This window comes from Cupriavidus sp. GA3-3, assembly GCF_000389805.1.
Taxonomy (GTDB): domain Bacteria; phylum Pseudomonadota; class Gammaproteobacteria; order Burkholderiales; family Burkholderiaceae; genus Cupriavidus; species Cupriavidus necator_D.
Map to the genome: position 1 here is coordinate 169,264 of NZ_KB944478.1, position 196,115 is coordinate 365,378.

Here is a 196,115-nt window from a genome sequence, read left to right on the forward strand (position 1 = left end):
CCCAGCACGAGTGCGCCGAGCGCGAACGAAAGCGTCTTGAGCGTATTCATGAGGGGTCTCTTACTTGAGGGAATTGTTCTGCGTGCCGGCCTTCTGCTGCGAGTAGTAGGCCGCCACGTTGGCGATGTCCTGCTCGGTCAGCGTCGCGGCGATGCCGCGCATGGTCGGGTGCTTGCGCTCGCCCTTCTGGTACGCCTTGAGCGCGTTCTCGATGTACTTGGCGCTCTGGCCGCCCAGCAGCGGCACTTCATAGATTTCGGGGAATGACGCACGGTAGCCCGGAATGCCGTGGCAGCCGATGCACATTGCAACCTTGTCCTTGGCAGCGTCTCCATTGCCCTTGACTTCCTGTGCCTGCGCAGCCGTTGCAGCCGCGCCCAGCACCACCATCGTGAGGAGCTTTTTCATTGTCTTTGCGGATTGGAAGTTAAACCGTGTGACCTGCCCTGCCGGGCGGAGACGGTTTCAGAATGCTGCTGCGGGGAAAACCAGGGCAGCCGGAGGGATTGCCGAGGTGCAACCCGCCAGACATGTCGCATCCGGTCTGTTGCCGGGATGTGGAACACCATTCTGGAACCACCTCTCGCAATCGCCGCGACCCGGAAGGGCCGCTGGGACTTCTGAACGCGGACTGCCGGATGCTGGGAGAACTGGACGTGGGGGCGCGTCAAACCGCCGCATTGTACCGCAGCCGGCACCTGCCAGTCCAGCAACCGGCCCGGGCCGCCGGCGGCCTGTCAGCGCGCCCCAACACGAACCGCAAAGGTCTTTTATACTGGCTGATCCCGGGAATCTGCACGACCGTTCGCGAATGCTGCCGCCAGCAGCGCGCGGGCGCCCTGCACCGGACCCTGTTTCCATAATGAAAGCGCGCATGACAGCGCGAAGAGACCGCGCCAAGCACGCCAACCCGGCCCTCGATCCGAGGCCGTCACCTCAGGTTGCCTCATGTCAAACATCGCCAACGCTTCCGCCCAAGCTTCCATCGCCCAGCAGGCCCGTTTCGAGGGCACCGACCAGTATGTCGCCACCGACGACCTCAAGCTGGCCGTCAATGCCGCGCGCACGCTGCAGCGCCCGCTGCTGATCAAGGGTGAGCCCGGCACCGGCAAGACCATGCTGGCCGAGGAAGTCGCCGCCGCGCTGGGCATGCCGCTGCTGCAGTGGCATATCAAGTCGACCACCAAGGCGCAGCAGGGCCTGTACGAGTACGACGCGGTGTCGCGCCTGCGCGACTCGCAGCTGGGCGACGACCGCGTCCACGACATCCGCAACTACATCGTCAAGGGCGTGCTGTGGCAGGCCTTTGAAGCCGACGAGCAGGTCGTGCTGCTGATCGACGAGATCGACAAGGCCGACATTGAATTCCCCAACGACCTGCTGCGCGAACTCGACCGCATGGAGTTCTACGTCTACGAGACGCGCGAACTGGTCAAGGCGAAGCACCGCCCGCTGGTGATCATCACCTCGAACAACGAGAAGGAGCTGCCCGACGCCTTCCTGCGCCGCTGCTTCTTCCACTACATCAAGTTCCCCGACGCCGACACCATGCAGCAGATCGTCGACGTGCACTACCCCGGCATCAAGCGCGAGCTGGTGGCGGCCGCGCTGGAATCGTTCTACGAGATGCGCAACCTGCCGGGCCTGAAGAAGAAGCCGTCCACGTCCGAACTGATCGACTGGCTCAAGCTGCTGATGGCCGAGGACATCCCGCCCGAGGCGCTGAAGAGCCCGGACAAGAAGGCCGCGATCCCGCCGCTGCATGGCGCGCTGCTGAAGAACGAGCAGGACGTGCACCTGTTCGAGCGCCTGGTGTTCATGAACCGCGCCAACCGCTGAGGCATTGCCCGCCATGACTGCGTTCGTCAAACCCGTCACCCTGGTGGGCCGGCACGTCACGCTGGAGCCGCTGCGCGCCGAGCATGCCGAGGGCCTGCGCAACGCCTGCGCCGACGGCGAGCTGTGGAAGCTCTGGTACACCAGCGTGCCCGCGCCCGAGCGCATGGAGGCCGAGATCGCGCGGCGCCTGGCGCTGCAGGAACAGGGCTCGATGCTGCCGTTCGCGGTGCGCGATGCCGCCGGCGAGCTGGCGGGCATGACCACCTACATGAATATCGACGCGACCAACCGGCGTGTGGAGATCGGCTCCACCTGGTATGCGCGCCGCGTCCAGCGCACGCCGCTGAACACGGAATGCAAGCTGATGCTGCTGGGCCATGCCTTCGACCATCTCGCCTGCATCGCCGTGGAGTTCCGCACGCACTGGATGAACCAGCAGAGCCGCGCCGCCATCGCGCGCCTGGGCGCCAGGCAGGACGGCGTGCTGCGCAACCACCAGCGCATGCCGGACGGCTCGTTGCGCGACACCGTGGTGTTCTCGATCATCGCCAGCGAATGGCCGGCCGTGCGTCAACACCTGCAATTCCAGCTCGACCGTCCGCGCTGAAGCGGCCGCCGACTGATAGCGAGGCATCATGCTGATCGATTTCTTCTTCTCGCTGCGCCACGCCAAGCTGCCGGTCTCGGTCAAGGAATACCTGACCATGCTGGAAGCGCTCAAGGCGCAGGTCATCTCGCCGTCCATCGACGAGTTCTACTACCTGTCGCGCATGACGCTGGTCAAGGACGAGAAGCACTTCGACAAGTTCGACCAGACCTTCGCCGCCTACTTCAAGGGCGTCGAGAGCCTGGTCGACTGGAAGTCCGACATCCCGCTCGACTGGCTGCAGAAGACGCTGGAGCGCGAACTCTCGCCCGAGGAAAAAGCCAAGATCGAGGCCATGGGCGGCCTCGACAAGCTGATGGAGCGCCTCAAGCAGCTGCTCGAGGAGCAGAAGGAAAAGCACGAGGGCGGCAACAAGTGGATCGGCACCGGCGGCACCTCGCCGTTCGGCCACGGCGGCTACAACCCCGAGGGCATCCGCATCGGCGGCCCGTCCAAGGGCAACCGCACCGCGATCAAGGTGTGGGAGACACGCGCCTACAAGGACTATGACGACCAGGTCGAACTGGGCACGCGCAATATCAAGGTGGCGCTGCGCCGGCTGCGCCGCTTTGCGCGCGAAGGCGCCGACACCGAGCTGGACCTGGACGACACCATCCACTCCACCGCGGCCAACGCCGGCCTGCTCGACATCAAGCTGCGGCCCGAGCGCCACAACAAGGTCAAGGTGCTGATGCTGATGGACGTGGGCGGCTCGATGGACGACCACATCAAGCGCGTGGAAGAGCTGTTCTCGGCCACCAAGACCGAGTTCAAGCACCTGGAGTACTACTACTTCCACAATTGCCTGTACGACTACGTGTGGAAGAACAACCGCCGCCGCCACGCCGAGAAGCTGGCCACGTGGGACCTGCTGCACAAGTACACGCCCGACTACAAGATCATCTTCGTCGGCGACGCCACCATGAGCCCGTACGAGATCCTGCAGCCGGGCGGCTCGGTGGAGTACAACAACACCGAAGCCGGCGCGGTCTGGCTGAACCGGATGACCGAGCAGTTCCCGCACTTCGTCTGGCTCAACCCCGAGCCGGAAGGGCTGTGGCAGTACCGGCAGTCGATCACGGTCATCAACCAGCTGATGAAGGGACGGATGTATCCGGTGACGCTGGCCGGGCTGGAACAGGCGATGAAGGTGTTGTCGAAGTAAGGCAGCGCTGGCTGCTGAAGCGCGTAAGTGGCGGCATCGACATGCCGCCTTTTTTCATGGGTCAGTCCACGGTGATGCCCGCCTGCCGGATGAACCTGCCATAGCGCGCGCGATCCACGTTCTGCCGCTCGGCAAACGCCTGGATGCTCAGCGGCGCCACGGCGCCGCCCAGCTTGTTGACGTTTTCCTGCAGCTGCGCGCCGGCGAGCGTGCGGTTGATCTCGCGGTTCATGCGCTCGACGATGGCCGGCGGCGTGCCGGCGGGCGCATAGACGCCGAAGGTCGAGTCGCCGTCCACGTCCTGCAGGCCGGCCTCGGCCAGCGTCGGCACGTCCGGGTATTGCGCCGCGCGCTTGGCGCTGGCCACCGCCAGCAGCCTGAGCTTGCCGCTGGCCACGTGCTGCAGGCCGGGGCCGGGATCGAACATGAACTGCACCTGCCCTGCCAGCAGGTCGCTCAGGGCCGGGGCCGCGCCCTTGTACGGCACGTGCACGGCGTCCAGCTTGCCGGCGCGTTTGAACATCTCGGCAGCGATATGCGGCGTGCTGCCGTTGCCGGCCGAGCCGTAGCTAAGCCTGCCCGGATGCTCGCGCACATAGGCGATGAACGCTTCCAGCGTCTTCGCCGGCACCGACGGATGCACCAGCAGGTAGACCCGCACCAGCGCCACCGACGCGACCGGGGTCAGATCCTTGATCGGATCGTACGGCATCTTCTTGTAGAGGAAGGGATCGATCGCCACCGCGCCGCCCAAGGTCAGCAGGAAGGTATAGCCATCGGCCGGCGCCTTGGCCACGGCATCGCCGCCGACGATGCCGTTGGCGCCGGGGCGGTTGTCGATCACCACCGGACGCTTCAGCGCCTCGGACAGACCGGGCGAGATGCCGCGCGCCAGCGTATCCGCGGCCCCGCCGGCCGGGAAGTTGACGACCAGCCGGATCGGCTTGTCCGGCCACGGCTGCGCGGCGGCCGGCGCGCTCACGCCAGCCAGCAGGCCCGGCGCGCACAGTGCGGCGCAAAGGGCGCGCGCGATACGGTGGGGGAATCGCATGATGGTTGTCTCCTGCCTTAGGTTTTGCTGCAGCCTGCCGCAGCGCTCTGCGGCGCCACTCAGAACGGATATTGCCGTGGCGTGGTCTGCACCGTGATCCAGCGCAGCTCGGTGAAGGCATCGATCCCGGCCTTGCCGCCGAAGCGGCCATAACCACTCGCCTTCACGCCGCCGAACGGCATCTGCGCCTCGTCGTGCACGGTCGGGCCGTTGACGTGGCAGATGCCCGATTCGATGCGGCCGGCGACCCGCATCGCGCGCGCCACATCGCCGCCGAACACGGCCGCCGACAGCCCATAGGCCGAATCATTGGCGCAGGCAATGGCCGCTTCCACGCCATCCACGCGCACCACGGCCTTGACCGGCCCGAACGATTCCTCGCGATAGATCTCCATGTCCGGCGTCACGTAATCCAGCACCGTGGCCCGCATCAGCGTGTCGGCCGCCTTGCCGCCGCAGACCAGCCGCGCGCCCTTGGCCAGCGCGTCGTCGATCATGGCGTTGCAGCGCTCGACGGTGCTCATGTCGACCACCGAGCCCAGCACCGCCGGGCCGGTGCGCGGATCCGCCAGCGGCAAGGCGCCGGCGCGCGCGGCAAAGCGTGCCACGAAGGCGTCCGCGATGCTGGCATCCACCACGATGCGCTCGGTGGACATGCAGATCTGGCCCGAGTTGGCGAAGGCGCCGAAGATGGCACCGTCCACCGCGGTGTCCAGGTCGGCATCGTCCAGCACCACCAGCGGCGCCTTGCCGCCCAGTTCCAGCACCGCGGGCTTCAGGTGGCGCGCGCAGGCCTGCGCGATCAGCCGCCCCACGCGCGTGGAGCCGGTGAAGTTGATGCGGCGCACTGCCGGGTGGGCGATGATGTTCTCGACCACGGCGGCGGCATCGGCCGGGGCGTTGGTGACAAAGTTGACCACTCCCGCCGGGAAGCCCGCCTCCGCCAGCGCATCGACGATCAGGCCATGCGTGGCCGGACAGATCTCCGAACCCTTCAGGATGACCGTATTGCCGCACGCCAGCGCCGTGGCCACGGTGCGCACGCCCAGGATCACCGGTGCGTTCCACGGCGCGATGCCCAGCACCACGCCCGCGCCCTGCCGCACCGCCATGGCCAGGCTGCCCGGCACGTCGGAGGGAATCACCTCGCCGTTGATCTGCGTGGTCAGCGCAGCGGCCTCCTGCAGCATGCCGACGGCAAGTTGCACATTGAAGCCGGCCCACATCGCCGACGCACCGGTCTCTGCCGCCATCGCGGCGGTGAGCGCCCCGGCCTTGCCTTCAAGTGCCTGCGCCGCGCGCATGAGCAAGGCGCGCCGTTCGCCCGGCCCGGTGTCGCGCCAGGCCGGGAAGGCGCGCGCGGCAGCGTCGGCAGCGGCCAGCGCATCGGCGGCGGTGGCTGCCGGCGCCCGCGTGGCCACGCTGTGGTCAAGCGGGTTGCGGCGCTCAAAGGTGGCACCGTTGGCGGCCTGCGTGCGCTCGCCGTTGATCAGCATGGTGATGCTTTGCATCCTGGAGTCTCCTGGAAGGGCTACTTCGTCTGTCGTCTGTCGTCTGGCGCCGCGGCTCAGGCCACCTCGATCTCCACCACGGTCGGCACACGCATCCGCAGGGCTGTCGCCAGCGCTTCGCGCAATGCGGCAGGATGAACCACTCGCGCCGCCTCGCAACCATGCCCGAGCGCAATCGACACGAAATCCAGATCGGGCAAGGCCGTGCCGACCAGCGGATCATCGCTGCCAAAGCCGAAGGTCGGCGCAAACTCCTGCAGGGCGCCGTAGCGCCGGTTGTTGAGCACAATGAACGTGATCGGCAGGCCCAGTTGCGCGGCGCTCCACAGCGCCTGGATCGAATACATGCTGGAGCCGTCGCCGACCAGGCCGATCACCTTGCGCCCCGGCTTGCCCAGCGCGACGCCCACTGCCGCGGGCAGGCCGTAGCCAAGCCCGCCGCTGCACATCGTATAGAAGGTCTCGCTGCGCAGGATGGGCAGGTGGCGATGCATCACCGGGCGCGCGCTGGGCGCTTCCTCGACCACGATGGAATCAGGGTCGCGCAGCTCCGCCAGCGTCTGCAGGACATAGGCGACGCTCATCGGCATGCCGGGCTCGGCGCGCGGTGCCGGCACGCGCGGGCGCGGGGCTTCGCGCCGCGGCGGCGCCGGGCGCGCCAGCAGGTCGGCCACGCCCTGACGGATGCTGCCGACTGCGGCAGTGCCCACCGGGGCCCATGCGGCGATATTCGGATCGTCGATCAGCTGCACCACCTGCGCCCCGGGCGGCGCATGGGGGCCACCCCCCTCGACGTGATAGGTGAAGGCTGCCGCCCCCAGCGCGAACACAAGGTCGTGGCCCGTGAGCAGCCCGACGATCTTCTCGCGCATCGCCGGCAGGAAGCCGGCAAACAGCGGATGGTCTTCCGGAAAGCCGCAGCGCCCCGACATCGGCGCCACCCACACCGCCGCCTGGTGCCGTTCCGCCAGCCGCACCACATCGTCCCAGGCGCCATCGCGGTCCACGGCCGCGCCCACCACGAACGCCGGCCGGCGGCTGGCATCGAGAGCGTCGCCGATCTGCGCCAGCAGTGCCGGCTGCACGCGGCTTTCAGTGCTGACCGTGCGCGGCAGCACCGGCTCGCACGGCCGGGCCCAGTCATCGGCGGGAATCGAGATCAGCACCGGCCCGCGCGGCGGCTGCATGGCGATGTAGTAGCCGCGCGCAATCGCCAGCGGCACGTCTTCGGCCCGCGCCGGCTCGCAACTCCACTTCACGTAGGGCTTGGGCAGCTCGGTGGCCTGGGCCGAGAACAGGAAGGGTTCGAACGGCAGGATCGAGCGCGCCTGCTGCCCGGCAGTGATCACCATCGGGGTGCGGTTCTTGTGGGCGGTGAAGATGCTGCCCATGGCATGGCCGACACCGGCCGCCGAGTGCAGGTTGACGAAGGCCGCATTGCGGGTGGCCTGGGCATAGCCATCGGCCATGCCCACCACCACGGACTCCTGCAGGCCGAGGATGTAGCGGAAGTCGTCGGGAAAATCGAGGAACAGCGGCAGCTCGGTCGAGCCGGGATTGCCGAAGATGGTGGTCATGCCGAACGCGCGCAGCAGGTCCAGCACAGCGGTGCGCACGGTCGTGGGAGTGGCGGAGGCGGAGGCGGCAGGCGTGGCGGAAATGGCCATGGTCGTGGAGGCTCCAGTGCGGAATCAGTGACAAAGCTTGCGGACCAGGATGGACAATCAGGCCTTGCCCAGAAATTGCCGTTTTGGGGCAAAGTCATTACGATTCGGCATGACCCTCGATCTGCGCCAGCTCCTTGCCTTCCTTGCGGTGTGCGAACACGGCAGCCTGGGCCGCGCCGCCGCACAGCTGAACCTCACCCAGCCGGCACTGAGCCGCACCATCCAGCGGCTGGAAGCCCAGCTGGACGCGCCACTGTTCGAACGCTATGCCACCGGCATGGTGCTGACGGCCTACGGCGAGGCCCTGCTGCCGCACGCCAACCTCTTGCGCCACGAGGCCGAGCACGCCACCGAGGCCGTGCGCGCGCTGCGCGGGCTGGCCGCCGGCACCATCCGCGTGGGCACCGTCGCCAGCGTCGCCAGCGTGGTGCTGCCGGAGGCGATCGAGGCGGTGCTGGCACGCTGGCCTGGGCTGCGCGTGCGCATTGTCGAAGGGGTGGGAGATTTCCTGGCCGATGCGCTGCTGCGCCGCGAGATCGACCTGGCCATCGGCATCGCCCTGCCGGAGAACGAGGAAATCTGCGCCGTGGCGGATGTTGGCTGGAGCGACAGCAGCTTCGTGGTCGCCGCCGCCGGACATCCGCTGACGGGCAGAACGGCGCTGCGGCTGGCGGATACCGCCGCTTGCCGCTGGGTCATGCCGCCGCGCGGCACGGCGCCCTTCGACGAACTGCAGCGGCTGTTTGCGCGCGCCGGGCTGCCGCCGCCGGACATCGTCGCCGAAACCCGCTCGATCATTGCGCTCAAGGCGCTGGTGGCACGCGCGGGCTTCCTCAGCTGGATGGCTGCGCCGATGTACGAGGCCGAGCAAAAGGCCGGCATGATCCTGCCGCTGCCCATTGAAGGCGCCCAGGCGCCGCGCCGGCTGGCGGTGTACCGGCGCCGCCAGGGCATCCTGCCGGCGCCGGCGGCGAAGCTGCTGGAGCAGTTGCGCCGGTTGACATCGGACGTGGGCTGAACGTCAGGTGGGCCGCGCCAGGTCGGCCCCTTCCATCACCCATGCGCGGAACGTGCGCAGCGCCGGCAGGTGCTGCTTCTGCTCCGGATAGCACAGGTAATAGCCCTTCTTGGCCAGCACCTGGGCCGGATGCGCCACCACCAGCGCCCCGGTGGCCAGCTCTTCCTCGATCAGGCAGCGCGGGATCAGCGCGATGCCCAGACCCGAAAGCGCGGCCTGCGTGAGCAGCGAGAACTGGTCGAAGCGCGCGCCGCTCCAGGCCTCGCGGGTTGGCACCCCCAGCGTGGCGAACCAGTCGGGCCAGGCTTCGGGCACGGTGGTGTGGTGCAGCAGCGGATAGCGCAGCAAGGCAGCGGGCGTGGGCGCAACGCCGCCGGGCTCGGACGCCAGCAGGCCCGGACGGCACACCGGCAGCACCTCGCGCCCGGTCATGTAGTCGGCCAGGCTGCCGGGCCAGACGCCGTCGCCGAAGCGGATCGCGGCGTCCAGGTCCGGCTCGGAAAAATCGTAGCCCTGCGCGTGCGGCACGAATTCGAGCTTCACCTCCGGATGGCGCGCGAAAAACTGCGGCAGGCGCGGGATCAGCCACTTGGCGCCCAGCGTCGGCATGCTGGCGATATGCAGCACGCCGCCCCGCCCCTGCCGCGCCATCAGCTCGACGGTGGCGGCCTCCAGCTCGTTCAGGCTGGGGCCGATGCGCTCCAGGTAGCGCTCGCCCGCGGTGGTCAGCATCAGGCGCTGGCGCACGCGCTGGAACAGCTCCACGCCCAGGTAAGCCTCCAGGCTGCGCACCTGCTTGCTGACCGCGCCTTGCGTGACATGCAGTTCACGCGCGGCTACGGTAAAACTGTTATGGCGTGCCGCGGCCTCAAAGGCCTGCAACTCGGTCAGCGACGGACATAAGCGTCGCATAAATCACCTCTAATTCACGACCAAATGGAATGAGCTAAGGATTTTATTTCGTTTGCGGCACGCTTGCTCGGGCGCGCAGAATCGTGAAATCCACTTTATTCCTCCCCTCGCCCTGGATCCCCCCATGCAACGTCGCCATCTTCTCCGCCTCCTGGCAACCGCTTCGGCCGCCGCCGCTGCCGGCATCTCCTTCAGCGCCATGGCCCAGGCCGGCTATCCGACCAAGCCGATCACGCTGGTGGTGCCCTTCCCCGCCGGCGGCACCACGGACATCGTCGCGCGCATCGTCGCCGACAAGCTCGGCCAGCAACTGGGCCAGGCCGTGGTGGTGGACAACCGCGGCGGCGCCGGCGGCAGCATCGGCACCGCTTTCCTGTCCAAGGCGGCGCCGGACGGCTACACGCTGGGCATTGCCACGGCCTCGACCCATGGCATCAATCCGGCGGTCTACCCGCGCCTGTCCTACGATGCAACCAAGGACTTCACAACCATCACCAACCTGGCCTCGGTGCCCAACGTGATGAGCATCAACCCGGCGGTCAAGGCCACCGACATGAAGTCCTTCATCGCGCTGGCGCAGTCGCAGCCCAACAAGCTGGCCTATGGCTCGGCGGGCAACGGCAGCGTCTCGCACATGATGGGGGAACTGTTCAAGATGAGCAGCAAGACCGAACTGCTGCACGTGCCCTACAAGGGCGTGGGCCCGGCGCTGAACGACGCGCTGGCCGGCCAGGTGCAGGTGCTGTTCGACAACCTGCCGTCGTCGCTGCCGTTCATTGAAGGCGGCAAGCTGCGTGCGCTCGCCGTGGCAGCGCCCAAGCGCGTGGCCGCGCTGCCCAACGTGCCGACCTTCGCCGAGCTGGGCCTGGGCGAGGTCAACGACGCCGCCTGGTTCGGCCTGATCGCGCCGGCCAACCTGCCGGCGGATATCCAGACCAGGCTCCACACCGCCGCGGTCAAGGTGCTGGCACTGCCGGAAGTGAAGGCCAAGCTCGAGAAGCTGGGCGCGACCCCGGTAGGCGATACGCCGGCGCACTTTGCCGCCCAGATCAAGAGCGAAGTGGCCAAGAACAAGCGCGTGGCCGCCGCCGCCAGGATCTCGCTCGACTGACTTTACGGCAACACCATGACCGACACCGACCGAACCACCGCGGACAGTCCGTTCTACCTGTACCAGCCCGAGGGCGAGCCCGCGGCGCTGTTCCTGGACTCGCCGCACAGCGCGACGACCTACCCGACGGACTTCCGCCCCGACCCCGCGCTGCCGCTGCCGCTGCTGCGCCAGGCCGAAGACACCTTTGTCGACGAGCTCTACGCCGGCGCCCCGGCGCGCGGCATCGCGCTGCTGTGCGCGGGCTTCCCGCGCAGCTACCTGGACGCCAACCGCGCGCTGGAAGAAATCGACGAAGCCCTGCTCGACGCACCCTGGCCCGGCGCCCGGCAGGAGACCGCCAAGACCCGGCTGGGCAAGGGCCTGGTCTGGCGCGTGCTGGACACCGGCGAGGCCATCTACGACCGCAAGCTGAGCGTGGAAGAAGTGCAGGCGCGCATCAACCGCTGCTACCTGCCCTATTATGCGCAGCTGCAGAAGCTGGCCGACCGCGCCGTGGCCAGCCACGGCAGCGCCTGGCATATCAACTGCCATTCGATGCCGAGCCACGCCGCGCCATTCGCCACCGAGTTCCCGGGGCTGGAGCATCCGGATTTCGTGGTCGGCGACCGCGACGGCACCACCTGCGACAAGCGCTTCACCGACCGGGTCGAGGGCGTGCTCAAGGAGATGGGCTACGACGTCTGGCGCAATCACCCGTACAAGGGCGTGGAGATCGTGCGCGTGGTGGGCCAGCCCCAGGCCGGCTGCCACAGCCTGCAGCTGGAGGTCAACCGCAAGCTCTACATGGACGAGGTGGGCCTGACGCATACCGCGGGCTTTGCCAGGCTGCGCCATGACCTGAACCTGCTGCTCGACGAACTGCTGCGCTTTACGCGCTCGATGCCGTCGCGCGTGGCCTGACCCGGGCCGGGGCTGCGCCACGCAGCCCCGCATAAGCTGCGGGTTCACCGCAGTTGTGCGAAACAGGGGATTCCTGCTAGAGCACAAGTCACTTGTTGCACGACATCATGCGTTAGAAGAATGGGTAACAAGATTTAGGAACTTTGTCAGATAGGTTTCCTCTATCATGGCATTCCTTTGCGAACCCATCTTGCCTGCCGGCCCTACGGCGCCGCGGGCAAACCGAAGAACGCACACACCGCTCACACCGTGATCCGACGAATCTCCGAACTGCTCGGCAGCCAGCTCCGCATGGTGGCTGCCGCAGTGGCCGGTGCGATCGCGCTGGCAGGCTGCGCCAATATGCCGGCCGAAGATGCCAGCGCCGGCCCGGCACCTGCCCCGGCACCCGCCGCCGCGCCCGCCCGACCTGCCGCCGCCGCCCCGGCACCCGCCACTCCCACGCCACCCACCAAGACCGTCACCCTGCCCGACCGCGGCCGCGTCAGCCTGTCCGAGTACCGGACCCGCATGCGCGAACAACTGATGAAGACCGAGAACGCCACCAGCGACGTGGCGGACTGCGCCGCCCACGCCAGCTGGGTGGTGCCGCGCTCGGCCAGCTACGATGCATTGAAGATCCCCACCGGCGCGCTCGCCGCGGGACAGGCCACGACCGAGCCATGGAGCGGACGCTTCTCGCCCGGCAAGCAGGCCGTACCGGTCAGCTCGGTGGTCACCTTCGCCGCCACCGCGCACAAGCGCCGCGGCAGCGACGACTGGCAGCCGGTGAAGGTGCGCTGCGGTTATGACGACGGGATGATGCTGGCGTATGAGCTGCTGGACAGCGGCGGCGCCACCATCAGCGAACCGGCTGCCGCGCCGGCCGTGCCTGCTGCTACGCAAGCTTCGGCAAGCAAGAGCCGCAAGGGGGCCAAGGGCAAGAGCACGGCATCGAAGTCAAGCAAGGCGACGGCGTCCAGGTCGTCGAAGTCAACGAGCGCCAAGTCCACCTCCGGCTCGGCCAAGACGACCAGCAAGGCCAGGAAGAAGCAATAGGTGCAAAGCGGGCGCACCGCGTCCGCGCCAACGCCGTTCCGGCCCACCCGGTTTCGTCCGGTTGGGCCGTTTGCGTTGGCTCAGCCCAGGTAGTCCAGGATCGCCTGCAGCATCGCCGTCCCCAGCAGCGCGCTGCGCGCGCCGTTCCAGCCGACCGCCGGATCCGGCAGGTCGGCATTGTCCTTGAACGGCATCTCCAGCGTCAGCGCCAGGCAGCCGAAGGTATGCCCGATGTACTTGGACGCCAGCTTGAGCGCATCCGCGTTGTACTTGCTGGCCGCGTAGCCGTGCACATCCTGGAAATCCGGCGAGACCCGCTTGAAGGCCTCGATAAAGCGCTGCTGCTCGCGCCGGCGCGCCTCGGTAAAGCCCGGCAGCATCTCGCTGCCGGCGACGAAGTTGTACGGCAGTCCCTCGTCGCCATGGATGTCGAAGAACATGTCGCAGCCGCTGGCCTCGATGGCGCGGCGCACGTGGTAGACCTCGGGGCTGGTATCCGGGCTCGGCGCCATCCACTCGCGGTTCAGGTTGGCGCCGGCGGCGTTGGTGCGCAGGTTGCCGCGCGCCGAGCCGTCCGGGTTCATGTTCGGCACGATATGGAACACCGCGCGCTCCAGCAGCTTGCGCGCAACCGGGTCGCCCGCCCACATGCCGGTGCCGGTCAGGCGCTGCAGCACGCCTTCGACAAACCATTCGGCCATGCTCTCGCCCGGGTGCTGGCGCGCGATCATCCAGATGGTCTTCTTGCCGGGGCCGGGCTGGCCCAGCGTGACGCGGGTCATGTCGCGCCCGTCCACGGTGCTGCCCAGGTGCGACAGCCGCGCCAGCGGCGAGCGCTGGCAGCTGGCGAGCAGCGACAGGTGGCGCTCATCCGGATACGGCTCGAAATACGCAAACCAGATGCTGTCGTGCTCGGGCGTGAATTCCACCGTCATCACCTGGCCGTCAAAGCGCGTCGGCACGCGGAACCAGTTGGCGCGGTCGTACGAAGCCACCGCGCGGTAGTCGCGCCATCCGTCCGGGTAGGTGCAGTCGCCGGCGTTCAGGAAGTGCATCCGGCACGCCTGCCCCGCCGCGCCCTGCAGGCGGAAATGGAACCATTGGCGGAAGTCGGCGTGCGAATCGGCGCGGATGCGCAGGCGGATATCGTCGGCGCGGTCGAGCGCCTCGACCTCGATGGCGCCGGAGTCGAATTGCGAAGAGATGTGCAAGGCGGCAGGCATGGCTGGCAGTCTCGTGGCGATGGGTTTCAGTCTTCCAGGCGGCGGCGGAACACCCAGCGGGTGGTATCCGAGGCCGCGGCGTCGAAGGCGTAGCCGTCTTCGGCAAAGCGCTTGAGCTTTTCCGGCTCGGTCACGCGCTGCGTCACGGCGTAGCGCGCCATGGTGCCGCGCGCGCGCTTGGCGTGGAACGAAATGATCTTGTAGCGGCCGCCCTTCCAGTCCTCGAACACCGGCGTGACGATCCTGGCCTGCAGCACCTTGGGCCGCACCACCTTGAAATATTCTTCCGAGGCCAGGTTGACCAGCACCGGCGCGCCTTCCTGCCTAAGCGCGGCCATGTCGGCGTTGATCATCTGCGTGACATCGTCGCCCCAGAACGCGTACAGGTCCTTGCCGGCAACGTTGTCGAGGCGCGTGCCCATCTCCAGCCGGTAGGGCTGCATCCAGTCCAGCGGGCGCAGCACGCCGTACAGGCCGGACAGGATGCGCAGGTGCTTCTGCGCAAAGCCGAGGTCGTCGGCCGACAGCGTTTTCGCGTCGAGGCCGTCGTAGACGTCGCCATTGAAGGCCAGCACCGCCTGCTTGCTGTTGGCCGCGGTGAACTCCGGCGACCAGTCGCCGTAGCGCGTCACATTGAGCACCGCGAGCTTGTCGGAGATGTCCATCAGCGCGCCCACATCCTGCGGCGCCAGCTTGCGCAGGCGCTCGATCAGCGTGGCGGAACGGTCGATAAAGCGCGGCAGCGTATGGGTCTTGAGGCGCGGGGGAGTCTCGTAGTCCAGCGACTTGGCGGGAGACAAAACGATGAGCATGGCAAAATCGCGGCAGTAGCCAAGGACAAACAAGCCAAGATTGTAGCGAATGCGCCTCGACACCACCGCAACCACCCTCTTCGCCAGCCCCGCCGGCGTCACATCAGCGCCGCGCGTGGTGCTGGACTCCAACATCTGGGTGGACCTGCTGGTCTTCCGCGACCCGCATGTGGAGCCGATCCGCACCGCGCTTGAGGCCGGCACCATCGCCCCGGTGATCCGCGCCGACTGCCGCGAGGAACTGCGGCGGGTGCTGGCCTATCCGCAATTTGCCCGCTTTGACATCGATATCGATGCCGCGCTGGCCACCGTCGACCGCCTCGCCAGCCTGGAAGCCGCGCCGCCGCAGGCCGACTACGACGCCATCCGCCTGCCCCGCTGCAAGGACACCGACGACCAGAAGTTCGTTGAGCTGGCGCACTTTGCCGGCGCCGCCTGCCTGGTATCGAAGGACAAGGCCGTGCTCAAGCTGCGCACCCGCCTGCGCCGCAGCAGCGGCGTGGAAGTGATGACGCCGCCGGCCTTCGGCGCCTGGCTGGCCACGCTTGGCGCCGCCAGCGCCGCCGATCCGCTTTAGAATGTCGGCTCCCGGCGCCGCCTACGTGGTGGCGCCGCACGCCTGATCGCATCCCGTCCCCACCGCATCGACACGTTCGCATCATGTCCGCAGACACCACCCACACCCAGTTGACGCCGCTGACCCCGCCGCCCTCGCGCCTGCCCGCAGTCGGCACCACCATCTTCACCGTGATGTCCGCGCTGGCCACCGAGAAGAACGCCGTCAACCTGGGCCAGGGCTTCCCGGACTTCGACTGCGACCCCAGGATCGTCGATGCCGTGACCGCCGCCATGCGCGCCGGCCATAACCAGTACCCGCCGATGGCGGGCGTGCCGCGCCTGCGCCAGGCCATCGCCGCCAAGATCGCCAGCCTCTATGGCCACCAGTACAGCTGGGACACCGAGATCACCGTCACCGCCGGGGCCACCCAGGGCATCCTGACCGCGATCCTGTGCGCGGTGCATCCGGGCGACGAGGTGATCGTGCTGGAGCCGTGCTACGACAGCTACCTGCCCGCGATCGAGCTGGCCGGCGCCACCGCCGTGCCGGTCACGCTGGAAGCGCCGGAATTCCGCGTGCCCTTCGACAAGCTGGCCGCCGCGATCACGCCGCGCACGCGCATGATCCTGATCAACACGCCGCACAACCCCACCGGCACGATCCTGCGCGCGGCCGACATGGACCAGCTGGCGCAGATCCTGGCCGGCACCGACATCCTGCTGCTCTCGGACGAAGTCTACGAGCACATGGTCTACGACGGCCAGCAGCACGCCTCGGTCTCGCGCCATCCTGAGCTTGCGCGCCGCAGCTTCGTGATCTCCAGCTTCGGCAAGACCTATCACGTGACCGGCTGGAAAGTCGGCTACGTGGCCGCGCCGGCCGCGCTGATGGCCGAGTTCCGCAAGGTGCACCAGTTCAACGTGTTCACCGTGAACACGCCGGTGCAGCATGGCCTGGCCGACTACATGGCCGATCCCGCGCCCTACCTGCAGCTGTCGGCGTTCTACCAGGCCAAGCGCGACTTCTTCCGCGCCGGGCTGGCCAACAGCCGCTTCAAGCTGCTGCCGTCGGACGGCACCTACTTCCAGTGCGTCGACTACTCGGCCATTTCCGACCTGAGCGAGGCCGACTTCGCCATGTGGCTGACGCGCGAGATCGGCGTGGCCGCGATCCCGGTCTCGGCCTTCTACACGCAGCCGCGTGAATCGGGCGTGGTGCGTTTCTGCTTTGCCAAGAAGGAAGAGACGCTGGCGCTGGCGCTGGAGCGGCTGGCCAGGCTGTGATGAAAACAAAAACGCCCGCGATGAATTCGCGGGCGTTTTTCACACATGCGGCAGTTCACGCCGCTTCGCTTACTACTTGCTGCGGCTCGCCATCAGCTCAAGATTGGCCTTGCGGTCGGCATTGACCTTCTGCACCGATTCACGCGCCGACAGCGTCTTCAGGTAGTCCTTGACCGGCAGGTCGGCCAGCAGGTCGGTGCCGTAGATGATCTTGGTGCACGACGACACCAGCGGCAGGTGCGCCGCGGCGGCGCAGTCGGCCAGCGTGAAGGTGTCGCCGGCGATATACGGCGAGAACTTCGCCAGCTTGGCGAAGGCGGGGACATAGCGCGTCAGCAGCTTGTGCTGGCGGTCCTTGACGCCATCGCTGACCTTGCCGCCGAAGAATGCCTCGGGGTACAGCTCGCGCGCGGTCAGCTCCAGGTACAGTTCCATGAAGACGACGATCTCGCGCACCTTGGCGGCCTGGTACGGGTCGAGCGGCAGCAGCGGCGTCTGCGGATAGGCCGCCTCGACGTAGTCGACGATGGCTTCGGACTCGCACAGCGGGCCGGATTCGGTGATGATGTAGGGCACCTTGCCCGCGGGCGTGGCCGCCAGGTCGGTCTGGCCGATCCAGGCCAGCACCTCTTCGAACGGCACGTTCTTTTCCAGCAGCGCCAGCTTCACTTTGTTGTAGTAGTTGCTGGCGGCAAAACCGCAGAGCTTCAGCATGTCGTCTCTCTCCGTTATTGGAATGATCCCCGCATCGCACGGTGCGGATGTCGGGTGATTGTGGACCATCCGGGGTCTGCAGTGTACCGGCTGGCCGATCAGCGCACGCCGCCTGCCCCGCCGGACTGTTGCGGAAGGTGCAAAAAACGTACGATCGTGCTAATTTAACCACAACTTTTGGGGCAACTGATGAGCACTTTCACCATCGATACGCTGGGTATCGTCGGCACCGGCGCCATGGGCCGGGGCATCGCGCAGATCGCCGCGCAGGCGGGCCTGACCGTCAACCTGTACGACGCCAACCCGCAAGCCGTGGCCGCCGCGCGCCAGTACCTGCAGGACACGCTGGCCAAGCTCACCGACAAGGGCAAGATCAGCGCCGCCGACGCAGAGGCCACGCTGGCCCGCGTCAAGCCCTGCGGCACGCTGGAAGACCTGGCCGGCTGCGACATGGTGCTGGAAGCCATCGTCGAGAAGCTGGAGGTCAAGCGCGACCTGATCGCCAAGCTCGAAGCGGTCCTGCGTGAAGACGCCGTCATTGCCTCCAACACGTCGTCGCTGTCGATCACCGCGATCGCCGTGGGTTCAAGGCACCCGGGCCGCATCGCCGGCTACCACTTCTTCAACCCGGTGCCGCTGATGAAGGTGGTCGAGGTCATCGACGGCCTGTCGGGCAACCCCGCGGTGGGCGACGCGCTGATGGCGCTGTCGCGCCGCATGGGCCATACGCCGGTGCGCTGCAAGGACATGCCAGGCTTTATCGTCAACCATGCCGGCCGCGGCATGAATATCGAAGGCCTGAAGGTCGCGCAGGAAGGCGTGGCCGGATTTGCCGACATCGACAACATCATGCGCGAGCAGGCCGGCTTCCGCATGGGCCCGTTCGAGCTGATGGACCTGACCGGGCTGGACGTGTCGCACCCGGTGATGGAATCGATCTACAACCAGTTCTACCAGGAACCGCGCTACCGCCCCTCGCCGATCACCGCGATCCGCGCGGTCGGCGGGCTGATCGGCCGCAAGGCGGGTGCTGGTTTCTATTCGTATGCCGATGGCCAGAAGCAGGTGCCGGCAGCCGCCGCGGTGCCGGGCGCACGTCCGTCGAGCGTGTGGGTCAGCCACGCCAGCGAGCGCGGCCACGCCATGGTGACCAAGCTGCTGGGCGCGCTGGGCGTGACCCCGGAAGGCGGCAACAAGCCGTCGGCCGACGCGCTGATCATCGTCACCCCGCTGGGCCTGGACGCCACCACCAGCGCGCTGCAACAGGGCCTGGACCCGGCCCGCACGGTTGCCATCGACACGCTGCTGCCGTTCGAGGCCACCAAGCGCCGCACGCTGATGACCACGCCGGCCACCAGCGCCGCCGCCCGCGATGCCGCGCACGGCCTGTTCGCCAGCGACGGCGTGCCGGTCACGGTGATCCGTGATTCGGCCGGCTTCGTCGCGCAGCGCGTGCTCTGCTGCATCATCAATATCGCCAGCGATATCGCGCAGCAGCGCATCGCCACGCCGTCGGACATCGACCTCGCCGTCAACCTGGGCCTGGGTTATCCCAAGGGCCCGCTGGCGCTGGGCGATGCGGTCGGCCCGCAACTGGTGCTGGAGACGCTGCGCAACATGGAAGCGCTGACCGGCGACATGCGCTACCGCCCGAGCCCGTGGCTGTGGCGCCGTGCCGGCCTGGGCCTGTCGCTGCTGGCCGAAGAGCAGTAAGCCCGCCACCGCCCCACCGACCGAGCCACGCCCATGCCCGCACAGTTGCTTTCCCACCGCGTCGATTCGACCCTGGTGCTGACCATCTCGAACCCCGAGGCACGCAATGCGCTGCACCCGGACATCTACGCGGCCTCGCAGCAGGCGCTGGATCAGGCCGCCGCCGATGACTCGGTGCGCGCGGTCATCATCACCGGCGCCGACGGCATTTTCTGCGCCGGCGGCAACCTGAACCGGCTGCTCGGCAACCGCAGCCAGCCGCAGGAGGTGCAGGCCGCCAGCATCGCCCTGCTGAACGGCTGGGTCGAGTCGCTGCACGCCTTTCCCAAGCCGATCATCGCGGCAGTGGAAGGCGCGGCCGCGGGCGCGGGCTTTTCGGTGGTGCTGGCGTGCGATTTCGTGGTGGCGGCCAGCAATGCCAAGTTCGTGATGGCCTATGTCTCCGTGGGGCTCACGCCCGACGGCGGCGGCTCGTATGAGATCGCACGCGCGCTGCCGCGCCCGCTGGCCAGCGAGCTGATGATGGAAGGCAAACCGGTGGACGCGGCGCGGCTGGCGCAGTTCGGGCTGGTCAACCGCGTCACCGAGCCGGGCCAGGCCCTGGACGAGGCCCTGCGCCTGGCCGCTGGCCTTGCCCGCCAGTCGCCGCACGCCGTGGGCCGCATCAAGGCCCTGATCAACCACGCAGCCACCGCATCGCGCGCCGAACACCTGCTGGCCGAGCGCGACAGCTTCGTCGCCGCGCTGCACCACCCCGACGGCGGCGAAGGCATCAGCGCCTTCCTGGAAAAGCGCAAGCCGCAGTACCTCTGAAGCCGGGCGCCGGACGCCTGGCTTTACCCGAACGGCCAGCCCGCGACAGACGGGCATGCCGCACAATGCAAGGAGACAACGCATGGAACTGCCGCCGCCCTCGCGTCGCCGCATCTACCTGATGCGGCATGGTGCCGTTTCATATTTCGACGAGGCCGGGCGCCCTGCCCTGCCCGAGATGGTGCCGCTGAACGAGACCGGTCGCATGCAGGCGACCGCCGCCGGCCGCGCCTTTGCCGCCGAACAGATCCGCTTCGACCGCGTCATCGTCAGCGGACTGCCGCGCACGGTGGAGACCGCGGAGCGCGTGCTGGCCGAGCTGCCGGAGATGGACGGCATCGTGCCTGAAGTCTGGCCCGCGCTGCAGGAGATCCGCGGCGGCGACCTGTCCGCGATTGCCGACCAGGACCTGCGCGACGCCTTCGTCGGCGCCTTCGAAGGCGAAGTCCCGGAAGACAAGCGCTTCCTCAACGGCGAGACCATCGGCCAGTTCCTCGACCGCGTGCTGCCCGCGCTGGAGCGCCTGCGCGCCGATCCCGACTGGGACACCGCGCTGATGGTGCTGCACGGCGGCACCAACCGCGCCATCCTGTCGCAGGCCATCACCTGCGGGCGGCGCGTGTTCTTCGGCTCGCTGCTGCAGACCGCGGGCTGCATCAATGTGCTCGACATGGGCGACGGCCCGCTCGACTGGGTGGTGCGCATGACCAACTACTCGCCGCCCACGCCCGTGCACAGCGGCACGCGCCACACCACCATGGAAGTGCTGCTGCACCAGTATTTGCGCGGACGCCAGCCGCAGGGCTGAGCGCGCCGCGGACTTGATCGAATCCCAACCGATACCGAACAGAAAACCAACGGAGACAGCATGACCAGCAACGTATCGCACTTCGAGGGCACGCGCCCGGTGGCGGACCAGCAGCGCTTCGACACCGACGCGCTGGAAGCCTGGATGCGCCAGCACGTGGAGGGCTTTGCCGGCCCGCTGACCGTGGAGCAGTTCAAGGGCGGCCAGTCCAACCCGACCTTCAAGCTGGTCACGCCGGGCCAGACCTACGTGATGCGCGCCAAGCCCGGCCCCAAGAGCAAGCTGCTGCCTTCGGCGCACGCGATCGAGCGCGAATACCGCGTGATGGCCGCGCTGGCCGGCAGCGACGTGCCGGTGGCGCGCATGTACGCGCTGTGCGAGGACGAGTCCGTGATCGGCCGCGCCTTCTACATCATGGAGTTCGTCGCCGGCCGCGTGCTGTGGGACCAGTCGCTGCCGGGCATGAGCACCGCCGAGCGCAGCGCCATCTACGACGAGATGAACCGCGTCATCGCCGCGCTGCACACGGTCGACTACAACGCCATCGGCCTGGGCGACTACGGCAAGCCCGGCAACTACTTCCAGCGCCAGATCGAGCGCTGGACCAAGCAGTACAAGCTGTCCGAGACCGAATCGATCCCGTCGATGGACGCGCTGATGGACTGGCTGCCGCAGCATATCCCGCAGGAAGACGCCGACCTGACCTCGATCGTGCACGGCGACTACCGGCTGGACAACCTGATGTTCCACCCGACCGAGCCGCGCGTGCTGGCGGTGCTGGACTGGGAACTGTCCACGCTGGGCCACCCGATGGCCGACTTCAGCTATCACTGCATGAGCTGGCATATCGCCCCGGGCCAGTTCCGCGGCATTGCCGGCGTTGACTTCGCCGCGCTGGGCATCCCCGACGAAGCCAGCTACCGCCGCCTGTACGAGCAGCGCACCGGCCGCCCGATCACGGGCGACTGGAACTTCTATCTGGCCTTCAGCATGTTCCGCATCGCCGGCATCCTGCAGGGGATCATGAAGCGCGTGGTGGACGGCACCGCGTCGTCGGCGCAGGCGCTGGACGCAGGCAAGCGCGCGCGGCCGATGGCGGAGATGGGGTGGCAGTACGCACAGAAGGCGAAGGGCTGACGCGGCAACTGCTGCAGCAAAAGAAGACGGGCGCCGAGGCGCCCGTTTTTCATCTGCATCGCGCGACGCTCAATCCCCCAGCGCCACCCCTTCCCGCCGCGGGTCCGCACCACCGGCCCACACCACCTTGCCGTCAGGCCCCTGCTTGCGCATGATCGCCTGCGTGCCGCTGGTCATCTCGATCTCGGCCACCTGGTGGCCGCGCTGCTGCAGTGCCTGCACCAGGCCCGGCGAGACCAGCCCCTTCTCCACCTCGGTCGGGCCGTTGCGGCTGCCGAAGTTGCCCATGCCGATGGCGGCCTGCACGTCCATGTTCCAGTCCAGCATGCCGACCAGGGTCTTGGACACATACTCGATGATCTGCGAGCCGCCCGGCGAACCGACCGTGGCGACCAGCTGGCCGCTCTCGCGGTCGAACACCAGCGTCGGCGCCATCGACGAGCGCGGGCGCTTGCCCGGCTGCACGCGGTTGGCCACCGGCTTGCCGTTCTCGCTCGGCACGAAGGAGAAATCGGTCAGCTGGTTGTTCAGCATGAAGCCGCGCACCATCAGATGGGAGCCGAAGTACGACTCGATCGTGGTGGTCATTGAAATCGCCCCGCCGCGGCCATCGACCGCAACGATCTGCGAGGTGGAGACGCGCGGCGGTGAACGGTCGGGCGCGTAGGCCATCGCCGTGCCCGGCGGCACCCCCGGCTGGGCCTTGCCCATGCTCTTGTCGCCGATCAGCTCCGCGCGCGTGGCAAGGTAGGACGGGCTGACCAGGCCGGTCACGTTGACTGGCACGAAGTCGGCATCGGCCACGTACAGGCCACGGTCGGCGTAGGCCAGGCGGTCGGCTTCGGAGATCGCGTGGACCGCGTCGGGATTGGCCTCCATCACCGCCGGCGTATTCACGCCCTGCGGCTTGAGCGCGGCCAGCGCGTACTTGGGATTCTTGGTCTCGAGCGCCTGCAACGTGCCCAGGATCTGCGCGATGGCGATGCCGCCCGACGACGGCGGCGGCATGCCGCAGATCTTCCAGCGCTTGTAGTCGGTACAGACCGGCACGCGCTGCTTGGCCCGGTAGCTGCCCAGGTCAGCCAGCGACAGCGAGCCGGCATTGCTGCCGCCGTTGACCTTGGCGACGATATCGCGCGCGATCGGCCCGTTGTAGAGCACGCCGGCACCGCGCCGGGCGACATCGCGCAGGGTCTGCGCCAGCTTCGGGTTCTTCAGCACCGTGCCGGCCGGCTTGGGCTTGCCCTGTGCATCCAGGAAGTACGCGGCCATCTCCGGCGAATTGGCCAGGAACTTGTCGGCAGCCACCTGCGTGTACAGCCGCTGCGAGATCGGGAAGCCCTTCTCGGCCAGGTCGATGGCGGGCTGGAACAGCTTGGCCCACGGCAGGCGGCCGTGCTTCTGGTGTGCCATTTCCAGCGCGCGCATCACGCCGGGCGTGCCGACGGAGCGTCCCCCGATCTGGGCCTCGCTGAACTCCATGGGCTTGCCGTCGGGGCGCAGGAACAGGTTTTCGGTGGCGCCGGCAGGGGCGGTCTCGCGGCCGTCGAAGGCCTGAACGTTCTTGCCGTCCCAGTACATGATGAAGGCACCGCCGCCGATGCCGGTGGCCTGCGGCTCGACCAGCGTCAGCACGGCCTGCATCGCGATGGCGGCGTCGATGGCCGAGCCGCCCTGGCGCAGGATGGCGCGCCCGGCCTCGCTCGCCAACGGGTTGGCCGCGGCAGCCATGTGGCGCTGCGCGTAGACGGTGGACATGCCCGGGCGATACCCGGAGGCAACTTCCGGGGCCGGCGGCATCGCGGCAGGCGGTGTCGTGGCCGACGGCGCGGCCGGTGCTGCGGGCGCGGCGGTCCCTCCGCCCTGGGTACCACAAGCACCGAGCAGCGCAGTCAGGGCAAGGGCCAGCGCGCCGCGCCACGCCATCGAAGAGAGGTCAGGGTGAGCCATGCGATATCTCCTGGGGAAGGATCAAACGATTGTAGTGGCGATCGGAGCATCCTGGGGCAAGAAAGTCTGACTGCCGCCACATGAGGGAGCCACATGCAGTTGCAAAAAAATTCTCCCGGCTTAACCCCGACCTCTCGCCAGCACCGTTTCATCGACAGGCCGTCATGACCGAGAACCCGCCCCGCGGCCGCTCAGGAGAACAATATGCAACTTCGCGCACCGGCCATCATTTCCAGTTTTGCCGCCGCTCTGGTGTTGTCGGCTTGCGGCGGGCATTCGCCGTCGCTTCCCCCGGAAGTGGCCCAGCCTGTGCCGCCGCCCGCGGCCCCGGCGCCCACGCACGACCACGCCGCCAAGGCTGGCCAGGTGGCACCCGCCATGGAAATGCACGCCATCGCCCCGCGCGCCCCGCTGGCGATGCCCTACCACCTTCCACCGCCGGTACCAGCCGAGCGCGAACGCTACGGCGCCATCGAGGAAAACGGCGTCAGGCTGGTGGCGCAGGCGCCGGTATCCACCTTCAGCATCGATGTCGATACCGGCAGCTACAGCAATATGCGCCGCATGCTCAATGCCGGACGCATGCCGCCGGCCGATGCGGTGCGCGTGGAAGAGTTGCTGAACTACTTCCCCTATGACTATGCCCAGCCCGCCGACGGCCGTCCGTTCGCCGTGCATGCCGCGCTGGCGCCCGCGCCCTGGCACCCGGCCAATGTGCTGCTGCGCATCGGCATCAAGGGCAAGGACATGGCCAGCGCCGCGCTGCCGCCCGCCAACCTGGTATTCCTGGTGGATGTGTCGGGATCGATGAATTCGCCGGGCAAGCTGCTGCTGCTGAAGTCCTCGCTCAAGCTGCTGGTGAACAAGCTGCGGCCGCAGGACCGCATCACGCTGGTCACCTATGCCAGCGGCACGCGCGTGGCGCTGCCACCCACGCCGGGCAGCGACAAGACCGCCATCAGCGCCGCCATCGACCAGCTCGTGGCCGGGGGCAGCACCGCCGGCGCCAGCGGCATCGCGCTGGCCTATCAGGCCGCGCAGCAGAGCTTTATCGCCGGCGGCATCAACCGCGTGCTGCTGGCCACCGACGGCGACTTCAATGTGGGCGTGACCGACTTCCGGCAACTCAAGAGCATGGTGGAAGAGAAACGCAAGTCGGGCGTATCGCTGTCCACGCTCGGTTTCGGCACCGGCAACTACAACGAGCAGCTGATGGAGCAGCTGGCCGATGCCGGCGACGGCGCCTATTCGTATATCGACAACCTGATGGAAGGCAACAAGGTGCTGGTCAGCGAGATCAGCTCGACCCTGGCCACCATCGCGCGCGACGTGAAGATCCAGGTGGAATTCAATCCGGCCACGGTGAAGGAGTATCGCCTGATCGGCTATGAGAACCGCATGCTGGCGCGCGAGGACTTCAACAACGACAAGGTCGATGCCGGCGATATCGGCGCGGGCCACACCGTGACGGCGCTGTATGAGCTGACGCTGGCCGGCCAGGCCGGGCTGGTCGATCCGCTGCGCTACCAGCCGGCCGCACCCGCGCCGGGGCGCGACGGCGAGCTCGCGCACATCAAGCTGCGCTACAAGCTGCCTGCCGCCGGCACCAGCCAGTTGATGGACATCACCGTCGTGCGGCAGGCCATCCGTCCGCTGGCGCAAGGCGATGACGACTTCCGCTTTGCCGCGGCGGTGGCCGGTTTCGGTCAGGTGCTGCGCGGCGGCAAGTTCACCGGCGACTGGCGCTACGCCGATGCCCACGCGCTGGCCCAGGGCGCCCGCGGGACCGACCGCTTTGGCTATCGGGGCGAGTTCCTCAAGCTGGTGGACCTGGCACAGAGCCTGGCCACGGCCAGTCCGGCCGGCGCTACCAGCGGCGGGCCGGCCGAGCGTGCGGCACGCTGACACCAGCCCGGGCCGCGAGCCGGCGCAAGGCGGCGCGGCGGACTGTCGCGCCGCCTTGCGCTCTCCTATACTCCGGCGCATGCAGGCACCCGACCCCGTCCCTTCCGCCGCGCCCGGCGCCGCGTTGTCCGCGCTGCCCGACCATGACCTGATGCTGCTGGTGGCGGGCGGCATCATCGAGCAGCCCGTCACCGAGCTGTTCCGCCGCCATAACGCCGGCCTCTACAACTACGTGGCCTGGCTGTGCCAGGGCAACCGCGGCGAAGCGGAAGACATCGCGCAGAAGACCTGGGTCAAGCTGATGACCCGCTGCGGCGACTACCAGCCGGACGCGGCGTTCCGCACCTTCCTGTTCCAGATTGCGCGCAATACCTGGCTCGACCAGGTGCGCAGCGCCGATGCGCGCCAGCGCGAAGCGCTGGACGACCAGCCAGCGGAGATGCCGGCCGACGACCTGTCGCCGGAAGCGGAGCTGCAGTTGCGCCAGCACGCGCACCACGTGCATCGCGCGCTGCTGCAGCTGCCCGTCGCCCAGCGCGAGGTGGTGGTGCTGCGCTTCTTCAGCGACATGAGCGTCGAAGAGATTGCGCAGATGCTCGGCGAGAAGTTCGAGACGGTGAGGAGCCGGCTGCGCTATGCGTTTGCGCGCCTGCGCGCAAACCTGGCCGGCAGCGTGCCGGGCTCGCAGGAGACGCCGTCGTGAACGCGGCCAACCGCTTTATCGACGGCAAGGACCGGCTTTCGGCGCTGCTGCGGGAGCTGCCCGCTTACGCGCCGTCCGCTGCGCTGGCGGAGTCGGTGCACGCGGCCGCACGTGCGGCACAACAGGAGGAGGATCGCCAGCGGGCCGGCGCGGCGGTCCTGCCCTTCGCCGCGCCGCCAACGCTGGCCATGGCGGTGCAGGAAGAAGCCGCGCGCCTGCAGGCGGCGCAGGCCGCGCGACGCGATGCGCTGCTTGCACGCGTGGCGTCAGGCGAGCCCGCAGCGGAGATCCTGGGTGCCCCGGTCGGTGCCGCTGCCAGCGCGTGGCTGCAGGCACAGGCAGCTGAGGCGGCAACACCACGGGCCACAGGGACCGCAACGCAATCCATGGCAGCGCGCGCCGCGCGCGCGCGGCGGTGGTGGCGCTCGCTCGGGCTAGTGGCCAGCGTCGCGGCAGTGGCCGGGCTGACCACCAGCATCGTGCTGCGGCAGATCGATGATGGCGCACTGCTGCCGGCGTCGGCGCCTGAACAGGTGTCCGCCCCGGCCGCTGCACCCGCCGCAGAGATGGCGGCAGCGCCCGCACCGCAAGCTGCGGCGGAGCCCGGGACGGCCACGCCGGCAAATCCGCCGCCAGCCGCGAAGGCTGCCCCGGCCCCGCAGCGGGAAGAGCGGCCTGCCCCGGCGCACGCCGGGCAGCGCAGCCGCGCGTCGGCAACGGCCGGGGGCACGGCGCCACGCGAGGCCGCCACGCAAGCACCGCCGCAAGCGACCGAAAGCTTGTCCGCCCAGGCGCCGGCCGTGGCCGCCGCACCGGCCGCTCCCGCGTATCCGGCCATGGCAGAAGCAGTCCCGCAGCCGGCAATGCCGGCACCCGCGGCACCGCCGGCGGCCGCGCCGCGGGCAGATTTTGCACGCAAGGCAGGGCCACCGATGGCGGCCGCGCGCGCCCCTGCGGCGCACACCGCATCCAGCATGGTCGTGTCGATCCAGGACGACCCCGCCGCCACGGCTGCGCGCATGCCGGCGGCGGCATCGGTCACGCTGCTGGCGGCCGAACCGGACAGTGAGGCAATCAGGGAATGGGCAGGACGGCTCTGGCAGTCGATGCCGGCGGCGCAACGCCCGCCGGTGCCATTTGCCGTGCAGGCCGACCGCACGCTGGCCCCAGGCCAGGTGCGCATCGAACTGCGGCACGGCGCGCCGCAATGAGCGCGCCGGTGTTCTGGCGAGTGCGGGTCAGCGTGTGGTGAACGACCAGCTCAGGTCCACCGGCTGCGAACCCAGCCGGCCGGTAACCCTCACGCTGTAGCGCTGCTGGCTGGCCAGCGGCGCCACCGGCGTGCAGATCGCCAGGCCGCGTGCGGCGCTGGAGAGGCCCGACGAACGGCTGTCGACCTTGAGGCAGCTCACATTGTTGCCTTGCGCGTCGGTGATGACGAAGTTGTCGGCATCGAACTGCAGCGAGGTGTTGATGGCCTGCAGCGAAACCGGATAGCCCACGGTCTTGCCCTCATAGCCTGGGGCGGGGTTGGGGCTTTCGGTGTTGACCCAGCTGGCCGGCACGTCGGCCTGGCCGTTGTACGGGTAGGCCACCATCTGGCTGTCGCTGCCGCCCTTCGATGCATCGGCCAGGTCGATGGTCTGGTAGTAGCTGGCCGAGGTGCCGCTGCCATCAGGGCCCACGCGCTCGGCAAAGCCGCTGCCGGCCGAGCCGTAGCTGCCCAGCAGCGCGGCGCGGTGGAACGGCGCGTTGACTAGGTCCGACACCAGCGCGTCCTTGGGCGACATCGACAGCTGCGCATTGGCAACCGAAGTCCAGCGGTTGGCACCGGCCACGACTTCCGCGGTGGCATTGGTCGGATAGGCGGCCTGGATGCGCTCGTTGGGCGTGGCGCCGGTATAGCCCGGCTTGCCGCTGGTCTCGTCGTGCGTCAGCGTGGCGTTGGCCAGCATGTAGGCAGTGTGGTTCTGCGCCACGGTATTGAGCGGATCGCGTGCCGCCAGCGGCGGCAGGCCCACCTGCTCGCGCCGATAGTTGGCGTAGCACAGGCCGGCGGTGCGCGGCTCTTCCAGCACGCGGTAATTGCTGACTGCACTGCCGCGCGCCGGCAGCAGCGAGACGCCGCCGCCCGCCGCGGGTGCCGGCGCCGTGCCGCTGACGGTATAGCAGGCACCTGCGGTGGATGGCGTGGTCGAGCCAGAGCCGGACGGCGCGCTGGCCTGCCCGTTCGCTTGCGATGCGTTCGACGAAGTACCGCCGCCGCCATCGCCATCGCCACCACCGCCGCCACATGCGGACAGTGCCAGCGCCGCAGCAGCGCAAAGGGTGGTCAGGGCGAGCGTGGTGCGCCGCGCGCGTCGCGGCGGCATGGGTTGGTGATCAGCAAGCAAGCGTTTCCCGGTCATCGTTCTGAATCGTCGTGGTCATCGGAGGAAGGAACCTGCCCCGGGGGATCCGCAGGCGCGGACAGCCGGCGCGGCAACCATCGCCAGCACCGTGTGGACACGGGCTCGCGGCGGCGGCGCCGGGGGCAGAAAGACCGGACGATGGTATGGGCGCGGACCGGCAGGGTCTAGCCCATGAACAATTCCTTACGTGTGACCCGCGCGCGCCGCACCGGGGCGCCGCGGGGATCGCTTGCGGTGCCCGCCGTGCGGGCGCGAGGGCACTTAGCTGGCGGCGGCCACGTCGGCCATGCCGGTGCCGAGCGCGGCCATCACCGCCATCAGCTGCTCGCGCAGCCAGCGGTTGGCACCGTCGTTTTCGCCGCCCGCATGCCAGTACAGGTGCAGTTCCAGCGACGGCACCTTGAACGGCAGCGACAGCAGGCGGTTGGCATAGGGCTCATTGGCGATGCGCGCATAGCGCAGCGGCAGCGTGGCCAGCAGGTCGGTGCAGCTGACCACGCGGCACGCGGCCGCGTAGTGCTGGCAACGCAGGCGCACGCGCCGCGTCAGGCCCATGCGATGCAGGGCCTGGTCTTCCAGCCCGGCGCCGCGGCGGCGCGACGACACGTGCACATGCTCGGCCGCGAGGTAGCGCTCAAGCGTCAGTTCCTTCTTCACCAGCGGATGGTCGCGCCGCGCCAGCACCACCATCGGATCGGCCATGAACGGCGCGTGGTGGATGGCGGGCGAGACCGGCAGCAGGATGTCCAGCGCGGCGTCCAGCGTGCCGGCCAGCAGCTCGGATTCCATCTCGCGGCGGTCGAAGCGGATCGCGGCAATCTCCACCTGCGGCGCCATTGCCGTGACACGCGCCATCAGCGGCGGCAGCAGCGTGGATTCCAGCGCGTCGCGCATGCCGATAGTGAAACGCCGCACGGTATTGGTGGGATCGAAGTGCGGCGTATCCTGCAGCGTGCGCGCGAACGATTGCAGCGCGCTGCGCACCTCGGCGGCCAGCGAGCGCGCCAGCGGCGTGGGCGCCATGCCCTGCCCGCGCCGCTCGAACAGCGGGTCGTCGAACAGCGTGCGCAGCCGGCCCAGCGCATGGCTGACCGCGGGCTGCGTCAGGTTGAGCTGGCGCGCGGCCGCGGTGATGCTGCCTTCGCTGTAGATGGCGTCGAACACCACGAAGAGATTCAGGTCGATGCGGGAGAGCTGCATGCCGGGGATTCTGTCACGGAATGCAGGGAATTGATACTGGCAAATCCAGAAAATTCATTTTTCTTATTACCAGCTTTCAGATAGAGTGCATTCCATCGGCCCATGCCGCACTGATGCCGAGGCCTGCCGAGGCCAACGAGGCGCCGCCGCCCACCCCGGCATCCACTGATTCCGTAGCGAGGAGACCACATGGATTTCGAATACAGCCCGAAGGTCAAGGAAATGCAGGCCAAGCTGCTGGCCTTCTTCGACCAGCACATCTACCCGAACGAAAAGCGTTTCGCCGCGGAGATCGACGCCAACCGCCGCGCCGGCAACGCCTGGGTGCCGACCAAGGTGATCGAGGAGCTGAAGCCGCTGGCACGCGCGGCCGGCCTGTGGAACCTGTTCCTGCCGCGCTCGCCGCGCGCCCCGCAGGGCCTGTCGAACCTGGAATACGCCACGCTGTGCGAAATCATGGGCCGGGTGCCCTGGTCGGCCGAGGTCTTCAACTGCGCGGCCCCCGACACCGGCAACATGGAGACGCTGGAGCGCTATGCCTCCGAGGAACTGAAGGACAAGTGGCTCGAGCCGCTGCTGGCCGGCGAGATCCGCTCGGCCTTCCTGATGACCGAGCCGGCCGTGGCCTCGTCGGACGCGACCAATATCGAATGCCGCATCGAGCGCGACGGCGACCACTATGTGATCAACGGCACCAAGTGGTGGTCGTCGGGCGCGGGCGACCCCCGCTGCAAGGTCTACATCGTGATGGGCAAGACCAATCCCGACGCCGGCCGCCATGAGCAGCAGTCGATGATCGTGGTGCCGGCCGATACCCCGGGCATCACCATCAAGCGCTTCCTGCCGGTGTTCGGCTACGACGACGCGCCGCACGGCCATATGGAGATCGAGCTGAAGAACGTGCGCGTGCCGGCCTCGAACATCCTGCTGGGCGAAGGCCGCGGCTTCGAGATCGCGCAGGGCCGCCTGGGCCCGGGCCGCATCCACCACTGCATGCGCAGCATCGGCGTGGCCGAGCGCGCGCTGGAACTGATGTGCAAGCGCGCGCTGTCGCGCGTAGCCTTCGGCAAGCCGGTGTCCAGCCAGGGCGTGACGCAGGAACGCATCGCCGAAGCCCGCTGCGAGATCGAGATGGCGCGCCTGCTGACGCTCAAGGCCGCGTACATGATGGACACCGTGGGCAACAAGGTGGCCAAGGCCGAGATCGCCATGATCAAGGTGATCGCCCCCAACGTGGCGCTGAAGGTGATCGACTGGGCCATCCAGGTCCATGGCGCCGCCGGCGTCTCCAGCGACTTCCCGCTGGCCAACTGGTGGGCGCACCAGCGCACGCTGCGCCTGGCCGACGGCCCGGACGAGGTGCACCGCAACGCCATCGCCAAGCTGGAGCTGGCCAAGCACATGAACCTGAACCCGGACGACATCAGGATGCCGGTGGCACGCGGGTTCTGACCGCCTGGCAACGCCGCGGGGCTTCGGCCCTGCCGGCAGTATGGAAAACGCGCAGCCAGTCTGCGCGTTTTTTTCTTCTGTGCTTAAATCGCCCGGTTCGCCACGTCGGTGGTTGATGTGGCCATCCCCAACGATCGCATCCAGGAGATCTTTTGCGATGATCGACGTCTACACCTGGGCCACGCCCAACGGCCACAAAGTCCACATCATGCTGGAAGAATGCGGCCTGGAGTACAAGGTCCATCCGATCAACATCGGCGCCGGCGACCAGTTCGGCGAGGACTTCCTGAAGATCAGCCCCAACAACAAGATCCCGGCCATCGTCGACCCCGACGGCCCGGACGGCAAGCCGATCTCGCTGTTCGAATCGGGCGCCATCCTGCTCTACCTGGCCGGCAAGACCGGCAAGTTCCTGCCCGAGGACGTGCGCGGCAAGTACGAGGCGCTGCAGTGGCTGATGTTCCAGATGGGCGGCGTGGGCCCGATGCTGGGCCAGGCGCACCACTTCCGCATGTACGCGCCCGAGAAGATCGAGTACGCGGTCAACCGCTACACCAACGAGGCCAGGCGCCTGTACGGCGTGATCGACACGCAGTTGTCAAAGCACGCCTGCCTGGCCGGCGAGCAGTACACCATCGCCGACATCGCCACCTTCCCGTGGCTGCGCAGCTGGCAGAACCAGGGCGTGGACCTGGACGACTACCCGAACCTGAAGCGCTGGTTCAACGAGATCGCCGAGCGCCCCGCGGTCAAGCGCGGCGTGGAAGTGCTGGCCAGCGCGCGCAAGGCGCTGCAGGACGACAAGGCGCGCGAGGTCCTGTTCGGCGCCACGCAATACAAGCGGCACTGAGCACGGCACTGCCGCGGCCGGGGCGCTGGCCCCGGCTGACCCGCCTGGCATCAGGTCGGCGCCGGCGCGTGGCACGCAATCGCATACCCGTCCGCGCGCCGTCCGCCGCGCGCCGCAACACCAATCTCGACGTCATCGCCCGGCCCGAAGCAGCACAGCAGGCCGGTGCCCGGCAACAGCACGTCGAGCCGGCATGACTCGTGCGGGTCCGGCGCGTAGAGCGTGCCGGGCTGCAGGAAGGCCATGTCCCCACCGGCCCGCACCAGCGCGCCATGCCAATGCAGGCCGATGGCGCCGCGGTAGCACAGCGCCCAGCGCAGCCCGCGCGCCTGCAGCCGCTGCGCCCAGTCATCGCCCGACTGGTCCAGCTGGATGAACTCCGGCCGCATGCCCTGCTCCGGCTGCGGGCCCTCGGCCCGCACCACCTCTGCCGGCAACACGTGCATGCCCGCCACCCCCTCGGCGCCATTGGCCCCGACCGCGGCAATGCCGCCCAGCGCGCAGTGCCACCCCGCAGGCAGCGCCACCGGCCGCGATGCATCGGCCGGCCCTTGCGGCACGGTGCGCACCAGGATGGTGTCGACCATCGCCTGCACCTGCATCGGTACGCCTGGCGCCGGCGCAAACAGCTCGCCGCCGCCCATCAGCAGGCAGCCGCGCCCGGGCGACCACAGCCGCAGGCCCCCGCGCAGGCAGCCCCACCATTCATGGCGGTCCGCGGCAAATTCAGCCTGGGTCTCGCCGGCGCAGAGAAAGACGTAGTCGCAGGTGCTGCCGAGGCCGGCTGCAGCGGCAAGCAAGCGTGACTGGAACCCGGGAATGAAGTCCGACGGCGCGTGGCGGTCGGCATGGAGGGCGCGCATCCGCGCCTCGAACAGCGTGAAGATCTGCATGGCAATCCCCCTGCAGGGCGACAGGCCGCAAGGCGGCTGTCCGCGCAGTGCGGCGCACGCATGACAGCGTTGCGCGCAGCATTGCGCAGTGGCCCGTTTGGCTCGGCCATGCAGGCCGTCCGGTTGATGCCATCGTGTCGCGCCATTTTGCCTGGCGCACCCCTCAATTTGCGGGTCGGACACCGATAGTGAGGAAGAGGATAAGTTGTCGTGGCCTCAAGGTCAAACCCTTAGCCTCAGACCACTCCGAACCTTTCACGACCCCATGACTTCTCGAAATCTCAGACTATTCGGATTGCATCTTGCCTGGCTACGCAAGCAGCGGGGCTGGTCCCAGGAAACCCTGTCGCTTGAGAGCGGGCTGTCGCGCTCATACCTGAGCGGCATCGAAAGCGGCAAGCGCAACCTGGCGCTCGCCAACATCTGCAGGCTGGCCGAGACGCTCGCCGTGCCAACCCCGGAGATGCTCGACTTCAGCCGCCATGACGCCAGCCAGCTGCAGGTGGAACAATCGCGCGCGCCCTTCGGCAACCGCCAGCGCGCGGCGATCGAGGCCACCGTGCGCCATATGGCGGAGCTGACCGAGCCCGAGCTGAACCTGGTGGCCGCGGTGGCGCGGGCGCTGGCGGGCAAGGGCAGCTTCCGCCCGTCGCTGACTCACGCCACCAACGCCGCATCCGATGCCAAGGGCGACAGCGCAGACTAGACGCCCAGCATGCCCTGCCGTTCGATAAAGCGGATCACCTCGTCCAGGCCCTGCCCGGACTTGACGCTGCCCATCACGAACGGCCGGGCGCCGCGCATCTTGCGCGCATCGCTCTCCATCACTTCCAGCGATGCCCCGACGTATGGCGCCAGGTCCGTCTTGTTGATCACCAGCAAGTCGGACTTGGTAATGCCCGGCCCACCCTTTCTCGGAATCTTCTCACCGCCGGCTACGTCGATGACGTAGATCGTCAAATCAGAAAGTTCTGGGCTGAAGGTGGCAGCGAGGTTGTCGCCGCCGGACTCGATGAAGACCACGTCAGCATCCGGGAAGCGCGCCAGCATGCGGTCCACCGCCTCCAGGTTAATCGAGGCGTCCTCGCGGATCGCGGTGTGCGGACATCCGCCCGTTTCCACGCCCATGATGCGTTCCGCCGGCAACGCGCCGGAGACCGTCAGGAGACGCTGGTCTTCCTTCGTGTAGATGTCGTTGGTGATGGCAACCAGGTCGTAGCGGTCGCGCATCGCCTTGCACAGCATTTCCAGCAGCGTGGTCTTGCCGGAGCCAACCGGGCCGCCGACGCCGACGCGCAGCGGAGGGTTCTTCTTGGTACGGGCCTGGGTCATGGTGCGATATGGGTTCAGGATCGGAACAGCCGGGAGTACTGCGTTTCGTGGCGCGCGGAAAGCAGGCCCAGCATCGGGGAAAAGGTGGAAAGTTGCGGCGGCGTGGTGTCGGCGCGGCGCGTGGCTTCATCGACTGTGTCGAGCACCGCGCAGTGCAGGCGCCGCAGCATGTGCTGCCCCGCCACCTGGCCCAGCGGCACCGCCTTGATCGCCGCGGCGACCTGGTTCTCGGCCCAGTTGAAGCAATAGGCAGCGAGGCCGTCGCGCGCCTCGACCTGCAGCGCCACGCATGCCGCAGTGAACGCAGTCGGCAGGCACACCGGCGACAGCGCCGCCAGCGTCTCGCGCAGCACGGGCGCGCCCCACTCCATCTGCGCAATCAGCCTGGACAGCGACCAGCCCATCTGCTCGGTCTCAAGCCGCAACTCGGAAGTCTCGCGCGTGGCGCGGAACCAGTCGTTCCATGTCCGCACCTGCGCGGCATCGCCCGCTTTCCAGCAGCGATGCAGCAGCAGCCACAGCGGCGCTTCGCATTGCGCCTGCACATGCAGCAGGTTGTCGCGGATCCATCGTTCTGCGCTTGCCGCATCGTGCACGCTGCCACAATCGATCGCAGCTTCCAGGCCTTGCGAATAGCTGAAGCCGCCGATTGGCAGCGATGGCGATGCGAGGTGCAGCAGTGAGATCAACTGGTGGAGTTGCGTCATGGCGCGGACTCCGGTTCAGCGATGGCTTGCTCCCCTCTCCCGCAAGCGGGAGAGGGGAGTATCGGCGAGTTCAGTTCTTCATCGGTTGGCATGGTCCGGCACCCACCTTGCAGGGCAAAATTCAGTGCTTATGTCCACACTTCTCGTCATGCACGTGATCGTGCGAGTGCCCATGATGCTCATGAAACACCGCCTGCGCCGCCGCATAGTCCTCCGCAAACGTCGCATCGTGCCCATGCTTGTGCCCGCCGCCATAAGCCCCGGCCTCCGGCTCGAACGGCAGCTCGGCACGTTCGGCGCGCACGCCCAGCCGTTGCAGCATGTCCGCCAGCACCGCGTCATATTCCAGCCGCAGGTAGTCGCGCCCGATCTCCACCGGCGTATGGCGATTGCCGAGGTGATAGGCCGCGCGCATCAGCGCATGCGGGTCTTCCGCACGCACTTCCAGCACCGCCTCGGCAGCGGCCTGCACTTCCACGAAGCTGCCGTCTTCGGCCACCAACAGGTCGCCGCCGCGCAGCACGGTGCCGCGCGCCAGGAACAGCGCGGCTTCGTCGCCGTTGTCGAGCACCGCGCGCAGGCGGCTCTTGCTGCGTTCGGCGAAGGGCAGGACCAGCTTGGGCGCACGGCGCACCAGCACGGGCGCGATGCCGTGCGGGGCGCTCAGGAGTTTGTCGATCTTCAGCATGGGCGGTGCGGGGCGCGGGCCCCGGCCAGTCAGAACAGGAAATAGCGCTGCGCCATGGGCAGCTCGGTGGCGGGCTCGCAGGTCAGCAACTGGCCGTCAGCAACGACCTGGTAGGTCTCCGGATCGACCGTGACATGCGGTTGCCAGTCATTGTGCACCATGTCGCGCTTGCTTACCGTGCGCGTGCCGCGCACCGCCGACAGCGTCTTGGCCAGTCCGTAGCGCTCGCCGATGCCGGCCGCCAGCGCCGCCTGCGACACAAAGGTCAGCGACGAACGGTGCAGCGCCCCGCCGGCCGAAGCAAACATCGGCCGGTAGTGCACCGGCTGCGGCGTCGGGATCGACGCATTGGGATCGCCCATCGCGGCCGCGGCAATCATGCCGCCCTTCAGGATCAGGCTGGGCTTGACGCCGAAGAACGCCGGACGCCACAACACCAGGTCGGCCCACTTGCCGACTTCAACCGAGCCCACCTCATGAGCGATGCCATGCGTCAGCGCCGGGTTGATGGTGTACTTGGCGACATAGCGCTTGACGCGGAAGTTGTCGTGCCCGCCGCGCGCATCGTTGGGATCGCCCGGCAGCTTGCCGCGCTGCAGCGCCATCTTGTGCGCGGTCTGCCAGGTGCGGATGATGACCTCGCCGACGCGCCCCATCGCCTGCGAGTCGCTGGAGATCATCGAGAACGCGCCCAGGTCATGCAGGATGTCTTCGGCGGCAATGGTCTCGCGGCGGATGCGGCTTTCGGCAAAGGCGATGTCCTCGGCAATCGACGGGTCCAGGTGGTGGCACACCATCAGCATGTCGAGGTGCTCGTCCAGCGTGTTGACCGTGTACGGGCGCGTCGGGTTGGTCGACGACGGCAGCACGTTGGCCTCGCCGCACACCTTGATGATATCGGGCGCATGGCCGCCGCCCGCGCCTTCGGTGTGGTACGTATGGATGGTGCGGCCCTTGAACGCGGCGATGGTCGCTTCAACGAAGCCGGCTTCGTTGAGCGTGTCGGTATGGATCGCCACCTGGGTATCGGTCGCGTCCGCCACCGACAGGCAGGTGTCGATCGCCGCCGGCGTGGTGCCCCAGTCCTCGTGCAGCTTCAGGCCGATGGCGCCCGCTTCCACCTGCTCCAGGAGCGGCCCCTGCTGGCTGGCGTTGCCCTTGCCCAGCAGGCCGATATTCATCGGGTAGGCATCGGCTGCCTGCAGCATGCGCTCCATGTACCACGGCCCCGGCGTCACGGTGGTGGCAAAGGTGCCGGTGGCCGGCCCGGTGCCGCCGCCGATCATGGTGGTGACGCCGCTCATCAGCGCCTCTTCGATCTGCTGCGGGCAAATGAAGTGGATATGGCTGTCGATGCCGCCTGCGGTGACGATCATGCCCTCGCCCGCGATCACCTCGGTGCCTGGCCCGACCACGATGGTGACGCCCGGCTGGATATCCGGATTGCCGGCCTTGCCGATCGCCGCGATGCGCCCGCCCTTCAGGCCGATATCGGCCTTGACGATGCCCCAGTGGTCAACGATCAGCGCATTGGTGATGACGGTGTCGACGCAATCGCTGGCCATGCGCTGGCTCTGCCCCATGCCGTCACGGATCACCTTGCCGCCGCCGAACTTCACTTCCTCGCCATAGATGGTGAAGTCTTTCTCGACTTCGATGATGAGCCCGGTATCGGCCAGCCGCAGGCGGTCGCCGGTGGTCGGGCCGAACATCTCGGCATAGGCCTGCCTGGAGATCTTTGCCATCACAGCGCTCCCATGAGCTTGCCGTTGAAGCCATAGACGATGCGGTCGCCGTCCAGCGCCACCAGTTCCACCGTGCGCGTCTGACCGGGCTCGAAGCGCACCGCGGTGCCGGCGGCAATATTCAGCCGGAAGCCGCGCGCGGTTTCGCGGTCAAAGGCCAGCGCCGCATTGGTCTCGTAGAAATGGAAGTGCGAGCCGACCTGGATCGGCCGGTCGCCGGTATTGGCCACCGTCACGCTGACCGTGGCGCGGCCGGCATTCAGTTCGATCTCGCCGTCGGCGGGCATCAGTTCACCGGGGATCATGGCGATTCTCCTCAGGCCACCAGCAGGCTGGCGCCATACAGCGCCACGCCGGCACCTGCCGCGCGGGCCAGCCAGCCGGCATGGCGGCGCAGCAACGTGCCGGCGCCGATGCCCAGCAGGTGCAGCGCCATGGTGGCGGCCGCAAACCCGCCTACGTATGCGAGTACCGCAGGCAGCGCGCCCGCAGTGGCGGGCAGTTCGGCCCCGTGGGCGTAGCCGTGGAAGATGGCAAAGCCGCCGACCAGCAGCGTACCGGCCCACGCCGGCAGCTTCGCGCGCAGCGCCAGCAGCAACCCGATCACCAGCAACGAGGCCGCGATCATCGGTTCGACTGCGGGCAGCGCCACACCGGACAGGCCGATTGCAGCCCCCACCAGCATCAGCGCCACGAAGGCCAGCGGCAGGCGCAGGGTGTCGGCGGCCGAGCGGGCAATCAATGCGCTCCACACGCCCACCGCCGCCATCGCCAGCAAATGGTCGGCACCGGTGAAGGGGTGCGCCAGGCCGGCCCACAGGCTGGCGCTGACGGTGGCGGCATCGTGGCCGGGATGCGCCAGCGCGGCGCCGGCGGCAACGGTCAGGGAAGTGCCCAGGGCAAGGCGCAGGCAGGCGGTACGGTTCATGTCGGCTCTCGGGTTGGTCTTGTTATCGCGGTCCAGAATCGGAATCGGAATCGGTCATGTTCAGACAATGGGATGGTGGACGGTCACCAGCTTGGTGCCATCCGGAAAGGTGGCCTCCACCTGGATCTCGGGGATCATCTCGGCCACGCCGTCCATCACGTCCTCGCGGCCCAGCACGGTGGTGCCCTCATGCATCAGCTCGGCCACGGTGCGGCCATCGCGCGCGCCTTCCATGATGGCGGCGGTGATCAGCGCCACCGCTTCCGGGTAGTTCAGCTTCAGCCCGCGTGCCTTGCGCCGCTCGGCCAGCAGCGCGGCGGTGAAGATCAGCAGCTTGTCTTTCTCTCGCGGCGTCAGTTCCATCTCTTGTTCCTGGTTTCTTGTGTTCGGTTGTCTCTGTTGGCGGCCTACGTGGCCCACAGCCGCAGCGGCCGCGCTGCGACACCGTGGATCGGCATGCGCAGCGCCTGCCAGCTGTCGACCATGACGTGGCGCACGGCTTCCATCTGCCGGCCCAGCACGCGCAGCAGCAGCATCGACTGGCCGTTGGCGGCCAGGCAAGTCACGCCGGCGCGCAGCTCCGGCGTATAAGGCAGCTGCTCGGCCAGGGCTTCGGCCAGTTCCTGCGTCGCGCCCTCGCCTACCGCCCACAGCGTGCCCAGCACATTGAGTCCATCGAGGCCGGCCACCGCGGTGCGCAGCGGCGACTCGGCTTCAAGATGCGATTGCTCGATCCACAACGCGCGTTCGCCCGTGCCGATGCGGGTATCCAGCCACAGCGCGCCGCGGGTCCACTGCTCGCCGGATGCCTGCCGGCCCAGCACCACCGCATCCCAGCCGATCGCGCTGCCGCCGGGCGCGACGTCGAGCACGGTCGAAATCCGCGCACGGGCGTCGTCGAAGACGATGTTCTCCTGCGGCAGCCAGTCCAGCCGCGCGCCTGCGCCCACCGTCAGGCGCACATGCTGCGCCGCCTCGCGGCCGAGCGACTTGTACCACTTGGTGGCACCCGGCGTGGCCAGCACGGCGTGCGCGCCAGCCTCGACCGTCACGTCGATATCCAGGCTGTCGCCGCCTGCCACGCCAGCCGGCGGATGCAGGATCACCGCGTGGCAGATGCCGCCTTCCGGGTACAGCGGCTTCTGTACCAGCAGCGGCCCCTGGTGGCGCCGCTCGGTCAGCGCGGTGCGTTCGCCGCGCTGCGCAAAGCGCAGCCGCAGGATGGCCTGCCATGCGGCGGGCACGGTGAGCGATGAAGGAAGATCGGGATGGCGCATGGCAAGGACAGCCGGCGGAGGCGCGCGCGCAATGGCGGGAGTTGCAAGCAATCATAGCGCGCTGCCTGGCTTCGCGTAAGCAGCGTATGACCCACAAATCCCGGCGCTGCCGCGCAGCCGCCCTACACGGCGATCAGCTCCCGCACGCCGTCCTGCTCCATGCTGGCGCCGGCACCCCGCGCCACCACTTCGCCGCGGCTCATCACGACATAGTGGTCGGCAATATGCCGCGCGAACTCGTAGTACTGCTCGACCAGCAGCACCGTCATGCCGAACTCGTCGACCAGCAGGCGCAGCGCCCGGCCGATGTCCTGGATGATGGAAGGCTGGATGCCCTCGGTGGGCTCGTCCAGGATCAGCAGGCCCGGCTCGCTCATCAGCGCGCGCCCGATCGCCAGTTGCTGCTGCTGGCCGCCGGACAGGTCGCCGCCGCGGCGCAGGCGCATGGTGCGCAGCACCGGGAACAACTGGTAGATCCGGTCCGGCACGCCGGACGGCCGCGCCCGGCTGGCTGCGCCGATCAGCAGGTTTTCTTCCACCGTCAGCCGCGGGAAGATCTCCCGGCCCTGCGGCACATAGGCCAGCCCGGCGGACACGCGCTCATACGGAGCCTTCTTCTCCAGCGCCTGCCCTTGCCATTGGATGCTGCCGCTGCGCGTGGGCACCACGCCCATCAGGCACTTGAGCAGCGTACTCTTGCCCACGCCGTTGCGGCCCAGCAGCGTGGTCAGCTTGCCGGCGGGCACGTCGAAGCTGACATTGCGCAGGATATGGCTGCCGCCATAGAACTGGTTCAGTGCATTGACCTGCAGCATGCTTATCTTCCCAGGTAGGATTCGATCACGCGCTCATCGCGCTTGACGCTGTCGAGCGTGCCTTCGGCCAGCACGCTGCCCTCGGCCAGCACCGTGACCTGGCCGGCATCGCCCGCGAGCGCGGCGACGAACTCCATGTCGTGCTCGACCACCATCATCGAGCAGCTGCCGCGCAGGCCGTTGAGCAGCGCCGCCAGCTGCATGGTCTCTTCATCGGTCATGCCGGCCACCGGCTCGTCCAGCAACAGCAGCTGCGGCTGCTGCATCAACAGCATGCCGATCTCCAGGCGCTGCTTCTGCCCGTGCGACAGCAGCCCGGCGGGCCGGTAGGCCTCTGCCTCCAGTCCGGTCAGCGCCAGCGTTTCCTCGATGCGGCGATGCCCCTCCGCCGTCAGCCGCGCGCGCAGCGACGACCACCAGCGCTTGTCGGCCTTCATCGCCAGTTCCAGGTTCTCCCACACCGCGTGCTGCTCGAACACCGTGGGCTTCTGGAACTTGCGGCCGATGCCGACCTGCGCGATGCGCGGCTCGGTCATCCGCATCAGGTCGATGGTCTGGCCCAGGAACACGCGCCCGCTGACATTGGCATTGCGCGGCCCGGTCTTGCCGGTGATGACATCCATCATCGTGGTCTTGCCGGCACCGTTGGGACCGATCACGCAGCGCAACTCGCCATGGTCGATCGACAAGGTCAGCTTGTTCAGCGCGCGGAAGCCGTCGAACTGCACCGTCAGGTCTTCCAGGTACAGGATCGGCCCGTGCGAGACATCGATGGTGCCGGGCTCGACGATGCGGCCCAGGCCGGTGGCATCGCCGCTTTCGGCCTGGCCGTGCTGGAGTGCGGCGTTCATGCTTCACCTCCCGTGCGGCCTGCCACGGCAGGCGCGGAAACAGGGTCTGCAGCGGCTGATGGTGCGGCCGCGCGCCGCTCGCGCAGCCGGTTCCACAGCCCGGTCACGCCATCGGGCAGGTACAAGGTCACCAGCACGAACATCGCGCCCAGCAGGAACAGCCAGTATTCGGCAAAGTGGGCTGTGAACAGGGTCTTGGCGCCATTGACCAGGAACGCGCCGATCACCGGTCCGATCAGCGTGCCGCGCCCGCCCACGGCGACCCACACCGCCATCTCGATCGAATTGCCGGGCGACATCTCGCCGGGGTTGATGATGCCCACCTGCGGCACGTACAGCGCCCCCGCGATGCCGCACAGCACCGCCGAAAAGGTCCACACGAAGAGCTTGTAGCCCAGCGGGTTGTAGCCGGAGAACATCACCCGCATCTCGGCATCGCGCACCGCGGTGACCACGCGCCCGAGCTTGGACGTGACGATGTAGCGGCAGGCGATGAAGCCCGCCAGCAGCGCCAGGAAGGTCAGCACGAACAGCGCCGTGCGCGTCTGCGGCGCCGCAATCGCAAAGCCGGCAATGCGCTTGAAGTCCGTGAAGCCGTTGTTGCCGCCGAAACCGGTCTCGTTGCGGAAGAACAGCAGCATCGCCGCATACGTCATCGCCTGCGTGATGATCGACAGGTACACGCCCTTGATGCGCGAGCGGAAGGCGAAGAAGCCGAACAGCCACGCCAGCACGCCTGGCACCAGCACCACCAGCAGCAGCGCATAGCCGAGGTGCTCGGTGCCGTGCCAGAACCACGGCAGCTCCTTCCAGTCGAGGAACACCATGAAGTCCGGCAGTTCGCTCTTGTACACGCCCTCGCGCCCGATCGATCGCATCAGGTACATGCCCATGGCATAGCCGCCCAGCGCGAAGAACAGCCCGTGGCCCAGGCTCAGGATGCCGCAGTAGCCCCACACCAGGTCCAGCGCGATCGCCGCCAGCGCAAAGCACATGATCTTGCCGACCAGCGTCAGCGCATAAGCCGACAGGTGCAGCGGATGCCCCTCCGGCAACACCAGCGCGCACACCGGCACGCCGATGCCGACGATCACCACCAGCGCCGCAAGCACCAGCCAGCCGCGCGGCGAGAACAGTGCCTGCCGCTCCGGCACCGCTAGCCGGAACGCGGTGGCGGAAGAACTCGATTGGACTCGCTGCATCATGCCTCCGCGCTGCGCCCCTTGAGCGCGAAAAGTCCCTGCGGCCGCTTCTGGATAAACAGCACGATCAGCACCAGGACAAAGATCTTGGCCAGCACCGCGCCGTAGAAGGGCTCGATGAACTTGTTGATGATGCCCAGCCCGAAGGCGCCGACGATGGTGCCGGCCAGCTGCCCGACGCCGCCCAGCACCACCACCATGAACGAATCGATGATGTAGGCCTGGCCCAGGTCGGGGCCGACATTGCCGATCTGCGACAGCGCGCAGCCGCCCAGCCCGGCAATGCCGGCGCCAAAGGCAAAGGCGTAGCTGTCGACCTTCCAGGTGCGCACGCCGACGCAGGCCGCCATGGTGCGGTTCTGCGTGGTGGCGCGCACGAACAGCCCCAGCCGCGTGCGGTTCAGCACCGCCCACGCCACCGCCACCACCGCCAGCGCGAACAGGATGATGACGATGCGGTTGTACGGGATCACCAGGCCCGGCATCCATTCGATGCCGCCGCTCATCCACGCCGGGTTGGCCACTTCCACGTTCTGCGCGCCGAACAGCGTGCGCACCGCCTGCATCAGCAGCAGGCTCACGCCGAAGGTGGCCAGCAGCGTTTCCAGCGGGCGGCCGTACAGGTGGCGCAGCACCAGCCGCTCGAGCACGAAGCCCAGCAGCGCGGCGGCCAGGAACGAGGCCGGCAGCGCCGCCGGCAGGTACCAGTCGAACGCACCCGGCGCGTAGGCGCGGAACAGCGACTGCACCACGTAGGTGGCATAGGCGCCGATCATCAGGAATTCACCGTGCGCCATGTTGATGACGCCGATCAGGCCATAAGTGATGGCCAGCCCGAGCGCGGCCAGCAGCAGCACGCTGCCCAGGCTCAGGCCGGCGAACAGGTTGCCGATCAGCTCGGCGCGGCGCTGGTCGCTGCGCAGCGTGTCCAGCGCCTGCTGCGCGGCCAGGCGCACGTCGGCATCGGGCTCGCGGTAGTTGCCGGCGCTGTCGCGCTCCACCAGCGGCGCCAGCTTCTGGCGGCTCTGCGGGTTGCTGTCGCTGCCGAGGATGCGGATGGCTTCAAGCCTCGCGTCATGCGCTGCGGGATCGGCCGGCTCGGCCAGCACCAGGTTGGCCCAGATCACGTCCAGGCTGGTGCGCAGTCCGGCATCGGCCTCGTTCTTGCGGGCGGCCTCGACCGCGGCGCGCGAGGCGCTCTCGGGCTGGTCGCGCAGCGTGGCGATGGCCTGCGCGCGCACCGCGATATCGGGCGACTGCAGCAGCAGGCTGCTGGCGGCGCTGTCGACCAGCGCGCGCAGGCTGTTGTTCAGGGTCAGGGATTCGAGCTCGTCGGCTTTCACCGCGACCGGTTTGCCGGTGACAGCATCGACGGTCTTGTCGCCATCCTGGCGCACCATGCCGATCGACGGCGCATATTGCAGCGCGTCGTCCTGCAAGGCCTTCAGGATCGGGCCGGCCTGTTCCGGCGGGGCCTTGGCCAGCGCGGTCAGCGCCGCGGTCTTGGCATCGAAATCGTCTTCGGCCAGCGGCTTCAGGTCGGCCTGCGTCAGCGCCGCGGCCCACGGCGCAGCCGCCAGCAGCAGCGCCGCCAGCAGGGCGCGCAGCCATGGCAGGATGGAAACGGATAAGGGATTGCGCATAGGTGCTGGCGAATTGCGGAATGAGTGTTTGGGGAGAAGGCAGGTGTCCATGACGAAGCGAGTGCCATCTGGCTGGCAAGCGCCAGCCCTCTCCCCCAGCCCCTCTCCCGCAAGCGGGAGAGGGGAGCCAACCGGCAGCGGGTGGCCCGGCTTACATCACCTTGTCCGGCTTGCCTTCGTTACCCGCGATGAACGGGCTCCACGGCTGCGCGCGCACCGCCTTCGGCGTCTTCCACACCACCGAGAACTGGCCGTCGCCCTTCACTTCGCCGATCATCACCGGCTTGTACAGGTGGTGGTTCTCGCCCATGGTCAGCGTGAAGCCGTCCGGTGCCTTGAAGGTCTGGCCGTACATGGCGGCGCGCACCTTGTTGGTATCGGTGGTGCCGGCCTTCTTCACGGCCTGCGCCCACATATGGATGCCCACGTAGGTGGCTTCCATCGGGTCGTTGGTCACACGCTTGTCGCCGCCGGGCAGGTTGTTGGCCTTGACCCATGCCGCCCACTGCTTGCGAAAGGCGTCGTTCTCGGGGTTCTTGACCGACATGAAGTAGTTCCATGCGGCCAGGTGGCCCACCAGTGGCTTGGTATCGATGCCGCGCAGTTCCTCCTCACCCACCGAGAACGCCACCACCGGCACGTCCTTGGCCTTCAGCCCGGCGTTGCCAAGTTCCTTGTAGAACGGCACGTTGGAGTCGCCGTTGATGGTGGAGATCACCGCGGTCTTGCCGCCCTGCGAGAACTTCTTGATATTGGCGACGATGGTCTGGTAGTCGCTGTGGCCAAACGGGGTGTAGACCTCTTCGATGTCCTTGTCGGCCACGCCCTTGCTCTTCAGGAACGCGCGCAGGATCTTGTTGGTGGTGCGCGGGTAGACGTAGTCCGTGCCCAGCAGGAAGAAGCGCTTGGCGCCGCCGCCTTCCTTGCTCATCAGGTATTCCACCGCCGGAATGGCCTGCTGGTTGGGCGCTGCACCGGTGTAGAAGACGTTCTTCGACATCTCTTCGCCTTCATACTGCACCGGGTAGAACAGCAGCGAGTTCAGCTCTTCGTAGACCGGCAGCACGGATTTGCGCGACACCGAGGTCCAGCAGCCGAAGGTCACCGCGACCTTGTCCTTGGTGATCAGCTGGCGCGCCTTTTCCGCGAACAGCGGCCAGTTCGAGGCGGGATCCACCACCACCGGCTCCAGCTTGCGCCCCAGCACGCCGCCGCTCTTGTTGATCTCGTCGATGGTCATCAGCGCCACGTCCTTCAGCGACGTCTCCGAAATGGCCATGGTGCCGGACAGCGAGTGCAGGATACCGACCTTGATCGGTTCCTTGGACTGCGCCATGGCCAGCGGGCTGGTACCGATCATTGCCGCGGCGGCTATCGCCGACAGCTTCAGCATGTCACGTCGTTGCATTTGCAGCTCCCGTTTATGGTGTTAGTCAGGGACTACGCTCCCCGGGTGATGCTTCTGCAACTAGCGTGCCATGGAGGCAGGCCGCCTGATACCCACCGCACCCCCGGCAGATGGCGTGCTGGCGCGGCGCGCAGGCGCTGCCGCCGCCCGCGATCGCGCATCCGCACCAGAGCAGTGCGGGCGGCGCACGCACCACTCCCGTGCATCTGCGCAATTCCGTGCGGGCGGCATGCGCAAGGCACCAGGCGATGCGCGTCCCCGCACCAAGGCCGGGCACCACGCCCCAAGGCAGGCGACGGGCAAAAAAAACGGGGCCCCTTGCAGGGCCCCGCTCTCGATGCCAGGACGTTGGTCCTTACATCACCATCATGTTGGCATTCAGGTTGTGCATGATCCACAGCGAACCCGCCACCACGATCACCAGGATCAGCGCCGTGAACAGCAGCGCGATCACGTTGCTGCGCTGCTCGGACGACGTGTCCAGGTGCAGGAAGTACTTCAGGTGGACCAGGATCTGGACCGCGGCCATGCCGAGGATGATCCAGAGGATGGTGCCCTTGTCCATGCTGCCGTCCATCACGAGCTTGAACGGGATCACGGTCAGGATCACGGCCAGGATGAAGCCGATTGCGTACGACTTGAAGCTGGCGTGGGTGTCATGACCCGCGTGCGAGTCGTGCGAGTCGTGGGCGCCGTGCGCCGCCGGTGCGTTGTGTTGTGCCATCACAGATGTCCCATCAGGTAGACCACGGTAAACACGCCGATCCAGACCACGTCCAGGAAGTGCCAGAACAGCGACAGGCACATCAGGCGCTTGCTCAGGGTCGGGGTGATGCCCTTCTTCGACAGTTGCCACATCAGCACGATCATCCACAGCATGCCGCTGGCGACGTGCAGGCCGTGGGTGCCGACCAGCGTGAAGAACGACGACAGGAAAGCGCTGCGGCCCGGGCCGGCGCCTTCGGCGATCAGGTGATGGAATTCGTTGATTTCCATCGCCATGAACGCCGCGCCCAGCAGGAACGTGACGCCGAGCCACACCTGCACGCGGCTCAGGCTGCGGTTCTGCAGCGAGATCATCGCCATGCCGTACGTGATCGAGGAGAACAGCAGGATGAAGGTCTCCACCAGCACGTAGTTGAGCTCGAACAGCTCCTTCGCCGACGGGCCGCCTGCCAGTTCGCCGCGCAGCACGGCGAAGGCCGCGAACAGTCCGGCGAAGATGATGCAGTCGCTCATCAGATAGATCCAGAAGCCATACACCGTATTGGCACTGGTATCGTGGTGCGCATGGTCATGGCCATGCGCGTCGGCTTTGGCCGGTGCGCCGGCCTGCGCGGGGATGCGGTCTAGGACTTGAGTCGACATGGTTCTCAGGCTTGCGAAGCAATGCGCTGCAGATGGCGCGTTTCGATCTGCTCGACCTCGGTGGCCGGCACGTAGTAGTCGATATGGTCGTCGTTGCTGCGGTGGATAAACGCCCACACCATGCCCACCAGGCCAACGATGGCCATCCACCAGATATGCCAGGTCAGGGCAAAGCCGAACACCAGGCTGAAGGCGCCGATGATGAAGCCCGCGCCCGTGTTCTTGGGCATGTGGATCTTCTCGTAGCCTTCGGTCGGCAGCGTCTCGCCACGGGCCTTCATGTCGGAGAACGCGTCCAGGTCACGCACCACCGGGGTGTGCGCGAAGTTGTAGAACGGCGGCGGCGACGAGGTGGCCCACTCCAGGGTACGGCCGCCCCACGGGTCGCCGGTCACGTCGGCCAGCTTCTTGCGGTCGCGGATCGACACCACGATCTGCAGCACCTGGAAGAAGATGCCCAGCGCCACGAACACCACGCCCACGACGGCCAGGTACAGCCACGGCGTCCAGGCCGGGTTGTCGGTGTGGTTCAGGCGGCGGGTCATGCCCATCAGGCCCAGCACGTACAGCGGCATGAAGGCGAAGTAGAAGCCGACCAGCCAGCACCAGAAGGCGCACTTGCCCAGGCGCTCGTTCAGCGTGAAGCCGAACGCCTTCGGCCACCAGTAGGTGATGCCGGCCAGGTAGCCGAACAGCACGCCGCCGATGATCACGTTGTGGAAGTGGGCGATCAGGAACAGGCTGTTGTGCAGCACGAAGTCAGCGGCCGGCACGGCCATCAGCACGCCGGTCATGCCGCCGATCACGAAGGTGATCATGAAGCCCAGCGTCCACAGCACCGGCGAGGTCATCTGGACCCGGCCGCGGTACATGGTGAACAGCCAGTTGAAGATCTTCACCCCGGTCGGGATGGAGATGATCATGGTGGTGATGCCGAAGAACGCGTTGACGTTGGCGCCCGAGCCCATCGTGAAGAAGTGGTGCAGCCACACGATGAACGACAGCACCATGATCGCGGCGGTCGCGTACACCATGCCCTTGTAGCCGAACAGCTTCTTGCCCGAGAACGTGGCGATCACTTCAGAGAAGATGCCGAACGCCGGCAGGATCAGGATGTACACCTCGGGGTGGCCCCAGATCCAGATCAGGTTCACGTACATCATGGCGTTGCCGCCACCGTCGTTCGTGAAGAAGTGGGTACCGACGTAGCGGTCCAGGCCCAGCAGCGCCAGGGTCACGGTCAGCACCGGGAAAGCGGCCACGATCAGCACGTTGGTGCACAGCGCGGTCCAGGTGAACACCGGCATGCGCATCAGCGTCATGCCCGGCGCGCGCATGCGCAGGATCGTCACCAGGAAGTTCACGCCGGTCAGCAAGGTGCCCAGGCCCGAGATCTGCAAGCTCCAGAGGTAGTAGTCCACCCCCACACCCGGGCTGAAGTCCAGTCCCGACAGCGGCGGGTAGGCCAGCCAGCCGGTCTTGGCGAATTCACCGACGCCCAGCGAGACATTGACCAGCATGGCGCCCGACACGAACAGCCAGAACGACAGCGTGTTCAGGAACGGGAACGCCACGTCGCGCGCGCCGATCTGCAGCGGCACGACCAGATTCATCAGGCCGGTCATCAGCGGCATGGCCACGAAGAAGATCATGATCACGCCGTGGGCGGTGAAGATCTGGTCGTAATGCTCGGGCGGCAGCACGCCGGTCGCGCCATTGGTGGCGAGCGCCAGCTGGGTGCGCATCATGACCGCGTCGGCGAAGCCGCGCAGCAGCATGATCAGGGCGACCAGGCAGTACATCACGCCGATCTTCTTGTGGTCGACCGAGGTGAACCACTCGTTCCAGAGGTAGCCCCACTTCTTGAAATAGGTGATCGCGCCTAGCAGCGCGGCACCGCCCAGGGCGACGCCGGCCAGAACGACCATGATGATCGGCTCATGAAACGGAATCGCCGACAAACTCAACTTGCCAAACATCATTGCTCCTAGGATTGCGCGCCCAGCGCCTTCACAGGCGTGGTCATCGACAGCTGCTCTTCACCGAGGGTGTTGCGCGACGTGCAGATCGGGCCGCCCTTGAACCCGTCGGCGGCGAGCGCCGTGCCGCTGTGGTCCATGTACTTGTGCAGGATGTTGTGGAAGAGCTTGTCTTCCACCTTGCCGTAGTACGTGACCGGCTCCTTCTCGCTGGGTTGTGCCAGCGTCTTGTAGCCTTCAACCCCCAGTTCGGTGGACGAGGCGCGAACCTTGGCGACCCACTGGTCGAACTCGTAGTTCGACATGGCGACCGCCTTGAACTTCATGCCCGAGAAGCCGCCGCCGCTGTAGTTGGCGGATACGCCGTCGTAAGAGCCGGCTTCGTTGGCGATCAGGTGGAGCTTGGTCTCCATCCCTGCCATGGCGTACACCTGGCTGCCCAGTTGCGGGATGAAGAACGAATTCATGATCGAATCCGAGGTGATCTTGAAGTTCACCGGGGTGTCGACCGGAAAGGCGATCTGGTTGACCGTGGCGATCTTCAGTTCCGGATAGATGAACAGCCACTTCCAGTTCAGCGCCACCACCTCGACGGTGACGGGCTTCTTGCTGGATTCAAGCGGCTTGTACGGGTCCAGGTCGTGCGAGGACTTCCAGGTGATGATGCCCAGCGCAATGATGATCAGGCAGGGGATCAGCCACACCACCACTTCGATCGCCGTGGAGTGCGACCAGTCCGGCTCATAGCGCGCCGAGGTATTGGACGCGCGGTACTTCCAGGCGAACACCAGCGTGAGCACGATCACCGGCAGCACCACCAGCAGCATGAGCCAGGTTGCAATCAGGATGATGTTCTTGATGTCGACGCCGACCTGCCCTTTCGGGTCGAGCAGCGTCATGTTGCAGCCGGCGAGCAGGAGCAGGCCAAGGCAAGGCAGGAACCGCGTCCAACGCGGCAGTATGGGTTTCTTCATGTCACGACTGGTTTGGTTACACCGCGCTTCGGGCAAAAGCGCGGCTAAACCGCCTGATGCTCGCGCAAGAGGCGTGGGGCTGAGGGAAAACCGGAAGGACGTGTCCTTAGCTGGCGTTGCGGTCGGGCGGCGGATCGAACGCCGGGGGACCATGCGGCCTTGCAACGCCATGAACACGGAAGGACAACTGACTGCGTGCGCTGCAGGCCCTGTAGGACCTTGCCGGCGCTGCGGCACCTGGCCGAAACCGCGAACGGTCCCGGCTCAGTACGGCGGCCGGGTAGCGTTGGAATACGAGGTTTTTGCACTTCCCGACGGACTTGCCTTCATGGCAAGCGCGGTTTTCGGCCGGGGAGCGCAACACGTAAAACATCGTGGGCGCGACTGTACCGCAACGCAACATTAGGGGTAAACCCAACGGCACAGAACACACTGTTCAGCAGAACGGACAATCGACGCGCAAATCCGCGAAGCAGCATTTGACCGGCATCAACGTCACAAATCGGTTCCTAAAAATGCAGAAAGCCGCGCATCAGGCGGCCTCCAGGGGTGCGACATGCCTGTGTGGCATATTGTCGCACCGCGTCAAAACTGCGTATCCGTCACCCGTAGCGGCGCGTGATCGACTCGGCGACACAGACCGGACGGTCGCTGCCTTCGCGCTCCACCGTGACTTCCCAGGTCGACTGTGCGCCAACCAGTTCGGGCGACTTCGGCAGCGGATCGAGACGCTCGACCTTCAGCAGCTTGATGCGCGCGCGCAGCTTGCTGCCCACCGGCACGGGTGCCGTGAAGCGCACGCGGTTCAGGCCGTAGTTGACGCCGATCTTCGACGGCATGTGCAGCGCGTTGTGCATGAACTTGGGCAGCAGCGACAGCGTCAGGAAGCCGTGCGCGATCGGGCCGCCATAGGGCGACTCCTTCTTCGCGCGCTCCACGTCGATGTGAATCCACTGGTGGTCGCCGGTGGCATCGGCAAACTGGTTGACCTGCTGCTGGGTCACCTCGATCCAGTCGCTGACCGCGACCTCCTGGCCCTGCAGGCCTTCCAGTTCTTCCAGCGATGCGATGGTACGCATGTTGATAGTCTCCTCGTGACGATAAAGTGTTCTTAAGCGGGGCGGCGGCCGTACATGCCCATGCCCTTGACGGTGCAGACCAGTTCGCCGCGCTGGTTGGTGGCTTCCCACTGGGTGTGGACCACGCCGCGGTCCGGCTTGGACTGCGACGGCCGGCTATCGAGCACATTCAGCACGACGGTGAGCGTGTCGCCGGCGTAGACGGGCTTGAGCCAGCGGATCTCGTCCACGCCAGGCGAGCCCATGCTGGCCGACTTGCCGGTGGTGCTCAGCACCAGCAGCCGCATCATGATCGAGCACGTCATCCAGCCGCTCGAGATCACGCCGCCATAGATGCTCCTGGCAGCGGCTTCCTTGTCGATATGGAACGGCTGCGGATCGTACTGGCGGGCAAAGGCCAGGATCTCTTCCTCGGTGACGAGGTACGAACCCAGTTCGCGGCGGCTGCCGACTTCAAAGTCCTCGAAATACAGCATCGGTTGTCTCTCTGTAGTGATTGGCGCCATGGCACTAAGTTTGCTCAGGCAATGATCGCATGGCCGCCGGGGGCCGGCGTCCGTATTTGCCGAACCCGCCCCTAACGGTCCCCAAAGAAAAAAACCGCGCCTGGACTACAGCGCGGTTTTGATTGGACTGGCAGGATCAGGCAGCTTCCTGGAACCCCGGCTGGGCGGCGAACCTGCCCAGGTGGTGATCCACGTCGCCGAAGGTGGTGTTGATCAGCGTCAGCCGCTTGAACATGTGCGCGGCCGGCAGTTCGTTGGTCACGCCCATGCCGCCGTGGATCTGCACTGCCTCCTGGCCAACCGTGCGCGCTGCCTGCCCCACGCGCGCCTTGGCGGCGGAGACATAGCGGCGGCGCTCTTCCGGCGTTACTTCTTCGAAGCGTGCCGCGGCCAGCAGCGTGATCGAGCGCGACTGCTCGGCGTGGATGAACATCTCCACCATGCGGTGCTGCAGAGCCTGGAAGCGCGCGATCGGCACGCCGAACTGCTGGCGCGTCTTGGCGTATTCCAGCGTGGCGGCATTGAGCGTATCCATCACGCCCACGGCCTCGGCGCACAGCAGCACGGCAGCGTAGTCGGCCACTTGCTCGATCACCGGGAAGGCCTTGCCGGCTTCGCCCAGCAGTTGCGCGGGGGCATCCTGGAAGGTGATGTCGGCCGCGCGCAGGTTGTCGATGGTGCGGTAGTCCTTGATGCTGACGCCGGCGCCCCTGGCATCCACCAGGAACAGCGAGATGCCGTCCTGGTCGGCTTCGGCACCGCTGCTGCGGGCCGACACGATCAGCTTGTCGGCCTGGCCGCCGTGCAGCACCACGGTCTTGCGGCCGTTGAGCTTGCCGTCGCGGGCGGTGACGCGCACGTTGTTCAGTTCATAGCGCGCCTGCGGCTCGTTGAAGGCCACGGCCAGCTTCAGTTCGCCGCCGGCGACCTGTTCCAGCAGTGCATCCTGGCCACCGGCCAGGCCCAGGGCGTAGGCGCCCACCACCGTGGCCAGGTACGGCTCCACGATCAGGCCTCGGCCCAGCTCCTGCTGCACCACCATCATGTCCAGGGCCTTGCCCGCGAAACCGCCCTGCGCTTCCGGCACCGGCAGCGCGGTCAGGCCAAGCTCGACCAGCGAGCCCCAGGCGGCGTCGCCATAGCCGGCGGCGCTTTCGTAGTTCTGCTTGCGGGACTCGAAGCCGTAGTCCTTGTCGATGAAACGGCGGACGGCGTCGGCCAGCTGCTTCTGTTCGTCGCTGAGATTGAAGTTCATGTTGCGTGTCTCCTCACAGCCCCAGAATCATCTGGCTGATGATGTTCTTCTGAATTTCGTTGGACCCGCCATAGATGGAGGTCTTGCGATAGTTGAAGTAGTACGCGGCCAGCGGCGCGGCGTCGTCGTAGCCGGTCACGGCGTGCTCGGTCTCGCACTCCAGGTAGGCGGTGTCGAACGGCTGCGCGTACGGGCCGACGGCCTCGACCATCAGCTCGGTCAGCAGCTGCTGGATCTCGGTGCCCTTGATCTTGAGCATCGAGGCCTCGGGGCCGGGGCCCTTGCCTGCCGCTTCGCTCGAGACCACGCGCAGCACGGTGATTTCCAGCGCCATCAGCTCGATTTCCAGCGCGGCCACCTTGGCGCCGAACACCGGGTCTTCCAGCAGCGGCTTGCCGTTCTTCTGCTGCTGGCGCGCCACGCGCTTGAGGAAGCCCAGCTCGCGCTTGGAGTTGCCCACGCGGGCGATCCCGGTGCGCTCGTGGCCCAGCAGGTACTTGGCGTAGGTCCAGCCCTTGTTCTCTTCGCCGACGCGGTTCTCGACCGGCACCTCGACGTTGTCAAAGAAGACTTCGTTCACCTCATGCTCTTCGTCGAGCATGATGATCGGGCGCACGGTGATGCCCGGGGTCTTCATGTCGATCAGCAGGAACGAGATGCCCTCCTGCTTCTTGGCTTCGGGGTCGGTGCGCACCAGGCAGAAGATCATGTCGGCGTGCTGGCCGAGCGTGGTCCAGGTCTTCTGGCCGTTGACGATGTAGTGCTTGCCGTCCGAAGTCAGCTCGGCACGGGTCTTCAGCGAGGCCAGGTCCGAGCCCGAGCCCGGCTCCGAATAGCCCTGGCACCACCAGTCGGTGCAGTCCAGGATGCGCGGCAGGTAGTACGACTTTTGCTCTTCGCTGCCGTACTTCATGATCACCGGCGCGACCATCGCCACGCCGAACGGCAGCACGCCGGGCGCGCCGACGCGAGCGTTCTCTTCATCCCAGATATGGCGCTGGGTGGCGTTCCAGCCGGTGCCGCCGTACTGGACGGGCCAGTGCGGTGCCGACCAGCCCTTGCCGGCCAGGGTCTTGTGCCAGCGCACCAGGTCGTCGCGGTTCGGACGGCGGTGGTTGAGAATCTTGCTGCGGATGTCCGCCGGCAAGTTGGCTTCGAGCCAGCTACGCACTTCCTCGCGGAAGGCGTTGTCGGACGCCGAGTAGTTGAGATCCATGCCCGTCTCCAGTGGTGCCGGCTTGGCGTGGGGCCGCCGGCGGTTTGTTCTGCCTGCACGTCAAGCGCCGACAGCAAACGGGCACAAGACGCAATTCAGTGAGCCGTCTGCTTCAGCGCATCCGGCACCACGAGCGGGAAAGTCTCGATGCCCTCTTCGGCCAGCGCCTGCACCTCCTCCGCCGAGGCCGAACCGCGAATGCCGCGTTCCGGCGCCTCGTCATAGTGCATGCGCCTTGCCTCTTCGGCAAAGCGATCGCCAACATCCTCGGTCTGTGCCAGCACCTGCTTCACTGCCTTCATATAGAGCGCTTGCAGTGTCACCGGTGCGGCAGCCGGCTGCGCCGGCCTGGCGCTGCCTTCGCGCGCGGTCGCGCCCGACAGGTTCAGGCGCGGCGCGCTGGGCAGCCGCGTCACGGCGTGGTCGCCACAGACCGGGCATTGGACGAGGTCACGCGAGATTTGCGACTGCGCATCTTCTTCCGAGGCAAACCAGCCCTCGAAACCATGGTCATGCGCGCAGCGCAGGTCGAGCACCTTCATGATCTTTCCAGCCCGTCAAAAGCTATATTATCCGCGAATCGAAATTTTGTGAACGGTCGTGCTAAATTTTTTAGAACGACCGTTCGGGAACAACCGCATGGCGCAGAATCCACGCGGCTCACTACTCACTATACGGCGTAATGCGGCAGCGGCTGTTCGCCCGGTTGCCAGGCACCCGAGATCACTTTTTCCAGCCAGAATGCGCCGATGATGGTCTTTACGTCGGTGATGCGGCCGCTGCGGACCCAATCGATCACCTGCCCCACCGGCGTGATGAAGGTCTCGATGAACTCGCCGTCGTCGAGCTGCGCCTCGCCATGCGTCAGGTCGCGCGCCAGGAAGATGTCGATGAACTCGGTGGAATACGAGATAACCGGGTGGATGCGCGTCAGGTAGTCCCAGCGCGCCGCGCTGTAGCCGGTCTCCTCCAGCAGTTCGCGTTCGCCGCAGCGCTGCGCGCCCTCTTCCGGATCAAGCTTGCCGGCGGGGAATTCCAGCATCACTTCGCCGATCGGATAGCGGAACTGGCGCTCCATCAGCACGGTGCCGTCGCTGAACAGCGGGATCATCATCACCGCGCCCGGATGGACCACGTACTCGCGCCCGGTCTGCTTGCCGTCCGGCAGCCTGACGATATCTTGCTTGAGGGTGAGGAACTTGCCGCGATGGACCGTGGCCGAGGCGACGCACACTTCCTTCAGTGCGTCGTCGTTCCCGGCGGGTTCAGCGGTAGGCGGGGTGCCGCGTTGGATCTTGTCGGTCATGGACGCTCCGGATCAGGCAGGGCCCGGCGCCGACAAGACCGGCTTCAGGCCGTGCGGTGTTTGACGAGGTATTGCCAGGTGAAGCCCGGGAAGGCAAACACCAGCATCATGCACGCGGTAATGGCATAAAACTGCCAGCCCTGCGGGAAGGCGTTGCCAAGGCTGGCCTCCACCGCAAAGCCGGCGGCGCCCGCCACCGCGAACCATACGATCAGTTCCAGCAGGCGCAGCCACAGCGGCTTGCGCGCCCGCCGCAGCGGGATCAGCACGAACAGGCGCTGGTTCACAAACGGCAGGTTCGCACTGATCAGTGCCAGCAGGATGACAAACCAGCCGCTTGCGGATGCGCTCATGGCGTGTGGCGGATCAGGAACCCAGGGTCGAGCGGATGGCCTGGTAGCACAGGTTCATCAGCGCGGCCGGGAAAATACCCAGCAGGATCACCGCGGCGCCGTTCACGCTCAGCATCGAGCGCAGGCCAAAGGTTGCTTCCAGCTCTTCTTCAGCAGCGGGCGCATCGAAGTACATCAGCTTGACGATACGCAGGTAATAGAACGCGCCGATCAGCGAGAACAGCACGGCCACCACGGCCAGCCAGGTCATGCCCGACTTGACCACCGCATCCAGCACGGCCAGCTTGGCATAGAAGCCCACGGTCGGCGGAATGCCGGCCAGCGAGAACATCATCACCAGCATCAGGAACGCGAACCACGGGTTGCGGCGCGACATGCCCCTCAGGTCTTCCAGGGTCTCGGCCTCGAAACCCTTGTTCGTGCGCAGCAGGATGATGCCGAAAGTTCCCAGCGTGGTCAGCAGGTAGGTCACCGAGTAGAACATCGCCGAGCTGTACGCATCGGCGGCGCCGTCAGCCTTGTTGGCGACCACGCCCGACAGCAGGCCCAGCAGCACGAAGCCCATGTGCGAGATGGTCGAGTACGCCAGCATCCGCTTCAGGTTGCTCTGCACGATGGCGGTCAGGTTGCCGATGGCCAGCGAGATGATCGACAGCACCACCAGCATCATCTGCCAGTCATTGGCCAGCGGCAGCAGGCCTTCCACCAGCACGCGGATAAACAGCGCAAAAGCAGCAACCTTCGGGCCGCCGGCGATCAGCAGCGTCACCGCGGTCGGCGAACCCTGGTAGATGTCCGGGATCCACATGTGGAACGGCGCGGCACCCAGCTTGAACGACAGGCCGGCGACGATAAAGACCACGCCAAAGGCCAGCATGGTGGTGTTGACGCGGCCCGACTCGACCACGCGGAACACTTCGCCCAGGTTCAGCGAACCGGTGGCGCCATACATCATCGAGATGCCGTACAGCAGGAAGCCCGAAGCCAGCGCGCCCAGCACGAAGTACTTCATCGCCGATTCCGAAGTCACGCGCGATTCGCGGCGCAGTGCCACCAGTGCGTACGACGACAGCGACAGCAGCTCCAGGCCCAGGTACAGGGTCAGGAAGTTGTTGCCGGTGATCATCACGATCTGGCCGCCCAGCGTGAACAGCGCGAGCTGGTAGAACTCGCCGGCAAACATGTCGCGATCCGCCAGATAGCGGCGCGTGTAGACCAGCGTCACGAACAGGCCGGCAGAGCAGAACGCGGACAGCACGTTTGCCATCGGATCGATCACGACCAGGTTGGCGAACGCGTAGTGCGTCTCGCCGGCGGCGGCATTCAGGCCGAACCAGACGGTCAGCGCCAGCGTGGCCAGCAGCGACAGCGGATATGCCACGCTTTGCTTGCCCTTGCCACGTGCAAGGTCGATCCAGTTGACCGCGCCGATGGCGATCGCCAGGAAAATAATCGGCGCCACGGGGCCGAGTGTCGAGGACGTTTGCATGTTGATTTCTCTCCCCGATTACAGCTTGGACTGTGCCGCGTGGGACAGCAGGTTCACCACGGACGCGTGCATCACGTCGGTAAAGGGCTTCGGGTGCAGGCCCATGTACAGCGTCATGATGGCCAGCAGGCCGAGCATGACGAACTCACGCTTGTTCAGGTCGACCAGCTCGCGCACGTGCTGGTGGACGATGTCGCCGAAGATCACGCGCTTGACCATCCACAGCGAGTAGGCGGCGCCGAAGATCAGGGCGGTGGCGGCCAGCAGGCCGATCCAGAAGTCGAACTTGACCGCGCCCAGGATCACCATGAATTCGCCGACGAAGCCCGAGGTGGCCGGCAGGCCGCAGTTGGCCATCGCGAAGAACACTGCCAGCGCGGCGAACTTGGGCATGGTGTTGACCACGCCGCCGTAGTCGGCGATCTGGCGCGAGTGCACGCGGTCGTACAGCACGCCGATGCAAAGGAACATCGCGCCGGAGATAAAGCCGTGCGAGATCATCTGCACGATGCCGCCTTCCACGCCGATGTCGCTGAAGATGAAGAAGCCCAGCGTGACGAAGCCCATGTGGGCGATCGACGAGTACGCCACCAGCTTCTTCATGTCGGCCTGCACCAGGGCCACCAGGCCGATGTAGATCACCGCGATCAGCGAGATGGTGATGATGAACGGGGCCAGGTAGTGGCTGGCGTCAGGCGCGATCGGCAGCGAGAACCGCAGGAAACCGTAGGCGCCCAGCTTCAGCATGATGGCGGCCAGCACCACCGAACCGCCGGTCGGCGCTTCCACGTGGGCGTCCGGCAGCCAGGTGTGTACCGGCCACATCGGCACCTTGACCGCGAAGGCGACGAAGAAGGCGATGAACAGCGCGATCTGCTCGTTCATCGACAGCTTGGCCTGGTGCCATTGCAGGATGTCGAAGGTACCGGTCTTGTTGTACAGGTACAGCAGCGCGATCAGCGTCAGCAGCGAGCCCGCCAGCGTGTACAGGAAGAACTTGAACGCGGCATAGACGCGGTTCGGGCCGCCCCAGACACCGATGATGATGTACATCGGGATCAGCGTGGCTTCGAAGAACACGTAGAACAGCATGCCGTCCAGCGTGCAGAACACGCCGACCATCAGGCCCGACAGGATCAGGAACGAGGCCATGTATTCGGCCACACGCTCGGTGATCACTTCCCAGGCCGAGATCACCACGATCACCGTGATGAAGGCGGTCAGCACCACGAACCACATCGAGATGCCGTCAACACCCAGCAGGTAGTTGATATTGAAGCGTTCGATCCAGCTCGCCTTTTCGACGAACTGCATGGCCGCGCTGGCGCGGTCGAAGCCGAAGACCAGCGGCAGCGTGACGACAAAGCTGGCGATCGAGCCGAACAGCGACATCCACCGGACAAAGCCAGGGCTGCGGTCCGAGCCGAAGGCCAGGATCAGCAGGCCGAAAAAGACAGGCAGCCAGATTGAGAAAGACAGAACCATTTCTATGTTTTCCTTACTTGGTGCCTATCACTTGGTGCCGATCACGCCCGTGACCGTCAGCGTCAGCAGCACCAGCATGCCGACGATCATCGCGAACGCGTAGTGGTAGATATAGCCCGACTGCAGGTAGCGGCTTGCCGAAGCAAACGAAGCCACCAGGCGCGCCGCGCCGTTGACGAACAGGCCGTCGATCACGCTCTGGTCGCCGCCCTTCCACAGGCCGGTACCGAGCAGGCGTGCGCCGCGGGCGAACACGGCCTGGTTGATGGCGTCCATGTAGTACTTGTTGTCCAGCAGCTTGTAGAGACCCGAGAAGCGGTTCGCGATGGCTTCAGGGATATCCGGGCGCTTCATATAGAAGAACCAGGACAGCACCACACCGGCGACGGCCAGCCACAGCACGGGCGTGGTCAGCGAGTGGATCGCCATTGCCACCCAGCCGTGGAACGCTTCCTTGAGCTCGGCCATGGCGTGGTGGTTCTCGCCGACGAAGATCACATCCTTGAACGCGATGCCGTTCTTGAAGAAGTTGCCGAACAGCATCGGCTCGATCGCGATCGCACCGACGATCACCGACGGGATCGCCAGCAGCACCAGCGGCAGCGTCACCACCCACGGCGACTCGTGCGGCTTCTCGCCGGCGGCCAGGCCATGGTGGTGGTCGTGCGAGACCTCTTCGTCCTCATGGTCGCCTTCATGATGCTGGTGGGCATGGTTCTGGCCCCAGCGCTCCTTGCCATGGAAGACCAGGAAGTACATGCGGAACGAGTAGAACGCGGTGACGAACACGCCCGCCAGCACGGCGAAGTAGGCAAAGCCCGAACCGGCGATATGCGACTCGGCCACGGCCTCGATGATCGAGTCCTTGGAGTAGAAGCCCGCGAAGAACGGCGTGCCGATCAGCGCCAGCGAACCCACCAGCGAGGTGATCCAGGTGAGCGGCATGTACTTGCGCAGGCCGCCCATGTTGCGGATGTCCTGGTCGTGGTGCATGCCGATGATGACCGAGCCCGCGCCCAGGAACAGCAGTGCCTTGAAGAACGCGTGCGTCATCAGGTGGAACACGGCCACCGAGTATGCCGAAGCGCCCAGCGCCACGGTCATGTAGCCCAGCTGCGACAGGGTCGAGTAAGCGACCACGCGCTTGATGTCATTCTGGATGATGCCCAGGAAGCCCATGAACAGCGCCGTGATGGCACCGATCACCAGCACGAAGGACAGCGCCGTATCCGACAGCTCGAACAGCGGCGACATGCGTGCCACCATGAAGATGCCGGCGGTCACCATCGTTGCCGCGTGGATCAGCGCCGAGATCGGGGTCGGGCCTTCCATCGAGTCAGGCAGCCAGACGTGCAGCGGGAACTGCGCCGACTTGCCCATCGCGCCGATGAACAGGCAGATGCAGGCCACGGTGATCATGAGCCAGTCGGTGCCCGGGAAGATCACGGTCGCCAGCTGGTCGCGCGCGGCGAATACTTCGGTGTAGTTCATGCTGCCGGCATAGGCCAGCAGCAGGCCGATGCCCAGGATAAAGCCGAAGTCGCCGACGCGGTTGACCAGGAACGCCTTCAGGTTGGCGAAGATCGCCGTCGGGCGGGTGTACCAGAAGCCGATCAGCAGGTACGACACCAGGCCCACCGCTTCCCAGCCGAAGAACAGCTGCAGGAAGTTGTTGCTCATCACCAGCATCAGCATCGAGAAGGTGAACAGCGAGATGTAGGCGAAGAAGCGGTTGTAGCCGGGGTCCCCGTCCATGTAGCCGACGGTGTAGATGTGCACCATCAGCGAGACAAAGGTAACCACCACCATCATCATCGCGGTCAGCGAGTCGACCAGGAAGCCGACCTCCATCTTCAGGCTGCCGATGGCCATCCACTCATAGACGGTGCCGTTGTAGCCGGCGCCGTTCATGACGTCGAGCAGCACCATCACCGACAGCACGCAGGCAATGGCCACGCCCAGAATCGTCGAGGTGTGGGCCACCATCCGGCCGCCGCGCGACTCCGAGGAAAACAGGTCAAAGAACTTGGTACCGAACAGGCCGGCGATCGCGGAGCCGACTAGCGGCGCCAGCGGGATCGCAAGCAGCAGGTTGGGGTTGAGCGTGGTTGCCATAGGACGCTTAGTGGTGTGCGGTCGGTGAGTCTTGGGTATCTGCGTAGTGCGCCACGGATCAGCCCTTGAGGGTGTCCATGTCGTCCACGTTGATCGTATCCAGGTTGCGGAACAGCACAACCAGGATGGCGAGACCGATTGCCGACTCGGCGGCGGCCACCGTGAGGATGAAGAAAACGAAAACCTGACCAGCCAGGTCGCCCAGGTAATGCGAGAAGGCGACGAAGTTGATGTTCACCGCAAGCAGCATCAGTTCGATCGCCATCAGCAGCACGATCACGTTCTTGCGGTTCAGGAAGATGCCGACGATGCTGATCGCAAACAGGATCGCACCGAGCACGAGGAAATGAGCGAGAGAGAGCACAGCGATTTCTCCGGGCTTTAGTTCTTATTGGCGGCAGCCGCGGCTTCCGTCTGCTGGGTCTGGCCTTCGGACTGCATCGGCACCAGGCGCACGCGCTCGTCGCGGCGGGTGCGCAGCTGCGCCGACACGTCCTGGGCCTTGACGTCCTTGCGGCGGCGCAGGGTCAGCGCCACGGCGGCGATGATCGCCACCAGCAGGATGATGCCGGCCACTTCGAAGGCGTAGATATAGTCGGTGTAGATCAGCTTGCCGAGCGCGGCGGTGTTCGAGTAGCCCGGGTCCTGCGAACCGTTGGTGGCCACCGGCGTGGTGGTGCCGATAAAGTTGCGCACCAGCACGATCGCCATCTCGGCGATGATCAGCGCGCCCACCACCGAGGCCATCGGCACGTAGGTCCAGAAGTCCCGCCGCAGGTGCTCGATGTCGATGTCGATCATCATCACCACGAACAGGAACAGCACCATCACCGCGCCGACATAGACCAGCACCAGCAGGATGGCGAGGAATTCCGCCTTGAGCAGCATCCAGATCGCCGCCGCCGTGAAGAACGACAGCACGAGGAACAGTGCGGAATGCACCGGGTTCTTCGCAGTGATGACTTTCAGTGCGGAGAGCACCAGCACCAGCGCAAAGACGTAGAAGATGGTGGTCGTGAGTTCCATGGTCCCTATCGGATCCTCTCTGGGCCGTCCGGCACAAGCCACCCCCTCGGGTGGCCCGCTCCTGCGGCATCCTTGCATTGGCCCCTTGCATTGCAGGGACCGCATTCAATTCGGTGGCGGCGGCTGCCAGGTCTGCTGCTTGCGGCAGCCGCGAACCGGTCGTTACTTCTGTCGCTGCTTCGGCTTAGCGATACTTTGCGTCGGCAGCCTTCGCTGCGGCGATCTGCGGCTCGTAGCGGTCGCCCACTGCCAGCAGCATGTCCTTGGTGAAGTACAGGTCGCCGCGCTTCTCGCCGTGGTACTCCAGGATCTGCGTTTCCACGATGGCGTCGACCGGGCAGGCCTCTTCGCAGAAACCGCAGAAGATGCACTTGGTCAGGTCGATGTCATAGCGGGTCGTGCGGCGCGTGCCGTCGGCGCGCGCGTCGGACTCGATCGTGATGGCCAGCGCCGGGCACACCGCCTCGCACAGCTTGCAGGCGATGCAGCGCTCTTCCCCGTTGGGGTAGCGGCGCAGCGCGTGCAGGCCACGGAAGCGCGGCGAGATCGGCGTTTTCTCTTCCGGGAACTGGACGGTAATCTTGCGCGCGAAGAGATAGCGGCCGGTCAGGGCCATGCCCTTGAAGAGTTCCTTCAGGAGCAGGCTGTTGAAGAAGTCCTTGATGGCGAGCAGCATGATGCTTCCTAGTATTTCCACACGGCGCGCGCCCCGGCGCGCACCGTCGTTTGGCCGTTCAGTGCCAGATGTTCCAGGGCGACTTGATCCAGATCGCCACGATGATCAGCCACGCCACCGTCAGGGGGATGAACACCTTCCAGCCCAGGCGCATGATCTGGTCATAGCGGTAGCGCGGGAACGAGGCACGGATCCAGATGAAGACGGACAGCAGCAGGAATACCTTGATCACCAGCCAGAAGAAGCCCGGGATCGCGTTGGTCAGCACGCTGTCGATCGGGGGCGCCCAGCCGCCCAGGAACATCAGCGCGGTCATCGTCGAGATGATGATCATGTTGATGTACTCGGCCAGGAAGAACAGCGCGAAGCCCATGCCCGAATACTCGATCATGTGGCCGGCCACGATTTCCGACTCGCCTTCCACCACGTCGAACGGGTGGCGGTTGGTTTCGGCCACGCCCGAGATGAAGTAGACGCCGAACATCGGCAGCAGCGGCAGCCAGTTCCACGACAGGATGTTGATGCCCATGTCGGCAAAGTAGCCGGTGTTCTGGCCGTTGACGATGGCCGACAGGTTCAGGCTGCCGGCAACCATCAGCACCGTCACCAGCGCAAAGCCCATGGCGATTTCATACGACACCATCTGGGCCGCGGCACGCATGGCGCCGATGAAGGCGTACTTGGAGTTCGAGGCCCAGCCTGCCAGGATCACGCCGTACACGCCCACCGAGCTGATCGCCATCACGTACAGCAGGCCGGCGTTCACATCCGCCAGCACCACTTCAGCCTGGAACGGAATCACGGCCCAGACCGCCACGGCGGGCATCAGCACCATCAGCGGGGCAATCAGGTACATGCCCCGGCTGACCTGCGTGGGCATCATGACTTCCTTGAGCAGCAGCTTCAGCACGTCGGCAATCGGCTGCAGCAGGCCCAGCGGACCCACGCGGTTCGGGCCGATACGGACGTGCATCCAGCCGATCAGCTTGCGCTCCCACAGGATCAGGTAAGCCACGCACAGCAGCAGCGGCACCACGATGATCACGGCGCGAATCAGGATCCACAGCGGCGTCCAGTAGGCTCCCAGCAGGCCCTGTCCTTGCGAGGTAATCCAGTCAATCATGTCTTGTTCTCGCTCTTGTTCTTACGCCGTGGCCACGGTGCCGGTGGCCGGCGCCAGGTCAATGGCCTTCTCTACGGTGACCGTGCCGTACATCGCGCCCAGGCTCATGGCCGCCGGCGTCGCCGCCGGCACGCGCACGGTGTTGGCCGGGAGCGTGGCTTCGAGCACGGCCGGCAGCACCACGCTGCCCTGCCCTTGCGTTACCCGCACCGGATCGCCGGACTGGATGCCAAGGCTGGCGAACAGGTCGGCCGGCAGCGCGATCTGCATGGCGCGGCGCGCGGCAGCGCTCAGCTGCAGCGACTCGGCGCGGCGCACGATGGGATCGGCGTGGTAGATCGGCACATCGGCAATGCGTTCGATGCCGTTGGCGGCAGCGGCGGCCACGCGGATCGGCGCATCGGTGGCGTTGTCCAGCTGCACGTCGACCGGGGCCGACAGCACTTCGGCACGCACCGATTCGGCGGTTTCGTAGTCGAAGCCAGCCACGTCCAGCAGGTTGCCCAGCACGCGCAGCACCTTCCAGCCCGGACGCGATTCGCCCAGCGCGCGCACCACGCCGTTGAAGCTCTGCGGCTTGCCTTCGCAGTTGACGAAGGTGCCGGCGGTTTCCGTGAACGGCGTCACCGGCAGGATCACGTCGGCGTACTGCATGGCCGCTTCCGAACGGAACGGCGACAGCACCACCACCGTGCCGGCCTGGGCCAGCGCGGCCAGCGCCTTGCGCGGGTCGGCGGCGTCGAACTCGGGTTCGGTGTTCAGCAGGATGTAGGCCTTGCGCGGCGTGTCCAGCATCGCCTGCGCATTGGCACCGCCCTGCCTGGGCAGCGCGCCGGCGACATAGCCGCCGACGGTGTTGGCGGCTTCGGTCAGGAAGCCCAGCGTCGCACCGGTTTCGGTGGCGATCCACTGTGCCAGCGCGTGCAGCGCCGAGAACTGCGGATGGCGCACGGCCTCGTTGCCGAGGAACACCGCACGGCGCTCGCCCGACAGCAGCGCTTCCGCCACCTTGCCAGCGGCTTCGCCACCGTCGAAACCTTCAGTGCCGGCCGGGGCAGCGACGCCCTTGGCGGCAGCCACGGCACGGGCCACGCCGGCGAGCGCCGCGGTCCAGCCGGACGGCGCCACGTCGATGCGGGCGGCCAGCGGCATCAGCAGGTCTTCACCGCCGGCACCCAGCACCGCCACGCGGGCACCCTTCTTGGTGGCCTGGCGCAGGCGCGAGGCCAGCAGCGGATGATCCTTGCGCAGCGACGAGCCGATCACCAGCACGCGTTGCAGCGTGGTCACGTCGGCCACCGGCATGCCAAGCCACGGCGCGCCCTTGAGCGCGGCCGAGAAGTCGGACTGGCGCAGGCGGAAGTCGACGTTGTCGCTGCCCAGGCCGCGCACCAGCTTGCCCAGCAGGAACAGCTCTTCGAGCGTGCTGTGCGGGCTGGCCAGCGCGGCGATCTGGTCGGCGCCATGATCGCGCTTGATGCTGGCGAGGCCGTTGGCCACGTATTCCAGCGCGGTCTGCCAGTCGGTTTCCATCCATTCGCCGCCCTGCTTCAGCAGCGGGCGGGTCAGGCGGTCGGCGCTGTTCAGGCCTTCATACGAGAAGCGGTCCTTGTCGGAGATCCAGCACTCGTTGATGTCTTCGTTTTCCAGCGGCAGCACGCGCATCACGCGCTGGTTCTTGGTCTGCACCACCAGGTTCGCGCCCAGGCCGTCGTGCGGCGACACCGACTTGCGGCGCGCCAGTTCCCAGGTACGGGCCGAGTAGCGGAACGGCTTGCTGGTCAGCGCGCCGACCGGGCACAGGTCGATCATGTTGCCCGACAGTTCCGAGTCGACGGTCTTGCCGACGAAGGTGGTGATTTCCGAATGCTCGCCGCGGCCCAGCATGCCCAGCTCCATCACGCCGGCCACTTCCTGGCCGAAGCGCACGCAGCGGGTGCAGTGGATGCAGCGGGTCATCTCCTCCATGGAGATCAGCGGGCCCACGTTCTTGTGGAACACCACGCGCTTCTCTTCCTTGTAGCGCGACTCCGAGGCACCGTAGCCCACGGCCAGGTCCTGCAGCTGGCATTCGCCGCCCTGATCGCAGATCGGGCAGTCGAGCGGGTGGTTGATCAGCAGGAATTCCATCACGGACTTCTGCGCCTTGACCGCCTTCTCCGAATTGGTGAAGACCTTCATGCCGGGGGTCACCGGCGTGGCGCAGGCAGGCAGCGCCTTCGGGGCCTTTTCGACCTCGACCAGGCACATGCGGCAGTTGGCCGCGATGGACAGTTTGCGGTGGTAGCAGAAGTGCGGGATGTAGGTGCCCAGCTTGCGGGCTGCTTCCATCACCAGGCTGCCTTCAGCAACCTCAACCTTCTTGCCGTCGATCTCTAGTTCAACCATGTTCTGCCACGCTTAGATGTAGGCCGGAACCATGCACTGCTTGTGTTCGACGTGATATTCGAACTCTTTCCAGTAGTGCTTGAGCATGCCGCGGACCGGCATCGCCGCGGCATCGCCGAGCGCGCAGATGGTGCGGCCCATGATGTTTTCCGCGACGTTGTTGAGCAGGTCCAGGTCTTCCTGGCGCCCCTCTCCGTGTTCGATGCGATTGACCATGCGGTAGAGCCAGCCGGTGCCTTCACGGCACGGCGTGCACTGGCCGCACGATTCCTCAAAATAGAAGTACGACAGGCGCAGCAGCGAGCGGACCATGCAGCGCGTCTCGTCCATCACGATCACAGCGCCCGAGCCCAGCATCGAGCCGGCCTTGGCGATCGAGTCGTAGTCCATGTCGGACGCCATCATCAGGTCGCCCGGCACCACCGGCGCGGACGAACCGCCCGGGATCACCGCCTTGATGCGCTTGCCGCCGCGCATGCCGCCGGCGAGCTCCAGCAGCTTGGCGAACGGCGTTCCCAGCGGGATCTCGTAATTGCCGGGACGTTCGACGTCACCCGAGATCGAGAAGATCTTGGTGCCGCCGTTGTTCGGCTTGCCCAGCTTCAGGTAGTTCTCGGGGCCGACGGCCAGCAGGAACGGCACCGCGGCAAACGTTTCCGTGTTGTTGATGGTGGTCGGCTTGCCGTACAGGCCAAAGCTGGCCGGGAAAGGCGGCTTGAAACGCGGCTGGCCCTTCTTGCCTTCCAGCGATTCGAGCAGCGCAGTTTCCTCGCCGCAGATATAGGCGCCGTAGCCGTGGTGCGCGTGCAGCTGGAAATCGAAGCCCGAACCCAGGATGTTGTCGCCCAGGAAGCCGGCAGCGCGCGCCTCTTCGAGTGCTTCCTCGAAGATCTTGTACTCGTTCCAGATCTCGCCGTGGATGTAGTTGTAGCCCACGGTGATGCCCATCGCATACGCGCCGATGGCCATGCCTTCGATCAGCGAGTGCGGGTTGTAGCGGATGATGTCGCGGTCCTTGAACGTGCCGGGCTCGCCTTCATCGGTGTTGCAGACCAGGTATTTCTGCCCCGGGAACGTGCGCGGCATGAAGCTCCACTTCAGGCCGGTCGGGAAGCCCGCACCGCCGCGGCCCCGCAGGCCCGAGGCCTTGACGTCGGCGATCACCTGCTCGGGCGGGATCTTCTCGGTCAGAATGCGCTTCAGTTGCTGGTAGCCGCCACGCTTGACGTAGTCTTCCAGGTGCCAATTCTTGCCGTCCAGGCCGGCCAGGATCAGCGGCTGGATATGGCGGTCGTGCAGACTGGTCATGTTACTTGCCCCCCTTGGCAGCTTCGGCTTTCAGCTCGTCGACGAGCGCGTCGAGCTTGTCGTCGCTCATGAAGCTGCACATGCGGGTGTTGTTGACGATCATCACCGGCGCGTCGCCGCAAGCGCCCATGCACTCGCCCTCTTTCAGGGTGAAGCAGCCGTCAGCGGTGGTCTCGTTGTAGTCGATCCCGAGCTTGCGCTTCAGGTACTCGCCGGCCCGCTCGCCGCCCGACAGGGCGCACGGCAGGTTGGTGCAGACGGCGAGCTTGAATTTGCCCACCGGCTTGGTGTCATACATGTTGTAGAAGGTCGCCACCTCTTCCACCCACACGGGCGGCATCTCGAGATAGCTGGCGACGAACTGCATGACTTCGGGGGAAACCCAGCCCACCTCGCCCTGCGCCACGGCAAGCGCCGCCATCACGGCCGACTGCTTCTGGTCGGCCGGATACTTCGCGATCGCGCGATCGATTTCCTTGAGAGCTTCTGCTGATAGCATGGTCATTGCAGTAAAACGGCGTCAGGCAGCGCCACCGGGCGTTCCCTTCCGCAGGTTTGCAGCCGTCGCTGCCCGTTCCGCCGGCAGGCCTGAGGCCGTACCGGTCCGCCGCGGGTCTTCCGCCCGCTCCCCCTGGGGAGCGCCGCGGAAAGCGCCCGGATCGTCGTCCGGGCCGGCGGTCCGTGATTAGCGGTCGATCTCGCCGAAGACGATGTCTTGCGTGCCGATGATCGTTACCGCGTCAGCAATCATGTGTCCCTTGGCCATTTCGTCGAGCGCGGCCAGGTGAGGGAAACCAGGTGCACGGATCTTCAGGCGGTACGGCTTGTTGGCCCCGTCCGAGATCGCGTAGATGCCAAATTCGCCCTTCGGATGCTCCACCGCTGCATACGCTTCGCCTTCCGGCACGTGCATGCCTTCGGTGAACAGCTTGAAGTGGTGGATCAGTTCTTCCATGTTGGACTTCATGTCCACGCGCGAGGGCGGCGCCACCTTGTGGTTGTCGGTGATCACCGGACCCGGGTTGCGGCGCAGCCATTCCACGCACTGCCTGATGATGCGGTTGGACTGGCGCATCTCTTCCACGCGCACCAGGTAGCGCGCGTAGCAGTCGCCGCCCACGCCCACCGGCACGTCGAAGTCCAGCTTGTCGTACACCTCGTACGGCTGCTTCTTGCGCAGGTCCCACTCGATGCCGGAGCCACGCAGCATCGGGCCGGTAAAGCCCATCTGCAGCGCACGTTCCGGGCTGACCACGCCGATATCCACCAGGCGCTGCTTCCAGATCCGGTTGTCGGTCAGCAGCGTCTCGTATTCGTCGACGTACTTCGGGAACCGGTTGGTGAAGTCCTCGATGAAGTCCAGCAGCGAGCCCGAACGCGCCTCGTTCATGGCCTTGATGGCGCGCTCGTTGTGTACCTTGGAGGCACGATATTGCGGCATCGTGTCAGGCAGGTCGCGGTAGACGCCGCCCGGACGGTAGTAGGCCGCGTGCATGCGCGCGCCCGACACCGCCTCGTACATGTCGAACATGTCCTCGCGCTCGCGGAAGGCGTACAGAAACACCGCCATCGCGCCCACGTCCAGCGCGTGCGAGCCGATCCACATCAGGTGGTTCAGCAGGCGGGTGATCTCGTCGAACATCACGCGGATGTACTGCGCGCGCACCGGCACTTCCAGGCCCAGCAGGCGCTCGATCGCCATCACGTAGGCGTGCTCGTTGACCATCATCGACACATAGTCGAGTCGGTCCATGTACGGCACGCTCTGGATCCAGGTCTTCTGCTCGGCCAGCTTCTCGGTGGCACGGTGCAGCAGGCCGATATGGGGGTCGGCGCGCTGGATGACTTCGCCGTCCAGCTCCAGCACCAGGCGCAGCACGCCGTGCGCAGCCGGGTGTTGCGGGCCGAAGTTCAGGGTGTAGTTCTTGATGTCTGCCATGGCGCGTTATCAGTGCAAGCCGCCGTAGTTGTCCTCGCGGATCACGCGCGGGGTGATTTCGCGCGGCTCGATCGTGACCGGCTGGTAGATGACCCGCTTCTGCTCCGGGTCGTAGCGCATCTCGACGAAGCCCGAGACCGGGAAATCCTTGCGGAACGGATGGCCGACGAAACCGTAGTCGGTCAGGATGCGGCGCAGGTCCGGATGGCCGTCGAACACGATGCCGTAGAAATCGAAGGCTTCACGCTCGAACCAGTTGACGCCGTTCCACACGTCGATCAGCGACGGCAGCACCGGGAAATCATCGTCCGGGGCGAACACGCGCACGCGCAGGCGCCAGTTGTGGGTGATCGACAGCAGCTGCGAAACCGCGGCAAAGCGCAGGCCGTCCCAGGCACCGTCGCCGTACTCGGAATAGTCCACGCCGCACAGGTCGATCAGCTGCTCGAAGCGCAGCGACGGATCGTCGCGCAGGATGCGGGCAACTTCGAGGTAGTCGTCGGCCTTGACGATCAGCGTCAGTTCGCCGGTCGCCTCGATCAGGTTCTGCACGCGCTTGCCGAGAGCTTTCTCGAGCGCGGCCTTCAGGATGTCAAGCTTCGCCATTTCAGCCCTTGCGCGCGATGGTGTTGGTGCGCTTGATCTTGTTCTGCAGCTGGATCACGCCGTAGATCAGCGCCTCGGCCGTCGGCGGGCAGCCCGGCACGTAGATATCCACCGGCACGATGCGGTCGCAGCCACGCACCACCGAGTACGAGTAGTGGTAGTAACCGCCGCCATTGGCGCACGAGCCCATCGAGATCACCCAGCGCGGTTCTGCCATCTGGTCGTAGACCTTGCGCAGCGCGGGGGCCATCTTGTTGCACAGCGTGCCGGCCACGATCATCACGTCCGACTGGCGCGGCGACGGGCGGAAAATCACGCCGAAGCGGTCCATGTCGTAGCGCGCGGCGCCGGCATGCATCATTTCCACGGCACAGCAGGCCAGGCCGAAAGTCATCGGCCACAGCGACCCGGTGCGGGTCCAGTTGATCAGCTTGTCAGCGGTAGTCGTGACAAAGCCTTCGTTGAGAACGCCTTCGATTGCCATTTCACATCACTCCCAATCGAGCGCGCCCTTTTTCCAGATGTAGACGAAGCCCACGATGAATTCCAGCAGAAACACGCCCATGGCGATGAAACCCGGCCAGCCGATATCCCTCAGGGCGACACCCCACGGAAACAGGAAGGCGGTTTCGAGGTCGAACAGGATAAACAGGATGGCGATGAGGTAGTAGCGCACATCGAACTTCATGCGCGCGTCCTCGAACGCTTCGAAGCCGCACTCGTACGGCGACAGCTTCGCGGGATCGGGCTTGTTCGGACCGAGGATCCGACCGATCGACATCAGCGCCACGCCAAGCACGACACCGAAGATGATGAAGATGAGAACGGGGAAGTAGGCTTCGAGATTCAAGGTACGGCCAGCCTTATCTGGAATGTTGTCAACAGCACCAGCTGAAGCGGCGTCCTGTTGCCCACCCCAGGCGCTAAGCCATGAGCCTCATGGCGCGCCGCCTTGCGGACTGCCGGAGCCCCACGCTCGGGTGCATTGCCCGGCCAGGGACTCCGATCAAGTTGTTTGGTGCCGACGGCGAGACTCGAACTCGCACAGCTTTCGCCACTACCCCCTCAAGATAGCGTGTCTACCAATTTCACCACGTCGGCTGGGGGAGAAACAATATTGCCTGGCGCCGGGTTTTCAGGCCCTTCAGGTCCGTTGCAGAGGCTTTCGTCTTTGCTCGGAACCCATCGCTGGGGAATCGTTTCAAGCCTTGCATTCTAACCCAGATTTCTTGCTTTGTTCAACGCACAACTGCAAAAAAACTCAGGAATCCGCCGCAAGGCTTACGGATTATTTCGGTACAGCGGGAGCTGCCGGCGCTGATGCATCAGCGGCCGCTGCCGGGGCTGCAGCGGGAGCCGAAGCACCTGCCACTGCGGGCGCCGAAGCCGGCGCCGCGCCCATCACGCCCAGCGATGCAGCCGGCTTGTAGTTGCCCAGCAGCGTCAGCGCCAGCGTGCAGACGAAGAACAGCGTGGCCAGCACGGCGGTGGTGCGCGACAGGAAGTTTGCCGAGCCGGTGGCACCGAACAGGCTGCCCGAGGCACCCGAACCGAATGCCGCGCCGACATCGGCGCCCTTGCCATGCTGGATCAGCACCAGGCCAATCACGCCCAGCGCCGACAACACCTGCAGCACCACCAACAAAGTCTTGAAGATTGCCATTTGATTTAGATAAGCCTTACTGGCTGGTTACTTGCCTGATCGGTCGATCGGAACGGCCGGCATTCAGGCGTTGCCGATCGCGAGAAAATCTGCCGACTTCAGCGAGGCGCCGCCAATCAGGCCCCCGTCGATATCGGTCATGGAAAACAGTTCGGCCGCATTGTCCGGCTTGACGCTGCCGCCGTACAGGATGGCCATGCGCTCGGCCACGCCCGCGTCGCGCGCGGCAACCTGGCCGCGCAAGAACGCGTGCACCGCCTGCGCCTGCTCGCTGGTGGCGGTCTTGCCGGTGCCGATCGCCCAGACCGGCTCATAGGCCAGCACCACGCGGCTCAGCTGCTCCACCGTCAGCGCGTCCAGCACGGCCTGCAGCTGCCTGCCGACCACCGCTTCGGTTTCGCCCGCCTCGCGCTGGGCCAGTGTTTCACCCACGCAGACTACCGGGACGATGCCGAATTCCAGCGCGCGCAGCGCCTTGGCCGCGACGGTCTGGTCGGTTTCGCCATGATAGGTGCGGCGCTCCGAGTGGCCGACCAGCACATAAGTGCAGCCAAACTCACCCACCATCGATGCCGAGACTTCACCGGTGAAGGCGCCGCGCGCCTCTGCCGACACATCTTGTGCGCCCCAGGCCACTTGCGAGCCATTCAGCAACGCCTGGCATTGTGCAAGATAGGGGAACGGCGCGCAGACCGCCAGCGTCGCCTTGGCCGCGCCAGCCTTGATGTCCTCCAGCAGCGCCGCGTTTGCAGCCAGGCTGCCATGCATCTTCCAATTGCCGATGACGAGCTTTTGTCTCACGAAGTGCCCCTCCCAAATCAAACCCGCTATTATAGCTTGTGGCGGGGGCACGGCGCTACCGCCGCCCGATGGCGGCGGGCGGCAGCATTGGCCACATGCAACGCTCGATGTGCCTTACCAGGTCAGCACGATCTTGCCGATATGCTCGCTCGACTCCATCAGGCGATGCGCATCGGCCGCCTGCGCGGCCGGGAACACCTCGTGGATCACCGGCTTGATCCTGCCGGCGGCCAGCAGCGGCCACACCTGCTCGTGCAGTGCCGCGGCGATCTTGCCCTTGAACGATGCCGGGCGCGGACGCAGCGTGGAGCCGGTCACGGTGATGCGCCGGCGCAGGATATCGCCCAGCGGGATCTCGGCCTTGGCGCCACCCAGCAGCGCAATGATGACGATGCGGCCATCGTCGGCGATGCACTTCAGCTCGCGCGCCAGGTACGGGCCGGCAACCATGTCGAGGATCACATCGACACCGTTGCCGCCGGTCAGCGCCGACACCTCGGCGACGAAGTCCTGCGTCTTGTAGTTGATCGCGCGATCGGCGCCCAGGTCTTCGCAGGCCTTGCATTTCTCATCGGTGCCGGCGGTGACGAACACCTTGTAGCCCAGCGCCTTGGCGATCTGGATCGCGGTCGTACCGATGCCGCTGGAGCCGCCCTGGATCAGCAGGGTCTCATCCTTGCCGCGCGGGCCCTGGCCCAGGCAGCCGCGGTCGAACACATTGCTCCAGACGGTGAAGAAGGTCTCGGGCAGCGCCGCGGCCTCGATATCGCTCAGGCCTTGCGGCGCGGGCAGGACCTGTGCCAGCGGCGCCGTGCACAGCTGTGCGTAGCCGCCGCCCTGCACCAGCGCGCAGACGCGGTCGCCCACCTTCAGGCCGAAGCGGTTGTCGGCATGCGACAGGTCGCCGCCCACCACCACGCCCGCCACTTCCAGGCCGGGCAGGTCCGAAGCACCCGGCGGCACGGGGTAGTTGCCGGTGCGCTGGAATACGTCCGGACGGTTGACGCCGGCGGCAGCCACGCGGATCAGGACCTCGCCCGGTCCCGCAACCGGGTCGGGACGCTCGGTCAGCTGGAGGACTTCGGGGGCACCGTATTCGCGGATCTCGATGGCTTGCATGCTGCTCTGCTCCTTGTACTTGTCTTGGCGCGGGTCGACGATGCGTCGCGCCAGGGTCGGTGTGAGCCTTGGCTCGATAGGGTTGCCGGCAGTGTAAACAAAAAAACGGCTGGACATCGTCCAGCCGTTTTTTTGGCGGCGCCACCTTGCGGCGGCACCTGCGGGCAATCCTGCCCCGCTGGCTTTACTGCTGTTCCGAGCCTTCGGCCGGAGCCGCCGGCGCGGCGGCTTCGCCGGCGTTGATCGGGCTGATGCTGCCGCCCTCTTCGGTCAGCGCGGCCTTCAGCGACAGGCGCAGGCGGCCCTTCTCGTCAGCCTGGATCAGCTTGACGCGGACCTGCTGGCCTTCCTTCAGCCAGTCCTTGATGTCCTTGACACGCTCGTTGACGATTTCCGAGATGTGCAGCAGGCCATCCTTGCCCGGCAGGATGTTGACGATGGCGCCGAAGTCCAGCAGCTTCAGCACGGTACCGGCGTAAATCTTGCCCACTTCGGCTTCCGCGGTGATGCCCTCGATGCGGCGCTTGGCTTCGGCCATGCCGTCGGTCGAGGTCGACGCGATCGTGATCGTGCCGTCTTCCTGGATGTCGATGGTGGTGCCGGTTTCCTTGGTCAGCGCCTGGATGGTCGAGCCGCCCTTGCCGATCACTTCGCGGATCTTGTCCGGATGGATCTTCATGGTGATCATGCGCGGAGCGTGCGCCGACAGTTCGGTGCGGGCGTGGCCCATCGCTTCCTGCATCTTGTGCAGGATGTGCAGGCGGCCTTCACGGGCCTGCGCCAGCGCGACCTGCATGATCTCCTTGGTGATGCCCTGGACCTTGATGTCCATCTGCAGCGCGGTGATGCCGTTGTCGGTACCCGCCACCTTGAAGTCCATGTCGCCCAGGTGATCTTCATCGCCCAGGATGTCGGTCAGCACGGCAAACTTGTTGCCTTCCAGGATCAGGCCCATGGCCACGCCGGCCACGTGTGCCTTGACCGGAACGCCGGCGTCCATCAGCGCCAGGCAGCCGCCGCAGACCGAAGCCATCGACGACGAGCCGTTGGATTCGGTGATTTCCGAAACCAGGCGGATGGTGTAGGCGAATTCATCGTCCTTCGGCAGCACCGGGATCAGTGCGCGCTTGGCCAGGCGGCCGTGGCCGATTTCACGGCGCTTCGGGCTGCCCACGCGGCCGGTTTCACCGGTGGCGAACGGGGGCATGTTGTAGTGGAGCATGAAGCGGTCGCGGTATTCGCCGGCCAGTGCGTCGATGATCTGCTCGTCGCTCTTGGTGCCGAGCGTGGCCACCACCAGCGCCTGCGTTTCACCACGGGTGAACAGCGCCGAGCCGTGCGCGCGCGGCAGCACCGACGAGCGGATCTCGATCGGGCGCACCGTGCGGGTGTCGCGGCCGTCGATACGCGGCTCGCCGGCCAGCACCTGGCCGCGCACGATCTTGGCTTCGAGGTCGAACATGATGTTGCCGACTTCCACCTTGTCGGCTTCCACGCCGGCGGCTGCCAGCGCGGCCGCCACGTTGGCGTTTACTTCCTTCAGCTTCTGGCTGCGGGCCGACTTCTGGCGCAGCTGGTAGGCTTCCTGCAGCAGCGGCAGCGCAACTTCGGTGACCTTGGCGATCAGCGGCTCGTTCTTGGCGGCCGGGGCCCAGTCCCACTCGGGCTTGCCGCCTTCGCGCACCAGCTCATGGATGGCGTTGATCGCGATCTGCATTTGCTCATGGCCATAGACCACGGCGCCCAGCATGACGTCTTCCGACAGCTGGTTGGCTTCCGATTCCACCATCAGCACGGCGCGCTCGGTACCGGCGACCACCAGGTCCAGGTCCGAGGTGGCGAGCTGCGAGCGGGTCGGGTTGAGCAGGTACTGGCCATCCTTGTAGCCCACGCGCGCGGCGCCAACCGGGCCGTTGAACGGGATGCCCGACACGGCCAGCGCGGCCGACGCGCCGATCAGCGCGGGAATGTCAGCGGGCACTTCCGGGTTCAGCGACACCACGTGGATCACCACCTGGACGTCGTTGTAGAAGCCTTCCGGGAACAGCGGGCGCAGCGGACGGTCGATCAGGCGCGAGGTCAGGGTCTCGTTTTCCGACGGACGGCCTTCACGCTTGAAGAAGCCGCCGGGGATCTTGCCGGCCGCGTAGGTCTTCTCGATGTAGTCGACGGTCAGCGGGAAGAAGTCCTGGCCCGGCTTCGGGTTCTTGGCGGCGACCACGGTCGCCAGCACCACGGTGTCTTCCACATCGACCAGCACGGCACCGCCGGCCTGGCGGGCGATTTCGCCGGTTTCCATGCGGACCGTGTGCTGGCCCCACTGGAATTCCTTGACGATCTTGTTGAACATGGACATGTGCATTCCTTGGCTTGCGTGCAGGCCGCGCAATCACGCAATAACACGCGCACGGCCTGCGACGCCTGCGTTCTCAGCCGCAGGCAAACTGCCGGGTCGCCGGTCGCAGTCGCAGGGAAGTGCTATGCCATTCCAGCACGGCACCGGCGTTGCCGATGCCGTGCTGGAATGACACAAAGCCCTGTTTCCTTGGCCGGTCCGGGGTATTGAAAACAAAAAAAGAACAACTTACTCCGTTGCGCAGCTTGCTGCAACGGGCGCCCGGTGAATCAGAATGTCCGCCGGGCGGCGTGAAGCGAAAATCACTCCATCAACTGCCTGCATCTCTGGGCAAGGCCGATTCACCCCGCCAGAAATGCAAAATGCCTGCCCCAGCATTGCTGAAGCAGGCATCGAGGCCTCACGCGAAACCGTGCAAACCCTGGAATCGCGCTGCCATCGGGCGCAACCTTACTTGCGCAGGCCCAGCTTTTCGATCAGGGCGCGGTAACGGTCGGCGTCGTTGGACTTGAGGTAGTCCAGCAGGCGGCGACGGCGGCTCACCATGCGCAGCAGACCGCGGCGGCTGTGGTGATCCTTCATGTTGGCCTTGAAGTGCGGGGTCAGTTCGTTGATGCGGGTGGTCAGCAGGGCCACTTGCACTTCGGGGCTGCCAGTGTCGTTGGCGCCACGTGCGAACTGCTTGATGACTTCGGACTTGTTGATATCGGCAACTGCCATGATGATTTCCTTTCACTTGCGAACGCTACAGCGCGGGATGCGCCGCATGCGTCGTGCCATGTCTTGACTGGCTACCGCCGCCACCGGGCCAACGGCCAGGCAACGACAGCCGCGGATTATAGCCGAAAAGCTACGGCAGGAATACCGGGCGGCCCGTGCGGGCGCGCTGGCGCTCAGGGGCGCTCCATCCGGCACGTGGTGGGCAGCGTGGTCTGCGCGGCCTTGAGCTTGCGCACGGTACGGAAGCCATAACCCGAGCCCTCGTTGTCGAAGCGCACTGCCCCGCCCTGGCGCTCCATCACCGACACGTACAGCGGCTGCAGCACCTGGTGGTCGTCGGCGCGCACGGTGGCCTCGTGGAACTGGTTGACGTAGCGCATGTTCTCGAGCGCGCCCGCCACCTTGACCGCATCGGTGGAACCGGCCTGCTCGATCGCGCGCGCCAGCATTTCCACCATCATCTGCATGCGCAGGTGGACGTAGTCGTCCTTCGGCTCCGGATAGCGCGCGCGGAACTGCTGGTAGAACGCGTCCGACGCCGCCCCGCCCACATTCGGGTGCCACTCGGCCACCGCCAGCACGCGGCCCACGCCAGCATCGCCCATCGCCGCGGGCGCGCCCAGGCCATTGCCATAGAAGGTGTAGAACTTGGCCTGCAGTCCGCCTTCGCGTGCGGCCTTGACCATCAGCGTCAGGTCGTTGCCCCAGTTGCCGGTGATGACCGCGTCCGCCCCGCTCGCCTTGATCTTGGCGATATAGGGCGCAAAGTCCTTGATCTTGCCGATCGGGTGGAACTCGTCGCCCACGATCTGGATATCCGGCCGGCGCGCCGCCAGCATCTCGCGAGCCGAGCGCGACACCTGGTGGCCGAAGCTGTAGTCCTGGTCGATCAGGTACACCTTGCGCACCGACTGGTCCTGGCGGATCACCTCGGTCAGCGCCTGCATGCGCATGTCGGCACTGGCGTCAAAGCGGAAATGCCAGAAGCTGCAGTTCTCGTTGGTCAGGCTGGGATCGACCGCCGAGTAGTTCAGGAACAGCACGCGCGCGTCGGGCTGGCGCGCATTGTGGCGGTTGATGGCCGACACCAGCGCGCCGGCCACGGCCGAGCTGTTGCCCTGCAGGACAAAGGGAATGCGCTTGTCGGTCAGGGCCCGCAACTGGATCAGGCTCTCGTCGACATTGCCCTTGCTGTCAAAGGTGACCAGCTCCATGGGCCGCGCACCCTCGGCGGTCTTCACGCCGCCGCGCGCATTGATGCGCTCGATTGCCAGGCGCAGGTTGCGCGTCACGGCTTCGCCCGCGTTGGCAAACGGGCCGGACAACCCGTCGATCATGCCCAGCCGGATCGGCTCTTGAGCCGACGCGCCCGCCGCTGCCGCCAGCAACAACCCGCCCAGCCATCCACGCCACCGTGCCGCAACCTTCATGTTCTCTCCCGGAAAGCGCAGGATAGTACGGCAGCGACCGGTTGCGGGCAAATGCCACCGGGCCCGATCATTGACTGCCGTTTCCGCGAGGAAAGCGCCAGGTTGCGGGAAGATCCACTGAAAAGCAGCGCCCGGCGCACACAAGCGCGGAGGCCGCACTACACTTGCGGTATTCACCATCCACGCATCGACCGAGGTTCGCCATGAATTCTGTCATCGCCAACGGCGCGCGCCGGCTCATGCTGGCGCTGGGCGCCGCCATGCTGTCTGCCTGCACCACGCTGATGCCGGTACCGGAAGGCACCAGGCTGGTGGGCCAGCCGCAGGCCGCAGTACAGGCTGCGTTCGGGCCGCCCACCGATGTGTTCCAGCTGCGCGACGGTACCTCGCGCTGGATCTACACCAAGCAGCCGCTGGGCCAGTACGCCTATGGTGCCGACTTCGACCGCAACGGCAACCTGACCCGCTTCAGCAATGTGCTGTCCACGCTGGAACTGTACAAGGCGCAGGTCGGCACCTGGACCAAGCAGGATGTGGCCGAGCATTTCGGCATGACGCGCCTGCCGGTCGAGTACTACCCGCTGATGCGGCGCGAGGTCTGGTCCTACCGCTTCCGCCATGAAGACGTGTGGCCGTCGCTGTACCACTTCTATTTCGACGACGCCGGCATCCTGCGCCAGACCCAGATCACGCCCGACCCGATGTACGACCCCGACGAGCGCCGCCGCTGAGCCATGAAAAAAGCCCGCCATCCCCGGGTCGGGAATGGCGGGCCTGGTCCGGACGCTCAGGCCGGGTAAGCCTTCCGCCGTCTACGCAGGGGCCTGGGTCAGATCTGCGGATTGATCTTTTGCACAGCCTTGTCGTGCAGCTTGTTCAGCGCGGCCAGGTAGGCCTTGGCCGAGGCGGCGACGATATCCGGGTCGGTGCCCACGCCGTTGACGATGCGGCCGGCCTTGGACAGGCGCACGGTGACTTCGCCCTGGGCCTCGGTGCCGCCGGTGATGGCATTCACCGAATAGAGCACCATCTCTGCGCCGCTGGACACGCGTGATTCAATCGCATGCAGGGTGGCGTCGACCGGACCGTTGCCCTCGCCCTCACCGCTCTGCTCCTGGCCGTCCATGCTGAACACCACGCGCGCATGCGGGCGCTCACCGGTCTCGGAGCGCTGCGACAGCGAGATAAAGCGGAAGTGCTCGTTGGCATCGTGCTGGGCCTCGTTCGAGACGATGGCGACGATGTCCTCGTCGAAGATCTCGGCCTTCTGGTCGGCCAATTCCTTGAAGCGGGTGAAGGCGGCGTTGACTTCGGTTTCGCTTTCAAGCTCGATGCCAAGCTCCTGCAGGCGCTGCTTGAAGGCATTGCGGCCCGACAGCTTGCCCAGCACGATCTTGTTGGCGCTCCAGCCCACATCCTCCGCACGCATGATCTCGTAGGTGTCGCGCGCCTTGAGCACGCCATCCTGGTGGATGCCCGAGGCATGCGCGAAGGCATTGGCACCCACGACGGCCTTGTTCGGCTGCACCACGAAACCGGTGATCTGCGACACCAGCTTCGAGGCCGGCACGATCTGCGTGGTATCCACGCCGATATCGAGGTCGAAATAGTCGCGGCGGGTCTTCACCGCCATCACCACTTCTTCCAGGCTGGTGTTGCCGGCGCGCTCGCCCAGGCCGTTGATGGTGCATTCGATCTGGCGCGCGCCCGCCATCTTGACGGCGGCCAGCGAGTTGGCCACGGCCATGCCCAGGTCGTTATGGCAGTGCACCGACCAGATCGCCTTGTCCGAGTTGGGAATGCGCTCGCGCACCGAGCGGATCAGCTCGGCGTAGCCTTCCGGCACGGCATAGCCCACGGTATCCGGCAGGTTGATGGTGGTCGCACCCTCGGCGATCACGCCTTCCAGCACGCGGCACAGGAAGTCCATGTCCGAGCGGCTGCCGTCTTCCGGCGAGAACTCGATATCGTCGGTGAACTGGCGCGCAAAGCGCACCGCCAGGCGGGCCTGCTGGTACACCTCGTCCGGCGTCATGCGCAGCTTCTTCTCCATGTGCAGCGCGGAGGTGGCGATGAAGGTGTGGATGCGGAACGAGTTGGCCGGCTTGAGCGCCTCGGCGGCGCGGGCAATGTCCTTGTCGTTGGCACGGGCCAGCGAGCAGATGGTCGAGTCCTTGACCACCTGCGCGATCGAGCGGATGGCCTCGAAGTCGCCGTTGGAGCTCGCCGCGAAACCGGCCTCGATCACATCGACCTTCAGGCGTTCCAGCTGGCGTGCGATGCGGATCTTTTCCTCGCGGGTCATCGAGGCGCCGGGCGACTGCTCGCCGTCACGCAAGGTGGTGTCGAAAATGATGAGTTTGTCAGACATTTTGTGGAGCTCCTGATTGCTTGTCGTGTGCTGTCCCCGGCATGCTGCGTCCGGGGCCTACCGCCTGTTCCGCGCTCCACGGCTGTGGAATGCAAAACGCCCCGGCGTGCATGGAGCAGGCCGGGGCGTTGGAAAAATTCCTTGCGGATTTCGCGCTAAGGGGTAAGTCCGTCCTTAGCGCGCGCGCGTCCCGACCTGATGGCCTAGTAGGCCACCTAGGGTGGTGCGGGCGATTAGAACTTGGCGCGAAATCATGCCAGCGACTATAGCCGAGTTGGCGCGCCCGTGCAATACAGGGTTTAGCCCATATTGCCCGGACCCGCCAGCGGCACGGATCAGCCCTTGGGCGGAATGCGCAGCTTCTGGCCCGGATAGATCTTGTCCGGGTGGCTCAGCATCGGCTTGTTGGCCTCGAAGATCTTGTTGTACTCGGCACCGTTGCCGTAAGCAGCCTGGGAGATCGCCCACAGCGTGTCGCCCTTGACCACGGTATGCCAGCTCGATTCCGCGGATTCGACGTTGACGGACATCTTGTCCTCGACCTTGTCCACGCCCTCGACATTGCCGGCGCACAGGATGATCTTCTCGCGCGTGGCCTGGTCCGGTGCCACGCCGAACACGGTGACCAGCCCCTGCGAGCCGTCCACCTGCACCATCAGCCCGGTGGCATCCAGGCCCATCTTCCTGATGTAGCCCTCGATCGCATCGCCCGCGGCGCGATTGGCGGCATCGACCTTCTCCGCCGACGCATCCGCCGCGGCGGCCTCTTGCGCGGCCTTGGCCTCGCCCGTGCCGAACAGCTTTTCTCCCGCTTCCTTGATGAAGTCGAACATGCCCATGACATCCTCCTGACGGTGAGTGGAAAACACTGCAGAGTGCCACGCCTTGATGGCCGCGGCATGAAAACAATTGTGAATCCGGAAATGCATGAAGGGCGCCTGAGCGCCCTTCTGCCTGAAACGTCTAAGAAGCCTTGCCGCCGTTCTCGCGCTGCTTCTTCTCGATGGCCGGCTTGCCGTGCATCGCCCGCCAGGCCCATAGCACATAGCCCGAGATCGCATAGGCCACGAACAGGCCGAACAGCGCCACCGGCGGATCGGTGGACACCACCACGAACAGCACCAGGACCAGCACCATCATGCCGAACGGCACGCGGTAGCGAACGTCAAGCGCCTTGCCGCTGTAGAACGGCGCGTTGGACACCATCGACAGGCCGGCGTACAGCGTGATGCCGAACGCCACCCACGGCATCCACAGCTCCTTGACCGGCAGCTTGTTGTCGATCACCAGCCAGACGAAGCCCGCGACCAGCGCGGCGGCGGCCGGGCTGGGCAGGCCCTGGAAGAAGCGCTTGTCTACCACGCCGATGTTGGCGTTGAAGCGCGCCAGGCGCAGCGCAGCGCAGGTGCAGTAGACAAAGGCTGCGATCCACCCCCACTTGCCCAGGTCATGCAGGATCCACTCATACATCACCAGCGCCGGCGCAACCCCGAAAGAGGTCATGTCCGACAGCGAGTCATACTGCTCGCCAAACGCACTCTGCGTATTGGTGATGCGCGCCACGCGCCCGTCCATGCCGTCCAGCACCATCGCCGCGAAGATGGCGATGGCCGCCGCATCGAAGCGCATGTTCATGGCCTGGACGATGGCGAAGAAACCCGCGAACAGCGCCGCAGTGGTGAACGCGTTGGGCAGCAGGTAGATGCCGCGCCGGCGCGGACGCTGATAGACGATGTCGTGGTCGTCGGCGGCTTCGTCATCGAAGTTGTCGTCGGCGCCGCGCAGCTGGTTATGGCGGAACGGCCGCAGGTGGGTCACGTTGCCGCTGCTGCTGCGCTTGTTACGTCGATGGAAGGCAACCATCACAGTCCTCCGGTCAGGCTGTCTCTCACTTCACGTCGAGTTCGGCGAGGATGGTCGACGAGGCCGATACCTTCTCGCCGATGGTCACGCGCGGACGCGCATCGAGCGGCAGGTAGACGTCCACGCGCGAGCCGAAGCGGATAAAGCCGTAGCGCTGGCCGCGCGAGAGGTTGTCGCCCACCTTGGTGTAGCACAGGATGCGGCGAGCCACCAGGCCGGCCACCTGCACCAGCGTCACCAGCTGGCCGTCCGCAGCGCGCCGGATCAGCACGGCATTGCGCTCGTTCTCGACCGAGGCCTTGTCCATGTCGGCGTTGACGAACTTGCCGGGGAAATATTCGACCTTCTCGACCGCGCCATCGACCGAGACCCGGTTCGAGTGCACGTTGAAGACGTTCATGAAGACGCTGATCTTCAGCGCCTCGCGGCCGGCGTACGGGTCCTGGGTCTTTTCGACCACGACGATGCGGCCGTCCGCGGGGGCCAGCACCGCGTTGGGCTGCGACGGGATCGGGCGCGGCGGATCGCGGAAGAACTGGAGCACGAATACCGTGATGATCCACAACGGCAACGCCCACCAGAAGCCCGCGCTGGCGTGCACCAGCAGCGAGATGACAAAGGCGCCGGCCAGGAACGGCCAGCCTTCACGGGCGATCAGCGGATGAGGATAGTTCATGCAGTACAGGTGTCGGTGGATACAAGACCATGGCAAGGCGGCGCGGCGGCGGCAATAGCCGCCATCGGGCGGCGCCCCCGTGGTCGCGGAGCAGGATAATGCACGCCTTGCCCAAAGTCTGACAAGCATAACAAAAAGCCGTTCAGGTCCCGCGACTCCCCTCTGATAATAGAAGGGCGTGGCACGGAACGCTGAACGGCTTCGGCCCGCCGCCGTGCGGCGCGGGCCATCAGACAGCGATGCAGCTTAGTTCTTCGACTGGTCGACCATCTTGTTCTTGGCGATCCACGGCATCATCGCGCGCAGCTTGGCACCCACTTCCTCGATCTGGTGCTCGGCCGTCAGGCGGCGGCGCGAGATCAGCGTCGGGGCGCCGGCCTTGTTCTCCAGCAGGAAGCTCTTGGCGTACTCGCCGGTCTGGATGTCGGTCAGGCACTGCTTCATCGCCTTCTTGGTCTCTTCGGTCACCACGCGCGGGCCGGTGACGTACTCACCATATTCCGCGTTGTTGGAGATCGAATAGTTCATGTTGGCGATGCCGCCTTCGTAGATCAGGTCGACGATCAGCTTCAGTTCGTGCAGGCACTCGAAGTAGGCCATTTCCGGCGCGTAGCCGGCTTCCACCAGGGTTTCGAAGCCAGCCTTGATCAGCTCGACGGTACCGCCGCACAGCACGGCCTGCTCGCCGAACAGGTCGGTTTCGGTTTCTTCGCGGAAGTTGGTCTCGATGATGCCGGCACGGCCGCCGCCGTTGGCGGTGGCGTACGACAGCGCGATGTCACGGGCGGCGCCGGACTTGTTCTGGTGCACGGCGATCAGGTGCGGCACGCCGCCACCTTGCGTGTACGTGGCGCGCACGGTGTGGCCCGGGGCCTTCGGCGCGATCATGATCACGTCCAGGTCGGCGCGCGGGATCACGGCACCGTAGTGCACGTTGAAGCCGTGGGCGAAGGCCAGCGCCGCGCCTTCCTTGATGTTGTCGTGCACTTCGTTCTTGTACACGTCGGCGATCTGCTCGTCCGGCAGCAGGATCATGACCACGTCGGCACCCTTGACGGCCTCGGCCACTTCCTTCACTTGCAGGCCGGCGTTGGCAGCCTTGTTCCACGACGCGCCGCTCTTGCGCAGGCCGACCGTCACATTGACGCCCGAATCCTTCAGGTTCAGCGCGTGGGCATGGCCCTGCGAGCCATAGCCGATGATGGTGACGTTCTTGCCCTTGATCAGGGAGAGGTCGGCGTCCTTGTCGTAAAACACTTTCATGATGATTCCTTCAATCTCTGTCTTTTGTATGAGGGGGGCGGCATCCTCGGACGCATCGTGTGCGTCCGGATCGCGCCGCCCCGGGGATGCTGCGTGAAGCCGTATGGGTGAGCCGGGGCCCGGTCAGACCTTCAGGATGCGCTCGCCGCGGCCGATGCCCGAGCCACCGGTACGGACGGTCTCGAGGATGGCGGTGCGGTCGATGGCGTCCAGGAACGCATCGAGCTTGACGCCGTTGCCGGTCAGCTCGATGGTGTAGGTCTTCTCGGTGACATCGATGATGCGGCCGCGGAAGATGTCGGCGGTGCGCTTCATTTCCTCGCGCTCCTTGCCCACCGCGCGCACCTTGACGAGCATCAGCTCGCGTTCGATGTGCGCGCCTTCGGTCAGGTCGACCACCTTGACCACTTCCACCAGGCGGTTCAGGTGCTTGGTGATCTGCTCGATCACGTCATCCGAGCCGGAGGTGACAATGGTCATGCGCGACAGCGAGGCATCCTCGGTGGGTGCCACGGTCAGCGTCTCGATGTTATAGCCGCGGGCCGAGAACAGGCCCACCACGCGCGACAGCGCGCCCGGTTCGTTTTCCAGCAGGACCGAAATGATGTGACGCATTACAGGTCCTCCGCGCCGAGCAGCATTTCGGAAATGCCCTTGCCCGCCTGGACCATCGGCCAGACGTTTTCGGTGGGATCGGTCTGGAAGTCCAGGAACACGGTACGGTCCTTCAGGCGGAACGCCTCGCGCAGCGCCGGCTCGACGTCCGACGTCTTCTCGACGCGCATGCCGACGTGCCCGTAGGCCTCGGCCAGCTTGACGAAATCGGGCAGCGCGTCCATGTAGGAGTGCGAGTAACGGTTGTCGTACTCGATCTCCTGCCACTGGCGCACCATGCCCAGGTAGCCATTATTGAGCGAGCAGATCTTCACCGGGGTGTCGTACTGCAGGCAGGTCGACAGTTCCTGGATGCACATCTGGATCGAGCCTTCACCGGTGATGGTGACGACTTCCTTCTCCGGGAACGCCTTCTTGATGCCCATTGCGTACGGCAGGCCCACGCCCATCGTGCCCAGGCCGCCGGAATTGATCCAGCGGCGCGGCTCGTCGAACTTGTAGAACTGCGCGGCCCACATCTGGTGCTGGCCGACGTCGGAGCAGATAAAGGCGTCGCCCTTGGTCAGTTCCCAGATCTTTTCCACCACGTACTGCGGCTTGATGATCTCGGAGCTGCGGTCGTACTTCAGGCAGTCCACCGAACGCCATTGCTCGATCTGCTCCCACCATTTGGCGAGCGCTTCGCGCTTGGGCCTGATGTCGCTGGCCTTGATCTGGGCGATCAGTTCCTGCAGCACGTCCTTGACGTTGCCGACGATGGGGATGTCGACCTTGACGCGCTTGGAGATCGACGACGGATCGATGTCGATATGGATGATCTTGCGCGCCTGCGAGGTGAAGTGCGCCGGGTTGCCGATCACGCGGTCGTCGAAGCGGGCACCGATGGCGATCAGCACGTCGCAGTTCTGCATGGCCATGTTGGCTTCATACGTGCCGTGCATGCCGAGCATGCCGACGAACTGCTTGCTGGTGCCGGGGAACGCGCCCAGGCCCATCAGCGTGTTGGTCACCGGGTGGCCGGTCAGCGCCGCCAGCTGGCGCAGCTCGTCGCTGGCATTGGCCAGCACCACGCCGCCGCCGGTGTAGATATACGGACGCTCGGCGCCTTGCAGCAGGGCCACGGCCTTGCGGATCTGGCCCGAGTGGCCCTTGTTCACCGGGTTGTACGAGCGCATGTCGATCGACTTGGGGTACTCGTACTTGCAGGCATTGCGCGAGACATCCTTGGGGATGTCCACCACCACCGGGCCCGGACGGCCGGTCGCGGCAATGAAGAACGCCTTCTTGATGGTCGCGGCGAGGTCGCGCACGTCCTTCACCAGGAAGTTGTGCTTGACGATCGGGCGGGTAATGCCGACCGTGTCGCACTCCTGGAAGGCGTCCTGGCCAATGGCGTGGGTCGGCACGTTGCCGGTGATCACCACCATCGGGATCGAGTCGAGGTACGCGGTGGCAATACCGGTGACGGCATTGGTCACGCCGGGACCGGAGGTCACCAGCGCCACGCCCACCTTGCCGGTTGCCCGTGCATAGCCGTCTGCGGCATGAACCGCGGCCTGCTCGTGGCGCACCAGGATGTGCTCGAACTTGGTTTGCTTGTGGAGCTCGTCGTAGATATACAGCACTGCGCCGCCGGGGTAGCCCCAGACGTACTCGACGCCTTCTTCGGCAAGTGCGTGAACGAGAATTTCCGCCCCGATCATTTCGGGTGCGGCAGATGAATTGCTGTCTGCGTGGGAGAATTCCGCGCTGGGCATGTTCATTTCAGTCCTTTGCAATTTTCGGCAAAAAATTGTTTGGATGCTCTCTGCCGGGCTTGTGGCTCGGGTTCAAGCGGTGCGCGTCTGCATGGAAGACCGCCTCATAAGCGGCCGGATGAGACAACCACTGATGTCGTGTGAACCGACGATGATACTGCAATGCACCAGCGCGGTCTACGGTTGTTTTTGCCCTGCGCATGAGGGATTTTCCGGAGTTGCGGCGGATTTTTTGCGCGCCGCAATGTATTTGCAGCAATACAAAGTGGTACAGGGGGTCGTTTTTTTGCTAGCATCGCAGCACCTCGAATGTGCCACGGGCCGTACGCAGCACATTCACCAGAACCGGGCATTTGTCCCGCAGCAACGAGCCGCAACCGCCCGAATGGCCACCGACCAGGAACTGTCCGATTTTCTTGCCAGCGTCGAGCGCCGCGCCTTCAAGCAGGCCGTATTTGCGGTCCGCGACGACGACGCCGCGCTGGACATTGTCCAGGACGCCATGATCAAGCTGGCCGAGAAGTACGGCGACAAAGGCGCCGCCGAGCTGGCGCCGCTGTTCCAGCGCATCCTGCAGAACACCATCCACGACTGGTTCCGCCGCCAGAAGGTGCGCAACACCTGGGTCTCGCTGTTTTCCAGCCTGCGCGACGACCGCGACGGCGACGACAATGACCTGCTTGAGACGCTGGAGGCACAGGCCGGCTCCGAATCGGCCGAAAGCAGCGCCGACAAGGTCGAGCGCGCCCAGGTCATGCACATCATCGAGCAGGAAATCCAGCGCCTGCCGACGCGTCAACGCGAGGCATTCCTGATGCGTTACTGGGAAGATATGGACGTCGCCGAAACCGCCGCCGTAATGGGGTGCTCCGAAGGCAGCGTCAAGACGCACTGTTCCCGTGCCACGCATACACTTGCGCAGGCCCTGCGCGCACGGGGGGTCCGACTATGAGCAGAAACGAAAAAGAAATCCGCGAACGCCGGTTTGCCCAAGAGATTCGGGCGGCACTCGATGCCGGCACCGACGACCTGCCGGCCGACATCACCGAAAGGCTCGCCGCTGCGCGCCGGATGGCGGTCGCCCGCAAGAAGGCCGAGGCGCCCGTGCTGGTCCCGCAACTGGCCATGCCCGGCGCGCACGTCCCGCTGTTTGATGAAGACAGCTCCCCGCTGCACCGCGCCGGCGCCTGGCTGCGCCGCCTTGGCCTGATCTGGACGCTGGTGGCGCTGGCCGCCGGCCTGATCGGCATCTATCACTGGCAGGAGCAGAAGCGCATCGAGGAACTGGCCGATATCGACGCCGCCATGCTGCTCGACGACCTGCCGCCCACGGCCTACGCCGACGAGGGCTTCCACGTATTCCTGAAGCGCGGGCAATAGCATGGCGCGCGCAATATTCCACCCCGACGCCTTGCGCCGCCGGCTGGCCGCGCTGCTGGCCGGTGCCGGCGCAGCCGCCTGCTGGGGCCTGCTGCCGCCCGCGGCGCATGCCCAGGGGGCTTCGGCGGTGACAGCGCCTGCGGCCGCGCAGGCAACCAATGCCCGGCCGGCCTGGGCCGATCTGAGCCCGGTCAACCAGCGCATCCTGGCCCCGCTGCAGCCGCTGTGGGACAGCCTGCCGGAACTGAACCGCCACAAGTGGCTGCGCATCGCCGAGCGCTACCCCAAGTTCTCCCCGGCCGAGCAGGCCCGGCTGCAGGCGCGCATGGCGGAATGGGTCAAGATGACCCCGCAGCAACGCCGGCTGGCGCGCGAGAACTACCAGATCACCCGCTCGCTGCCCGCCGAGAAAAAGGCCGAGGCCTGGGACAAGTACCAGCAGCTGCCTGAAGAGCAGAAAAAGAAGCTGGCCGCCACCGACCACGTGCCGCGCCGCCCCGGCGCTGTCAGCGCGCTGCCCAGCGGCAAGCGCCTGCCCAGCGAAACCAGCCGCCAGTTCCACCGCGAGCCGAAATCGGCCAGCGCCGCAGCGGGTCGCAGTGGCCACGCTGCCGGCAAGCCCGCCAGCGAAGCCCAGGCGCAACCGGCCTCCGCGCCCGCGGCCGTGACCGCCGCCTCGGCGCCGGCCGCCTCGGCGCCGGCCGCCTCGGCACCGGCAGCGCTCGCCGCACCGGCATCCGCAGCCGAGGTCGCCACCGAAGCGGCCGCGGCTTCCGACGCCACCGTGCGCCAGTAATCCCCACGTCATTTGGCATAATGGCCGTCTCACGCCGGCCAGCGCAGCAAGGCCGGCCCCGACTGACCCGCGCCGGCACCGCCATGCCCCCGTGCGCCAGCCCAGCCTTCTTCGCCTTCCATGCCCGCTGCCACCCTCGATCCCAAGCCCGCCGCAGCCGCCCGCCCCGCCGCCCCGCCCTTGCGCCGACGCATCGCCTGCATGCTCTATGAGGGCGTGCTGCTGTTCGGCGTGCTGAGCGCCTCGACCGCTGCCTACCTGCTGGTGCAACCGCTGCTGCAGAAGCTTGGTGTGGACGGGCCGCTCGTGATCCAGGTGTGGAGCTTCCTGGTGATGGGCCTGTATTTCACCTGGTTCTGGCAACGCAACGGCCAGACCCTGGCCATGCAGACCTGGCGCATGCGCGTCGAGAACGCCGCCGGCGTGCCGCCGCGCTGGCCGCAGGCGGCGCTGCGCTACGTGCTGGCATGGCTGTGGCTGCCGCCATCGGCGGCAGTCGGCCATATGCTGGGGCTGGTCAAGGGGCCGTTCGTAGCGGTGCTGTGCGCCGGCCTGCTGGTCTGGGTCCTGCTGGCGTGGCTGGATCCGCGCCGCCAGTTCCTGCATGACCGCCTGGCCGGCACGCGGCTGACCGACCTGCGCCCGCCCAAGCCATGAGCCTGTCGGCCGCCGGCATCCGCCGCCTTGCGGTGACCTTGCAGGCAGCCGCCGCGCTGGGCATCGCCGCCGGGCTGGTGCAACTGGCCGGATGGCCATGGCCCGGCGCGGTCGCCGCCGGTGTGGCGGCCATCCTCGGCAGCTTCGCCAGCGGCATTGCCTTCGCTTTCGCCCTGAGCGGGCGCGGCCTGTGGGTCGGGCGCGGCAATCACCCGCCCGCACCACCGCTTGAACTCGCCGCCACGCGCCGTCCGCTGCGCCTGCCTGAGGCGTTGCGCTGCTTTGCGGCCGAGTGCGTGGCCGTGCTGCGCATGTTCGACTGGCTGCAGCCATTCCGCGCGCACGCGCCCTTTGCCGCACCGCTCGATGCCCTGCCCGGCCGCGACGCCCCGCCGGTGCTGCTGGTGCACGGCTACGCCTGCGGGCAGGCCATCTGGCTCGACATGCAGCCGGCACTGGCCGCCGCTGGCTACCGCTGCGAGGGGATCGAGCTCAAGCCGGTGTTCGGCGACATCGACGACTACGCGCGCACGCTGCTGGCCGCCATGCGGCGCATCACAGCCGAGGCCGGACGCCCGCCGCTGCTGGTCTGCCACAGCATGGGCGGGCTGGCCGCGCGCGCCGCGCTGCAGCTGGCGGGCGACGAAGACGTCTGCGCCGGCGTGGTGACGCTGGGCAGCCCCCATCACGGCAGCGCGCTGGCGCGCTTTGGCGGCGGCCCCAATGCGCGCCAGATGCGTTGCGGCAGCCCCTGGCTGCGCGCGCTCGCCGCCGCGGAAACCCCGCGCCGCCGTGCGCGCATGATCTCGATCTTCAGCTGGCATGACTCGATCGCCGGGCCGCCTTGCACCGGCTGGCTCGACGGCGCCGGGCATATTGCGCTGGCCGGCATCGGTCATGTCACGCTGCTGCGCCATCCCGCCGCGGTGCGTGCGGTACTCGACGCCCTCGCTGAGCTGTCCGCGCGCGGGCACTGACACCTGCGCCAGCCAGGACTGTTCCACTTCCGCCACGATTCATATGTCAGTCATGTTTCCGTCACGGCACCGTCATCGCGGGCTGGCTGAATGCAGCCATCGCCGCAACCGGGACTGCCATGGTGCAAGCAATCCGATCTGCCCGCGGGTATTTGTCGAAGACCGCGCAACTGACGCAATGGCTGCGCCGCAGCCCTGACAGCGACAGCGCCGCGCCGCTGACCGCCTTCATGGCGCCGGCCCTGGATGCCGCGCTGGCACCCCAGCGCGAACAGCAGCAGACCTACCCGCCCGAGCCGCACCCGATCCAGCGCTACCGCGCCATCTGGCTGTCGGACATCCACCTGGGCACGCCCGGCTGCCAGGCCAACTACCTGCTGGACTTCCTCAAGCACAACGAATCCGACCAGCTCTACCTGGTCGGCGACATCATCGACGGCTGGCAGCTGCGCCGCGGCTGGTACTGGCCGCAAAGCCACAACGACGTGGTGCAGAAGCTGCTGCGCAAGGCGCGCAAGGGCACTGAAGTGATCTACGTTCCCGGCAACCACGACGAGGCCGCGCGCCAGTTCGACGGCATGGCCTTCGGCGACATCACCGTGCGCGAAGAGGCGGTGCATGTCACCGCCTCCGGGCGCCGGCTGTGGGTGGTGCACGGCGACCTGTTCGACGGCGTGGTGCAGCACGCGCGCTGGCTGGCCTACCTCGGCGATTCGCTGTACACGGTGATCCTGGCGCTGAACCGCCACTTCAACCGGCTGCGCGCGCGCCTGGGCTTCCCGTACTGGTCGCTGTCGCAGTTCCTCAAGCACCAGGTCAAGAACGCGGTCAACTACATCGGCGCGTTCGAGAGCGCGATGGTCGATGAAGCGCGCCGCCGCGGCTGCGATGGCGTGGTCTGCGGCCATATCCACAAGGCCGAGATCCGCGAGGTCAATGGCCAGCTCTACTGCAACGACGGGGACTGGGTCGAAAGCCTGTCGGCACTGGTCGAGACCATGGAAGGCGAGCTGAAGATCGTCTACTGGACCACGCTGCTGGACGCGCCGGCCCCGGCCACGCGCCGCCGTCGCCGCGCCGCCGTGGCGGGCTGATCCCGGCCTGCCACCGTTTGCCCCAACCGCATTGCCCTTCCACCGCGCCCGAGGAGGCTGCATGAAGATCCTGATCGTCACCGATGCCTGGGAACCGCAGGTCAACGGCGTGGTGCGCACGCTCAAGTCCACGCGCCGCGAACTCGAGGCCATGGGCCACACGGTCGACATGATCACGCCGCTGGAATTCCGCACCGTGCCGTGCCCGACCTACCCCGAGATCCGCCTGTCGCTGTTCCCGGCGGCGCGCGTGCAGCGCCGCATCGAGGCCTTCGCTCCGGATGCCTTGCATATCGCTACCGAAGGGCCGCTGGGCCTGGCCGCGCGGCGCCACGCGCTCCGCCGCCGGCTGCCCTTCACCACCGCCTACCACACACGCTTTCCGGAATACGTGCAGGCGCGCTTCGGTATCCCGCTGGCATGGACGTACCGCTTCCTGCGCCGGTTCCACGGCCCGGCCCAGGCGGTGATGGCGCCCACCCCGGTGGTGCTGGACGACCTGCGGCGCAATGGCATCACCAACGCCGTGCTGTGGACGCGCGGCGTGGACCTGGACGTGTTCACGCTGCAGCGCCCCAACGTGCTCAACACCGCCCACCCGATCTTCCTGTACGTGGGCCGCGTGGCGGTGGAAAAGAACGTCGAGGCCTTCCTGGCGCTGGACCTGCCCGGCTCCAAGTGGGTGGTCGGCGACGGCCCGGCGCTGCCGGCGCTGCGCGCGCGCTATCCGGGCGCCAACTACCTGGGCGTGCTGAGCCAGCCCGAGCTGGCCCGGGTGTATGCTTCGGCTGATGTGTTCGTGTTCCCGAGCCGTACCGACACCTTCGGGCTGGTGCTGCTGGAAGCGCTGGCCAGCGGGCTGCCCGTGGCCGCCTATCCGGTCACCGGCCCGATCGATGTGCTGGGCGACAGCCCCGCCGGCGCGATGCACGAAGACCTGCGCGAAGCCTGCCTGGAAGCGCTGCGCATCGACCGCGCCACGGCACGTGCCCACGCCGAGCGGTTCTCGTGGCGCGCCGCCTCCGAGCAGTTCCTGGCCCATCTTCGGCCGTTCGCTGCCGGCAAGCCAGGCCGCGACAGCGCAGCGGCCCAACCCGCCCCGCAAAACCATGCCCAAACCCCATCCGGAACTGCCGTCCGACCCGCCTCTGCAGAGGCCGCCGCAGGCAGTCCAGAGCGCTGACTATTCGATCGAGCAGAACCCCCACAAGGCCAACCGCGGCCTGACGCGCGCCTGGCATGCGGCCATCAATTCGCTGTCGGGGCTGCGCTATGCGGTGCTCGAGGAAAGCGCGTTCCGCCAGGAGCTGACGCTGGTGGCAATCCTGGCGCCGTGGGCATTCCTGCTGCCGGTGGACGTGGTCGAGCGCATCCTGCTGCTGGGCACGCTGCTGGTGGTGCTGATCGTCGAGTTGCTCAATTCCAGCGTCGAGGCGGCAATCGACCGCATTTCGCTGGAGCGGCACAGCCTGTCCAAGCGTGCCAAGGATTTCGGCAGCGCCGCGGTAATGCTGGCGCTGGTGCTGTGCGGCGGCACCTGGGTCGCCATCGCCGGGCCGCACGTGGTGCGCTGGGTGCGGACGCTGGCGGGCTGATCCGTCACTCGCCGGGGATGCCGGATGGGGTGGCCGGGCCGATTGCTTATAATCGCTACCCTGCCCCCGACTTACTGATCGCACCGATCGCCCGGACGCCCATGGAACCGAAACCGCAAACCGGCCCCCGCCGCACCAGGGACCGCATCCTCGACGTCTCGCTGCGCCTGTTCAACGAAGTCGGCGAACCCAACGTCACCACCACGACGATTGCGGAAGCCATGGAGATCAGCCCCGGCAATCTCTACTACCACTTCCGCAACAAGGACGACATCATCAACTCCATCTTCGTGCGCTTCGAGCAGGAGATGGAGCGGCGCCTGAAGATGCCGGACGACCACAAGGCCACGCTGGACGAAAGCTGGGGCTACCTGCAGTACATGTCCGAGTTCCTGTGGAACTACCGCTTCCTTTACCGCGACATCAACGACCTGCTGGCGCGCAACCGGATGCTGGAGACCAACTTCAAGCGCATCGTCGAGCAGAAGAAGCGCTTTGCGCACGAGATCTGCCGCCAGTTCATCGACGACGGCGAGATGGAAGCCACGCCCGAGCAGGTCGAGGCCATCTGCACCAACATGGTGGTGATCGCCACCTACTGGCTGTCGTTCCAGTTCGTGCAGCATCCGCGCCAGTACAACGACCCCGAGCAGATTCGCGGCTACCTGCACGGATCGAGCTACCACATCTTCTCGATCCTGGCGCCCTACCTGCGCGGCCGGGCCCGGGACGCATTCGACCAGCTGGCGCGCGACTACGCGGCAGCCAAGGCCGCAGCCGACGCGGCAAAGGAAGCAAAGTGAAATCGGTCTGCGTGTATTGCGGCTCCAGCCCCGGCAACCGTCCCGAATACGCCGAAGGCGCGCGCCTGCTAGGCCGCACGCTGGCCGAAAGCGGCCTGGCGCTGGTGTACGGCGGCGGCAAGGTGGGCCTGATGGGCATCGTCGCCGACGCCGTGATGGAACATGGCGGCAGCGCCATCGGCATCATCCCCGACGCGCTGATGCAGAAGGAAGTGGGCCACCGCGGCCTGACCGAGCTGCACGTGGTGCGCAACATGCACGAGCGCAAGCAGATGATGGCGGACCGTGCCGACGCCTTTATCGCCATGCCGGGCGGCGTGGGCACCTTCGAAGAGCTGTTCGAGACCTTCACCTGGCTGCAGCTGGGCTACCACGACAAGCCGGTGGGCCTGCTGAATGTCAACGGGTTCTACGACGGCCTGCTGGGTTTCCTTGCGCACGCAGTGCGGGAAGGCTTCATGAAGCAGGTGCATGCCGACCTGCTGCATGTGGCAGACACGCCCGCCGGCCTGCTGGGCCAGCTGGCGGCCGCGCCGCGCGTGCGCGTCGACAAGTGGCAACAGGCGCGCGACAAGACCTGAGCGCGCCCCTGCTGCCGGCCTGGTTCAGAACGACGAGCCCGGCTGCCGCAGGAACGCCAGTTCCTGCTCTGTGCTCTGCCTGCCCAGCACCGCATTGCGGTGCGGGAAGCGGCCGAAGCGCGCGATGATCGCGCGGTGCTTTTCGGCCCACTCCACCACATCCACCACGCCGCCGCTGGCCTCGCGCAGCTGCGTCATCAGACGCACTGCCTCGTCCTGGTCCTCCAGCGCCTCGGAATGCTCGAACGGCATGTAGCAGAACATGCGGTGGTAGTCCGTCGGCAGCTTGCGGTCCATGCCGGTGGCGACGATGCGCCTGGCCAGTGCCAGCGCCAGCGTATCGCTGCCGAAGCTGCGCGGATCGTTGCGGAACATGTTGCGCGGGAACTGGTCCAGCAGCACCACGCGCGCGCAGGCGCCTTCGGGCGTGACCGACCAGTCGTCCGGGGCCCCGTCGCAGGCGACCTGCCAGTCGGACAGGAAGTTGGTGCGGATCTGCGCATCGAAGGCGTCCGACTTGGTGAACCATTGCGGGCGCTCGGTATTCCAGGCGGCAGAACCGGGCTGGCCGAACCAGAAATCGAGCAAACGCACGGCGTCTTCAGGCAGTTGGTCTGTCATGGACTTGCGAAACCTTTCGGTTGAAAGAAGGGAGCGGCGGCGCCTCAGCGCGCCACGTTGCGCATCCAGTCGGCGGTCTGGAAGAACGCCTGCATCAGGCGCAGCTGCAGGTCTTCGGACAGGCCGATGTCCTGCATTGCCAGCGCCATGCAGCGCATCCACTGGTCGCGCTCGCTCACGCCGATCTCGAACGGCATATGGCGCGCGCGCAGGCGCGGGTGGCCGAAGCGCTCGATAAAGTGGTTGGGACCGCCCAGCCAGCCGCACAGGAACCAGAACAGCTTGTCGCGCGAGCCCTCCAGCGAGGGCGGGTGCAGCGCGCGCAGCCCGGCGAACTGGGTCTCCAGGTCCATCAGGTCGTAGAAGCGGTCGACCAGCTCGCGCACGCGCGCTTCGCCGCCCACCAGCTCAAATGCAGTCACCTCGGCCGTGCCGGGCTTGTCGTTGGATTCAGTACTCATCACACACTCAAACAGCGCAGCCACTCAGGCATCACGCAAGGTCGCCAGCGCGGGCTGGCGCAGCACTTCGCGCAGGCCCAGCCAGCCGCCGGCAAAAGCGCACAGCATGCCAGAAACCACGCCCACCGGCACGATCCAGGCATTGAAGCGGTACGGGAAATCGAAGACGAACTGCGACAGGCCCCAGCCCACCGCGATCGCGCCCAGGCTGGCCAGGAATCCGGCCAGGCCGCCCACCACCAGGAACTCGGCGTACTGGGTCTGGCGCACCAGCGCGGCCGAGGCGCCCAGCGCCTTGAGCAGGCCCGCGTCGCGCATGCGCTCGTCACGCGCGCCGGACAGCGCCGCGTACAGCACGGTCACGCCGGCGGCCAGCGTGAACACGAAGAGGAACTCCACCGCCGCGATCACCTGGTCCAGGATGTCCTGGATCTGGCGCAGGATCAGGTCGGTATTGACCACGGTGATGTTGGGGAAGGCCGCGATCAGCCGGTTGCCCAGCGCCGTGCTGGCGGGCGGCAGGTGGAACGACGTGATGTAGGTCTCGGGCAGCCCCTGCATCGCCTGCGGCGGCAGGATCACGAAGAAATTGACCCGCATCGAGCCCCAGTCCAGCTTGCGCAGCGAGGTCACGCGGGCCTGCACCGCCTGGCCGGCCACGTCAAAACGCAGCGTGTCGCCAAGCCGGATGCCCAGCGTCTTGGCGATGCCCTCTTCCACCGAGGCGCCGGCGTCCGGGCCGTTGGACCAGCGCCCGGCAATCACGCGGTTGCCCTCGGGCAGCGCATCGGTATAGGACAGGTTGAATTCGCGCTCGACCAGGTTGCGCGCGCGCCCGTCCTCGAAGCTGTCGCCGCGGATGGCGCGCTCGCCGATATGGGTCAGGCGCCCGCGCACCATCGGGTAGAGCAGGTCGTTGATGCCGGCGCCGGCCAGCATCTGGCGCAACGGTTCGCGCTGGTCCGGCTGGATATTGATGATGAAGCGGTTGGGCGCGTCGGCCGGCGTGGCCTGGCGCCACGAATCGACCAGGTCGTTGCGGGTCATGCCGAGCAGCAGCAGCGCCATCAGCCCCACCGCCAGCGCCACGGTCTGCAGCACCGTGACCGCGCGGCGGCGTTCCAGCACTGCCAGCGCAAAGCGCCAGCCCATCGCCGCGCGCCCGCGCAGGCGCCCGCGCAGCAGGCGCGACAGCAGCGTCAGCAACCCCAGCGCCAGCACCGCGAAGACCACGCCCGCGGCGACAAAGCCGCCCGCGGTGGTCAGCCCCAGCCGCAGGTCGCGCGCCGCCACCAGCAGCAGCGCGACAAAGGCGCCCAGGCCCAGTGCATAGGCCACCCAGGCCGACACCGGCGGCAACCCGATATCGCGGCGCAGCACCCGCAGCGGCGCCACCCGTGTCAGCGCCAGCAGCGGCGGCAGCGCGAACCCGGCCAGCAGCACCAGCCCCGCCAGCACGCCCACCAGTGCCGGCAGCAGCGACGGCTGCGGCAGCGACACCCGCAGCAGCCCGCCCAGCGACAGCAGCAGGCCATAGTGCGCCAGGTACCCGAGCAGCACTCCGGCGAGCGCGCCCGCGGCCCCCACCAGCAGGAACTCCAGGCCGAAGGCGCGCAGGATCTGCCCGCGCGACAGCCCCAGGCACTTGTAGACCGCGCAGGCATCGGTGTGGCGCTGCATATAGCGGCGCGCCGACATGGCGATGGCCACCGCCGCGATCATCGACGACAGCACCGCCACCAGCGACAGGAAGCGCTCGGCGCGGTCCAGCGTGGCACGCATCTGCGGCTGGCCCGACTCTAGCGACTCGACCCGGGTATTGCGCAGCTTGCGGCGTCCGATCTCGTCCTGCGCCCATTTCTGGAAGGCAGCGCCGGCGGCGTCGGGGCCGGCCACCAGCAGCCGGTAGGTCACGCGGCTGCCCCAGCCGATCAGCCCGGTGCTGTCCAGGTCCGACAGCGGCATCAGCACGCGCGGCGCGAAGTTCATGAAGCCGGTGCCGCGATCAAGCTCCTGCGTGATGATGCGGTCGATGCGGAAGCTGCGGCTGCCCAGTTGCAGGGTGTCGCCCACGGCAACCCCCAGGGCGCCCAGCAGCGCCTCGTCGACCCATACCGTGCCCGGCGCGGGAATGCCTTCGGCGGGCGCATCCGGCGCCCCCGCCGCACTGGCCACCTTGAGCTTGCCCCGCAGCGGATAGCCGTCGGTCACCGCCTTGAGCGCGGCCAGCTGGCTGGGCGCGTCGCCGCCGGCCGGCGCCTTGCCGTTGGCAGTCGCCATGCTCGGGAAGGTGACGGTCTGGGCCACGGCCAGCCCCGCCGCTTGCGCACGCTGCGCGAAGGCGGCATCGAAAGGCTGGTCAGCCACCAGCAGTACGTCGGACGCGATCATCTGGCGCGCGTCGCGCTCCAGGCCCAGCCGCATGCGGTCGGCCATGAAGCCCACGCTGGTCAGCGCGGCCACGGCCAGCACCAGCGCAAACAGCAGCAGGTAGAGCTCGCCGGCAATCCAGTCGCGCCGCGCCATGCGCAGCGCCTGGCGCCAGGCGGAGAAGCGACCGCCATGCGCGGGGCGCGTGCCGGCGGGGTTGGCGGCCGTGGCCGGGGCTTCGATGGCGGACTCGGGAGGCATCGGTTGCTTTGGTTCTTGGTTTCTGGCGGCGGCGCGCCTCGGGTCAGTCGAAAAAAAACGGGAATGGCCGGGAAGCTAGCGCGGTGTGCCAGGCCGCTCGGTCCTGCCGCGCAGGCTCGCATGCAGCCGGCGCACGCCGCGCCACAATTTCGGCAGCAGCCACACCGACACCAGCAGGAAGACCACCAGCAAGATCAGGAACACCACCGGCAGGAAGAACGCCAGCAGCAGGCTGCCGGTCGCGGTCAGGTCTTCAGTGAATGAGGCCGTCCAATTGGAGAACGGTTCCGGCGACACATTGATCAGCGCGCGCGTGCCCGCCTTGACCGCATGCGCGGTGCCGGCCAGCGTGCCGCCGATCAGCCCTGCCGCCACCATCCACTGCGGATCCAGCTGGCCGAAGGCGGCGGCGGCCAGGATCGCGCCGGCGGGAATGCGGATAAAGGTATGGATGCCATCCCAGACGGTATCGAACGCGGGCACCTTGTCGGCGACGAATTCGGCCACGGCCAGCACGGCGGCCACGCCGATGACCCACCAGGATTCCAGCGGCTGCAGCCCGGGCGGCAGGTCCAGCCAGCCCAGGCGCGCCAGCACGCCGGCGGCCAGCACCGCAAGGTAGAGGCGAAAGCCGCTGGCCCAGGACATGCCCGCGGCCAGCGCGGCGGTTTCCAGCATGGCGCTCCTTGCAAGGGTCTGGCGCAAGCCGATGCAAAACCGCGGTGCGCCTGGCAGGGAGTGTAATACGGACCGGGCCGCGCAGCCGCGCGCCCGTCGGCGTCATGCCGCCCGGCTCGCCCTCAGGCGTCCTCCTTGCCGCCCGGCCCGAACCACGGCAACGCCTCCTGCGGGGTCAGGATGCCGGCCGGCTCGGCCATGGTGTAGCCGGGCAGCGTTTCGATGCGCCGGGCAAAGGCCGGGTCGGCCAGCAGCGCCAGCAGTGCTGCCATCCAGCCGGCGGTCTGGTCGTTCTTGCGCAGCGCCAGGTAGTAGGCCTCGCGCGTCAACGGCACAAAGGCCAGCCCATGGGCCTCGGCATTCATGCGCAGCCCGAAGCCCACCTGCGCGCGGCCGCCGTGCACGGCCTCGGCCACCTTCTCGTTGCTGAACTCGGTCTCGTCGTAGCCGGCGATCTGGTCGGGGTACAGGCCCTGCGCGGCCAGCAGCTGGTCGAACAGCATGCGCGTGCCCGAACTGCGCTGCCGGTTGACGAAGCGCGCCTGGGTGCGCGCCAGGTCGCGCAGGTCATGCACCTCGCGCGCCACCTCCGGCGCCAGGATCAGGCCCTGCTCGCGCCAAGCCAGCCGCAGCAGCCGCACCGCGGCCGGCCGCAGCCACTTGCGCAGCGTCACATGCGCGACCGAGCCCGCGGTCTGCACCGGCGAGACATAGAAGCCGGCCAGTTCCGACTGCCGCTCCTGCAGGCAAATCAGCCCCTCCACGCTGCCGCAAAACACCGTATCGAGCTGCAGCGAGGTTCCTGCCTCGCCCAGTGCGGCGGCCAGCACCTCCACCGCCGGGTCATGGCTGCCGGTGAAATGCACCTGCGACTGCGGCTGCTGGGCATCGTCCAGCTCGGCAATGAAGTCCGCCATGGCCTTCTGCACCACTGGGTCGACCGATTCGCGCAGGCGCAGCTCGGCGCGCAGCAGGCGTTCGCCGAAGCGGGTCAGCGAGGCACCGCGGCCGCGCTCCATATCGAGCACGCTGCGCCCGAGCATTTCCTCCCAGGTCCGCATCACGCCCCAGGCATGGCGGTACGACAAGCCGATCTCGCGCGCGGCGCGGTGCAGCGACCCGGTTTCGCGCACGGCCTTGAGCAGCTGGAACACCTTGCCATTCGCGCGCGGATTGTCGTCTGGCGCGATCACCGGAAACAGGTCAAAGCGGAAGATCATATGTCCTCCGCAGCATATTTACTTGTCGATCTCAGCTGGACCACAATGAATACCCCATTCTTATGTTCTTTTGCCGCATTCTCCATGAGATCGAAAGGCAAAAGCAATTATGTCTGGAAAAACATAATACAAAGGAGCCACCGCATGTCGCCTCGCCTTGCCCAACGCCTGCGCCGCCCAGCGCGCCATCTCGTTGCGATGGCCTGCGCAGGCCTGCTGTCGGCGGCCCATGCCGGGGAACTGAAGCTGGCCACCACCACCAGCACCGAGAACTCGGGCCTGCTGAAATACCTGCTGCCGCGCTTCGAGCAAAAGGCGGGCGTCACCGTGAAGGTGATCGCGGTCGGCTCGGGCAAGGCCATGAAGATGGGCGAGATGGGCGACGTCGACGTGCTGCTGGTGCACGCGCGCAAGGTGGAAGACGCCTTTGTCGCGGCCGGCTACGGCGTGAACCGCCGCGACGTGATGTACAACGACTTCATCGTGGTCGGCCCGGCCAGCGACCCGGCAGGCGTCAAGGGCGGCAAGGACGTGCTGGCGGGGTTCCGCAAGCTCGCCGGCAGCAGCAGCAAGTTCATCTCGCGCGGCGACAACTCCGGCACCGACGTGATGGAGAAGGACTACTGGAAGCAGCTCGGCATCGAGCCCAAGGGCCAGCCGTGGTACGTCAACGCCGGCCTGGGCATGGGCGAGGTGCTGACCATGGCCGCGCAGATGCCGGCCTATACGCTGTCGGACCGCGCCACCTACGGCGCCTATCGCGCCAAGACCGGCCTGGCCATCGCCATCGAAGGCGATCCGAAGATGTTCAACCCGTACGGAATCATCGCGGTCAACCCCGCCAGGCATGCGGGTATCAACCACACGGATGCGATCAAGCTGGTGGAGTGGATCACGTCAAAGGAAGGACAGGACGCGATTGCCGGGTACAAGGTGGAAGGCGAGCAGTTGTTCTTCCCGAGCTACAAGGCAAAGTAAGCCCCCTCGCCTGCTGCCCGGCCCGCTCAGCCGGCCTCTGCCTCCAGCCGCGGCAATTGCGGCAGGTCCGCCGCCACCTCGGCGATCATGCGCCGGATCCACATCACATCCGGCGCCGCATGGCAGCGCTCGTGCCACAGCTGGTAGAAGCGCATGCGCGGGAACGACACCGGCGAGGGCACCATGCGGATCGGCAGGTACTGCGCGTAGTGCGCAGCAAACTGGCGGCCGGTGGTAAAGACCATATCCGTCTTCATCAGCACATACGGCACCAGGCCGAAATACGGCAGCGTGACCTGGATATTGCGCTTGTAGCCCTGCTCGGCCAGCGCCTGGTCGATCATGCTGCGCTGCATCGACGCATACGGCGCCGGGGCCAGGTGCGGCATCTCCAGGTAGTGCTTGAGCGTCAGCCCCTTGCGCGCCAGCGGATGCTGCGCGCCCAGCATGCACACCACCTCGTCGTCGAACAGCGGCGAGATATGCAGGTGCTCAGGCGGCGACAGCCAGTTGCCGACCACGATATCGAGCTGCCCCTGCTCCAGGTCGTCCAGGAAGTCCGACGACGACGTCATCGGATGCACGAACAGCTTGGCGCCCGGCGCCAGCCGGCGCACGCGCTCGACGATATTGGGCAGGAAGAACGCGTCCAGGTAGTCCGGCGCGCCCAGGTGGAAGGTGCGCGTGGTGGTGGCCGGGTCGAACTGCTGCGGCGGGCGCGCGATGCGGTCCATCGCCGCCAGGCTCTGCTCGGCCAGCGCCAGCAGTTCGCGGCCGCGCTCGGTCGGCACCATGCCGTTTTTGCCCCGCACCAAAATGGCATCGCCGGTGATCTCCCGCAGGCGCTTCAGGGTATTGCTGATGGCGGGCTGGGACTGGCCCAGGCGCACGGCCGTGCGGGTCACGCTCTGCTCGGTCAGCAGGGTGTGAAGCACCCGCAGCAAATATGTATCGAGATGGTCGCGTCCGTGCATGGCGATGGCGGCCCTCCGGCGGGGGCCAGATGGGTGGCGTGGGGGATGGGAACGGCGCATAGTGTATGACAGGCGCCCCACAAACGGTCAAATCACCTCCTCCAGGGGGGCGCCTGGCGGTGCGGCGGGGCACCAATCGGGCCGCCCGCTGATGGGGCATATCACCTGGGCCGAATATTGCATGAAAGGCCAGGGTGCTATGTTTCCGCCATCACCAAGAGAGAGAAGACCATGGAGACGCAAACCATCCGCTTTTTCCACCGCGGCCAGGTCAAGGAAGTATCCGACGCCCCCATTACCCGCACCGTGCTGCAGTACCTGCGTGAAGACGCGCGCTGCACCGGCACCAAGGAAGGCTGCGCCGAAGGCGACTGCGGCGCCTGCACCGTCGTGGTCGGCGAGCTGCAGGACGGCGGCGATGTCGAATTCAAGGCGGTCAACGCCTGCATCCAGTTCCTGCCCACGCTCGACGGCAAGGCCCTGATCACGGTCGAGGACCTGCGCCAGGCCGACGGCAACCTGCACCCGGTGCAGGAAGCCATGGTCGAGTGCCACGGCTCGCAGTGCGGCTTCTGCACTCCCGGCTTCGTGATGTCGCTGTGGGCGCTGTACCAGCAGCACACCCCGGGCGGCGAAGCGCCCTCGCGCCAGACCATCTGCGACGCGCTGACCGGCAACCTGTGCCGCTGCACCGGCTACCGCCCGATCATCGACGCCGGCGAGCGCATGATGGCCCTGCCCGCCCCTACGGCGGACAAGCTCAACCCCAAGCAGATCGCCGACACCCTGCGCAACCTCAAGCGCGGCGAGACCTTCCGCTACCGCGCCCAGGGCCAGGAGTTCTTTGCCCCGCGCAGCGCGGCCGAGTTCGGCGCGATCAAGGCGGCACAGCCCGATATCCGCATCCTGGCCGGCAGCACCGACGTGGGCCTGTGGGTCACCAAGCAGTTCCGCGAGCTGGGCAACCTGCTCTACGTGGGCCAGGTGGAAGACCTGAACCACATTGAGGAACGCGACGGCATGGTCGAGATCGGCGCCGCCGTGACGCTGGAAAAGGCCTACGCCGCACTCAACGCCGCACACCCCGAGCTGGAAGAGATGTGGAAGCGCTTTGCCTCGCTGCCGATCCGCAATGCCGGCACGCTGGGCGGCAATATCGCCAACGGTTCGCCCATCGGCGACTCGATGCCGGCGCTGATCGCGCTGGGCACGGAAGTGGTGCTGCAGCACGGCGAGACGCGCCGCACGCTGCCGCTGGAAGACCTGTACCTGGCCTACCAGAAGACCGCGATGCAGCCGGGCGAATTCGTCGCCGCGCTGCGCGTGCCGGTAGCCGGCCCGCAGCACTTCCGCACCTACAAGCTGTCCAAACGCTTTGATGAGGATATTTCCGCCGTGTGTGCCGCATTCGGCATCACCGTGCAGGACGGCCTCGTCACGCAGGCGCGCATCGCCTTCGGCGGCATGGCCGCCACGCCCAAGCGCGCCGCCGCCACCGAGGCGGCCCTGACCGGCCAGCCGTGGGATGAAGCCACCGCCCGCGCCGGCATGGCCGCGCTGGCGCAGGACTACACGCCGCTGTCCGACATGCGCGCGACCGCGTCTTACCGCAGCCGCGGTGCCGCCAACCTGCTGTACCGCTTCTGGCTGGAGACCCGCGCCGAAGCGCTGCCCGCGGCAGCCGTCAACGTCCGCGCCATCGGCGCCGGCGCCACTGAAACCGCCACGGCCTGAGCCAGAGAAAAAGGAAAGCATCGGCATGAACAAGCAAACCGAACCCTTCCTGCTCGACGCCACCGCCGAACAGGTCTCGCAGGTCGGCATCTCGCGTCCGCATGAATCCGCCCACCTGCACGTGGCCGGCACCGCCACCTACACGGACGACATCCCCGAGCTGGCCGGCACGCTGCACGCCGCGCTCGGCATGAGCACCCGCGCGCACGCCCGCATCAAGTCGATCTCGCTCGACAAGGTGCGCGCCGCGCCCGGCGTGGTCGACGTGCTGACGGTGGACGACATCCCCGGCACCAACGACTGCGGCCCGATCATCCACGACGACCCGATCCTGGCGCGCGACGTGGTCCAGTTCATCGGCCAGCCGGTCTTTATCGTGGTGGCGACCTCGCATGACGCCGCGCGCCGCGCCGCCCGCCTGGGCACCATCGACTACGAAGACCTGCCCCCGGTGCTGTCGCCGCAAGCCGCGCACGAGGCCGGCAGCTATGTGCTGCCGCCGATGCACCTGACGCGCGGCGAGCCCGCTGCGCGCATCGCAAGCGCGGCCCACCAGGACAGCGGCAAGATCCACCTGGGCGGCCAGGAGCAGTTCTACCTGGAAGGCCAGATCTCGTACGCCGCGCCGCGCGAGAACGACGGCATGCAAGTGTGGTGCTCGACCCAGCACCCGACCGAAATGCAGCACGCGGTGTGCCATATGCTCGGCTGGCAGGCGCACCAGGTGCTGGTCGAATGCCGCCGCATGGGCGGCGGCTTCGGTGGCAAGGAGTCGCAGTCGGCGCTGTTCGCCTGCTGCGCCGCGCTGGCCGCGTGGAAGCTGATGTGCCCGGTCAAGCTGCGCCCGGACCGCGACGACGACATGATGATCACCGGCAAGCGCCATGACTTCGTGTTCGACTACACCGTGGGCCACGACGATGAAGGCCATATCGAGGGCGTCAAGGTCGAGATGGTGTCGCGCGCCGGCTTCTCGGCCGACCTGTCGGGCCCGGTGATGACCCGCGCCATCTGCCACTTCGACAATGCCTACTGGCTGCCGAACGTGCAGATCGACGGCTACTGCGGCAAGACCAACACGCAGAGCAATACCGCCTTCCGCGGTTTCGGCGGCCCGCAGGGCGCGTTCGCGGTCGAGTACATCCTGGACAATGTCGCCCGCACGGTCGGCAAGGATTCGCTGGACGTGCGCCGCGCCAACTTCTACGGCAAGACCGAGAACAACGTCACGCCCTACGGCCAGACCGTGGAAGACAACGTCATCCACGAGCTGATCGACGAACTGGTGGCCAGCAGCGAATACCGCGCCCGCCGCGAGGCCACGCGCGCCTTCAACGCCACCAGCCCGGTGCTGAAGAAGGGCATCGCCATCACCCCGGTGAAGTTCGGCATCTCGTTCAACGTGGCCCACTTCAACCAGGCCGGCGCGCTGGTGCACGTCTACAACGACGGCTCGGTGCTGGTGAACCACGGCGGCACCGAGATGGGCCAGGGCCTGAACACCAAGGTGGCGATGGTGGTGGCGCATGAGCTCGGCATCCGCATGGAACGCGTGCGCGTGACCGCGACCGATACCAGCAAGGTGGCCAATACCTCGGCCACCGCAGCTTCCACCGGTGCCGACCTGAACGGCAAGGCCGCGCAGGACGCCGCGCGCCAGATCCGCGAGCGCCTGGCCGTGTTTGCCGCGCGCAAGGCCGGCGTGGAGCCGTCCGAGGTGCGCTTCAACGATGACCTGGTCAGCGCCGGCGAGCTGCGCGTGTCGTTCGGCGAGCTGGCGCGCGAAGCCTACGTGGCGCGCGTGCAGCTGTGGTCCGACGGCTTCTACACCACGCCCAAGCTGCACTGGGACCAGAGCAAGCTGCAGGGCCGCCCGTTCTACTACTTCGCCTACGGTGCCGCGTGCTCTGAGGTGCTGGTCGACACGCTCACCGGCGAATGGAAGCTGCTGCGCGCCGACGCGCTGCACGACGCCGGCCGCTCGCTGAACCCGGCGATCGACATCGGCCAGGTCGAGGGCGCTTTTATCCAGGGAATGGGCTGGCTGACCACCGAGGAATTGTGGTGGAACAAGGACGGCAAGCTGATGACGCACGCCCCGTCCACGTACAAGATCCCGACGGTCAACGACTGCCCGGAGGAATTCAACGTGCGCCTGTTCCAGAACCGCAACGTCGAGGACAGCATCCACCGCTCCAAGGCCGTGGGCGAGCCGCCGCTGCTGCTGCCGTTCTCGGTGTTCTTCGCGATCCGCGACGCCGTGGCTGCCGTTGGCGACTACCGCATCAACCCGCCGCTGAAGGCCCCGGCCACCAGCGAGGCGATCCTGGACGCCGTCGACGCCGTGCGCGAAGCCGCGGCGCAGCCAGCCTGAGCTGGCGGAACGATCGCAGGAAGCGCGCGCCTGCGGGCGCCCCCGGACTTTCCCCCCTTGGCCGCGTTGACGGGCATGGGGCCGGTGGAAGAAGCAGGCGCGCGCCACCCTTGCGATGACACAGCGCAGGCAGCACCACTGCATCAAGCAGCAACCAGGCAACACCGACAAGGCCCCCGACATGCAGGACGCACCGCTCAAACCCTTCCGCTTCGCCGACGCCGCCCGCATGGTGCGCGCCGGCGTGCCGGCGGCGATGGTCACCATCGTCGAGGTCAAGGGCTCGGCCCCGCGCGAGGCCGGCATCCGCATGCTGGTCAGCGCCGACGACCTGGTCGGCACCATCGGCGGCGGCCACCTGGAGTGGCGCGGCATGGATATCGCGCGCGAGATGCTGGTGCGCGGTGAACAACGCCGGATCGAGCGCATCCCGCTCGGGCCGGCACTGGGCCAGTGCTGCGGCGGCGTGGTGCAGCTCGCATTCGAGGTGCTGGGCAAAGCCGACCTGCGCTGGCTTGACGCGGTCGAACGCAATTTCACCGCCGGCAAGGCACTGCAGCGCCAGGTGCCGGCCAGCGGCGCGATCACCCATGGCGACAGCCATGCCGTGACCCCCGGCGTAACGCTGCACGCCGACGGCAGCTGGACCGATACGCTGGTGCCCGACACCATGCACGTGGTGCTGTTTGGCGCGGGCCATGTCGGCCATGCACTGGTCAAGGTGCTGGCCACGCTGCCGTGCCGCGTGCACTGGGTCGACGAGCGCGACACGCTGTTCCCCGGCGGGCTGCCCGACAATGTCGAGGCCGAGGCCAGCGACACGCCCGAAGCGGTAGTGGCGCAGGCGCCCGCGGGCAGCTACTTCCTGGTCATGACGCACAGCCATGCGCTGGACCAGACCCTGTGCGAAGAAATCCTCAAGCGCACCGATTTCGCCTACTTCGGCCTGATCGGCTCCAAGACCAAGCGCGCGCGCTTTGAACACCGCATGGCCGAGCACGGCATCGACCCGGCCCGGTTTGCGGAAATGACATGCCCCATGGGGGTTCCCGGGATTACCGACAAGGCTCCGGCTATGATTGCGGTAGCCATCGTCGCCCAGCTGCTCCAGGTCCGCGAACAGCGCCTTGCCGCGCTGCGTCTGGGCCGCCCGGAGGCGGTGCATCCCTGAACCCGTGCCGCCGGCCCCGCCGGCAGGCACAGAAAAGCCCAGAAACGAGGCCCCCATGACCATCGATGCCGCGCTCGCGGAACAGATCCGCCGCACTCCCAAGGCCGAACTGCATGTGCATATCGAAGGCACGCTTGAGCCGGAACTGATCTTCCGGCTCGCGCAGCGCAACCAGGTGGCGCTGCCCTATCCCAGCGTCGAGGCGCTGCGCGCCGCCTACGCCTTCACCGACCTGCAGTCGTTCCTGGACATCTACTACGCCGGCGCCAGCGTGCTGCTGACCGAGGAAGATTTCTTCGACATGACCATGGACTACGTCAAGCGCGCCGTCGCCGACAACGTCCGCCACGCCGAGATCTTCTTCGATCCGCAGACCCATACCGCGCGCGGCGTGCCCATCGGCGTGGTGATCGACGGCATCGCCGATGCCCTGGCCCAGGCGCGCACCGAATATGACTTCTCCAGCAGCCTGATCCTGTGCTTCCTGCGCCATCTGCCGGAGGAAGACGCCTTCGCCACGCTGGAGGCCGCGCTGCCCTACCGCGACCGCTTTGTCGGCGTGGGCCTGGATTCGTCCGAGCGAGGCAACCCGCCCGAGAAGTTCGCGCGCGTGTTCGCCAGGGCGCGCGAGCTGGGCCTGCACCTGGTGGCCCACGCGGGCGAGGAAGGTCCGGCGCAATACGTCACCGACGCGCTCGACATCCTCAAGGCGCAGCGTATCGACCACGGCGTGCGCGCCATCGACGATCCGGCGCTGGTGGAACGCCTGGCGCGCGAGCGCGTGGCGCTGACCGTGTGCCCGCTGTCGAACGTCAAGCTCAAGGTCTACCCGGACCTGCGCGACCACCCGCTCAAGCGCATGCTCGATGCCGGCGTGGTGATCACGCTGCATTCGGACGATCCTGCCTACTTCGGCGGCTATATGAACGCCAACTGGGAAGCCACCTTCGAGGCGCTGCCGCTGGACGCGGCCGATGCCCACAAGCTTGCCCGCAACAGCTTTGAAGCGGCCTTCCTGCCTGCCATGCAGAAGGCCGAATTCCTGGCGGAAGTCGACCACTTCTGGTCGAGCCCGCCCAAGTCCCCGCCCGCAACGGCCCCAGCGGCCTGAGCGCGGCGCATGCCAATAGCCCGGCCCGCTGCTTGAACCATGCCGTTCCGCGCGGGCCGGCCACAAGAGACACACCATGACGACCAACCCCAAGACTGACTCCCTCACCCGTGCCATTCGCGGCCGCGTGCTGCATTTCCTGCGCGATCCGCAATTCCATGAGGATGCATATCAGTATTGGGACGACGGGGTGCTGATCGTCACCAACGGGCACATCGCCGCTGCCGGCGACTATACGCAGCTGGCTGCGCGCATTCCGGCCGACGCCGAGATCGTCGACCACCGCGGCAAGCTGATCGTGCCCGGCTTTATCGACACCCACGTGCACTACCCGCAGACCGACATGATCGCGTCGCCGTCGCCGGGCCTGCTGCACTGGCTCGAGACCTACACCTTCCCCGAAGAGCGCCGCTTTGCCGATCCCGACTACGCGCGCGGCGTGGCCGGCTTCTTCACCGAGGAACTGCTGCGCAACGGCACCACCAGCGCGGTGGTCTGGAGCACGGTGCACAAGGCCTCGGCCGAGGCCCTCTTTGCCGAAAGCGAGGCGCGCAACCTGCGCATGGTCACGGGCAAGGTGATGATGGACCGCAACTGCCCGGAATTCCTGCGCGATACGGCCGAGACCGGTGCCCGGGACTCCGCCGACCTGCTCTCGCGCTGGCATAACAAGGGACGCCTGGCCTACGCCATCACACCGCGCTTTGCCCCGACCTCGACCGAGGCGCAGCTGGCCGCCTGCGGCGAACTGGCGCGCGCCTACCCGGACGCCTTTATCCAGACCCACGTGGCCGAGAACCGCGACGAGGTCAAATGGGTGGCCGAGCTGTTCCCGGACGCGCGCAGCTACCTGGACGTGTACGACCGCTACGGCCTGCTGCGCCCGGGCGCGATGTACGGCCACGCCATCTACCTGGACCAGGACGACCGCCGGCGCCTGGCCGACAGCGGCGCCGCGGTGGCGCATTGCCCCACCTCCAACCTGTTCCTGGGCAGCGGCTTCTATGACTTCCACCAGTCCGACGCCAACCGCCTGAACGTGACGCTGGCCACCGACGTCGGCGGCGGCACCTCGTTCTCGATGTTCCGCACCATGAACGCGGCGCACAAGGTGGCGCGCATGGGCGGCTACTACCTGACCGCGCTGCGCATGTTCTACCTGGCCACCCGTGCCGCGGCCGAGGCGCTGGGCTGGACCGACCGCGTCGGCAGCTTCAGCGTTGGCTGCGAGGCCGATTTCATCGTGCTGGACCCCAAGGCCACGCCGCTGATCGCCCGCCGCAGCAACCGCTCGGAAACGCTGGAAGAAGAGCTGTTCGCCTTTGCCATGCTGGGCGACGACCGCGTCATCGACAGCGTCTATGTGATGGGCGAGGCCGCCCACGTGCCGGCCGCCTGATCCGTCACCTGGCCAGCAGCCGCCCGCCGCCATGCGGCGGGCGCGCTTTTACCGCTTCGCCCCCGCCTCCGGCTTGACGACCGTCAAGGCCGTCTTCGACAAAGCCTTCTAACCTTGCGGTTCCGCCGCGGCCGTTCTGCGCGCCGTGCGCCCTTACCCATCCGACCGCAATCAGAAGGTTCCGCATGACCGCTTTCCAATCCGCCGCTCACGCCCCTGAGCGCGCCAGTGGCCCGCATGACGTGCCCCATGCCGCGCGCAAGGGCGCGCCCAACCACGCCCCGCTGCCGGAGCCGATTGCGCCGGACGCCCCGCTGCCCTCGCGCAAGATCATCCGCGGCTGGCTGATCCCGCTGGGCCAGCGCAGCACGCCGCGCGCACTGCTGCTGTTCGCCTTCGACTACCTGTTGTTCGGCGCCGTGCTGGCCGGCGTGGTGCTGGCGCAGCACTGGGCCGCCAAGCTGGCGCTGGGCGTGCTGGCCGGGCTGATCATCGCGCGCCTGTTTATCATCGGCCACGATGCCTGCCACCAGAGCCTGACCCCGCGCCGCGGCCTGAACAAGTGGCTGGGCCGGCTCACCTTCCTGCCCTCGCTGACGCCGTACAGCCTGTGGGAAGTCGGCCACAACGTGGTGCACCATGGCTATACCAACCTGAAGGGCTTCGACTTCGTCTGGGCGCCCTACTCACTGGAAGAATTCAACGCGCTGCCGCGCTGGCGCCGCGTGATGGAGCGCATCTACCGCACCGGCTTCGGCCCGGGCCTGTACTACCTGGTGGAAATCTGGTGGTGCAAGATGTTCTTCCCCAGCAAGCGCCAGATGGCTACGCGCCGCCCGATCTTCACCGGCGACTGTGTGCTGGTAGCCGCCTTCGGGCTGGCCTGGATCGGCGCGCTGGCGGGCCTGGCGCTGGCCACGGAGCAGTCGGTGTGGTTGCTGACCGGCGCGGGCTTTGTGCTGCCATTCCTGGTCTGGAACGTCACCGTCGGCTTCGTGCTGTATGTGCACCACACCCACACCAGCGTCGCCTGGTATGACACCAAGGCCATGTGGGCCAAGGCACAGCCCTTTGTCTCGACCACCGTGCACCTGCGCTTCCGCCACGGCATCGGCGCGGCGCTGCACCACATCATGGAACACACCGCGCACCACGTCGACATGAGCGTGCCGCTGTACCGCCTCAAGCGCGCCCAGGCACTGCTGGAGCACGCGCTGCCGGGCCGCATCATCATCGAGAACTTCTCCTGGCGCTGGTATTTCGATACCGCGCGCCGCTGCAAGCTCTATGACTTCAAGGCCCTGTGCTGGACCGATTTCCGCGGCCGCCAGACCAGCGACAACGCGCCTGTACCCGGCTGAGGGTGCAGGCCTTGTGGCGGGGGCAGGTGGACGCCTGCCCCCGCCGCCGCTATAATTGCCGCTTCCATTGGGGAGTAGCCGCCCTGCTCTCACCGCGCCGCGCAATGCGGACTCCGGGGGACAGGGGCGTACGTCAACAGACTTGACCGCTTGCGGTTATGGCGTGCGCAGCTCCGGACCCGCCCGGCCGTACTGATACGGACCCGGCAGCGTCCAGCCTGGCGAGACCGATGACCATACCTTTCTGGCCGGGCCGGGGAAGGTGTGCGTCATTGGCATCTCGCGATGCATTGCGGCCCGGTTACCCCACAAGACCAATATGGAAGCCTTCCTCGTCTCCACAGGCATCGTCGCCCTCGCTGAAATGGGCGACAAGACGCAATTGCTGTCGCTGGTGCTGGCCGCGCGCTACCGCAAGCCCGTTCCCATCATCCTTGGCATCCTGATCGCCACGCTGTTCAACCACGGCTTTGCCGGTGCGCTCGGCGGCTGGATCACGCATGTGCTGGGCGAAAGCCTGCTGCGCTGGATCCTGGGCCTGGGCTTTATCGCAATGGCGGCATGGATGCTGATCCCCGACAAGCTCGACGACGCCGAACAAGCCAGGCCGGTCAAGGGCGCCCTTGGCATCCTCGGCACCACCATCGTGGCCTTCTTCTTTGCCGAGATGGGCGACAAGACCCAGATCGCCACCGTGGCGCTGGCCGCGCGCTTCAGCGATGCGGTGATTGCCGTGGTGGCCGGCACCACCTTCGGCATGATGGTCGCCAATGCGCCGGCGGTCCTGCTTGGCGACAAGTTTGCCAACAAGATGCCGATCGGACTGGTGCACAAGATCGCGGCGGGGATTTTCCTGGTGCTGGGGGTGCTGGCGTTGCTGAATATCGGCGGATAAGTCGCCGAAAAAAAACGGGGCACAAGGCCCCGTTCAAACCCTCGCCGGTCCGGTACTGACGGTTGCCAACTGCACAACCCTCCGGACCGTCGATCACCGATGCTCGGAATTCGCGGGCCGGCGGCACGCGCCGGCCCTGATGCCTTTCAGATCAGGCCACCCTCAGTTGGTGGTCTTGGCACCGCCTTCGAACCACTGGCCCAGCAGGGCGCGTTCGTCGTCGGTGATCTGCGTCACGTTGCCCAGCGGCATCGCCTTCTGCTGCACGGCCTGCTGGTAGATCAGCTGCGCGTGGGCCTTGATGTCTTCCGCGGTATCGAGCTTGATGCCCTTGGCTGCGGTCGGCATCATCTTCGGCTGCTCGGCGTGGCACTGCACGCAGCGTGCGTTCATCACTTCCTGCACCTTGGCAAAGCTGACGGCGGTGGCGGCTTCACCACCTTCTGCCTTGGCCACGGCCGGGCGCGGTTGCGGCGCGATCAGCACGGCGACCACGGCCAGCACGGCAACGCCGGCTGCGGGCCAGGCCACGTTGATCTTGCCCTTGTGCTTGAGGATGAAGAACTGGCGGATCAGCACACCGGCGAGCATGATCAGGATCAGCGCGGCCCAGTTGTACTTGTAGCTGTAGGTCATGCTGTAGTGGTTCGACAGCATCGCGAACAGCACCGGCAGCGTGAAGTACGTGTTGTGCACGCTGCGCTGCTTGGCGTTCTTGCCATGGACCGGATCGACCGGCTGGCCCGCGCGCAGCGCGGCAACCACCTTGCGCTGGCCCGGGATGATCCACACCAGCACGTTGGCGCTCATGATGGTGGCGATCATCGCACCGGTCAGCAGGAACGCCGCACGGCCCGAGAACAGGTGGCACGCCACGTAGGCAGCCACGGCCACGTAGATCGCCACCAGCACGCCCACGGTCTTGTCGCTCTTGCCGAACACGCGGCAGATCACGTCATAGACCACCCAGCCCGCGGCCAGGTAGGACAGCGCCAGGCCGACCGCCGCGCCGGGCGACATGTCGTAGACGTTCTTGTCGATCAGGAACGTGCTGGCGTTGAACAGGTACAGCACCACCAGCAGGCCGAAGCCGGTCATCCACGTGGAATACGACTCCCAGTAGAACCAGTGCAGGTTCTCAGGCAGCGTCTTGGGTGCGGTCAGGTATTTCTGCGGGTTGTAGAAACCGCCGCCGTGCACGGCCCACAGCTCGCCGCCGACACCCTTCTCCTGCAGGTCAGGATCGGTGGGACGGGTCAGGCTGTTGTCGAGCCAGACGAAATAGAACGAGGAGCCGATCCACGCGATCGCCGTGATGACGTGCACCCAGCGCAGCAGCAGATTGGCCCAGTCGAGAATGTAGCCTTCCATGTCTTGTCTCCTGTTTCCCTATGCCACCGCTTCAGCTGCCGCGGTAGGTCGAGTACGACCAGGGCGAGACCAGGAGGGGCACGTGGTAGTGCGCGTTGACATCGGCAATGCCGAAGCGCAGGGGCACCACGTCCAGGAAAGCCGGCTCGGGCAGCTGCGTGCCTTGCGCGCGGAAGTAGTCGCCCGCGGCGAATTCCAGCTCATACACGCCAACGGCGAAGTCCGCACCTTCCAGCAGCGGCTGGTCGCAACGGCCGTCGTGGTTCGTCACGACTGTCTTCAGGGTTTCGCGGCGATTGTCGACAATTTTATGAAGAGTAACCGACATGCCCTTGCCGGGCGTGCCGGCAGCGGTGTCGAGTACGTGTGTGGTCAAGCGTCCCATCGTGTTTTTCCTTAGGCGATTGGGTTGTGAGGGGCGCCGCTGCCTTCACTAGCACCATTTGTGGGAATGGTGCCCGCTCGGTACGTCTGGTAACGCATCCCGGCGCTGGGTGGTGCGTGGCGACAATGCGCCTGCACTACCCGGTTGGCAATTCAGGGATTTCCCTGAGTTGTCGAAAACCTGAGTCGGTTTTGTTGACAATATTGGAGCAGTAACCAAATAATTGTCAACAATTTTTGGATCACCGCTGCCTGATGTCCAGGATTTGCGGTGCCCCGCCTGACTGCTGGTGCCACGATGTCCAAGAGCCTGAAGCTGATTGCCGCCGACGCCGAAACCAAGGCCGACGCCGAGCCGACCGAAATCCAGGCGGGCAAGCCCGCCAGGCCCGCACGCAAGGGCTCGGTCGAAGAGCGCATGTATCACGAGATCTACGACGCGATCATGGAGCACCGGCTGCCGCCGCGCACCAAGCTGACCGAGCATTCCCTTTGCGAGATCTATGCCACCGCGCGACACACTGTGCGCAAGGTGCTGTCGCACCTGGCCGCCGACGGCATGGTCGACCTCGAGCCCAACCGCGGCGCCTTTATCGCCAGCCCCTCCACCGACGAAGCGCACGACATGTTCGAGCTGCGCCAGATGCTGGAACGCGCGGTGCTGGAAAAGCTTGCCGGCATGCCCGACGTCAAGGCCGTGATCGCGCCGCTGCGCCAGATGGTGGCCAGCGAGCGCCAGGCCTTCCTCACGCATGACCGGCCCAAATGGATCCGCCTGTCCGCCGAGTTCCATACGGCGCTGGCGGAACTGTCGGGCAATGCGCTGCTGGTCAACATGATGCGCCGGCTGGTGTCGCGCACCACGCTGATGATCGCCAGCGTGGAAGCCCCGGGCAACAACGCCTGCTCGTTCGATGAACACGAAGAGATCCTCGACGCACTCGAACAGGGCAATGCCGCGCTGGCCCAGTCGCGCATGGCGCACCACCTTGGCGCCTGCGCCGACCGCGTGCAGCCGGACGAGCCGGGCAACTTCGATCTTCGCAGCGTGCTAGGCCGCTCCACCTAGCACGGTGTTCCCGCCCCTGCCCCCAACTACAAGGCCAGACCTGATCGGCAAACAGCACCCGGCTCACCGACGAGAGTGCTGAGACGACAGGCAGATAACGGTCCGGAGACCCTCCGGGATCCAGGACCGGGGCCATGGCAGTGGTGTTCCCATCAAACCAAAGGAGAGGAGACGCACCCATGAATTCCGCAAGCACCACGGTCCCGACGGACCTCACCAACGAGCGTTTGCCTTCCGGGCGCCTGCTCGCGCTCGGGTTGCAGCACGTTCTGGTGATGTACGCCGGCACGGTTGCCGTGCCCCTGATCGTTGGTGGCGCGCTCAAGCTGCCCAAGGACCAGCTGGCGTTCCTGATCAACGCCGACCTGTTCGCCGCGGGCCTGGCCACGCTGATCCAGGCCTTTGGTTTCTGGAAGTTCGGCATCCGCCTGCCGGTGATGATGGGCGTGACTTTCGCCTCGGTGGCGCCGATGATCGCCATCGGCACCGATCCCAATGTCGGCCTGCTCGGCATCTATGGCGCGGTGATCGCATCGGGGATATTCGGCATCCTGATCGCGCCGATGATGGGGCGCATGCTGGGACTGTTCCCGCCGGTGGTGACCGGCACGGTGATCACGCTGATCGGCGTGTCGCTGATGCGCGTGGGCATCAACTGGGCGGCCGGCGGCCAGCCCACCACCCGTGCCGTGATCGACGGCGTGGTCAAGGAGGTGCCCAACCTCGCCTACGGCGACCTGGCCAACCTCGGCATTGCCGGCCTGACGCTGCTGATCATCCTGCTGCTGACCAAGTACGGCCGTGGCCTGGTGGCCAACTGCGCAGTGCTGCTGGGCATCATCGCCGGCACGCTGGTGGCGATGGCGATGGGCAAGGTGTCCTTCGAAGGCCTGGATGAAGCCAGCTTCGTCGCCGTCATCACGCCGCTGCACTTCGGCATGCCGACCTTCGAAGTGACCGCCATCCTGTCGATGTGCATCGTCATGCTGATTACGCTGGTGGAGTCCACCGGCATGTTCCTGGCGCTGTCCGACATCACCGGCAAGAAGCTGAGCAACGAGGACCTGACCCGCGGCCTGCGCGCCGACGGCCTAGGCACCGTGATCGGCGGCATCTTCAACACCTTCCCGTATACCTCGTTCTCGCAGAACGTGGGCCTGGTGACGGTGACCGGCGTGCGCTCGCGCTACGTGGCGGCTGCCGGCGGCATCATCCTGATCGCCTTCGGCCTGTTCCCCAAGATGGCCCACGTGGTGGCCTCGGTGCCGCAGTTCGTGCTGGGCGGCGCCGGCATCGTGATGTTCGGCATGGTGGCCGCCACCGGCATCCGCATCCTGGGTTCGTGCGATTTCAACCGCAACCGCCACAACCTGTTCATCGTCGCCATCTCGATCGGCGCCGGCATGATCCCGACGCTGGCACCGACCTTCTTCCAGTACCTGCCGAAGTGGACCGGGCCGTTCACCCACAGCGGCATCGTGCTGGGCACGATCGTGGCCGTGGCGCTGAACCTGTTCTACAACGGCATCCAGTCGCGCGAGGAGGCCATGCGCAACGCCGCCGCCAACTCGCACGGCACCGAGTAACTGAAGCAACGGTATCGAAGTATCCGACACCGCCGCCGGCACGACTGGCACGTTCATTGCGTGATGGTCGGCGCTTGCGGGCGGCGCGGCGGTGCCGGGCGTTTTCCTGAAGCAAGCAAAGACACATGACAAAAGATAACTATCCACGCGATCTCATCGGATATGGTGCCCGGCCGCCGCACGCCCGCTGGCCGGGCGGTGCGCGCGTTGCGCTGCAGTTCGTCCTCAACTACGAAGAAGGCGGCGAAAACTGCGTGCTGCACGGCGACGCCGCCTCCGAGCAGTTCCTCTCCGAGATCGTCGGCGCCGCGGCCTACCCCGACCGCCACATGAGCATGGAGGGCATCTACGAATACGGCTCGCGCGCCGGCGTCTGGCGCCTGCTGCGCGAGTTCGAGAAGCGCGGCCTGCCGCTGACCATCTTCGGCGTATCGATGGCGCTGCAACGCCATCCTGAACTGACCCGCGCTTTTGTCGAACTGGGCCACGAGATCGCCTGCCACGGCTGGCGCTGGATCCACTACCAGGGCATCGACGAAGCCACCGAGCGCGAGCACATGCGCATCGGCATGCAGATCATCAAGGACCTGACCGGCGAACTGCCGCTGGGCTGGTACACCGGCCGCGACAGCCCCAACACGCGCCGCCTGGTGGTGGAGCACGGCGGCCTCCTGTACGACTCGGACTACTACGGTGACGACCTGCCCTTCTGGACCGAGGTGGAAGTCACCGGCGGCGAGAAGAAGCCGCACCTGGTGGTGCCGTACACGCTCGACTCCAACGACATGCGCTTTGCCACGCCGCAGGGCTTCAATACCGGCGAACAGTTCTTCCAGTACCTGAAGGATGCGTTCGACGTCTTGTATGAGGAAGGCGACCCGAGCGGCCAGGACAGCCCCAAGATGCTGTCGATCGGCATGCACTGCCGCCTGCTCGGCCGCCCGGGCCGCTTCCGCGCGCTGCAGCGCTTTCTCGACTATGTGCAGGGACACGACAAGGTGTGGATCTGCCGCCGTGTCGACATCGCCCGCCACTGGGCCGATACCCACCCCTACACCCCCCGGAACCAAGCATGAGCCAGACCTGCACCATCGCCCAACTCAACACCATGCCTGTCGCGGAGTTCGTGCAGGTGCTGGGCGGCATCTACGAACACTCGCCGTGGTTTGCCGAGACCGCAGCCGCGCAGCGGCCCTTCGCCGACGGCGCAGCGCTGGCGCAGGCACTGCGCAAGGCGGTCGATGAAGCGGGCGAGGCGGCCCAGCTCAAGCTGGTGCGCGCGCACCCGGAGCTGGCCGGCAAGGCCGCCGTGCGCGGCGAGCTGACCGCCGAATCCACGCGCGAACAAAGCGGCGCCGGCCTGAACCTGTGCACGCCCGAGGAGTTCGACCGCCTGCAGTCGCTCAACGCGGCCTACAACCAGAAGTTCGGCTTCCCGTTCATCCTGGCCGTGCGCGGCTACGACCGCCACGGGATCATCGCGGAGTTCGCGCGCCGACTGGAAAACACGCCGCAGCAAGAGTTGCAAACTTGCATCAACCAGATCCATCGCATTGCGCAGTTCCGGCTTGACGACTTAGTATCCGCCTGAGCAAAAAAGCGTCACCTGTATAACAAAAAACGCTGTACCCGATGCCGCCGGCACCCATGCACCACCCTCACCGAGCCAAGCCAGGCGGCACGAATAAAAGCACCAAGACATTAGAAGAACCCGACAGGGACCCAGTACACAACGTTCCAAGCAGGATCAAAAACCACGGAGGTCTAACAATGCAGAAGCAGTACAAGCCGGCACTAAAGCTGGCGGCAGTAGCGGCTACCCTTTTTTCCGGTGCGGCCTTGGCCCAGTCCAGCGTCACGCTGTACGGCCAGGCTGACATGTTCATCGGCGGCGTCAAGAGCCCGGGTTCGGGCGAGCGCGCATGGGTGGCCAACTCGGGCGGTATGCAGACGTCCTACTGGGGCATCAAGGGCACCGAAGACCTGGGCGGCGGCACCAAGGCCATCTTCGACCTGAACGGGTTCTTCCGCACGGACAGCGGCAACAGCGGCCGCTTCACCGGCGACTCGATGTTCAGCCGCAACGCGTACGTCGGCCTGCAGAATGACAAGCTGGGTACGTTGAAGCTGGGCCGCAACACCACCCCGTACTTCATCTCGACCATCCTGTTCAACCCGCTGGTCGACTCGTACGTGTTCTCGCCGACCATCTTCCACACCTACTTCGGTGCGGCCAGCAACGGCGTGGTGGATCCGGGCATCATCGGCGACTCGGGCTGGAGCAACTCGGTGCTGTACTCCACCCCGAACTTCGGCGGCCTGAGCGCGAACCTGATCTACTCGGCAGGCGAGAAGGCAGGTGCCGCGGGCCAGAACAAATGGGGCGGCAACCTGATGTACTTCAACGGGCCGTTCGCCGCGACCGTCGCGTTCCAGCAGGTCCGCTTCAACGCGGTTCCGGACGACCTGTCGGTAGCAGGCCTGAGCCGCCAGGACGCTGTGCTGGGCGGCATCACGTACGACTTCAAGGTGGTCAAGCTGTTCGCCCAGGGCCAGTACATCAAGACCAAGGCCAGCACGGCCGCCAGCGGCGACATCAAGCACACCAACGGTCAGGTCGGGGCCTCGGTGCCGGTCGGTGCCGGCAGCGTACTGGCGTCCTACGCCTATGGCAAGACCGAGAACGCGATCGGTGACTTCAAGCGCAACACGTTTGCCGTCGCCTACGACTACAACCTGTCCAAGCGCACCGACGTCTACGCCGCCTACTACTACGACAAGATCACCGGCATCGAGCACGGCGATACCTTCGGCGTGGGCATGCGTCACAAGTTCTGATGACGTAACCGCCTCACCGGCAGTCCTGGAGCCCGCCCTTCCGGCGGGCTTTTTCATTGCCGCGTTGACATCACACTGCGCCGAGATTAGCCGCCAGAATGCTGCGCCGCGCCATCCCATGCCGTCGGGCAGTATGGATCGGAAGCCGGTATTTCATAGGTGGATTCAATTGGAAGCGCTCTTTGACGCTTCCTAGATTGGTGATCCGGACCTCAAAAACGACATTGAGAGAGGTGATTCATGCGGCGATACCCGAAGACCCGTTCCGAACTGATGGCCATCCTGAACCAGTGCCTCGACAACAACCCCGAGTGCGGCGAATGCGAACTGCACGCGGTGCGAATGCACCAGCCTGACCATACCGGATGCAACTGGAGCGCCGAGGTCGATTTCCCGCAAGAATCCGTCGACAACCTGGGCACGCAGCTCGCCGCGGCCAAGTCGATCATTGTCGTGATGCGCGAGCAGTACAACGTGCTGCAATAGCCACCGATCCCGCAACGCGCCGTGCGCGCTTGCCGCGGGGCAGCATCAAAGAAAAAGCCGGGTCACCAGACCCGGCTTTTTGCATTGGCTCACGCCCGTCGGGACATCAGCGCACCGCGTTGCTCTCCGCCACGGCCACGGCCGTCATGTTGACGATGCGGCGCGTAGTGGCTTGCGGGTTCAGGATGTGCACCGGCTTGGCCGCGCCCAGCAGGATCGGGCCCACCGTGACGCCCTGACCGCCCGTGATCTTGAGCAGGTTGAAGGCGATATTGGCGGCGTCCAGCGTCGGCATCACCAGCAGGTTGGCGCTGCCGGCCAGCTTGGTCGACGGCAGGAAGTGGCGGCGCACGTCTTCGTCCAGGGCAGCGTCGCCCTGCATCTCGCCTTCCACTTCCAGGTGCGGAGCCACCTTGGCAAGGATCCCCGCGGCCTCGCGCATCTTGCGCGCCGACGGACGGGTAGAGGAGCCGAACATCGAGTGCGACATCAGCGCGACCTTGGGAACGAGGCCGAAACGCGCGATTTCCTCAGCGGCCAGTTGCGTGATCGCGGCCAGTTCATCGGCGGTGGGATCGTCGTTGACGAAGGTGTCGGTGATGAACAGCGTATGCTTTTCCAGCATCAGCGCGTTCATCGCGGCGAACACCTTGGCGCCCGGCGCCAGGCCGATCACGTCGCGCACGTGCTCGAGGTGTGCCTCGAAGCGGCCCACCGTGCCGCACAGCAGCGCATCGGCATCGCCCATATGCATCAGCATGGCGCCGATCAGCGTGTTGGAGCGGCGCAGTGCCACCTTGGCCATGTCCGGCGTCACGCCGTCGCGGCCGCGCAGCGCGTGGTAGGCCTCGTGGTAGGCGCGATAGCGCGGGTCTTCTTCCGGATTGACCAGATCGAAGTCCACCCCGGCCTTGAGGCGCAGGCCGGCCTTCTCGATGCGCATCTGGATCACGTGCGGGCGGCCGATCAGGGTGGGGCGGGCCAGCCCTTCGTCGACCACGGTCTGCACGGCACGCAGCACGCGCTCTTCCTCGCCCTCGGCGTAGGCAACGCGCTTGGGCGCAGCCTTGGCGGCCGAGAATACCGGCTTCATGATCAGGCCGGTGTGATAGACATAGGTGGACAGCTGCTGGCGATACGCCTCGAGATCCTTGATCGGGCGCGTGGCCACGCCGGATTCTTCCGCGGCCTTGGCCACCGCCGGCGCGATCTTCTCGATCAGGCGCTGGTCGAACGGCGTCGGGATGATGTAGTCCGGGCCGAACTTCAGCTCGCGGCCGCCGTAGGCGGCGGCAACGGCGTCGTTGAGTTCGGCCTCGGCCAGTTCGGCGATGGCCTTGACGCAGGCCAGCTTCATCGCTTCCGTGATCTTGGTCGCGCCGCAATCCAGCGCGCCGCGGAAGATGTACGGGAAGCACAGCACGTTGTTGACCTGGTTCGGGTAGTCCGAACGGCCAGTGGCGATGATGCAGTCCGGGCGCGCGGCCTTGGCCACTTCCGGGCGGATTTCCGGCTCGGGGTTGGCCAGCGCCAGGATGATGGGCTTGTCGGCCATGGTCTTGACCATCTCGGCGGTCAGCACGCCGGCGGTCGAGCAACCCAGGAAGACGTCGGCGTCCTTGACGATGTCAGCCAGCGTGCGCGCCGAGGTGTCCTGCGCGTAGCGCGCCTTGTTGGCTTCCATGTTGGCGTCGCGGCCAACATAGATCACGCCCTTGGAGTCCACCACCGAGATGTTCTCGCGCTTCACGCCGAGGCTGACCATGGTGTCCAGGCAGGCAATGGCAGCCGCGCCGGCGCCGGACACGGCCAGCTTCACCTTGGCCACGTCCTTGCCGACCACCTTCAGGCCATTGAGCAGCGCCGCGGTGGAAATGATGGCGGTGCCGTGCTGGTCGTCGTGGAAGACGGGGATGTTCATGCGCTCGCGCAGCTTCTGCTCGATGTAGAAGCACTCCGGCGCCTTGATGTCTTCCAGGTTCACGCCGCCCAGCGTGGGCTCGAGCGCGGCAACGATCTCGACGATCTTGTCCGGGTCGCGCGCGTCGAGCTCGATGTCGAACACATCGATGCCGGCGAACTTCTTGAACAGGCAGCCCTTGCCCTCCATCACCGGCTTGCCGGCCAGCGGGCCGATATCGCCCAGGCCCAGCACGGCGGTGCCGTTGGTGACCACGGCCACCAGGTTGGCGCGCGAGGTGTACTCGGCGGCAGTGGCGGGATCCTTGGCGATTTCCTCGCAGGCATAGGCCACGCCCGGCGAATAGGCCAGCGACAGGTCGCGCTGGTTGGACAGCGCCTTGGTCGCGGTTACCTGGATCTTTCCCTTGGTGGGGCTGCGATGGTATTCCAGCGCGGCGAGGCGCAATTGCGCTTCAGGACTGTTCGGGGCATGTTGCGGTGCATCACCGCTATTCTTGCTGCTCATTGGCTCGTCCGGAAAATGGCCCGGACCGGAAGCGCCCCTCTCCCCGCCAAGATCCGGCTCAGCCCCGATCGAGAAATCTCAGGATACGGGCCGGCAGCGAAGGACAACGCCTGGCAGCGATACTGGCGATCCCGGCAGACAGGCCGGAAAAATCGAGCAACCATTCTAGCCCACGTGTCCGCGCAAAGTACCACCAGAGCCCGCCTGCAGGCCGCTTTTTGGGTGGATTATTCCAGTTAAACAGCTTTTACCATTGCGTATGCAATACAGGTGCAGACGCATGCCCGTGCATGCATCCGCACGCATCGCCTGGCCGGGACCGCGCGGCCGGCCCCGGCGGCCCTACTTTGCGTTCTTCTCGACCTCGAGCGTCACCCGGCGCGGACGGCCGCTCTCGGCCGGGAAGTCGGTAAAGGCGCTGCGGATCAGGTAGGGCATGACCGCAGGCAGGCTGCCGTTCTCGGTCTGGTTCTGCGCGGTGACCTGGTAGACCCGCTTGCCGCTGGCCGCATCCCTGAAATACACCCGCAGGCTGGAGAACGTCACCGAAATGTCGCGCACCACGGTCTGCGGCGGCCAGTAGCCCGGGCCCCATGGGCCCCACGGACCCCAGGGCCCGTACGGGCGGTAGTAGCCAGGCCCCCAGTACGGGCCCCACGGGCCGTACCACGGGTCCGGGTAGACGGTCTCGGCCACGCGCACGATGCCGGGCGCGGCATCGAAATCCATGCTGACGCGATAGCGCGCCTGTTTCGCCGGCACCTGCTCGAAGCCGATCCCCGCCAGCGCCGTGGCCAGCCACTGCTCATAGGTCTGGCGGTCCAGCTGCGCCGCCTGCTCGGCGCTGCGCTCGAAGCTGTAGGTGCGCGGCGCATCGTTCTGCCAGCCGGGCTGGCGGAACGCCGTGACATCGGTCACCACGGTGCTGGCGCACCCCGACAGCAGCAGCGCCGCCAGCAACGCCATCGCCCCCCACCACCCGCGCGGCCCCGGCCGCGCGCCTGCCGCTCCTGCATTGCCGACACCGCCTGCGCGCTGCCACATAGTGCTACCTCGCTTTCCTCTGAATACCCACGTGTCTCTGAGACCACGCCGCCGGCGCGGAATTCCCCGCAGCGTGCCGATGCCGTGCCGCGCCGGGCCGCGCCCCGACCCCTTGGCTACAATGAGGACTTCAGCGCCATGCTTCGCTCGCTGCCGCGCGCATGGCCCGCCCCCTTTCCTAACGGTCTTCCGAAGACAGGATCTTTCCATGCTGCGCACCGACACGCCCGTTACCGTCTATCGCAAAGACTATACCCCGCCGCCGTTCGCCATCGACCACGCCGAACTGGTGCTGGACCTCGATCCCCAGCGCACCGTGGTCACCAGCACGCTGCGCTTCGCGCGCCAGGCCGGCGCGCCCGACGCACCGCTGGTGCTGGCCGGCGAGGAACTCGAACTGATCGGCGTCAGCCTGGACGGCAAGCCGGTCGCCGACGCGACCCAGGATGCCGGCACGCTGACCATCCCCGGCCTGCCGGCGCAGGGCACGCTGGAGATCACCACCGCTTGCCAGCCCGCGGCCAATACCACGCTGTCGGGCCTGTATGTGTCCAACGGCAACTTCTTCACCCAGTGCGAAGCCGAGGGCTTCCGCCGCATCACCTACTTCCTGGACCGCCCCGACGTGATGGCGACCTACCGCGTCACGCTGCGCGCCGACCGCGCCGCCTATCCGGTGCTGCTGTCCAACGGCAACCTGGTGGGCCAGCGCGAACTGCCCGACGGCCGCCATGAAGCCGTATGGGAAGACCCGTTCCGCAAGCCGGCCTACCTGTTCGCGCTGGTCGCGGGCAAGCTCGAATGCATCGAGGAACGGATCCAGTCCGCCTCCGGCAAGGACAAGCTGCTGCAGGTCTGGGTCGAGGCGCGCGACCTCGACAAGACCCGCCACGCCATGGATTCGCTGATCCATTCGATCCGCTGGGACGAGCGCCGCTTCGGGCTGGAACTGGACCTGGACCGCTTCATGATCGTCGCCGTGGGCGACTTCAACATGGGCGCGATGGAGAACAAGGGCCTGAACATCTTCAACACCAAGTACGTGCTGGCCAACGCGCAGACCGCCACCGACACCGACTTCGCCAATATCGAGGCGGTGGTCGGCCACGAGTACTTCCACAACTGGACCGGCAACCGCGTGACCTGCCGCGACTGGTTCCAGCTTTCGCTCAAGGAAGGCCTGACGGTGTTCCGCGACCAGGAGTTCTCGGCCGACATGATGGGCTCGGAATCCGGCCGCGCGGTCAAGCGCATCGAGGACGTGCGCGTGCTGCGCCAGGTGCAGTTCCCCGAGGACGCCGGCCCGATGGCGCACCCGGTGCGCCCCGACAGCTACGAAGAGATCAACAACTTCTACACGGTCACCGTGTATGAGAAAGGCGCCGAAGTCGTGCGCATGTACCAGACCCTGCTCGGCCGCGAGGGCTTCCGCAAGGGCATGGACCTGTACTTCCAGCGCCATGACGGCCAGGCTGTCACCTGCGACGACTTCCGCGCGGCCATGGCCGATGCCAACGGCCGCGACCTGACGCAGTTCGGCCTGTGGTACAGCCAGGCCGGCACCCCGGTGGTGACGGCGCGCACGGACTGGAACGGCGACGACGGCAGCCTGACCCTGACGCTGTCGCAGCGCTGCCCCAAGGTCGGCATCGAGACCCGCGCCGGCACGCCCGAGAAGCAGCCCTTCCATATCCCGTTCGCGCTCGGACTGCTTGGCGCAGACGGCAAGGACCTGCCGCTGCAGCTCGAAGGCGAAAGCACGCCCGGGGCGACCACGCGCGTGCTCGACTTCACGCAGGCCGAGCAGAGCTTCCGCTTCATCAACCTGCCGCGCGGCGCCAGTGCCCCGCTGCCCTCGCTGCTGCGCAACTTCTCGGCGCCGGTGATCGTCGATGCCGAGTACACCGACGCGCAGCTGACCTTCCAGCTGTCGCACGACAGCGATGCCTTCAACCGCTGGGAAGCCGGCCAGCGCCTGGCCACGCGCGCGCTGCTGCAGCTGGTGGCCGAGGTCCAGGCCGGGCGCGAGCTCAAGCTCGATCCCGCGCTGGTGCAGGCCATGCGCGCCGTGCTCACCGACGACACGCTCAACCCCGCCTTCCGCGAACAGGCGCTGGTGCTGCCCGCCGAGGCCTACCTGGCCGAGCGCATGGGCGTGGCCGATCCCGCCGCCATCCACCGCGCCCGCCAGTTCATGCGCGAAGGCCTGGCGCGCGCGCTGCAGGCCGACTGGCTCGCCGCCTACGAGGGCAACGCCACGCCGGGCGCCTACTCGCCCGATGCCACCTCCGCCGCCAGGCGCGCACTGCGCAACCTGGCGCTCGGCTACCTGGCCGACGGCGGCGATGCCGCAATGCAGGCGCTGGCCGAGCAGCAGTACCAGAACGCGGACAACATGACCGACCGCTTCGCCGCGCTGTCGGCGCTGGTCAACAGCTTCGCCCCCGGCCGCGAGCACGCGCTGGCGGACTTCTACGAGCGCTTCGAGGACGACCCGCTGGTGATCGACAAATGGTTCTCGCTGCAAGGCATGCAGCGCGGTGAAGTCGGCCCGCACGCCGGCAAGCGCACCATCGACACCGTGCTCGCGCTGATGGAGCACCCCGCCTTCAACCTGCGCAACCCCAACCGCGCGCGTTCGCTGATCTTCAGCTTCTGCTCCGGCAACCCGGCCCAGTTCCACGCCCAGGACGGCTCGGGCTACCGCTTCTGGGCCGACCAGGTGCTGGCGCTCGACGCCATCAACCCGCAAGTGGCGGCGCGCCTGGCGCGGGTGATGGACCGCTGGCAGAAGTACGAACTGGCGCTGCGCGACCGCATGCGCGCCGAACTGGAACGCGTCGCCGCCAGCAGCACGCTGTCGCGCGACGTGCGCGAGATCGTGGGCAAGGCGCTGGCCGCCTGAGCGGCGGGAACGACACAAGGAGGCCCGCCAACGCCCCCTTTGCCCGGCCAAGCGCGGCCGGGCATGTAGAATTGCGGCCATCCAAGGAGAACCAACCATGACTCGCATCAGCCTCACCCGCTACCTGGTCGAGGAGCAGCGCAAGCACAACACGATCCAGCCCGAACTGCGGCTGCTGATCGAAGTGGTCGCGCGCGCCTGCAAGGCCATTTCCAACGCTGTCAGCAAGGGCGCCCTCGCCGGCGTGCTGGGCTCGGCCGGCACCGGCAATGTCCAGGGCGAAACCCAGCAGAAGCTGGACGTGATCGCCAATGAAGTGCTGCTCGACGCCAACGAATGGGGCGGCCACCTCGCCGCGATGGCGTCGGAAGAAATGGAATCGTTCTACGAGATTCCCAACCGCTACCCGAAGGGCGAATACCTGCTGATGTTCGACCCGCTGGACGGCTCGTCGAACATTGACGTCAACGTCTCGATCGGCACCATCTTCTCGGTGCTGCACATGCCCAAGCCGGGCCAGACCGTGACCGAGGCCGACTTCATGCAGCCCGGCACCCACCAGGTCGCCGCCGGCTACGCTGTCTACGGCCCGCAGACCACCCTGGTGCTGACCGTCGGCAACGGCGTGCACATGTTCACGCTCGACCGCGAGGCAGGCAGCTTCGTGCTGACGCACTCCAATGTGACGATCCCGGACGACACCAAGGAATTCGCCATCAACATGTCGAACATGCGCCACTGGGCCCCGCCCGTGCGCCGCTATATCGACGAATGCCTGGCCGGCGAAGAAGGCCCGCGCGGCAAGAACTTCAACATGCGCTGGGTCGCCTCGATGGTCGCCGACGTGCACCGCATCCTGACCCGCGGCGGCATCTTCATGTACCCGTGGGACAAGCGCGAGCCGGAAAAGCCGGGCAAGCTGCGCCTGATGTACGAAGCCAATCCGATGGCGATGCTGGTCGAGCAGGCCGGCGGCGCCGCCACCAACGGCCACCAGCGCATCATGGACGTGCAGCCCGAAAAGCTGCACCAGCGCGTCTCAGTGATCCTGGGCTCCAAGAACGAAGTGGAACGCGTCACGCGCTACCACCAGGAAGCCGAAGGCAAGGCCTGATTCCGGCAGTGCGGCAACAGGACGGGGCGCCCAGGTGGCGCCCCGTTTTCTTTCGGCCCCGGCCGGATGGCACGGGCGACACAAAGGGGTTCACAAGGCGGAAAAACGCTGCTACTATTGCGGGCTGTTCCAGTTTTCACCGGAACATGTTGCCGAAGTAGCTCAGTCGGTAGAGCAGCTCATTCGTAATGAGAAGGTCGGGGGTTCGATTCCTCTCTTCGGCACCACAGAATTCCAGGGCATCGCCCACACAAGCAAACCCGGACAGCATCACGCTCTCCGGGTTTTTTGTTGCCTGTGATCGGGCAAAGTCGGCGGTGGCAGCGGGCGCCCCAGCCGATGCGCCCACCAGTAACGGAAAGGATGGTCGAAATCGGGATAAAGCACCGGCTGGCTGAAGCAGCCGGCACGCTTCATCAGGAGGTAGGCAGCAAGCATGGCCGCCCAAAAAACTAGCAGTTCCACGATAACGGCCACCCTTGGATTTACAGGTGGCTGTTTTCATTATAGGTAGCCGCCTACCCCAGGGGGACGATGGCGCACCCGTGCAAACCCTAGGGGCTGTTCCCTCAATACACATCCGGAACGATCATCTCCTTCGGCACCGGTTGCCGCACATAGTCCTCATGCCGTTCGCGCCCCGGCAGCACCACGCTGGGCGCCTCCACTTCCGCATAGGGGACCTGGCTCAGCAGGTGATGGATGCAGTTCAGCCGTGCGCGCTTCTTGTCGTCGGCCTGCACCACCCACCACGGCGCCTCGGCAATATGCGTGCGCTCGAGCATGATTTCCTTGGCCTTGGTGTAGTCCTCCCAGCGGCGCTGCGATTCCAGGTCCATCGGGCTCAGCTTCCACTGCTTGAGCGGATCGTGGATGCGGCTGAGGAAGCGCAGGCGCTGTTCGTCGTGCGTGATCGAGAACCAGTACTTGAACACCTGGATGCCGGAGCGCACCAGCATCCTTTCGAACTCGGGCGCTGAGCGGAAGAACTCCTCGTACTGGTCGTCGGAGCAGAAGCCCATCACGCGCTCGACGCCGGCGCGGTTGTACCAGCTGCGGTCGAACAGCACGATCTCGCCGGCGGCGGGCAAGTGTGCCACGTAGCGCTGGAAGTACCACTGGGTGCGTTCGCGGTCGTTGGGCGCTGGCAGCGCCGCCACGCGGCAGACGCGCGGGTTCAGGCGCTGCGTGATGCGCTTGATCACGCCGCCCTTGCCGGCGGCGTCGCGTCCTTCGAAGATGATGACGATCTTGTGTCCGGTGGCTGCCACCCAGCTCTGCAGCCGCACCAGTTCGCCCTGCAGGCGGAACAGCTCGCGGAAATAGTGGCGGCGGCTGTCCTGCTCGGCCTCGTCGTCCAGGTGCACCGGATCGCCGAAGGCCTCGCTGGCTTCGCGGTCGTCCAGTTCCAGTTCGATCTCTTCGTCGTAGTAGTCGGCCACCTCGTTGTGGATGCGCCGCACCAACTCTGCTTCGCCCGGTCTCATCTGATCTGCTCTCCCTGTGGATACAACGCGGTCGCGCCGATACTCGCATGCCGGTATTGCAGCCGCGTGAAAGCGGGGCAGGCCACCCGCCCTGCCCCGCCTTCCTGCCTGTCCCTGCAGATTACGCCAGTTACGCCGCCGGATTGATGTTGTGGTTGTGGCGGAACAGGTTGCCCGGGTCATAGCGCCGCTTCACCTCGACCAGCCGGTCGTAGTTGGGCCCGTAGGCCGCGCCGATGCGGTCGGTTTCTTCCTGCGTCAGGAAGTTCACATAGACGCTGCCCAGCGCGAAGGGCGCTGCCGCGCGGAACACTTCACGGGCCCAGCTGATGCACTTGTCGTCGTCAGCGGGCGCGTCCCAGCGCCCGTGCAGGTTCATGATGAAGTTGGCATCGCGGCTGGCATAGGCGGTCGCATCGGGCGCGACGCGGTTGGTCTGCCCGCCCATGGCGCCGATAAAGACCTCGCATTGCGGCGAGGGCAGCTTGCCGATCTGTTCGATCAGCATCGTGATCAGGCCGTCGTCCAGCCCGGCGAAGTTGTGCGATTTCCAGTAGTTGCGAGCGCCCGGTGTCAGCAACGGATCGAAGGCCTGCTGCCATGCCGTGAGCGGCATCGGGCCGAGATGCTCGCCATAGGGCGTGCCGAGCTTGCGCAACGGCTCGACCAGTTCGGGGCCTTTGTCAGGCGGGCCGATATAGCAGATCGCCAGTGCCGCGACCGGCTTGCCGTGCGTCTCGGGCGGCAGGAACGGCAGCGGCGGCGCCTGGCGCAGCACCACCCAGACGGTCAGCTCGTCAGGCATCGACTTGAACAGTTCACGGTAGGCCGGCAACACCGCGGCGGCCTGTTCCAGCGGATAGACGATCAGCCCGCCATAGATCTCGGGGCCGACCGGGTGCAGCCGGAACTCGAACATCGTCACCACGCCGAAGTTGCCGCCGCCGCCGCGCAGCGCCCAGAACAGGTCGGCGTTCTCGTCGGCGCTGGCGCGCACCAGCTTGCCGTCGGCGGTCACGACCTGTGCCGATACCAGGTTGTCGACGGTGGTACCGAACTTGCGGCTGAGCCAGCCGAAGCCGCCGCCGAGCGTCAGCCCGGCCACGCCGGTGGTGGAGTTGATGCCCAGTGGCGTGGCGAGGCCGAAGGCCTGCGCCTCATGGTCGAAATCGCGCAGCGTGGCGCCGGGCTCCACATAGCCGCGTTGCGCGTGGGGATCGATGCGCACGGATTTCATCTGCGACAGATCCAGCACCATGCCGTCCTCGCAGATCGCCAGCCCGCCGATATTGTGGCCGCCGCCGCGTATCGACAGCAGCACGCCATGGTCGCGCGCGAAGTTGACCGCGGCGATCACGTCGGCAGCGCCCGCGGCCTGCACGATCAGTGGCGGACGGCGGTCGATCATCGCGTTCCAGATGCGGCGCGCTTCGTCGTAGCCGCTGTCGTCCGGCTGCAGCAGGCGCCCGCGCAACTGCGCCTTGAGTGCCTCAATGTGTTCCTGCGATGGCTGGGCCATAGTGTGCCTCCCGATGCTGGTTGGAAACATCGGACGGCGCGCGGCGTCTGGGTGCAGGGAAATGGCCACGAGGACCGATGACTAGATCATTTAAGGCAGTCACCGCTTGAATGTAAATGGGGCTCTGGCCCCACGCGCACAATCCCCATGGCAAGTGCCGCAACGCGTTCATGCCGCCCCGCCACCCTGCCGGCCTATCATGAATGAACAGCCGGGACGGCGCCCTCGCGCCGTCCGTCCGCACCATGAACACAGCCAGCCACCCTCCCCTGTTCCTGTGCGGCGACGTGATGACCGGGCGCGGCATCGACCAGATCCTCGCGCATCCGAGCCAGCCGCTGCTGCATGAATCGTATGTACATTCAGCGCTCGACTACGTGCGCCTGGCCGAGCATAAGGCCGGCCCGATCGCACGCCCCGCCGCGCCGGAATACCCCTGGGGCGATGCCCTGGCGGAACTGGAAAGCCGCGCTGCGCGGCCGCGCATCGTCAACCTGGAAACCGCCATCACCACCAGCGACGATGTCTGGCCCGGCAAGGCGGTGCACTATCGCATGCATCCGGGCAATGTCGCCTGCCTGCAGGCCGCCGGCATCGACTGCGCGGTGCTGGCCAACAACCATGTGATGGACTGGGGACGCGCGGGCCTGACGGATACGCTGGCAGCGCTGGACGGCGCGCATATCGCGCATGCCGGCGCCGGCCCCGACGAGGCAAGCGCGGCGCACGCCGCACTGCTGCCGCGGCCCGGCGGCGGCCGCGTGCTGGTGCTGGCCCTTGCCATGGAAAATGCCGGCACCCCCGCGGCCTGGCGCGCCAGCGCCGGACATTCCGGCGTGAACCTGCTGGAAGACTGGTCGGTGGCATCGCGCGAACGCATTGCCGCGCAGGTGCGCAAGTTCAGGCGTGCCGGCGACATCGTGGTGGTATCGATCCACTGGGGCCCGAACTGGGGCTACCACATCGACCCCGCGCAACGCTCCTTCGCCCGCGCGCTGGTAGAGGGCGGCGAAATCGACATCGTGCACGGGCATTCCTCGCATCATCCGCTCGGGATTGAGCTGCATGCCGGCAAGCCGATCCTGTACGGCTGCGGCGATTTCATCAACGACTACGAAGGCATCGGTGGCTACGACGAATATCGGCCGGACCTGGCGCTGATGGCCTTTGTCAGCTTCGATGCCGGCGGCAGCGCCGACCTGCGGCTGGTGCCGTTGCGGCGCAGCCATTTCCGTCTGGCCTACGCGCGCGAAGTGGATATGGCGTGGCTGCAGGCCATGTTTGAAGACGAGGGACGGGCACTCGGCACCCGGGTGGAGCGCAGCGGCTTGCATGAACTGCGTTTGCGGGCGGCATAAACCCCAGCCCATGAAAAAAGCCCGCCGTTGCGGCGGGCTGCACGAAAGCCAATCGCCAGGCGTCAGTGGCGATGGATCATGTGATCAAACCATGTGCGCACTGACTGCTCCTGCTGCTGCAGCAGCGTCGGGTTCTTTTCCCTCAACATCCAGATGGCAAATGCGGCGCACGCAACGAGGGCGATCAGGACCAGCGCGGTAATCAAGGTCGCGGCCATAGCAACCTCCTTTGGGTAATGGTTGCACCTTCAGTGTAGTTCGCCTGGCAGCCGTCACGGAAAGCAGAAAGGCCAGCCTTGCTGGCTGGCCTTCCGGTTATTCCAGTGCCACGTGAGTTGGTTCCGTGTAACGCTTCCGCAGAGTGCTGATCCGCTTCTTCATTCACTGCCCGACTCTAGCTCTCTCGCCCATCCTGCGGCACCCCAGGACATAACTGCAGCATAGTACAAATCACCGCGGATAACAGCGCGCGTTCAGTTGACGGCGATGCGGTCGTCGACCAGGCGGATCTGGCCGCCAGGCTTGTCTTCCATCACTTTGAGCACGCGGCTGCCTACCTGCAGCGTGACGCCGCCATGGATGCGGCGCGCGGCGTCGATCACGGCCTCGGCGGCCGGCTGCATCTGCTGCCCCAGTTCGGTCAAGCGTGCCTCCAGCTCGAACAGGTCACGCGACAGCTTGAACAGTGTCGCACGCGCCTTCTCGCGCAGGTCGCCAACGGCCTTCTCGGGATGCTTGGCAAAGAAATCCACCAGCTGTTTGACCTTGTTCTGCTCTGCCAGCATGCCGCGGCGCTCGGCTTCCAGCGCGGCGCGCTGTGCGTCGGCAAATGGATTCAGGCCGACCTGGATGCTGGTGGCGGTGCCGGCCGGTGCGCCCAGCACCGCGGCGCGCACCGCCAGCAAGGCACGGCTGCGGCCGCCGCTGATGCTGCCCTGCGCGCCGGTGCCGCCCACCACGATGCGCTCGCCGGCAGCAACATCGCTCTGCCGGATGCCGCTTTCGACGTTGACCTCGGTGCCGGCCTCGACCACGGCGTTTTCGATAAAGCGCGCCTTCACCGCGCCCTTGCAGCGCACGCTGGCGCGGCTGATGCCGCCTTCGGTGCGGCCGGTGTCGGCCTTGCCGATGATGCCGCCCTTGACGATGACATTGCCGCCGGCCTCGACATTGGCGGCTTCGATGGTGCCCTCGACCACCACGTCGCCGCTGACGTTGACCGACATGCCGGTGCGGATGTCGCCCGACACGCGCAGCGTGCCGTCGAACGCCACGTTGCCTGAGTGCAGGTCGACCGACTCCACCTGCACCACGGGGCTGACCGAGATGCCGTGCACGCCCACCACCGGCGATCCTGCGATCACCGCGCGCAGCAGCTCCGCATCGTCGGCATCGGCGGCAGCGCCGGTCAGGCCTTCGGCAAAGGGCGGGTCATCGACCGGATCGGCGGCGACGGGCTTGCCAAATACGTCGACGCCGTCATTGCCGCGCACCGCCGGAACGCGCCGCATCAGCGGCGTGCCGGGGCTGACCAGCAGCAGGTTGCCCAGGTCGCGCAGGTCGACCTTGCCGGCCTCGTCGTCAGGCTGCGCCGGCTTGCGCGGTTCGAGCAGGTTGATGAAGCGCGCCGGCTCACCCTGGCGCGGCGCGACGCCGGCGGCAATGGTGCGCAGCTCGCAACGGCCTTCGGCCAGCGCGGCGTCCAGTGCCAGGGTCTGGATCGGCGCCACCACGCCGCGCGCCGCCGCGGCGCAGCGGATGTCCTCCGCGCCGACCGGACGGCCGCCTTCGGCTGGCAGCAGCGTCAGCCGCACGGCCAGGCCGTCGGCGGTGATGTCGAGCTCGAACGCGCCGTCGATCAGCGCACCGATGGTGGCATCGATCTCATGCTCGGCGCGCTGGCATTGCGCCAGGAACTGCGCCACCGCGCGCGCATCCAGCCGCGCCCCGGCCCAGCCCAGGCTGTCCAGGCATTGGCGCAGGCTGGCCTGGTCCGGCGGCAGCCTGCCTGGCTGCGGCGTGTAGCGCGCATGCACCTGCTCGCCTGGCTCGGCAAGCTCCAGGCGCAAACCCGACTCATGCGTCATGCGTCCCCTGAATCGTCTTGTGCAGCCGCGCGGCGGGTGCCGGCGCTCCGCTTGTTATCGATCCATAAACCAACGGCAGCAGCGCGGAGAACTTTAGCGCACACCTTGCCGCGTCGGCCTGGCTGCCATCGCCTTCGTGGAGAAGCCTGGGGGACGATCCGGACGATGTCCGGGCTATTTGACCGAGACCACCTCGATGGTGCCGGTCTGGCCGTTCTGCACGACCTCCTGCTTCATGACCAGGCCCATGTCGGGGCAGTACCAGTCCGTAACGCTGGCGCTCGCCGGCGGCACCGACACGGTGTGGCCCGCCACCGTGACCGGCGCCATGGTCGTGCTGCGCTCGTAGCGGACCGGCCAGCAGGATTTCTGGCCGAGGCGGGTGGGGATGGTCGCGCGCTTGCCGACGACCTTGCCGCCGATGGTGACCTTGGCGGACGGGATCCTGGCCTGGCCGGCGCTCTGGCCGGCGGCGGTCATCTGCAGGTCCATGCGCACCGTCTGCGATTCGCCCGGCAGCCGCTGTCCTTCCGCTTCAATGACGCCGCCATAGGCCAGGGTCCCGACCGCGCTGCTGTCGAGCATGCCCGATGCCGTGCCGGCGGCGCTCTTGCCCTCGACCTTGCCCGGCGCGCCGCCGCGCGAGATGGTCAGGCGGTCTTCGATCACCGCCATGGTGTAGTCCAGCCGCGTCTCGTTGCCCGAGCCGGCCGCGGCCACATTCGACACGACGCTGATATTGGCATTGCACTGGCCCTTGCCCGACTTGCGCACGCCGGACACGGACATGGTCGCCGTGCCCGGCGCACCGCCCTGCATGGTCATGCGGATCTCGCCGCCGTCATGCATCCACGGCGCATCGCAAACGCCGGCCGCTGCGGCTGCCGGCAGCAGCAGCGCAGCGAAGGCCACGCTTGCGCCAAGCGCCGTGCGGCGGTCCAGGGATTGCCGCGCGCTAGCGCGGTCGGAATTCTTCGGCATCTGTCGCCTCTCCATTGGTCAGTTCAGCAAAGCACCGGCAGTCAGTCCTTGCATTGCGGCATGTCGCGGAAGCTGTCGCGCACCGTCGCACAGGACTGCGCCAGGCCATCCTTGTCGGAGACGCCGGCCCAGCGCGTGCGGATCGATTCCAGCTCGCCGGGCAGCCCGTCGCGCAGGGTCTGGGCGGCCGCGGCCTGCCCCGACTTGTCGAGCTTGGCCGCCATGTTCTCGGTGCAGGCGCGCTGCGCGGCCTCGGCTTCCTGGCAGGCCTTCGGCAAGGCATCGCTGGCCGCTACGGAACGCCCTTCTTCCTTGCCACAGCCGGCAACGGCCAGCGCCAGCATGACCGGCAGGCAGGCACGCGGAATCCAGTACGACATCATGACTTCTCCTTTTTCTTCACCGCGGAGGCGGGGGGTTCTGATACGAGACAATGGCAAGGCCGCCGTGCTGCGCCGGCGACGCCGGCTGGCGCAAGGGCGCCGCGGCGCTGCCGTCCTGGCCGCCGCGCAAGCGCGCATAGCGGCCCAGCACCTGCGGCACGTAGGCCTGGGTCTCGGCAAACGGAGGGATGCGCGACCCGTGGCGCAGCACCGCGCCTTCGCCCGCGTTGTAGGCGGCCAGGGCCAGGCTGGTGTCGCCGTTGAAGCGCGACAGCAGGCCGCCCAGGTAGGACGCACCGGCCTGCAGGTTCTGGGCCGGGTCATAGGCATCTGTCACGCCCAGCATGCGAGCCGTGGCCGGCATCAGCTGCGTCAGGCCGATGGCGCCCTTGTCGGAGGTGGCTTGCGGGTTCCAGCCCGACTCCACCTCCACCATGGCCATCAGCAGATGCGGGTCCACCGCCGCGGCCTGCGCCGCGCGGTGCGCGAGGGCAACCAGCTCAGAGGGTGGGGACTTGGCGCTGACGACCGCGGCCTTTGCCGCCGCCAGCGTTGGCAGCCCGATAAACGCCCGCGCTGGCAATGCCGCGGGCGCCGCGGTGGACGCCAGCCGTGCCGGCGCGGCGCTGCGCGACGTGAGGAAGGTCACGCCGCTGCCGCGGTCGGCATGCATCACGATCTCGGCGCCGGCCGGCACCGCGCCCGCCACCAGCATTGCCGCCACCACACCGCGCGCCGGCGCGGCCACGAGCGCAGGCATCACTGCTTGGCCAGCTCCACGCGGCGGTTCTGCGCGCGGCCGAACGGCGTGTCGTTGGGCATCAGCGGATGGGTGGCGCCATAGCCCTTGGCATCGAGCCGGTCGGCGGGCACGCCGGCGCTTTCCAGATAGCGCCTGACGGCGGCGGCGCGGCGCTCGGACAGCGGCTGGTTGCGCGCGTCGCCGCCGGTGCTGTCGGTATGCCCCTCGACGCGCAGGCGCCAGTCGGGGTGCGCCAGCACCGCCTTGGCGGCACGGTCCAGCAGCGGCCGGGCCGCCGCGCTCAGCACGTCGGAATCGGTTTCGAAGTTGACGCCGTAGAGCTGCACGCGGCCCGCGCCTTCCAGCGCCTGGCCGATGGGATCGGGGGCGGCCTCGGCCTTCGGGAAGCACGGCGGCGCCTTGTCCGCCAGGCGCCAGCCGCCGGCCTCGCGCACGCTGTCGAAGGTGCGGGCATCGCCCTTCACCAGCGCCGCGTAGGCATGGCTGCCGTCGGGGCTGAAGGCCATGGCGCCCTTCTCAGGCGCGCCCTCGGTGGTGCGCCGGAAGGCCAGCAGGGCGCCGTTTTCCAGCCCGCCGGAAATCGTTCCCAGCACCTGCGTGATCTTCATCTGCTTGTTGCTGTAGTCGCCTTCCACGTAACAGCCTTCCACCGCGGCGCCGTCCTGGTGCAGCAGCACGTAGCCGGACGAACCGAATTCCACCGGAAACTGGTAGATGCCGCCCACCTGGCGCACCTTGTCGGCCGCGGCCTCGGGCTTGCCGTAGGCCATGAACTGCTGCAGGCCGATCTGGCCCTCGTCCTGGTCGCCCGGCCAGCGGTTGCCGGTAAGCGTCAGGCGCAGGGCCCCGGCCTTGACGGGCTGGGCCAGCGGCACGCGGGTATCGTAGCCGTCCTGCCCCGGCAGGTCCGCATCGTAGATCACGGTCCAGGGGCCTTGCGTGCCGCCGGCCGAGGCTTCGACGCGGGCATGGCGCGCATTGCTGCGCGCCCCGGCATCGGACAGGCCGCGGAAGCGCAGCACGTCGACGGACGAGGCCTGCGCCAGCGCAATCACCAGCTCCTGCCGGCTGCCGTTGCGCATAAAGCCGGCATGGTCCGGAATCTCATTGAGCAGCGGATACCACGAGCGGTCTTCCTTGTCGCGGTTGACCACGAACGCGCCCGACCACAGCCCGGCAACGTTGGTTTGCGCGGGCATTGCCGGCGCCGATGCCACGGGCTGCGCCGATACCGCTGCAGGCGCGGGCTGCGCATCGCCTTGCGCAGCGGCGCTGTCAGCAGGCTTCTTCTTGCAGCCCGCCAAGGCCAGCAGGGCCACGACGCCCAGGCCAATGGCGGCCTTGCGGGTCGTCAGTCCAAACGTCATTCCCTTCAAGGTACTTCCCCTTCTTCTTTTTGTGATGCCGGCCTGTCCGGTACGCGCCTCAATGCGGGGCGCGCATCAGCATGTCGATCTTCTGCAGCCGCACGCGGACTTCGCGCTCCAGCGGCGCCAGTGTTTCCGGGCTGGCTCCGGCCTTGCTGGCGCGCGCGTAGTTCGCGATCGCCTCGTTCATGCCGCGCTGCTCTTCGGCCAGCGCACGCTTGACCAGCTCGCGCTCATCGCTGGCCGCCACGCTCGGAATCGCCGCCTGCGCGGCCCCCGCGACGGCGGCCTGCGCCAGGTCGGGCGCGTTGCCGCGTGCGGACGGTGCCGCTGCCTGGGGCGCGGAAGCCGCCGGAGCCCGCGCTGCCGACGCCGGCACGGCGCCGCTCACCGCCGGCGGCGCACGCCGCGTGGTGATGATCTGCACGCCTTCGGAGCGAGAAACCTCCATCGCCGCCAGCGCCGGTTGCGGCACGAACCCGAGGTTACACAACAACAGCAACGCCAAACAACCCCGCTTCGGCAATTTTGTCGACCTTGTCGATTCTGGCATCGGTGTCTTCGGGCTTATCCCGGCAAATTTTCACAAATACTTACAAAAACGGCGACTGCGGATGCGTCAGTTGCCGCGATACGGCGATTGCATCCGCACGATCGCCTCGGACTCGAGCGGGATGCGCCATTCCGACGCCAGCGTGGCCCGTCCGGTGCAGAAATTGGGCGTGGTCGGGACCTCCATGCCGCGGTACGAACCGGTCGCAACAAAATTCCGGATGCCGTTGACCAGCGAGTAGATGGTGCGGTCGGCAAACGGCACGAACATTTCGTAGCAGTACGTGACCCGGATCTTCAGCAGGTTGGCGTCCTGGATATTGACGCCAGAGGACGGCCCCGCGCTGGTGGCGCGGTACATCAGGCTGTCGTTGGGGATCTCCCGCGTGGTCTTGCCGGCGTAGTAGCCGCTTCGCCCGAAATCCTGCAGCGCCGCCGGCGTCGGGTTCAGCACGTCGATCCTGGCCTGGGTGCGGGCCTCGAACTGGGCCTTGGCATAGCCGGTGGCATGCGCGGTACGGTCGGCGGAGCGCACGAACAGCGGCGTCAGCCCCAGCGCCAGCCCCTTGCGCATGCTGGCCAGCCGGCCGTGGTCGACGGCGCCTTCGCGCGCGGCCTGCAAGGCGGCGTGGTCTAGCGTGGCCTTGGCCTGGTACAGCAGCCCGAACTGGATCACGCCCAGGCACAGCAGCAGCAGCGCCGGCGCGATGATCAGGAATTCCACCGCGGACTGTCCCCGTGCCCCGCGCCGCGCCGCGTGCTTTTGCTGGTGCGTCATGGCCCCTCCTCCCGCAGTTCCAGGTTCTGGCCCGGCGCAATCCCCAATGCCGCCGCGCGCCCCGCGCCGAGCTCAAGCGTCTGGCGCGCGCGCCAGTGGGCACGCACGCGCAGGCGTCCCACGCACGGGTGCACCGCCAGCACGCGCTGCCGCTTGTCGAGAAACACCACGTCGATCGCCATGCGCATGCCAAAGGTGTGGACTGCGCCGCAGGGGGACAGCAGCAAGGCTTCGTCCGGTGCCATCGAATCGCGGCTGAGCAGCCCCGTCATGCGTTCGCGCGCAGTGGCCGCCACCGACACGCGCACGCCGGTGTCGAGCGTGCTGTGGCCGGCCCGCAGGTAGAGGCGCGCCTGCCTCACAGCAGCCCTTCCTGCATAAACTTCATCACGATCGGGAAGCCAAGCACGATAAAGGTGACCGGGAAGATAAACACCACCAGCGGAAAGATCAGCTTGACCGGCGCTTCCATGGCCTGCTTCTCCGCGCGCTGGAAGCGCTCGGTGCGCCGCTGCTCCGACTGGAAGCGCAGCGTGGCGGCCAGCCCCGAGCCCATGCGCTCCGCCTGGATCACGGCACCGACGAAATTGGTGACCTCCTTCACGCGCAGGCGGTCATCCATGCGGCGCAGCGCATCGGCGCGGCTCAGGCCCGACTTCAGGTCGCGCAGCACGTGCTCGAACTCGCGCCGCAGCGGGCCCTCAGGCCCCTTCTCCACCGCCTGCAGCAGGGCGCCGTTGATGTTCAGGCCGGCCTCTACGCTCAGTGTCAGGAAATCCAGAAACACCGGCAGGTGGCGCGTGACCTGCAGCAGGTTGCGCTTGCGCACGTCGCGTAGCCAGATGCGCGGATAGAAGAAGCCCAGCGCGCTGGCGGCAAGCAGCAGCAGCGGCGAGAACACGCCCAGCCCCAGCATGGCTATGCCCGCCAGCAGGCAGAACGCCAGCGCCGAAACGATCGACAGCGACAGGAACTGGCGCGCCGTCATCAGGAACGACATGCCCGTCAGGCGCAGTTGCTCGTCCACCGCGGCGCGCAGCGACTTCGGCGTGATCCAGACGAGATGGTGGTCGAAGAAGCGCACCACCGGCCAGACCGCGCGCAGCGACGGCGGCAACGGGTCGAGGTAGTCGCGCGCCTCGTCGGGAACGGCCACGGTGAGGCGGCGCATGGCCATGGTGGTGGCGGCGAGCACGCCGACCAGGCCGGCGGCAAGGGCGAAGGCAACAACAAGCATCATGGTCGGCCCCGGTCAGACATCGATATGGGTGATCTTGCTGATCGCCTTGTAGCCAAGCAGCTCCATCACCGCGATCACGGACAGCGTGCCCCAGCCGATCGGCGAATTGAACAGCGGTGCCATCGCCACCGGCTCCATTTGGTTCAGCACCACGATCAGGAACAGCGGCAAGCCCGTCATCACCAGGCCCTGCATCTTGCCCTGCGCGGTCAGCGCGCGGATCTTGCCTTCCATCTGATGCTTCTCGCGCAGCGTGCGCGCCACCGACTCCAGCGTCTCGGCCAGGTTGCCGCCCACCTCGCGCGAGATCGTGATGGCCGCGGTCACCATCAGGAAGTCGGGCACTGGAATGCGTTTTTCCATATTGCGCAGCGCGTCCATCAGGTCCACGCCAAGCCGGACTTCGCGCATCAGCAGGTCGAACTCCTGCGAGATCGGCGGGCGCGACTCGGCCACCACGCTTTCCAGCGCCATCGGGAAGCTGGCGCCGGCGCGCAGCGCGCTCGACATCATCAGCAGCGCGTCGGGCATCTGGTCTTCGATGGCCATCAGGCGCTTGCGCTGCATCTTCTTCACCAGCGCGCGCGGCAGCAGCAGGCTCACCGGAATGCTGAGCATCGCGAAGAACACGTTCTGCGATACCAGCCAGGTCAGCAGCGGCAGCGCGAACACCGCCACCACCGAGATGCCGGCCACCTGCCGCATATTGATGAAGATAAAGAGATCGGCCAGCGAGGCCTCGACCTCGGTCGCCAGCGTCTGCGTATGCCGCACGAACCAGCGCTTGCCCTGCGACAGCACTGCCCACGCAATCAGCACGGTCATCAGGAAGGCGCCGCACAGCACCAGGGCAAGGTTCATATTGCCTCCTTACTCGTCGCGGGCGGTGAAGATGCCCGTATTGACCTGGATGCCGCGCCGGATCAGGTCCTGGTAGAAATCCGGGATATACGAGGTCGCGACATAGCGCCCCTTGACCTTGCCGTCGGCACCGTAGCCTTCCTCGCGGAACATGAACACGTCCTGCAGCTGCACCACGCCCGTTTCCATGCCGCTGACCTCGGTGATATGCGTCACGCGCCGCGAACCGCAGGAGAAGCGCGTCTGCTGCACGATCACGTCGACCGCCGAGCAGACCTGTTCGCGAATGGCCTGCACCGGCAGGTCCAGCCCCGCCATCAGCGTCATCACCTCAAGACGCGACAGGCAGTCCCGCGGCGAGTTGGCGTGGGCCGTGGTCAGCGAGCCGTCATGGCCGGTATTCATGGCCTGCAGCATGTCCAGCGCTTCCCCGCCCCGGCATTCGCCGACGACGATGCGGTCCGGGCGCATGCGCAGGCAGTTCTTGACCAGGTCGCGGATCGTCACCGCGCCCTTGCCTTCCATATTGGGCGGCCGCGCCTCCAGCGACACCAGGTTGGGCTGCGACAGCTGCAGCTCGGCCGCATCCTCGACCGTGACGATGCGTTCGTCATCCGGGATGAAGCTGGACAGCACGTTCAGCAGCGTGGTCTTGCCTGAGCCCGTGCCGCCGGAGATCACGATATTGGCGCGCCGCTCCACGGCGGTGCGCAGGAACTCCAGCATCTCGGGCGACAGCGAGCCGAAGCCGACCAGGTCTTCGCCCCTGAGCTTCTTGCGCGAGAACTTCCGGATGGTGATGTTCGGCCCCTTGAGGGCGAGCGGCGGGATCACCGCGTTCACGCGCGAGCCATCGGGCAGGCGCGCATCGACCATCGGCGAGCTTTCATCGATGCGCCGTCCCAGCGGCGCGACGATGCGCTCGATGGCGCCCAACACGGCGCGGTCGTCGGTAAAGATCACCGGCGAACGCGTCAGCCTGCCGGCGCGCTCGACAAAGATCTCGTCATGGCAGTTGACCATGATTTCCGAGACCGCGTCATCGTCCAGCAGCTCTTCGAGCGGACCCAGCCCGATCACTTCGTCAAAGACGCTCTGCTTGAGCGCGTCCAGCGGGATCTCCTGGCTGCGGAACACGCTCTCCTTGAGGATGTCGTCGAGCAGCGAGCCGACCAGTTCGCATAGCTCGTCCTCGGCCATGCGCGCGACGTTGACGCGGCGCAGGTCGAGCGCAGCGATCAGGCGCTGGTGCGCCTGCTTGCGCAGTTCCACGCCGCGCGGCGAGTTGATGGGTGCGCGCAAGGCCTCGTCGAGCGGCGCCACCGGCGCAGGTTTGGCGGCCACCGGCGCTGGCTTCGGCGCAGGTGCCGGCGGCCTGGGTGCGGGCACCGCTTCGCGCGGCACCGGCACGCTTGCCTGGGGAGATGGCGACAGGGTCACCGCCTCCCGCGGCGGCGACGGAGGCGGCACAGGCATGGGCACCGGCACCACCGGTTGAGGCGCCGCGGCATCCTGTGGTGGTTGGGCGTGGTGCTGCTGCGGCGATGGCTGCGCCGCCACGCCCGCTCCCGCTCGCCCCGGCTCGGCCACGACGGACAGCACGAAGCCGCCGATCTCGATCTGGTCGGCCGCCGCCAGCGGGCCATAGCGCGTGACCGGGTCGCCATTGATCAGCGTCGAGGCAATGCCGCCCTGATCCTCGATATACCAGCCGCCGTTGTGTCCTTCGATGCGGGCGTGGACCTTGCCGATCAGCAGGCCCTTGAGGACGATGTCGCAGCCGGGATCCTTGCCGATGGTACAGCCCGGCCCCTTCACATGGATCACCTCGGCGCTGCCATTGCGCTGCTGCAGGCGGATATTGAGCATGGCCGGATCAGCCTCCGTTCATCGGATCGACGCCGGGCGGGGGCAGCGGCGGCCGCTTCTGCTCCATCACTTCCTGCTCACGCACGGCATTCGCAGCGGGCAGCGGGCTTGGCTCGCCGAAGCGGTGGCGGTAGTTGGCATCGACATCCGCGCCACGCTGCAGCAGCGCGGCGTTCTCCGGGCTGGCCGGGTCATAGACGACCGGGGTGACAAAGATCACCAGGTCGCTCTTGTTGTTGCGGAATTCGTCGGAACGGAACAATCGCCCGAGGATAGGGATGCTGCCCAGCAGCGGCACCTTGTCGACGGCCTTGGATGCGTCGGCATTGACCAGCCCCGAGATCGCCAGCGTTTCGCCCGCGCGGATCGAGGTCTCGGAGGTGGTGCGGCGCGTCAGGAAGGCCGGGAAGCCGCCGAACGATACCGACGGGTCGATCTGGCTGATCTCGGTTTCCAGCGTGGTCGAGATGACATTGTCGACATTCACCGCCGGGCGGATGTTGAGCTTGATGCCGTACGGCTTGTAGTCGACGTCGGTGGTGCCGAACGCGCCGGCCTTGGGAATCGGCACTTCGCCGCCGGCCAGGAAGGTGGCCAGCCCGCCGCTCTTGCTGTTGAGCTCCGGCGCGGCGAGCACGTAGGCATCGCCATCGGAAATGGCCAGGTTGATGCGCGAGAAGATGGTCGTGGCAATGCCGAGATAGAAGCCGCTGGCGGCGCCGGCCACCTGGCTCGGGGTATCGGTGAAGGTGGCCGCATCGGTGGACGGCAGCGTGCGATAGCGCCCGGTGTGCACCGGATTGCCCGCGAACGCGATCTGCGGGCCGTTGAAGCTCTGCTGCCAGGCAATGCCAAGCTTCTCCATGCCGCGCCGGGTGATCTCCATGATGTGCACCTTGAAGTGCACGGTCTTCTTCAGCGCATCGCCCTCGTCGGCGCGCACCAGGTTGACCACGCTGTCCAGGCCCGAGGTGGCGGTCTTGATCAGCGGCACCATCTGCGGATCGACGATGCCCGACAGCACCACGCTGGGACCGACCACCTCGATCTTCAGGCCGCGCACGCTGCCCAGCGACGCCCGCAGGCGCTGGGCCACGTCGGCGGTATCGGCCGGCGCCACGCGCAGCTTGCCCTGCAGCGCCACGCCGCGCTCGTTCCAGACGATCAGGCTGGTGGTGCCGATCTCCTCGGCCAGCAGCAGCAGGCGGCCGTCGACCACGGTGCTGCTGACCAGCGCGCCATTGCCGATGGCCACGCGCTTGATGGTGCCCGGCACCTCGAGCGCGCGCACCTCGCCCTTGAACAGCTCGATCGCACCAAAGCGCGCCGGCAGCTCGTACGACGGCGGCTGCGCGCCTGTGCGGGCCGCGGTGGTCACGGGCTCGGCGGCCCAGGCTCCCGAGGCCAACGCTGCTGCCGCCAGTGCTGCCATACCCCCGCGCACCGCATGGCGCGCCCCCTTACCCGTTTTCCCGTCCGGTGCTCCGTGTACCGTGACCGCCTGCAGGCGCCCGGCGATGCCGCCGCGCTGCGCGAAAGACCCATCCATTGCGTGTTCCGTCAGTTGGTGTTCTGGATAATCCGATGTCGTGCGGCCGCCGCGCTCAACGCGAGGCCGGCCGGCCCGCCATGGCGTTGGCGGCGTTGGCAACGGCGCCCTGCTGGGCCTGGGCGATGCCGCCCGCGGAACCGCCCATGGACCCGCCATTGGCCAGCGCCGAAGAAATGGCGTTGCCGATGTCCTGCGCGGTAGGCAGCTTGGAGATCATGTTGGCGCCCGCGGAACGGCCACCGACGATGTATTCGATGGCCGCTTCGTCGCCACCGGCGAAGAGCGCGTGCTCGCTGACCGCGATCTGCGGGGTCGCGGTCTTGTCGGCCGCATTGCGCAGCACCGCGCGCAGGCTGCCGACCTTCTGCGCCAGCGCCAGCCGCGCCGCCTGTTCGGGCGACACCATCAGCGTGAGGCTGTCGTAATCCGGGTTGGTGTCCACGCCCTCCGCGCCTTCCGCGGCCTGCGCCGCCATGGCTTCGCCATAGTCGCGCGGGCGCACGTCCTGGCCGGTGGCCAGCACCAGCATGTCCGACATCAGCAGCCGCGCGGTCTGCTTGTCGGTGCCTGCCGCAGTGGGCGAGGTGGAGCTGATCAGGAACAGGTCGACATGGTTGCCAGGCTTGAGCATCTTGGCCGTCGAGTTGACCATGTCGACCTCGATGGTGAAGGCGCGCTTGCCGGGCTTGAGCAGGTCGGAGAAATCGCGCGACTGCAGCGCTTCAACGTCGGCACGCCGCACCGGCTGGCCCTGCCGCACCTGGCGCACCAGGCGCAGGTTCGCCACCTTGTCGAAGCTGCTCGCCAGGATCATGTCTTCGTAGACCAGGTCGGCCGGAATCTCCCGTGCCGCGAAGCCATTGCCGTCGATCACCGTGCCCGGCGCGGCGTTGCGCACCGGCACCACGACAGCCACGCGGCGGCCCTCGTTCAGCTGCGCGGCCAGCTGCTCTTTCAGTGCCGCTTCGCGCCCGCTCAGGAAGCGGTAGATCCACAGTGTCAGCAGGCCGGCGACCAGCACGGCGATGACGAGGACGACCCAGGGATTCCCGATGATTGAATGAATCTTGATTTTCTTCAGCATGAATGTGCTTGCAGTAGCCAGACGCCGCCCGCTGGCGGTGCGTCAGGGAAGTGACAGGGAAAAGCTGTATGCCTGAAAGAAGGACCTGAACGCCGCGGCCAGCATGCTGATGACCGAGTTGTCGCCGCCGGCGACCAGCACGGCAACGACCAGCAGCGTGATGACGATGTATTCGAACGCGGCCTGCCCGCGCTGGCGCCTGCTACGGATTGCCATCGCGCTACTCCGGCCGCGCCACGGTGATCACCGCGTCGGTCTGGCCGGCGCGGTCGACAAAGGTGGCATCCATGCGTTCCTGCTGCCGCTGCATGGCCAGCGTGAGGCCCTCGATGCGGCCCGAACCGTCGGCCACGGGCGCGGGCATCTGCACCACCGAACTCCAGCCCTGCGCCGCCAGCCGCTCGGCGGCGCGCTGCCGCGCCGCCTGCGCGTTGCCGGGCAGCCGGACCACCAGGGTGCGCCCGCGCTGGCCGCGGTCCGTGCTCTGGACATCCGACAGGACCTTGGCGCCGGGCGGCAGGCCCAGGTCGCCCAGCCCGGTGCCGGACGCCACCGGCGCCAGCTTGCTGACCGAGAAGATGCCCGCCACATGCCCGCCCGGCGCGGGCCTGGGCTCCAGCGACAGCACATAGTGGCAAAGCCCGTCGATCGCGCTCAGCACGTACTGGCCGCCGGCCCGCTGCCCGCGCGCCGGCACGCCTTCGCGCGTCCAGTACTGGCGCCACGCGTCCGAGACCGCTTCGGCGGTGCCGGCGAACTCCATCGTCAGCACCCGCGTGGGCAGGCCGTTGACCACCATGTCGGTGCCGACCGCATGCGCCCTGGCAGGCGCAACCGGCTGCCGCGTGCAGTCCGTCGCGGTCGCTGCCGCCGCGGACCAGGCGAGCGCGGCCGGCAGCAGCGCGGCCAGGCAGCGCATCAGCACGCCATGCATGCAGGCTTTCATCTCAGCGGCTCCCCAGGCGGTCGGCGGGGACCACGTCGGGCTGGATGCGGCCCAGGTCCAGTTTCAGGATTTCCGGCCCGAAGGCGGCCAGCCCGACGGTCAGCGCGGTGTCGATCACGCCGCCCTTGCTGGTGGGCACCGCTTCCTTGATCACGGCGAGCGTGCCGTTGCGCCCCTCGGGCGTCCAGGCGTTGGTCAGCAGCACGGTGTGGTCCTGCATGCCGAAGCCGGTCCAGCCCGGCCACAGCGCGCGCAGGGCCGCGTTGTCGCCGGCGACGGACAACCCCACCTCGGCCCGGTAGAGGTTGCGCGTGGCCAGGTCGAAGCCGGCACTGACCGCGTTGGCCGCACCCATGGCAGCCGTGATCGGCTTGAGCGTGGCTGCCGGGGTTTCGTCGACGCCGCTGCCCAGGGTCACGTCGGCATAGTTGCGCAGCATGTCGACGCCGGCATGGTCCTTCCACATCGGCGCCATGCCGCCGGGCAGGCGGCGCGCGGTGCGGTCGCTCGACGCCAGCGCGGCCTGGTCGTGCCCCAGCACGCGCTGCACGAATTCGCTGCGGATCTCTTCGTCGCCCTTGCTGGCGAAGCTGCCGTGCGACGCGCGCCAGCCCGGGTCGACGGTCCAGACCGTGCGCTCCCAGCCGGCATAGCGCGAGGCCATCAGCGCCTTGTTGCGCACGTCGCTGAACTTGCCCAGCATCGCCATGCCGAGAAACAGCACGCCGAGCACCGTCATCGCGGCGATCACGAATTCGATCATTGCCTGTCCGGCTGCCCGGTTCGGCCTGGCTGGCCTGCGCATGCGCATGTCCGCTCCCTCAGTTGCCCTGTGCCGCGATCGCGGCAACGCGTTCGAGATCGCTGGTCTGCGTCAGCGATGCCTGCCAGTACGGATTGAAGAGGCTCGGGTATTCGATGCGCGAATCGGCGCGCCGCCACCCCGCCGCGCTGCGCAGCGCACCCGCCATGCCGCCGCTGTCGGTCGGGCGGATAAAGTACGCGCTGCCGCTGGCCAGCGCGCGCATCATGCCGCCGGCCATGCGCCCGTCCAGCGTCAGGCGATCTCCGCCCGGCAGCACGCGCGAACTGGTGACGACTGAAGTGTCCTGGCGCTGCGCCTCGATCGTGATCGAGGGCGCGCGGTTGAAATCGTCCACGGGCCCGGTGCCAGGCTTGGGCTGGTTGCTCAGGTCGGCGTACTCCTGCAGCCCCGCGGGCTTGTTGTGCAGGGTCTTGCCCGGGCCCGACGAGTACTGCATCTGCGCGGCGATCAGCGTCAGCGGGTTCAGCAGCGAACCGCCGAAGTTGCTGTAGCCGCCATAGCCGGAGCGGCCCGAATAGCGCCCGCCCGGGCCATTGGCCGCGCCGCCGCGCCCGACACTGGACACCGTGGGAATCGCAAACCCGACCGGGCCGGCCGGCGTGGCCCAGACACAGGCAAGCGTGCCGTTGGCCTGCGAGGCATCGAGTGCTTCCCAGCCCTTCTTGTCGCGGCGCAGATGCGTGCCGCCGTCATGCGTGACGACGGTCACCATGATGGCCACCACCGCGCCCTTGCAGCCCTTGTAGGCAGTGGGGACCGCCGTCGGCGAGCGCGGCGAGCCGCGGTCCTTCAAAAAGCCGTCGAGCGTGGTGCCGTCGGTGGTGACGTCGGCAAAGCGGTCCTTGCCGGTGGCCGAACCCTGCTTGGGATTCTGCGGATCAGTCACGGTGGTGAACTTGGTCCAGCGGGCCAGCTGAACGCCATAGCGCGGGCCAAGGAAGTAGCCGGAACTGACCGTCGAATCCGGCTGGTTGCGCTTGGCGACTTCGTCGGTCACCAGCGGTACCGCGGCGATGGTGCCCGCGTGGTAGGCGCGCTGCGCCATGCTGAGCGCGGCGATGATGTCATCAAGCCCGGTCACCAGCGGCGGCAGCAGCGTGTTCAGGGCGGATCGCACCGGCGTGATCGCGGCCTTGCCCAGTTGCTTGGGCGTGGTCCACAGCAACTGCCCGTCGGAGAAGATCTTGACCAGCGTGTCGATCCAGGTGTTTTCCGTGTAGGTGCCCTTCAGCTCGTCGATCCACGACTTAAGGCTCACGGCCTGGGCCACGGCCACCTGGTTGGCCACCATCGCGCGGTTCGCGTAGGCGGCAAAGTTGTAGTCGCGCGCCTGCAGCACCGCGGCGCTATAGGCCGCTGCGTCCGCCGTGTTCTGCAGCTTGGTCTTGGCGCTGGTCAGCTGGCTCGCGTTGAAGGCGAGATACAGGGCCAGCCCGCCGATGGCGAGGAACACCAGCGCGAAGGCGAGTGCCTGACCGCGCTGGCCGGGACGGCTGCGTCGATGCGCAAGACCTGTTTTGCCCATGTTCCGGGATCGCGAGTGCTGGAGCGCAGCGAGCAACTGGCGGCGATGCCGCTTAGTTGTTCTTGCCCGTGTCGTTGCCGACGTTGTAGTTGTTCAGCCCCTTGCCCTGGTTGGCCTTGGAGCTGGCATCGTCCGCGGCGCTGCCGGCTTGCTTGATGGCCTGCTTGGATGCCGAGTTCTTGCCGGCCATTTCCTGGGCGAGGCCCGCGGTCTGGTTGCGGATGGTCTGGCCGAACATGGCATAGACGCCGATCGCGGACACGGCGATCAGTGCCACGATGATGATGTATTCGGTCATGCCCTGACCTTGCTGACGCGCCTTGCGGCGCAGATTTGCGAATGTCATAACGACTCCTTCCATGGGAATGCACAGAAACGGTTGCGCCATATGAAAGGCGCCTCATATGGAAGCCATATGTAAAGGAAAACACTGATGCGAACGGTTATCCGGCAGCAGCGGCGTGCATGCTATCAAAAGGTTCCTTGGGGCCGAAGAGGAATAATTTCAATATTTTTAATAGCGTTGAAACAACCCTACCAGGGACTCCCCCGAATGTAACAAAAAGTAATCCTTCACAATGGGCGGAGGTTATACGAACTATTCTCGGAACCGGCACATTGCCAGCAATGGGGTGCTGTTGAGCGTTGATTTACGGATGACAAGCCGCGCCACGGGCGGCAGGCCGCATGCGGCCTGCCTGCTGGACTTCAAGGCGAACCGGGGCAGTCATACCGCCCCTGCCAGCTGCCCGCGGCATAAAATAAAGAAGCAAAAAAATGGCAGAACTGGATATAAAGAATGCAGTGGAAATACTGGGGGCGTTAGCACAGGAAAATCGGCTCAGGATATTTTTACTGCTCGCCGATTCCGGACCGGAAGGAATACCGGCAGGTATTATCTCCGCATCTTCCGATTTAACTCCCTCTTCCGTAACATTCCATTTGAAGGAATTGGTCAGGACGGGGTTGGTTAAAAGCCGTCAGCAAGGGCGGTTCATGATTTACTCCGCCACCACCGACGGCATTTCCTCAGTCCTCGCATTTCTTGGCGGGAAATGCGCTTCCCTGCAGTAGAGGGCACTGTTCCGGCGGCGCGCCGCGCCGCCGGACGTCCCGCCGCGCGGGCCTGCGCCGCCAGCCCGGCACCTCATCCCGACAATCCCGTCTGCCAAATTTGCGTATTTCGAATTCATGACACAAATCGTGTCAATTATGTTGTTTCAGGATCATTGCCGATTTCGGAATTCAGCCTTGATCCAGATGCGACACGCCGCCGCTGGTGGCCAAGGCAGGCGGTTTCTGACCATTTGCCGCGCTTTCGCCGGAGCCGAGCGGCAGACGCCCGGAGAAACGCAGGCATCCCGTGACGGTAACAATGCAGCATTTTTAATACTTTTACCATTTATCCGACAGCAGCTCGCAAGCTCGATCGAGCCCGCCGAGAGTCCGTGCCGGCGATGCGAAAGCGCCAACCACACCGCGCCCCGCACCGGTGAGGCCAGCGTCACTCGGGGACCAAGCGGGACTTTTCGGTAAACTGTCGGCATTCCGGGACGCGCCGCGTCCCGCAGCCTGCGCAGTCCCCCTCATGTCAAATACCCACGAAATCCGCCCCGGCCAGTCCATCGAACTGCTCAAGGAACTCCATATCCTGACGCGCGACGGCAAGATGAATCAGGACAGCCGGCGCAAGCTCAAGCAGGTCTACCACCTGTTCCAGTTCATCGAACCGCTGCTGCAGGAGGTCAAGACCGAGCGCGGCCGCGTCACGCTGGTGGACCACGGCGCCGGCAAGTCGTACCTGGGCTTTATCCTCTACGACCTGTTCTTCAAGGCGCTGCAGGACGACTCACACATCTTCGGCATCGAAACCCGTGAAGAACTGGTGAAGACCTCGCAGGCGCTGGCTGCGCGGCTGGGCTTTGCTGGGATGTCGTTCCTGAACCTGTCGGTGGCGGATTCGATCACCTCGCCGCAGCTGCCGCCCACCGTCGACGTCGTCACCGCGCTGCATGCGTGCAATACCGCGACCGACGACGCGATCCGCTTTGCGCTGGCCAAGCAGGCCCGCCATATCGTGCTGGTGCCGTGCTGCCAGGCCGAGGTGGCCAGCGTGCTGCGCAAGCACAAGGGCAAGCTGCTGGCGGGTAATCCGCTGACGGAAATCTGGCGCCACCCGCTGCACACGCGCGAGTTCGGCAGCCAGGTGACCAATGTGCTGCGCTGCCTGCAGCTGGAGGCGCATGGCTACCAGGTCAGCGTGACCGAGCTGGTGGGCTGGGAACACTCGATGAAGAACGAGCTGATCATCGCGCAGTACAAGGACCTGCCGCGCCGCCGCCCGGCCGAGCGGCTGGAAGAGGTGCTGGAAAGACTGGGGCTGGAAGAGATGCGCGAGCGCTTCTTCACCGCGCCGGTGTCGGCTGCGTAATCAGCCATTGCCGGGCTCGTCCTCGTCCTCGCCCGCCATCCAGCGCTGCCAGCCCTCGTGGCCCAGGCGGCGCATGGTGGCCTGGTTGCGCTCGTAGATATCCGCCGCATCCGGGAACGCCGCCGCCGCGCGGGCGATGGAGTCCTCGCGCAGCAGGTGCAGGATCGGATACGGGGCGCGGTTGGTGTAGTTCTCGATATCGTCCGGCTCGGTCCCGGCAAACTGGTACTGCGGATGGAAGCTGGCGATCTGCAGCGTGCCTTCCAGCCCGAGGCTGCCGAGCAGGCGCTCGGCAAAATACAGCAGGTCGTTGAAGTCGAGAAAATCGGCCACGGCATCCGGCAGGATCAGCAGCGTGGTGTCGATCTGGTCGGGGTCGGCGTCTGCCAGCAGGCGCAGTTCGCGCTCCAGGTCGTCCATCACGTCCGGCGCTTCGGTGACGGTGCTGACCGCGTAGCGCACCTGCTCCTTCACATACACGCTCTTGGCGAACGGGCACAGGTTGAGCCCGATCACGGCGCGCTCCAGCCAGTGGCGGGTGGCGGCGATGACGGTGTCTGCGGAGTGAGTGGCGGAGGTCATGATGGCGATGCGCGGCAAAGCGTCATTCTAGCGCTGCCGCAGGCTCTATAATCCGCGGCGGAAACACCCCGCCCCCTGCCGAGCCTCCTGATGCCCTCTTCCGCCACTTCCTCCCCTTCCCAAGCCAGCGTCGACGTTGCCGTCATCGGCGGCGGTCCGGCCGGCCTGATGGCGGCCGAAGTGCTGGCGGCGCAAGGTGCCAGCGTGGCCGTCTACGACGCGATGCCGTCGGTCGGGCGCAAGTTTTTGATGGCCGGCAAGGGCGGCATGAACCTGACCCACGCGGAGCCGGAGCCGGCCTTCCTCGGCCGCTATGGCGCCCGCACCGCACAGATCGCGCCGATGCTGGCGGGCTTCGGCCCGCAGGCCCTGCGCGACTGGGTGCACGGGCTTGGCATCGAGACCTTCGTCGGCAGTTCCGGCCGCGTCTTTCCGACCGACATGAAGGCCGCGCCGATGCTGCGCGCGTGGCTGCACCGCCTGCGCGAGTCCGGCGTGCAGTTCCATATGCGTCACCGCTGGCTGGGCTGGGACGAGGGCGCGCAGCATGCGCTGCGCTTTGCCACGCCGCACGGTGAAACGGTCGTGCAGGCACGCGCGGTGGTGCTGGCGCTGGGCGGTGCCAGCTGGGCAAGGCTGGGATCGGATGGTGCGTGGGTGCCGCGGCTGACCGAGCGCGGCGTCGGGATTGCGCCGCTGCGGCCTGCCAACTGCGGTTTCGATGTGGCGTGGAGCGAAGCGTTCGCGGCGCGCTTTGCCGGCGAGCCGGTCAAGCCAGTAGCCATCGCCCTGACCGACCGCGACGGGCAAGCGCACTACCGCCAGGGCGAGTTCGTCATCAGCGCGACCGGCATCGAAGGCAGCCTGGTCTACGCGCTGTCCGCGCCGATCCGCGACCGCATCGAGACCGATGGCGGCGCCACCATCCACCTGGACCTGCTGCCGGCGCATAGCGCCGAACATGTCAGCGCGCAGGTAACGCATCCGCGCGGCGCGCGCTCGCTGTCGAGCCACCTGCAAAGCCGGCTCGGCCTCACCGGCGTCAAGGCCGGACTGCTGCGCGAATGCCTGTCGAAGGAAGCGATGCACGATGCCGGCACGCTGGCCGCATCGATCAAGGCGTTGCCGCTGCGGCTGCTGCGCCCGCGGCCCATCGACGAAGTGATCAGCAGCGCCGGTGGCGTGCGCTTCGAGGCGATGGATGAAGGGTTGATGCTGCGCGCGCTGCCGGGCGTGTTCTGCGCCGGCGAGATGCTGGACTGGGAGGCACCCACCGGCGGCTACCTGCTGACGGCGTGCTTTGCCAGCGGGCGCACCGCGGCGCTCGGCGCCGCGGCTTACCTGCAGCAGGCTTAGGCGGCCTTGCCGCCGACGATGCTGAGCGCCACCGCCTCGGCCACTTCGATGCCGTCGATCGCCGCGGAGTAGATGCCGCCGGCATAACCCGCGCCTTCGCCCGCCGGGTACAGGCCCTTCACATTGATGCTCTGGTAGTCATCGTTGTTGCGGCGGATGCGCAGCGGCGACGAGGTGCGCGTCTCCACCCCGGTCAGCACGGCATCATGCAGGGCAAAGCCAGGCAGCTTCTTGTCGATCTCGGGAATGCCCTCGCGGATCGCCGCGATCACGTAGTCAGGCAGCGACGTGCTCAGGTCGGTCGGCGTCACGCCGGGCTTGTACGAGGGCTCGACCGAACCCAGCGACGTCGACGGCCGTCCCGCGATGAAATCGCCCACCAGCTGGCCCGGCGCGCAGTAGTTGCTGCCGCCCAGCTCGAACGCGCGCTCTTCCCACTTGCGCTGGAATTCGATGCCGGCGAGCGGGCCGCCGGGATAGTCCTCGGGCGTGATGCCGACCACGATGCCGGCATTGGCGTTGCGCTCGGCGCGCTTGTACTGGCTCATGCCGTTGGTCACCACTCGGCCCGGCTCTGACGCAGCCGCCACCACCGTGCCGCCCGGGCACATGCAGAAGCTGTACACCGACCGCCCGTTGCTGCAGTGATGCACGACCTTGTAATCGGCCGCGCCCAGCAGCTTGTTGCCGGCGAACTTGCCGAAGCGGCTGCGGTTGATCAGCCCCTGCGGATGCTCGATGCGGAAACCCAGCGAGAACGGCTTGGCCTCCATGAACACGCCGCGCCTGTGCAGCATCTCGAAGGTGTCGCGCGCGCTGTGGCCGACCGCCATGATGACGTGGTCGGCTTCCAGGTATTCGCCGCTGGACAGCTTCAGGCCGCGCACCTGGCCGTTGTCGATGTCGATATCGTCGACGCGCGTCTCGAAGCGGATCTCGCCGCCCAGTTCGATGATCTCGGCGCGCATCTTCTCGACCATGCTGACCAGCCGGAAGGTACCGATGTGCGGGCGCGCCTTGTACAGGATGTCCTCCGGCGCGCCGGCGCGCACGAACTCGTTGAGCACCTTGCGGCCATAGTGCTTGGGGTCCTTGATCTGGCTGTACAGCTTGCCGTCCGAGAACGTGCCCGCGCCGCCTTCCCCGAACTGCACGTTCGATTCCGGATTGAGCACGCTTTTGCGCCACAGGCCGAAGGTGTCCCTGGTGCGCTCGCGCACTTCCTTGCCGCGCTCCAGGATGATCGGGCGGAAGCCCGACTGCGCCAGGATCAGGCCGGCCAGCAGGCCGCACGGGCCCATGCCGATCACCACCGGGCGCGGATGCGAGCTGCCCGCCTGCGCGCGCGCGACGAAGTGGTACGCCATGTCGGGCGTCACGCTCCAGTTCGGCTTGCCGGCCATGCGTTTGATTGCCGCGGCCTCGTCGCCGACCTCGATATCGATGATGTAGGTGAGCTTGATATCCGAGCGCTTGCGCGCATCGTGGGCACGGCGGAACACGGTATAGCCGATCAGGGCGTCTCCCTTGACGCCGATCTGCGCGGCGCTGGTGCGCACGGCGGCGTCCAGGTCGCTTTCGGTATGGTCGAGCGGGAGTTTGACTTCACTTAGACGTAGCATGGGGAACCCGAGAACTGCGGCCGGGGGGTTGGGCACACCAATGTGCCAGGCCGGCCGGAGCGCAATTTTATAGGCTTTCGGGCGCGGAGTCGGGAATCTGGCGGGATTCGGGCTGGCGGGCCGGGCCGGTGCGGCGCCAGGACAACGCCAGCCAGGCTTGCAGCCGGGGCAGCCAGCCCGGCGGGTCAGTGATCGACAATGCGCCGGCGCGGCTTGCCGACAGCGTCAGCCAGCCGCGCGCGGGCACGGTCCACGTATCGCCCGCGCGCAGGCGCCGCCGCGGTACGTAGCAGGTCTCGGCCAGCCATTGGGGCGGCCCGGCCAGCTCCAGTTCACCCGCGCCGGCATGCAGCACGGTGCCCGCCGCCACGCGCAGGCGCAGGCACTGGCCGGCCAGAAGCGGCACCACGGTTGATGTGTCGTTGAGATCGCTTTGCATGGCAGGACTCCGGTAACAGGCACAGGACTCCAGCCTATCGACCTGATCTCAGCCGCGGCAGGCACACCGCGGAACCGCCTGGACCGGAACAGCCATGCGAATTCAGCCCTGTTACGATACAGTTGCCCCGCTTCTGTATCTGTACTGATGCGGCCAACCGCGCCACGATGGCCCCAATGGAATCCGCCCCGCTCTACCGCCAGGTTGCCGGCCACTACCGCCGCGCCATCGAATCCGGAACGCTCGCCGCCGGTGACCGCATGCCGTCGGTGCGCGCGCTGATGGCGCTGCACAGTGTGAGCCTGTCCACCGCGCTGCAGGCATGCAGGCAGCTCGAGAGCGACGGCTTGCTGGAAGCGCGGCCGCGCTCGGGTTATTTCGTCGCGGCACCGCTGCGTTCGCCGCTGGCGGCGCTGGCCGAGCCGGCCGCGGCCTTGCCTGATCCGGCGCAGTATGTCGGCATCCACCAGCGCATTTCCGGCTTGCTGGCGCGTGGCCAGCACCAGCATGTGCATACCAACCTGGGCGGCGCCTATTGCGCGCCGTCACTGTATCCGACCGAGGCGCTGCGCAGCGCCGCGACCCGTGCGCTGCGCCGGCATCCGATGCTGTTCGGCGAAGCGGTCGAGCCCGAGGGCTACCAGCCGCTGCGCTCCGCGCTGGCGCGCCAGGCGTTGCGGGCGCGCGTGCAGCTCGCGCCGGAAGAAATCGTCATCACCAACGGCTGCACCGAGGCGCTCAACCTCGCGCTGCGCGCGGTGGCGGGGCCGGGCGACGTGATCGCGGTGGAATCGCCGACCTACTACGGCCTGCTGCAGATCCTGGAAAGCCTGGGCATGCGCGCGCTGGAGATCCCGTGCAGCCCCCAGACCGGCATCTCGCTGGAGGCGCTGGAGCTGGCCGCGCAGCACTACGACAACATCCGTGCGGTGGCGGTGGTGCCCAACCTGCAGAACCCGCTCGGCTGCATCATGCCGGACGCGCACAAGGCGCGGCTGGTGCAGTGGTGCGAAGCGCGCGGCATCGCGCTGATCGAGGACGACTGCTTCTCGGCCACCGCCGACAGCGATGCGCCGCCGGCCGCGGCCAAGGCCTGGGATGGCAGCGGCAACGTGATCCACTGCGCTTCGCTGCACAAGGTGCTGGCGCCCGGCATGCGCCTGGGCTGGATCGCCGCCGGCAAATGGCAGGCGCGCGTGGAAATGCTCAAGTTCGGCCTGTCGCGGCCCAACGAGATGCTGTCGCAGATGGCGGCCGCCGACTTCCTGGCTTCCGGCGCGCACGACCGCCACCTGCGCCGGCTGCGCACCCGGCTGTGCGCGCAGCGCGAATGGTTCGCGCAGGCCATCGCCGCAAGCTTTCCCGCCGGCACGCGGCTGGGGTCCCCGCGCGGCGGCATGCACCTGTGGGTGGAACTGCCCGCCCAGATATCGTCCGAGGCGGTGTTCGACCAGGCGCTGCAGGCCGGCATCCGCGTGATGCCGGGCGTGATGTTCTCCAACGCCGGCCGCTTCGACCACTGCCTGCGCGTCAACTGCGGCACGCCGCGCTCGGCGCAGATCGAGCGGGCGCTGGGCACGCTGGCCGCCATCGTGCAGCGGCTGGCGGGCTAGCCCTGGCGCCTGCCTGCAATATCCCTCCCCTTTTGCCTGCGCCTCGCCTATGCTAATGCGCTGGTGCGCAGGGGCGGCCCGGCTGGTCTCCGGGGGCGAAGACCGACCACGGGGCGCCGTGCACCACGGGAAAAAGAAAAAGGAGAAAAGCCTTGAGCAGTGCATCCGCGGCAACGTCCGTCGGCAAGGGTGCCGGCAACCCTGCCGGCAACAACCTGGACGACTATCAAACCCTGTTCCAACTGGCACCTGTCTCGCTGTGGCTGGAAGACTTCAGCGCCGTGCGCGAGTATTTTGCGCAACTGCGCAAGGAAGGTGTCACCGACCTGCGCGCCCACCTGCGCGCGGACCCGCGGCAAGCGGCGCAGTGCTCGGCGCTGATCCGCGTGATCGACGTGAACCGGCGCACGCTGGAGCTGTTCCGGGCAGCCGATCTCGACGACCTGGTGGCCAACCTCGACACAGTCTTCCGCGACGACATGCTCGACCAGCATGTCGAGGAGCTCGGCCAGTTGTGGGACGGCGGCAATCGCTTCGCCAGCCAGACCGTCAACTACGCGCTGGATGGCGAGCGGCTCGATATCCAGCTGGAGGCCACGGTGTTGCCGGGCCACGAAGATACCTGGGAGCGCGTGCTGTTGTCGATCAGGGACATCACCCCGCGCATGCGCACCGAGCGTGAACTGCGCCGCAGCGAGCAGTATGCGCTGGGACTGTTCGAGCATTCGCCGGTGTCGCTGTGGGTAGAGGACTTCAGCGCGGTCAAGGTGCTGCTCGATGAAGTGCGCGGCGCCGGCATCACCGACTTCCGCACCTTCCTCAACGTGCATCCGGACTTTGTCTCACGCTGCATGCAGGAGATCCGAGTGCTCGACGTCAACCAGCAGACGCTGCAGATGTTCGGCGCGGACAGCAAGCAGGCCCTGCTGTCGCGGCTGGGCGATGTGTTCCGCGACGACATGCGCATCCATTTTGCCGAGCAGCTGATCGACCTCTGGCACGAGAAGCTGTGGCAGCAGCGCGAAGTCATCAACTACGCGCTCGATGGCCGCGCCGTGGACGTCTTCATGCAGTGGTCGGTATTCCCCGGGCGGGAAGCGGACTGGGACCAGGTGCTGGTGTCGCTGACCGATATCACGGCGCGCAAGAAGGCAGAAGCCTATGTCGAGTTCCTGGGCAAGCACGACGTGCTGACCAAGCTCTACAACCGCGCCTACTATGAGGACGAGCTGGCGCGGCTGGGCCGCAAGGGCCCGTGGCCGGTCAGCGTGGTGGCGGTGGACCTGAACGGCCTCAAGGTGGTCAACGACCAGTTCGGCCATGCCGACGGTGACGGGCTGCTGCGCCGCACCGGCGAGGTGTTGAAGAAGGCGGTGGGCGAGCAGGCCTGCGTGGCGCGTATCGGCGGCGACGAGTTCATGATCCTGCTGCCCGGGCGCGACGAGCGCGGCGCCGCCACGGTGGTCGAGCAGATCGGCAAGGTGGTGGAGCTGAACAACCAGTTCTACCCGGGCACACGCCTGAGCCTTTCCATCGGCCACGCCACCTGTCTGCAGGGCGACCGGCTGAATGAGGTCGTCAAGCTGGCCGACAGCCGCATGTATCAAGCCAAGCGCGACTACTACACCACGCTGGCCAACGAACGCCGCCGCGATTGAAGCCTGGCGGCTCAGCCCGGCGTGCATTCGCCGCGCATCAGCGCCCACTCCTCGCATTGCTTGCCTGACGGGAAGATGCAGATGCCGGACTGGCCGGCCGGGGTCGACACGATCTGCAGCTTGCCGCCGCGCTGCGTGCAGTTGACGGAGGCGGGGTTGGACTTGCCGATTGTCTGGGCGCTCCCCGGGCGCTCTGCCGGGGTGTTGCTGCAAGCGGCCGCGCCAACGACAGCGAAGGCCAGCAACACTGCAATACGGGTGCGCATCGGGATCTCCGCGAGCAAAAGAAACGGGCCCATTGTTTGCTCCCCTCTCCCGCCTGCGGGAGAGGGGAGCAAACCGCCGGATTTTGCTTCTTACAGGAAGACGATCAGCCCCACGCCCAGCACGATCAGGCCGAACTTGGTGACGTAGTAAAGCTGGCGGTTCCAGGCCTTGAAGCGGCGGCGATACTGGCCGCCCAGCCAGACAAAGCGGAACAGCCGGTTGATCATGCCGGTCTGGTCGTGCTCGTCATTGGGCGAGCTGGCCGCGGTCATGACCTTGCGGCCCATCCAGTGGTTGAACTTCGCAGCCCACCCGTAGCGCATCGGGCGCTCGATATCGCAGAACAGGATCAGCCGGTTGGCATCGCTGCGGTTCTCGGCCCAGTGCAGGTAGGTTTCGTCGAAGACCACGCCCTCACCGTCGCGCCAGCTGTGGCGCTCGCCGTCGACCTCGATAAAGCAGCGGTCGTCGTTCGGCGTGGCCAGGCCCAGGTGGTAGCGCAGCGAGCCGGCGAACGGGTCGCGGTGCGGGTTGAGCTTGCCGCCCGGCGGCAGCTCGGCAAACATCGCCGCCTTCACCGTGGGCAGCTCGCGCAGCAGCGCCACGGTCTTGGGGCAGAGCTGCTCGGCCGACGGGTGCTGGGCCTCGTACCACTTCAGGTAGAAGCGCTTCCAGCCGTACTTGAAGAAGGAATTGAAGCCGGCGTCGTCGTTCTTGTCCGCTGCCTTGATCTTGCGCATCGCGGTCAGCGCCAGCCCTTCGTCGCGGATCTCGGGCCAGGCGGCGCGCAGCTTTTCCAGGTCGGGGAAATTGTCGACCGGGATGTACGGCGTGCGGGGCACGCCCGAGAACGCATACATGAAGCAGTTGATCGGGGCCACCAGGGCCGAATGGTCCAGCAGCTGGCGCCAGATGCGCAGGCGCACCTTGCCGCGGAAGTGCACATACAGCACGGCACCGAGGTAGCCCGCGACGATAATCCACTTGATCACCGAAATCCTCCTGGTCAGCCGCCTCCGCCGCGTGTCAGTCACAGCGCGGACCGGCTGGGTGAAAACGCGTATTTTAGCGAAACGGCAGAGCCGCCGCAGCTTGAGACGATTGCGGCACATGGCCCGCGGTGCGGGCCGGGAAGTCAGGCTGGCGCGTTCAGGCCCCGCCGCGCGACTGCCGCGCGATGCGCTCGATCAGCGCCTGGGCGTCGTCGGGCAGGCCCTGCAGCCTCAGCAAGCGCGCGTTCAGCACCAGGTTTTCCAGCACCAGCTTGGCTGTGGAGGCCCACATCGTGGCCAGCAGCGCTTCCACCGGCAGGCCGGACGCCTCCATCTCGCTGGAGCGCTCGGCGATCAGCCGGCACGCCAGCCGGCGCAGCGCGGCGTCGTCGAACGGCAGGTCGGCGTAGTCGATGGGGTCTTCCTTCTCGACTTCCGTCATCAGTTGCAGCAGGGTGTCTTCTGTCATGGGCAGACTCCTGGCCAGGCAAGGCGCGTGGGCTACACGCGGAAATCAGCAGCCATGTCGGCATCGGTGCGCGCCTCGAGGCGCCCCGAACGGCACGCGGCGACAAACTGATCGTAGTCGCGCTCGACCTGGTCAGCATAGCCATTGGCATAGCCTACCATCGCCTCGGCCATGCGGTCGCTGCGGCCCAGGTAGCCGCTGACCTCGGCGGCCAGTCCGCTGGCCTTGGCGTGCGCCCGCGCCAGCACCCAGCCACACAGCGAGGCATAGCGGCCGAGCAGCTCGCCGTCCATCAGCTCGATCTGTGCCGACAGCTTCATGTCGCGCAGCTGCCGCAGATAGAAGTGCCGCCCGAACGGCCCCTTGGTCCAGCCGAGGAACAGGTCGCTCGCGGCCTGCATCAGCCGCTGGCCCTCGACCACGCGGCGGCCCTCGTGCGCGGTCGGCGCGCTCTTGAAGTAACGCGCCACCACCGACCTGGTGGCCTCCTTGACCTGCAGGAACAGCGGCTTGTCATGCTGGTCCACCAGCAGCTGCACCAGGCAGCGCTTGCCCACGCTGCCCACCCCGACCACCTTGAAGGCCAGGTCATGGCGCGTGAAATGGCCGAGCAGCCGGCGCCGGTCGGCGGCCAGCGTGGACAGGTAGTCCTGGTAGGCCTGGTCCAGCGCCAGGTCCGCGTCGCTGGCGGCCAGCCAGTCGTCGCCCGGCCCGAACAGCGTCTGCTCGCCGCGCACGTGGAAGATCGCCGGCGGCGCATCGAGTATCGACCAGCGGTCGCCGATGCGCTCGGCCAGCTTGGGCAGCAGCGACTCGTGGGTGCGGTCGGCGGCGCGCTCCATGCCGCGCCGGATGCGCTTCTGGACTTCGGGCAAGGTGTCTTCTTCAAGCAGCCGCTCGAAGGTAATGCGGTCGTACCAGGTGTCGAGCATGCCCATTTCGCCATAGGCGAGCATGCGGCGCTGGTAGCTGCCCACCGCCTCGCGCACCATGTCTTCGGCCACAGCGGACTTGTGCCGCAGGTGGCGTGCCGCCACCACGAAGCTTGCGCACAGGCGCTTGAGGTCCCATTCCCACGGACCGGGACTGGTTTCGTCGAAATCGTTGAGGTCGAACAGCAGCGCGCGCTCGGGCGTGGCAAAGCCGCCGAAGTTGGCCAGGTGGCAGTCGCCGCAGATCTGCATATGCAGGCCGGAATCCGCGGTGCCGGCCAGGTCGTGGGCCTGGAGGATGGCGCTGCCGCGGTAGAACGCGAACGGCGACTGGATCATGCGGCCGTAGCGCAGCGGCACCAGCCGCTCAACCCGGCCCTGGCTGCTGATTTCCAGCAGTTCGACGGGGTCGCGGTCGACGTTGCCGATGGCCTCGTGCGCACCGCGCGGCACCTGCTGGCGGGCGGCCCTGCCGCGCTCGCGCCGGGCCTCGACAGTACCCTTGGCCACGGCTTGCCCGCCCTCCTGACGTGTCGCCACCATGCCCCCAATGCCGGCGCCGCCGGCGGTTGCCATTTGTGCAGCATCTGCAACAGAAGCTAATGCACTGCGCCGCGGCTTGTCAATCGGCAGGTCACGGCGCGGGTCGGCTGGGGTCGGGCGGATGTGCGCCGTGGCTCAGAGCGCAGGCGGCTGGCGACGGAAACCGACGCCGAAGCGGTTCCATGCATTGATGGCCGAGATCAGCAGCGTCAGGTCGGCCATTTCCTTTTCCGAGAATTGCTCTCGCAAGTCCTGGTAGTCCGCATCCGGCGCCTGGCTTTGCGGCAGCAGCGTCAGCGCCTCGGTCCACGCCAGCGCGGCGCGCTCGCGCGGGGTGAACCAGCTCACTTCACGCCAGGCCGGCAGCAGGTTCAGGCGGCGCTCGCTTTCGCCATGCTTGCGCGCATCGGTGATGTGCATGTCCAGGCAGAACGCGCAACCGTTGATCTGCGAGGCGCGGATCTTCACCAGTTCCTTGAGCGTGGTCTCCAGCGAGCAGCGTGCCAGATAGACCTCCAGGCCAATCATTGCCTTGTAGGCGTCAGGGGCCACGTCTTGCCAGTTCATCCGTTCTTCCATGATCGATCTCCGCTTTGACAGGTTGGATTCGGCGGGCACTGGTGTCGCGCCCGTTGGGATGAAAGATAGACCCATCGATTGGCCCCGCACACTGCCAATTTCCGGCAGAATCAGTAGACCAATCCTGACCGACGCGTACCTTATGGAACTGCATCTCGCCCTGGACCAAGCCAGCGACCTGACCGCGCAGATCGTCCACCAGATCCGCGACGCGATCCAGGGCGGCCGGCTCGAGGCCGGCGCACGCATGCCGCCTACGCGCCTGCTTGGCACCCAGCTGGGCGTGGCGCGCAAGACGGTGACCACGGCGTATGAACGGCTGGTGGCCGAAGGCTGGCTGCACGCGCGCGTCGGCGACGGCACCTATGTGGCCGAGGGGCTGGCCCGCCCGGCCATGCGCATGGCGGCGGCGCCGGTGCTGCCGCCTGCCGTGCAGCGCTGGATGGCGGTGCCGACGCCGTTCCTGGACTCCGGCGGCGGCGCGCGCTATGGGTTCCAGCCGGGGCAGGCCGATACCACGCGCTTTCCGCATGAAGCCTGGTCGCGCTGCGTGCGCGCGGCGCTGGCCGCCGAGCGCCAGCGCCCGCCCGGCGTCGCCGATCCGGCCGGTGAGATGGTGCTGCGCCAGGCCATTGCCCGCCATATCGCCTTCACGCGTGGCGTGCAGAGCATGCCGACCGACATCCTGGTCACGGGCGGCGCGCAACAGGGCATCGACCTGCTGGCCCGGCTGCTGCTCGGGCCCGGCGCCGTGGTGGCGATGGAGGATCCCGGCTATCCGATGGCGCGTTCGTTGTTCCAGGGGCTGGGCGCACGGGCGGTGCCAGTGCCGGTCGATGGTGAAGGGCTGGTGGTGGAGGCGCTGCCGAACGATGCCACGCTGGTCTATGTCACGCCATCGCACCAGTCGCCGCTGGGCGTGCCGATGAGCCTGGCGCGGCGCCAGGCGCTGCTGGACTGGGCGGCACGCCGCCACGCGGTGATCCTGGAAGACGACTACGACAGCGAATTCCGCTACGGCGGCCAGGCGCTGGACGCACTGCAGACGCTGGACCGGCATGGCCGCGTGGTCTACCTCGGCACGTTCTCGAAGACGCTGGTGGCCAACCTGCGCTGCGGCTACCTGGTGGTGCCGCCCTGGCTGATGCCGGCCGCGCGCAAGGTCAAGCACCTGATGGACTGGTACACGCCGACGCTGATCCAGCAGGCGCTGGCGCGCTTCCTGTCCGAGGGTCACCTGCTGCGCCATATCCGGCGTTCGCACGCGCGCCACGCCCAGCGCCGCGCCCGCCTGCTGGCGCGGCTGCACGGCGACCTGTCGCCGTGGCTGGAGCCGCTGCCGGCAATGGCGGGCTTCCACCTGGCGGCGCGGCTGCGCGTGCCGGTGGCGTCCGAGGCACTGGTCTCGACTGCGCGCCTGGCCGGCCTGGCACTTGCCACGCTCGATCCCTGCTATGCCACGCCCCCTGCTACCTGCGCGGGGCTGCTGCTGGGCTTCGGCGCCATCGACCTGCTGGATATCGATCCTGCCCTGGACCGGCTGGCAATGGTACTCTCTGCACTGGTACCTGAGCCGGCGCACGCCACGTGATGCGGGCCGCACAGGAGCGATACCAGGTGACGCATGCCACGCGCATGCCATCACAGCGACATGGCGCCGCTGTCATGCTGGTATTTCGCAAACCGACGTGAACAAACCGGGAGCGTGCGGGTCTCATTCGCACTTTCCACACAACCAGAGTCGCGTTCATGACCAAGCGTTTGTTGTCCGCCATGCGTCAGTACGCATGGTTTGCCGGGGTGAAGCACCATGTCGTGCAGGGCGTCGAAGCCCTGGCGGAACTGCTCAAGTCCCCTTCCGCCGCGGCGCGCGCCGTCGCGGCCATCGTTGCCGAAACCGAGCACGGCGTACAGGTCTGGGTCTCGTACTTCGGCAAGCCGCTGGATCCGCACACCAACTACGTGCTGTGGCCCAACCGCGCGCTGCGCCCGGCGCGGCGGCGCATCCAGCCCTCTCCGATCGAACTGTTGCAGATGCAGCGACGGCGCGACGGATAGCCGCGCCTGCTTGCTGGCTGACGGGATGCAGCGCCGCCGGAGTTCAGGAGTCCGCCCAGCGGCGCAGCAGGTTGTGATAAACCCCGGTCAGGCCGATCACCGATTCATGCGCCTGGCCGAGTTCCTGCGCCACCTGGCGGATACGCGCGTCCAGCTCGAACAGCAGCGCGCGCTGGCCATCGTCGCGCACCATGCTCTGGATCCAGAAGAACGATGACACCCGCGCCCCGCGCGTGACCGGCGTCACGTGGTGGATGCTGGTGGCCGGGTACAGCACCATATGCCCGGCCGGCAGCTTCACGCGCTGCTGGCCGTAGGTGTCCTCGATCACCAGTTCGCCGCCGTCGTATTCGTCTGGCTCGGTCAGGAACAGCGTCGCCGACAGGTCGCAGCGGATACGGAAGCTGGTGCCGCGCAGGTAGCGGATCGCGTTGTCGACATGGTTGGCAAAGGTATGCCCGCCTTCATAGCGGTTGAACAGCGGCGGATAGACCTTCAGCGGCAGCGCCGCCGAGAAGAACAGCGCGTTGTTGCCGAGCGCGTCCTGGATCAGGTCGCCCACCTGGCGCGCCGCGGCGAGCCCTCCGGCAACTGCAGGTTGCGCTTGGTCAGCGCCGACTGGTAGCCCGAGGTCTCATTGCCGTCGGCCCACGCCGCCGCGTCGATGACCTGCCGGACTTGCGCCACCTGGGCCTTGGACAGTACGTCGGGAATCTGCAGCATCATGATGGCAAATGTCGGAATGAATCGGGCAGGTGCACTTTGTATGGGAAGCGCGGCAGGGACCCGAACAAGAATCATTACCGTTTGATCCTGTGCAGGCGGCGGCTTCACTACAATGGGTTCTGTATCCCCGTCACCGACAAGGAGCCGACATGTCCGAACCGCTACACGATGAAGCGCTGGTCAATCTCTACCTGGAACGCATCTCGGCTCTCTCGGTGAGCGCCTTCGATGGTGCCGATGTCAGCGGCGAGCTCGATGCGGTGATGCGCGAAGCGGTAACCAAGTGCCAGGCCGCGGGCGGGCCGCAGGCGCACGGAACACTGACGGTGCTGGCCACGCGGCTGCGTGAGCATGCCGACGCCGCGGAGCGTGAAGACCAGCCGCTGGTGCGCGATACCTTCAGGCGTGCGGCGGAACTGGTGCGCACCTAGTGGTGCCAGCGCACGAACGCTGCAAGGCATGCCTTTGGGTTGCGCGGAATGACATCGGAGCAGTGAGTGAGTCAGGCCGGACGGCCTTGAGAACAACGCCTTGAAGGACTGCGGCGAATGCCGCTGGATACTGATATAAGGCGTTGGTTGCGGGGGCAGGACTTGAACCTGCGACCTTCGGGTTATGAGCCCGACGAGCTGCCAACTGCTCCACCCCGCGTCTGAAGGAGACGGATTATGGGCGATTCATCCGCGCATGGCAAGCGCTATTTTGCCGTGCGCATGAAATCGTTCGCTCGTGCCTCGCGCCATCATGCAATGCGCCTGACTTTGCCGTCCGGTTCGTGCGTTGCAAGCACGGCTTCGACATAGCGATTGACGTGTTCGAGCGCCTCGAGCTTGGTGTCGAACGGCTGGTTGGGAAACGGGTTGTGCCGCCCCGCGAGAATCTGGCCGTCGGTGCGGCGCATGATCTCGATCAGGATGGCCCACTTGGACCTGGGCAGCGCAATCACTTCATAGACGATCTTGTAGCCTGCATATTCCGGCATGGCGGGGGCACTCCTTTCTGCTGCAATGGCGAGCGAGACTTCGCTCGCTTCATTTCCAGCGTAGGAGTGCCGCGCAGGATCAAGAATGATCCGCGTCAATAGCAATAGATCACGGCATGATATAAGCCGTTGCGCCAACCACAATGACGCGCAACCCTTATTCGGCGGGCCCGAGCAGTCGGTCCACCAGGGCATAGCCCGCGCCGAAGGCAGCCACCTCCGCCGCATGGCGCGTGGCGAACTGCTGCGGGCCGCTGGCAAGCAACTCGGTATCGCCCGCGTCGGCCGGGTCGGCGCCTTCCTGCGACACGCGGACTTCATAGCCCCAACGGCCGATGCTGTCCTGCCCGTGCGGCGATACCAGGACATAGACATCCATGCCGCGGTACTCTTCAACGCGCCACTCTGCGTTTTCCATGCGCTCAGCTCCAAGGGTCGAGGTTGTGCCTGATTCGAGCCTAGGAGGCCGCACGCGCGACCGCAAGGCGTGACGCAGCAATCGCAGGTTTGCGTGGGCGCAGACGGAAAGCGGGAACGGTAGCCGCGGCGCGCAAGTCGAACGGCACGACGGCGAAAGGACGGAAACGAAAAAGGGCTTCCGTTTCCGGAAGCCCTTTTCTTTCTGCATAGGTGGCGCGGCTGGCAGGATTCGAACCCACGACCCCTTGGTTCGTAGCCAAGTACTCTATCCAACTGAGCTACAGCCGCACGCGAGAAAAAGATTATAACCCAGTTTTTATTTTTGGGAAGCCCCTTCGCAACCTTTTTGTGATCTTTCTTTGGAAGGGGTGCAGCAGATGCCCGCCGGCGAGGTTCGCCTGTGGCGTTTTCCTATAATGACAGACCCAAGAAGTGATCCGGAACATGAACAAGGCATTTGTCAAAGAGTCGTCCGGCGACGAGGACGACGACCTCCCCGAAGGCGCAACGCCGCTGCCTCCCGGCACCAAGAACTACATCACCGCCGAAGGCTACAACCGCCTGCGCAATGAGCTGATGCAGCTGATCGACGTCGACCGGCCCGATGTAGTGCAGATCGTGTCGTGGGCGGCCTCCAATGGCGACCGCTCGGAGAATGGCGACTATCTCTACGGCAAGAAGCGCCTGCGCGAGATCGACCGCCGCATCCGCTTCCTGACGCGCCGCCTCGACAAGGCGGAAGTGGTCGACCCGTCGCTGCAGGGCGACAACGACCAGATCTTCTTCGGCGCCACCGTCACCTACGCCAATCGTGCCGGCGAAGAAACCACCATCACCATCGTCGGCATGGATGAAGTCGACCTGGACAGCAACCACGTGAGCTGGATCTCGCCGATCGCCAAGGCGCTGATCAAGGCGCGCGAGGGCGACACCGTGGCGCTGCGCACGCCGGCCGGGGTCGAGCAGATCGATATCCTGGAAGTCCGCTACCCGTCGCGGAAACAATAGCCTGGAGTGGAGGCCGTTTTAGGGCGGCCCTGGCTAGGCGTGCGGCCGCAGCCAGTACAAGTAGCACGGCAAGGGCGCACAACGACGCCAGGGCCGTCCTAGAACGGCCTCCTAGCCGTCGTTGCGGTCGCGGAATATCCGGATGACGTCCGGGTTGCGGCGCAGCCCGCGCATCACGTTGGCCAGGTGCAGGCGGTTCTGCACCTGGATGATGAACTGCATATAGGTGGCTTCCTGGTGGCCGGCGTCCTGCTGCTCCATGGCCACGTGCGCGACGTTGGCGTCGGCGGCGGTCAGGTCGGCAGCCACGCGCGCAACGATGCCCTTGACGTTGCGCACCATCACCTTGATCGACACGTCGAAGGCGCGCGTGGTCTTCTTGGCCCACATCACGTCGATCCAGTGCTCCGGATCCTTGCTGTGCAGGCGCTTGGCGATCTTGCAGTCCTGCACGTGGATCTGCAGCCCTTCGCCCTTGCCCAGGTAGCCAACGATGGAGTCGCCCGGGATCGGGCGGCAGCACGCCGAGAAGATCATCGACATGCCTTCGTCGCCGGTGATCGGCACCGCGGGCGCTTCTTCGCCGGCAAAGGTCTGCACCGCCGCCAGCAGCGCGCTGTCGACATCGCCGGACAGCTCCTGGAGCAGGATCTCCATGCGCTTGGCCACCACCGCCGGCACGCGCCGGCCCAGTGCCAGGTCGGCAAAGATGTCTTCGCGCTGCTTGTTGCCGGTCCACTGCACCATGCGGTCCCACACCGACTGCGGCACCGCCTTGAGCTCGAAGCCGAGCTGGCGCGCCGACTGTTCCAGCAGGCGCTCGCCGAGCTGGATGGCTTCGTCGAGCTTGGTGGTCTTCAGGTAGTGGCGGATCGCCGCGCGCGCCTTGCCGGTGCGCACGAACGACAGCCACGCCGGATTGGGCTTGGAGTACGGCGCCGTCACCACCTCGACGATATCGCCGCTCTTGAGCTCGGTGCGCAGCGGCAACATCTCGTTGTTGATCTTGACCGCGACGCACTGGTTGCCCAGGTCGCTGTGCACCGCGTAGGCAAAGTCCAGCGCGGTGGCGCCGCGCGGCAGCGCGCGGATATGGCCCTTGGGCGTGAACACGTAGACCGCATCCGGGAACAGGTCGATCTTGACGTGCTCGAGGAATTCCTGCGAATCGCCGGTCTGGCTCTGGATATCGAGCAGCGACTGCAGCCACTGGTGCGCCTGCTGCTGGATATCGTTGGCGTGATCGGCCTGATGCTTGTACATCCAGTGCGCGGCCACGCCGGCCTCGGCGATCTGGTGCATGTCGCGCGTGCGGATCTGGAACTCCACCGGCGTGCCGAACGGACCCACCAGCGTGGTGTGCAGCGACTGGTAGCCGTTGATCTTGGGGATGGCGATGTAGTCCTTGAACTTGCCGGGCATGGGCTTGTACAGCCCATGCAGCGCGCCCATCGCCATGTAGCAGTGCATCTGCGTTTCCACCACCACGCGGAAACCATATACGTCCAGCACCTGCGAGAACGACAGCTGCTTGTCGTGCATTTTGCGGTAGATGCTGTAGAGCGTTTTCTCGCGCCCGGACAGTTCGGCCACGATGCCGGCGTCGGCCAGCCCCTTCTGCGCGGCTTCCAGGATACGCTTGACCACCTCGCGGCGGTTGCCGCGCGCGGCCTTGACGGCTTTTTCCAGCGTGGCGTAGCGGAACGGCGAGCCGACCTTGAAGGACAGCTCCTGCAGCTCGCGGTAGATCGTGTTGAGACCGAGACGGTGCGCGATCGGCGCATAGATCTCCATGGTCTCCAGCGCGATGCGGCGGCGCTTCTCCGGCGGGACGAAGTCGAGCGTGCGCATGTTGTGCGTACGGTCGGCCAGCTTCACCAGGATCACGCGCACGTCGCGCGCCATCGCCAGCAGCATCTTGCGGAAGCTCTCCGCCTGCGCCTGCTCGCGGCTCTGGAATTCGAGCTTGTCCAATTTGGTCAGGCCATCGACCAGTTCGGCGACCTTGGGGCCGAATTTCTCGACCAGCTCGCTCTTGGTGATGCCCTGGTCTTCCATCACGTCGTGCAGCAGCGCCGCCATGATGGACTGCACATCCAGCTTCCAGTCCGCGCACAGCTCGGCCACCGCCACCGGATGGGTGATGTAGGGCTCACCGCTCTGGCGGTACTGGCCCAGGTGGGCTTCGTCGGAAAACTGGAAGGCCTCGCGCACGCGCGCCAGGTCGGGCGCCTTCAGGTACGCGAGTTTCTCCATCAGCCGGGTGATGGAGATGACCTGCTGGCGCGGCGGCACCGCCGGCTGCGAGGTCGGGCCGAAGAAGTGCCGGTATGACTGCGCCAGCACTGCGTCGATAAACAGGCTGTCAGCCGCCGGCGCCACATCCTGCATCGCGGCCAGCTCGTCCTGCAGCGCCGCGCCCCTGGACTTGCCCGGCGCCAGCGCGGGCGCGACGGCACGCTCGCCGACGACATCGTCGCCGAGCGGATCGGGAAGATTGGGAGCGCCGGTGCGCGCGTTCACGGAGGGCTGGCCCGGAATGGTGCGCTTAGGCGCCGTAGGCGGGGCCGCATCGCCAAGCGCCGGCGCCACGGCAGTCGGCGACGGCTGGGAGGGAGGCTTGGAGGGCGAATGCGGCGAAGGCATGGCGGCGGCCCCTGGAATCCGGCTGGATACGTGCTGGCACGATGCGAGGATAAGCCATGGGCCGCCTGACCAATCAGGTCGGGACCTTCTTCAGCATCTCGATGCCGACCTGGCCCGACGCGATCTCGCGCAGTGCCACCACGGTCGGCTTGTCCTTTGCTTCGACTTTGGGCGTGTGGCCCTGCACCAGCTGACGGGCACGATACGTGGCCGCCAGCGCGAGCTCGAAGCGATTCGGAATGTGTTTCAGACAATCTTCGACGGTAATACGCGCCATATCAAATCCACCTTGGGACAAAACCTTACGTTGGGTTGCTATTTTACAGCACGCGGCGGAAAACGCCGGCGGCGCCCCGCGCGGCTGTCATCGGCAGGCATCGGCTCAGTGGATGCCCAGCTCGATAAACAGCTCCGTATGCCGTGCTTTCTGCGAGGAAAACCGCAGCCGCGTGGCGCTGATCACGTTGCGCAACTGCTCCAGAGCATCGTCGAAGACCTCATTGATGATGACGTAGTCCGACTCCGAGGCGTGGGCCATTTCACTGCCCGCCGCCAGCAGCCGGCGCACGATCACATTGGGCTCGTCCTGGCCGCGTTTTTTCAGGCGCTCTTCCAGAGCCGTCAGCGACGGCGGCAGGATGAAGATCTCGACCGCGTTGGAAAAGCGCTGGTGCACCTGCTGCGCGCCCTGCCAGTCGATTTCCAGCAGCACGTCGTTGCCCTGCGCCATCTGCTGCTCGATCCACACGCGCGAGGTCGCGTAGTAGTTGCCGTGGACCTCGGCCCATTCCAGGAAGTCGCCGCGGTCGCGCGCGGCGCGGAACGCGTCGACCGTGACGAAGTGGTACTCGCGCCCGTCCTGCTCGCCCGGGCGCGGGGCGCGTGTGGTGTGCGAGATCGACAGGCGGATGGCCGGGTCCTGCGACAGCAACTTGTTGACCAGCGTCGACTTGCCGGCTCCTGACGGCGCCACCACCATGAAGAGGTTGCCGGGGTAGACGGTATCGATGGCAGTGTGTGGCGCGGATTGAGGCGTTGGGCTCATGATGATTCTTTGGTGATTCCTGGGGCTGTCTTTATTCGAGATTCTGGACCTGTTCGCGCATCTGCTCGATCAGCAGCTTGAGCTCCATCGAGGCATCGGCCAGTTCCTTGGCGGCGGCCTTGGAGCCAAGCGTGTTGGCCTCGCGGTTGAGCTCCTGCATCATGAAGTCCAGGCGCTTGCCGGCCTGGCCGCCCTTCTTCAGGATATGCCGGGTCTCGTTCAGGTGCGCCTGCAGCCGCGACAGCTCTTCGGCGATGTCGATGCGGATGCCGTAGACGGTGGCTTCCTGGCGGATGCGCTCGGCGATCTCGTCGCGGCTCATCGACGGCATGCCGGTGGGCGCGGCCAGGTTGAAGGCTTCCTGCAGGCGCTCGGTCAGCTTTTCCTGGTGGTGCGCGATCAACTGCGGGATGGTCGGCGTCAGGCGCTCGACGATCGCCAGCATGGCGTCGATGCGCTCCATCAGCGTCGCCTTGAGCGCGTCGCCTTCGCGGCGGCGGGCTTCCAGCAGCTGGTCCAGCGCCTCGCGCGCGGCGCCCAGCACCGCCTCGCGCAGTGCCTCCTGCGACAGTTCCGGCTCGACCAGCACGCCCGGCCAGCGCAGGATCTCGCCCATGCGCAGGGTGCCGGCGCTGGCGAAGGTGGCGGCGACGGTGGTTTCCAGCGCGCGGATCTGCGCCAGCAGCCCCTCATTGAGGGCCAGGGTGGCGCCGCCGGTGTCGGTGCGCTGCAGGTTGATGCGGCACTCCAGCTTGCCGCGCGACAGCTCTGCCATCAGCATCTCACGCAGGGCCGGCTCGAACGCGCGGCACTCTTCCGGGGCCCGGAACAACAGGTCGAGGAAACGCGAATTGACAGTGCGGAATTCCACCGAAACGGACGCGGAGCGCCCGCTGGGCTCGCCTTGCGCGTTGGTCAATGGCGCCTGGCGCGTCGCCAGGCCATAGCCTGTCATGCTGTGGATCATTGGATGTTCTCGTGAATGGCGGCGGCCCCGGGCTGCTGGCGACCGGCGGGTCCCGCCTCGAGCGCCCCGTACGGGATTCCGGGGAGCTCTCAATACGTTGAAAGGAGGGCAACAATGCCCTTATTTGTGTTCTTTACAAGTGACCGATTAGCCCGGACAATCCGGAGGCAAATCAGGTCCCTATTCCCATGACAGAGCCAAAGGGCACGACACAACCGAAGAGTGCACCGCTGCCCGTCGGCACGCTGTTGTCCAACTATCGTATTGTAAAGAAGTTGGCCAGCGGGGGGTTCAGTTTCGTCTACCTGGCCACCGACGATACCGGCGCACCGGTTGCCATCAAGGAATACCTGCCGTCGTCGCTGGCGCGGCGCAACCCGGGCGAACTGATCCCCGTGGTGCCCGAGGAAAACGCCGCCGCGTTCCGGCTGGGCCTGAAGTACTTCTTTGAAGAGGGCCGCTCGCTGGCCCGCATCTCCCATCCCAGCGTGGTGCGCGTGGTGAATTTCTTCCGCGAGAACTCCACCGTCTACATGGTGATGAACTACGAGCTCGGCAAGACGCTGCAGGAGCACGTGCTGGCCGCCCGGCAGCAAGGCGGCCCCAAGGTGCTGCGCGAGCATTTCATGCGCAAGGTCTTCCACGACCTGATGAGCGGCCTGCGCGAGGTCCATATCCACAAGCTGCTGCACCTGGACATCAAGCCCGGCAACATCTACCTGCGCGAGGACGAATCCCCGATCCTGCTGGATTTTGGCGCCGCGCGGCAGACCCTGACGATGGAAGCGGCCCGCTTCCAGCCGATGTACACCCCCGGCTTTGCCGCGCCCGAGCTCTATGGCAAGCATTCCGACCTGGGCCCGTGGACCGATGTCTACAGCCTGGGCGCCACGCTCTATGCCTGCATGGCCGGCATGCCGCCGCAGGAAGCCAACCAGCGTGAAAAGGAAGACCGCATGGGCGATGCCCTGGCGCGGCTGCGCAGCAGCTACACCAACGGGCTGGTGGACCTGGTCGAATGGTGCCTGCGGCTGACGCCGGCCGAGCGCCCGCAGAGCGTGTTCCGGCTGCAGAAGGAGTTGCGCGAGCAGACCAACGCCCTCGGCGAACAGGCGCTGGCGCCGCAGACGCAAGCCCCGGCCCTGGCGCCGGCGGAGCGGCCCGCGGCGACCTCGCGCTTCCTGACCCTGCTGCGCCGGCGTGACGAACCCGTCCCCGGCGCGAGCGTCGACTGAATCACAAATCTGGCGCCCCGCTTGCGGCCAGTCCACTGAATTCCCTGAAAGCCAACATGCGATTCTCTGTCTACCAGGAAAGCAGGAAAGGCGGCCGCCGCGTCAACCAGGACCGCATGGGCTATTGCTTCACGCGCGACGCGCTGCTGATGGTGCTGGCCGACGGCCTGGGCGGCCATGCGCACGGCGAGGTCGCCGCGCAGCAGGCGCTGCAGACGCTGGCGCGCCAGTTCCAGGTGCAGGCGCGGCCCACGGTGCGCAACCCGGCCGAGTTCCTGCAGGACACCATCATGCTGGCCCACCGCGAGATCCACCGCTATGCCGAGGCCAACCAGATGGCGGACGTGCCGCGCACCACGGTGGTCTGCTGCCTTGTGCAGCAGGGCCAGATCTACTGGGCCCATGCCGGCGACTCGCGCTATTACCTGCTGCGCAAGGGCCGGCTGCTGACGCGCACGCGCGACCACTCCAAGATCGAGAACCTGCTGCAGCAGGAACGCGTGCTGCCGATGCATGTGGCCAACCACCCGGAGCGCAACAAGCTCTACAACTGCCTGGGCTCGCCCAACCTGCCGCTGATCGACCTGGGCGGCCCGGTGCGGCTGGAGCCGGGCGACGTGGCCCTGCTCTGCTCCGACGGCCTGTGGGGCGCGCTCGAAGAGCCCGCGCTGGTGGACAAGCTGTCGCGCCTGTCGGTGGTGCAGGCGGTGCCGGCGCTGATCGAGCAGGCGCTGCAGAACGCCGGCGAAGGTGCCGACAACACCACCGGCATCGCCATGATGTGGGAACTGGACAGCAATGCGGCGGGGCAGGATTCGGTCATGACCGACACCCTGCCGCTGAACGCCTTCACCACCTCGATCCTGGAGCGCACCGGCTCGGAAAGCGACCTGCTGTCCGAAGAGGAGATCGAGCGCTCGATCGCAGAGATCCGCGCCGCCATCGACAAGACCAGCAACCTGATGCGGTAATGCCCTCCCCGCGTGCGATGCGGCGCTCAAGGGCTGGCGGCGTTAGAATCGCGGTCTCTCCCCGATTCGGACAAACCATCCCATGCGACCCAGCGGCCGCGCAGCCGATGCGCTGCGTTCCATCAGCCTTACCCGCCACTACACCCGCCACGCCGAAGGCTCTGTCCTGTGTGCCTTTGGCGACACCAAGGTGCTTTGCACCGCCAGCGTGCTGGCCAAGGTGCCGCCGCACAAGAAGGGCAGCGGCGAAGGCTGGGTCACGGCCGAATACGGCATGCTGCCGCGCGCCACGCATACCCGCTCTGACCGCGAGGCCGCGCGCGGCAAGCAGACCGGCCGCACCCAGGAAATCCAGCGCCTGATCGGCCGCGCCATGCGCTCGGTGTTCGACCTGGCGGCGCTGGGCGAATACACCGTCCACCTGGACTGCGACGTGCTGCAGGCCGACGGCGGCACCCGCACCGCGGCCATTACGGGCGCCTTTGTCGCCGCCCATGACGCGGTTTCGACCATGCTGCGCGACGGCCTGATCGCCGCCAGCCCGATCCGCGACCATGTTGCCGCGGTCTCGGTCGGCATGGTCGACGGCGTGCCGGTGCTGGACCTGGACTACGCCGAGGACAGCAGCTGCGACACCGACATGAACGTGGTCATGACCGGCAGCGGCGGCTTTGTCGAGGTGCAGGGCACCGCCGAAGGCGCACCGTTCAGCCGCGCCGACCTGGACGCCATGACGCGCCTGGCCGAAGCCGGCATCGCCCGCCTGGTGCAGCACCAGCGCGAAGCGCTCGGCCTGGCCTGAGCAGCGGGACCCGCGATGCAACGCCTGGTACTGGCTTCCAACAACGCCGGCAAGCTGCGCGAATTCGGCGCGCTGCTGGCCCCGCTCGGCTTTGACGTGGTGCCCCAGGGCGAACTGGGCATTCCCGAGGCCGAAGAGCCCTTTGCCACCTTCGTCGAGAACGCGCTGGCCAAGGCCCGCCATGCCAGCCGGCTGGCCGGGCTGCCCGCGCTGGCCGACGATTCCGGCATCTGCGTGCAGGCGCTGGACGGCGCGCCCGGCGTCTATTCCGCGCGCTATGCGCAGATGGCCGGGCAGGCCAGGTCGGATGCCGCCAACAATGCGCACCTGGTCTCGCAACTGGCCGGCAAGCTGAACCGCCACGCGCACTACTACTGCGTGCTGGTGTTCGTGCGCCATGCCGAAGACCCCTGCCCGATCATTGCCGAAGGCCTCTGGCACGGCGAGGTCGTCGACGCGCCGCGCGGCGCGGGCGGCTTTGGCTACGACCCGCACTTCCTGCTGCCGCACCTGGGCAAGACCGCCGCCGAGCTATCGCCCGAAGAGAAGAACACGGTCAGCCACCGGGCCCAGGCGCTGCGCGCGCTGGTGGCACGGCTGCAGGCCGATGCCGCGCAAAGCGCCACCCGATGATCCCGATCGTACCGGTCTCCGCGTCCGTGCCCGTGGACAGCAAGCAGCTCTGGCTCAAGCCCGGGCAGATCAGCCTGCCCGGCTCGCCGCCGCTGTCGCTGTACGTGCATATCCCGTGGTGCGTGCGCAAGTGCCCGTATTGCGATTTCAACTCGCACGCCGCACCCGCCGACAACCACGAGATCCCGGAAGACATCTACCTGGACGCGCTGCGCGCGGACCTGGAGCAGTCGCTGCCGCTGGTGTGGGGCCGGCCGGTGCATACGGTCTTTATCGGCGGCGGCACGCCCAGCCTGCTGTCGGCGGCAGGCATGGACCGGCTGCTGTCGGATATCCGCGCGCTGCTGCCGCTGGATGCCGACGCCGAGATCACGATGGAGGCCAACCCCGGCACCTTCGAGGCCGACAAGTTCGCCAGCTACCGCGCCAGCGGCATCAACCGGCTATCGATCGGCATCCAGAGCTTCAACGACCGGCACCTCCAGGCGCTCGGGCGCATCCACGGCGGTGCCGAAGCGCGCAAGGCGATCGACATCGCCCAGGCCAGCTTCGACAACATCAACCTGGACCTGATGTACGCCCTGCCCGGCCAGACGCTGGATGAATGCCGGCAGGATGTGGAAGCCGCGCTGTCGTACGGCACCACGCACCTGTCGCTGTACCACCTGACGCTGGAGCCCAACACCCTCTTCGCCAAATTCCCGCCGGCGCTGCCGGACGACGACAGCGCGTACGAGATGCAGGACTGGATCGAAGCGCGCACCGCTCAGGCCGGCTACCGGCACTACGAAACCTCTGCGTACGCAAAGCCGCATCGCGAGGCGCGCCACAACCTGAACTACTGGCGCTTCGGCGACTACCTCGGCATCGGCGCCGGCGCGCACGGCAAGCTGTCGTTCCCGCATCGGATACTGCGCCAGATGCGGCACAAGCATCCGGCCACCTACATGGAGCGGGCGCTGGCCGGCAATGCCGTGCAGGAAGCGCGCGATGTCGGCGCCGACGAGCTGCCGTTCGAGTTCATGCTCAACGCGCTGCGCCTGACCGACGGCGTGCCGGCATCGAGCTTCCACGACTACACCGGGCTGCCGCTGCATACCATCAGCAAGCAGCTGGCCGAGGCGGAAAAGAAGGGGCTGCTGGAAGCGGACCTGACCACCATCCGCGCCACCGAGCTGGGCCGGCGCTTCCTCAACGACCTGCAGGAGATGTTCCTGAAGGACTGAGCGCCGACGGGCACCGGTACAAAAAAAAGCCACGCGATGCGTGGCCTTTTACATGCTGGCAAACGTCAGGCTGGCATGTCAGTACGGCGTTGCCATGTCATTGGCCACGCGTGCGCGCATGCCCACCTGCAGGTTGCCCAGGCTCGACTGGGTCACCGTGGCGATGCGGCCATCATCCAGGCGCACGTTGACGCGGTACGCGGTCTGGGTGTTGCTGCCCGCGCGCTTCTCGATCTGGTTGCCGGCCACGGCGCCGACCACGGCACCGCCGATGGTCGCCGCGGTCTGCCCGCGTCCGCCGCCGATCTGGTGGCCCAGCAGGCCGCCGGCCGCACCGCCGATCACGGTGCCGAGCAGGCCCGAGCTGCCTTGCGTACTGGTGATCGGTTCAATCGATTCCACGCGGCCGTAGTACACCGCGCCAGCCGGGGCCTGCGAGGTGTTGGGAGTCTGGTACCCCGGAGGCGGGGCGTTGTAGCCGGTGTTGTAGCCGCTGTCATACGGAGCGGCACAACCGGCCAGCACAGCCGCTGCAGCCACCGGAACGATCAGCCATTTCTTGCTATGGATTCGCATTTTGAGTTCTCCTCTGTTGCCAGGCGAAAGCCGGGGATGCGGCACACACCGCGCCATCCGGCACGACAATATGAGCGATGCCGGCGTGTGAAGGTTCCGTAATGTCAGACAGACGCCGACATCCGCGGCAGCGGATGTGGCAGGAAGTTTACGCGCGCTTGCGTGCCGCAACACAAGACCACCATCGATCCACGCGAGCCTTGTATAATGCGCGGCCTGACCGTCGGGTCTGCAGGCGGCAGCGCGCCGGGCCCATGCCCTTTCGCGCTACAATGCCCGCACTTCCAGGAAGCGTGGCCGAGTGGTTTAAGGCAGCAGTCTTGAAAACTGCCGATGGGGTGACCCATCCGTGAGTTCGAATCTCACCGCTTCCGCCAGACAAGAGAAACGGCCCGCACCAGTAACTGGTGCGGGCCGTTCTTCATTAGAGATCGCCGTGCAGGTCTTGCGTCAGCAGACGGTACGCCTCGGCTTCTGAAATCCTGAGCCGGTACTTGCACGCCAGCACGCGCGCCAGGCCATGCGCCGCGCCCGGCGGGCTGTGCCGCAATTGTTCGCGGTAGGCCTCCACTTCATAGCGCAGGCGCCAGCGCCGGCTGGCCAGGTAGAGCACGCCCATCAGGCCCCAGCTGCGCCAGAACTGGCGCACATGCACCTTCTCATGCTCGATCAGCGCCTGGCTGGCGCCGGGGCGCAGCAGGATCAGCGGACCGGGCGTGAAGCCGTCAAACCCGCGCGGTATCAGCCAGCGGGTTTCGACGACCAGGCACAAGGGCGAGCGGCAATAGCGGAGCATGCACCTAGCATAGCGCGGATGCCGCCGCCCTGCCGCTGGCTCAGGCCGCCGCCCGCAGCGGCGCGGAAGCGGAGGCGGCCAGCACCCCGGCCTGCCCGCGCGAACGTCCCGAGCTCAGGTACCCTGCGATCGATTCCTGCGTGACCTCGCCCAGGTAGGCGCCGTCCGCGCCCATCACCGGCAGCCAGCTGGTGTTGTGCTGGTACATGCGCGACAGCACGATGCGCAGGTGCTCGTCGAAGGCCGCGGTGACGGCGAACGGGCGCATCACGTCGCTGCACTGCCCCTTGCCGGATCGCGCATCGCGGCGCGTGACGTAGCCCAGCGCGACCTGGGCGTCGTCCACCACCGGCAGGTGGCGCACGTCGGCATCGTCCATCACGCCCAGCGCTTCGGCCAGCGGCATGTCGGGGCGGCAGCTCGGCGGCATGGTGGCGGCGTCGCCGGCGCGCACCAGCAGCAGTCGCTTGAGGGTGTTGTCATGTCCGACGAAGGCCTGCACGAACTCATCGGCCGGATGCGCCAGCAGCGCGTCGGGATGGTCGAACTGCACCAGCTTGCCGCGGCGGAACACCGCCACCTTGTCGGCCAGCTTGATCGCTTCGTCGATATCGTGCGAGACCATGATCACGGTCTTGCCGAGCTGGCGCTGCATCTGCAGGAATTCGTTCTGGATGCTCTCGCGGTTGATCGGGTCGACCGCGCCGAAGGGCTCGTCCATCAGCAGCAGCGGCGCGTCGGCCGCCAGCGCGCGGATCACGCCGATGCGCTGCTGCTGCCCGCCGGAGAGCTCGCGCGGATAGCGCGTCAGCAGCCGGTTGGGATCGAGCTGCACCATCGCCATCAGCTCGCGCGCGCGCTCGCGGCATTGCTTCTTGTCCCAGCCGAGCAGGCGCGGCACCACCATGATGTTCTCTTCGATGGTCATGTTGGGGAACAGGCCGATCTGCTGAATTACGTAGCCGATCTTGCGGCGCAGGGTCACGCCGTCAAGGCCGCGCGTATCCTCGCCCTCGATGCGCACCGTGCCCGAGGTCGGCTCGATCAGCCGGTTGATCATCTTCAGCGTGGTGGTCTTGCCGCAGCCCGAGGGGCCGAGGAAGACGCAGATCTCGCCGCGCGGCACCGTCAGCGACACGGTGTCGACGGCGCGCGTTTCGGTGCCGTCTTTCTGCGGGAAGGACTTGGTGAGTTGGTCGAGTTCGATCATATGCGGATTCCCTTTGGCGTCAGTGCCCGCTGCAACCACTGCAGGAAGGCGTCCGCCACGATGGCGAGCAGGCTGACCAGGACCGCGCCCACGGCCAGCTTGCTCATGTTGCTCTGGCTGATCGCCTGCAGGATCAGCACCCCAAGGCCACCCGCGCCGATGATGGCGGCAATGGTGGCAACCCCGATATTCATCACCACGGCGGTACGCACGCCGCCGAGGATCACCGGCACCGCCAGCGGCAGGTCCACCAGCCGCATGCGTTGCCAGGCGGTCATGCCGATGCCGCGCCCCGCTTCCTGGATGCCGGGGTCGACATTGGCCAGCGCGGTGTAGGTGTTGCGCATGATCGGCAGCAGCGAGTACAGGAACACCGCCGTCACCGCGGGCACGTAGCCGAGCGCATGGCCGAAGCGCGCGAAGATCGGGATCATCAGCCCGAACAGCGCGATCGACGGCAGCGTCAGCACGATCGTCGCCAGCGCCAGCAGCGGCGTGGCCAGCGCGCGGAAGCGCGTGATCACGATGCCCATTGGCACCCCGATCAGGATCGCCAGCCCCACTGCCGAGCCCACCAGCGCCAGGTGCTCGCCGGTCATTTTCAGCAGCGTGGGCCAGCTGTGCTGCAGGTAAGAGAACAAGTCCATGCGGCCTCCCTCAGATCAGTCCGTGGCTGCGCAGGAAGTCCTCCGCGACCTTGTCCACCGGCTGCTGGCCGATGTCCACCTTGTAGTTCATGTCGGTCATGCTCTCGTTGTCGAGCTTGGCAGCGAGTGCATTGAGCAGGCCGGCCAGTTCCGGATGCTTGTCGAGCACCGGCTTGCGCACCACCGGCACCGCGTTGTACGGCGGGAAGAAGTGCAGGTCGTCTTCCAGCAGCACCAGGTCGAAGCCCTTGACGCGGCCGTCGGTCGCATAGACCAGGCCCAGCTCCACCTGGTTGTTCTTCAGTGCGGTGTAGACCAGGCCCGGGTCGAGCTGGATCACGTCGCGGCGCGAGAACGGCAGCTTGTACAGCGCCTTGAGCGGCTCCAGGCCGTCCGGGCGCGCAGCGAATTCCATGTCGACCGCGAACGGGTGGCTGGCGTCGGCGCCGGCGCGGCGCATCTGCTCGGCAAAGCCCGACAGCGTGGTCACGCCGCTGGCCGCGCGTTCCTTTGGCATCGCCAGCGCATAGGTGTTGTTGATGTTCGAGGCATCGAGCCACACCAGCCCGCGCGCGCCGTCCATCTGCTTGACGCGCTCGTAGCTTTCCCTGGCGCCGAGTTTTTCCTGGACCTTGTTGAACACGATCAGCGCGGTGCCGGTGTAGTCCCACACCACGTCGAGCTGGTTGCTCTCCATCGCCTGGCGCATCAGCGTGCTGCCCAGGCCGGCGGTCAGTTCGGTGGTGAGGCCCTTGGCGCGCAGGTATTTCGAAGTCATCGACGACAGCAGCAGCTGCTCGGTGAAGTTCTTGCCGCCCACGCGGATCGGCGTGGCCTCTGCACGCGCTTCAGGCGCAGTGGCCAGCGCCAGCCCCGCCGCAAAAGCGGTGACGGCAGCCACCACCAGGGCGACGCGCCGGGCACGGCGGCGGATGAATTGCATCTGGTTTTCCATTTCGGTCCCCATGTTCAGCGCGCCAGGCCGCGCCGGCGCAGGTACAGCTGGCCGGCGGCGGCAAAGAGCGCGTCCAGGGCCAGCGCCAGCAGCGCCGTGGCGGCCGCGCCCAGCAGCAGCAGCGGCTGGTTGTTCAGGTAGATGCCCGGGAAGATCAGCTCGCCCAGGCTGTTGGCACCGATCAGGAAGGACAGCGGCACCGTGCCCACGTTGATGACCAGGGCGATGCGGATGCCGGCCAGCATCACCGGCAGCGCGTTGGGCAGTTCCACTCGCACCAGGCGCTGCACCGGCGTCATGCCGATGCCACGCGCCGCTTCCAGCAGCGTGGGCGAGACATTGCGCAGGCCTTCGTAGGTGTTGCGCACGATCGGCAGCAGCGAGGCCAGCCACAGCGCCAGGATGGCGGGCCGCTCGCCGATGCCGAGCACGGCCAGGGCCAGCGCCAGCACCGCCAGCGACGGCACGGTATTGCCCACGTTGAAAACCTGCATCAGGCGGTCGGCCCAGCGGCGCATGCACGGGCGGCTCAGCGCGATGCCGGCCGGGATGCCGGTGGCCAGCGCCAGCGTCATGGACAGCACCACCAGGCGCAGGTGGTCGGCCACGTCGTAGAGCAGGCGCTCCTGGTACTGGCGAATCACATCGACGCCGATCCATGCCACCAGTGCAGCCAGCGCGGCCAGCGTCAGTCCTGCCCAGGCGAAGGCCCGTGCCGATTGCTTTGACATACTCTCCCCTTTTCCGAAACCGAAAAGCGCGCAGCACGCCACTTCCCGGCGATGGAAAACAATATGGGCTGGTGCGTGCGGAGATAGGGCGCCACCAGTCCCGGTTCAGATTGCATTGCCGCCATGACCGGCACGATTGCCGGCGGACGGTCTGTGGATTCCTCCGCCGTGGGCGGGAAGTCCGATTGACGGGATGCCGGGTTGGATTGGCAGTCCCTGAAGCGGCGCAACCGGCGACGCAAAGTTGTTGCGATCGGTTGGCCAGTGGCAGCGCAAATATTGAAGTTTTCCGACGCGCCGCCGGTCCATCGGCCGTTGACTGGCAAGGGCTGGCGAGGTTTTGACACCCCGCATCTCACCTCAACGGATGACAAAGAGAGCTCTATTATAGCGATCTTCATCGATCCTGTCATCTTCCCGCATTTTTCCGGCCTTCCTGCGCCGATCTTGCGCGAATTGGCGGCAGTGGGACGGCATGTTCGGCCGTGCATTAGCCGGCACACGGCGACCTCCCGGATCGTTCTGAATTCGAAAGAACCTGAACCACCAGTCGGTACGCCAGCAGAACAATCTGTTGCCCGGCGACCCTCTACTCTTTCCGCGCCAAAACACTAAATTGACGAGGTAGCTGAAACGACGGGGAAACCAGCCCGGCCATTGCCGCGCGGAACCCGCCCACAGGAGAAAGACATGGACACCCTTGCCACCACCTTCGCCACCGTTCCCGCCGCCGCCGCCGAAACCGTGCAACGCTCGCGCGCCGTGGACCGCGTGGTGCGGGGCATCGCCACCTCGGACGGCGCCGGCGTCAAGCTGACCCGCGTGCTGACGCAGAACCTGCAGCGCCGGCTGGACCCGTTCCTGATGCTCGATGCCTTCGGCACCGACAGCAAGGACGACTACATCGGCGGCTTCCCCGATCACCCGCACCGCGGCTTCGAGACCATCACCTACATGCTGGCCGGGCGCATGCGCCATCGCGACAGCGCCGGCAACGAGGGGCTGCTGCAGAACGGCGGCGCGCAGTGGATGGTGGCAGGCGCAGGCGTGGTCCACTCGGAAATGCCCGAGCAGGAAGACGGCCGCATGGAAGGCTTCCAGCTATGGCTGAACCTGCCGGCCGCGGACAAGATGACCGCGCCGTGGTACCGCGACCTGCCCGCCGCCGAGATCCCGACGGTGGCGCTGGACAACGGCGCCACGGTGCGCGTGCTGGCGGGCGCCACGCACGGCGTGGCCGGCGCGATCACGCGCCCGGTGACCGAGCCGGTCTACCTGGACGTGCACCTGCCGGCCGGCCAGACCTTTGCGCAGGCGCTGCCGGCCGGGCACAACGCGTTCGTCTACGTGTACCGGGGCGAGGTTTCGATCGGCAGCGGCGACGACCGCGCCGTGATCGAGGCCCAGCGCATGGGCGTGCTGGACAACGCCGGCCAGTCTGACGGCGTCATCGTCAGGGCCGAGGCCGACGCGCGCTTCCTGCTGATCGCGGGCCAGCCGCTGAACGAGCCGATCGCGCAGTACGGGCCGTTCGTGATGAACACGCAGGAGCAGATCTACCAGACCCTGGCGGATTTCCGCGACGGGCGCTTCGCCACCAGCGCCGCCACCACCGGCGCCTGAGCCCTGCCGGCGAGCGGCCGCCCTGGCCGCCCGCCGCTGCTCCAGTCCAGCCGCTGGCTCCGCAAGGAGCCGGTGGCTTTTTTTCGTGCTGTGGCCGGCACGCGACTTGCAACCACCCCCAAACCGTTGCAGGGACTGGAATGACGCCGGAATCGGCCCGCCCGGTGTCCTGTCACTTATATAATCCATCACCAATATCGGGCATCACCAAACCATGATGAATGCTGCAATGCGTCGCGGCGATGCTGCGCCACGCACTGCCGCGCTGTTGACTCATCCCACGTTGCTGCCATCACAACAACCCGAGCCGCCTCAGTGACATCACAACTCCCTCCCAGGCTGGCGCTGGCCCATATCAGCAAGCGCTACCCGGGCGTCGTCGCCAATGACGACGTCAGCCTCAGCGTCGCCCCCGGCGAGATCCATGCCGTGCTGGGTGAAAACGGCGCAGGCAAATCCACCCTGATGAAGATTATCTTTGGCGCGGTCCGTCCGGATGCCGGCGAGATGCACTTCAACGGGGCGCCGGTCACCATCAACAGTCCGCACGACGCCCGCAACCTGGGCATCGCCATGGTGTTCCAGCATTTCTCGCTGTTCGACACGCTGACCGTGACCGAGAACATCGCACTCGGCCTGCCCGCCGGACAGCAAGGCAACATGAAGCAGCTGGCCGAGCGCATCCGCGCCACCGCCGAGCGCTACGGGCTGCCGCTGGAGCCGAACCGCCATGTGCATACGCTGTCGGTCGGCGAGCGCCAGCGCGTGGAGATCGTGCGCGCGCTGCTGGCCAATCCGCAGTTGCTGATCCTGGACGAGCCCACCTCGGTGCTGACCCCGCAGGCAGTGGAAACGCTCTTCGTCACGCTGCGCCAGCTGGCCGCCGAAGGCACCAGCATCCTCTACATCAGCCACAAGCTCGACGAGATCCGCGCACTGTGCCATCAGGCCACCGTGATGCGCATGGGCAAGGTCACCGGCGTGTGCGATCCGCGCCAGGAAACCGCGGCCTCGCTGTCGCGGCTGATGATCGGCGGCGAGCCCCCGCGCGAGACGCGCGTGGCTGCCGAGCGCGGCCCGGTGCGGCTCAGCGTGCAGGGCCTGTCGCTGCCGCGCGCGCATGCCTTCGCGACCGAGCTGAGCAGGATCTCGCTGGATGTCCACGCCGGCGAGATCGTCGGCATTGCCGGCGTGTCCGGCAACGGGCAGCAGGAGCTGCTGGCCGCGCTGTCCGGTGAAGACACACGCGCAGACAACATGTCGGTGCAGCTCGGCGGCAAGCCAGTCGGCCGGCTCGATGCGCGCCAGCGCCGGCGCGCGGGCCTGGCCTTCGTGCCGGAAGAGCGCCTGGGCCGCGGCGCGGTGCCGGGCATGAGCCTGGCGACCAATATCCTGCTGTCGCACCAGACGCCACCCTATGTGAGGCAAGGCATGATTTCGCCCGGCGCGGCCACCGGGCTGGCTTCGGCCGTGATCAGCCGCTTCCGCGTCAAGGCCAGCGGGCCGCACGCGCTGGCGCGCAGCCTGTCGGGCGGCAACCTGCAGAAATTCATTGTCGGCCGCGAGATCGAAAGCGGCCCTAAGGTACTGATCGTGGCGCAACCGACCTGGGGTGTGGACGTTGGCGCCGCGGCGCAGATCCACAACGAGATCCTGGCGCTGAAGGCCACCGGCTGCGCCATCCTGGTGGTGTCGGAAGAGCTCGACGAGCTGTTCGCGATCTGCGACCGGCTGCACGTGATCGCCAAGGGCCGCTTGTCGCCTTCGGTGCCGGCCGAGACCGCGACGCGCGAGCAGATCGGCCTGTGGATGAGCGGACTGTGGCAAGGCGGGCCCGCCCAGGCGCAATCCGGCGCGGAGGTGGCAAGCCATGGCTGATGTGCGACAACTGCTGCCCCGCTCCCCCCTCTCGCTGGCGCCGCGTGGCCTGCCCTCGCGCACCATGGCCTATGCCTCGCCGGTGGTCGCACTGGCGCTGACGCTCCTGTTCGGCGCGCTGCTGTTCCTGGTGCTCGGCAAGGACCCCGTGGCCGCGCTCAAGGTCTTCCTGGCCGATCCGCTGCGCGACCAGCGCGCCATCGGCGAGGTGCTGCTCAAGACCGTGCCGCTGGTGCTGTGCGCACTCGGCCTGTCGGTGTGCTACCGCGCCAACGTGTGGAATATCGGCGCCGACGGGCAGCTGATTGCCGGCGGCATCTGCGCCGGCGCCACCGTGCTTTACTTCGATGTGCCGGGCCAGGCCATGAACGGCACCGTGGTGCTGGTGCTGGCCTCACTCGCCGGCATGGTCGGCGGCATGCTGTGGGCCTCGCTCACGGCGGTGCTCAAGGACAGGTTCAACGCCAACGAGATCCTGGTCTCGCTGATGCTCACCTATATCGCGCAGCAGCTGCTGCTGTGGGTGGTCAACGGGCCGCTGAAGGATCCCAACGGCATGAACTTCCCGCAGTCGAAGGTGTTCTCGTCCGAGTACCTGCTGCCCAACCTGATGTCGGGCTCGCGCCTGCATGCCGGCTTTGCCGTGATGCTGGTGCTGGTGGCGGTGATGACCGTGTTCGTGTTCCGCAGCTTTGCCGGCTACCGCCTGCAGGTGGGCGGCACCGCGCCGGCGGCGGCGCGCTACGCGGGTTTCTCGGCGCGCAGCGCGCTGTGGAGCGCACTGCTGATCTCGGGCGCCACCGCGGGCCTGGCGGGCGCGTTCGAAGTGACCGGCCCGATCGGCCAGCTGCTGCCGTCGATCTCGCCGGGCTACGGCTTCACCGCCATCATCGTCGCCTTTATCGGCCGGCTGCATCCGGTCGGCACGGTCTTCGGCGGCATCATGATGTCGCTGTTCTATATCGGCGGCGAGATGGCGCAATCGCGCCTGGGCCTGCCGTCGGCCATTGGCTGGGTGTTCCAGGGCATGCTGCTGTTCTTCCTGCTGGCCTGCGACACGCTGATCGAAAACCGCCTGCGCTGGCGCGCCACCACGGCCTGAGCGGAGCTACAGAACAATATGGAACAACTCGCTCCCCTTATCGCCACCGCCATCAACGCCGGCACGCCGCTGCTGCTGGCCGCGCTGGGCCTGCTGATCAACGAGCGCTCGGGCGTGCTCAACCTCGGCGCCGAAGGCATGATGCTGGTCGCCGCGGTGGCCGGCTTCATGGTCGGCTACCAGACCCAGTCGCCGCTGCTCGGCTTTGCCGCCGGCGCGCTCGCCGGCATGCTGATGGCCACGCTGTTCTCGTGGCTGGCGCTGGTGCTGGCCACCAACCAGGTCGCCACCGGCCTGGCGCTGTCGATCTTCGGCACCGGCCTCTCGGCCTTCATGGGCCAGCGCTTTGTCGGCTTCGCCATGCCGGCGCAGGCCAAGGCCGTGCCCGGCCTGGCCGACCTGCCCTTCTTCGGGCCGGCCTTCTTCCAGCATCACTGGATGGTGTATTTCAGCCTGCTGCTGTGCTTTGCCATCATGTGGTTCCTGTTCCGCACGCGCGCGGGGCTGACCTTGCGCGCGATCGGCGAAGCGCCGGAGTCGGCGCACGCGCTGGGCTACCCGGTGCGCACCATCCGCTTTGGCGCGCTGCTGTTCGGCGGCGCCTGCTGCGGGCTTGCCGGCGCCTACCTGTCGCTGGTGTACACGCCGATGTGGGTCGAGAACCTGGTCGCCGGTCGCGGCTGGATCGCGCTGGCGCTGACCACCTTCGCCACCTGGCGCCCGGGCCGCGTGCTGGTGGGCGCGTGGCTGTTCGGCGGCGTGACCATCCTGCAGTTCTACCTGCAAGGGATCGGCGTGTCGGTGCCGTCGCAGTTCCTGTCGATGCTGCCGTACGCGGCCACCATCGTGGTGCTGGCGCTGATCTCGCGCAACCCGGCCTGGATCCGGCTGAACATGCCGGCCTCGCTGGGCAAGCCCTTCCGGCCCGGCAATGCCTGAGCCTCGAGTTTTTTGACGGAAATCCCTGAGCTACCAACAATTCATCACAAGGAGAAATCATGATCGTCACGCGCAGGAAGACCCTGGCGGCCCTGGCCGCCACCGCCTTGCTGACCCTCGCGGGCTGCGGCAAGAAAGAGGCCGACAAGCCTGCCGAGACGGCGGGCGCGGCCTCCGCGCCCGCGGCCGAGCAGAAGGCCGAGCCGCTCAAGGTCGCCTTCGTCTATATCGGGCCGGTCGGCGATGCCGGCTGGACCTTCGCGCATGACAACGGCCGCAAGGCCGTGGAAGAGAAGTTCGGCGACAAGGTCAAGACCTCCTTCGTCGAGAACGTGCCCGAATCAGCGGCCGACGCCGAGCGCGTGTTCCGCGACCTGGCCAGCCAGGGCAACAAGCTGATCTTCGGCACCACCTTCGGCTACATGGAGTCGATGCTCAAGGTCGCCAAGGAATTCCCGGACGTAAAGTTCGAGCACGCCACCGGCTTCAAGACCGCCGAGAACCTGGCCCAGTACGACGTGCGCACTTATGAAGGCGCCTACCTGGCGGGCGTGGTCGCGGGCAAGATGAGCAAGACCGGCAAGATGGGCGTGGTGGCATCGGTGCCCATCCCCGAGGTGATCCGCAATATCGACTCGTTCACGCTGGGCGCGCGCAGCGTCAACCCCAAGGCCACGGTCAAGGTGGTGTGGGTCAACAAGTGGTTCGATCCGGGCAAGGAGCGCGAAGCCGCCACCACGCTGATCGGCCAGGGCGTCGACATGCTGATGCAGAACACCGACTCCGCCGCCGTGGTGCAGACCGCGCAGGAAAAGGGCGTGCACGCCTTCGGCTGGGACAGCGACATGAGCAAGTTCGGCGACAAGGCCCACCTGGCCGCGTCGGTGATCTCGTGGGGCGTCTACTACAACAAGGTGGTGGAAGACGTGCTGAACAAGCAGTGGAAGAACAGCACCACGTGGTGGGGCCTGAAGGAAGGCATGATCGACCTGAAGAGCTTCAACGCCGATGTGCCGGCTGACGTCAAGGCGCTGGTCGAAGAGCGCAAGAAGGGCATCGCCGACGGCAGCGCGCCGATCTGGAAGGGTCCGATCAAGGACAACACCGGCAAGGAACAGCTGGCCAAGGACCAGGTGGCCGACGACGGCTTCCTGCATGGCGTGAAGTTCTACGTCGAAGGCGTGGAAGGCAAGATCCCGGGCTGATTCGCCACGCAGCCCAGCCGCGCGCCGGTGACGGTGCGCGGCGCCCGCCTCCGCCGCGCGGGGGCGGAATCGCCACAATTCCCCGCCCTGCCGCCCGTTCCGGGCACCCTCCCCGCACCGCCCATACCTTGCGGAACTTGAAGCCGCCGATAACGGCCCAAGCTATCTGTGCATGCGCCAGTAACCGGCGCCCGCAATGTGAAGGAGGCCTCTCATGTGGAAGCGATTTTCGGCCCTGTGGACGCTGGTTCGCCGCGACGGGCGCCTGTTCTGGTACGCGCTGCGCCATCCGGACGCGCCGCCCTGGCTCAAGCCCGCCGCCATCGGGCTGCTGCTCTACGCAATCTCGCCGATCGACCTGGTCCCCGACGTGGTCGCGGGCCTGGGCATTGTCGATGACGTGGTGCTGATTCCGCTGGCGGTGCACCTGATCCTGAAGCGCCTGCCGCCGCATATCCTGCGCCAGGCGCAGACGCGCGCCACCGCCACCACGGTCCGGCCGCACTGACGGCATCGCTCAAAGCCAAAGCCCCGGGGCAGCGCCTGCCGCCCCGGGGCTTTTGCTTGCCTGCCTGGCTGTTGCTCAGTTCGGCAGCAGGATGGTCGAGCCCGTGGTCTTGCGCGCTTCCAGGTCGCGATGCGCTTGCGCCACCTCAGACAGCGCGTAGCGCTGGCGGACGTCGATCTTCACCTTGCCGGTGGCCACGGCGTCGAACAGGTCGGCCACCATCGGCTCCAGCAGTTCGCGGTGCACCACGTAGGTCATCAGCGTCGGCCGCGTCAGCCGCAGCGAGCCCTTGTTGCCCAGCACCGACAGGTCGAACGGCGGCACCGGGCCCGAGGCGTTGCCGAAGCTGACCATGGTGCCGCGCGGCGCCAGGCAGTCGAGCGAGCCCTGGAAGGTGTCCTTGCCGATCGAGTCATAGACCGCCGGCACCCCCTTGCCGTTGGTGATCTCCCTGACCCGCTCCACGAACGACTCACGCGTGTAGACGATGGTGTGGGCGCAGCCGTTGGCGCGCGCCAGTTCGGCCTTCTCGTCGCTGCCGACGGTGCCGATCACGGTCACGCCGAGCGCCTTGAGCCACTGACTCGCAATCAGGCCGACGCCGCCGGCGGCGGCATGCAGCAGCACCGTGTCGCCCGGCTGCACCTTGTAGCTGTCGCGGATCAGGTACTGCGCCGTCAGGCCCTGCAGCATCATCGCCGCGGCGGTGTCGAACGGGATCGCATCGGGCAGCCGCACCACGATATCGGCCGGCATCACCCGCACCTGCGCGTAGGCGCCGGTGGGTCGGCCAGCGTAGGCCACGCGGTCGCCCACGGCGACGTGGCGCACGCCCTCGCCCACCGCTTCGACCACGCCGGCGCCTTCCATGCCCAGCCCGCCCGGCAGCGGCTGCTTGTACAGCCCGGTGCGGAAATAGACATCGATGTAGTTCAGGCCCACCGCCTCATGGCGCACGCGCAGCTGGCCGGGGCCGGGCTCGCCCACCTCGACATCGACCCACTGCATGACTTCGGGACCGCCGGTCTGCTCGATCCGGATGGCTTTGCTCATCTGTGTCGCTCCTTCGCTATGGTGTTGCATCGATCGGGAATTCAGCTGGCCGCCGCTTCGTCGACCTCGCGGGCAAGCCCGGCGATCAACAGCTCGGCAGTGGCCACGTTGGTGGCGCAGGGCACGTTGTGCACGTCGCAGGCGCGCACCAGCGCGTTGATATCGGGTTCATGCGGCTGCGGCGTCATCGGGTCGCGCAGGAACACCACGGCGCGCACCAGGCCTACGGCCAGTTGCGCGCCGATCTGCAGGTCGCCGCCCCACGGCCCCGACAGCATGCGCGTCACCTCCAGCCCGACCTCGTCGATCAGGCGCCCGCCGGTGGTGCCGGTGGCCAGCAGCTCGCACTGCGAAAGGAAGGCGCGGTGGCGCGTGGCGAAGGCAACGATGTCGTCCTTCTTGTGGTCGTGGGCGATCAACGCGATGCGGGGGCGAGTCATCAGGGGTTCCTTGTTGCGGGGTCGGTGAACGTCAGGAAACAGGAGAAAGCAGCGGGATCAGAAGGTGCCCGGGTAGGCGCCGCCATCGAGCAGGATGTTCTGCCCGGTGATGTAGCCGGCATGGCGGCTGCACAGGAACGCGCAGGTGGCGCCGAACTCGGCCGGCTCGCCGAAGCGGCGCGACGGGTTCGCCGCGGCGCGGCGCTGCGCCACCTCATCGACGCTCAGGCCAGCCTTCTTGGCGCCGCCTTCCATGGTCTTGAGCAGGCGGTCGGTGTTGAACGGGCCCGGCAGCAGGTTGTTGATGGTCACGCCGTGCTGCGCCACTTCGCGCGCCACGCCCGCGACAAAGCCGGTCAGGCCCGAGCGCGCGCCATTGGACAGGCCCAGCACATCGATCGGCGCCTTGACCGCGCCGCTGGTGATATTGATGATGCGGCCCCACTTGCGCGCGATCATGCCGTCGACAGTGGCCTTGATCAGCTCGATCGGGGTCAGCATGTTGGCGTCCAGCGCGGCCAGCCAGTCGCTGCGCTCCCAGTCGCGGAAGTTGCCCGGCGGCGGGCCGCCGGCGTTGTTGACCAGGATGTCGAGGTCGCCCAGCTTGGCCACGGCGTCCAGCGCCGCCTTGCGGCCTTCGGGCGTGGTGATGTCGGTCGCCACCGCGATCACGCGGCGGCCATGGCGCGCGCGCAGGCCGGCCGCGGCCTTCTCCAGCGCCTCGGCGCCGCGCGCCACGATCACCACGTCAACACCCTCGGCCGCCAGCGCGTCGGCGCAGGCAAAGCCCAGGCCCTTGCTGGCGCCGCATACCAGCGCATGCTTGCCGCGCAGTCCCAGATCCATGTCTTTCTCCTTTTGTCTGTTGTCTTTGGGGGGCCAGCTCCGGGGCCGGCCCGGAATCACGTCTTTCTTGCCGACAGCAAATACATGCCGCCCATCACCAGCGCGCTGCCGGCCAGCTGCACGCCGCTGACGGGCTCGCCCAGCAGCCAGAAGGCCAGGAACAGCGTCGACACCGGGCCGATCATGCCCGCCTGCGACGCCATCGGCGCGCCGATGCGCGACACCGCCACCATGGTCAGCGACACCGGCAGCACGGTGCAGAACACTGCATTGACGAGTGACAGCCACATCACCGGAGCCGGCTGCGCCAGTTCCGCCACCGGCCGGCCCAGTACCAGGTACTGGATCACGCAGCAGGCGGTCGAGACGCACATCGCATACGCCACCAGCCGCAGCGAGCCGATACGCCGCACCAGTTCGCCGCTCAGGATCAGGTAGATACCATAGGTCATGGCGCTGCCCAGCACCAGCGCGCCGCCCAGCCACACCTGGCTGCCGCTGACGTCCAGGTCATGCGCGAATACCAGCACGATGCCGGCGTAGGCGAGCAGCAGCGACAGCCACTGGCGCATGGCGATCGGCCGGCGGAACACCAGCGCGGTGGCCAGCAGCACGAACGACGGCGTCAGGAACAGGATCAGCCGCTCCAGCCCGGCGGTGATGTATTGCAGGCCGATGAAATCGAGGAAGCTCGACAGGTAGTAGCCGATAAAGCCGAGAAACACCACGCGGCCGCGATCCGCCCACGACAGCGGCGCCAGCCGGCGCGACTGCCACCAGCCGATCGCCATGAACAGCGGCACCGCGAACAGCATGCGCAGCGTGATCACCATCACCGCATCGACGTTGTAGCGGTACATCAGCTTGGCGACGATCGCCTTGGCGGAGAACAGCACCGCGCCGACGGCGGCGATGACAAGGCCCGAGCGCTGCGGCGACGGCAGCGCGGCAGGTGCGGCGAGAGACTTCTGGGAGGCGGGCACGGGGAATACAGGGGAAAGCGGGCGGGCACGTCGGCCCCGCGAAACGACCCGACGATTGTATTCGAAAAGACGCAATGGCATCGGGCATCACCTCGGCGGCTCCGGCCACCTTCCCGGCCACCTTCCCGGCCACCTTTCCTGCCCCCTTCCTCGGTATACTCTGGGTCACCTTACCCACTGCACCAGGTTCGTGCCCCAGCCCTCCGACCCGCCTTCCGGCAAGACCGCCGCAGACTACGACTTCACCGAGCAGGTGGGCCACCTGCTGCGGCGCGCCTACCAGCGCCATGTGGCGATCTTCCAGCAGACCATCCCGGATTCGCAGCTGACCGCGGCACAGTTCGTGGTGCTGTGCGCGGTCAGGGACCGCCAGCCGTGTTCGATGAACGAGGTGGTGCGCGCCACCGCCATCGACCAGGCCACGGTGCGGGGCATCATCGACCGGCTGAAGTCGCGTGAGCTGATTGCGGTGTCGCACGATCCCACTGACCGGCGCAAGGTGGTGGTGACGGTCACGCCCGACGGGCTGGCACTGATCGATGAGACCGTGCCGTTTGCGAAGGAAATCTCGGAGCAGACCTTCGGCAGCCTGAATCCGGCCGAGCGTGTGGCGGTGACTTACCTGCTGCGCAAGATGAGTGAGATCGACGAGGGGAACGGCGTCTAGGGCCCGCGGACGCCGAGGGTTTTCTCCCCTCTCCCGCTTGCGGGAGAGGGGAGAAAACTGTCAGCTATTCATCGCCGCCAGCGCCGCCAGCACCGTCTCGGGCACGAACGGCGGCCGGCGCAGCCGCACCCCCAGCGCATCGAACAAGGCGTTGGCAAGCGCCGGCGCGCCCGGCAGCGAGGCCGATTCGCCCGCGCCCAGCGGCGGCTCCGACTGGCGCGGCATCAGCACCACTTCAATCGGCGGGATTTCCGGGAAGGTCAGCAGCGGATAGCTGCCCCATTCGCGGCTGGCGACCCCATCCGCATCGAAGCGCACCTGCTCCTTCAGCACCCGGCTGAGGGTCTGCACCACGTTGCCGTGGATCTGGTGGCGCACGCCATCGGGATTGACCATCATGCCGGTATCCTGCCCGACCACCACCTTCTCAATGGTGATGCGGCCGCTGCCGGCATCCACCGCCAGGTCCACCACCCAGGCCGACCAGGCTGCGCCGAAGCCCGGGAAACGGCTGTGGATATAGCGGGCATAGGCCACGCCCCGGCCGCGCAGCCGGCCTTCGGCATCCGCGATGCCCCGCGATCCGGCCACGCCCCGCTGCCAGCCAGCCACTTCAGCCACGGCACGCAGCAAGGCCGCGGCACGTACATCCGGCAGGTGCCGCAACCGGAAATCCACGGGATCGGCACCCGCCTCTGCCGCCAGCTCATCGATCACGCACTCATGCGCAAACGCATTGGGCAGCGCCGACACGCCACGCAGCCAGGACGCGCGCACGATCGCGGGGGTGTCGTCGCAACCTATGCGGCGCGCGCCATACGCGTATGGCGGCACGGCGGTGCGATCGCCCATCTCCAGCGTGCGCGGCGCGTTGGGCACGGCACCGGTCAGCACCAGCGCCAGCGTGGGCGCATCGTTGGACGGATAGCGGCTGGTGAAGTCATAGCCAAGCAGCGCGCCGTCCGGCCCCAGCGTGGCGCTGACGTCCATCAGCTGGGCCGCGCCCTTGGGCTCCCACAGGTGTTCCTGTTCGCGCGATAGCTGCACGCGCACGGGCCGCCCGACCGCGCGCGACAGCAGTGCCGCGTCGGCGCAGACATCGTCGGCGCAGTTGCGCCCGTAGCAGCCGGCGGCCTCCATGCGCACGACCTCGATGCGGTCTTCGCCGAGCCCGCACAGCCTCGCCAGGTCGATGCGCAGCACATGCGGGTTCTGCGTGCCGGACCACACCGTCAGGCCATCGTCATGCCAGTCGGCCACGGCGCATGACGGGCCGATCGAGCCATGCATCTGGTACGGCCAGACAAAGCGCCGCTGCAAGACCGTGCCGGCGCCGCTTGCCGGCGGCTCCCCGTCGGACAGCAACTCGCGCCGCGTGGCCGGATTGGCGCGCAGCGCGGGCTCCGGATCGTCCAGCGCGGGCAGCGGCGGCACCGGCTTCCAGCGCACGCGCAGCCGGCGCGCGGCCTGGACCGCGTATTCCTCGCGCTCGGCCACCACGCCGACAAAATCGCCCTGCACCACCACATCGACCAGGCCGGGCACGTCGCGCACGGAGTCGCGGTCGACTTCCAGCAGGCTGTTGCCGACAAAGTCGCCGCTGTCGCGCCCGGCATACGGCGGCCGCACCACGCGGCCATGCAGCATGCCGGGCACGCGCACGTCGTGGACAAAGGTCAGCGCGCCGCGCACCTTGCCGGGAATATCGACGCGGCCCGCGGCGCGGCCGACGATGCGGTAGGACTCGACCGGCTTGGTCGGTATGTCTTCGGCCAGCGGCAGTTCCAGGTGCTCGCCGGCAAGCAGCGCGCCATAGCCGATGCTGGCCTGCGTGCCGGGATCGCGGAACACGCCGTCCTCTGCCTCCAGACCGCCGGCCTCCACGCCGAGCCGCTGCGCGGCACGCGCCCGCAGCCACGCACGCGCCTGTGCCGCGGCGCGGCGCAACGGCAGCGCCGAAATCTGGATCGATGCGCTGGCGATAGTGGGACCCTGGTTGGGGGTGGCTTCGGTATGGCCAAGCACCATGCGTACGCGTTCGAGCGGCACGTCGAGTTCTTCCGCCACGATCTGCGCCAGGGCCGTGCGGATGCCGGTGCCGAGGTCGACGTGGCCATTGAAGGCCAGCACCTCGCCGCTGTCGCGCACGGCAATGAAGATGTCCGGCAGCGCCGGCACGTAGTCCGAAGCCGCGCCGGGCTGGCCCGGCGCGGGCCGCGGCGCCGCCTGCGGGGCGCGCGTCACCAGCAGCACGCCGGTGGCCTGCAGCAGCGCCAGCCGCAGCGTGCGCGGCGTTTCGGCGTCGGCCTGTGCCGAGGGTTGCAGGTTGGTTGCCGTCATCGTTCTGCCATCTCCTTCACCGGCTGCGCCCCGGGGCGCCCGTTATACTGCAAGCCAACAGTGGAATAGCCCAAGCATCGACCATGACGATCACGACCGCGCCCAAGCCAACCGCAAAGCGGGCGCCAGCCGGCACGCGGGCCAGACAAGCGCAGGACAGCCGCGACCGCATCCTGAAGGCTGCGATCAAGGTCTTCGCCCAGCGCGGCTACGACGGGGGCCGCATCGAACGCATCTCGTCGCTGGCCAAGACCTACGACCGGATGATCTATTACTACTTCGGCAGCAAGGAAAAGCTGTTTGTCGAAGTACTGGAGACCATCTACCTGCAGCTCAATGAAGCCGAGCAGCAGCTGGAACATGAGCTCGACGCCGCCGACCCCGTGCGCGCGCTGTCGCAGCTGATCGACTTCGTCTGGCAGTACTACCTCGACCATCCGGAGTTCGTCGCCATCCTGACCAGCGAGAACATGAGCCAGGGCAAGCACGCGAAGAAGTCGGTGCGGCTGCGCGAGATCTCCAGCTACGCGCTGTCGGTGCTCGACGGCATCCTCGCGCGCGGCAAAGCCGCGGGGCTGTTCCGGCCCGACGCGGGCGCGCGCGATGTCTATATGGTGATCGCTTCGCTTGGCTACTTCTACAACTCCAACCATCATACGCTCAGCGCCTTCCTGGGCGAACCCATGATGAGCCCGCCCGCGCTGGCGCACTGGCGCGATGTGATCCAGCAGACGGTGCTGCGCGCCGTGGCCGTGCCCGGCGCGGTGCCGGATGCGGATGTGGCGCCGCCGGCCGCGCAGCGCAAGCCGGCC

General features: G+C 66.9%; 189 protein-coding genes, 5 tRNA genes, 1 pseudogene and 1 riboswitch (1 of these 196 running past the window's edge). Of the genes and pseudogenes, 71 read left to right on the top strand and 124 right to left on the bottom strand.

Annotated features, from left to right (window positions below):
* Together C265_RS14570 and C265_RS14575 are read right to left on the bottom strand one after the other, a co-directional pair.
* Positions 1–50, bottom strand: the start of a protein-coding gene (locus tag C265_RS14570; RefSeq protein WP_010809063.1) for a c-type cytochrome. Its footprint begins 349 nt before the window's first position; only the first 50 of its 399 coding nucleotides appear in the window; its start codon is at positions 48–50; its stop codon lies beyond the left edge, outside the window.
* Between the two features lie 10 nt (positions 51–60).
* Positions 61–408 carry a cytochrome c gene (locus C265_RS14575; protein ID WP_010809064.1) on the bottom strand — a complete coding sequence of 116 codons (348 nt, stop codon included), beginning with the start codon at positions 406–408 and terminating at the stop codon, positions 61–63.
* A gap of 540 nt (positions 409–948) precedes the next feature.
* On the opposite strand from C265_RS14575, the gene C265_RS14580 reads away from it, so the two are divergent.
* From C265_RS14580 to C265_RS14590, 3 genes are read left to right on the top strand one after another with little or no spacing between them, the layout of a single operon-like run.
* Complete coding sequence (locus C265_RS14580; RefSeq protein WP_010809065.1) at positions 949–1,839, top strand: MoxR family ATPase; 891 nt, start codon at positions 949–951, stop codon at positions 1,837–1,839.
* A 13-nt stretch (positions 1,840–1,852) separates the two neighbouring features.
* Positions 1,853–2,446 (top strand): GNAT family N-acetyltransferase, encoded by a 594-nt coding sequence (locus C265_RS14585; RefSeq protein ID WP_010809066.1) that lies wholly within the window; start codon positions 1,853–1,855, stop codon positions 2,444–2,446.
* Between the two features lie 28 nt (positions 2,447–2,474).
* Positions 2,475–3,650 (top strand): VWA domain-containing protein, encoded by a 1,176-nt coding sequence (locus tag C265_RS14590; protein ID WP_010809067.1) that lies wholly within the window; start codon positions 2,475–2,477, stop codon positions 3,648–3,650.
* A gap of 61 nt (positions 3,651–3,711) precedes the next feature.
* On the opposite strand, the gene C265_RS14595 is transcribed toward C265_RS14590, so the two are convergent.
* Genes C265_RS14595 through mdlC form a run of 3 tightly spaced genes read right to left on the bottom strand, consistent with a single transcriptional unit; the run spans position 3,712 to position 7,879 of the window.
* Positions 3,712–4,701 (bottom strand): tripartite tricarboxylate transporter substrate binding protein, encoded by a 990-nt coding sequence (locus C265_RS14595; protein WP_010809068.1) that lies wholly within the window; start codon positions 4,699–4,701, stop codon positions 3,712–3,714.
* A 59-nt stretch (positions 4,702–4,760) separates the two neighbouring features.
* A complete protein-coding gene (locus C265_RS14600; RefSeq protein WP_010809069.1) occupies positions 4,761–6,212 on the bottom strand; it encodes an aldehyde dehydrogenase in 1,452 nt (483 codons plus the stop codon).
* 56 nt (positions 6,213–6,268) lie between these two features.
* Positions 6,269–7,879 carry a benzoylformate decarboxylase gene (gene mdlC, locus C265_RS14605; RefSeq protein WP_010809070.1) on the bottom strand — a complete coding sequence of 537 codons (1,611 nt, stop codon included), beginning with the start codon at positions 7,877–7,879 and terminating at the stop codon, positions 6,269–6,271.
* Between the two features lie 109 nt (positions 7,880–7,988).
* Between mdlC and C265_RS14610 the strand changes: the two genes are divergently transcribed.
* Positions 7,989–8,897 (top strand): LysR family transcriptional regulator, encoded by a 909-nt coding sequence (locus tag C265_RS14610; protein ID WP_010809071.1) that lies wholly within the window; start codon positions 7,989–7,991, stop codon positions 8,895–8,897.
* Positions 8,898–8,900: 3 nt separating this feature from the next.
* Here C265_RS14610 and C265_RS14615 read toward each other — a convergent pair whose 3' ends face one another.
* A complete protein-coding gene (locus C265_RS14615; RefSeq protein ID WP_010809072.1) occupies positions 8,901–9,809 on the bottom strand; it encodes a LysR substrate-binding domain-containing protein in 909 nt (302 codons plus the stop codon).
* A gap of 124 nt (positions 9,810–9,933) precedes the next feature.
* Between C265_RS14615 and C265_RS14620 the strand changes: the two genes are divergently transcribed.
* The 3 genes from C265_RS14620 (at position 9,934) to C265_RS14630 (ending at position 12,861) form a co-directional block, all read left to right on the top strand.
* Positions 9,934–10,920 carry a tripartite tricarboxylate transporter substrate binding protein BugE gene (locus tag C265_RS14620; RefSeq protein ID WP_010809073.1) on the top strand — a complete coding sequence of 329 codons (987 nt, stop codon included), beginning with the start codon at positions 9,934–9,936 and terminating at the stop codon, positions 10,918–10,920.
* Positions 10,921–10,935: 15 nt separating this feature from the next.
* Positions 10,936–11,823: an N-formylglutamate amidohydrolase gene (locus C265_RS14625; RefSeq protein WP_010809074.1), complete on the top strand. Its 888-nt coding sequence runs from the start codon at positions 10,936–10,938 to the stop codon at positions 11,821–11,823.
* Between the two features lie 249 nt (positions 11,824–12,072).
* Positions 12,073–12,861: a BspC domain-containing protein gene (locus C265_RS14630; RefSeq protein WP_371258354.1), complete on the top strand. Its 789-nt coding sequence runs from the start codon at positions 12,073–12,075 to the stop codon at positions 12,859–12,861.
* Positions 12,862–12,941: 80 nt separating this feature from the next.
* Here the strand turns inward: C265_RS14630 and C265_RS14635 are convergent, their stop codons facing one another.
* A complete protein-coding gene (locus C265_RS14635; RefSeq protein WP_010809076.1) occupies positions 12,942–14,084 on the bottom strand; it encodes a M14-type cytosolic carboxypeptidase in 1,143 nt (380 codons plus the stop codon).
* Positions 14,085–14,110: 26 nt separating this feature from the next.
* Positions 14,111–14,896, bottom strand: coding sequence for a peroxide stress protein YaaA (gene yaaA, locus C265_RS14640; RefSeq protein WP_010809077.1), 786 nt, complete (start codon positions 14,894–14,896; stop codon positions 14,111–14,113).
* A 49-nt stretch (positions 14,897–14,945) separates the two neighbouring features.
* Here yaaA and C265_RS14645 point away from each other — a divergent pair, with 49 nt between their 5' ends.
* Both C265_RS14645 and C265_RS14650 read left to right on the top strand, forming a co-directional pair.
* On the top strand, positions 14,946–15,473 hold the full coding sequence (locus tag C265_RS14645) for a putative toxin-antitoxin system toxin component, PIN family (RefSeq protein WP_010809078.1): 528 nt from the start codon (positions 14,946–14,948) through the stop codon (positions 15,471–15,473).
* A gap of 83 nt (positions 15,474–15,556) precedes the next feature.
* Positions 15,557–16,738, top strand: a complete 1,182-nt coding sequence (locus C265_RS14650) for a pyridoxal phosphate-dependent aminotransferase (protein WP_011614879.1) — start codon at positions 15,557–15,559, stop codon at positions 16,736–16,738.
* Between the two features lie 72 nt (positions 16,739–16,810).
* Here C265_RS14650 and C265_RS14655 read toward each other — a convergent pair whose 3' ends face one another.
* The gene (locus C265_RS14655) at positions 16,811–17,452 is read right to left on the bottom strand and encodes a glutathione S-transferase (protein WP_010809080.1); all 642 of its coding nucleotides are present in this window, start codon (positions 17,450–17,452) and stop codon (positions 16,811–16,813) included.
* A gap of 189 nt (positions 17,453–17,641) precedes the next feature.
* Here C265_RS14655 and C265_RS14660 point away from each other — a divergent pair, with 189 nt between their 5' ends.
* From C265_RS14660 to C265_RS14675, 4 genes are all read left to right on the top strand, one after another.
* Positions 17,642–19,165 (top strand): 3-hydroxyacyl-CoA dehydrogenase, encoded by a 1,524-nt coding sequence (locus C265_RS14660; RefSeq protein WP_010809081.1) that lies wholly within the window; start codon positions 17,642–17,644, stop codon positions 19,163–19,165.
* Between the two features lie 33 nt (positions 19,166–19,198).
* Positions 19,199–19,978 (top strand): oxepin-CoA hydrolase, alternative type, encoded by a 780-nt coding sequence (locus tag C265_RS14665; protein ID WP_010809082.1) that lies wholly within the window; start codon positions 19,199–19,201, stop codon positions 19,976–19,978.
* A gap of 82 nt (positions 19,979–20,060) precedes the next feature.
* Entirely contained in the window at positions 20,061–20,786 is a 726-nt protein-coding gene (locus C265_RS14670) for a histidine phosphatase family protein (protein WP_010809083.1), read from the top strand.
* Between the two features lie 60 nt (positions 20,787–20,846).
* A complete protein-coding gene (locus tag C265_RS14675) occupies positions 20,847–21,923 on the top strand; it encodes a phosphotransferase (RefSeq protein ID WP_010809084.1) in 1,077 nt (358 codons plus the stop codon).
* Between the two features lie 69 nt (positions 21,924–21,992).
* On the opposite strand, the gene ggt is transcribed toward C265_RS14675, so the two are convergent.
* The gene (gene ggt / locus C265_RS14680) at positions 21,993–23,873 is read right to left on the bottom strand and encodes a gamma-glutamyltransferase (RefSeq protein WP_037024366.1); all 1,881 of its coding nucleotides are present in this window, start codon (positions 23,871–23,873) and stop codon (positions 21,993–21,995) included.
* Between the two features lie 204 nt (positions 23,874–24,077).
* On the opposite strand from ggt, the gene C265_RS14685 reads away from it, so the two are divergent.
* From C265_RS14685 to C265_RS14695, 3 genes are all read left to right on the top strand, one after another.
* Positions 24,078–25,778, top strand: a complete 1,701-nt coding sequence (locus tag C265_RS14685; protein WP_010809086.1) for a VWA domain-containing protein — start codon at positions 24,078–24,080, stop codon at positions 25,776–25,778.
* A 79-nt stretch (positions 25,779–25,857) separates the two neighbouring features.
* Positions 25,858–26,481 carry an RNA polymerase sigma factor gene (locus C265_RS14690; RefSeq protein WP_010809087.1) on the top strand — a complete coding sequence of 208 codons (624 nt, stop codon included), beginning with the start codon at positions 25,858–25,860 and terminating at the stop codon, positions 26,479–26,481.
* On the top strand, positions 26,478–27,692 hold the full coding sequence (locus C265_RS14695) for a hypothetical protein (RefSeq protein WP_010809088.1): 1,215 nt from the start codon (positions 26,478–26,480) through the stop codon (positions 27,690–27,692). Before C265_RS14690 ends, C265_RS14695 begins: the two co-directional genes overlap by 4 nt.
* A gap of 27 nt (positions 27,693–27,719) precedes the next feature.
* On the opposite strand, the gene C265_RS14700 is transcribed toward C265_RS14695, so the two are convergent.
* Both C265_RS14700 and C265_RS14705 read right to left on the bottom strand, forming a co-directional pair.
* On the bottom strand, positions 27,720–28,889 hold the full coding sequence (locus C265_RS14700; protein WP_037024367.1) for a CAP domain-containing protein: 1,170 nt from the start codon (positions 28,887–28,889) through the stop codon (positions 27,720–27,722).
* A gap of 264 nt (positions 28,890–29,153) precedes the next feature.
* Positions 29,154–30,092 (bottom strand): LysR family transcriptional regulator, encoded by a 939-nt coding sequence (locus tag C265_RS14705; protein ID WP_010809090.1) that lies wholly within the window; start codon positions 30,090–30,092, stop codon positions 29,154–29,156.
* A gap of 189 nt (positions 30,093–30,281) precedes the next feature.
* On the opposite strand from C265_RS14705, the gene C265_RS14710 reads away from it, so the two are divergent.
* A complete protein-coding gene (locus C265_RS14710) occupies positions 30,282–31,544 on the top strand; it encodes an acyl-CoA dehydrogenase family protein (RefSeq protein ID WP_010809091.1) in 1,263 nt (420 codons plus the stop codon).
* 157 nt (positions 31,545–31,701) lie between these two features.
* Positions 31,702–32,394, top strand: a complete 693-nt coding sequence (locus C265_RS14715; protein WP_010809092.1) for a glutathione binding-like protein — start codon at positions 31,702–31,704, stop codon at positions 32,392–32,394.
* A 50-nt stretch (positions 32,395–32,444) separates the two neighbouring features.
* Here the strand turns inward: C265_RS14715 and C265_RS14720 are convergent, their stop codons facing one another.
* A complete protein-coding gene (locus tag C265_RS14720) occupies positions 32,445–33,287 on the bottom strand; it encodes a hypothetical protein (protein WP_010809093.1) in 843 nt (280 codons plus the stop codon).
* A 265-nt stretch (positions 33,288–33,552) separates the two neighbouring features.
* On the opposite strand from C265_RS14720, the gene C265_RS14725 reads away from it, so the two are divergent.
* Positions 33,553–33,993 (top strand): helix-turn-helix domain-containing protein, encoded by a 441-nt coding sequence (locus C265_RS14725; protein WP_011614870.1) that lies wholly within the window; start codon positions 33,553–33,555, stop codon positions 33,991–33,993.
* On the opposite strand, the gene ureG is transcribed toward C265_RS14725, so the two are convergent.
* The 45 genes from ureG to C265_RS14950 form a co-directional block, all read right to left on the bottom strand.
* The gene (gene ureG, locus C265_RS14730) at positions 33,990–34,619 is read right to left on the bottom strand and encodes an urease accessory protein UreG (RefSeq protein ID WP_010809095.1); all 630 of its coding nucleotides are present in this window, start codon (positions 34,617–34,619) and stop codon (positions 33,990–33,992) included. The genes C265_RS14725 and ureG overlap by 4 nt on opposite strands.
* Positions 34,620–34,633: 14 nt before the next feature.
* Positions 34,634–35,326, bottom strand: coding sequence for an urease accessory protein UreF (locus C265_RS14735; protein ID WP_010809096.1), 693 nt, complete (start codon positions 35,324–35,326; stop codon positions 34,634–34,636).
* A gap of 121 nt (positions 35,327–35,447) precedes the next feature.
* Positions 35,448–36,014, bottom strand: coding sequence for an urease accessory protein UreE (ureE, locus tag C265_RS14740; protein WP_010809097.1), 567 nt, complete (start codon positions 36,012–36,014; stop codon positions 35,448–35,450).
* Between the two features lie 29 nt (positions 36,015–36,043).
* Positions 36,044–37,762, bottom strand: coding sequence for an urease subunit alpha (gene ureC, locus C265_RS14745; protein ID WP_305367557.1), 1,719 nt, complete (start codon positions 37,760–37,762; stop codon positions 36,044–36,046).
* Positions 37,759–38,064, bottom strand: coding sequence for an urease subunit beta (locus C265_RS14750; protein WP_010809099.1), 306 nt, complete (start codon positions 38,062–38,064; stop codon positions 37,759–37,761). The genes ureC and C265_RS14750 overlap by 4 nt, the downstream gene beginning before the upstream one ends.
* 11 nt (positions 38,065–38,075) lie before the next feature.
* Positions 38,076–38,687 carry a HupE/UreJ family protein gene (locus C265_RS14755; RefSeq protein WP_010809100.1) on the bottom strand — a complete coding sequence of 204 codons (612 nt, stop codon included), beginning with the start codon at positions 38,685–38,687 and terminating at the stop codon, positions 38,076–38,078.
* 60 nt (positions 38,688–38,747) lie between these two features.
* On the bottom strand, positions 38,748–39,050 hold the full coding sequence (locus C265_RS14760; RefSeq protein WP_010809101.1) for an urease subunit gamma: 303 nt from the start codon (positions 39,048–39,050) through the stop codon (positions 38,748–38,750).
* Between the two features lie 44 nt (positions 39,051–39,094).
* Positions 39,095–39,964 carry an urease accessory protein UreD gene (locus C265_RS14765; protein ID WP_010809102.1) on the bottom strand — a complete coding sequence of 290 codons (870 nt, stop codon included), beginning with the start codon at positions 39,962–39,964 and terminating at the stop codon, positions 39,095–39,097.
* A 122-nt stretch (positions 39,965–40,086) separates the two neighbouring features.
* Positions 40,087–40,779, bottom strand: a complete 693-nt coding sequence (gene urtE / locus C265_RS14770; protein WP_010809103.1) for an urea ABC transporter ATP-binding subunit UrtE — start codon at positions 40,777–40,779, stop codon at positions 40,087–40,089.
* A 2-nt stretch (positions 40,780–40,781) separates the two neighbouring features.
* Entirely contained in the window at positions 40,782–41,630 is an 849-nt protein-coding gene (urtD, locus tag C265_RS14775) for an urea ABC transporter ATP-binding protein UrtD (protein ID WP_010809104.1), read from the bottom strand.
* A complete protein-coding gene (urtC, locus tag C265_RS14780) occupies positions 41,627–42,832 on the bottom strand; it encodes an urea ABC transporter permease subunit UrtC (protein ID WP_037024370.1) in 1,206 nt (401 codons plus the stop codon). Before urtC ends, urtD begins: the two co-directional genes overlap by 4 nt.
* Positions 42,832–44,475: an urea ABC transporter permease subunit UrtB gene (gene urtB / locus C265_RS14785; protein ID WP_010809106.1), complete on the bottom strand. Its 1,644-nt coding sequence runs from the start codon at positions 44,473–44,475 to the stop codon at positions 42,832–42,834. Before urtB ends, urtC begins: the two co-directional genes overlap by 1 nt.
* A 151-nt stretch (positions 44,476–44,626) precedes the next feature.
* Positions 44,627–45,883, bottom strand: a complete 1,257-nt coding sequence (urtA, locus tag C265_RS14790; protein WP_010809107.1) for an urea ABC transporter substrate-binding protein — start codon at positions 45,881–45,883, stop codon at positions 44,627–44,629.
* Positions 45,884–46,238: 355 nt separating this feature from the next.
* On the bottom strand, positions 46,239–46,607 hold the full coding sequence (gene cyoD / locus C265_RS14795; RefSeq protein ID WP_010809108.1) for a cytochrome o ubiquinol oxidase subunit IV: 369 nt from the start codon (positions 46,605–46,607) through the stop codon (positions 46,239–46,241).
* Positions 46,607–47,251 carry a cytochrome o ubiquinol oxidase subunit III gene (gene cyoC, locus C265_RS14800; protein ID WP_010809109.1) on the bottom strand — a complete coding sequence of 215 codons (645 nt, stop codon included), beginning with the start codon at positions 47,249–47,251 and terminating at the stop codon, positions 46,607–46,609. The genes cyoD and cyoC overlap by 1 nt, the downstream gene beginning before the upstream one ends.
* 5 nt (positions 47,252–47,256) lie before the next feature.
* On the bottom strand, positions 47,257–49,230 hold the full coding sequence (gene cyoB / locus C265_RS14805; protein WP_010809110.1) for a cytochrome o ubiquinol oxidase subunit I: 1,974 nt from the start codon (positions 49,228–49,230) through the stop codon (positions 47,257–47,259).
* Positions 49,231–49,238: 8 nt separating this feature from the next.
* Entirely contained in the window at positions 49,239–50,204 is a 966-nt protein-coding gene (gene cyoA / locus C265_RS14810; protein ID WP_010809111.1) for a ubiquinol oxidase subunit II, read from the bottom strand.
* Positions 50,205–50,806: 602 nt separating this feature from the next.
* A complete protein-coding gene (locus C265_RS14815; protein ID WP_010809112.1) occupies positions 50,807–51,283 on the bottom strand; it encodes a MaoC family dehydratase in 477 nt (158 codons plus the stop codon).
* Positions 51,284–51,315: 32 nt separating this feature from the next.
* A complete protein-coding gene (locus C265_RS14820; RefSeq protein ID WP_010809113.1) occupies positions 51,316–51,759 on the bottom strand; it encodes a MaoC family dehydratase in 444 nt (147 codons plus the stop codon).
* 166 nt (positions 51,760–51,925) lie between these two features.
* Positions 51,926–53,044 carry an acyl-CoA dehydrogenase family protein gene (locus C265_RS14825; protein WP_010809114.1) on the bottom strand — a complete coding sequence of 373 codons (1,119 nt, stop codon included), beginning with the start codon at positions 53,042–53,044 and terminating at the stop codon, positions 51,926–51,928.
* Between the two features lie 13 nt (positions 53,045–53,057).
* A complete protein-coding gene (locus C265_RS14830) occupies positions 53,058–54,260 on the bottom strand; it encodes an acyl-CoA dehydrogenase family protein (protein ID WP_010809115.1) in 1,203 nt (400 codons plus the stop codon).
* Positions 54,261–54,355: 95 nt separating this feature from the next.
* The gene (locus C265_RS14835; protein WP_010809116.1) at positions 54,356–54,802 is read right to left on the bottom strand and encodes a DUF1178 family protein; all 447 of its coding nucleotides are present in this window, start codon (positions 54,800–54,802) and stop codon (positions 54,356–54,358) included.
* A gap of 128 nt (positions 54,803–54,930) precedes the next feature.
* Positions 54,931–55,566, bottom strand: a complete 636-nt coding sequence (locus C265_RS14840; RefSeq protein ID WP_010809117.1) for an NUDIX domain-containing protein — start codon at positions 55,564–55,566, stop codon at positions 54,931–54,933.
* 44 nt (positions 55,567–55,610) lie between these two features.
* Positions 55,611–55,919, bottom strand: coding sequence for a DUF2818 family protein (locus C265_RS14845; RefSeq protein WP_010809118.1), 309 nt, complete (start codon positions 55,917–55,919; stop codon positions 55,611–55,613).
* Positions 55,920–55,932: 13 nt separating this feature from the next.
* Positions 55,933–57,408: an NADH-quinone oxidoreductase subunit NuoN gene (gene nuoN / locus C265_RS14850; RefSeq protein WP_010809119.1), complete on the bottom strand. Its 1,476-nt coding sequence runs from the start codon at positions 57,406–57,408 to the stop codon at positions 55,933–55,935.
* A gap of 18 nt (positions 57,409–57,426) precedes the next feature.
* On the bottom strand, positions 57,427–58,893 hold the full coding sequence (locus C265_RS14855; RefSeq protein WP_010809120.1) for an NADH-quinone oxidoreductase subunit M: 1,467 nt from the start codon (positions 58,891–58,893) through the stop codon (positions 57,427–57,429).
* A 27-nt stretch (positions 58,894–58,920) separates the two neighbouring features.
* Positions 58,921–61,008 (bottom strand): NADH-quinone oxidoreductase subunit L, encoded by a 2,088-nt coding sequence (nuoL, locus tag C265_RS14860; protein WP_010809121.1) that lies wholly within the window; start codon positions 61,006–61,008, stop codon positions 58,921–58,923.
* A 58-nt stretch (positions 61,009–61,066) separates the two neighbouring features.
* Positions 61,067–61,372, bottom strand: coding sequence for an NADH-quinone oxidoreductase subunit NuoK (gene nuoK, locus C265_RS14865; RefSeq protein ID WP_010809122.1), 306 nt, complete (start codon positions 61,370–61,372; stop codon positions 61,067–61,069).
* Between the two features lie 17 nt (positions 61,373–61,389).
* Entirely contained in the window at positions 61,390–62,034 is a 645-nt protein-coding gene (locus C265_RS14870) for an NADH-quinone oxidoreductase subunit J (protein ID WP_010809123.1), read from the bottom strand.
* Positions 62,035–62,218: 184 nt separating this feature from the next.
* The gene (nuoI, locus tag C265_RS14875) at positions 62,219–62,710 is read right to left on the bottom strand and encodes an NADH-quinone oxidoreductase subunit NuoI (protein WP_010809124.1); all 492 of its coding nucleotides are present in this window, start codon (positions 62,708–62,710) and stop codon (positions 62,219–62,221) included.
* Between the two features lie 58 nt (positions 62,711–62,768).
* Positions 62,769–63,833 carry an NADH-quinone oxidoreductase subunit NuoH gene (gene nuoH / locus C265_RS14880; RefSeq protein WP_010809125.1) on the bottom strand — a complete coding sequence of 355 codons (1,065 nt, stop codon included), beginning with the start codon at positions 63,831–63,833 and terminating at the stop codon, positions 62,769–62,771.
* A gap of 21 nt (positions 63,834–63,854) precedes the next feature.
* Complete coding sequence (gene nuoG / locus C265_RS14885; protein WP_010809126.1) at positions 63,855–66,221, bottom strand: NADH-quinone oxidoreductase subunit NuoG; 2,367 nt, start codon at positions 66,219–66,221, stop codon at positions 63,855–63,857.
* Between the two features lie 12 nt (positions 66,222–66,233).
* Positions 66,234–67,529: an NADH-quinone oxidoreductase subunit NuoF gene (gene nuoF, locus C265_RS14890; protein WP_010809127.1), complete on the bottom strand. Its 1,296-nt coding sequence runs from the start codon at positions 67,527–67,529 to the stop codon at positions 66,234–66,236.
* 1 nt (position 67,530) lies between these two features.
* Complete coding sequence (gene nuoE / locus C265_RS14895) at positions 67,531–68,028, bottom strand: NADH-quinone oxidoreductase subunit NuoE (RefSeq protein ID WP_010809128.1); 498 nt, start codon at positions 68,026–68,028, stop codon at positions 67,531–67,533.
* A gap of 186 nt (positions 68,029–68,214) precedes the next feature.
* Positions 68,215–69,468, bottom strand: coding sequence for an NADH-quinone oxidoreductase subunit D (locus C265_RS14900; RefSeq protein WP_010809129.1), 1,254 nt, complete (start codon positions 69,466–69,468; stop codon positions 68,215–68,217).
* A gap of 9 nt (positions 69,469–69,477) precedes the next feature.
* Entirely contained in the window at positions 69,478–70,074 is a 597-nt protein-coding gene (locus tag C265_RS14905) for an NADH-quinone oxidoreductase subunit C (RefSeq protein ID WP_010809130.1), read from the bottom strand.
* 1 nt (position 70,075) lies between these two features.
* Positions 70,076–70,558, bottom strand: coding sequence for an NADH-quinone oxidoreductase subunit B family protein (locus C265_RS14910; RefSeq protein ID WP_008643342.1), 483 nt, complete (start codon positions 70,556–70,558; stop codon positions 70,076–70,078).
* 6 nt (positions 70,559–70,564) lie between these two features.
* Complete coding sequence (locus tag C265_RS14915; RefSeq protein ID WP_010809131.1) at positions 70,565–70,924, bottom strand: NADH-quinone oxidoreductase subunit A; 360 nt, start codon at positions 70,922–70,924, stop codon at positions 70,565–70,567.
* 166 nt (positions 70,925–71,090) lie between these two features.
* Positions 71,091–71,175: transfer RNA gene (locus tag C265_RS14920), tRNA-Leu, on the bottom strand.
* Positions 71,176–71,362: 187 nt separating this feature from the next.
* Entirely contained in the window at positions 71,363–71,737 is a 375-nt protein-coding gene (gene secG, locus C265_RS14925; RefSeq protein WP_010809132.1) for a preprotein translocase subunit SecG, read from the bottom strand.
* 63 nt (positions 71,738–71,800) lie between these two features.
* Positions 71,801–72,538, bottom strand: coding sequence for a triose-phosphate isomerase (gene tpiA / locus C265_RS14930; protein WP_010809133.1), 738 nt, complete (start codon positions 72,536–72,538; stop codon positions 71,801–71,803).
* A gap of 114 nt (positions 72,539–72,652) precedes the next feature.
* Positions 72,653–73,657, bottom strand: a complete 1,005-nt coding sequence (locus C265_RS14935; RefSeq protein WP_010809134.1) for an NAD(P)H-quinone oxidoreductase — start codon at positions 73,655–73,657, stop codon at positions 72,653–72,655.
* A gap of 184 nt (positions 73,658–73,841) precedes the next feature.
* Complete coding sequence (gene pnp / locus C265_RS14940) at positions 73,842–76,013, bottom strand: polyribonucleotide nucleotidyltransferase (RefSeq protein WP_011614853.1); 2,172 nt, start codon at positions 76,011–76,013, stop codon at positions 73,842–73,844.
* Between the two features lie 450 nt (positions 76,014–76,463).
* Entirely contained in the window at positions 76,464–76,733 is a 270-nt protein-coding gene (gene rpsO, locus C265_RS14945) for a 30S ribosomal protein S15 (protein ID WP_010809136.1), read from the bottom strand.
* 173 nt (positions 76,734–76,906) lie between these two features.
* Positions 76,907–78,163 (bottom strand): branched-chain amino acid ABC transporter substrate-binding protein, encoded by a 1,257-nt coding sequence (locus tag C265_RS14950; protein ID WP_010809137.1) that lies wholly within the window; start codon positions 78,161–78,163, stop codon positions 76,907–76,909.
* 203 nt (positions 78,164–78,366) lie between these two features.
* Here C265_RS14950 and C265_RS14955 point away from each other — a divergent pair, with 203 nt between their 5' ends.
* Positions 78,367–78,894, top strand: coding sequence for a hypothetical protein (locus tag C265_RS14955; protein WP_010809138.1), 528 nt, complete (start codon positions 78,367–78,369; stop codon positions 78,892–78,894).
* Between the two features lie 98 nt (positions 78,895–78,992).
* Here the strand turns inward: C265_RS14955 and C265_RS14960 are convergent, their stop codons facing one another.
* The 7 genes from C265_RS14960 to C265_RS14990 all read right to left on the bottom strand — a co-directional run bounded on the left by C265_RS14960 (position 78,993) and on the right by C265_RS14990 (position 86,714).
* Positions 78,993–80,534, bottom strand: a complete 1,542-nt coding sequence (locus C265_RS14960; RefSeq protein ID WP_010809139.1) for a 2-isopropylmalate synthase — start codon at positions 80,532–80,534, stop codon at positions 78,993–78,995.
* Between the two features lie 335 nt (positions 80,535–80,869).
* Positions 80,870–81,373: a peptidoglycan-binding protein LysM gene (gene lysM / locus C265_RS14965; RefSeq protein WP_010809140.1), complete on the bottom strand. Its 504-nt coding sequence runs from the start codon at positions 81,371–81,373 to the stop codon at positions 80,870–80,872.
* Between the two features lie 124 nt (positions 81,374–81,497).
* Positions 81,498–82,397: a CDP-diacylglycerol--serine O-phosphatidyltransferase gene (pssA, locus tag C265_RS14970; protein WP_010809141.1), complete on the bottom strand. Its 900-nt coding sequence runs from the start codon at positions 82,395–82,397 to the stop codon at positions 81,498–81,500.
* A gap of 25 nt (positions 82,398–82,422) precedes the next feature.
* The gene (locus C265_RS14975; protein ID WP_010809142.1) at positions 82,423–83,073 is read right to left on the bottom strand and encodes a phosphatidylserine decarboxylase; all 651 of its coding nucleotides are present in this window, start codon (positions 83,071–83,073) and stop codon (positions 82,423–82,425) included.
* A 246-nt stretch (positions 83,074–83,319) separates the two neighbouring features.
* Positions 83,320–84,336: a ketol-acid reductoisomerase gene (gene ilvC, locus C265_RS14980; protein WP_010809143.1), complete on the bottom strand. Its 1,017-nt coding sequence runs from the start codon at positions 84,334–84,336 to the stop codon at positions 83,320–83,322.
* Positions 84,337–84,459: 123 nt separating this feature from the next.
* On the bottom strand, positions 84,460–84,951 hold the full coding sequence (gene ilvN / locus C265_RS14985) for an acetolactate synthase small subunit (protein WP_010809144.1): 492 nt from the start codon (positions 84,949–84,951) through the stop codon (positions 84,460–84,462).
* Positions 84,951–86,714, bottom strand: coding sequence for an acetolactate synthase 3 catalytic subunit (locus tag C265_RS14990; RefSeq protein WP_010809145.1), 1,764 nt, complete (start codon positions 86,712–86,714; stop codon positions 84,951–84,953). Before C265_RS14990 ends, ilvN begins: the two co-directional genes overlap by 1 nt.
* Before the next feature lie 238 nt (positions 86,715–86,952).
* On the opposite strand from C265_RS14990, the gene C265_RS14995 reads away from it, so the two are divergent.
* The 10 genes from C265_RS14995 (at position 86,953) to C265_RS15040 (ending at position 94,591) form a co-directional block, all read left to right on the top strand.
* Positions 86,953–87,660, top strand: coding sequence for an RNA polymerase sigma factor (locus C265_RS14995; RefSeq protein ID WP_255266297.1), 708 nt, complete (start codon positions 86,953–86,955; stop codon positions 87,658–87,660).
* Entirely contained in the window at positions 87,657–88,088 is a 432-nt protein-coding gene (locus C265_RS15000; protein ID WP_010809147.1) for a DUF3619 family protein, read from the top strand. The genes C265_RS14995 and C265_RS15000 overlap by 4 nt, the downstream gene beginning before the upstream one ends.
* A 1-nt stretch (position 88,089) precedes the next feature.
* The gene (locus C265_RS15005) at positions 88,090–88,884 is read left to right on the top strand and encodes a DUF3106 domain-containing protein (RefSeq protein ID WP_010809148.1); all 795 of its coding nucleotides are present in this window, start codon (positions 88,090–88,092) and stop codon (positions 88,882–88,884) included.
* A 120-nt stretch (positions 88,885–89,004) separates the two neighbouring features.
* Positions 89,005–89,541 (top strand): RDD family protein, encoded by a 537-nt coding sequence (locus tag C265_RS15010; RefSeq protein ID WP_011614849.1) that lies wholly within the window; start codon positions 89,005–89,007, stop codon positions 89,539–89,541.
* Entirely contained in the window at positions 89,538–90,518 is a 981-nt protein-coding gene (locus C265_RS15015) for a triacylglycerol lipase (protein ID WP_010809150.1), read from the top strand. Before C265_RS15010 ends, C265_RS15015 begins: the two co-directional genes overlap by 4 nt.
* 119 nt (positions 90,519–90,637) lie before the next feature.
* Positions 90,638–91,612, top strand: a complete 975-nt coding sequence (locus tag C265_RS15020; RefSeq protein ID WP_011614848.1) for a UDP-2,3-diacylglucosamine diphosphatase — start codon at positions 90,638–90,640, stop codon at positions 91,610–91,612.
* Positions 91,613–91,673: 61 nt separating this feature from the next.
* Complete coding sequence (locus tag C265_RS15025; protein WP_010809152.1) at positions 91,674–92,795, top strand: glycosyltransferase family 1 protein; 1,122 nt, start codon at positions 91,674–91,676, stop codon at positions 92,793–92,795.
* A complete protein-coding gene (locus C265_RS15030) occupies positions 92,722–93,207 on the top strand; it encodes a diacylglycerol kinase (RefSeq protein WP_010809153.1) in 486 nt (161 codons plus the stop codon). Before C265_RS15025 ends, C265_RS15030 begins: the two co-directional genes overlap by 74 nt.
* Positions 93,208–93,308: 101 nt before the next feature.
* A complete protein-coding gene (locus C265_RS15035; protein WP_010809154.1) occupies positions 93,309–94,010 on the top strand; it encodes a TetR/AcrR family transcriptional regulator in 702 nt (233 codons plus the stop codon).
* Positions 94,007–94,591, top strand: coding sequence for a TIGR00730 family Rossman fold protein (locus tag C265_RS15040; RefSeq protein ID WP_010809155.1), 585 nt, complete (start codon positions 94,007–94,009; stop codon positions 94,589–94,591). The genes C265_RS15035 and C265_RS15040 overlap by 4 nt, the downstream gene beginning before the upstream one ends.
* 24 nt (positions 94,592–94,615) lie before the next feature.
* On the opposite strand, the gene C265_RS15045 is transcribed toward C265_RS15040, so the two are convergent.
* From C265_RS15045 to C265_RS15065, 5 genes are all read right to left on the bottom strand, one after another.
* Positions 94,616–95,212 carry a DUF924 family protein gene (locus tag C265_RS15045; protein WP_010809156.1) on the bottom strand — a complete coding sequence of 199 codons (597 nt, stop codon included), beginning with the start codon at positions 95,210–95,212 and terminating at the stop codon, positions 94,616–94,618.
* 44 nt (positions 95,213–95,256) lie between these two features.
* Positions 95,257–95,673, bottom strand: coding sequence for a group II truncated hemoglobin (locus C265_RS15050; protein WP_010809157.1), 417 nt, complete (start codon positions 95,671–95,673; stop codon positions 95,257–95,259).
* Positions 95,674–95,697: 24 nt separating this feature from the next.
* The gene (locus C265_RS15055; protein ID WP_010809158.1) at positions 95,698–98,304 is read right to left on the bottom strand and encodes an ABC transporter permease; all 2,607 of its coding nucleotides are present in this window, start codon (positions 98,302–98,304) and stop codon (positions 95,698–95,700) included.
* Positions 98,305–98,379: 75 nt separating this feature from the next.
* The gene (locus tag C265_RS15060) at positions 98,380–98,982 is read right to left on the bottom strand and encodes a DUF4126 domain-containing protein (protein ID WP_010809159.1); all 603 of its coding nucleotides are present in this window, start codon (positions 98,980–98,982) and stop codon (positions 98,380–98,382) included.
* Between the two features lie 122 nt (positions 98,983–99,104).
* Positions 99,105–100,202, bottom strand: a complete 1,098-nt coding sequence (locus tag C265_RS15065; RefSeq protein WP_010809160.1) for a substrate-binding domain-containing protein — start codon at positions 100,200–100,202, stop codon at positions 99,105–99,107.
* Between the two features lie 144 nt (positions 100,203–100,346).
* Here C265_RS15065 and C265_RS15070 point away from each other — a divergent pair, with 144 nt between their 5' ends.
* Complete coding sequence (locus C265_RS15070; protein WP_010809161.1) at positions 100,347–101,180, top strand: substrate-binding domain-containing protein; 834 nt, start codon at positions 100,347–100,349, stop codon at positions 101,178–101,180.
* A gap of 26 nt (positions 101,181–101,206) precedes the next feature.
* Here C265_RS15070 and C265_RS15075 read toward each other — a convergent pair whose 3' ends face one another.
* Positions 101,207–102,154 carry a LysR substrate-binding domain-containing protein gene (locus C265_RS15075; RefSeq protein ID WP_010809162.1) on the bottom strand — a complete coding sequence of 316 codons (948 nt, stop codon included), beginning with the start codon at positions 102,152–102,154 and terminating at the stop codon, positions 101,207–101,209.
* 231 nt (positions 102,155–102,385) lie between these two features.
* On the opposite strand from C265_RS15075, the gene xdhA reads away from it, so the two are divergent.
* From xdhA to C265_RS15110, 7 genes are all read left to right on the top strand, one after another.
* Positions 102,386–103,888 carry a xanthine dehydrogenase small subunit gene (xdhA, locus tag C265_RS15080; protein WP_010809163.1) on the top strand — a complete coding sequence of 501 codons (1,503 nt, stop codon included), beginning with the start codon at positions 102,386–102,388 and terminating at the stop codon, positions 103,886–103,888.
* A 25-nt stretch (positions 103,889–103,913) separates the two neighbouring features.
* Positions 103,914–106,262 carry a xanthine dehydrogenase molybdopterin binding subunit gene (gene xdhB / locus C265_RS15085; RefSeq protein ID WP_010809164.1) on the top strand — a complete coding sequence of 783 codons (2,349 nt, stop codon included), beginning with the start codon at positions 103,914–103,916 and terminating at the stop codon, positions 106,260–106,262.
* Between the two features lie 181 nt (positions 106,263–106,443).
* Complete coding sequence (gene xdhC, locus C265_RS15090) at positions 106,444–107,433, top strand: xanthine dehydrogenase accessory protein XdhC (protein WP_010809165.1); 990 nt, start codon at positions 106,444–106,446, stop codon at positions 107,431–107,433.
* A gap of 55 nt (positions 107,434–107,488) precedes the next feature.
* Positions 107,489–108,544, top strand: coding sequence for an adenosine deaminase (locus C265_RS15095; RefSeq protein WP_010809166.1), 1,056 nt, complete (start codon positions 107,489–107,491; stop codon positions 108,542–108,544).
* 76 nt (positions 108,545–108,620) lie between these two features.
* Positions 108,621–109,943: a guanine deaminase gene (gene guaD / locus C265_RS15100; RefSeq protein ID WP_010809167.1), complete on the top strand. Its 1,323-nt coding sequence runs from the start codon at positions 108,621–108,623 to the stop codon at positions 109,941–109,943.
* Between the two features lie 185 nt (positions 109,944–110,128).
* The gene (locus C265_RS15105) at positions 110,129–111,304 is read left to right on the top strand and encodes a fatty acid desaturase (RefSeq protein WP_010809168.1); all 1,176 of its coding nucleotides are present in this window, start codon (positions 110,129–110,131) and stop codon (positions 111,302–111,304) included.
* 49 nt (positions 111,305–111,353) lie between these two features.
* Positions 111,354–111,558: riboswitch (yybP-ykoY riboswitch) on the top strand.
* Positions 111,559–111,623: 65 nt separating this feature from the next.
* A complete protein-coding gene (locus C265_RS15110) occupies positions 111,624–112,199 on the top strand; it encodes a TMEM165/GDT1 family protein (protein ID WP_010809169.1) in 576 nt (191 codons plus the stop codon).
* A 162-nt stretch (positions 112,200–112,361) separates the two neighbouring features.
* Here C265_RS15110 and C265_RS15115 read toward each other — a convergent pair whose 3' ends face one another.
* On the bottom strand, positions 112,362–113,570 hold the full coding sequence (locus C265_RS15115; protein ID WP_010809170.1) for a urate hydroxylase PuuD: 1,209 nt from the start codon (positions 113,568–113,570) through the stop codon (positions 112,362–112,364).
* Positions 113,571–113,601: 31 nt separating this feature from the next.
* A complete protein-coding gene (uraH, locus tag C265_RS15120) occupies positions 113,602–113,955 on the bottom strand; it encodes a hydroxyisourate hydrolase (RefSeq protein WP_010809171.1) in 354 nt (117 codons plus the stop codon).
* 297 nt (positions 113,956–114,252) lie between these two features.
* Here uraH and C265_RS15125 point away from each other — a divergent pair, with 297 nt between their 5' ends.
* The 6 genes from C265_RS15125 (at position 114,253) to C265_RS15150 (ending at position 119,933) form a co-directional block, all read left to right on the top strand.
* The gene (locus C265_RS15125; protein ID WP_010809172.1) at positions 114,253–115,023 is read left to right on the top strand and encodes a GntR family transcriptional regulator; all 771 of its coding nucleotides are present in this window, start codon (positions 114,253–114,255) and stop codon (positions 115,021–115,023) included.
* 179 nt (positions 115,024–115,202) lie between these two features.
* Positions 115,203–116,609, top strand: coding sequence for a nucleobase:cation symporter-2 family protein (locus tag C265_RS15130; protein WP_010809173.1), 1,407 nt, complete (start codon positions 115,203–115,205; stop codon positions 116,607–116,609).
* A gap of 125 nt (positions 116,610–116,734) precedes the next feature.
* On the top strand, positions 116,735–117,685 hold the full coding sequence (gene puuE, locus C265_RS15135) for an allantoinase PuuE (protein WP_010809175.1): 951 nt from the start codon (positions 116,735–116,737) through the stop codon (positions 117,683–117,685).
* On the top strand, positions 117,682–118,200 hold the full coding sequence (gene uraD / locus C265_RS15140) for a 2-oxo-4-hydroxy-4-carboxy-5-ureidoimidazoline decarboxylase (protein WP_010809176.1): 519 nt from the start codon (positions 117,682–117,684) through the stop codon (positions 118,198–118,200). The genes puuE and uraD overlap by 4 nt, the downstream gene beginning before the upstream one ends.
* A 179-nt stretch (positions 118,201–118,379) precedes the next feature.
* Positions 118,380–119,447, top strand: coding sequence for a porin (locus C265_RS15145; RefSeq protein WP_010809177.1), 1,068 nt, complete (start codon positions 118,380–118,382; stop codon positions 119,445–119,447).
* 240 nt (positions 119,448–119,687) lie between these two features.
* Positions 119,688–119,933 (top strand): hypothetical protein, encoded by a 246-nt coding sequence (locus C265_RS15150; protein ID WP_010809178.1) that lies wholly within the window; start codon positions 119,688–119,690, stop codon positions 119,931–119,933.
* Between the two features lie 106 nt (positions 119,934–120,039).
* On the opposite strand, the gene C265_RS15155 is transcribed toward C265_RS15150, so the two are convergent.
* Together C265_RS15155 and C265_RS15160 are read right to left on the bottom strand one after the other, a co-directional pair.
* Positions 120,040–122,361, bottom strand: a complete 2,322-nt coding sequence (locus C265_RS15155; RefSeq protein ID WP_010809179.1) for an NADP-dependent malic enzyme — start codon at positions 122,359–122,361, stop codon at positions 120,040–120,042.
* A 342-nt stretch (positions 122,362–122,703) separates the two neighbouring features.
* Positions 122,704–123,327 (bottom strand): DUF4136 domain-containing protein, encoded by a 624-nt coding sequence (locus tag C265_RS15160; RefSeq protein ID WP_010809180.1) that lies wholly within the window; start codon positions 123,325–123,327, stop codon positions 122,704–122,706.
* A gap of 286 nt (positions 123,328–123,613) precedes the next feature.
* Between C265_RS15160 and pepN the strand changes: the two genes are divergently transcribed.
* From pepN to C265_RS15175, 3 genes are all read left to right on the top strand, one after another.
* Entirely contained in the window at positions 123,614–126,310 is a 2,697-nt protein-coding gene (pepN, locus tag C265_RS15165; protein ID WP_010809181.1) for an aminopeptidase N, read from the top strand.
* Positions 126,311–126,407: 97 nt separating this feature from the next.
* On the top strand, positions 126,408–127,424 hold the full coding sequence (locus C265_RS15170; RefSeq protein ID WP_010809182.1) for a class 1 fructose-bisphosphatase: 1,017 nt from the start codon (positions 126,408–126,410) through the stop codon (positions 127,422–127,424).
* Between the two features lie 151 nt (positions 127,425–127,575).
* Positions 127,576–127,651, top strand: a tRNA-Thr gene (locus C265_RS15175).
* Between the two features lie 342 nt (positions 127,652–127,993).
* Here C265_RS15175 and ppk2 read toward each other — a convergent pair.
* Positions 127,994–128,911, bottom strand: a complete 918-nt coding sequence (gene ppk2, locus C265_RS15180; protein WP_010809183.1) for a polyphosphate kinase 2 — start codon at positions 128,909–128,911, stop codon at positions 127,994–127,996.
* 130 nt (positions 128,912–129,041) lie between these two features.
* The gene (locus C265_RS15185; RefSeq protein ID WP_010809184.1) at positions 129,042–130,430 is read right to left on the bottom strand and encodes an FAD-binding oxidoreductase; all 1,389 of its coding nucleotides are present in this window, start codon (positions 130,428–130,430) and stop codon (positions 129,042–129,044) included.
* A gap of 245 nt (positions 130,431–130,675) precedes the next feature.
* On the opposite strand from C265_RS15185, the gene C265_RS15190 reads away from it, so the two are divergent.
* On the top strand, positions 130,676–131,788 hold the full coding sequence (locus C265_RS15190) for a CapA family protein (protein ID WP_167686574.1): 1,113 nt from the start codon (positions 130,676–130,678) through the stop codon (positions 131,786–131,788).
* 62 nt (positions 131,789–131,850) lie between these two features.
* Here the strand turns inward: C265_RS15190 and C265_RS32525 are convergent, their stop codons facing one another.
* From C265_RS32525 to C265_RS15275, 19 genes are all read right to left on the bottom strand, one after another.
* On the bottom strand, positions 131,851–132,006 hold the full coding sequence (locus C265_RS32525; RefSeq protein ID WP_010809186.1) for a hypothetical protein: 156 nt from the start codon (positions 132,004–132,006) through the stop codon (positions 131,851–131,853).
* 255 nt (positions 132,007–132,261) lie between these two features.
* Entirely contained in the window at positions 132,262–133,875 is a 1,614-nt protein-coding gene (locus tag C265_RS15195) for a DUF342 domain-containing protein (protein ID WP_010809187.1), read from the bottom strand.
* A gap of 174 nt (positions 133,876–134,049) precedes the next feature.
* On the bottom strand, positions 134,050–134,856 hold the full coding sequence (locus tag C265_RS15200) for a hypothetical protein (protein WP_010809188.1): 807 nt from the start codon (positions 134,854–134,856) through the stop codon (positions 134,050–134,052).
* A gap of 41 nt (positions 134,857–134,897) precedes the next feature.
* The gene (locus C265_RS15205) at positions 134,898–135,239 is read right to left on the bottom strand and encodes a hypothetical protein (protein WP_010809189.1); all 342 of its coding nucleotides are present in this window, start codon (positions 135,237–135,239) and stop codon (positions 134,898–134,900) included.
* Positions 135,240–135,255: 16 nt separating this feature from the next.
* A complete protein-coding gene (locus C265_RS31000) occupies positions 135,256–135,999 on the bottom strand; it encodes a lytic transglycosylase domain-containing protein (protein WP_010809190.1) in 744 nt (247 codons plus the stop codon).
* Entirely contained in the window at positions 135,999–137,369 is a 1,371-nt protein-coding gene (locus tag C265_RS15215) for an OmpA family protein (protein ID WP_010809191.1), read from the bottom strand. The genes C265_RS31000 and C265_RS15215 overlap by 1 nt, the downstream gene beginning before the upstream one ends.
* Before the next feature lie 58 nt (positions 137,370–137,427).
* On the bottom strand, positions 137,428–137,820 hold the full coding sequence (locus C265_RS15220; protein ID WP_010809192.1) for a hypothetical protein: 393 nt from the start codon (positions 137,818–137,820) through the stop codon (positions 137,428–137,430).
* Positions 137,821–137,988: 168 nt separating this feature from the next.
* The gene (locus C265_RS15225) at positions 137,989–138,699 is read right to left on the bottom strand and encodes a TadE family protein (RefSeq protein WP_010809193.1); all 711 of its coding nucleotides are present in this window, start codon (positions 138,697–138,699) and stop codon (positions 137,989–137,991) included.
* A complete protein-coding gene (locus C265_RS15230; RefSeq protein WP_010809194.1) occupies positions 138,696–139,061 on the bottom strand; it encodes a DUF192 domain-containing protein in 366 nt (121 codons plus the stop codon). Before C265_RS15230 ends, C265_RS15225 begins: the two co-directional genes overlap by 4 nt.
* Complete coding sequence (locus tag C265_RS15235) at positions 139,058–139,939, bottom strand: type II secretion system F family protein (protein WP_010809195.1); 882 nt, start codon at positions 139,937–139,939, stop codon at positions 139,058–139,060. Before C265_RS15235 ends, C265_RS15230 begins: the two co-directional genes overlap by 4 nt.
* 12 nt (positions 139,940–139,951) lie before the next feature.
* Positions 139,952–140,800: a type II secretion system F family protein gene (locus C265_RS15240; RefSeq protein ID WP_010809196.1), complete on the bottom strand. Its 849-nt coding sequence runs from the start codon at positions 140,798–140,800 to the stop codon at positions 139,952–139,954.
* 9 nt (positions 140,801–140,809) lie between these two features.
* Positions 140,810–142,669 carry an ATPase, T2SS/T4P/T4SS family gene (locus tag C265_RS15245; RefSeq protein WP_010809197.1) on the bottom strand — a complete coding sequence of 620 codons (1,860 nt, stop codon included), beginning with the start codon at positions 142,667–142,669 and terminating at the stop codon, positions 140,810–140,812.
* 7 nt (positions 142,670–142,676) lie between these two features.
* Positions 142,677–144,218 carry a type II and III secretion system protein family protein gene (locus C265_RS15250; RefSeq protein ID WP_010809198.1) on the bottom strand — a complete coding sequence of 514 codons (1,542 nt, stop codon included), beginning with the start codon at positions 144,216–144,218 and terminating at the stop codon, positions 142,677–142,679.
* A gap of 55 nt (positions 144,219–144,273) precedes the next feature.
* Positions 144,274–145,305, bottom strand: a complete 1,032-nt coding sequence (gene cpaB, locus C265_RS15255) for a Flp pilus assembly protein CpaB (RefSeq protein ID WP_010809199.1) — start codon at positions 145,303–145,305, stop codon at positions 144,274–144,276.
* A gap of 42 nt (positions 145,306–145,347) precedes the next feature.
* On the bottom strand, positions 145,348–145,521 hold the full coding sequence (locus C265_RS32530; protein WP_010809200.1) for a hypothetical protein: 174 nt from the start codon (positions 145,519–145,521) through the stop codon (positions 145,348–145,350).
* 4 nt (positions 145,522–145,525) lie between these two features.
* Positions 145,526–146,251, bottom strand: coding sequence for a hypothetical protein (locus C265_RS15260; protein WP_011614822.1), 726 nt, complete (start codon positions 146,249–146,251; stop codon positions 145,526–145,528).
* A 1-nt stretch (position 146,252) separates the two neighbouring features.
* Positions 146,253–147,014, bottom strand: coding sequence for a hypothetical protein (locus C265_RS15265; protein WP_010809202.1), 762 nt, complete (start codon positions 147,012–147,014; stop codon positions 146,253–146,255).
* 58 nt (positions 147,015–147,072) lie between these two features.
* Positions 147,073–148,602 carry a pilus assembly protein TadG-related protein gene (locus C265_RS15270; protein ID WP_010809203.1) on the bottom strand — a complete coding sequence of 510 codons (1,530 nt, stop codon included), beginning with the start codon at positions 148,600–148,602 and terminating at the stop codon, positions 147,073–147,075.
* 52 nt (positions 148,603–148,654) lie between these two features.
* Positions 148,655–148,948 carry a Flp family type IVb pilin gene (locus C265_RS15275; RefSeq protein ID WP_010809204.1) on the bottom strand — a complete coding sequence of 98 codons (294 nt, stop codon included), beginning with the start codon at positions 148,946–148,948 and terminating at the stop codon, positions 148,655–148,657.
* Positions 148,949–149,379: 431 nt separating this feature from the next.
* Here C265_RS15275 and C265_RS31425 point away from each other — a divergent pair, with 431 nt between their 5' ends.
* Together C265_RS31425 and C265_RS15280 are read left to right on the top strand one after the other, a co-directional pair.
* Complete coding sequence (locus C265_RS31425; RefSeq protein WP_010809205.1) at positions 149,380–149,676, top strand: helix-turn-helix transcriptional regulator; 297 nt, start codon at positions 149,380–149,382, stop codon at positions 149,674–149,676.
* A 514-nt stretch (positions 149,677–150,190) separates the two neighbouring features.
* Positions 150,191–151,033 (top strand): SAM-dependent methyltransferase, encoded by an 843-nt coding sequence (locus C265_RS15280; RefSeq protein WP_010809206.1) that lies wholly within the window; start codon positions 150,191–150,193, stop codon positions 151,031–151,033.
* Here the strand turns inward: C265_RS15280 and C265_RS15285 are convergent, their stop codons facing one another.
* Positions 151,034–151,615, bottom strand: coding sequence for a DUF1415 domain-containing protein (locus C265_RS15285; RefSeq protein WP_037024394.1), 582 nt, complete (start codon positions 151,613–151,615; stop codon positions 151,034–151,036).
* Positions 151,616–151,705: 90 nt separating this feature from the next.
* Between C265_RS15285 and C265_RS15290 the strand changes: the two genes are divergently transcribed.
* The gene (locus tag C265_RS15290; RefSeq protein WP_010809208.1) at positions 151,706–152,971 is read left to right on the top strand and encodes a TIGR03862 family flavoprotein; all 1,266 of its coding nucleotides are present in this window, start codon (positions 151,706–151,708) and stop codon (positions 152,969–152,971) included.
* Here C265_RS15290 and C265_RS15295 read toward each other — a convergent pair.
* Together C265_RS15295 and C265_RS15300 are read right to left on the bottom strand one after the other, a co-directional pair.
* A complete protein-coding gene (locus tag C265_RS15295) occupies positions 152,968–154,593 on the bottom strand; it encodes an NAD(P)/FAD-dependent oxidoreductase (RefSeq protein ID WP_010809209.1) in 1,626 nt (541 codons plus the stop codon). The genes C265_RS15290 and C265_RS15295 overlap by 4 nt on opposite strands.
* A gap of 67 nt (positions 154,594–154,660) precedes the next feature.
* Positions 154,661–155,032, bottom strand: a complete 372-nt coding sequence (locus C265_RS15300; RefSeq protein ID WP_010809210.1) for a hypothetical protein — start codon at positions 155,030–155,032, stop codon at positions 154,661–154,663.
* 176 nt (positions 155,033–155,208) lie between these two features.
* On the opposite strand from C265_RS15300, the gene C265_RS15305 reads away from it, so the two are divergent.
* Together C265_RS15305 and C265_RS15310 are read left to right on the top strand one after the other, a co-directional pair.
* On the top strand, positions 155,209–156,645 hold the full coding sequence (locus C265_RS15305) for a PLP-dependent aminotransferase family protein (RefSeq protein WP_010809211.1): 1,437 nt from the start codon (positions 155,209–155,211) through the stop codon (positions 156,643–156,645).
* A 152-nt stretch (positions 156,646–156,797) separates the two neighbouring features.
* Positions 156,798–158,303, top strand: a complete 1,506-nt coding sequence (locus C265_RS15310) for a sensor domain-containing diguanylate cyclase (RefSeq protein ID WP_010809212.1) — start codon at positions 156,798–156,800, stop codon at positions 158,301–158,303.
* An 11-nt stretch (positions 158,304–158,314) separates the two neighbouring features.
* Here C265_RS15310 and C265_RS15315 read toward each other — a convergent pair whose 3' ends face one another.
* From C265_RS15315 to C265_RS15335, 5 genes are all read right to left on the bottom strand, one after another.
* Complete coding sequence (locus C265_RS15315) at positions 158,315–158,569, bottom strand: DUF333 domain-containing protein (protein WP_010809213.1); 255 nt, start codon at positions 158,567–158,569, stop codon at positions 158,315–158,317.
* 90 nt (positions 158,570–158,659) lie between these two features.
* Entirely contained in the window at positions 158,660–159,562 is a 903-nt protein-coding gene (gene lpxO, locus C265_RS15320; protein ID WP_010809214.1) for a lipid A hydroxylase LpxO, read from the bottom strand.
* Between the two features lie 157 nt (positions 159,563–159,719).
* The gene (locus tag C265_RS15325) at positions 159,720–160,031 is read right to left on the bottom strand and encodes a hypothetical protein (protein WP_010809215.1); all 312 of its coding nucleotides are present in this window, start codon (positions 160,029–160,031) and stop codon (positions 159,720–159,722) included.
* 32 nt (positions 160,032–160,063) lie between these two features.
* A complete protein-coding gene (locus tag C265_RS15330) occupies positions 160,064–161,506 on the bottom strand; it encodes a DUF2252 domain-containing protein (protein WP_052181627.1) in 1,443 nt (480 codons plus the stop codon).
* 135 nt (positions 161,507–161,641) lie between these two features.
* Positions 161,642–162,085, bottom strand: coding sequence for a carboxymuconolactone decarboxylase family protein (locus C265_RS15335; protein ID WP_010809217.1), 444 nt, complete (start codon positions 162,083–162,085; stop codon positions 161,642–161,644).
* 142 nt (positions 162,086–162,227) lie between these two features.
* On the opposite strand from C265_RS15335, the gene C265_RS15340 reads away from it, so the two are divergent.
* A complete protein-coding gene (locus C265_RS15340; RefSeq protein ID WP_010809218.1) occupies positions 162,228–163,676 on the top strand; it encodes a PLP-dependent aminotransferase family protein in 1,449 nt (482 codons plus the stop codon).
* A gap of 158 nt (positions 163,677–163,834) precedes the next feature.
* Positions 163,835–164,143: a hypothetical protein gene (locus C265_RS15345; RefSeq protein WP_010809219.1), complete on the top strand. Its 309-nt coding sequence runs from the start codon at positions 163,835–163,837 to the stop codon at positions 164,141–164,143.
* Positions 164,144–164,186: 43 nt separating this feature from the next.
* On the opposite strand, the pseudogene C265_RS15350 reads toward C265_RS15345, so the two are convergent.
* Positions 164,187–164,869 (bottom strand): annotated as a pseudogene (locus tag C265_RS15350) (Fe2+-dependent dioxygenase).
* Positions 164,870–165,018: 149 nt separating this feature from the next.
* On the opposite strand from C265_RS15350, the gene C265_RS15355 reads away from it, so the two are divergent.
* Positions 165,019–165,300, top strand: a complete 282-nt coding sequence (locus tag C265_RS15355; protein WP_010809220.1) for a hypothetical protein — start codon at positions 165,019–165,021, stop codon at positions 165,298–165,300.
* A 144-nt stretch (positions 165,301–165,444) separates the two neighbouring features.
* Here the strand turns inward: C265_RS15355 and C265_RS15360 are convergent.
* From C265_RS15360 to C265_RS15375, 4 genes are all read right to left on the bottom strand, one after another.
* Positions 165,445–165,520, bottom strand: a tRNA-Met gene (locus C265_RS15360).
* Between the two features lie 91 nt (positions 165,521–165,611).
* Entirely contained in the window at positions 165,612–165,851 is a 240-nt protein-coding gene (locus C265_RS15365) for a hypothetical protein (protein WP_010809221.1), read from the bottom strand.
* A 157-nt stretch (positions 165,852–166,008) separates the two neighbouring features.
* Entirely contained in the window at positions 166,009–166,269 is a 261-nt protein-coding gene (locus tag C265_RS15370; protein WP_010809222.1) for a hypothetical protein, read from the bottom strand.
* A gap of 213 nt (positions 166,270–166,482) precedes the next feature.
* A tRNA-Arg gene (locus C265_RS15375) sits at positions 166,483–166,559 on the bottom strand.
* Between the two features lie 156 nt (positions 166,560–166,715).
* Here C265_RS15375 and greB point away from each other — a divergent pair.
* Positions 166,716–167,279: a transcription elongation factor GreB gene (gene greB / locus C265_RS15380; protein ID WP_010809223.1), complete on the top strand. Its 564-nt coding sequence runs from the start codon at positions 166,716–166,718 to the stop codon at positions 167,277–167,279.
* 111 nt (positions 167,280–167,390) lie between these two features.
* On the opposite strand, the gene C265_RS15385 is transcribed toward greB, so the two are convergent.
* The 4 genes from C265_RS15385 to C265_RS15400 all read right to left on the bottom strand — a co-directional run bounded on the left by C265_RS15385 (position 167,391) and on the right by C265_RS15400 (position 171,937).
* The gene (locus C265_RS15385; RefSeq protein WP_037024397.1) at positions 167,391–169,802 is read right to left on the bottom strand and encodes a bifunctional (p)ppGpp synthetase/guanosine-3',5'-bis(diphosphate) 3'-pyrophosphohydrolase; all 2,412 of its coding nucleotides are present in this window, start codon (positions 169,800–169,802) and stop codon (positions 167,391–167,393) included.
* Positions 169,803–169,998: 196 nt separating this feature from the next.
* The gene (gene rpoZ / locus C265_RS15390; protein ID WP_006578656.1) at positions 169,999–170,202 is read right to left on the bottom strand and encodes a DNA-directed RNA polymerase subunit omega; all 204 of its coding nucleotides are present in this window, start codon (positions 170,200–170,202) and stop codon (positions 169,999–170,001) included.
* A 105-nt stretch (positions 170,203–170,307) separates the two neighbouring features.
* Entirely contained in the window at positions 170,308–170,970 is a 663-nt protein-coding gene (gene gmk, locus C265_RS15395; protein ID WP_010809225.1) for a guanylate kinase, read from the bottom strand.
* 31 nt (positions 170,971–171,001) lie between these two features.
* Positions 171,002–171,937: a YicC/YloC family endoribonuclease gene (locus C265_RS15400; protein ID WP_010809226.1), complete on the bottom strand. Its 936-nt coding sequence runs from the start codon at positions 171,935–171,937 to the stop codon at positions 171,002–171,004.
* 188 nt (positions 171,938–172,125) lie between these two features.
* On the opposite strand from C265_RS15400, the gene C265_RS15405 reads away from it, so the two are divergent.
* The 5 genes from C265_RS15405 (at position 172,126) to hemW (ending at position 176,804) form a co-directional block, all read left to right on the top strand.
* Positions 172,126–173,172, top strand: a complete 1,047-nt coding sequence (locus C265_RS15405; protein ID WP_010809227.1) for a serine/threonine-protein kinase — start codon at positions 172,126–172,128, stop codon at positions 173,170–173,172.
* Positions 173,173–173,228: 56 nt separating this feature from the next.
* The gene (locus tag C265_RS15410) at positions 173,229–174,143 is read left to right on the top strand and encodes a PP2C family serine/threonine-protein phosphatase (protein ID WP_010809228.1); all 915 of its coding nucleotides are present in this window, start codon (positions 173,229–173,231) and stop codon (positions 174,141–174,143) included.
* 82 nt (positions 174,144–174,225) lie between these two features.
* Positions 174,226–174,945 (top strand): ribonuclease PH, encoded by a 720-nt coding sequence (rph, locus tag C265_RS15415; protein ID WP_010809229.1) that lies wholly within the window; start codon positions 174,226–174,228, stop codon positions 174,943–174,945.
* A 15-nt stretch (positions 174,946–174,960) separates the two neighbouring features.
* Complete coding sequence (rdgB, locus tag C265_RS15420) at positions 174,961–175,578, top strand: RdgB/HAM1 family non-canonical purine NTP pyrophosphatase (protein ID WP_010809230.1); 618 nt, start codon at positions 174,961–174,963, stop codon at positions 175,576–175,578.
* Positions 175,575–176,804, top strand: a complete 1,230-nt coding sequence (gene hemW, locus C265_RS15425; protein ID WP_010809231.1) for a radical SAM family heme chaperone HemW — start codon at positions 175,575–175,577, stop codon at positions 176,802–176,804. Before rdgB ends, hemW begins: the two co-directional genes overlap by 4 nt.
* Positions 176,805–176,882: 78 nt before the next feature.
* Here hemW and C265_RS15430 read toward each other — a convergent pair whose 3' ends face one another.
* Positions 176,883–177,380 (bottom strand): glycine zipper 2TM domain-containing protein, encoded by a 498-nt coding sequence (locus C265_RS15430; protein WP_010809232.1) that lies wholly within the window; start codon positions 177,378–177,380, stop codon positions 176,883–176,885.
* Between the two features lie 287 nt (positions 177,381–177,667).
* Here C265_RS15430 and C265_RS15435 point away from each other — a divergent pair.
* Positions 177,668–177,757, top strand: a tRNA-Ser gene (locus C265_RS15435).
* A 47-nt stretch (positions 177,758–177,804) separates the two neighbouring features.
* Here the strand turns inward: C265_RS15435 and C265_RS15440 are convergent.
* The 5 genes from C265_RS15440 to C265_RS15460 are packed head-to-tail and all read right to left on the bottom strand — an operon-like array spanning position 177,805 to position 181,719.
* Positions 177,805–178,176, bottom strand: coding sequence for a hypothetical protein (locus C265_RS15440; protein WP_010809233.1), 372 nt, complete (start codon positions 178,174–178,176; stop codon positions 177,805–177,807).
* 40 nt (positions 178,177–178,216) lie between these two features.
* Complete coding sequence (locus tag C265_RS15445) at positions 178,217–179,386, bottom strand: betaine/proline/choline family ABC transporter ATP-binding protein (protein WP_010809234.1); 1,170 nt, start codon at positions 179,384–179,386, stop codon at positions 178,217–178,219.
* The gene (locus C265_RS15450) at positions 179,383–180,033 is read right to left on the bottom strand and encodes an ABC transporter permease (RefSeq protein ID WP_010809235.1); all 651 of its coding nucleotides are present in this window, start codon (positions 180,031–180,033) and stop codon (positions 179,383–179,385) included. The genes C265_RS15445 and C265_RS15450 overlap by 4 nt, the downstream gene beginning before the upstream one ends.
* A 10-nt stretch (positions 180,034–180,043) precedes the next feature.
* On the bottom strand, positions 180,044–180,976 hold the full coding sequence (locus C265_RS15455) for a glycine betaine ABC transporter substrate-binding protein (RefSeq protein WP_246840208.1): 933 nt from the start codon (positions 180,974–180,976) through the stop codon (positions 180,044–180,046).
* A 26-nt stretch (positions 180,977–181,002) separates the two neighbouring features.
* Entirely contained in the window at positions 181,003–181,719 is a 717-nt protein-coding gene (locus tag C265_RS15460) for an ABC transporter permease (RefSeq protein ID WP_010809237.1), read from the bottom strand.
* A 690-nt stretch (positions 181,720–182,409) separates the two neighbouring features.
* Between C265_RS15460 and C265_RS15465 the strand changes: the two genes are divergently transcribed.
* From C265_RS15465 to C265_RS15490, 6 genes are all read left to right on the top strand, one after another.
* Positions 182,410–183,342, top strand: a complete 933-nt coding sequence (locus C265_RS15465) for a pirin family protein (protein ID WP_010809238.1) — start codon at positions 182,410–182,412, stop codon at positions 183,340–183,342.
* A 315-nt stretch (positions 183,343–183,657) separates the two neighbouring features.
* Positions 183,658–185,220 (top strand): ABC transporter ATP-binding protein, encoded by a 1,563-nt coding sequence (locus C265_RS15470; protein WP_010809239.1) that lies wholly within the window; start codon positions 183,658–183,660, stop codon positions 185,218–185,220.
* Positions 185,213–186,322, top strand: a complete 1,110-nt coding sequence (locus tag C265_RS15475; RefSeq protein WP_010809240.1) for an ABC transporter permease — start codon at positions 185,213–185,215, stop codon at positions 186,320–186,322. The genes C265_RS15470 and C265_RS15475 overlap by 8 nt, the downstream gene beginning before the upstream one ends.
* A gap of 18 nt (positions 186,323–186,340) precedes the next feature.
* Positions 186,341–187,261, top strand: a complete 921-nt coding sequence (locus tag C265_RS15480; RefSeq protein ID WP_010809241.1) for an ABC transporter permease — start codon at positions 186,341–186,343, stop codon at positions 187,259–187,261.
* A 59-nt stretch (positions 187,262–187,320) separates the two neighbouring features.
* Entirely contained in the window at positions 187,321–188,466 is a 1,146-nt protein-coding gene (locus C265_RS15485) for a BMP family ABC transporter substrate-binding protein (protein WP_010809242.1), read from the top strand.
* Positions 188,467–188,680: 214 nt separating this feature from the next.
* A complete protein-coding gene (locus tag C265_RS15490) occupies positions 188,681–188,974 on the top strand; it encodes a YkvA family protein (RefSeq protein ID WP_010809243.1) in 294 nt (97 codons plus the stop codon).
* 75 nt (positions 188,975–189,049) lie between these two features.
* On the opposite strand, the gene C265_RS15495 is transcribed toward C265_RS15490, so the two are convergent.
* Genes C265_RS15495 through C265_RS15510 form a run of 4 tightly spaced genes read right to left on the bottom strand, consistent with a single transcriptional unit; the run spans position 189,050 to position 192,257 of the window.
* Complete coding sequence (locus tag C265_RS15495; RefSeq protein WP_010809244.1) at positions 189,050–190,027, bottom strand: quinone oxidoreductase; 978 nt, start codon at positions 190,025–190,027, stop codon at positions 189,050–189,052.
* Between the two features lie 41 nt (positions 190,028–190,068).
* Entirely contained in the window at positions 190,069–190,470 is a 402-nt protein-coding gene (locus C265_RS15500; RefSeq protein ID WP_174549480.1) for a methylglyoxal synthase, read from the bottom strand.
* A gap of 54 nt (positions 190,471–190,524) precedes the next feature.
* Complete coding sequence (locus tag C265_RS15505; protein WP_010809246.1) at positions 190,525–191,313, bottom strand: SDR family oxidoreductase; 789 nt, start codon at positions 191,311–191,313, stop codon at positions 190,525–190,527.
* 56 nt (positions 191,314–191,369) lie between these two features.
* Positions 191,370–192,257, bottom strand: a complete 888-nt coding sequence (locus tag C265_RS15510; protein WP_037024398.1) for a DMT family transporter — start codon at positions 192,255–192,257, stop codon at positions 191,370–191,372.
* 229 nt (positions 192,258–192,486) lie between these two features.
* On the opposite strand from C265_RS15510, the gene C265_RS15515 reads away from it, so the two are divergent.
* Positions 192,487–192,963 carry a MarR family winged helix-turn-helix transcriptional regulator gene (locus C265_RS15515; RefSeq protein WP_010809248.1) on the top strand — a complete coding sequence of 159 codons (477 nt, stop codon included), beginning with the start codon at positions 192,487–192,489 and terminating at the stop codon, positions 192,961–192,963.
* A 60-nt stretch (positions 192,964–193,023) separates the two neighbouring features.
* On the opposite strand, the gene C265_RS15520 is transcribed toward C265_RS15515, so the two are convergent.
* Positions 193,024–195,303 carry a xanthine dehydrogenase family protein molybdopterin-binding subunit gene (locus C265_RS15520; protein WP_010809249.1) on the bottom strand — a complete coding sequence of 760 codons (2,280 nt, stop codon included), beginning with the start codon at positions 195,301–195,303 and terminating at the stop codon, positions 193,024–193,026.
* An 83-nt stretch (positions 195,304–195,386) separates the two neighbouring features.
* Here C265_RS15520 and C265_RS15525 point away from each other — a divergent pair.
* Positions 195,387–196,115 (top strand): TetR/AcrR family transcriptional regulator (locus C265_RS15525; RefSeq protein ID WP_010809250.1); only part of this gene is annotated, 729 nt, incomplete at its 3' end.

What these genes read in the sequence shown, in the direction of transcription:
- C265_RS14715 (WP_010809092.1), top strand. Translation starts at nt 31,702, where the DNA reads ATGATCGACGTCTACACCTGGGCCACGCCCAACGGCCACAAAGTCCAC.
- C265_RS14615 (WP_010809072.1), bottom strand. Translation starts at nt 9,809, where the DNA reads ATGCGACGCTTATGTCCGTCGCTGACCGAGTTGCAGGCCTTTGAGGCC.
- C265_RS15345 (WP_010809219.1), top strand. Translation starts at nt 163,835, where the DNA reads ATGACCAAGCGTTTGTTGTCCGCCATGCGTCAGTACGCATGGTTTGCC.
- puuE (WP_010809175.1), top strand. Translation starts at nt 116,735, where the DNA reads ATGACAAAAGATAACTATCCACGCGATCTCATCGGATATGGTGCCCGG.
- guaD (WP_010809167.1), top strand. Translation starts at nt 108,621, where the DNA reads ATGACGACCAACCCCAAGACTGACTCCCTCACCCGTGCCATTCGCGGC.
- C265_RS15490 (WP_010809243.1), top strand. Translation starts at nt 188,681, where the DNA reads ATGTGGAAGCGATTTTCGGCCCTGTGGACGCTGGTTCGCCGCGACGGG.
- C265_RS15190 (WP_167686574.1), top strand. Translation starts at nt 130,676, where the DNA reads ATGAACACAGCCAGCCACCCTCCCCTGTTCCTGTGCGGCGACGTGATG.
- nuoE (WP_010809128.1), bottom strand. Translation starts at nt 68,028, where the DNA reads ATGCTATCAGCAGAAGCTCTCAAGGAAATCGATCGCGCGATCGCGAAG.
- C265_RS15365 (WP_010809221.1), bottom strand. Translation starts at nt 165,851, where the DNA reads ATGCCGGAATATGCAGGCTACAAGATCGTCTATGAAGTGATTGCGCTG.
- C265_RS15000 (WP_010809147.1), top strand. Translation starts at nt 87,657, where the DNA reads ATGAGCAGAAACGAAAAAGAAATCCGCGAACGCCGGTTTGCCCAAGAG.
- C265_RS14655 (WP_010809080.1), bottom strand. Translation starts at nt 17,452, where the DNA reads ATGCTGAAGCTCTGCGGTTTTGCCGCCAGCAACTACTACAACAAAGTG.
- urtE (WP_010809103.1), bottom strand. Translation starts at nt 40,779, where the DNA reads ATGCTGCAGGTCAATGCACTGAACCAGTTCTATGGCGGCAGCCATATC.
- C265_RS15440 (WP_010809233.1), bottom strand. Translation starts at nt 178,176, where the DNA reads ATGCTCCGCTATTGCCGCTCGCCCTTGTGCCTGGTCGTCGAAACCCGC.
- C265_RS15005 (WP_010809148.1), top strand. Translation starts at nt 88,090, where the DNA reads ATGGCGCGCGCAATATTCCACCCCGACGCCTTGCGCCGCCGGCTGGCC.
- C265_RS14905 (WP_010809130.1), bottom strand. Translation starts at nt 70,074, where the DNA reads ATGGCGAAGCTTGACATCCTGAAGGCCGCGCTCGAGAAAGCTCTCGGC.
- urtC (WP_037024370.1), bottom strand. Translation starts at nt 42,832, where the DNA reads ATGCAGCGAGTCCAATCGAGTTCTTCCGCCACCGCGTTCCGGCTAGCG.
- C265_RS14670 (WP_010809083.1), top strand. Translation starts at nt 20,061, where the DNA reads ATGGAACTGCCGCCGCCCTCGCGTCGCCGCATCTACCTGATGCGGCAT.
- C265_RS15370 (WP_010809222.1), bottom strand. Translation starts at nt 166,269, where the DNA reads ATGGAAAACGCAGAGTGGCGCGTTGAAGAGTACCGCGGCATGGATGTC.
- C265_RS15195 (WP_010809187.1), bottom strand. Translation starts at nt 133,875, where the DNA reads ATGACGCATGAGTCGGGTTTGCGCCTGGAGCTTGCCGAGCCAGGCGAG.
- cpaB (WP_010809199.1), bottom strand. Translation starts at nt 145,305, where the DNA reads ATGCTGAAGAAAATCAAGATTCATTCAATCATCGGGAATCCCTGGGTC.
- C265_RS15170 (WP_010809182.1), top strand. Translation starts at nt 126,408, where the DNA reads ATGACTCGCATCAGCCTCACCCGCTACCTGGTCGAGGAGCAGCGCAAG.
- C265_RS15285 (WP_037024394.1), bottom strand. Translation starts at nt 151,615, where the DNA reads ATGACCTCCGCCACTCACTCCGCAGACACCGTCATCGCCGCCACCCGC.
- C265_RS15145 (WP_010809177.1), top strand. Translation starts at nt 118,380, where the DNA reads ATGCAGAAGCAGTACAAGCCGGCACTAAAGCTGGCGGCAGTAGCGGCT.
- C265_RS15400 (WP_010809226.1), bottom strand. Translation starts at nt 171,937, where the DNA reads ATGATCCACAGCATGACAGGCTATGGCCTGGCGACGCGCCAGGCGCCA.
- C265_RS14855 (WP_010809120.1), bottom strand. Translation starts at nt 58,893, where the DNA reads ATGGTTCTGTCTTTCTCAATCTGGCTGCCTGTCTTTTTCGGCCTGCTG.
- C265_RS15010 (WP_011614849.1), top strand. Translation starts at nt 89,005, where the DNA reads ATGCCCGCTGCCACCCTCGATCCCAAGCCCGCCGCAGCCGCCCGCCCC.
- gmk (WP_010809225.1), bottom strand. Translation starts at nt 170,970, where the DNA reads ATGAGCCCAACGCCTCAATCCGCGCCACACACTGCCATCGATACCGTC.
- C265_RS15300 (WP_010809210.1), bottom strand. Translation starts at nt 155,032, where the DNA reads ATGCAAAGCGATCTCAACGACACATCAACCGTGGTGCCGCTTCTGGCC.
- xdhB (WP_010809164.1), top strand. Translation starts at nt 103,914, where the DNA reads ATGAACAAGCAAACCGAACCCTTCCTGCTCGACGCCACCGCCGAACAG.
- cyoC (WP_010809109.1), bottom strand. Translation starts at nt 47,251, where the DNA reads ATGTCGACTCAAGTCCTAGACCGCATCCCCGCGCAGGCCGGCGCACCG.
- lysM (WP_010809140.1), bottom strand. Translation starts at nt 81,373, where the DNA reads ATGGGCATGTTCGACTTCATCAAGGAAGCGGGAGAAAAGCTGTTCGGC.
- C265_RS14735 (WP_010809096.1), bottom strand. Translation starts at nt 35,326, where the DNA reads ATGACGCAACTCCACCAGTTGATCTCACTGCTGCACCTCGCATCGCCA.
- C265_RS15495 (WP_010809244.1), bottom strand. Translation starts at nt 190,027, where the DNA reads ATGAGCAAAGCCATCCGGATCGAGCAGACCGGCGGTCCCGAAGTCATG.
- C265_RS14595 (WP_010809068.1), bottom strand. Translation starts at nt 4,701, where the DNA reads ATGCGATTCCCCCACCGTATCGCGCGCGCCCTTTGCGCCGCACTGTGC.
- C265_RS14580 (WP_010809065.1), top strand. Translation starts at nt 949, where the DNA reads ATGTCAAACATCGCCAACGCTTCCGCCCAAGCTTCCATCGCCCAGCAG.
- C265_RS15270 (WP_010809203.1), bottom strand. Translation starts at nt 148,602, where the DNA reads ATGGGCAAAACAGGTCTTGCGCATCGACGCAGCCGTCCCGGCCAGCGC.
- C265_RS15060 (WP_010809159.1), bottom strand. Translation starts at nt 98,982, where the DNA reads ATGCTGGAAACCGCCGCGCTGGCCGCGGGCATGTCCTGGGCCAGCGGC.
- C265_RS15340 (WP_010809218.1), top strand. Translation starts at nt 162,228, where the DNA reads ATGGAACTGCATCTCGCCCTGGACCAAGCCAGCGACCTGACCGCGCAG.
- C265_RS15325 (WP_010809215.1), bottom strand. Translation starts at nt 160,031, where the DNA reads ATGACAGAAGACACCCTGCTGCAACTGATGACGGAAGTCGAGAAGGAA.
- C265_RS15185 (WP_010809184.1), bottom strand. Translation starts at nt 130,430, where the DNA reads ATGGCCCAGCCATCGCAGGAACACATTGAGGCACTCAAGGCGCAGTTG.
- C265_RS14675 (WP_010809084.1), top strand. Translation starts at nt 20,847, where the DNA reads ATGACCAGCAACGTATCGCACTTCGAGGGCACGCGCCCGGTGGCGGAC.
- C265_RS15095 (WP_010809166.1), top strand. Translation starts at nt 107,489, where the DNA reads ATGACCATCGATGCCGCGCTCGCGGAACAGATCCGCCGCACTCCCAAG.
- C265_RS15205 (WP_010809189.1), bottom strand. Translation starts at nt 135,239, where the DNA reads ATGATGTCGTACTGGATTCCGCGTGCCTGCCTGCCGGTCATGCTGGCG.
- rph (WP_010809229.1), top strand. Translation starts at nt 174,226, where the DNA reads ATGCGACCCAGCGGCCGCGCAGCCGATGCGCTGCGTTCCATCAGCCTT.
- ureG (WP_010809095.1), bottom strand. Translation starts at nt 34,619, where the DNA reads ATGACCCAGGCCCGTACCAAGAAGAACCCTCCGCTGCGCGTCGGCGTC.
- C265_RS14900 (WP_010809129.1), bottom strand. Translation starts at nt 69,468, where the DNA reads ATGGCAGACATCAAGAACTACACCCTGAACTTCGGCCCGCAACACCCG.
- C265_RS14705 (WP_010809090.1), bottom strand. Translation starts at nt 30,092, where the DNA reads ATGCAGCTCTCCCGCATCGACCTGAATCTCTTCGTGGTGTTCGACGCC.
- mdlC (WP_010809070.1), bottom strand. Translation starts at nt 7,879, where the DNA reads ATGGCCATTTCCGCCACGCCTGCCGCCTCCGCCTCCGCCACTCCCACG.
- C265_RS14975 (WP_010809142.1), bottom strand. Translation starts at nt 83,073, where the DNA reads ATGAACTATCCTCATCCGCTGATCGCCCGTGAAGGCTGGCCGTTCCTG.
- C265_RS14710 (WP_010809091.1), top strand. Translation starts at nt 30,282, where the DNA reads ATGGATTTCGAATACAGCCCGAAGGTCAAGGAAATGCAGGCCAAGCTG.
- C265_RS14645 (WP_010809078.1), top strand. Translation starts at nt 14,946, where the DNA reads ATGCGCCTCGACACCACCGCAACCACCCTCTTCGCCAGCCCCGCCGGC.
- C265_RS14765 (WP_010809102.1), bottom strand. Translation starts at nt 39,964, where the DNA reads ATGCGCCATCCCGATCTTCCTTCATCGCTCACCGTGCCCGCCGCATGG.
- C265_RS15430 (WP_010809232.1), bottom strand. Translation starts at nt 177,380, where the DNA reads ATGCGAATCCATAGCAAGAAATGGCTGATCGTTCCGGTGGCTGCAGCG.
- C265_RS15275 (WP_010809204.1), bottom strand. Translation starts at nt 148,948, where the DNA reads ATGACATTCGCAAATCTGCGCCGCAAGGCGCGTCAGCAAGGTCAGGGC.
- C265_RS14650 (WP_011614879.1), top strand. Translation starts at nt 15,557, where the DNA reads ATGTCCGCAGACACCACCCACACCCAGTTGACGCCGCTGACCCCGCCG.
- C265_RS14620 (WP_010809073.1), top strand. Translation starts at nt 9,934, where the DNA reads ATGCAACGTCGCCATCTTCTCCGCCTCCTGGCAACCGCTTCGGCCGCC.
- ggt (WP_037024366.1), bottom strand. Translation starts at nt 23,873, where the DNA reads ATGGCTCACCCTGACCTCTCTTCGATGGCGTGGCGCGGCGCGCTGGCC.
- C265_RS15025 (WP_010809152.1), top strand. Translation starts at nt 91,674, where the DNA reads ATGAAGATCCTGATCGTCACCGATGCCTGGGAACCGCAGGTCAACGGC.
- yaaA (WP_010809077.1), bottom strand. Translation starts at nt 14,896, where the DNA reads ATGCTCATCGTTTTGTCTCCCGCCAAGTCGCTGGACTACGAGACTCCC.
- nuoF (WP_010809127.1), bottom strand. Translation starts at nt 67,529, where the DNA reads ATGACCAGTCTGCACGACCGCCATATCCAGCCGCTGATCCTGGCCGGC.
- rdgB (WP_010809230.1), top strand. Translation starts at nt 174,961, where the DNA reads ATGCAACGCCTGGTACTGGCTTCCAACAACGCCGGCAAGCTGCGCGAA.
- C265_RS14690 (WP_010809087.1), top strand. Translation starts at nt 25,858, where the DNA reads ATGCAGGCACCCGACCCCGTCCCTTCCGCCGCGCCCGGCGCCGCGTTG.
- C265_RS31425 (WP_010809205.1), top strand. Translation starts at nt 149,380, where the DNA reads ATGGCAGAACTGGATATAAAGAATGCAGTGGAAATACTGGGGGCGTTA.
- C265_RS15265 (WP_010809202.1), bottom strand. Translation starts at nt 147,014, where the DNA reads ATGATCGAATTCGTGATCGCCGCGATGACGGTGCTCGGCGTGCTGTTT.
- C265_RS15295 (WP_010809209.1), bottom strand. Translation starts at nt 154,593, where the DNA reads ATGCTACGTCTAAGTGAAGTCAAACTCCCGCTCGACCATACCGAAAGC.
- nuoI (WP_010809124.1), bottom strand. Translation starts at nt 62,710, where the DNA reads ATGCTGCTCGCCATCAAGGACTTCTTCAACAGCCTGCTCCTGAAGGAA.
- C265_RS14760 (WP_010809101.1), bottom strand. Translation starts at nt 39,050, where the DNA reads ATGGAACTGACGCCGCGAGAGAAAGACAAGCTGCTGATCTTCACCGCC.
- C265_RS15055 (WP_010809158.1), bottom strand. Translation starts at nt 98,304, where the DNA reads ATGCCTCCCGAGTCCGCCATCGAAGCCCCGGCCACGGCCGCCAACCCC.
- C265_RS15480 (WP_010809241.1), top strand. Translation starts at nt 186,341, where the DNA reads ATGGAACAACTCGCTCCCCTTATCGCCACCGCCATCAACGCCGGCACG.
- C265_RS14995 (WP_255266297.1), top strand. Translation starts at nt 86,953, where the DNA reads ATGTATTTGCAGCAATACAAAGTGGTACAGGGGGTCGTTTTTTTGCTA.
- C265_RS15075 (WP_010809162.1), bottom strand. Translation starts at nt 102,154, where the DNA reads ATGCACGGACGCGACCATCTCGATACATATTTGCTGCGGGTGCTTCAC.
- C265_RS15020 (WP_011614848.1), top strand. Translation starts at nt 90,638, where the DNA reads ATGGTGCAAGCAATCCGATCTGCCCGCGGGTATTTGTCGAAGACCGCG.
- C265_RS15465 (WP_010809238.1), top strand. Translation starts at nt 182,410, where the DNA reads ATGGACACCCTTGCCACCACCTTCGCCACCGTTCCCGCCGCCGCCGCC.
- C265_RS14625 (WP_010809074.1), top strand. Translation starts at nt 10,936, where the DNA reads ATGACCGACACCGACCGAACCACCGCGGACAGTCCGTTCTACCTGTAC.
- C265_RS15105 (WP_010809168.1), top strand. Translation starts at nt 110,129, where the DNA reads ATGACCGCTTTCCAATCCGCCGCTCACGCCCCTGAGCGCGCCAGTGGC.
- C265_RS15035 (WP_010809154.1), top strand. Translation starts at nt 93,309, where the DNA reads ATGGAACCGAAACCGCAAACCGGCCCCCGCCGCACCAGGGACCGCATC.
- C265_RS14635 (WP_010809076.1), bottom strand. Translation starts at nt 14,084, where the DNA reads ATGCCTGCCGCCTTGCACATCTCTTCGCAATTCGACTCCGGCGCCATC.
- C265_RS15485 (WP_010809242.1), top strand. Translation starts at nt 187,321, where the DNA reads ATGATCGTCACGCGCAGGAAGACCCTGGCGGCCCTGGCCGCCACCGCC.
- C265_RS15160 (WP_010809180.1), bottom strand. Translation starts at nt 123,327, where the DNA reads ATGGCGTTGCTGGCGGCGCTGCTGCTGTCGGGGTGCGCCAGCACCGTG.
- C265_RS15130 (WP_010809173.1), top strand. Translation starts at nt 115,203, where the DNA reads ATGAATTCCGCAAGCACCACGGTCCCGACGGACCTCACCAACGAGCGT.
- C265_RS14950 (WP_010809137.1), bottom strand. Translation starts at nt 78,163, where the DNA reads ATGAAGGTTGCGGCACGGTGGCGTGGATGGCTGGGCGGGTTGTTGCTG.
- C265_RS15065 (WP_010809160.1), bottom strand. Translation starts at nt 100,202, where the DNA reads ATGATCTTCCGCTTTGACCTGTTTCCGGTGATCGCGCCAGACGACAAT.
- cyoA (WP_010809111.1), bottom strand. Translation starts at nt 50,204, where the DNA reads ATGAAGAAACCCATACTGCCGCGTTGGACGCGGTTCCTGCCTTGCCTT.
- ilvN (WP_010809144.1), bottom strand. Translation starts at nt 84,951, where the DNA reads ATGCGTCACATCATTTCGGTCCTGCTGGAAAACGAACCGGGCGCGCTG.
- urtB (WP_010809106.1), bottom strand. Translation starts at nt 44,475, where the DNA reads ATGCGCAATCCCTTATCCGTTTCCATCCTGCCATGGCTGCGCGCCCTG.
- nuoG (WP_010809126.1), bottom strand. Translation starts at nt 66,221, where the DNA reads ATGGTTGAACTAGAGATCGACGGCAAGAAGGTTGAGGTTGCTGAAGGC.
- pssA (WP_010809141.1), bottom strand. Translation starts at nt 82,397, where the DNA reads ATGGTTGCCTTCCATCGACGTAACAAGCGCAGCAGCAGCGGCAACGTG.
- C265_RS14935 (WP_010809134.1), bottom strand. Translation starts at nt 73,657, where the DNA reads ATGCAAGCCATCGAGATCCGCGAATACGGTGCCCCCGAAGTCCTCCAG.
- hemW (WP_010809231.1), top strand. Translation starts at nt 175,575, where the DNA reads ATGATCCCGATCGTACCGGTCTCCGCGTCCGTGCCCGTGGACAGCAAG.
- pnp (WP_011614853.1), bottom strand. Translation starts at nt 76,013, where the DNA reads ATGTCCATGTTCAACAAGATCGTCAAGGAATTCCAGTGGGGCCAGCAC.
- C265_RS15220 (WP_010809192.1), bottom strand. Translation starts at nt 137,820, where the DNA reads ATGGAGGTTTCTCGCTCCGAAGGCGTGCAGATCATCACCACGCGGCGT.
- C265_RS15240 (WP_010809196.1), bottom strand. Translation starts at nt 140,800, where the DNA reads ATGAACCTTGCCCTGGTGCTGTGCGGCGCCTTCCTGATGACCGTGCTG.
- C265_RS15200 (WP_010809188.1), bottom strand. Translation starts at nt 134,856, where the DNA reads ATGCCGAAGAATTCCGACCGCGCTAGCGCGCGGCAATCCCTGGACCGC.
- C265_RS15015 (WP_010809150.1), top strand. Translation starts at nt 89,538, where the DNA reads ATGAGCCTGTCGGCCGCCGGCATCCGCCGCCTTGCGGTGACCTTGCAG.
- C265_RS14870 (WP_010809123.1), bottom strand. Translation starts at nt 62,034, where the DNA reads ATGGAACTCACGACCACCATCTTCTACGTCTTTGCGCTGGTGCTGGTG.
- nuoN (WP_010809119.1), bottom strand. Translation starts at nt 57,408, where the DNA reads ATGCAAACGTCCTCGACACTCGGCCCCGTGGCGCCGATTATTTTCCTG.
- cyoD (WP_010809108.1), bottom strand. Translation starts at nt 46,607, where the DNA reads ATGGCACAACACAACGCACCGGCGGCGCACGGCGCCCACGACTCGCAC.
- C265_RS15280 (WP_010809206.1), top strand. Translation starts at nt 150,191, where the DNA reads ATGTCAAATACCCACGAAATCCGCCCCGGCCAGTCCATCGAACTGCTC.
- C265_RS14990 (WP_010809145.1), bottom strand. Translation starts at nt 86,714, where the DNA reads ATGAACATGCCCAGCGCGGAATTCTCCCACGCAGACAGCAATTCATCT.
- C265_RS15520 (WP_010809249.1), bottom strand. Translation starts at nt 195,303, where the DNA reads ATGACGGCAACCAACCTGCAACCCTCGGCACAGGCCGACGCCGAAACG.
- C265_RS14910 (WP_008643342.1), bottom strand. Translation starts at nt 70,558, where the DNA reads ATGGCAATCGAAGGCGTTCTCAACGAAGGCTTTGTCACGACTACCGCT.
- C265_RS14750 (WP_010809099.1), bottom strand. Translation starts at nt 38,064, where the DNA reads ATGATCCCCGGTGAACTGATGCCCGCCGACGGCGAGATCGAACTGAAT.
- C265_RS15260 (WP_011614822.1), bottom strand. Translation starts at nt 146,251, where the DNA reads ATGAAAGCCTGCATGCATGGCGTGCTGATGCGCTGCCTGGCCGCGCTG.
- C265_RS15225 (WP_010809193.1), bottom strand. Translation starts at nt 138,699, where the DNA reads ATGACGCACCAGCAAAAGCACGCGGCGCGGCGCGGGGCACGGGGACAG.
- C265_RS14755 (WP_010809100.1), bottom strand. Translation starts at nt 38,687, where the DNA reads ATGAACCGTACCGCCTGCCTGCGCCTTGCCCTGGGCACTTCCCTGACC.
- C265_RS14825 (WP_010809114.1), bottom strand. Translation starts at nt 53,044, where the DNA reads ATGAACTTCAATCTCAGCGACGAACAGAAGCAGCTGGCCGACGCCGTC.
- C265_RS14830 (WP_010809115.1), bottom strand. Translation starts at nt 54,260, where the DNA reads ATGGATCTCAACTACTCGGCGTCCGACAACGCCTTCCGCGAGGAAGTG.
- greB (WP_010809223.1), top strand. Translation starts at nt 166,716, where the DNA reads ATGAACAAGGCATTTGTCAAAGAGTCGTCCGGCGACGAGGACGACGAC.
- secG (WP_010809132.1), bottom strand. Translation starts at nt 71,737, where the DNA reads ATGGCAATCTTCAAGACTTTGTTGGTGGTGCTGCAGGTGTTGTCGGCG.
- xdhA (WP_010809163.1), top strand. Translation starts at nt 102,386, where the DNA reads ATGGAGACGCAAACCATCCGCTTTTTCCACCGCGGCCAGGTCAAGGAA.
- C265_RS15335 (WP_010809217.1), bottom strand. Translation starts at nt 162,085, where the DNA reads ATGGAAGAACGGATGAACTGGCAAGACGTGGCCCCTGACGCCTACAAG.
- C265_RS14665 (WP_010809082.1), top strand. Translation starts at nt 19,199, where the DNA reads ATGCCCGCACAGTTGCTTTCCCACCGCGTCGATTCGACCCTGGTGCTG.
- C265_RS15475 (WP_010809240.1), top strand. Translation starts at nt 185,213, where the DNA reads ATGGCTGATGTGCGACAACTGCTGCCCCGCTCCCCCCTCTCGCTGGCG.
- C265_RS15445 (WP_010809234.1), bottom strand. Translation starts at nt 179,386, where the DNA reads ATGATCGAACTCGACCAACTCACCAAGTCCTTCCCGCAGAAAGACGGC.
- C265_RS15455 (WP_246840208.1), bottom strand. Translation starts at nt 180,976, where the DNA reads ATGCAATTCATCCGCCGCCGTGCCCGGCGCGTCGCCCTGGTGGTGGCT.
- C265_RS15245 (WP_010809197.1), bottom strand. Translation starts at nt 142,669, where the DNA reads ATGCTCAATATCCGCCTGCAGCAGCGCAATGGCAGCGCCGAGGTGATC.
- C265_RS15410 (WP_010809228.1), top strand. Translation starts at nt 173,229, where the DNA reads ATGCGATTCTCTGTCTACCAGGAAAGCAGGAAAGGCGGCCGCCGCGTC.
- C265_RS15215 (WP_010809191.1), bottom strand. Translation starts at nt 137,369, where the DNA reads ATGACGTTTGGACTGACGACCCGCAAGGCCGCCATTGGCCTGGGCGTC.
- C265_RS14840 (WP_010809117.1), bottom strand. Translation starts at nt 55,566, where the DNA reads ATGACCGACAAGATCCAACGCGGCACCCCGCCTACCGCTGAACCCGCC.
- uraH (WP_010809171.1), bottom strand. Translation starts at nt 113,955, where the DNA reads ATGGGACGCTTGACCACACACGTACTCGACACCGCTGCCGGCACGCCC.
- C265_RS14955 (WP_010809138.1), top strand. Translation starts at nt 78,367, where the DNA reads ATGAATTCTGTCATCGCCAACGGCGCGCGCCGGCTCATGCTGGCGCTG.
- C265_RS15050 (WP_010809157.1), bottom strand. Translation starts at nt 95,673, where the DNA reads ATGAGTACTGAATCCAACGACAAGCCCGGCACGGCCGAGGTGACTGCA.
- ppk2 (WP_010809183.1), bottom strand. Translation starts at nt 128,911, where the DNA reads ATGAGACCGGGCGAAGCAGAGTTGGTGCGGCGCATCCACAACGAGGTG.
- C265_RS15125 (WP_010809172.1), top strand. Translation starts at nt 114,253, where the DNA reads ATGTCCAAGAGCCTGAAGCTGATTGCCGCCGACGCCGAAACCAAGGCC.
- C265_RS15150 (WP_010809178.1), top strand. Translation starts at nt 119,688, where the DNA reads ATGCGGCGATACCCGAAGACCCGTTCCGAACTGATGGCCATCCTGAAC.
- C265_RS14660 (WP_010809081.1), top strand. Translation starts at nt 17,642, where the DNA reads ATGAGCACTTTCACCATCGATACGCTGGGTATCGTCGGCACCGGCGCC.
- C265_RS14610 (WP_010809071.1), top strand. Translation starts at nt 7,989, where the DNA reads ATGACCCTCGATCTGCGCCAGCTCCTTGCCTTCCTTGCGGTGTGCGAA.
- C265_RS15330 (WP_052181627.1), bottom strand. Translation starts at nt 161,506, where the DNA reads ATGGTGGCGACACGTCAGGAGGGCGGGCAAGCCGTGGCCAAGGGTACT.
- urtA (WP_010809107.1), bottom strand. Translation starts at nt 45,883, where the DNA reads ATGCAACGACGTGACATGCTGAAGCTGTCGGCGATAGCCGCCGCGGCA.
- pepN (WP_010809181.1), top strand. Translation starts at nt 123,614, where the DNA reads ATGCTGCGCACCGACACGCCCGTTACCGTCTATCGCAAAGACTATACC.
- C265_RS15070 (WP_010809161.1), top strand. Translation starts at nt 100,347, where the DNA reads ATGTCGCCTCGCCTTGCCCAACGCCTGCGCCGCCCAGCGCGCCATCTC.
- urtD (WP_010809104.1), bottom strand. Translation starts at nt 41,630, where the DNA reads ATGAACGCCGCACTCCAGCACGGCCAGGCCGAAAGCGGCGATGCCACC.
- C265_RS31000 (WP_010809190.1), bottom strand. Translation starts at nt 135,999, where the DNA reads ATGCCTGCGCTCGTGGCCGCGCCGGCGCGCGGTGTGGTGGCGGCAATG.
- C265_RS14960 (WP_010809139.1), bottom strand. Translation starts at nt 80,534, where the DNA reads ATGTCTGACAAACTCATCATTTTCGACACCACCTTGCGTGACGGCGAG.
- C265_RS15450 (WP_010809235.1), bottom strand. Translation starts at nt 180,033, where the DNA reads ATGGACTTGTTCTCTTACCTGCAGCACAGCTGGCCCACGCTGCTGAAA.
- C265_RS15290 (WP_010809208.1), top strand. Translation starts at nt 151,706, where the DNA reads ATGCCCTCTTCCGCCACTTCCTCCCCTTCCCAAGCCAGCGTCGACGTT.
- C265_RS14685 (WP_010809086.1), top strand. Translation starts at nt 24,078, where the DNA reads ATGCAACTTCGCGCACCGGCCATCATTTCCAGTTTTGCCGCCGCTCTG.
- C265_RS14600 (WP_010809069.1), bottom strand. Translation starts at nt 6,212, where the DNA reads ATGCAAAGCATCACCATGCTGATCAACGGCGAGCGCACGCAGGCCGCC.
- rpoZ (WP_006578656.1), bottom strand. Translation starts at nt 170,202, where the DNA reads ATGGCGCGTATTACCGTCGAAGATTGTCTGAAACACATTCCGAATCGC.
- uraD (WP_010809176.1), top strand. Translation starts at nt 117,682, where the DNA reads ATGAGCCAGACCTGCACCATCGCCCAACTCAACACCATGCCTGTCGCG.
- C265_RS15045 (WP_010809156.1), bottom strand. Translation starts at nt 95,212, where the DNA reads ATGACAGACCAACTGCCTGAAGACGCCGTGCGTTTGCTCGATTTCTGG.
- C265_RS14590 (WP_010809067.1), top strand. Translation starts at nt 2,475, where the DNA reads ATGCTGATCGATTTCTTCTTCTCGCTGCGCCACGCCAAGCTGCCGGTC.
- C265_RS15460 (WP_010809237.1), bottom strand. Translation starts at nt 181,719, where the DNA reads ATGTCAAAGCAATCGGCACGGGCCTTCGCCTGGGCAGGACTGACGCTG.
- C265_RS15110 (WP_010809169.1), top strand. Translation starts at nt 111,624, where the DNA reads ATGGAAGCCTTCCTCGTCTCCACAGGCATCGTCGCCCTCGCTGAAATG.
- C265_RS15305 (WP_010809211.1), top strand. Translation starts at nt 155,209, where the DNA reads ATGGAATCCGCCCCGCTCTACCGCCAGGTTGCCGGCCACTACCGCCGC.
- C265_RS15030 (WP_010809153.1), top strand. Translation starts at nt 92,722, where the DNA reads ATGCCCAAACCCCATCCGGAACTGCCGTCCGACCCGCCTCTGCAGAGG.
- C265_RS32525 (WP_010809186.1), bottom strand. Translation starts at nt 132,006, where the DNA reads ATGGCCGCGACCTTGATTACCGCGCTGGTCCTGATCGCCCTCGTTGCG.
- C265_RS14845 (WP_010809118.1), bottom strand. Translation starts at nt 55,919, where the DNA reads ATGAGCGCATCCGCAAGCGGCTGGTTTGTCATCCTGCTGGCACTGATC.
- C265_RS14575 (WP_010809064.1), bottom strand. Translation starts at nt 408, where the DNA reads ATGAAAAAGCTCCTCACGATGGTGGTGCTGGGCGCGGCTGCAACGGCT.
- C265_RS14585 (WP_010809066.1), top strand. Translation starts at nt 1,853, where the DNA reads ATGACTGCGTTCGTCAAACCCGTCACCCTGGTGGGCCGGCACGTCACG.
- xdhC (WP_010809165.1), top strand. Translation starts at nt 106,444, where the DNA reads ATGCAGGACGCACCGCTCAAACCCTTCCGCTTCGCCGACGCCGCCCGC.
- C265_RS15355 (WP_010809220.1), top strand. Translation starts at nt 165,019, where the DNA reads ATGTCCGAACCGCTACACGATGAAGCGCTGGTCAATCTCTACCTGGAA.
- C265_RS15155 (WP_010809179.1), bottom strand. Translation starts at nt 122,361, where the DNA reads ATGAGCAGCAAGAATAGCGGTGATGCACCGCAACATGCCCCGAACAGT.
- C265_RS14820 (WP_010809113.1), bottom strand. Translation starts at nt 51,759, where the DNA reads ATGCTGTATTTCGAGGACTTTGAAGTCGGCAGCCGCCGCGAACTGGGT.
- C265_RS15115 (WP_010809170.1), bottom strand. Translation starts at nt 113,570, where the DNA reads ATGGAAGGCTACATTCTCGACTGGGCCAATCTGCTGCTGCGCTGGGTG.
- C265_RS32530 (WP_010809200.1), bottom strand. Translation starts at nt 145,521, where the DNA reads ATGGCAATCCGTAGCAGGCGCCAGCGCGGGCAGGCCGCGTTCGAATAC.
- C265_RS15505 (WP_010809246.1), bottom strand. Translation starts at nt 191,313, where the DNA reads ATGGATCTGGGACTGCGCGGCAAGCATGCGCTGGTATGCGGCGCCAGC.
- C265_RS14700 (WP_037024367.1), bottom strand. Translation starts at nt 28,889, where the DNA reads ATGACCGGGAAACGCTTGCTTGCTGATCACCAACCCATGCCGCCGCGA.
- C265_RS15405 (WP_010809227.1), top strand. Translation starts at nt 172,126, where the DNA reads ATGACAGAGCCAAAGGGCACGACACAACCGAAGAGTGCACCGCTGCCC.
- C265_RS14835 (WP_010809116.1), bottom strand. Translation starts at nt 54,802, where the DNA reads ATGAAGGTGCTCGACCTGCGCTGCGCGCATGACCATGGTTTCGAGGGC.
- C265_RS15250 (WP_010809198.1), bottom strand. Translation starts at nt 144,218, where the DNA reads ATGGATGGGTCTTTCGCGCAGCGCGGCGGCATCGCCGGGCGCCTGCAG.
- ureE (WP_010809097.1), bottom strand. Translation starts at nt 36,014, where the DNA reads ATGCTGAAGATCGACAAACTCCTGAGCGCCCCGCACGGCATCGCGCCC.
- nuoH (WP_010809125.1), bottom strand. Translation starts at nt 63,833, where the DNA reads ATGATTGACTGGATTACCTCGCAAGGACAGGGCCTGCTGGGAGCCTAC.
- C265_RS14815 (WP_010809112.1), bottom strand. Translation starts at nt 51,283, where the DNA reads ATGCGTACCATCGCATCGCTGGAAGAACTGGAAGGCCTGCAGGGCCAG.
- cyoB (WP_010809110.1), bottom strand. Translation starts at nt 49,230, where the DNA reads ATGTTTGGCAAGTTGAGTTTGTCGGCGATTCCGTTTCATGAGCCGATC.
- nuoL (WP_010809121.1), bottom strand. Translation starts at nt 61,008, where the DNA reads ATGGCAACCACGCTCAACCCCAACCTGCTGCTTGCGATCCCGCTGGCG.
- ilvC (WP_010809143.1), bottom strand. Translation starts at nt 84,336, where the DNA reads ATGAAAGTGTTTTACGACAAGGACGCCGACCTCTCCCTGATCAAGGGC.
- C265_RS15235 (WP_010809195.1), bottom strand. Translation starts at nt 139,939, where the DNA reads ATGATGCTTGTTGTTGCCTTCGCCCTTGCCGCCGGCCTGGTCGGCGTG.
- C265_RS14720 (WP_010809093.1), bottom strand. Translation starts at nt 33,287, where the DNA reads ATGCAGATCTTCACGCTGTTCGAGGCGCGGATGCGCGCCCTCCATGCC.
- C265_RS15315 (WP_010809213.1), bottom strand. Translation starts at nt 158,569, where the DNA reads ATGCGCACCCGTATTGCAGTGTTGCTGGCCTTCGCTGTCGTTGGCGCG.
- rpsO (WP_010809136.1), bottom strand. Translation starts at nt 76,733, where the DNA reads ATGGCAGTTGCCGATATCAACAAGTCCGAAGTCATCAAGCAGTTCGCA.
- C265_RS14725 (WP_011614870.1), top strand. Translation starts at nt 33,553, where the DNA reads ATGACTTCTCGAAATCTCAGACTATTCGGATTGCATCTTGCCTGGCTA.